Origin of the sequence: Amycolatopsis sp. w19 (assembly GCF_051373225.1) — a bacterium.
Lineage (GTDB): Bacteria > Actinomycetota > Actinomycetes > Mycobacteriales > Pseudonocardiaceae > Amycolatopsis > Amycolatopsis japonica.
Window position 1 is genome coordinate 392,446 of record NZ_JBPQFM010000003.1, and the last position, 220,431, is coordinate 612,876.

General features: G+C 68.5%; 230 protein-coding genes, 3 tRNA genes, 1 pseudogene and 1 riboswitch (2 of these 235 cut by a window edge). Of the genes and pseudogenes, 122 read left to right on the top strand and 112 right to left on the bottom strand.

Annotated features, from left to right (window positions below; genetic code table 11):
* Window positions 1–489: the final stretch of a S1C family serine protease gene (locus ACSMFO_RS09475; protein ID WP_073845140.1), read on the top strand. Its footprint begins 930 nt before the window's first position; only the last 489 of its 1,419 coding nucleotides appear in the window; its start codon lies off the left edge, out of view; it ends in the stop codon at window positions 487–489.
* Window positions 490–602: 113 nt separating this feature from the next.
* On the opposite strand, the gene ACSMFO_RS09480 is transcribed toward ACSMFO_RS09475, so the two are convergent.
* The 6 genes from ACSMFO_RS09480 to ACSMFO_RS09505 form a co-directional block, all read right to left on the bottom strand.
* Window positions 603–1,013, bottom strand: a complete 411-nt coding sequence (locus tag ACSMFO_RS09480; protein ID WP_436458071.1) for a hypothetical protein — start codon at window positions 1,011–1,013, stop codon at window positions 603–605.
* On the bottom strand, window positions 1,010–2,077 hold the full coding sequence (locus tag ACSMFO_RS09485; RefSeq protein WP_436458073.1) for a molybdopterin-dependent oxidoreductase: 1,068 nt from the start codon (window positions 2,075–2,077) through the stop codon (window positions 1,010–1,012). Before ACSMFO_RS09485 ends, ACSMFO_RS09480 begins: the two co-directional genes overlap by 4 nt.
* Window positions 2,074–2,682 (bottom strand): class I SAM-dependent methyltransferase, encoded by a 609-nt coding sequence (locus tag ACSMFO_RS09490; protein ID WP_073845134.1) that lies wholly within the window; start codon window positions 2,680–2,682, stop codon window positions 2,074–2,076. The genes ACSMFO_RS09485 and ACSMFO_RS09490 overlap by 4 nt, the downstream gene beginning before the upstream one ends.
* Window positions 2,679–3,323 carry a TIGR04282 family arsenosugar biosynthesis glycosyltransferase gene (locus ACSMFO_RS09495; protein ID WP_436458074.1) on the bottom strand — a complete coding sequence of 215 codons (645 nt, stop codon included), beginning with the start codon at window positions 3,321–3,323 and terminating at the stop codon, window positions 2,679–2,681. The genes ACSMFO_RS09490 and ACSMFO_RS09495 overlap by 4 nt, the downstream gene beginning before the upstream one ends.
* Window positions 3,320–3,976 carry a glycosyltransferase family 2 protein gene (locus tag ACSMFO_RS09500; protein ID WP_436458075.1) on the bottom strand — a complete coding sequence of 219 codons (657 nt, stop codon included), beginning with the start codon at window positions 3,974–3,976 and terminating at the stop codon, window positions 3,320–3,322. Before ACSMFO_RS09500 ends, ACSMFO_RS09495 begins: the two co-directional genes overlap by 4 nt.
* A gap of 145 nt (window positions 3,977–4,121) precedes the next feature.
* Window positions 4,122–4,649, bottom strand: coding sequence for a copper resistance CopC family protein (locus ACSMFO_RS09505; protein ID WP_436458077.1), 528 nt, complete (start codon window positions 4,647–4,649; stop codon window positions 4,122–4,124).
* Between the two features lie 337 nt (window positions 4,650–4,986).
* Between ACSMFO_RS09505 and ACSMFO_RS09510 the strand changes: the two genes are divergently transcribed.
* From ACSMFO_RS09510 to ACSMFO_RS09550, 9 genes are all read left to right on the top strand, one after another.
* The gene (locus tag ACSMFO_RS09510) at window positions 4,987–5,553 is read left to right on the top strand and encodes a hypothetical protein (RefSeq protein WP_436458079.1); all 567 of its coding nucleotides are present in this window, start codon (window positions 4,987–4,989) and stop codon (window positions 5,551–5,553) included.
* 3 nt (window positions 5,554–5,556) lie between these two features.
* Entirely contained in the window at window positions 5,557–6,459 is a 903-nt protein-coding gene (locus tag ACSMFO_RS09515) for a copper resistance D family protein (protein WP_436458081.1), read from the top strand.
* A 26-nt stretch (window positions 6,460–6,485) separates the two neighbouring features.
* Window positions 6,486–7,439 (top strand): cupredoxin domain-containing protein, encoded by a 954-nt coding sequence (locus tag ACSMFO_RS09520; RefSeq protein WP_073845122.1) that lies wholly within the window; start codon window positions 6,486–6,488, stop codon window positions 7,437–7,439.
* A 73-nt stretch (window positions 7,440–7,512) separates the two neighbouring features.
* On the top strand, window positions 7,513–7,971 hold the full coding sequence (locus tag ACSMFO_RS09525) for a hypothetical protein (protein ID WP_436458082.1): 459 nt from the start codon (window positions 7,513–7,515) through the stop codon (window positions 7,969–7,971).
* The gene (locus ACSMFO_RS09530; RefSeq protein WP_436458084.1) at window positions 7,968–8,570 is read left to right on the top strand and encodes a cupredoxin domain-containing protein; all 603 of its coding nucleotides are present in this window, start codon (window positions 7,968–7,970) and stop codon (window positions 8,568–8,570) included. The genes ACSMFO_RS09525 and ACSMFO_RS09530 overlap by 4 nt, the downstream gene beginning before the upstream one ends.
* A gap of 76 nt (window positions 8,571–8,646) precedes the next feature.
* Window positions 8,647–9,987 (top strand): hypothetical protein, encoded by a 1,341-nt coding sequence (locus tag ACSMFO_RS09535; protein ID WP_436458085.1) that lies wholly within the window; start codon window positions 8,647–8,649, stop codon window positions 9,985–9,987.
* Window positions 9,988–9,997: 10 nt separating this feature from the next.
* Window positions 9,998–10,696 carry a response regulator transcription factor gene (locus ACSMFO_RS09540; RefSeq protein WP_436458087.1) on the top strand — a complete coding sequence of 233 codons (699 nt, stop codon included), beginning with the start codon at window positions 9,998–10,000 and terminating at the stop codon, window positions 10,694–10,696.
* Entirely contained in the window at window positions 10,693–11,742 is a 1,050-nt protein-coding gene (locus ACSMFO_RS09545; protein WP_436458088.1) for a sensor histidine kinase, read from the top strand. Before ACSMFO_RS09540 ends, ACSMFO_RS09545 begins: the two co-directional genes overlap by 4 nt.
* Window positions 11,743–11,796: 54 nt before the next feature.
* Window positions 11,797–12,963: a serine hydrolase domain-containing protein gene (locus ACSMFO_RS09550; protein ID WP_436458090.1), complete on the top strand. Its 1,167-nt coding sequence runs from the start codon at window positions 11,797–11,799 to the stop codon at window positions 12,961–12,963.
* Between the two features lies 1 nt (window position 12,964).
* Here the strand turns inward: ACSMFO_RS09550 and ACSMFO_RS09555 are convergent, their stop codons facing one another.
* Together ACSMFO_RS09555 and ACSMFO_RS09560 are read right to left on the bottom strand one after the other, a co-directional pair.
* Window positions 12,965–13,768 carry an MBL fold metallo-hydrolase gene (locus tag ACSMFO_RS09555; RefSeq protein ID WP_436458092.1) on the bottom strand — a complete coding sequence of 268 codons (804 nt, stop codon included), beginning with the start codon at window positions 13,766–13,768 and terminating at the stop codon, window positions 12,965–12,967.
* A 71-nt stretch (window positions 13,769–13,839) separates the two neighbouring features.
* The gene (locus tag ACSMFO_RS09560; RefSeq protein ID WP_436458094.1) at window positions 13,840–14,901 is read right to left on the bottom strand and encodes an NAD-dependent epimerase/dehydratase family protein; all 1,062 of its coding nucleotides are present in this window, start codon (window positions 14,899–14,901) and stop codon (window positions 13,840–13,842) included.
* A gap of 122 nt (window positions 14,902–15,023) precedes the next feature.
* Between ACSMFO_RS09560 and ACSMFO_RS09565 the strand changes: the two genes are divergently transcribed.
* On the top strand, window positions 15,024–15,524 hold the full coding sequence (locus ACSMFO_RS09565) for a MogA/MoaB family molybdenum cofactor biosynthesis protein (RefSeq protein WP_005155592.1): 501 nt from the start codon (window positions 15,024–15,026) through the stop codon (window positions 15,522–15,524).
* On the opposite strand, the gene ACSMFO_RS09570 is transcribed toward ACSMFO_RS09565, so the two are convergent.
* Window positions 15,521–15,799, bottom strand: coding sequence for a hypothetical protein (locus ACSMFO_RS09570; protein ID WP_436458096.1), 279 nt, complete (start codon window positions 15,797–15,799; stop codon window positions 15,521–15,523). The two genes, ACSMFO_RS09565 and ACSMFO_RS09570, sit on opposite strands and share 4 nt — an antisense overlap.
* Before the next feature lie 55 nt (window positions 15,800–15,854).
* Between ACSMFO_RS09570 and ACSMFO_RS09575 the strand changes: the two genes are divergently transcribed.
* Complete coding sequence (locus ACSMFO_RS09575; RefSeq protein ID WP_174491993.1) at window positions 15,855–16,028, top strand: hypothetical protein; 174 nt, start codon at window positions 15,855–15,857, stop codon at window positions 16,026–16,028.
* Between the two features lie 6 nt (window positions 16,029–16,034).
* Here the strand turns inward: ACSMFO_RS09575 and mscL are convergent, their stop codons facing one another.
* The 3 genes from mscL to ACSMFO_RS09590 form a co-directional block, all read right to left on the bottom strand.
* Window positions 16,035–16,439, bottom strand: a complete 405-nt coding sequence (gene mscL, locus ACSMFO_RS09580; protein WP_038508148.1) for a large-conductance mechanosensitive channel protein MscL — start codon at window positions 16,437–16,439, stop codon at window positions 16,035–16,037.
* A gap of 90 nt (window positions 16,440–16,529) precedes the next feature.
* Entirely contained in the window at window positions 16,530–17,171 is a 642-nt protein-coding gene (locus tag ACSMFO_RS09585) for an SAF domain-containing protein (RefSeq protein WP_436458098.1), read from the bottom strand.
* Window positions 17,172–17,287: 116 nt separating this feature from the next.
* Complete coding sequence (locus ACSMFO_RS09590; protein ID WP_037340509.1) at window positions 17,288–17,599, bottom strand: FmdB family zinc ribbon protein; 312 nt, start codon at window positions 17,597–17,599, stop codon at window positions 17,288–17,290.
* Window positions 17,600–17,844: 245 nt separating this feature from the next.
* Here ACSMFO_RS09590 and ACSMFO_RS09595 point away from each other — a divergent pair, with 245 nt between their 5' ends.
* The 5 genes from ACSMFO_RS09595 to ACSMFO_RS09615 are packed head-to-tail and all read left to right on the top strand — an operon-like array spanning window position 17,845 to window position 20,957.
* Entirely contained in the window at window positions 17,845–18,042 is a 198-nt protein-coding gene (locus ACSMFO_RS09595; protein ID WP_360082199.1) for a type II toxin-antitoxin system HicA family toxin, read from the top strand.
* Window positions 18,039–18,491, top strand: a complete 453-nt coding sequence (locus tag ACSMFO_RS09600) for a hypothetical protein (protein WP_436458100.1) — start codon at window positions 18,039–18,041, stop codon at window positions 18,489–18,491. The genes ACSMFO_RS09595 and ACSMFO_RS09600 overlap by 4 nt, the downstream gene beginning before the upstream one ends.
* 27 nt (window positions 18,492–18,518) lie before the next feature.
* Window positions 18,519–19,154: a class I SAM-dependent methyltransferase gene (locus ACSMFO_RS09605; RefSeq protein WP_436458101.1), complete on the top strand. Its 636-nt coding sequence runs from the start codon at window positions 18,519–18,521 to the stop codon at window positions 19,152–19,154.
* On the top strand, window positions 19,147–20,544 hold the full coding sequence (locus tag ACSMFO_RS09610; RefSeq protein WP_436458102.1) for a pyridoxal phosphate-dependent decarboxylase family protein: 1,398 nt from the start codon (window positions 19,147–19,149) through the stop codon (window positions 20,542–20,544). Before ACSMFO_RS09605 ends, ACSMFO_RS09610 begins: the two co-directional genes overlap by 8 nt.
* Before the next feature lie 5 nt (window positions 20,545–20,549).
* Window positions 20,550–20,957 carry a VOC family protein gene (locus ACSMFO_RS09615; protein WP_038522339.1) on the top strand — a complete coding sequence of 136 codons (408 nt, stop codon included), beginning with the start codon at window positions 20,550–20,552 and terminating at the stop codon, window positions 20,955–20,957.
* 3 nt (window positions 20,958–20,960) lie between these two features.
* Here ACSMFO_RS09615 and ACSMFO_RS09620 read toward each other — a convergent pair whose 3' ends face one another.
* Window positions 20,961–21,518, bottom strand: a complete 558-nt coding sequence (locus tag ACSMFO_RS09620; RefSeq protein ID WP_037340514.1) for a helix-turn-helix domain-containing protein — start codon at window positions 21,516–21,518, stop codon at window positions 20,961–20,963.
* 77 nt (window positions 21,519–21,595) lie between these two features.
* Between ACSMFO_RS09620 and ACSMFO_RS09625 the strand changes: the two genes are divergently transcribed.
* From ACSMFO_RS09625 to ACSMFO_RS09640, 4 genes are read left to right on the top strand one after another with little or no spacing between them, the layout of a single operon-like run.
* Entirely contained in the window at window positions 21,596–22,732 is a 1,137-nt protein-coding gene (locus ACSMFO_RS09625) for an MFS transporter (protein WP_436458104.1), read from the top strand.
* Window positions 22,733–22,741: 9 nt separating this feature from the next.
* A complete protein-coding gene (locus tag ACSMFO_RS09630; protein ID WP_016337362.1) occupies window positions 22,742–22,903 on the top strand; it encodes a hypothetical protein in 162 nt (53 codons plus the stop codon).
* Window positions 22,900–23,247, top strand: coding sequence for a VOC family protein (locus tag ACSMFO_RS09635; RefSeq protein WP_436458105.1), 348 nt, complete (start codon window positions 22,900–22,902; stop codon window positions 23,245–23,247). The genes ACSMFO_RS09630 and ACSMFO_RS09635 overlap by 4 nt, the downstream gene beginning before the upstream one ends.
* Entirely contained in the window at window positions 23,244–24,497 is a 1,254-nt protein-coding gene (locus tag ACSMFO_RS09640) for an MFS transporter (protein WP_436458106.1), read from the top strand. The genes ACSMFO_RS09635 and ACSMFO_RS09640 overlap by 4 nt, the downstream gene beginning before the upstream one ends.
* On the opposite strand, the gene ACSMFO_RS09645 is transcribed toward ACSMFO_RS09640, so the two are convergent.
* The 13 genes from ACSMFO_RS09645 to glp all read right to left on the bottom strand — a co-directional run bounded on the left by ACSMFO_RS09645 (window position 24,473) and on the right by glp (window position 35,886).
* Complete coding sequence (locus tag ACSMFO_RS09645; RefSeq protein ID WP_436458108.1) at window positions 24,473–25,468, bottom strand: phage baseplate protein; 996 nt, start codon at window positions 25,466–25,468, stop codon at window positions 24,473–24,475. The two genes, ACSMFO_RS09640 and ACSMFO_RS09645, sit on opposite strands and share 25 nt — an antisense overlap.
* A 125-nt stretch (window positions 25,469–25,593) precedes the next feature.
* On the bottom strand, window positions 25,594–26,706 hold the full coding sequence (locus ACSMFO_RS09650) for a serine hydrolase domain-containing protein (RefSeq protein WP_436458109.1): 1,113 nt from the start codon (window positions 26,704–26,706) through the stop codon (window positions 25,594–25,596).
* Between the two features lie 11 nt (window positions 26,707–26,717).
* Window positions 26,718–27,479, bottom strand: a complete 762-nt coding sequence (locus ACSMFO_RS09655) for a hypothetical protein (RefSeq protein WP_436458111.1) — start codon at window positions 27,477–27,479, stop codon at window positions 26,718–26,720.
* Window positions 27,476–27,793: a WXG100 family type VII secretion target gene (locus tag ACSMFO_RS09660; RefSeq protein WP_436458113.1), complete on the bottom strand. Its 318-nt coding sequence runs from the start codon at window positions 27,791–27,793 to the stop codon at window positions 27,476–27,478. Before ACSMFO_RS09660 ends, ACSMFO_RS09655 begins: the two co-directional genes overlap by 4 nt.
* The gene (locus ACSMFO_RS09665) at window positions 27,790–28,137 is read right to left on the bottom strand and encodes a YbaB/EbfC family nucleoid-associated protein (protein WP_038508166.1); all 348 of its coding nucleotides are present in this window, start codon (window positions 28,135–28,137) and stop codon (window positions 27,790–27,792) included. The genes ACSMFO_RS09660 and ACSMFO_RS09665 overlap by 4 nt, the downstream gene beginning before the upstream one ends.
* 34 nt (window positions 28,138–28,171) lie before the next feature.
* A complete protein-coding gene (locus ACSMFO_RS09670; RefSeq protein ID WP_436458115.1) occupies window positions 28,172–28,879 on the bottom strand; it encodes an ESX secretion-associated protein EspG in 708 nt (235 codons plus the stop codon).
* Window positions 28,876–29,202, bottom strand: coding sequence for a hypothetical protein (locus ACSMFO_RS09675; protein WP_073846253.1), 327 nt, complete (start codon window positions 29,200–29,202; stop codon window positions 28,876–28,878). The genes ACSMFO_RS09670 and ACSMFO_RS09675 overlap by 4 nt, the downstream gene beginning before the upstream one ends.
* Window positions 29,199–30,197: a hypothetical protein gene (locus tag ACSMFO_RS09680; protein WP_436458116.1), complete on the bottom strand. Its 999-nt coding sequence runs from the start codon at window positions 30,195–30,197 to the stop codon at window positions 29,199–29,201. Before ACSMFO_RS09680 ends, ACSMFO_RS09675 begins: the two co-directional genes overlap by 4 nt.
* Before the next feature lie 78 nt (window positions 30,198–30,275).
* On the bottom strand, window positions 30,276–32,606 hold the full coding sequence (locus tag ACSMFO_RS09685) for a helix-turn-helix domain-containing protein (RefSeq protein ID WP_436458118.1): 2,331 nt from the start codon (window positions 32,604–32,606) through the stop codon (window positions 30,276–30,278).
* A 216-nt stretch (window positions 32,607–32,822) separates the two neighbouring features.
* Window positions 32,823–32,895: transfer RNA gene (locus tag ACSMFO_RS09690), tRNA-Ala, on the bottom strand.
* A gap of 71 nt (window positions 32,896–32,966) precedes the next feature.
* Window positions 32,967–33,782, bottom strand: a complete 816-nt coding sequence (gene sepX, locus ACSMFO_RS09695) for a divisome protein SepX/GlpR (RefSeq protein WP_436458119.1) — start codon at window positions 33,780–33,782, stop codon at window positions 32,967–32,969.
* Window positions 33,783–33,943: 161 nt separating this feature from the next.
* The gene (locus ACSMFO_RS09700) at window positions 33,944–34,615 is read right to left on the bottom strand and encodes a GNAT family N-acetyltransferase (RefSeq protein ID WP_436458121.1); all 672 of its coding nucleotides are present in this window, start codon (window positions 34,613–34,615) and stop codon (window positions 33,944–33,946) included.
* Complete coding sequence (gene glp, locus ACSMFO_RS09705; protein WP_360082023.1) at window positions 34,615–35,886, bottom strand: molybdotransferase-like divisome protein Glp; 1,272 nt, start codon at window positions 35,884–35,886, stop codon at window positions 34,615–34,617. Before glp ends, ACSMFO_RS09700 begins: the two co-directional genes overlap by 1 nt.
* A gap of 218 nt (window positions 35,887–36,104) precedes the next feature.
* Between glp and ACSMFO_RS09710 the strand changes: the two genes are divergently transcribed.
* On the top strand, window positions 36,105–36,677 hold the full coding sequence (locus ACSMFO_RS09710; RefSeq protein WP_436458346.1) for a 5-formyltetrahydrofolate cyclo-ligase: 573 nt from the start codon (window positions 36,105–36,107) through the stop codon (window positions 36,675–36,677).
* Window positions 36,678–36,708: 31 nt separating this feature from the next.
* Window positions 36,709–38,082: a UTP--glucose-1-phosphate uridylyltransferase gene (locus ACSMFO_RS09715; protein WP_436458123.1), complete on the top strand. Its 1,374-nt coding sequence runs from the start codon at window positions 36,709–36,711 to the stop codon at window positions 38,080–38,082.
* Here ACSMFO_RS09715 and ACSMFO_RS09720 read toward each other — a convergent pair.
* The 5 genes from ACSMFO_RS09720 to ACSMFO_RS09740 form a co-directional block, all read right to left on the bottom strand.
* The gene (locus tag ACSMFO_RS09720; protein WP_436458125.1) at window positions 38,079–38,801 is read right to left on the bottom strand and encodes a class I SAM-dependent methyltransferase; all 723 of its coding nucleotides are present in this window, start codon (window positions 38,799–38,801) and stop codon (window positions 38,079–38,081) included. The two genes, ACSMFO_RS09715 and ACSMFO_RS09720, sit on opposite strands and share 4 nt — an antisense overlap.
* Window positions 38,794–40,968 (bottom strand): MMPL family transporter, encoded by a 2,175-nt coding sequence (locus ACSMFO_RS09725; protein ID WP_436458126.1) that lies wholly within the window; start codon window positions 40,966–40,968, stop codon window positions 38,794–38,796. Before ACSMFO_RS09725 ends, ACSMFO_RS09720 begins: the two co-directional genes overlap by 8 nt.
* Window positions 40,969–41,078: 110 nt before the next feature.
* Window positions 41,079–41,348, bottom strand: coding sequence for a hypothetical protein (locus ACSMFO_RS09730; protein ID WP_038508185.1), 270 nt, complete (start codon window positions 41,346–41,348; stop codon window positions 41,079–41,081).
* Entirely contained in the window at window positions 41,345–41,686 is a 342-nt protein-coding gene (locus ACSMFO_RS09735; protein ID WP_436458128.1) for an ArsR/SmtB family transcription factor, read from the bottom strand. Before ACSMFO_RS09735 ends, ACSMFO_RS09730 begins: the two co-directional genes overlap by 4 nt.
* A gap of 28 nt (window positions 41,687–41,714) precedes the next feature.
* Entirely contained in the window at window positions 41,715–42,470 is a 756-nt protein-coding gene (locus ACSMFO_RS09740; RefSeq protein WP_436458129.1) for a GNAT family N-acetyltransferase, read from the bottom strand.
* A 50-nt stretch (window positions 42,471–42,520) separates the two neighbouring features.
* Between ACSMFO_RS09740 and ACSMFO_RS09745 the strand changes: the two genes are divergently transcribed.
* The gene (locus ACSMFO_RS09745; RefSeq protein WP_436458131.1) at window positions 42,521–42,844 is read left to right on the top strand and encodes a CPCC family cysteine-rich protein; all 324 of its coding nucleotides are present in this window, start codon (window positions 42,521–42,523) and stop codon (window positions 42,842–42,844) included.
* On the opposite strand, the gene ACSMFO_RS09750 is transcribed toward ACSMFO_RS09745, so the two are convergent.
* Window positions 42,845–43,579: a DUF2786 domain-containing protein gene (locus tag ACSMFO_RS09750; protein ID WP_436458133.1), complete on the bottom strand. Its 735-nt coding sequence runs from the start codon at window positions 43,577–43,579 to the stop codon at window positions 42,845–42,847.
* Between the two features lie 94 nt (window positions 43,580–43,673).
* On the opposite strand from ACSMFO_RS09750, the gene ACSMFO_RS09755 reads away from it, so the two are divergent.
* The gene (locus ACSMFO_RS09755; protein WP_436458134.1) at window positions 43,674–45,137 is read left to right on the top strand and encodes a phytoene desaturase family protein; all 1,464 of its coding nucleotides are present in this window, start codon (window positions 43,674–43,676) and stop codon (window positions 45,135–45,137) included.
* Here ACSMFO_RS09755 and ACSMFO_RS09760 read toward each other — a convergent pair.
* From ACSMFO_RS09760 to ACSMFO_RS09780, 5 genes are all read right to left on the bottom strand, one after another.
* Window positions 45,101–45,766, bottom strand: a complete 666-nt coding sequence (locus ACSMFO_RS09760; protein ID WP_436458136.1) for a response regulator — start codon at window positions 45,764–45,766, stop codon at window positions 45,101–45,103. The two genes, ACSMFO_RS09755 and ACSMFO_RS09760, sit on opposite strands and share 37 nt — an antisense overlap.
* Window positions 45,763–46,770: a sensor histidine kinase gene (locus ACSMFO_RS09765; protein WP_436458137.1), complete on the bottom strand. Its 1,008-nt coding sequence runs from the start codon at window positions 46,768–46,770 to the stop codon at window positions 45,763–45,765. The genes ACSMFO_RS09760 and ACSMFO_RS09765 overlap by 4 nt, the downstream gene beginning before the upstream one ends.
* A 247-nt stretch (window positions 46,771–47,017) precedes the next feature.
* Window positions 47,018–47,575 carry a TetR/AcrR family transcriptional regulator gene (locus ACSMFO_RS09770; RefSeq protein WP_350575564.1) on the bottom strand — a complete coding sequence of 186 codons (558 nt, stop codon included), beginning with the start codon at window positions 47,573–47,575 and terminating at the stop codon, window positions 47,018–47,020.
* Entirely contained in the window at window positions 47,554–48,354 is an 801-nt protein-coding gene (locus tag ACSMFO_RS09775) for an SGNH/GDSL hydrolase family protein (protein WP_436458139.1), read from the bottom strand. The genes ACSMFO_RS09770 and ACSMFO_RS09775 overlap by 22 nt, the downstream gene beginning before the upstream one ends.
* Window positions 48,355–48,422: 68 nt before the next feature.
* Complete coding sequence (locus tag ACSMFO_RS09780; RefSeq protein ID WP_436458140.1) at window positions 48,423–49,904, bottom strand: GAF domain-containing protein; 1,482 nt, start codon at window positions 49,902–49,904, stop codon at window positions 48,423–48,425.
* 105 nt (window positions 49,905–50,009) lie between these two features.
* Between ACSMFO_RS09780 and exaC the strand changes: the two genes are divergently transcribed.
* Both exaC and ACSMFO_RS09790 read left to right on the top strand, forming a co-directional pair.
* Window positions 50,010–51,533, top strand: coding sequence for an acetaldehyde dehydrogenase ExaC (exaC, locus tag ACSMFO_RS09785; protein WP_037340578.1), 1,524 nt, complete (start codon window positions 50,010–50,012; stop codon window positions 51,531–51,533).
* Entirely contained in the window at window positions 51,533–51,916 is a 384-nt protein-coding gene (locus ACSMFO_RS09790) for a DUF779 domain-containing protein (protein WP_436458141.1), read from the top strand. The genes exaC and ACSMFO_RS09790 overlap by 1 nt, the downstream gene beginning before the upstream one ends.
* On the opposite strand, the gene ACSMFO_RS09795 is transcribed toward ACSMFO_RS09790, so the two are convergent.
* Window positions 51,870–52,442: a TIGR03086 family metal-binding protein gene (locus ACSMFO_RS09795; protein WP_436458143.1), complete on the bottom strand. Its 573-nt coding sequence runs from the start codon at window positions 52,440–52,442 to the stop codon at window positions 51,870–51,872. The genes ACSMFO_RS09790 and ACSMFO_RS09795 overlap by 47 nt on opposite strands.
* 39 nt (window positions 52,443–52,481) lie before the next feature.
* Between ACSMFO_RS09795 and ACSMFO_RS09800 the strand changes: the two genes are divergently transcribed.
* Window positions 52,482–53,177, top strand: a complete 696-nt coding sequence (locus ACSMFO_RS09800; protein ID WP_436458145.1) for an MOSC domain-containing protein — start codon at window positions 52,482–52,484, stop codon at window positions 53,175–53,177.
* Window positions 53,167–53,778: a TetR/AcrR family transcriptional regulator gene (locus ACSMFO_RS09805; protein ID WP_436458146.1), complete on the top strand. Its 612-nt coding sequence runs from the start codon at window positions 53,167–53,169 to the stop codon at window positions 53,776–53,778. The genes ACSMFO_RS09800 and ACSMFO_RS09805 overlap by 11 nt, the downstream gene beginning before the upstream one ends.
* A gap of 49 nt (window positions 53,779–53,827) precedes the next feature.
* Here ACSMFO_RS09805 and ACSMFO_RS09810 read toward each other — a convergent pair whose 3' ends face one another.
* Both ACSMFO_RS09810 and ACSMFO_RS09815 read right to left on the bottom strand, forming a co-directional pair.
* Window positions 53,828–55,408 (bottom strand): beta-N-acetylhexosaminidase, encoded by a 1,581-nt coding sequence (locus ACSMFO_RS09810; RefSeq protein WP_436458148.1) that lies wholly within the window; start codon window positions 55,406–55,408, stop codon window positions 53,828–53,830.
* Window positions 55,409–55,517: 109 nt separating this feature from the next.
* Complete coding sequence (locus ACSMFO_RS09815) at window positions 55,518–57,389, bottom strand: propionyl-CoA synthetase (RefSeq protein WP_436458150.1); 1,872 nt, start codon at window positions 57,387–57,389, stop codon at window positions 55,518–55,520.
* Between the two features lie 184 nt (window positions 57,390–57,573).
* Here ACSMFO_RS09815 and ACSMFO_RS09820 point away from each other — a divergent pair, with 184 nt between their 5' ends.
* Complete coding sequence (locus ACSMFO_RS09820; protein ID WP_360120202.1) at window positions 57,574–59,346, top strand: serine/threonine-protein kinase; 1,773 nt, start codon at window positions 57,574–57,576, stop codon at window positions 59,344–59,346.
* 82 nt (window positions 59,347–59,428) lie between these two features.
* Here the strand turns inward: ACSMFO_RS09820 and ACSMFO_RS09825 are convergent, their stop codons facing one another.
* On the bottom strand, window positions 59,429–59,770 hold the full coding sequence (locus ACSMFO_RS09825) for a hypothetical protein (protein ID WP_436458152.1): 342 nt from the start codon (window positions 59,768–59,770) through the stop codon (window positions 59,429–59,431).
* Window positions 59,771–59,792: 22 nt separating this feature from the next.
* Between ACSMFO_RS09825 and ACSMFO_RS09830 the strand changes: the two genes are divergently transcribed.
* Window positions 59,793–60,029 (top strand): hypothetical protein, encoded by a 237-nt coding sequence (locus ACSMFO_RS09830; protein WP_037342439.1) that lies wholly within the window; start codon window positions 59,793–59,795, stop codon window positions 60,027–60,029.
* A 63-nt stretch (window positions 60,030–60,092) separates the two neighbouring features.
* Here the strand turns inward: ACSMFO_RS09830 and ACSMFO_RS09835 are convergent, their stop codons facing one another.
* The gene (locus tag ACSMFO_RS09835) at window positions 60,093–61,664 is read right to left on the bottom strand and encodes a dolichyl-phosphate-mannose--protein mannosyltransferase (RefSeq protein ID WP_436458153.1); all 1,572 of its coding nucleotides are present in this window, start codon (window positions 61,662–61,664) and stop codon (window positions 60,093–60,095) included.
* A gap of 68 nt (window positions 61,665–61,732) precedes the next feature.
* On the opposite strand from ACSMFO_RS09835, the gene rsmI reads away from it, so the two are divergent.
* Window positions 61,733–62,569: a 16S rRNA (cytidine(1402)-2'-O)-methyltransferase gene (rsmI, locus tag ACSMFO_RS09840; protein ID WP_436458155.1), complete on the top strand. Its 837-nt coding sequence runs from the start codon at window positions 61,733–61,735 to the stop codon at window positions 62,567–62,569.
* On the opposite strand, the gene ACSMFO_RS09845 is transcribed toward rsmI, so the two are convergent.
* Complete coding sequence (locus ACSMFO_RS09845; RefSeq protein WP_228694993.1) at window positions 62,566–63,042, bottom strand: QsdR family transcriptional regulator; 477 nt, start codon at window positions 63,040–63,042, stop codon at window positions 62,566–62,568. The genes rsmI and ACSMFO_RS09845 overlap by 4 nt on opposite strands.
* A 177-nt stretch (window positions 63,043–63,219) precedes the next feature.
* Here ACSMFO_RS09845 and ACSMFO_RS09850 point away from each other — a divergent pair, with 177 nt between their 5' ends.
* Window positions 63,220–64,179: a quinone oxidoreductase family protein gene (locus tag ACSMFO_RS09850; RefSeq protein WP_436458157.1), complete on the top strand. Its 960-nt coding sequence runs from the start codon at window positions 63,220–63,222 to the stop codon at window positions 64,177–64,179.
* Window position 64,180: 1 nt separating this feature from the next.
* Here ACSMFO_RS09850 and ACSMFO_RS09855 read toward each other — a convergent pair whose 3' ends face one another.
* The 5 genes from ACSMFO_RS09855 to ACSMFO_RS09875 all read right to left on the bottom strand — a co-directional run bounded on the left by ACSMFO_RS09855 (window position 64,181) and on the right by ACSMFO_RS09875 (window position 68,723).
* Window positions 64,181–65,458 carry an aminodeoxychorismate synthase component I gene (locus ACSMFO_RS09855; protein WP_436458159.1) on the bottom strand — a complete coding sequence of 426 codons (1,278 nt, stop codon included), beginning with the start codon at window positions 65,456–65,458 and terminating at the stop codon, window positions 64,181–64,183.
* Between the two features lie 109 nt (window positions 65,459–65,567).
* Entirely contained in the window at window positions 65,568–66,182 is a 615-nt protein-coding gene (locus ACSMFO_RS09860; protein ID WP_360081975.1) for a glycoside hydrolase family 25 protein, read from the bottom strand.
* A 92-nt stretch (window positions 66,183–66,274) separates the two neighbouring features.
* On the bottom strand, window positions 66,275–67,039 hold the full coding sequence (locus tag ACSMFO_RS09865; protein ID WP_360081973.1) for an ABC transporter permease: 765 nt from the start codon (window positions 67,037–67,039) through the stop codon (window positions 66,275–66,277).
* A complete protein-coding gene (locus ACSMFO_RS09870; RefSeq protein WP_436458161.1) occupies window positions 67,029–68,039 on the bottom strand; it encodes an ATP-binding cassette domain-containing protein in 1,011 nt (336 codons plus the stop codon). Before ACSMFO_RS09870 ends, ACSMFO_RS09865 begins: the two co-directional genes overlap by 11 nt.
* Before the next feature lie 87 nt (window positions 68,040–68,126).
* Window positions 68,127–68,723: a PadR family transcriptional regulator gene (locus tag ACSMFO_RS09875; protein ID WP_436458163.1), complete on the bottom strand. Its 597-nt coding sequence runs from the start codon at window positions 68,721–68,723 to the stop codon at window positions 68,127–68,129.
* Between the two features lie 62 nt (window positions 68,724–68,785).
* Between ACSMFO_RS09875 and metG the strand changes: the two genes are divergently transcribed.
* The 3 genes from metG (at window position 68,786) to ACSMFO_RS09890 (ending at window position 73,216) form a co-directional block, all read left to right on the top strand.
* Window positions 68,786–70,579, top strand: a complete 1,794-nt coding sequence (metG, locus tag ACSMFO_RS09880; RefSeq protein WP_081975867.1) for a methionine--tRNA ligase — start codon at window positions 68,786–68,788, stop codon at window positions 70,577–70,579.
* Between the two features lie 7 nt (window positions 70,580–70,586).
* Window positions 70,587–71,423, top strand: a complete 837-nt coding sequence (locus ACSMFO_RS09885) for a TatD family hydrolase (protein ID WP_436458165.1) — start codon at window positions 70,587–70,589, stop codon at window positions 71,421–71,423.
* A gap of 413 nt (window positions 71,424–71,836) precedes the next feature.
* Window positions 71,837–73,216 (top strand): resuscitation-promoting factor, encoded by a 1,380-nt coding sequence (locus tag ACSMFO_RS09890; protein ID WP_038508216.1) that lies wholly within the window; start codon window positions 71,837–71,839, stop codon window positions 73,214–73,216.
* A 58-nt stretch (window positions 73,217–73,274) separates the two neighbouring features.
* Here ACSMFO_RS09890 and ACSMFO_RS09895 read toward each other — a convergent pair whose 3' ends face one another.
* Both ACSMFO_RS09895 and ACSMFO_RS09900 read right to left on the bottom strand, forming a co-directional pair.
* Window positions 73,275–74,300, bottom strand: a complete 1,026-nt coding sequence (locus ACSMFO_RS09895) for a DUF222 domain-containing protein (protein WP_436458167.1) — start codon at window positions 74,298–74,300, stop codon at window positions 73,275–73,277.
* 147 nt (window positions 74,301–74,447) lie between these two features.
* Window positions 74,448–75,020 carry a GNAT family N-acetyltransferase gene (locus ACSMFO_RS09900; protein ID WP_436458169.1) on the bottom strand — a complete coding sequence of 191 codons (573 nt, stop codon included), beginning with the start codon at window positions 75,018–75,020 and terminating at the stop codon, window positions 74,448–74,450.
* 40 nt (window positions 75,021–75,060) lie between these two features.
* Here ACSMFO_RS09900 and rsmA point away from each other — a divergent pair, with 40 nt between their 5' ends.
* The 5 genes from rsmA to ACSMFO_RS09925 all read left to right on the top strand — a co-directional run bounded on the left by rsmA (window position 75,061) and on the right by ACSMFO_RS09925 (window position 82,139).
* The gene (gene rsmA / locus ACSMFO_RS09905) at window positions 75,061–75,912 is read left to right on the top strand and encodes a 16S rRNA (adenine(1518)-N(6)/adenine(1519)-N(6))-dimethyltransferase RsmA (protein ID WP_436458171.1); all 852 of its coding nucleotides are present in this window, start codon (window positions 75,061–75,063) and stop codon (window positions 75,910–75,912) included.
* A 241-nt stretch (window positions 75,913–76,153) separates the two neighbouring features.
* A riboswitch (SAM riboswitch) is annotated at window positions 76,154–76,244 on the top strand.
* A gap of 213 nt (window positions 76,245–76,457) precedes the next feature.
* A complete protein-coding gene (locus tag ACSMFO_RS09910) occupies window positions 76,458–77,468 on the top strand; it encodes a methionine ABC transporter ATP-binding protein (RefSeq protein WP_038522356.1) in 1,011 nt (336 codons plus the stop codon).
* Window positions 77,469–77,590: 122 nt separating this feature from the next.
* Window positions 77,591–78,556 (top strand): 4-(cytidine 5'-diphospho)-2-C-methyl-D-erythritol kinase, encoded by a 966-nt coding sequence (locus ACSMFO_RS09915; protein WP_436458173.1) that lies wholly within the window; start codon window positions 77,591–77,593, stop codon window positions 78,554–78,556.
* Between the two features lie 67 nt (window positions 78,557–78,623).
* Window positions 78,624–80,396, top strand: coding sequence for an ATP-binding cassette domain-containing protein (locus ACSMFO_RS09920; RefSeq protein ID WP_436458174.1), 1,773 nt, complete (start codon window positions 78,624–78,626; stop codon window positions 80,394–80,396).
* Between the two features lie 51 nt (window positions 80,397–80,447).
* On the top strand, window positions 80,448–82,139 hold the full coding sequence (locus ACSMFO_RS09925) for a fatty acyl-AMP ligase (protein WP_436458176.1): 1,692 nt from the start codon (window positions 80,448–80,450) through the stop codon (window positions 82,137–82,139).
* 60 nt (window positions 82,140–82,199) lie between these two features.
* Here ACSMFO_RS09925 and ACSMFO_RS09930 read toward each other — a convergent pair whose 3' ends face one another.
* From ACSMFO_RS09930 to ACSMFO_RS09945, 4 genes are all read right to left on the bottom strand, one after another.
* Entirely contained in the window at window positions 82,200–82,529 is a 330-nt protein-coding gene (locus ACSMFO_RS09930) for a DivIVA domain-containing protein (RefSeq protein WP_436458178.1), read from the bottom strand.
* Entirely contained in the window at window positions 82,529–82,888 is a 360-nt protein-coding gene (locus tag ACSMFO_RS09935; RefSeq protein ID WP_038508228.1) for a DivIVA domain-containing protein, read from the bottom strand. Before ACSMFO_RS09935 ends, ACSMFO_RS09930 begins: the two co-directional genes overlap by 1 nt.
* A gap of 159 nt (window positions 82,889–83,047) precedes the next feature.
* A complete protein-coding gene (gene pth / locus ACSMFO_RS09940; protein WP_436458180.1) occupies window positions 83,048–83,644 on the bottom strand; it encodes an aminoacyl-tRNA hydrolase in 597 nt (198 codons plus the stop codon).
* Between the two features lie 10 nt (window positions 83,645–83,654).
* On the bottom strand, window positions 83,655–84,260 hold the full coding sequence (locus tag ACSMFO_RS09945) for a 50S ribosomal protein L25/general stress protein Ctc (RefSeq protein ID WP_436458182.1): 606 nt from the start codon (window positions 84,258–84,260) through the stop codon (window positions 83,655–83,657).
* A 339-nt stretch (window positions 84,261–84,599) separates the two neighbouring features.
* Here ACSMFO_RS09945 and ACSMFO_RS09950 point away from each other — a divergent pair, with 339 nt between their 5' ends.
* Together ACSMFO_RS09950 and ACSMFO_RS09955 are read left to right on the top strand one after the other, a co-directional pair.
* Window positions 84,600–85,721 (top strand): hypothetical protein, encoded by a 1,122-nt coding sequence (locus tag ACSMFO_RS09950; RefSeq protein ID WP_436458184.1) that lies wholly within the window; start codon window positions 84,600–84,602, stop codon window positions 85,719–85,721.
* Window positions 85,722–85,817: 96 nt separating this feature from the next.
* The gene (locus ACSMFO_RS09955; RefSeq protein WP_038508233.1) at window positions 85,818–86,435 is read left to right on the top strand and encodes an NAD(P)-dependent oxidoreductase; all 618 of its coding nucleotides are present in this window, start codon (window positions 85,818–85,820) and stop codon (window positions 86,433–86,435) included.
* On the opposite strand, the gene ACSMFO_RS09960 is transcribed toward ACSMFO_RS09955, so the two are convergent.
* From ACSMFO_RS09960 to ACSMFO_RS09980, 5 genes are all read right to left on the bottom strand, one after another.
* Window positions 86,429–87,304 carry a TIGR03621 family F420-dependent LLM class oxidoreductase gene (locus ACSMFO_RS09960; RefSeq protein ID WP_436458186.1) on the bottom strand — a complete coding sequence of 292 codons (876 nt, stop codon included), beginning with the start codon at window positions 87,302–87,304 and terminating at the stop codon, window positions 86,429–86,431. The two genes, ACSMFO_RS09955 and ACSMFO_RS09960, sit on opposite strands and share 7 nt — an antisense overlap.
* A gap of 129 nt (window positions 87,305–87,433) precedes the next feature.
* Window positions 87,434–88,414 (bottom strand): ribose-phosphate diphosphokinase, encoded by a 981-nt coding sequence (locus ACSMFO_RS09965; protein WP_037340645.1) that lies wholly within the window; start codon window positions 88,412–88,414, stop codon window positions 87,434–87,436.
* Complete coding sequence (gene glmU / locus ACSMFO_RS09970) at window positions 88,411–89,898, bottom strand: bifunctional UDP-N-acetylglucosamine diphosphorylase/glucosamine-1-phosphate N-acetyltransferase GlmU (RefSeq protein WP_436458188.1); 1,488 nt, start codon at window positions 89,896–89,898, stop codon at window positions 88,411–88,413. Before glmU ends, ACSMFO_RS09965 begins: the two co-directional genes overlap by 4 nt.
* 44 nt (window positions 89,899–89,942) lie before the next feature.
* Complete coding sequence (locus ACSMFO_RS09975) at window positions 89,943–91,691, bottom strand: GGDEF domain-containing protein (RefSeq protein WP_037340650.1); 1,749 nt, start codon at window positions 91,689–91,691, stop codon at window positions 89,943–89,945.
* 43 nt (window positions 91,692–91,734) lie between these two features.
* Window positions 91,735–91,806: transfer RNA gene (locus tag ACSMFO_RS09980), tRNA-Gln, on the bottom strand.
* Window positions 91,807–91,979: 173 nt separating this feature from the next.
* On the opposite strand from ACSMFO_RS09980, the gene ACSMFO_RS09985 reads away from it, so the two are divergent.
* From ACSMFO_RS09985 to ACSMFO_RS09995, 3 genes are all read left to right on the top strand, one after another.
* The gene (locus tag ACSMFO_RS09985; protein ID WP_436458190.1) at window positions 91,980–92,930 is read left to right on the top strand and encodes an acyl-CoA desaturase; all 951 of its coding nucleotides are present in this window, start codon (window positions 91,980–91,982) and stop codon (window positions 92,928–92,930) included.
* 98 nt (window positions 92,931–93,028) lie between these two features.
* Window positions 93,029–93,622, top strand: coding sequence for a TetR/AcrR family transcriptional regulator (locus ACSMFO_RS09990; RefSeq protein ID WP_026466989.1), 594 nt, complete (start codon window positions 93,029–93,031; stop codon window positions 93,620–93,622).
* Between the two features lie 78 nt (window positions 93,623–93,700).
* Window positions 93,701–94,336, top strand: coding sequence for an LppU/SCO3897 family protein (locus ACSMFO_RS09995; RefSeq protein WP_436458191.1), 636 nt, complete (start codon window positions 93,701–93,703; stop codon window positions 94,334–94,336).
* 3 nt (window positions 94,337–94,339) lie between these two features.
* Here the strand turns inward: ACSMFO_RS09995 and ACSMFO_RS10000 are convergent, their stop codons facing one another.
* Both ACSMFO_RS10000 and ACSMFO_RS10005 read right to left on the bottom strand, forming a co-directional pair.
* Entirely contained in the window at window positions 94,340–94,732 is a 393-nt protein-coding gene (locus ACSMFO_RS10000; protein WP_436458193.1) for an NUDIX hydrolase, read from the bottom strand.
* Between the two features lie 3 nt (window positions 94,733–94,735).
* A complete protein-coding gene (locus ACSMFO_RS10005) occupies window positions 94,736–95,257 on the bottom strand; it encodes an isochorismatase family protein (protein ID WP_436458195.1) in 522 nt (173 codons plus the stop codon).
* Window positions 95,258–95,290: 33 nt separating this feature from the next.
* On the opposite strand from ACSMFO_RS10005, the gene ACSMFO_RS10010 reads away from it, so the two are divergent.
* Window positions 95,291–96,016 (top strand): SDR family NAD(P)-dependent oxidoreductase, encoded by a 726-nt coding sequence (locus tag ACSMFO_RS10010; RefSeq protein ID WP_436458196.1) that lies wholly within the window; start codon window positions 95,291–95,293, stop codon window positions 96,014–96,016.
* Here the strand turns inward: ACSMFO_RS10010 and ACSMFO_RS10015 are convergent.
* Genes ACSMFO_RS10015 through ACSMFO_RS10025 form a run of 3 tightly spaced genes read right to left on the bottom strand, consistent with a single transcriptional unit; the run spans window position 96,013 to window position 99,041 of the window.
* The gene (locus tag ACSMFO_RS10015; RefSeq protein WP_436458198.1) at window positions 96,013–97,197 is read right to left on the bottom strand and encodes a PQQ-dependent sugar dehydrogenase; all 1,185 of its coding nucleotides are present in this window, start codon (window positions 97,195–97,197) and stop codon (window positions 96,013–96,015) included. The genes ACSMFO_RS10010 and ACSMFO_RS10015 overlap by 4 nt on opposite strands.
* A 21-nt stretch (window positions 97,198–97,218) precedes the next feature.
* On the bottom strand, window positions 97,219–97,878 hold the full coding sequence (locus ACSMFO_RS10020; RefSeq protein ID WP_037340667.1) for a response regulator: 660 nt from the start codon (window positions 97,876–97,878) through the stop codon (window positions 97,219–97,221).
* On the bottom strand, window positions 97,875–99,041 hold the full coding sequence (locus tag ACSMFO_RS10025) for a sensor histidine kinase (protein ID WP_436458200.1): 1,167 nt from the start codon (window positions 99,039–99,041) through the stop codon (window positions 97,875–97,877). The genes ACSMFO_RS10020 and ACSMFO_RS10025 overlap by 4 nt, the downstream gene beginning before the upstream one ends.
* A gap of 131 nt (window positions 99,042–99,172) precedes the next feature.
* Here ACSMFO_RS10025 and ACSMFO_RS10030 point away from each other — a divergent pair, with 131 nt between their 5' ends.
* Together ACSMFO_RS10030 and ACSMFO_RS10035 are read left to right on the top strand one after the other, a co-directional pair.
* On the top strand, window positions 99,173–99,775 hold the full coding sequence (locus ACSMFO_RS10030) for a class I SAM-dependent methyltransferase (RefSeq protein ID WP_436458202.1): 603 nt from the start codon (window positions 99,173–99,175) through the stop codon (window positions 99,773–99,775).
* Window positions 99,747–100,253 (top strand): DedA family protein, encoded by a 507-nt coding sequence (locus ACSMFO_RS10035; protein ID WP_436458204.1) that lies wholly within the window; start codon window positions 99,747–99,749, stop codon window positions 100,251–100,253. The genes ACSMFO_RS10030 and ACSMFO_RS10035 overlap by 29 nt, the downstream gene beginning before the upstream one ends.
* On the opposite strand, the gene ACSMFO_RS10040 is transcribed toward ACSMFO_RS10035, so the two are convergent.
* A complete protein-coding gene (locus tag ACSMFO_RS10040) occupies window positions 100,243–101,007 on the bottom strand; it encodes an MmyB family transcriptional regulator (RefSeq protein WP_436458205.1) in 765 nt (254 codons plus the stop codon). The two genes, ACSMFO_RS10035 and ACSMFO_RS10040, sit on opposite strands and share 11 nt — an antisense overlap.
* Before the next feature lie 85 nt (window positions 101,008–101,092).
* Between ACSMFO_RS10040 and ACSMFO_RS10045 the strand changes: the two genes are divergently transcribed.
* The 9 genes from ACSMFO_RS10045 to ACSMFO_RS10085 all read left to right on the top strand — a co-directional run bounded on the left by ACSMFO_RS10045 (window position 101,093) and on the right by ACSMFO_RS10085 (window position 112,049).
* Window positions 101,093–102,007 carry an LLM class flavin-dependent oxidoreductase gene (locus tag ACSMFO_RS10045; protein WP_360120150.1) on the top strand — a complete coding sequence of 305 codons (915 nt, stop codon included), beginning with the start codon at window positions 101,093–101,095 and terminating at the stop codon, window positions 102,005–102,007.
* 56 nt (window positions 102,008–102,063) lie between these two features.
* Window positions 102,064–105,618: a transcription-repair coupling factor gene (gene mfd, locus ACSMFO_RS10050; RefSeq protein ID WP_436458349.1), complete on the top strand. Its 3,555-nt coding sequence runs from the start codon at window positions 102,064–102,066 to the stop codon at window positions 105,616–105,618.
* A 207-nt stretch (window positions 105,619–105,825) separates the two neighbouring features.
* A complete protein-coding gene (locus ACSMFO_RS10055; protein ID WP_073844936.1) occupies window positions 105,826–106,830 on the top strand; it encodes a hypothetical protein in 1,005 nt (334 codons plus the stop codon).
* On the top strand, window positions 106,827–107,750 hold the full coding sequence (locus ACSMFO_RS10060) for a MazG family protein (protein WP_436458207.1): 924 nt from the start codon (window positions 106,827–106,829) through the stop codon (window positions 107,748–107,750). The genes ACSMFO_RS10055 and ACSMFO_RS10060 overlap by 4 nt, the downstream gene beginning before the upstream one ends.
* A 184-nt stretch (window positions 107,751–107,934) precedes the next feature.
* A complete protein-coding gene (locus tag ACSMFO_RS10065; RefSeq protein ID WP_073844931.1) occupies window positions 107,935–108,477 on the top strand; it encodes an RNA polymerase sigma factor in 543 nt (180 codons plus the stop codon).
* Window positions 108,474–109,289 (top strand): anti-sigma factor family protein, encoded by an 816-nt coding sequence (locus tag ACSMFO_RS10070; RefSeq protein ID WP_038508264.1) that lies wholly within the window; start codon window positions 108,474–108,476, stop codon window positions 109,287–109,289. Before ACSMFO_RS10065 ends, ACSMFO_RS10070 begins: the two co-directional genes overlap by 4 nt.
* Before the next feature lie 17 nt (window positions 109,290–109,306).
* Window positions 109,307–110,110, top strand: a complete 804-nt coding sequence (locus ACSMFO_RS10075) for an ABC transporter ATP-binding protein (RefSeq protein WP_436458351.1) — start codon at window positions 109,307–109,309, stop codon at window positions 110,108–110,110.
* Window positions 110,107–111,480, top strand: coding sequence for a hypothetical protein (locus tag ACSMFO_RS10080; RefSeq protein ID WP_436458209.1), 1,374 nt, complete (start codon window positions 110,107–110,109; stop codon window positions 111,478–111,480). The genes ACSMFO_RS10075 and ACSMFO_RS10080 overlap by 4 nt, the downstream gene beginning before the upstream one ends.
* Before the next feature lie 8 nt (window positions 111,481–111,488).
* Complete coding sequence (locus tag ACSMFO_RS10085) at window positions 111,489–112,049, top strand: hypothetical protein (protein ID WP_436458210.1); 561 nt, start codon at window positions 111,489–111,491, stop codon at window positions 112,047–112,049.
* Window positions 112,050–112,116: 67 nt separating this feature from the next.
* Here the strand turns inward: ACSMFO_RS10085 and ACSMFO_RS10090 are convergent, their stop codons facing one another.
* From ACSMFO_RS10090 to efeU, 4 genes are read right to left on the bottom strand one after another with little or no spacing between them, the layout of a single operon-like run.
* On the bottom strand, window positions 112,117–112,527 hold the full coding sequence (locus tag ACSMFO_RS10090; protein ID WP_038508268.1) for a PPOX class F420-dependent oxidoreductase: 411 nt from the start codon (window positions 112,525–112,527) through the stop codon (window positions 112,117–112,119).
* 33 nt (window positions 112,528–112,560) lie between these two features.
* Entirely contained in the window at window positions 112,561–113,826 is a 1,266-nt protein-coding gene (efeB, locus tag ACSMFO_RS10095; protein WP_436458212.1) for an iron uptake transporter deferrochelatase/peroxidase subunit, read from the bottom strand.
* Complete coding sequence (efeO, locus tag ACSMFO_RS10100) at window positions 113,823–114,953, bottom strand: iron uptake system protein EfeO (protein WP_436458214.1); 1,131 nt, start codon at window positions 114,951–114,953, stop codon at window positions 113,823–113,825. Before efeO ends, efeB begins: the two co-directional genes overlap by 4 nt.
* A 5-nt stretch (window positions 114,954–114,958) precedes the next feature.
* Entirely contained in the window at window positions 114,959–115,798 is an 840-nt protein-coding gene (gene efeU / locus ACSMFO_RS10105) for an iron uptake transporter permease EfeU (protein WP_037340711.1), read from the bottom strand.
* Between the two features lie 274 nt (window positions 115,799–116,072).
* On the opposite strand from efeU, the gene ACSMFO_RS10110 reads away from it, so the two are divergent.
* On the top strand, window positions 116,073–116,777 hold the full coding sequence (locus tag ACSMFO_RS10110) for a murein transglycosylase (protein WP_038508274.1): 705 nt from the start codon (window positions 116,073–116,075) through the stop codon (window positions 116,775–116,777).
* Here the strand turns inward: ACSMFO_RS10110 and ACSMFO_RS10115 are convergent.
* A complete protein-coding gene (locus tag ACSMFO_RS10115; RefSeq protein ID WP_436458216.1) occupies window positions 116,750–117,658 on the bottom strand; it encodes an NAD(P)/FAD-dependent oxidoreductase in 909 nt (302 codons plus the stop codon). The two genes, ACSMFO_RS10110 and ACSMFO_RS10115, sit on opposite strands and share 28 nt — an antisense overlap.
* Before the next feature lie 66 nt (window positions 117,659–117,724).
* Between ACSMFO_RS10115 and ACSMFO_RS10120 the strand changes: the two genes are divergently transcribed.
* Complete coding sequence (locus ACSMFO_RS10120; RefSeq protein WP_007028810.1) at window positions 117,725–118,294, top strand: helix-turn-helix domain-containing protein; 570 nt, start codon at window positions 117,725–117,727, stop codon at window positions 118,292–118,294.
* A gap of 28 nt (window positions 118,295–118,322) precedes the next feature.
* Here ACSMFO_RS10120 and ACSMFO_RS10125 read toward each other — a convergent pair whose 3' ends face one another.
* Window positions 118,323–118,736, bottom strand: coding sequence for a tetratricopeptide repeat protein (locus ACSMFO_RS10125; RefSeq protein ID WP_016337278.1), 414 nt, complete (start codon window positions 118,734–118,736; stop codon window positions 118,323–118,325).
* A 71-nt stretch (window positions 118,737–118,807) separates the two neighbouring features.
* On the opposite strand from ACSMFO_RS10125, the gene ACSMFO_RS10130 reads away from it, so the two are divergent.
* From ACSMFO_RS10130 to ACSMFO_RS10185, 12 genes are all read left to right on the top strand, one after another.
* Window positions 118,808–119,296, top strand: a complete 489-nt coding sequence (locus tag ACSMFO_RS10130; RefSeq protein WP_038508279.1) for a VOC family protein — start codon at window positions 118,808–118,810, stop codon at window positions 119,294–119,296.
* A 159-nt stretch (window positions 119,297–119,455) separates the two neighbouring features.
* On the top strand, window positions 119,456–120,742 hold the full coding sequence (gene eno / locus ACSMFO_RS10135) for a phosphopyruvate hydratase (RefSeq protein ID WP_038508280.1): 1,287 nt from the start codon (window positions 119,456–119,458) through the stop codon (window positions 120,740–120,742).
* 189 nt (window positions 120,743–120,931) lie between these two features.
* The gene (locus ACSMFO_RS10140) at window positions 120,932–121,294 is read left to right on the top strand and encodes an FtsB family cell division protein (RefSeq protein WP_123799156.1); all 363 of its coding nucleotides are present in this window, start codon (window positions 120,932–120,934) and stop codon (window positions 121,292–121,294) included.
* Window positions 121,295–121,312: 18 nt separating this feature from the next.
* A complete protein-coding gene (locus ACSMFO_RS10145; protein WP_436458219.1) occupies window positions 121,313–121,828 on the top strand; it encodes a DUF501 domain-containing protein in 516 nt (171 codons plus the stop codon).
* Between the two features lie 184 nt (window positions 121,829–122,012).
* Window positions 122,013–123,179 (top strand): lytic transglycosylase domain-containing protein, encoded by a 1,167-nt coding sequence (locus tag ACSMFO_RS10150; RefSeq protein ID WP_436458221.1) that lies wholly within the window; start codon window positions 122,013–122,015, stop codon window positions 123,177–123,179.
* Window positions 123,180–123,202: 23 nt separating this feature from the next.
* A complete protein-coding gene (locus ACSMFO_RS10155) occupies window positions 123,203–124,156 on the top strand; it encodes a Ppx/GppA phosphatase family protein (protein ID WP_126736443.1) in 954 nt (317 codons plus the stop codon).
* A 256-nt stretch (window positions 124,157–124,412) separates the two neighbouring features.
* Window positions 124,413–126,032, top strand: a complete 1,620-nt coding sequence (locus ACSMFO_RS10160) for a peptide ABC transporter substrate-binding protein (RefSeq protein ID WP_016337271.1) — start codon at window positions 124,413–124,415, stop codon at window positions 126,030–126,032.
* Between the two features lie 87 nt (window positions 126,033–126,119).
* Window positions 126,120–127,046, top strand: a complete 927-nt coding sequence (locus ACSMFO_RS10165; RefSeq protein ID WP_016337270.1) for an ABC transporter permease — start codon at window positions 126,120–126,122, stop codon at window positions 127,044–127,046.
* On the top strand, window positions 127,039–127,992 hold the full coding sequence (locus tag ACSMFO_RS10170) for an ABC transporter permease (RefSeq protein WP_038508285.1): 954 nt from the start codon (window positions 127,039–127,041) through the stop codon (window positions 127,990–127,992). Before ACSMFO_RS10165 ends, ACSMFO_RS10170 begins: the two co-directional genes overlap by 8 nt.
* Before the next feature lie 6 nt (window positions 127,993–127,998).
* The gene (locus ACSMFO_RS10175) at window positions 127,999–128,991 is read left to right on the top strand and encodes an ABC transporter ATP-binding protein (RefSeq protein ID WP_436458224.1); all 993 of its coding nucleotides are present in this window, start codon (window positions 127,999–128,001) and stop codon (window positions 128,989–128,991) included.
* Window positions 128,984–129,982: an ABC transporter ATP-binding protein gene (locus tag ACSMFO_RS10180; RefSeq protein WP_037340729.1), complete on the top strand. Its 999-nt coding sequence runs from the start codon at window positions 128,984–128,986 to the stop codon at window positions 129,980–129,982. Before ACSMFO_RS10175 ends, ACSMFO_RS10180 begins: the two co-directional genes overlap by 8 nt.
* Window positions 129,983–130,059: 77 nt before the next feature.
* Window positions 130,060–131,781 carry a S8 family serine peptidase gene (locus ACSMFO_RS10185; protein WP_436458225.1) on the top strand — a complete coding sequence of 574 codons (1,722 nt, stop codon included), beginning with the start codon at window positions 130,060–130,062 and terminating at the stop codon, window positions 131,779–131,781.
* An 88-nt stretch (window positions 131,782–131,869) separates the two neighbouring features.
* Here the strand turns inward: ACSMFO_RS10185 and ACSMFO_RS10190 are convergent, their stop codons facing one another.
* Window positions 131,870–132,769, bottom strand: coding sequence for a hypothetical protein (locus tag ACSMFO_RS10190; RefSeq protein ID WP_241832748.1), 900 nt, complete (start codon window positions 132,767–132,769; stop codon window positions 131,870–131,872).
* Between the two features lie 197 nt (window positions 132,770–132,966).
* Window positions 132,967–134,463, bottom strand: coding sequence for a S10 family peptidase (locus tag ACSMFO_RS10195; RefSeq protein ID WP_038508292.1), 1,497 nt, complete (start codon window positions 134,461–134,463; stop codon window positions 132,967–132,969).
* A gap of 28 nt (window positions 134,464–134,491) precedes the next feature.
* Between ACSMFO_RS10195 and ACSMFO_RS10200 the strand changes: the two genes are divergently transcribed.
* The 9 genes from ACSMFO_RS10200 (at window position 134,492) to ACSMFO_RS10240 (ending at window position 141,250) form a co-directional block, all read left to right on the top strand.
* Window positions 134,492–135,172 (top strand): endonuclease V, encoded by a 681-nt coding sequence (locus ACSMFO_RS10200; RefSeq protein ID WP_436458227.1) that lies wholly within the window; start codon window positions 134,492–134,494, stop codon window positions 135,170–135,172.
* Window positions 135,169–135,861, top strand: a complete 693-nt coding sequence (locus tag ACSMFO_RS10205; protein WP_073844907.1) for a uracil-DNA glycosylase — start codon at window positions 135,169–135,171, stop codon at window positions 135,859–135,861. The genes ACSMFO_RS10200 and ACSMFO_RS10205 overlap by 4 nt, the downstream gene beginning before the upstream one ends.
* Before the next feature lie 84 nt (window positions 135,862–135,945).
* A complete protein-coding gene (locus ACSMFO_RS10210; protein WP_005155795.1) occupies window positions 135,946–137,274 on the top strand; it encodes an NAD(P)/FAD-dependent oxidoreductase in 1,329 nt (442 codons plus the stop codon).
* Between the two features lie 77 nt (window positions 137,275–137,351).
* Window positions 137,352–137,852, top strand: coding sequence for a DUF4231 domain-containing protein (locus ACSMFO_RS10215; RefSeq protein ID WP_436458229.1), 501 nt, complete (start codon window positions 137,352–137,354; stop codon window positions 137,850–137,852).
* Between the two features lie 39 nt (window positions 137,853–137,891).
* A tRNA-Leu gene (locus ACSMFO_RS10220) sits at window positions 137,892–137,965 on the top strand.
* An 81-nt stretch (window positions 137,966–138,046) separates the two neighbouring features.
* Entirely contained in the window at window positions 138,047–139,282 is a 1,236-nt protein-coding gene (locus ACSMFO_RS10225; RefSeq protein ID WP_436458231.1) for a sulfite oxidase, read from the top strand.
* Between the two features lies 1 nt (window position 139,283).
* Window positions 139,284–139,790: a winged helix-turn-helix domain-containing protein gene (locus tag ACSMFO_RS10230; RefSeq protein WP_436458233.1), complete on the top strand. Its 507-nt coding sequence runs from the start codon at window positions 139,284–139,286 to the stop codon at window positions 139,788–139,790.
* A 39-nt stretch (window positions 139,791–139,829) separates the two neighbouring features.
* Window positions 139,830–140,666 (top strand): alpha/beta fold hydrolase, encoded by an 837-nt coding sequence (locus ACSMFO_RS10235; protein WP_436458235.1) that lies wholly within the window; start codon window positions 139,830–139,832, stop codon window positions 140,664–140,666.
* A complete protein-coding gene (locus ACSMFO_RS10240) occupies window positions 140,666–141,250 on the top strand; it encodes a DUF7010 family protein (protein WP_436458236.1) in 585 nt (194 codons plus the stop codon). Before ACSMFO_RS10235 ends, ACSMFO_RS10240 begins: the two co-directional genes overlap by 1 nt.
* Here the strand turns inward: ACSMFO_RS10240 and ACSMFO_RS10245 are convergent.
* Window positions 141,223–141,870, bottom strand: a complete 648-nt coding sequence (locus ACSMFO_RS10245) for a response regulator transcription factor (protein WP_360082193.1) — start codon at window positions 141,868–141,870, stop codon at window positions 141,223–141,225. The genes ACSMFO_RS10240 and ACSMFO_RS10245 overlap by 28 nt on opposite strands.
* Window positions 141,871–141,900: 30 nt before the next feature.
* Complete coding sequence (locus tag ACSMFO_RS10250; protein WP_436458238.1) at window positions 141,901–143,100, bottom strand: sensor histidine kinase; 1,200 nt, start codon at window positions 143,098–143,100, stop codon at window positions 141,901–141,903.
* A gap of 224 nt (window positions 143,101–143,324) precedes the next feature.
* Here ACSMFO_RS10250 and ACSMFO_RS10255 point away from each other — a divergent pair, with 224 nt between their 5' ends.
* Together ACSMFO_RS10255 and ACSMFO_RS10260 are read left to right on the top strand one after the other, a co-directional pair.
* Window positions 143,325–143,876 carry a DUF4190 domain-containing protein gene (locus ACSMFO_RS10255; protein ID WP_073846239.1) on the top strand — a complete coding sequence of 184 codons (552 nt, stop codon included), beginning with the start codon at window positions 143,325–143,327 and terminating at the stop codon, window positions 143,874–143,876.
* 77 nt (window positions 143,877–143,953) lie between these two features.
* A complete protein-coding gene (locus tag ACSMFO_RS10260; protein WP_436458240.1) occupies window positions 143,954–145,081 on the top strand; it encodes an acyl-CoA dehydrogenase family protein in 1,128 nt (375 codons plus the stop codon).
* Window positions 145,082–145,190: 109 nt separating this feature from the next.
* Here the strand turns inward: ACSMFO_RS10260 and ACSMFO_RS10265 are convergent, their stop codons facing one another.
* Window positions 145,191–145,637 (bottom strand): heavy metal-responsive transcriptional regulator, encoded by a 447-nt coding sequence (locus ACSMFO_RS10265; protein ID WP_037340753.1) that lies wholly within the window; start codon window positions 145,635–145,637, stop codon window positions 145,191–145,193.
* A 128-nt stretch (window positions 145,638–145,765) separates the two neighbouring features.
* Here ACSMFO_RS10265 and ACSMFO_RS10270 point away from each other — a divergent pair, with 128 nt between their 5' ends.
* A complete protein-coding gene (locus tag ACSMFO_RS10270) occupies window positions 145,766–146,563 on the top strand; it encodes a TIGR03084 family metal-binding protein (protein WP_038508310.1) in 798 nt (265 codons plus the stop codon).
* Between the two features lie 97 nt (window positions 146,564–146,660).
* Entirely contained in the window at window positions 146,661–147,302 is a 642-nt protein-coding gene (locus tag ACSMFO_RS10275; protein WP_038508311.1) for a histidine phosphatase family protein, read from the top strand.
* Here the strand turns inward: ACSMFO_RS10275 and ACSMFO_RS10280 are convergent.
* The 4 genes from ACSMFO_RS10280 to ACSMFO_RS10295 form a co-directional block, all read right to left on the bottom strand.
* A complete protein-coding gene (locus ACSMFO_RS10280) occupies window positions 147,299–148,504 on the bottom strand; it encodes a cytochrome P450 (RefSeq protein WP_436458244.1) in 1,206 nt (401 codons plus the stop codon). The two genes, ACSMFO_RS10275 and ACSMFO_RS10280, sit on opposite strands and share 4 nt — an antisense overlap.
* A gap of 37 nt (window positions 148,505–148,541) precedes the next feature.
* Complete coding sequence (locus ACSMFO_RS10285) at window positions 148,542–149,246, bottom strand: TetR/AcrR family transcriptional regulator (protein WP_436458245.1); 705 nt, start codon at window positions 149,244–149,246, stop codon at window positions 148,542–148,544.
* Window positions 149,247–149,354: 108 nt separating this feature from the next.
* Entirely contained in the window at window positions 149,355–150,293 is a 939-nt protein-coding gene (locus ACSMFO_RS10290; protein WP_436458247.1) for an alpha/beta hydrolase family esterase, read from the bottom strand.
* A gap of 149 nt (window positions 150,294–150,442) precedes the next feature.
* Window positions 150,443–151,684, bottom strand: a complete 1,242-nt coding sequence (locus tag ACSMFO_RS10295) for a glycoside hydrolase family 3 N-terminal domain-containing protein (protein WP_436458249.1) — start codon at window positions 151,682–151,684, stop codon at window positions 150,443–150,445.
* A gap of 277 nt (window positions 151,685–151,961) precedes the next feature.
* Here ACSMFO_RS10295 and ACSMFO_RS10300 point away from each other — a divergent pair, with 277 nt between their 5' ends.
* Genes ACSMFO_RS10300 through ACSMFO_RS10310 form a run of 3 tightly spaced genes read left to right on the top strand, consistent with a single transcriptional unit; the run spans window position 151,962 to window position 153,405 of the window.
* The gene (locus ACSMFO_RS10300; protein WP_436458251.1) at window positions 151,962–152,312 is read left to right on the top strand and encodes an ArsR/SmtB family transcription factor; all 351 of its coding nucleotides are present in this window, start codon (window positions 151,962–151,964) and stop codon (window positions 152,310–152,312) included.
* Between the two features lie 29 nt (window positions 152,313–152,341).
* Window positions 152,342–152,833, top strand: a complete 492-nt coding sequence (locus ACSMFO_RS10305; RefSeq protein WP_073844849.1) for an SRPBCC family protein — start codon at window positions 152,342–152,344, stop codon at window positions 152,831–152,833.
* Window positions 152,830–153,405, top strand: coding sequence for a TIGR03086 family metal-binding protein (locus ACSMFO_RS10310; RefSeq protein WP_436458253.1), 576 nt, complete (start codon window positions 152,830–152,832; stop codon window positions 153,403–153,405). The genes ACSMFO_RS10305 and ACSMFO_RS10310 overlap by 4 nt, the downstream gene beginning before the upstream one ends.
* 6 nt (window positions 153,406–153,411) lie before the next feature.
* On the opposite strand, the gene ACSMFO_RS10315 is transcribed toward ACSMFO_RS10310, so the two are convergent.
* Window positions 153,412–153,894, bottom strand: a complete 483-nt coding sequence (locus ACSMFO_RS10315; protein ID WP_436458255.1) for a MerR family transcriptional regulator — start codon at window positions 153,892–153,894, stop codon at window positions 153,412–153,414.
* Between ACSMFO_RS10315 and ACSMFO_RS10320 the strand changes: the two genes are divergently transcribed.
* Both ACSMFO_RS10320 and ACSMFO_RS10325 read left to right on the top strand, forming a co-directional pair.
* Window positions 153,893–154,987: an alkene reductase gene (locus tag ACSMFO_RS10320; protein ID WP_436458257.1), complete on the top strand. Its 1,095-nt coding sequence runs from the start codon at window positions 153,893–153,895 to the stop codon at window positions 154,985–154,987. The genes ACSMFO_RS10315 and ACSMFO_RS10320 overlap by 2 nt on opposite strands.
* A 28-nt stretch (window positions 154,988–155,015) precedes the next feature.
* Complete coding sequence (locus ACSMFO_RS10325) at window positions 155,016–156,341, top strand: amidase family protein (protein ID WP_436458259.1); 1,326 nt, start codon at window positions 155,016–155,018, stop codon at window positions 156,339–156,341.
* 84 nt (window positions 156,342–156,425) lie between these two features.
* On the opposite strand, the gene ACSMFO_RS10330 is transcribed toward ACSMFO_RS10325, so the two are convergent.
* The 4 genes from ACSMFO_RS10330 to ACSMFO_RS10345 all read right to left on the bottom strand — a co-directional run bounded on the left by ACSMFO_RS10330 (window position 156,426) and on the right by ACSMFO_RS10345 (window position 161,922).
* Window positions 156,426–157,547, bottom strand: coding sequence for a cell division protein DivIVA (locus ACSMFO_RS10330; protein ID WP_436458261.1), 1,122 nt, complete (start codon window positions 157,545–157,547; stop codon window positions 156,426–156,428).
* Between the two features lie 118 nt (window positions 157,548–157,665).
* On the bottom strand, window positions 157,666–159,657 hold the full coding sequence (locus tag ACSMFO_RS10335; protein ID WP_037340779.1) for an SDR family oxidoreductase: 1,992 nt from the start codon (window positions 159,655–159,657) through the stop codon (window positions 157,666–157,668).
* Window positions 159,658–159,756: 99 nt separating this feature from the next.
* A complete protein-coding gene (locus ACSMFO_RS10340) occupies window positions 159,757–160,440 on the bottom strand; it encodes a class F sortase (RefSeq protein WP_436458262.1) in 684 nt (227 codons plus the stop codon).
* 12 nt (window positions 160,441–160,452) lie between these two features.
* Complete coding sequence (locus ACSMFO_RS10345; RefSeq protein ID WP_436458263.1) at window positions 160,453–161,922, bottom strand: SpaA isopeptide-forming pilin-related protein; 1,470 nt, start codon at window positions 161,920–161,922, stop codon at window positions 160,453–160,455.
* A gap of 315 nt (window positions 161,923–162,237) precedes the next feature.
* Between ACSMFO_RS10345 and ACSMFO_RS10350 the strand changes: the two genes are divergently transcribed.
* The 5 genes from ACSMFO_RS10350 (at window position 162,238) to ACSMFO_RS10370 (ending at window position 167,594) form a co-directional block, all read left to right on the top strand.
* Window positions 162,238–163,074 carry a Bax inhibitor-1/YccA family protein gene (locus ACSMFO_RS10350; protein ID WP_038508335.1) on the top strand — a complete coding sequence of 279 codons (837 nt, stop codon included), beginning with the start codon at window positions 162,238–162,240 and terminating at the stop codon, window positions 163,072–163,074.
* A gap of 73 nt (window positions 163,075–163,147) precedes the next feature.
* On the top strand, window positions 163,148–163,660 hold the full coding sequence (locus ACSMFO_RS10355) for an LppU/SCO3897 family protein (RefSeq protein WP_436458266.1): 513 nt from the start codon (window positions 163,148–163,150) through the stop codon (window positions 163,658–163,660).
* Window positions 163,661–163,771: 111 nt separating this feature from the next.
* A complete protein-coding gene (locus ACSMFO_RS10360) occupies window positions 163,772–164,353 on the top strand; it encodes an LppU/SCO3897 family protein (protein ID WP_228694858.1) in 582 nt (193 codons plus the stop codon).
* Window positions 164,354–164,564: 211 nt separating this feature from the next.
* Entirely contained in the window at window positions 164,565–165,833 is a 1,269-nt protein-coding gene (locus tag ACSMFO_RS10365; RefSeq protein WP_378419324.1) for a YeeE/YedE family protein, read from the top strand.
* A 225-nt stretch (window positions 165,834–166,058) separates the two neighbouring features.
* Entirely contained in the window at window positions 166,059–167,594 is a 1,536-nt protein-coding gene (locus ACSMFO_RS10370) for a DHA2 family efflux MFS transporter permease subunit (RefSeq protein WP_038508344.1), read from the top strand.
* 100 nt (window positions 167,595–167,694) lie between these two features.
* Here ACSMFO_RS10370 and ACSMFO_RS10375 read toward each other — a convergent pair whose 3' ends face one another.
* Window positions 167,695–168,915, bottom strand: a complete 1,221-nt coding sequence (locus tag ACSMFO_RS10375) for an acetyl-CoA C-acetyltransferase (RefSeq protein ID WP_038508346.1) — start codon at window positions 168,913–168,915, stop codon at window positions 167,695–167,697.
* Window positions 168,916–169,095: 180 nt separating this feature from the next.
* Here ACSMFO_RS10375 and ACSMFO_RS10380 point away from each other — a divergent pair, with 180 nt between their 5' ends.
* The 6 genes from ACSMFO_RS10380 to ACSMFO_RS10405 all read left to right on the top strand — a co-directional run bounded on the left by ACSMFO_RS10380 (window position 169,096) and on the right by ACSMFO_RS10405 (window position 175,178).
* On the top strand, window positions 169,096–170,466 hold the full coding sequence (locus tag ACSMFO_RS10380) for a cystathionine beta-synthase (protein WP_436458269.1): 1,371 nt from the start codon (window positions 169,096–169,098) through the stop codon (window positions 170,464–170,466).
* Between the two features lie 233 nt (window positions 170,467–170,699).
* Complete coding sequence (locus ACSMFO_RS10385; RefSeq protein WP_436458270.1) at window positions 170,700–172,121, top strand: hypothetical protein; 1,422 nt, start codon at window positions 170,700–170,702, stop codon at window positions 172,119–172,121.
* Window positions 172,122–172,234: 113 nt separating this feature from the next.
* The gene (locus ACSMFO_RS10390) at window positions 172,235–172,834 is read left to right on the top strand and encodes a hypothetical protein (RefSeq protein WP_436458272.1); all 600 of its coding nucleotides are present in this window, start codon (window positions 172,235–172,237) and stop codon (window positions 172,832–172,834) included.
* Window positions 172,835–172,870: 36 nt separating this feature from the next.
* Window positions 172,871–173,341 carry a hypothetical protein gene (locus ACSMFO_RS10395; RefSeq protein ID WP_436458274.1) on the top strand — a complete coding sequence of 157 codons (471 nt, stop codon included), beginning with the start codon at window positions 172,871–172,873 and terminating at the stop codon, window positions 173,339–173,341.
* Window positions 173,342–173,375: 34 nt separating this feature from the next.
* Window positions 173,376–173,969 (top strand): hypothetical protein, encoded by a 594-nt coding sequence (locus ACSMFO_RS10400; protein WP_378417666.1) that lies wholly within the window; start codon window positions 173,376–173,378, stop codon window positions 173,967–173,969.
* A gap of 51 nt (window positions 173,970–174,020) precedes the next feature.
* Complete coding sequence (locus ACSMFO_RS10405) at window positions 174,021–175,178, top strand: cystathionine gamma-synthase (RefSeq protein WP_436458275.1); 1,158 nt, start codon at window positions 174,021–174,023, stop codon at window positions 175,176–175,178.
* A 131-nt stretch (window positions 175,179–175,309) separates the two neighbouring features.
* Here the strand turns inward: ACSMFO_RS10405 and ACSMFO_RS10410 are convergent, their stop codons facing one another.
* The 8 genes from ACSMFO_RS10410 to hppD form a co-directional block, all read right to left on the bottom strand.
* Window positions 175,310–175,588: a hypothetical protein gene (locus tag ACSMFO_RS10410; RefSeq protein WP_037340809.1), complete on the bottom strand. Its 279-nt coding sequence runs from the start codon at window positions 175,586–175,588 to the stop codon at window positions 175,310–175,312.
* 119 nt (window positions 175,589–175,707) lie between these two features.
* A complete protein-coding gene (locus ACSMFO_RS10415; RefSeq protein ID WP_436458277.1) occupies window positions 175,708–176,574 on the bottom strand; it encodes a ferredoxin in 867 nt (288 codons plus the stop codon).
* Between the two features lie 17 nt (window positions 176,575–176,591).
* Window positions 176,592–177,041 (bottom strand): hypothetical protein, encoded by a 450-nt coding sequence (locus ACSMFO_RS10420; protein ID WP_436458278.1) that lies wholly within the window; start codon window positions 177,039–177,041, stop codon window positions 176,592–176,594.
* Window positions 177,038–177,478 carry a hypothetical protein gene (locus ACSMFO_RS10425; protein WP_038508360.1) on the bottom strand — a complete coding sequence of 147 codons (441 nt, stop codon included), beginning with the start codon at window positions 177,476–177,478 and terminating at the stop codon, window positions 177,038–177,040. The genes ACSMFO_RS10420 and ACSMFO_RS10425 overlap by 4 nt, the downstream gene beginning before the upstream one ends.
* Window positions 177,471–181,781: a hypothetical protein gene (locus ACSMFO_RS10430; RefSeq protein WP_436458280.1), complete on the bottom strand. Its 4,311-nt coding sequence runs from the start codon at window positions 181,779–181,781 to the stop codon at window positions 177,471–177,473. Before ACSMFO_RS10430 ends, ACSMFO_RS10425 begins: the two co-directional genes overlap by 8 nt.
* The gene (locus ACSMFO_RS10435) at window positions 181,781–182,095 is read right to left on the bottom strand and encodes a type VII secretion target (protein ID WP_037340818.1); all 315 of its coding nucleotides are present in this window, start codon (window positions 182,093–182,095) and stop codon (window positions 181,781–181,783) included. Before ACSMFO_RS10435 ends, ACSMFO_RS10430 begins: the two co-directional genes overlap by 1 nt.
* A 32-nt stretch (window positions 182,096–182,127) precedes the next feature.
* Complete coding sequence (locus ACSMFO_RS10440) at window positions 182,128–182,685, bottom strand: YbaB/EbfC family nucleoid-associated protein (protein ID WP_360081814.1); 558 nt, start codon at window positions 182,683–182,685, stop codon at window positions 182,128–182,130.
* Between the two features lie 199 nt (window positions 182,686–182,884).
* Window positions 182,885–184,084: a 4-hydroxyphenylpyruvate dioxygenase gene (hppD, locus tag ACSMFO_RS10445; protein WP_436458283.1), complete on the bottom strand. Its 1,200-nt coding sequence runs from the start codon at window positions 184,082–184,084 to the stop codon at window positions 182,885–182,887.
* A 122-nt stretch (window positions 184,085–184,206) separates the two neighbouring features.
* Here hppD and ACSMFO_RS10450 point away from each other — a divergent pair, with 122 nt between their 5' ends.
* Window positions 184,207–184,680, top strand: coding sequence for an Lrp/AsnC family transcriptional regulator (locus tag ACSMFO_RS10450; protein WP_038508367.1), 474 nt, complete (start codon window positions 184,207–184,209; stop codon window positions 184,678–184,680).
* A 259-nt stretch (window positions 184,681–184,939) separates the two neighbouring features.
* Here the strand turns inward: ACSMFO_RS10450 and ACSMFO_RS10455 are convergent, their stop codons facing one another.
* From ACSMFO_RS10455 to ACSMFO_RS10465, 3 genes are all read right to left on the bottom strand, one after another.
* Window positions 184,940–185,743, bottom strand: coding sequence for an MBL fold metallo-hydrolase (locus ACSMFO_RS10455; RefSeq protein WP_038508370.1), 804 nt, complete (start codon window positions 185,741–185,743; stop codon window positions 184,940–184,942).
* Window positions 185,744–185,993: 250 nt separating this feature from the next.
* On the bottom strand, window positions 185,994–186,494 hold the full coding sequence (gene greA, locus ACSMFO_RS10460) for a transcription elongation factor GreA (RefSeq protein WP_016337198.1): 501 nt from the start codon (window positions 186,492–186,494) through the stop codon (window positions 185,994–185,996).
* Window positions 186,495–186,693: 199 nt separating this feature from the next.
* Complete coding sequence (locus ACSMFO_RS10465) at window positions 186,694–187,149, bottom strand: DUF4307 domain-containing protein (RefSeq protein ID WP_360120046.1); 456 nt, start codon at window positions 187,147–187,149, stop codon at window positions 186,694–186,696.
* A gap of 146 nt (window positions 187,150–187,295) precedes the next feature.
* Between ACSMFO_RS10465 and mca the strand changes: the two genes are divergently transcribed.
* Window positions 187,296–188,189 (top strand): mycothiol conjugate amidase Mca, encoded by an 894-nt coding sequence (gene mca / locus ACSMFO_RS10470; protein WP_395860919.1) that lies wholly within the window; start codon window positions 187,296–187,298, stop codon window positions 188,187–188,189.
* A complete protein-coding gene (locus ACSMFO_RS10475) occupies window positions 188,189–188,512 on the top strand; it encodes a hypothetical protein (RefSeq protein WP_436458285.1) in 324 nt (107 codons plus the stop codon). The genes mca and ACSMFO_RS10475 overlap by 1 nt, the downstream gene beginning before the upstream one ends.
* A gap of 72 nt (window positions 188,513–188,584) precedes the next feature.
* Here ACSMFO_RS10475 and ACSMFO_RS10480 read toward each other — a convergent pair whose 3' ends face one another.
* Together ACSMFO_RS10480 and ACSMFO_RS10485 are read right to left on the bottom strand one after the other, a co-directional pair.
* On the bottom strand, window positions 188,585–191,077 hold the full coding sequence (locus ACSMFO_RS10480; protein WP_436458287.1) for a polynucleotide kinase-phosphatase: 2,493 nt from the start codon (window positions 191,075–191,077) through the stop codon (window positions 188,585–188,587).
* Complete coding sequence (locus tag ACSMFO_RS10485; RefSeq protein WP_436458289.1) at window positions 191,074–192,441, bottom strand: 3' terminal RNA ribose 2'-O-methyltransferase Hen1; 1,368 nt, start codon at window positions 192,439–192,441, stop codon at window positions 191,074–191,076. Before ACSMFO_RS10485 ends, ACSMFO_RS10480 begins: the two co-directional genes overlap by 4 nt.
* A gap of 63 nt (window positions 192,442–192,504) precedes the next feature.
* Between ACSMFO_RS10485 and ACSMFO_RS10490 the strand changes: the two genes are divergently transcribed.
* Complete coding sequence (locus ACSMFO_RS10490; RefSeq protein ID WP_436458291.1) at window positions 192,505–194,523, top strand: thioredoxin domain-containing protein; 2,019 nt, start codon at window positions 192,505–192,507, stop codon at window positions 194,521–194,523.
* Here ACSMFO_RS10490 and ACSMFO_RS10495 read toward each other — a convergent pair.
* Window positions 194,504–194,980 (bottom strand): hypothetical protein, encoded by a 477-nt coding sequence (locus ACSMFO_RS10495; RefSeq protein WP_436458293.1) that lies wholly within the window; start codon window positions 194,978–194,980, stop codon window positions 194,504–194,506. The genes ACSMFO_RS10490 and ACSMFO_RS10495 overlap by 20 nt on opposite strands.
* A gap of 156 nt (window positions 194,981–195,136) precedes the next feature.
* On the opposite strand from ACSMFO_RS10495, the gene ACSMFO_RS10500 reads away from it, so the two are divergent.
* The 3 genes from ACSMFO_RS10500 to ACSMFO_RS10510 all read left to right on the top strand — a co-directional run bounded on the left by ACSMFO_RS10500 (window position 195,137) and on the right by ACSMFO_RS10510 (window position 199,074).
* Window positions 195,137–195,697, top strand: a complete 561-nt coding sequence (locus ACSMFO_RS10500) for a hypothetical protein (protein WP_038508390.1) — start codon at window positions 195,137–195,139, stop codon at window positions 195,695–195,697.
* Window positions 195,698–195,766: 69 nt separating this feature from the next.
* Window positions 195,767–197,122 carry a glycoside hydrolase family 28 protein gene (locus ACSMFO_RS10505; protein ID WP_436458294.1) on the top strand — a complete coding sequence of 452 codons (1,356 nt, stop codon included), beginning with the start codon at window positions 195,767–195,769 and terminating at the stop codon, window positions 197,120–197,122.
* Between the two features lie 65 nt (window positions 197,123–197,187).
* A complete protein-coding gene (locus ACSMFO_RS10510; RefSeq protein ID WP_436458296.1) occupies window positions 197,188–199,074 on the top strand; it encodes an acyl-CoA dehydrogenase family protein in 1,887 nt (628 codons plus the stop codon).
* Here the strand turns inward: ACSMFO_RS10510 and ACSMFO_RS10515 are convergent.
* Both ACSMFO_RS10515 and ACSMFO_RS10520 read right to left on the bottom strand, forming a co-directional pair.
* Window positions 199,031–199,777 (bottom strand): potassium channel family protein, encoded by a 747-nt coding sequence (locus tag ACSMFO_RS10515; RefSeq protein ID WP_073844811.1) that lies wholly within the window; start codon window positions 199,775–199,777, stop codon window positions 199,031–199,033. The two genes, ACSMFO_RS10510 and ACSMFO_RS10515, sit on opposite strands and share 44 nt — an antisense overlap.
* A 38-nt stretch (window positions 199,778–199,815) precedes the next feature.
* Entirely contained in the window at window positions 199,816–200,265 is a 450-nt protein-coding gene (locus ACSMFO_RS10520) for a TIGR03618 family F420-dependent PPOX class oxidoreductase (RefSeq protein WP_436458297.1), read from the bottom strand.
* A 164-nt stretch (window positions 200,266–200,429) separates the two neighbouring features.
* On the opposite strand from ACSMFO_RS10520, the gene ACSMFO_RS10525 reads away from it, so the two are divergent.
* The 3 genes from ACSMFO_RS10525 to ACSMFO_RS10535 all read left to right on the top strand — a co-directional run bounded on the left by ACSMFO_RS10525 (window position 200,430) and on the right by ACSMFO_RS10535 (window position 202,681).
* The gene (locus ACSMFO_RS10525) at window positions 200,430–200,846 is read left to right on the top strand and encodes a prevent-host-death protein (RefSeq protein ID WP_038508402.1); all 417 of its coding nucleotides are present in this window, start codon (window positions 200,430–200,432) and stop codon (window positions 200,844–200,846) included.
* Complete coding sequence (locus tag ACSMFO_RS10530) at window positions 200,843–201,268, top strand: cytotoxic translational repressor of toxin-antitoxin stability system (protein WP_436458299.1); 426 nt, start codon at window positions 200,843–200,845, stop codon at window positions 201,266–201,268. Before ACSMFO_RS10525 ends, ACSMFO_RS10530 begins: the two co-directional genes overlap by 4 nt.
* Window positions 201,269–201,619: 351 nt before the next feature.
* Entirely contained in the window at window positions 201,620–202,681 is a 1,062-nt protein-coding gene (locus ACSMFO_RS10535) for an HNH endonuclease signature motif containing protein (protein WP_436458300.1), read from the top strand.
* 402 nt (window positions 202,682–203,083) lie between these two features.
* Here ACSMFO_RS10535 and trhA read toward each other — a convergent pair whose 3' ends face one another.
* Entirely contained in the window at window positions 203,084–203,725 is a 642-nt protein-coding gene (gene trhA / locus ACSMFO_RS10540) for a PAQR family membrane homeostasis protein TrhA (RefSeq protein ID WP_037342457.1), read from the bottom strand.
* A 131-nt stretch (window positions 203,726–203,856) separates the two neighbouring features.
* Here trhA and ACSMFO_RS10545 point away from each other — a divergent pair, with 131 nt between their 5' ends.
* The gene (locus ACSMFO_RS10545) at window positions 203,857–204,633 is read left to right on the top strand and encodes an isoprenyl transferase (RefSeq protein ID WP_037306485.1); all 777 of its coding nucleotides are present in this window, start codon (window positions 203,857–203,859) and stop codon (window positions 204,631–204,633) included.
* Window positions 204,634–204,693: 60 nt separating this feature from the next.
* Here ACSMFO_RS10545 and ACSMFO_RS10550 read toward each other — a convergent pair whose 3' ends face one another.
* Entirely contained in the window at window positions 204,694–204,942 is a 249-nt protein-coding gene (locus tag ACSMFO_RS10550; protein WP_038508407.1) for a hypothetical protein, read from the bottom strand.
* A 730-nt stretch (window positions 204,943–205,672) separates the two neighbouring features.
* Between ACSMFO_RS10550 and ACSMFO_RS10555 the strand changes: the two genes are divergently transcribed.
* A complete protein-coding gene (locus ACSMFO_RS10555) occupies window positions 205,673–206,959 on the top strand; it encodes a PhoH family protein (protein ID WP_143202492.1) in 1,287 nt (428 codons plus the stop codon).
* Window positions 206,960–207,011: 52 nt separating this feature from the next.
* On the opposite strand, the gene ACSMFO_RS10560 is transcribed toward ACSMFO_RS10555, so the two are convergent.
* Window positions 207,012–208,451 carry a GuaB1 family IMP dehydrogenase-related protein gene (locus tag ACSMFO_RS10560; protein WP_436458302.1) on the bottom strand — a complete coding sequence of 480 codons (1,440 nt, stop codon included), beginning with the start codon at window positions 208,449–208,451 and terminating at the stop codon, window positions 207,012–207,014.
* Window positions 208,452–208,486: 35 nt separating this feature from the next.
* Here ACSMFO_RS10560 and ACSMFO_RS10565 point away from each other — a divergent pair, with 35 nt between their 5' ends.
* Window positions 208,487–208,957, top strand: coding sequence for a DUF309 domain-containing protein (locus tag ACSMFO_RS10565; RefSeq protein ID WP_436458304.1), 471 nt, complete (start codon window positions 208,487–208,489; stop codon window positions 208,955–208,957).
* On the opposite strand, the gene ACSMFO_RS10570 is transcribed toward ACSMFO_RS10565, so the two are convergent.
* Window positions 208,943–209,065, bottom strand: a complete 123-nt coding sequence (locus tag ACSMFO_RS10570; protein WP_436458305.1) for a winged helix-turn-helix transcriptional regulator — start codon at window positions 209,063–209,065, stop codon at window positions 208,943–208,945. The genes ACSMFO_RS10565 and ACSMFO_RS10570 overlap by 15 nt on opposite strands.
* A 53-nt stretch (window positions 209,066–209,118) precedes the next feature.
* Between ACSMFO_RS10570 and ACSMFO_RS10575 the strand changes: the two genes are divergently transcribed.
* Both ACSMFO_RS10575 and ACSMFO_RS10580 read left to right on the top strand, forming a co-directional pair.
* Window positions 209,119–209,346: a hypothetical protein gene (locus ACSMFO_RS10575; RefSeq protein WP_436458307.1), complete on the top strand. Its 228-nt coding sequence runs from the start codon at window positions 209,119–209,121 to the stop codon at window positions 209,344–209,346.
* Between the two features lie 73 nt (window positions 209,347–209,419).
* Window positions 209,420–210,649: an NADH:flavin oxidoreductase/NADH oxidase family protein gene (locus ACSMFO_RS10580; RefSeq protein ID WP_436458309.1), complete on the top strand. Its 1,230-nt coding sequence runs from the start codon at window positions 209,420–209,422 to the stop codon at window positions 210,647–210,649.
* Here ACSMFO_RS10580 and ACSMFO_RS10585 read toward each other — a convergent pair.
* Window positions 210,593–211,294, bottom strand: coding sequence for a Pr6Pr family membrane protein (locus ACSMFO_RS10585; protein WP_436458310.1), 702 nt, complete (start codon window positions 211,292–211,294; stop codon window positions 210,593–210,595). The genes ACSMFO_RS10580 and ACSMFO_RS10585 overlap by 57 nt on opposite strands.
* A gap of 117 nt (window positions 211,295–211,411) precedes the next feature.
* On the opposite strand from ACSMFO_RS10585, the gene ACSMFO_RS10590 reads away from it, so the two are divergent.
* The 3 genes from ACSMFO_RS10590 to ACSMFO_RS10600 all read left to right on the top strand — a co-directional run bounded on the left by ACSMFO_RS10590 (window position 211,412) and on the right by ACSMFO_RS10600 (window position 213,135).
* Window positions 211,412–212,239: an NBR1-Ig-like domain-containing protein gene (locus tag ACSMFO_RS10590; RefSeq protein ID WP_436458312.1), complete on the top strand. Its 828-nt coding sequence runs from the start codon at window positions 211,412–211,414 to the stop codon at window positions 212,237–212,239.
* A gap of 180 nt (window positions 212,240–212,419) precedes the next feature.
* A complete protein-coding gene (locus tag ACSMFO_RS10595; protein ID WP_436458313.1) occupies window positions 212,420–212,761 on the top strand; it encodes a hypothetical protein in 342 nt (113 codons plus the stop codon).
* Window positions 212,758–213,135, top strand: coding sequence for a hypothetical protein (locus ACSMFO_RS10600; RefSeq protein WP_038508432.1), 378 nt, complete (start codon window positions 212,758–212,760; stop codon window positions 213,133–213,135). The genes ACSMFO_RS10595 and ACSMFO_RS10600 overlap by 4 nt, the downstream gene beginning before the upstream one ends.
* 65 nt (window positions 213,136–213,200) lie before the next feature.
* On the opposite strand, the gene ACSMFO_RS10605 is transcribed toward ACSMFO_RS10600, so the two are convergent.
* Together ACSMFO_RS10605 and ACSMFO_RS10610 are read right to left on the bottom strand one after the other, a co-directional pair.
* Window positions 213,201–214,712 (bottom strand): ATP-dependent DNA ligase, encoded by a 1,512-nt coding sequence (locus ACSMFO_RS10605; protein ID WP_436458315.1) that lies wholly within the window; start codon window positions 214,710–214,712, stop codon window positions 213,201–213,203.
* Window positions 214,713–214,749: 37 nt separating this feature from the next.
* Window positions 214,750–215,592 (bottom strand): helix-turn-helix domain-containing protein, encoded by an 843-nt coding sequence (locus ACSMFO_RS10610; RefSeq protein WP_436458317.1) that lies wholly within the window; start codon window positions 215,590–215,592, stop codon window positions 214,750–214,752.
* Between the two features lie 411 nt (window positions 215,593–216,003).
* Here ACSMFO_RS10610 and ACSMFO_RS10615 point away from each other — a divergent pair.
* Window positions 216,004–216,834: pseudogene (locus ACSMFO_RS10615) on the top strand (DMT family transporter); the annotation flags it as partial.
* On the opposite strand, the gene ACSMFO_RS10620 reads toward ACSMFO_RS10615, so the two are convergent.
* The gene (locus ACSMFO_RS10620; protein WP_436458318.1) at window positions 216,832–217,332 is read right to left on the bottom strand and encodes an SRPBCC family protein; all 501 of its coding nucleotides are present in this window, start codon (window positions 217,330–217,332) and stop codon (window positions 216,832–216,834) included. The pseudogene ACSMFO_RS10615 and the gene ACSMFO_RS10620 overlap by 3 nt on opposite strands.
* Between ACSMFO_RS10620 and ACSMFO_RS10625 the strand changes: the two genes are divergently transcribed.
* Window positions 217,331–217,912: a TetR/AcrR family transcriptional regulator gene (locus ACSMFO_RS10625; RefSeq protein ID WP_436458319.1), complete on the top strand. Its 582-nt coding sequence runs from the start codon at window positions 217,331–217,333 to the stop codon at window positions 217,910–217,912. The two genes, ACSMFO_RS10620 and ACSMFO_RS10625, sit on opposite strands and share 2 nt — an antisense overlap.
* Here the strand turns inward: ACSMFO_RS10625 and ACSMFO_RS10630 are convergent.
* A complete protein-coding gene (locus tag ACSMFO_RS10630) occupies window positions 217,909–219,306 on the bottom strand; it encodes a class II fumarate hydratase (RefSeq protein WP_350584272.1) in 1,398 nt (465 codons plus the stop codon). The genes ACSMFO_RS10625 and ACSMFO_RS10630 overlap by 4 nt on opposite strands.
* 114 nt (window positions 219,307–219,420) lie before the next feature.
* Here ACSMFO_RS10630 and ACSMFO_RS10635 point away from each other — a divergent pair, with 114 nt between their 5' ends.
* Window positions 219,421–220,410: an NAD(P)/FAD-dependent oxidoreductase gene (locus tag ACSMFO_RS10635; protein ID WP_073844790.1), complete on the top strand. Its 990-nt coding sequence runs from the start codon at window positions 219,421–219,423 to the stop codon at window positions 220,408–220,410.
* A 6-nt stretch (window positions 220,411–220,416) separates the two neighbouring features.
* On the opposite strand, the gene ACSMFO_RS10640 is transcribed toward ACSMFO_RS10635, so the two are convergent.
* On the bottom strand, window positions 220,417–220,431 hold the final stretch of the coding sequence (locus ACSMFO_RS10640; protein ID WP_436458321.1) for a S1 family peptidase. 765 nt of this gene lie beyond the right edge of the window; 15 of the gene's 780 nt are visible here — the last part of the coding sequence; its start codon lies beyond the right edge, outside the window; it ends in the stop codon at window positions 220,417–220,419.

The following is a 220,431-nucleotide window of genomic DNA, read 5'->3' on the forward strand; positions in this document are numbered from 1 at the left end:
ATGTCGGCGGTGCAGACCGACGCGGCGATCAACCCCGGCAACTCGGGCGGCCCGCTCGCGAACATGGCGGGCCAGGTCATCGGCATCAACTCGGCGATCTACAGCCCGAAGTCCGCGCAGGGCCAGGGCGGCGAGAGCGGCGGCAACGTCGGCATCGGTTTCGCGATCCCGATCGACCAGGCGCGCCGCACGGCCGACGACATCATCAACACCGGCCAGGCGACGCAGACCTTCATCGGCGCGCGAGTGCAGACGGCGCCGACCGGTGGGGCGCAGCTCGGTGAGATCACGCCGGGCAGCCCCGCGGAGAAGGCGGGCCTCAAATCCGGCGACGTCGTGACGAAGCTGGACGACCGGTCGATCCCCAACGCGGACGCGCTCGTCGCCGAGATCCGCACCAGGGCGCCGAACGACAAGGTGAAGTTCACCCTCAGCGGTGACAAGGTCATCGAGGTGACCCTCGGCGGCCAGCCCGTCACGCCGAACTAGAGACGCTCGGCCGCAGTGCGCGGCCGAGACCAGCTCCGGCTCGAACCCCCAGCGGGCCGGACCTCGGAGGCCACGTGCGACCGGCTGCCAATCCCGGTCGCGCGTGGCCCCTTTTAATGCGTCTTCCGCCTGAAGAACACGGCCACGAGCACGCCGAGCCAGACGACCGCCAGGGTGACGAGCAGGCCCGTGACGGTGTCGGCGTCGTGCAGGCCCGGATTCCGAGCGCCGCCGAAAGGCCGCCACAGCAACGGGAACGCGAGCAGCGTCAGGACACCGGTGAGCACCGCGCCCGTCTTCACCGGGGTCTTCCAGCGGTCCGGGAGGAACCTGCTCAGCGCGAAACCCACGGCGCCGACCAGCGGCGCGATCAGCAGGTCGTGGACAAGAGGACCGCCGGCGAGCCAGCCGAGCGTCCCGAAGACGTCCGGGCGCAGAGGGAACGCGTACTCGGAGAACAGCACCGCGCCCCACGCGAGCGCGGCGAGACCGGGCAGGAACAGCAGCGACCGCAACGTCTTCACAGCGTCTCCAAGCGGGTGACCCATTTCGTCTGCAGGACACCGGGCCGGTTCGGGGCGATGATCCGGCACGGGAAGCCGTGGTCGGCGTCGAGCACCTCGCCGTTGAGTTCCAGCGCCAGCAGGGTGAGTTCGTCCGCGGTGTGCTCGCCGGGGAGATCGCTGATCCCGTACGGCCCGGCCTTCTCCAGCGAGAACACGCGGACCGGTGTCCCCGGCGTACTTCCGGCGTGCCGCAACAACTCCGGCAGCGAGACCCCGCTCCAGTGGGCGGACTCGCTCCAGCCCTCGACGCACGCGATCGGCAGTTCGGCCGAAGTCCTCGGCAGCGCGCGGAGTTCCTCCAGCGAATAGGTTTTCGTGCCGCTCGGGGTCACCACCGAGAGCCGCCAGTCCGGGTCTTTCGCCGCATCCAGGACACCGGCCGCCACGGCGGTCCGGTTCACCGGCAACCCCTGCGGGCCTTTGCCGCTCCGCCACGACAGCCCGGAAACGGTGCGCAGCAGAGGAACCGTCGCTCCGGCGGTCGCCACGACCGCGACCCCCGCGGCCAGCCAGGTCGTGCGGAGGAAGGCGCGCCGCGAGGGTTCGGGCTTCGTCGTGAGCGAGCGGCGGACAATGGGGAGCTTCACCGCGATGTGCACCAGGATCGAGCCGATCGCCACCCACGCGACCGCGTAGTGCAGCTGCGGGAAGTAGAAGTTCCACGGATAGTTCTGCGCGACGTTGAACAGGCCGGTGACGAGTTCGAAGAACGCGGCCGCGGAGAGCACGAGGATCGACAGACGTTCGAGCGCGTGCGGCAGCGAACGGATCACCGGGCGTTCGAAGAGTTTCGGGTAGACGCTCCAGAGTTTGGCCAGCAGCAAGGGAATCGACGCGATCCCGGAGATCATGTGCGTGCCCTGCGTGACCCGGTACAGCCAGACCGGACGGCTCGGCCAGCCGAACCACGGCGGTGGATGCTGGATGAGATGACTGATGAGGCCGGTGACGAAGCACAGGGTGAACGTGACGGCGAGGGCGAGCCCGATCCGGGACGTCACGCGCTCCGAAGGCGTGTTCATGCTTTCTCCAGACAGGCGAACCAGCGGTGGCCGTGGCTGGTGGACCAGGCGACGCGGAACGCGGTACGGGCGGCGAGGTCCGCGATCGCTTCGACCCCGACCCACGCCCAGGTGAACCAGGCGCCGTCGTCGGGGCGCAGGCGGACCCGGTCCTGGCGGAGGCCGCGGCCGGGCGGGTCGAGTTCGACGAGCACCGTCCCGCCGGTGGTGATCAGTTCCGCCATCCGCGTCAGGAGGCGGTGCGGATCGCCGCCGATGCCGATGTTCCCGTCGGCGAGCAGGACATGCCGCCAGCGTCCTTCGCCGGGGAGCCGGTCGAAGACGTCGCGGTGGAGCGCGGCGGCGCCCCGGTCGTGGGTGAGCCGCACGGCGGTGGCGGAGATGTCGACGCCGAGCGAGGCGACGCCGCGTTCGGACAGCGCGGCGGTGAGCCTGCCGGGGCCGCAGCCGACGTCGAGGGTCGGGCCGTCACAGGCGTCGAGGAGGACTTCGTCGCCTTCGCAGGGGATGGCCGTCCAGCGGTCCACCGGCAGGTCGACGCGTTCGCCGGTCGCCAGCTCCAGCCAGCAGCGGTGGCCGAGCAGGCCGCGGTCGAAGGCGGTCACCGGACTTCGGCCACCGCTCGGGCGAACCGGCCGTGCGGTGCCGCCTCGGCGACACGTCGTGCGTCCGCGATCGTGTCCACATCGGACAGTTTGGGTAGCTGCCCGGGGTGCAGCCCCACGTCCGCCAGTGCGCGCAGGGTCTGCCGTCCGGTGTCGTCACGCGACATCGGTACCCCGGCGAGAGCCTTGGCGTGTAACGGATCCTTGAGTCCCAGTGCCCACCAGCCACCGTCTTCGGCAGGCCCGAGGACGGAATCTTCGGACCTGTTCGCCGCTTCGGCCAGGAGCGCCGGAGTGACCTGAGGGGTGTCCATGCCGATCTGCAGGACCGCCTCCCCGGGGCGAGGGGCATCAGTGTGCGCGTTGACAAGACGCATGTCGAAACCCTGCCCGCGCTGGGGGATCACTTCGGTTTTTCGGAGTGCTGCGGCGATTTCCGTGCCGCGGGCAGCCTTGCCGAGGTCGCCGGTCATGGCGACGACCACGCGTGCGTCGGGAGTCTGGAGGGCGGCGTCGAGGGTGTCGAGCAGCGAGACGGCCGCGATCTCGGCAGCTTGTTCCGGTGTCGCGGGCGGGCACAGCCGCGTTTTCGCGAAACCGGGCACGGGCGCCTTGGCGACGATCAACAGACAGAAGGTCATCGGCTCAGCACCCGTCCGAAATCCCGCGTGGCGCGCAGGGTTCCCCGGAGCGAGCCGGAGACCTTCGACTTCGTGCCCTTGGCGCGTTCGCCGTAGGACACGTCGAACTCGGTGACCCGCCAACCCGCGCGCTTCGCCTTGATCAGCAGTTCGAGCGGATAGCCGAAGGCGCGATCGGTGACGTCGAGATCGAGGAGCGCCTGCCGTCGGACCGCCCGCAGCGGCGCGATGTCCCGGACGGGCAATCCCTTGTGCCGCAACAGCGACGAGATCAGCGCGTTTCCGGCTCTGGCGTGCCACGGCCAGACTCCCGGCCCGGTCGGCACCCGGCGCCCGACCGCCAGATCCGCGTCCGCGAGGCCGTGGACGAGCATCGGCAGTTCGGAGAGATCGAGAGAACCGTCGGCATCGGCGAAGCAGACGACGTCCGCCGTCGCCGCTTCCAGCCCGGTGTGCACGGCGGCCCCGTAGCCGCGCCGGGGTTCGTGGACGACCTTCGCCCCGAGCCCGGCCGCGATCTCGGCGGAACCGTCCGTGGAGCCGTTGTCGACGACGATCGCCCGATACCGCTCGGGCAACGCCGCCAGTACGCCGGGCAGGGCACCGGCCTCGTCGAGACAGGGGAGCACGACGTCAACCTGGTCATCGTTCACGCAAAGCACGTTAAGTCCGGGATGGACGGACGAAAACCCTTGCCGTGCTTACCGAATCATGACGTCGGCGAAGTTCTTACCGAGTTCTGACGGATCCCGCGCCCAGCCCGCCGGGCGGCCGGGACGGGGCTAAGGTGCCCGGCCGTCACGGTTTCGCGATCCACCTCGCCACGAACGCCCCGGCGAGCGCGACCAGCGCGGCCCCGGCGATCCACGGCCACACGGGCACGTTGTCGTCCGCCGCCGCGGTCTCGGTCCGCATCTTCGGGGCGGAGGCCGTCCCGAGGCCCGCCGTGGTGAGCGTGAACGGGACGGAACCCGACACGGGGTGGCCGTCCGCGGAAACCACGCGGTACTTCACCGTGTAGACGCCGGCGGAGCCCAGCGCTCGAAGGGGTGCGGAGAGCTTCTCTCCGGTGACCACGGGCGGTCCGCCTTCCCAATGCGACGTGCCGTCCGGACCGAGAACGGCCAATTCGGTGAAGCCGCGGTCGAGCGGTTCGTTGAACACCAAGGTGACGGCGGCGGGCGCGGAAGCGAGCGAGGCGTCCTTCACCGGATCACTCGAAACGAGCACGCTGTGCGCCATCGCGGGTTGGGCGCCGGCGAGCGCCATGAACAGCACCGAAGCGGCCATCACGGTATTTCGCACCGATGACGGGAAAAGCGGCATGGTCGGGTCCTCGCAATCGCGTCGGTGGACCGGGAGTGGACGCCCATGGTGGGCGACGGAATGGTCGGACGCGTTGCGGTGGAGAGGGTTCGTGCGACAACCGTGTTAACGAAAACTCACCGCTTCTGACGAAGAAGCACTCGAAATCGGACAGGCTTCACTCGTTCGGCCGCACGGGCCGGGCATTCGGCGGAGGAATTCACAGCCGGACGGAGTCATCGGGCCGGGTTCCTTTACCGGGGCTTCATGTGACGATCATGCCAGGTAACGCGGCAGCTGGTTTTCTTCTCGCCCATCGAGCCGTTCCCCGTTTCTCCTTCGTAGGAGAGGACTATTCGTGGCTTTGCGAGCTATCGTCCCGCGCCGGGACCAGCTGATCGCGGCGAGCCTCACCGGCGCGGTCGTGATCGTGGTCGGATACGCGTCGGGTCTCGGGCTGAAACCCGGGACGGCGGCGGAAAACCCGCCGCCGGTGATCGCCCAGCCCGTCCCGTCGCCGGTGCCGGTGCCGGTGCCGGTGCCGGACGGGAAACCGCCGCCTCCCGCGCCCATTCCTTCCCTGCCGGCGGTTCCGGTCACCGACGCCCCCGCCCCGGTGGCACCGCCCGGGCCCGGTGGCGGTGTCGACGCCGGCCCTTCGGCACCGCCACCGGAACCCGTGCCGACGCATCCGCATCCGGAGCCGCCGACCACACCGCCGCCGCCACCGGAGGAGCTTCCGGTATGTCAACCCGGTGCGGTGCAACAGGTTCTGGACACGGTCGCCACGCTTCCCCTGCTCGGCGGCGTCACCGGAGGCCTCGGTGTGACGGGAGCGGACGGGCTCGGCGCGACGCTGCTCGGGTACTGCCGCGCGGCCGACGGCACGGTCGTCCTCGAAACCGTTCCCGTTCCGGTTCGGTGAGCCATGGTCAAGACCTGGTACGTACTCGCCCGCTGCGTGGACTACTTCGGCATGACCCTGTTCACGGGCGGCCTGTTCTTCCTCGCGTTCCTGTGGCCGGACGGCGCGGGGCAGGGCCGCGCCCGCAAGGTCGTCGGAACCGGATGGTTGCTCGGTTTCGCCGGTACCGTCGCCGGTCTCGGCCTGCAGGGCGCGTGGGCGGCGCAACGGCCGGCCGCGGACCTGCTCGACTGGGACCTGCTCGGGCAGGTACTCGACACCCTATTCGGGCGCGTCTGGTTCGCGAAGGCGCTGCTGTGGCTGCTGGCGGGTGTCGTCCTCGCCGACCTGATGCAGCGCGGCCGGAACGCGGCGACGTCGACCGCCTGGCGGGTCGGCGCGGGCGTGGTGACACTCGGGCTTCTGCGCACGACGGGGTTGACCGGGCACGCGGTCGAAAGCGGGCGACCGTTGCTCACCCAGGTCGCGGATCTCGTGCATCTGGCCGGGATCTGCGCCTGGATCGGGGGACTGGCCGTCCTGTTGTTCGGCGTGCTGTCCCGGCGTGACCCCGGCGACCTCGCCGTCGTCGTGCCGCGTTATTCCCGGCTGGCCATGGTCTCCGTCTTCGCCGTCATCGTGGCGGGTGTCGTGCTGGCGTGGCAGACGGTCGGCGGCTGGGATCGACTGTCCACAACGGACTACGGGCGCACGCTCGTGATCAAGTTGCTCGTCCTCGCGGTCGTCCTCGTGCTCGCACAGGGCAGCAAGAGCTGGGTCGCCCGGCGCCTGGATTTCGCGGTGGTCCTGCGCGGGGACGCCGCCACCGTCCGCCCCTTCGTCCATTCCGTCGCCGCCGAGACCGCGCTCGTCATCGTGGTCCTCGTCGCGGCGAGCCTTCTCGTCACGGCCAGTCCCGGCCGGTGACCGTCCAACCGAAAGGAGTGTCCTCAATGGACAACCAGGAGACCGGGAACCCCACGGCCGAAGCGCCGCCGCCGGTGCCCGCCCGGCGCATCTGGCCGGTGGCGGTGGCGATCCTCGCCCTGGGTGTCGCGCTGTTCAGCCTCGCCACCCTGCGCGGCGGGCAGCAGGCGGACACCGCCAAGAGCGCCGACGTCGACCTGGCCGCGCTGTCGAAGCAGGGGCCGCTGGCGGTTCCGCTGTACCAGGGCCTCGCCAAGGAGAAGGCGGCGACCGCGTCGGCCAAGACCGTCGAGATCATGGGGTACAAGTACAGCCCCGCGAGCCTTTCCGTCGCCGTCGGCGACACGGTGACCTGGACCAACCACGACACCGCGCCCCACAACGTCGTCATCACCGACGGCCCGGAGAAGTTCACTTCGCCCACGCTGCAACAGGGACAGACCTTCAGTCACACCTTCACCAAGGCCGGGGACTACTCCTACTACTGCTCGGTGCACCCGGACATGAAGGCGTCGGTCAAGGTGGAGGGCTCGGGTACTCCGCCGACGTCGTCGCCGACGAGTGCCCCGCCGACCTCGAAGCCGACTTCGAGCCCGACGCACTCGATGCCGTCCACCACCCCCGGCGGCGGGTCCTGTGTCCCGAAGGGGGTGCTGCAGCCGATCATCGACCACGTCAAGGCGGCGCACCTGCAGACCTCGCCGGGACAGCAGGTCCAGGACATCCTGAATCTCGACCAGTACATCAAGACCCACACGGTGTGGCTGGAAACCGTCCTCGCCCCGGTGCTGGACGGATCGGCCGACAAGGTCGTCGCCGACACGCTCGCACCGATCGTCGCGCATCTCAAATCCGCGCATCTGGAGACGTCGCCCGGTCAGCAGGTGGCCGATCTGCTGAACCTCGACCAGTACATCAAGACGCATACGGTGTGGCTCGAAACCGTGCTCACGCCGTTGCTGAACCAGGCGAGCTGCTAGCCGGGGGCCCGGCCGGTAAGCGGCCGGCCGGGCCCTTCGCCAGTATCCACGTTCCCGAGTACGGAGACGAGCGATGTCCGACACCGAACTCCTGCCCGCCCCGGCCGAGACCGGCCACACGCTTCGTCCGGATCGTTGCGTCGTCGAGCCGTCGTTCCGATTCCTGCGTTTCCCCTTGGCACGCGCCAGGTTCACCGCGACCGCGGGATACCTGGACGTCTCGGAGGATCCCGCGCTCTTCGTCGAGCTGGACGTCCCTTCGCTACGCACCTATCCGTGGCCGTTGAAGTACTTGATCCGGCACGACACTCGCGTAGTGACGTTCACCTCCGGCGAGTTCGCCGTGGAGGGACGGCAGGTGCGGATCGACGGGTGGATCGGCGACCGCGCGCTCGTGCTGTCCGGCGAGCTGCGTCCGGTCGACGAAACAGGGATCGTCTTGTGGGCCAAAGGAATCCTTCCCCGGCCGCGCCGCGCGCCGTGGTACGTCCGCCGCGTCCACGTCGAGATCGCCATCGAGTTCGTCCGATGAAGCGGCTCGCCGGCCTCGTCCTGACGGCGGCCTTCCTCATCCTGCAAGCCCTCTGCCTGGCGCCCCCGGTGGACGCGGCCACGCAGCAGGTGATGATGCAGGACTACGCCTACGGCCCGGCGGCGCTGACCGTGCGGGCCGGGGACACCGTCACCTGGATGCAGCACGATCAGGCGCCCCACGACGTCGTCACGACGAGCGCCCCGGTCGCTTTCCGCAGTCCGCAGCTTTCGGCGGGGCAGAGCTGGAGCTACACCTTCACCAAGCCGGGCACGTATTCCTACTACTGTTCGGTGCATCCGGACATGCGCGCGACGGTCACCGTCCTCGCCGCGGAAACGGCGACGAAGCAGCCGTCTCCCACACCTTCGAAACAGACCACGGCCCGGCCGACGGCGTCTTCGGCTCCGTCGCCGAGCTCGCCTCCGACGAGCAGCAGTGCGGCGCCCGTGAGTGAGACCCCGGCGCCCGCTCCTCCGGTCACTCAGCAGGCGGCGGCCACCGGCCCGTCACTCGACCCGATGCTGCTGGTCGCCGGGGTCGTCACCGCGGTGGCGGTGCTGTGCCTGCTCCTGGTCGGGTCGCGGCCGGGCGGGTGAGGGAAGGTCTTACCGAGTTCTGACGGACGGCGCCGACGCGTCGTTTCGCGCGGGGAACGCGGTTACGGTGCCGGTGATGTCCACTGTCACCGCCCCTTCCCGTACCGGCCGCCGGGCCGATCTGATCGCCGTGGGGCTGGCGATGCTCGTGGTCGCCGCCGCGATCGGCGTCGGCCTCCACTACAACCGGCCCGGTTCCGGCGTGGTGATCTACGCGTTCGCGCCGCCGCTGTTCGGCTTGTGGCTGCCGCATGTGGGGCCGGGTTCGGTCGCCGCCGTGGTGCTCGCGCTCCTCGTGGTCACCAAAGGTCCCTCGCTCGCCGCGCGGCTGCGATGGCGTCCGCTGCTCGCGCTCGGCTACGTGACCGCGCTGCTGTGGACGTTCTCGCTGGCGATGATCGACGGCTGGGCGCGCGGTTTCACCGGCAGGCTCACCACGGAACACGAGTACCTGCACGAGGTCCCTGGCATCACCGACATCCCGGCGATGCTGAACGAATTCTCCTCGCGCATCCTCGACTTCCAGCCGGACTCGTGGACGACGCACGTCTCCGGGCATCCGCCGGGCGCGACGCTGGTCTTCGTCTGGCTCGACCGGCTCGGCCTGCAGGGCGGCGCGTGGGCTTCGACGGTCGTCGTGCTCGTCGGTTGCCTGGCTGTGGTCGCGGTGCCGGTGACGCTCGCCGCGCTGGGCCGGGAGGACGCCGCGAGGACGGTCCTGCCGTTCGCGGTGCTCACTCCGGGCGCGATCTGGATCGGGGTGTCCGCGGACGGGCTCTTCGCGGGGGTCACGGCGACCGGGATCGCGCTGCTGGCGCTGGCCAAGCGACGGCGGATCCTCGCGCTTCCCGGCGGTCTGCTGCTCGGGTTCGGGCTCTTTCTTTCGTACGGTCTAGTGCTGCTGGGCGTGCTCGTGCTGGCCGTCGTCGTGCTCACCCGCGAGTGGCGGATCCTGCTCGTCGCCACGGCGGGCGTTGCCGTGGTCGTCTTGGCGTTCGCACTGACGGGTTTCTGGTGGCTCGACGGCTATCACCTGGTGGTGGAGCGCTACTACCAGGGGATCGCGACGCTGCGCCCGTATTCCTACTGGGTGTGGGCGGATATCGCGGCGGTGCTGATCGCGATCGGGCCCGCCGTGATCGCCGGGACACGACGAGCGGGCGCGGACTTCCTGGCCGGGCCGAAACGCTCGTTCCGCGAGCCGGTCACGCTGATCGTGCTGGCCGCGGCGCTGACCATCGCTTTCGCCGACCTGTCCGGCCTGTCGAAGGCGGAGGTCGAACGCATCTGGCTACCGTTCGAGGTGTGGCTGCTGCCCGCGGTGGCGCTGCTGCCGTCGAAGGGGCGGCGGTGGTGGCTCGCCGCGTCGGCGGCCACGGCGCTGGTGGTGAACCATCTGGTGCTGACGAGCTGGTGAGGTGGATGGCATGACAGAACAGGGCCGGGTGCTCGTCGTCGACGACGACGAGACCGTGCGGGACGTCGTCCGGCGGTACCTGGAGGTCGCGGGCTTCGAGGTCGACGTCGCCGGGGACGGCGCCGAAGGGCTGCGGCTGTTCTCCACGACCGGGCCGGATCTGGTGGTCCTCGACGTCATGATGCCCGGGCTCAACGGACTCGAGGTGTGCCGCCGCCTGCGGCAGGTGAGCCAGGTGCCGGTCGTGATGCTGACCGCGCTCGGCGAGGAGGAGAACCGCATCGCCGGACTCCAGCTCGGCGCCGACGACTACGTCACGAAACCGTTCAGCCCCAAGGAACTCGCGTTGCGGGTGGCGTCGGTGCTGCGGCGGGCGCGGATGCCGCGCCCCGAACCGGCGGCACGCGTCATCACCGACGGTGACCTCGCGCTGCAGATGTCGGCCCGGCAGGCCGCCCTCGGCGGCGTGGAACTTCCCCTGACGAGCAGGGAATTCGATCTGCTCGCGTTCTTCCTCACCCATCCCGGGGTGGCGTTCTCCCGCGCCGATCTGCTGGAGAAGGTGTGGGGCTGGGACTTCGGTGACCAGTCCACCGTGACCGTCCACGTCAGACGGCTGCGGGAAAAGATCGAGAAGAATCCGGCGAAACCCGTCCGCGTCGCCACCGTGTGGGGCGTCGGCTACCGGTACGACCCGGTGCGGCGATGATCGGCTCCGGGGAGTCGCTCGGCGAGATGCTGGCGCACGCCTGGCACATCCTGCCGTTCGCGCTGATGTTCGCGTTGCCGGTGGTGCTGCTCGGCGGGCTGGCCCTGTACCTGCTCCGGCACGGTTCGCTGGCCAGCACGATGACGATCCTCGTGCTGATCCCGGTGCTCGCGACGCTGATCGCGGTGCTCGGGATCAGCGGGTTCATGTTCACCCCGGCGCTGACCACGATGACCCTGGTCTGTCTGCTGGTCGCGCTCGTGACCGTGCCGGCGGCGCTCGTGCTCGGCCGCGCGATCGCGCGCCGCAGTGTGTGGGAACGGGAGGCACGGGAACGGGAGCGCGCGGCCGAGGCATCGCGGCGCGAACTGGTCGCGTGGATCAGCCACGACCTGCGGAGCCCGCTGGCCGGTATCCAGGCGATGGCCGAGGCCGTCGCGGACGGCGTCGTCGCCGACCCGATCGAGGTCACCGGTTACGCGCGGCGGATCAGCGGGGAGACCACGCGACTGTCCGGCATGGTCGGCGACCTGTTCGAACTTTCGCGGATCACCGCGGGCGCGCTTCAGCTGACGATGGCCGCGGTGCCGCTGCGCGATGTCGTCAGCGACGCGGTCGCCGCGCAAGCGCCGCTCGCCGAGCAGAAACGCGTGCGGATGATCGAATACGCCGAAGTGTGGCCGGTCGTCTCCGGCAGCGACCCGGAACTGGCGCGGATCGTGCGCAACCTGGTGTCCAACGCCGTGCGGCACACGCCGCCGGACGGGACGGTCGCGGTCCAGATCGGCATCGACGGCGGCGAGGCGCTACTGGCGGTCTCCGACGGCTGCGGCGGCATCCCCGACGACGAGATCGGGCGGGTCTTCGACGTCGCGTTCCGCGGGACGACGGCGCGCACCCCCGAACGCGGCGGGCTGGCGAGCGGCGGCGGGCTCGGGCTGGCGATCGCGAAAGGCCTCGTCGAAGCCCATCGCGGCCGTATCGGCGTTCGGAACGACGGCCCCGGCTGCCGGTTCGAGGTCCGGCTTCCGCTCGCCATGCCCTGACCGTGTCAGCGGTGTGTCACCGCGGTGTCAGCGCGGGCCGCGATCGTTGCCGCCATGACGACTTCAGCGAAGCGATTCTTCCGACGGGCCGGGATCACCGCGGTGGCGGCCGCACTGCTGGCCGGGATCACGCCCGGCGTGGCCGCCGCGGACAAGGGACGGGACCGGCCGGACCTGCAAGCGTTGGCCGAGCAGATCGCGGCCTCCGGGTTCGCCGGGGCGCAGCTGCGGGTGCACGACGCGCGGGGCGACTGGACCGGCAGCGCCGGGGTGCGCGAGCTGGGTTCGGCCGCCAAGCCGCCGACGAACGGGCGGTTCCGGATCGGCAGCAACACCAAGACCTTCGTGTCCACCGTCGTCCTGCAGCTGGTGGGGGAGGGCAAGGTCGGCCTGGACGCGCCGGTGGCCGGGTACCTGCCCGAGTTCGGCCTCGACCGGCGGATCACCGTGCGGATGTTGTTGCAGCACACCAGCGGCCTGTTCGACTACACCGGCGCGATGCTGCCCGACGGCACGATCGTGCCGGGAATCCCCTTGACGGGTAAGGAGTTCCTGGACAACCGCTACCACACCTACCGGCCGGAGGAGCTGGTGCGTTTCGGCCTGTCCAAGCCGCCGCTGTTCGCTCCGGGAACGGACTGGACCTACACGAACATCAACTACGTCCTGGCCGGGCTGGTGATCGAGAAGGTCGCCGGCCGCCCCTACGGCGATGAGATCCAGCGGCGGATCCTGCGGCCGCTCGGACTGCGTGACACCGTGGTGCCCGGGACCTGGCCGGGCATCCCCGGGCCGCACGCCCACGGCTACTACCGCTACGAGGAGAAGCCCGGGCAGTGGAAGACGGTCGACATCACGAACCAGAACCCGTCGTGGGCGTCCAGCGCAGGTGAACTGATCTCGACCACGAAGGACCTCCACACGTTCTTCTCCGCACTGCTGGGCGGAAAGCTGCTGCCCGCCCCGCTGCTCGCCGAGATGCGCAAGCCGCACCCGAAGGGCGGTTACGGCCTCGGGCTGTACGTCCAGGAAGCGAGCTGCGGCACCGTCCTCAAGGGTATGGGCGGTTTCCACGGCTACGGCACGCTGATGGCCAGCACGGCCGACGGCAGCCGGACCTTCGAGTTGTCCATGACCTACGGCGACTCGGCGGCCGATCTGGGGCAGGCCTACAACAAGGCGGACCAGCTGCTCACCGACAAGGTGCTCTGCGGCAAGTAGCTCAGAGCCGCAGGAACCCCATGTCAGGGAAGTGGGCCGGCGCGATGATCGCGCCGGTCTCTTCCGCTTCGGCGAGAAAGCGTTGCCGGGTACGGAGAGCGAGATCCGGGTCGACGTCGCCGAGGAAGCCGACCCGCGAGTCCGTCAGCTGCGCGGGAGTGTGCAGGATGTCGCCGAGCAGCAACAGACGCTCGTCGTCCGCGGTGATGTCGAGGACGTAATGGCCGGGCGTGTGCCCGGGGGCGTGCCGAGCCACGATCCCGGGCGCGATCTCGACGCCGTCGCCGCTGATCGCCTCGGTCAGCCCCGCGCCGCGGGCGGTCTCCATCCCGACGCGGCTCCATTCGCCCGTCCCGGCGGGGGCGATCAGCGCTTCCCAGTCGAGTTGGCCGAAGACGACCTGGGCGCAGGGGAAGGTCAGGTCGCCTTCGGGGGCGATCCAGCCGATGTGGTCGTTGTGCAGGTGGGTGAGGAAGACGGTGTCGATCTCGTCCACCGGGCACCCGGCCTTGTCGAGTGCGGCCGCGAGGTCGCCGCCCGTGCCCATCGGCGGCGTGGGGTCGCCCTTGGCGGGCGTCATCCCCGGCGGGAACGCGAATTCGCGCGGGCCGAGGCCGGTGTCGACGAGGATCGTGCGGCCGTTGCCGCGGATCAGGTACGCGCCGGTCGGGACGTGCACGGTGCCGTCCTCGTCGAAGACGTCCGGGTGGGCTTCGGGGTCGAGACCGGGGAAGAACGCGAGCGGCAGCCGGATCAGGCCGTCCCCGAGCGCTTCGATCTCGATGTCTCCGACGGTGATGCCCACCAAAACCCCCAAAAAAGTCGATTCCGTTGCCGGGAACGACAACCGGCCGGGGGCCCGGTCTGTTCCCGGTTTCAGGAACCGACCGGTTCCCGCAGCTCAGCGGTGGCGAAACCGGCGATGCCTTCGGCGAAACCCGTTCGCGCGGTGAAGCCGAGCAGCCGTTCGGCGCGGGCGGGATCCGCGACGACATGCCGGACGTCGGCGGGACGGGCACCGCCGGCGATCTTCGGGGCAGGCCCGTCACAGGCCTTCGCGAGCTCCTCGGCGAGTTCGCCCACGGAGTGGGGTTGCCCGGAACAGATGTTCAGCGGCGTCAGGTCGCCTTCGGGGCCGTCGGTGCCGAGCGCCAGGACGTTCGCCCTCGCCACGTCGTGGACGTGCACGAAGTCGCGCTGCTGTTCGCCGTCCTCCAGCACGACCGGCGCTTCGCCGCGCAAAAGCGAGGAGCGGAACAGCGACGCGACACCCGCGTACGGGGTGTTCTGCGGCATCCGGGGCCCGTAGACGTTGTGGTAGCGCAGAGCCCAGACCGTTCCGCCGGTCTGCCGGGCCCACGCCGCCGCCAGATGTTCCTGGGCGAGCTTCGTGGCCGCGTAGGTGCTCCGCGGCTGCAACGGCGCGTTTTCGGGAACCAGCCGCCAGCCGAGCTCGGCGCCGCAAGCCGCGCACGTGGGCTCGAAGCGTCCGGCATCCACATCGGACTGTTTCCGCGCCGACGGCGCGACGATCCCGTGGACGGGGCACTCGTAGCGACCCTCGCCGTAGACGACCATCGACGAGGCGAGCACCAGTTTCCGCACTTTCGCCCGGTGCATCGCCGCGAGCAGCACAGCGGTCCCGTAGTCGTTGTTCAGCGCGTACGACGGCGCGTCGGACGGATCGACCCCGTGTCCCACGACGGCCGCCTGATGGCAGACCGCGTCGACGCCGTCCAGCAATTCCGCGACCAGCTCCGTGTCGGTGACGTCGCCACGCAGGAACCGGTGGCGGCCGGTGTACCCGGGCGGGCGCGGCGAACCGTGCGCGGTGCCGAGGAGGTTGTCGAGGACGACCACCTCGTGGCCTTGATCGGACAGCAGATCGGCGATGTGGGAGCCGATGAACCCGGCCCCGCCGGTAATCAGTGTTCGCACCGCTCCGACGCTAGGGCCGATTTCCGGCGGCGGCGCCGGATCACCGGCTCACGTCAGGGAATCGTCACAACTACGCGGCACCGCCGAAGCGAAGATCAGCCGAAACCGGATACGGTGTGCCTATGGAACGGAGCGCACAACGGCTGGGCCGCGCACTGGTGGTCATCGTGGACGATCGCGTCGCCCACGGCGAACACGAGGACAACACGGGACCGTTGGTCACGGAGCTGCTCGAAGAGGCCGGATTCATCGTCGACGGCGTCGTCGTGGTCGAGGCCGAGACGGCCGCGATCCGCAACGCGCTCAACACCGCGGTGATCGGCGGCGCCGACCTGGTGATCACCGTCGGCGGCACCGGGGTCTCCCCGCGCGACCGCACGCCCGACGCGACGGCCGGTGTGCTCGACCGCCCGATCCCGGGCATCGGTGAGGCACTGCGCGCGTCCGGCCTCGCCGCCGGCGCGGTGGACGCGGGCATTTCCCGCGGGCTCGTCGGCGTCTCCGGCAGCACGCTGGTGGTCAACCTCGCGGGTTCACGCGCGGCCGTCCGCGACGGCATGGCGACGCTCTCGTCGCTGGTGCCGTACGTGATCGACGAGCTGTCCGGGCTCGAAGAGGCCTAGTTCTCGGGCGCGGGTCCGGGCTCTGTCCCGGGCTCGCCCTTTTTGTCCTGGTGCAACACTCCTTCCACCTTCTCGGTGACGTGGCCGATCTTGTCCTCGAACCGGCCACCGGTGACCTTGTTCGCCCCGGCCGACGCCGCCGAGACACCCTTGGCCGCGACGTCGCCCGCCTTCTCGGCCAGCGGCCCGGCCTTCTCGCGGACTTCGCCCGCGACCTCTTCCGCTTTGTGGATGGCCTGGGCGGCCAGCCCCTTCGCTTTGTCGACAATGCTCATGCGCTGATGGTCCCACCGGTCGGCGGACCTCGCGACCGGTGCGAAAATGGACGTCATGCCAGGTGAAGACGAGGACAAGCGCTCCGCCGCGGCGGCGAAACGACGGGTCGACGAGATCTTCGGCGACGTCCTGCCGGACACGACCTCCGACGAGCGAGAGCCGGGGCGGCGCACCCCGGACTCCGACTCGTGGTTCCTGGAGAACCGGCCGCCTCATCACGACCGGTGAACCGGGTCAGCTTTGGCGGTTCTGCTGCGCGCGGAGCAGGTCGCGGATCTCGGTGAGCAGTTCGACGTCGGTCGGCTCCGCCGGGCCCGCCTCCTCGCCGCGCTTGCGCCGCTCCTGGACGTGCTTGACCGGCAGCACGATCACGAAGTAGACGACGGCGGCCACGATCACGAAGTTGATCGCCGCGTTGATCACGCCGCCGAAGTCCATGAACGTCGAGTCGTTCGCGCTGAGGATGTTGAACCCCAGCCCCTTGGCGGCGTCCGACCCGCCGATGGCGTTGATCAACGGTTTGATCAGGCCGTTCGTGAAGGCCGTGACGATCGCCGTGAAGGCGGCGCCGATGACCACCGCGACCGCGAGGTCGACGACGTTCCCGCGCATCAGGAAGTCCTTGAAACCCTTGAGCAAGACGCTCTCCTCTTCACCTGGGACGGTTCGCCGACCGTCCCGTTCCATACCGGGGGGACGCAGGCGCCCGCCGCCATGGGCAGGCGCGAGCTAGCGGAGGGTAACCGTTATGGACCGTTCCAGCGAGATGGCGGCGACTCGTGTCGCGATCGCGGAAGGCAGGGAAAGCAGCACCAAAGGTCCCTCGCTCCCGGTGCTGGGAGCCGTCGGGTCGCGGGCCGCCTGAGCCCCCACGGCCGCCACGACAGCCATGCTGGCCAGCACAGACGCTTCGCGCCCGGCCTCGGCGGCCGCGACGACGTCGACCCGCTGGCCCGGCCTGAGCAGCTCCGTGACGCCGGCGTCGGCGAGCCTCACCGGGACAGTTGAACTCTCGGGATCACCCGATCCGGGGATGGCCGCGTCCAGCAGGCGGACGTCGGTCAGCGGTTCACCCGCCCGCGCGGCACCGACGAGCAGCCGTCCCTCCACCGTGGCGGGCAGGCCGATGGCGCCCTGTGGACGGACGTCGTCCGGGAGATCGACGAGCTTGAGGTCGGCGGCGCGCAGTACCGACCCGGCCGCGAGGTCGCGGGCGGAGACCACGGTGGCGGTGCCGGAAGCACCGCGGGCAGACGCGGGAAGGAAGAGCGCGACCAGGCCGCTGAGCAGCAGGGACAGGGCAAGCCAGCGGCGCAGCAGCCGCGCTGGCCTGCCGCGAAGTCTTCGCAGGACGGGCAGAGCGTGGAGCACGGGATTCCCCCTCGTCGATCGGTGATGATCTCGACGCTAGGGGCGGTACGCGGGCCCTGGAAAGAACGAAAACCCCCGGCTGTGGATAACCGGGGGCCTGTGGACAACTCGGGACGTCAGGAAGCGGCGGCGGCCGTTTTCGTCGTACCCGTGGAGGAGGATGCCGCGCTCTTGGTCTCCGACTTGGACTCGGTCTTCGACTCGGACTTCGTCTCGGTCTTGGCCGGGGCCGCGGTCGTGTTGGCCTTCGAGTCGCGCGAATCGTTGCGGTAGAAACCGCTGCCCTTGAAGACCACGCCGACCGAGCTGAAGACCTTGCGAAGCGGTCCCGAGCACTGCGGGCACACGGTCAGGCTCGCGTCGGAGAACGACTGCACGGCCTCGAAAGCGTGGTCGCATTCCTTGCAGGCGTACTGGTAGGTGGGCACTGCTGCTCCTTCGTGCATTGGCACTCAGCCGACAAGAGTGCTAACGCCTAACGGTACCGGGGCATTCCGACGCAGGTCAAACAAGGTTTCCCAAGGTCACATGAGGACCTGGTCACGGCACCTGTGCCGCTACGGAGCGGGGCCTGCTTCCTTCCGGGTGATCCTCATCTGCCGAAGGTGAGACATCTAGCCCGTCTGGATATTGCGAATCTAGAGGGGCTAGATTAACGTGGGTGGTGAAAGCGATGAAGTACCGAGACGTGCGGCGGGCACTTCTCGACGAAGGCTGCGCTCACAGATCGACTCGCGGGAGTCATGAGAAGTGGGCTTGCCCGTGTGGTCGGCATCAAGCGATCGTGCCCAACCACAAGAACGTCTCCCCCGGAGTCGTGGACGACGTCATCAAGAAACTCCCGTGCCTACCGAAGGGGTGGCTGCAATGACCGGCACCTACGTCGTCTTGGCCAAACGCTGGAAGCGCGGCTGGGAACTTCACGTCGACGGTGTCGGTGTCACGCAGGCGGGCACTTTGTCCAAAGCGGAAGCCGTCGCCCGTGAGTACATCGCGTTCGCACTGGATCTCGATGACGAGAACTCCTTCGATGTGGACGTCGTCCCTCAGCTCGACGCCGAGTTGGCGGAGCAGGTCCGGTCGGCGCGTGCCGACGTGCGAGACGCGGAACGTCGGCAACGCGAGGCGGCGGCGAAGCAGCGTGAGGTGGCGAAGAATCTTGGAGCGTCCGGATTGTCCGGGCGAGAGATAGCCGCTGTGCTGGGTCTGACACCTCAGCGTGTGAGCCAGCTGATCGGTGGTTCCGCGGGAAGGGACGCCGCGAAGAGCAGGACTCCCGCGAACAAGATCAAACAGAAGAGAGCGGTCGCCGGCGGCTGACGCCGGAGTGCGGGAAAGGCGGTCACCATGTCGGAAGAGGATCCGTTCGGCGGCAGGAACCCGACCAGTCACGAGCGGATGACCGGCCTGCCCTGGGACGCCTCGTACCTCGAAGGCCCCGCCCCCTGGGATTTCGGCGGACCCCAGCCCGCGGTCGTGCGGGCGGCGGGAAGCTTCACCGGCACGGTGCTCGACGCGGGCTGCGGGTCGGGCGAGAACGCGCTTCATCTCGCGTCGCGAGGGCTTCCGGTGCTGGGCGTCGACGTCGCCGAGACGGCCCTCGCCATCGCACGGCGAAGGGCGAGCGAGCTGGGGCTCGACGCCGAATTCATGACGGCGGACGCGCTTCACCTGGAGCGGCTCGGGCGGCGGTTCGACACCGTGCTCGATTGCGGGCTCTTCCACGCTTTCGACGCGGACGAGCGCGTCGCGTACGTCAAGAGCCTCGAAGCGGTCACCAAGGGGACGCTCTACATCCTGTGCTTCAGCGACGGCGAGAACGCCGGGCCCCACCCGGTAAAACATGAAGCGCTGACAAAGCCCTTCGGGGCAGGATGGCGTGTGAAGACCATCGTGGAGGAGCGCGTCCGGACGAGGTTCCACGACGAAGAGGGCGCTCCCGCGTGGTTCGCGACGATCGAAAGAGAGCCGTCGGATGAGTGAGTTGCGAGATCTCCTGGCCGACGTCGCCGCCCGCGTCACCCGATACCGCGAAAGCGTCGCCGACGCCCCGGTCTTTCCGGACGACACGACGGGTGTCCGGGAGAAGCTCGGCGAACTGCCCGAAAAGCCCACCCCGCCCGCCGACGTGATCCGGCGGCTGGCCGACGCCGTCGAGCCGGCGTTGGTGGCGAACACCGGGCCGAGGTACTTCGGTTTCGTCACCGGTGGCGCGCTCGACGCCGCGACCGCGGCCGACATGCTGGCGACCGGATGGGACCAGCCCGCGTTCAACCAGGTCACCTCGCCCGCCGCCGCGATCGTCGAGGAAGTGGCGGGCGAATGGCTCAAGGAGGTCCTCGGTCTCCCGGACGGTGCCTCGTTCGGCTTCGTGACCGGCGGACAGGGAGCGAACACGGTCGGCCTGGCCGCCGCCCGGCATCACCTGCTGGCGCGGGCGGGATGGGACGTCGAGCGCCGGGGACTGCAGGGGGCGCCGCCTCTGCAGGTCGTCGCCGGAGAGGAGCGACACGCGTCGATCGACCGGTCGCTCCGCTTGCTGGGCCTGGGCACCGACGCGGTGCGGCCGGTGCGCGCGAACGGCCAAGGTGCCATCGACATCGCCGATCTCGAAAGGACGCTCGACGGGCCCGCAATCGTTTGCCTCCAGGCCGGGAACGTGAACACCGGCGCTTTCGACGACTTCGCCGCCGCGACGGAGATCGCCCGCCGGCACGACGCGTGGGTCCACGTCGACGGCGCGTTCGGGCTCTGGGCGGCCGCCGCTCCCACGCTCAGGCGATGGACCACGGGTCTGGAAGGGGCCGACTCCTGGGCGGTCGACGGGCACAAGTGGCTCAACGTCCCGTACGACAGCGGCTACGCGTTCTGCGCCCACCCCGAGTCGCACAGGGCCGCCATGGCTGTCACCGCCGCGTACCTGACCGGCCAGGGCGCCGACGGGGTGCGAGCGCCGGGCGACTTCGTGCCGGAGTCCTCCCGCCGGGCGCGGGGATTCGCGACGTGGGCAGCGCTCAGCGAGCTCGGCCGCGAGGGCATCGCCGAGATGGTCGAACGATGCTGCGCGCTGGCCAGGAGGTTCGCCGGGAAACTCGAGGCGTGCGAGGGCGTCACCGTCGTGAACGACGTCGTGCTGAACCAGGTGCTCGTCGCCTTCGACGGGGAAACCGACCGCGTCGTCGAAGCCCTCCAACGGTCCGGCGAGTGCTGGATGGGCGCGACCACCTGGCACGGACGGCGCCTGATGCGCATCTCCGTGTCGAACTGGAGCACGACCGAAGCGGACGTCGATCGCAGTGTCGAGGCGATCAAGGCGGCGCGGAAGAGCGATCAGGAATCGAGAAGCGGCGAGGACCGGTCTCACCTAGCGTGACCATCATGGACATCGCCATTCACGGAAGCTTCCTTCCCCAGACCGACCCCGAAGCCGCTTTGGCCTTTTACCGCGACCTCCTCGGCTTCGAGGTGCGCAACGACGTCGGCTACGACGGCATGCGCTGGCTCACCGTCGGCCCGCCGGGGCAGCCCGTGTCGATCGTGCTGCACCCGCCCGCCGTCGACCCGGGCATCACCGACGACGAACGCCGGGTGATCAGCGAGATGATGGCCAAGGGCACCTACGCGGGGATCCTGTTCTCCTCCGACGACCTCGACGGCCTCTTCAAGCACCTGCAGGAGGCGGGCGCCGAGATCATCCAGGAGCCCACCGACCAGCCGTACGGCCTGCGTGACGGCGCCGTCCGCGACCCGTCCGGGAACCTGATCCGTATCCAGCAGCGCGTCTGACGTTCATCGGGTGCGGGCGCGGACGTGAATCCGCTCGCCCTGTTCGCCGAAGAGGCTGAGCACCTCGACCCGCCCGCGGCCGGTGGCGCCGAACCAATGCGGCGTCCGGCAGTCGAACTCGGCGGCCTCGCCGGGACCGAGTACGACGTCCTGGTCGCCGAGCACGAGCCGCAGCCTGCCTCGCAGCACGTAAAGCCATTCGCGGCCGGTGTGGGTTCGGGTGCGGGGCTCGTCGTCGCTCGCCGGGATCGTCATCTTGTAGGCGCGAGGCCCGTCCTCGTGCCGTGTGAGCGGGATGAGCGCCCGGCCGTCCGAAGGCGCTTCGAGCACCCTCGGTGAGGCGACGATCTCGTCGACGCGCAGGCCCAGCGCGGCGATCACCGGCAGCAGCAGTTCGAGGCTCGGCTTGCGCTGCCCGGATTCGAGGCGGGACAGGGTGCTGGTGGAGATGCCGGTGGCGCGGCTGAGCTCCACCAGCGTCGTGCCTTTCTTGTCCCTGGCGCGGCGCAGCCGGGGCGCGATCAGTTCGATCGCCGCGGTGACGGCGGGTTGGCTCTCCATGCGGCCAGCAGAGCAGCTCGTCCCGATTCCGGCAAAGTTCTTTGCCGAAACAGCCAGAATCTCCCGATGCTGGCGTCATGATCGAGACGAAACGCCTTCCCGCCGGGGTCTACCTCCTCGCCTTCAGCCTGTTCGCGATGGGGAGCGCCGAGTTCCTGATGGCCGGGGTCCTGCCCGCGGTCGCCGCCGATCTCGGTGTCTCCCTGTCCTCCGCGGGCGCGCTCATCACCGCGTTCGCGCTCGGTGTCGTCCTGGGTGGCCCGCCGTTCGCCGTGCTCAGCTTGAAATGGCCTCGGCGTACGGCGTTGATGACCACGCAGGCCGCCTTCGCCGCGGCCATCGCCGTCGGCCTGCTCGCCGACGACTACTGGATCCTCCTGGTCACCAGGTTCGTCGCCGGTCTCGCCTACGCCGGGTTCTTCGCGGTCGCCACCGTGACCGCGATCAGCCTGGTGACCCCCGACCGCAACGCCCGCGCCTCCGGCGTCGTCGTCGCCGGGCTCAGCGTCGCCATGGTGGCCGGGGGACCGGTGGGCACGCTGCTGAGCAACCTCACCGACTGGACCGGCGGCTTCTGGGGAGTCGTGACGCTGACCGTCGTGGGCGTGGTCGCGTGCGCCGTCGGCCTGCCCGCCACCGCGCCTTCGACGGAACCCAGCCTTTCGGGGGAACTGCGCGCCATGCGGACGCCGCGTCTCTGGGGTGTCTACGCGATCACCATCCTGAGCACCGCCGCGTACATGGTGTCCTTCAACTACCTGGCGGCGATGCTCGCGGACGTCGTTCCCGCGGTCTGGATCCCCGCGGTTCTCGCGCTGTTCGGGATCGGCGCCTTCGCCGGACTGTCGATCGGCGGCCGCATCTCCGACCGTCGGCCACACCACGCGCTGCTCGGCGGCGGCGTCGGCATCGCGGTCTTCTCGGCGATGCTCGCCCTCTTCGCCACTTCCGTCTGGGTCGTCGTGCCGACGGTGTTCTTGCTGGGCATCGCGGCCTTCGTGCTCAATCCGGCGCTCTACGGGCGGGTCTTCACGATCGCCGCGTCCGCCCCGACACTGGCAGGCGCGACCACGGTCTCGGCCTTCCAGTTGGGGATCAGTCTCACTCCCGCCTTCGCCGCCGGGGCGCTGAACCTGGGTGCTTCGCTGGCCGCCATCCCGTGGATCGGCGCGGGTCTGGCGCTGGTCACGGTGCTACTTGTGCTCGTTTGCTAGCATGCGAGCATGGCTCAGGTCGAGAAACGGCAATTCAACGTCTATCTGCCGCCCGACCTCATCAAGCGGGTGAAGCACGCGTCCGTCGACGCGGACGAGTCGCTCTCGTCGTTCGTCGAACGGGTGCTGGAGGAATACCTGCTGCGGACCAGTGAGGAACGCGAGCGATGAAGATCATGCCGATCCGCTACAGCGCGGACGTCGAGGCCATGACGCGGTTCTACGCGGTGCTCGGTCTGCGGACCGGGCCGGTGTCGCGCCCCGGCGGCTGGGTTGAGATGCCCGCCGAGGCCGGGATGCTGGCCATCCACCGGTCGTCCGGCGACGACGGCGGCCGCTGTGAGCTGGCCTTCGAAGTCGACGAACCACTGGAGGACGTCGCGGAACGCTTGCGGGCAGCCGGATTCGAACCGGGCCCGCCGATGGACGAGGGCTATGGTCACTCGCTGCGCGTCCAAGATCCGGACGGGGTCTGGGTACAGCTGAACCGGTACGACCGAGACCTCTACACATGACCGGAATCCGGCTGGCGGTCGGCATCGTCGCGCTTGAATTCGCGGCCGCCGTCACCGGTTTCGTCGCCTCCACCTTGCTGCCCGTCGTCGCCGGCGATCTCGACGCGAGGGGCGACCTCGGTCTCCTGATCGCCGGTTCGACGCTGGGGTTGTTCGTCGCGCTTCCCTTGGCTAGCAGGGTCCTCGGCCGGCTGGGCCCTCGCGGCACGCTCGCGGTCGGGATGATCGCCTACCTCGGCGGGCTCACCCTGGCCGCGTCGGCACGGACGGCGTGGATGTTCGCCCTCGGCCAGTTCTCCGCCGGGCTCGCCAGCGGCCTCCTGGCGATTTTCGGTGTCAGCTCGGCGATCCGGCATCTCGACGACCGGCTGCGGATCCGCGTGATCGCGGCGTCGTCGGCGATGTGGATCGTGCCCGCACTGGTCGGCCCGGCCGCGACCCTCGGCCTGGAACATCTCGTCGGCTGGCGGTGGACCCTGTTGCTTCCGGTGCCGTTCGTCCTTTTCGGACGGTTGCTGGTCGTGCGTGCCGCGCGCGGCGACGCACCCGATGCCGCTTCACGGCCCTTGCTGCGGACGCTTTCGGTGCCACTGGGAGCGGCGATCGTCGTGTTCAGTGCGGGTTTCTGGCCGCTCGCGCTGGCCGGGGCGGCGATCACCGCCGCCGGGATGGTCGCGATCCTGCCGCCGGGCACCGCACGGCTCCGGCCGGGAACCCCCGCCGCGCTCGGCGCGATGGTGCTGTTCGCGATCGGCTATTTCGGCGCGGACAGCCTGATCACCGTGCTCCTGACGAGCGGTTTCCACCTGAGCCTCGGGCAAGCGGCGATCGTGCTGAGCGCCGCCCCGCTCGGCTGGGCGGTGACCAGCCTCGTCGCGGCCAAGTTCTCCTCGGCACGCTTTCCCGTCGTGGGCCTGAGCCTGACCGCCCTCGGCACCGCGGCCGTGGCCTTCGGTGGTTCGTTCGCCATAGCCCTCGTCGCCTGGACGGTCGCCGGAATCGGCGTCGGACTCGCTTACCCGGGCCTGTACATCAGGGCCACGACGGCGGACGCGAGCGGTTTCACCGCCGCCGAACTGGCGACCGCCGTCATCACCGCCGAAACTGTCGGGCAATTGCTAGGCAGGGCTGTCGGCGGTGCCTTGAGTTCCTCGGGCACCGGATTGTTGGCCTCGTACGGGCTTTTCGCGGCCGCCCTGGCGGCGGCCGCGTTCGCCGCGAGACGTCAGTCGATGAGGACGTTCTTGTAGAACAGGTTCGCGTAGCGGTTGATGTTGTCCATGCTGCTACGCGATCCGAAACCCATGTACAGCCGGGTTTCCCCGGCCAGGCTCCGGTAGATCCCCAGCCCCTCCGGCTCACGGAACACCAGCGACTGCCCCGCCTTGGTCAATGCCCGGCTCTTCACGGTGCCCGTGTTCATGTCGATGCAGGTGACGTAGGAGTTGATGTCGGCGGGGTCCGCGTGTCCCGTACCGTCCAATGTGTACAGATACTGGCCGTAGATGGTGTAACCCTGGAACGTCACCGGCACGGTGGACAGCGCGGGCTGCGCGAAATGCGCCAGCGGCGAGCTGAAGTTGCCGGCGGCCGCGGAGGCGAGCGGGTAGACGCTGTAGAACATCTTGCCGTTTTCCTTGCGGCGTACCGCGATCCGCTTGTTGATCGGATCGGTGGCACAGGTGATCGTGTCGCTGCCGGTGAGGAACTTCTTCACCGAAGGCGTGCCACCGTTGACGAACTTGAACCGGGCCAGGGCCGTACCGCGGCCGGCACTGGTGGAGCCGTCCGAGTCGCATTCCATCCAGATGTAGGAGTCGGTGCCCACCGGTTCGACGCCGATCGACACCCCGTGCCCGGCGTTGTTCAGATGCATCGAGCCCTGGATCTCACCGGAGAAGTTGACCTGGGTGACACACAGGTCGTCCCCGGTCCCGCCGTTGCGGGCGTTCACGATGAAGATGCGCACGTTCTGGTTGTCGAAGGCGAAGCCCTGCATCACGTGGTGCGATTCGTGCAGGATCTTGCTGCGGAACTCATCGTAGGACGGCTTGGTGAGGTCGAACCGCTTGGACGCCGGCACCGCTGCCGAAGCCGGTCCGGCGAACACCGCGCCGGTACCGAGCAGCGCCGTCGTCGCGGCGAGACCACCACCGGCCCGCAGCAGCGAACGCCGGGAGAACGGGGACCGGACGGGGTCCGTGGGCACCTGCTCGGACATGGGCGCTCGCCTTCGTCGGGTTTCGCGGTCCCGGTCGAAGGTTGTTCACGCTCGTACAAGATTCGTACAAACCCGGCGGTGACCCCGGCACCGCGAAGCGACTGAGCGATGCCGGGGTCGCCGATCTACCTCCCCTCACACAGCGCGGCGTTGGCGACGTCGATGGCGCTCGGGTCGGTCGGGAGCTGGTTCGTGTTGGTCACGACCGACGCGAACCTGCCGTCGTCGGTGGCCAGCGTCAGCGACGCGTGCCCGGTCGGCAGGGAACCGTCGTGTCCCCAGGCGACGCCGCCGCAGGACAACTGGATGCTGAACTGCCCGAGCCCGTACCCGGCGGGAGAACCCGGCGTCCACGGCACGACGGTGCGCATCTCCGCGAGGGCCCTCGGCGAGACGACCGTGCCCGAAACGAGCGCACGGTCGAACTTCGCGAGATCCGTCAAGGTGGATTCGATCGCGGCCGACGCACTCCACTTCGAGAGCTCGAACGAGGTCGTCATATCGACCCAGAAGTAGGCGCCACCGAGCTGGAAACCCTGGTATCCGGGCAGATACGGACTGGTGAGCGTGCGCTTTCCCGGCGGCGGGAACGAGGTTTCGGTCAGCCCGAGCGGTTCGATGATCCGCTCGGTGATCGCGTCACCGACGTATTTCCCGGTGAGTTTCTCGATCAGCAGGCCGAGCACCAGGTAGCCGACGTTGGAGTAATGGTAGGCGCCAGGCGCGGAGACCGGTTTGTCGTCCATCGCGGCCCGCACGAGCGTGGCCAGGTCGAACGTGCCGTCCGGTTTGGTCTTCGCGCCGGCGGGGTCGTGGGGGAATCCCGCCGTGTGGTTGAGCAGCTGCCGCACGGTGATGACGGTGCCGTCGTAATTCCCGGTGACGACGCCGGGCAGGTACTGCTCGATCGGAGAGTCGAGGTCTACGAGCCCCTCGTCGAACAACTGGAGCACGACGGCCGCAGTGAAGGTCTTGGTCTGGCTGGCGACCCGGAAATGGTCGCCGGCCGTGATGGGCCGCTGCCCGGGGGTGGTGGCCGAGCCGCTCGACAGGGTCCACGAGCCTTGGCCGTCGCCGGCGTGGACGGCCGCGCCGGGGCCCGCCTTCCGCTGGAAGCGGTCGAGCATGGTCTGTACGGCGGCGTGATCGCCGGTCTCGGCCGCCACCGCGGGCGCGACCGGCACGGCGAGCGCGACGGCCAGTGCGACACCGGCGATCCGCTGGGTCTTCGTTCCCATTCTCTTCTCCCTCAGTCTTTTTCGGAGTTCGCCGAGGCATCACCGATCGCGGTGAGGCCTTTCTCGACGACGTCGAGCACACCGGCGACGCCTTCGAGCAATTTCACGAGGTTTTCGCCGCTGACGAGCAGTTCGCCGAGTTTCGCCGCGATCCGGCCGCCGTGTTCGACGGCGATCGCCACACACTCCGGGATCGCCTCGGCGATGCTGGCCCCGAACGTCGCGGGCGCCGCCGCGATGGCCCTCGTCATGATCGGCACGATCTTCCCGATGGCCTCGGTGATCAGGCGGGTGACGATGTCGACGGCCTGCGCCACCACCTCACCGGCCGCGACGATCGCCTTCGCGTTGGTCGCCGCGGCCTCCGCGACCGTCTTGATCCCGTCGACCAGCTTCGTCGCCGTCGCGGTGTAATCCCGCTTGGCGTCCCCGGACCATTCGCTCGTCTCGTTCTCCGTCGTGGAGCCGTAGTCCTCGGCGACGGAGTTCGCGCCCCGCGAGACCCGGTCGTGCTCGGCGGAGGGAGCCGAAACCGACCCCGGCTCGCCGCGGAGCTGCCCGAGCGGCTCTTCGAGGAACGAGATCATCGGCGTCAGGAAGTCGCACCCGGCGCTGCTCAGCGCGGACAGCGGGCTCGCCGTCGAGCCGAGCATGTCGAGTGAGACGGCCGGTTCGCCGCGGAGCTCCGCGGACAGCCATTCCTTGCCGCCGACGGAATCCCGCGCGATACGCAGGTTCGCGAGCGCGGTGCTGACCTCCACCGCCGTCGTCATCGTGCGCCTCCGTCCCGGTTCAGGCGGGCGGCGTGTTCTTCGTCCGTGCTCTGATACATCCCGGCCGCCCTCCGCATGCCATCGCCGACGTCGTCCATGACCGACGCGGTGCGGGCGAACGCGTCCCTCGTCCGGCTCATCGCGGCGCCGATGCCCGCGGTGAAGCACTGCACGAACGGTCCGAGCGCCGTCGGCGGCATTTCGCCGGGCAGCGCCGTGCCGAGTGACGACAACTGGTCGGCATGCGCGGCGAGCCGGCCCGCGTGCCGGCGTAACTGGTCGGGATCGACGGTGTAGGACCGTTCCGCGGTCATCGCACGACCTCCGGCGAGAGGTGCCGGGTGAGCCGGGTGAGTGCCGGGCCGTCGCCGAGATACCCGGCCATCACGTCGGCCATCCGTTCGCCGGCGAGACGCTGGGCCTCACGTGCGGTGGTCACGATCAACACGGCGAGCGCGTCGGCTTCGAGTCTGCGCGCGGCGGGCGTCAACGCGACACCCTCGAGCACCCCCGCCGCGTTGACCGAAACGGTGACCTCACCCCGAGGTGAGCGTGCCGTCGCCCCCGCCTGTTCGAGACTCTCCCGAGCCTGGCGCGCGCCGTCCGCGGCGCGTTCGAGCCGGTCTCGGTAGTCGGCGAGCCATTGTGCCGGCTCCATGGTGTTCCCCTTCCTTGTTCGATGGAACGCGTCGTCACTGGCTGGCCAATGCCGCCGCCTCGCGTAGTGCGTGAACGAGTTCGTTGTGCCGCAACGGATTGACGCTCACCCAGCCGTGGTCGTCATGGTCGATCCGGACTCTCCCCGAAGGACCGTCCAGCCAGGAGAGTTCGAGTGGCCGCTTCTCGGAGCCCGAGCGGCGCACGACACCGAGCTGGCCGCGTCCCGTCAGCGAAGGCAGCACGGTGGCGAGCGCTTCGGCGGCCGGGTCGTCCCCGGCGGCCCCCGGAGACAAGGTGATCGGCAGGGTCGGTGCGGCAGGCACCTCGGGAAGGAGCCCGGAGAGCGTGTCGGCCACCGCGTCGTACGCGATCCTCATGACGGTCACCGGGCTCGGCGTACCACCGAGCGTCTGTCCACACAGGACCGCCCGGTCTTCGTGGATCATCGCCGCGAACCCCGTCAAGCTTCCCTTGTGGGCCAGCACCAGATCGACCGAGCCGTGGTACCCGCGCAGCGCGGCGACCAGAGCCTCGGCCAGGCCGGCGGGTCCGTCCGCCGTGGCGAGGCCACGCTCGGCCAGCGAACCACCCGCGGCGCTGAGCGATACCTCGCGTTCGCCCGCGATCCGGCCGAACGACGGAATCCGCAACGGGAACGGCAGCGGTACTCCGGCGAAGGTGGCGAGCAGATCCAGCTCCGCGAGTTCGAAGCGGCTGCCGTGTTCGTCGAACGGCGTCACGAGGCCTGCCCCCTGAGCTCGTCGCCGGAGCGCTGTTCCCGCTCTTGGTACTTGCGTTTGGCGGACGCCAGCATCTGCTGGTATTCCCGGACTTCGCGTTCCGCGGCCTTGACCTCGCCCGCGAGTCCGGAGCCTCCCGCGGCTTCCCGCAGGCGGTTCGCCAGGTACGCCGCGGGCGGCGCGGTTCCCAGCATCGGCAGCCGTTCCGCGAGCCTGCTCGCGGTGGCCACCAGATCGGCGGTGAGATCGCCGAGATCGGCCAGCGTCGTGATGCGCGCGTCGAGCAGTTCCAGCTCGACTTCGATGCCGCGTCCCGCGCTCATCGCCACTCCTGCCGGGGAAGGCCGATGACCGCCTCGCTGGCGGGTTCCGCGAGAGGGAACAGCGCGTGGTCGATCGTCGGCAGCTGGTTCGTGTGGTCGTTCTCGTCGGATCGGCCATGCGTGCCAGAGCCGACCGGAGCCGGCTGCCCCACGGCGCCTGTGCGCGTCGCGGCTGGTTCGGCGGTCGCCTGCGCCGCCATCGCGCCGGGACCGACCGGCAACGCCGCCGCCCCCACTCGCACGCCGTTCGCGAGCGGGTTCACGAAGGCGCCGGCATTGACGGCAGGGACTTGTCCGAGCCCGCCGGACCCGGTGAGGCGCTGCCACGAAGACCCGCTCGGGATGGTGCGCTCCGGCGAGGAGGCCGAGGCGCTCACCGTGGTGTCGCCACCGCCCGGCATGGTCGAGGCGGCCGGGATCGTGCCCTGTGCCTGCCCGATCAGCCTGCTCGAATTCGTCAGGCTCGACTCGTAGGTCCGCATGGTCTGGACGGCGCGCTGCTTCCGCAGATCGGCCGTGCCGGTGTCGGCGTAGAAGCTGAAACCGGCCCCGCCGAAGGTCCAGTCCACGAACATGCTCGTCATCGGTACGGCCGGGTCGTCCGCCGGGGCGGGCATCGTGGCCCTGGCCCACGCCAGCGCGTCGGCCGCCTGTTGCGCGGCCCGCTCGCCGGCGTGGGCGAGCTCCGCGATCTTCTCCACCCGGTCGGCGAGCACGAGAAGCCGCCGGGCCGCCTCCTCCGCGCCACTGCCACGCCAGCCGTCCAGCAGCGCGGCGTGCTGTTCGCGCAGCACCTCGGCGTGGTTGACCAAGGCCGCCCGGTGCCCGGACCAGTCCGCGGCGATCGTGCTGACGTCCGTGACGTCGGCGTCCTGCCACAGCATCCCGTGCAGCTCTTCGTGGCTGTAAGCCTCCCAGTTCACCTCGCCCTCCGGCGCGGTCTCGGTGCTCACCCCGGTTCCCCCTCCCACTGACCGCTTGTCGATGCGACCCATGCTGGCGGCGGGTGTGCCGGAGCCGGAAGGTCGAGCGGCGGCCATTTACGGCCGGTGGGGCTGAGCTGCGAAAAGGCCCTAGAGCTGGGCGCGGTAGGCCTTCGCGAGGTGCTGCTGCAACCGGGCGTGCCGGAACTGGTAGACCGCGCCGGACTGGCGCAGGACCCCTCGCCGGTACGCGTCGTCCAGGAACGCGGTGACGGCCCACGGCAGCTTGCGGAGCAGGGGGAGCCGCAAGCGGGTGAAGACCAGCCACTGGCCCCACGCGGTGAAGGTGATCACGTACGCGAAGGCCGTGACGAGCCCCGCGGTGAGGCCGAGCAGAGCACTGACCCTGAACGAGCGCACGAGGTGAAAGGACGGGCCCGTGATGCTCTCCAGCGCTGCCGCGGCTCCGAAACTGCCGAGGCCGATCGCGATCGCGAGCACCGGCGCGAACAAGCCGACGACGCGCAGCACGGTCGAGCGGTTCGCCGCGAGCAGATCGGCGGGGCTGGTGGCGGTGGTCAGATTGGCGGGTACCTGGAGAAGAGTGAGGAGTGCCAGCAGCCCGCCGCAGACAGGGCCGAAGGCGAGCCCGAAAACGGTGACGTCGACCAGGACCAGGCGGAGGAGATGGCCGAGATCGTCGATGACGACGAGATCCGGCGACAGCGCCCTCACGAAGACGCCGACAAGGGTGACGGCGACGGCCGCCAGCACGCCGCCCGCCACACCCGCCGCGAACCTGACCGCGATCCTTCGCCGGAGACGGGGCCGGCGTGCCCGCCGGTCGAACAGCCGCACCCGCACACGCGTCGGTTCGAGGGACCCGGCCTTGCGGACCACCAGGAACGAATACAGCAGACCGAACGGAACGGCGATCACGGCCCCGCTGGCCAGCCCGTCGACGAGGACGACGGGCCACCGGAACGGCAGGCCGGAACTGAGGGAATTGAGCGGGCTCAACACGAACCAGATGACGAGCGCCGTGGTCAGCCAAGTGGAGGCCGTGACCAGGAGGACACGCGACCAACGGGTCAGCGAGCCACCCATCCGCCACCATTCGAGGTCGCCGGTTTCCCTCCGGTCGAGATCGTCGGCGAGGAAGCCCAGCCAGTGGCGGACCTGTTCGAGATCCCAGCGCTGCCGGACGTCGCCGGCCTCCCAGACGGTGGGGACGAAGGTGTCGAGCAGATGCTCCTCGAGCGCCTGCGCCGTCGGGAAGCGGTCGGTGTCCAGCAGACTTGCCGGATCGCGGTCGCGCGAGTCGCTGTAAACCGTACGGGCGAGCCCGACCATGAGCGGGGTTTTCAGGACCGTGGCCAGGTTCGCAGCCGGCGCTTCGGGGTCGCGCAACGCGGCCAAGACCGGATCCCACGCCGTGGCCGTTCCGCCGGGAGTGACGCGTCGCGCCGTTCGGGGCAGGTAACCGGCGAGGTCGTCGACGCCGAGGTCGGTCAGCTCGACGACGGCGGCCGACGTCAGCGTGTGGACGTTGGTGACCGCACGCTCGTACTCGTCGAAACGACTGGTCAGGAACAGCGGACCGGACAGGGAGTTGAGCGCTTCGAGCGCCGGCCGGTGCAGACCTTCGGCGATCTCGTCGAAGCCGTCGAGGACGGGCAAGATGTATCCGGTGTCGACCAGCACGGCCGCCAACGTCGAGCCGCCGGGAGCCTCGGCGGAGAGCCCGGGATGGTCGCGCTGAAGGGTTTCGACGAGCCAGGTGCGCAACGGTGTCGTGGTCGGGTCCCACGAACCGATGGTGAAGATGACCGGCACGACGCCGCCGCGATTCCGAACGGCCAGCGCGTCGAGCGCGAAACGCAGCGTCAGCACGGTCTTGCCCGCTCCCGCGCGGCCCAGCATCACCAGTTTCCGTGACGGGATGCCGCGGTAGATGTCCGCGATGTCGCCGATCTCGCCGGACAGGTCGAGCGGCGCGGCGGTCACCCCGTGCGGAACGCGGCAGATGTTGTCCCAGTGGTCGGCGAGGTCGGCCGCGATCCGCCACCGCACGGGCAGGGGGAACGGATCGTGCACGCGACGCAGTTCTTCCTCGCGCCGGAGCCGGGTGGCGATGATCGTGGCCAGATGGTCCGCCGCTTCGGTCACCTCTTCGGGCACGATGACGAGGGAAGGGGCCGGAACCACCGGTGTTTCGACGGTGTCCTCGGGCGGCGCTTCGACGGGCTCGTCCGGCTGCCTCCCGTCGGCGGCGGCGAGGAGGTCGGCGCGTTCCTGCGGGGTGATGCCGAGTGCGTCGGCGAGCAACGTCACGGTGCCGACGCGCGGGTCGGTGCCCCCTCCGGTTTCGAGACGGCGGATGGTCCGCGCCCCGACCCCCGCGCGGGCGGCCAAGCCCTCCTGAGTCAGACCTGCCCGGCGGCGGGCGTCACGAAGGAGAACGCCGAACCGACCGGCCACGGGCGACGTCCCTCCAGATGCGCTGTGCGACTGGTGATCATCCTAGTGGCGGGTAGGCCACGAAAGGGAGACAGTAAGCCTGGTCGGTACCCGCGCGAATCCGCTCTTTCGTATTCGTTGATTCCGGTATGTTTCGTGACGAAATCGGCAAGAAAAGCGGGCGGCTGTGAAACGCAAAAGACCCGCACTTTCAGAAAGTGCGGGTCTTTCGAACTGTGGAGCTGAGGGGAATCGAACCCCTGACCTTCTCGATGCGAACGAGACGCGCTACCAACTGCGCTACAGCCCCTGGTGAAGCTTGCCCCTCGTTTGGAGCTCCATGAGCCTATCAGTGGCCCATGGAGCCCCGAAACGCGGGGGTCACTCTCCGGCGGCCCGGCGGAAAGGCCTGGTCCCGGGCTCGTCGAGCTCGTGGAAGGCCGGGTCCTCGTCGTCGAGGTCGACGACGACGGCTTGGCGCCGGAGGCGGGACATGGGGGACGGTTTGCGTTCCACGACGGCCGGGCGTTCGGTGGCGACGACCTCGATGTCCTCACGGGACTCGTGCGCGTCGTGGTCTTCGTCGTCGACCGCCGGGCGGCGCGCGGCGCGGGTGTTGTTGAAGCGGGCGAGGCGGCGCTGCCGGATGTCGTTCTCGATGCGGACCTGGCGGCGCAAGTACGCCAGGTAGCCGATGAGGACGGCGTCGACGACACCGTTGGCCCACCAGACCGTCGGGGTCAGGAAGCCGGCGACGGCCGCGGTGGTGACCACCAGCACCAGGAGTGCGATGACGACCCGCTGCCGGAACGCGTACTTGGCGCGGGCGGCGATGTCCGCCGCCTCCGGGTCGAAACCGCCCCGGCCGGGACGGTAGCCCGCGCCTTGGCGTTCTCTTTCCGGGCGGGCCGTGTGCGAGGGCTGGGGAAGCGGTTCGGCTTCCGGCTCCTCGTCCTCGAGGTCGGCGTCGAGCTCCGCCTCGAGTTCGGCCAGGTCGTCTTCTACCGATGGTTCCGTGTTTTCCGCCATCGCGAACTCCTCCGGTCCCTCGTGGCGTGTGCTCCCGCTCCGCACGACTCGCGCCGCCAAGGCCGAGTCCGTCGTCCGTGCGACCTGCTGGCGCTTGCGGGCGACCATGGGCACGAGAACGACGAGCCATGCCGCTGCGAGCGCGACGATGATCACCGAACTGGGCATCTCCCGTCACCTCCCCCGATCCACTGCTGTAGTCACGCTAGCCACAACAGTCACACACGCCGCGCAGACTCGCCGGTTTCGATCACGGAAAATGCATCACCAAATTAGGTGAATCTCACAGCATGTGGTAACGCGGTCACTGGAACGGCCCCGTAACGGGGTCAAACGCGCTCCGCGAGGCCCTTCGAGACGAGCCTTGAGACCAGTCCGTCACCGGTCTCCTCCTTGGTGACGGCGTAGCAGAAATGGTCCCGCCAGCCACCCGCGACATCGAGATAACGCTCGAAAAGTCCCTCTTGGCGGTAGCCCGTTTTGGCGAGAACCCGCAGGCTGGGAGTGTTTTCGGGGCGGACGGTCGCCTCGAGGCGGTGCAGTCCGCCGAAGTCGAAGACGTGGTCGGTGACGAGGGCGACGGCGCCGGTCGCGACACCGCCGCGGACGATGTCCGATGACACCCAGTAGCCGATCCAGGCGGATCGGAGCGACGCCCGGATGACGTTACCCACAGTGATCTGTCCGGCGAAGCGTCCATCCACCGTGATGGTGAACGGGAGACATTGACCGCGCCTGGCCAGGCCGCGCAGTGCCAGCCATTGGGACGGCCATGACCAATACGCGTTGCGATCCGGCCAGGGCCCGACGCCGGTCGGTTCCCACATTTCCAGGTGCTCGCGATCGCGCAGCCGGACGCGGCTCCACTCGCCGGCGTCGCGGAGACGGACCGGCCGGACGGCGAGGATCCCGGCGGGCACCCGGAGCGGGCCCAGCTTCGCGGGCCAGCCCGGATGCCTGCTTTCGATCGGATACGCGACGCCGGAAATCGGTGCGCCCATTACGCCCGCTGGGCCAGGAAGGTCACCTTGACCTGTTCGCCCGCGGCGACCTCGGTGAGGTCTTCGTCGATGTTGATCAGGCAGTTCGCCTCGGCCAGCGACGCGAGCAGATGCGCGCCGGAGGTGCCGAGCGGCTGCACCAGGTACTCACCGTTGCCCTCGTCACGCAGCAGTTGCCCGCGCAGGAACCCTTTCCGGCCCTTGGTCGAGGTGATCGGGGAGAGCAGCCGCGCGCCGACGATCCGGCGGTGCGGGTTGCGGGTGCCGCGCGCGGCGCGGATCAGCGGGCGGACCAGCACCTCGAACACGACCAGCGCGCTCATCGGGTTGCCGGGGATCAGGAACGTCGGCACCGAGTCGGGACCGAGCCTGCCGAAACCCTGCACGGAGCCCGGGTGCATGCCGACGCGGGTCATGTCGATGTGGCCGAGATCGGACAGCGCGGCGTGTACCTCATCGCCCGCGCTCCCGCCGGCGCCACCCGCGACGACGACGATCTCCGACATCAGCAGCCGGCCTTCGACGACCTCTCGCAGGCGTTTCGGATCGCCGGGGACGATGCCGACGCGGCTCACCTCGGCGCCCGCGTCCCGCGCGGCCGCGGACAGCGCGTAGGAGTTGACGTCGTAAACCTGTCCGACCGACGGGGTGCGGTCGATGTCGACCAGTTCGTCGCCGACGGAAACGATCGAAACCCGGGGCCGCGGGTAGACCAGGACCTTCGCGCGGCCGACCGCGGCGAGCAGGCCGACCTGGGCCGAGCCGATGGTGTCGCCCTTGCGGACGGCGACGTCGCCGATCTGCACGTCCTCGCCGGTCCGGCGCACGTAACCGGCCGACGGCACCGACCGGTGCACGGTGACCTTGGCCTGGTGACCGTCGGTGTAGGCGGTCGGGACGACGGCGTCGGCGAGCGTGGGCAGCGGCGCGCCGGTGTCGACCCGCACGGCCTGCCCCGGCTGCAACCGCCGCGGCTGGCGGGAACCGGCGGCGATCTCGCCGACCACCGGCAACTGCACCGGCTCCTGGCCCGCGGAGCGGACGTCGACGCTTCGCACCGCGTAGCCGTCGACGGCGGCCTGGTCGAAACCGGGCAGCGCGTGTTCGGCGACGACTTCTTCGGCGCACAGGAGGCCCTGGGCCTCGGAGATGGCGACCCGGACCGGACGTGGGCGTACCGCCGCGTCCAGGGTCAGGGAGATCTGATCCTCGACGGAACGGAACTGTCCCGCGTCTTCGGTCTCGGCCGCTTCGGCGATGGGTTCCGTCATGACTGGGGGATCTCGATCCGTTCGTTCGACCAGGCACGCGTTGAAGGCCCGTCGGTGAACTGAAGTTCACCACCGTTACCAGGAGTGATGCGGTCCGAAGCCGCGGAAATCGCCCGATCGGGCAAGCTCCTCGTGGTCCGTGCCGCCGGGGTGGTCGCTGCGCCTGTCATAGGCGTGAAGCCTAACCTGACCACGTGGTCGAGCCCGGCAATGAACACCTGAGCAAAACGGAGTGGCGTTCCCGGATAACCGCCGAACGGCGTTCGCAGGTGTCGGAAGAGCATGCGCGGGAGGCCATGGCGCTCGCCGCGGCCGCCGCTCGGCTGCCCGGTGAGGTCGTGTGCGCCTATGTTCCGTTCGGTACCGAACCGGGTTCGACGTCACTGCTTGATCAACTTCTGGACCAGGGCAAACGGGTTCTGCTGCCGATCGTCCCCGACGCGCCGGGCCCGCTGGAGTGGGCCGCCTACGAGGACCCGTCGAGCCTCGGGCCGGGACGGCTGCGGGGGTTGCTGGAGCCGACCGGGCGCCGCCTCGGTCCCGACACGCTGGGGACGGCCGATCTGGTGCTGATCCCGGCGCTCGCCGTCGACGACGCGGGTGTCCGGCTCGGCCGCGGCGCCGGGTACTACGACCGGTCGCTCTCCTTCGCCGCGCCCGGCGCGGCACTGATCGCCGTCGTCCGGGACGCCGAACTCGTGCGCGAGTTGCCGGCGGAACCGCATGACGTCCGCATGACCGGGGTACTGACCCCGGAGCACGGCCTGGCGCCGCGCCCGGTAATAGACTGACGCCCCGACGCAGTGGTTCAGAAAGGGCACAATGAGCTCTGACGCGCACCTGTCCGATCATTTCGCCGAAACGCTGTCGAAAATGCGTTCCGCGGGCGCCCACGCCATGGAGCTGGCGGCCCTCCGACGGCGTCTCGAGCAGCTGACCGAACCCGGCGCCGGTGAATTGCCGGGAAACGAACTCGAACCTCTCGATGACATCAGCAGGCTCGTGGATCTGCCGGAGCCGGACGCCGAAGAAGCGCGCCGGGTGCTGGACCGCACCGCCGTTCTGAAGCTCAACGGCGGGCTCGGCACGAGCATGGGTCTCACCGGCCCGAAATCGCTGCTGGAGATCAAACCGGGGAAGACGTTCCTCGACGTCATCGCCATGCAGGTGCTTTCGACGCGGGAGAAGTACAACGCGCGGCTTCCGCTGATCCTGATGAATTCGGCGGGCACCCGCGAACCTTCGCTGGAGTTGTTGAAGAAGTATCCCGATCTCGCCGACGACGCCATCCCGGCCGACTTCCTGCAGGGGCGCGAACCGAAGATTACCGCCGACGGGCGGCCCGCCGCCTGGCCCGCGAACCCGGAGCTCGAATGGTGCCCGCCGGGGCACGGCGACATCTACGTCGCGCTCGCGGTGAGCGGAATGCTCGAAACCCTGCTGGCGGAGGGAATCCGCTGGTGCTTCGTGTCCAACTCCGACAACCTCGGCGCGCTCCCGGACGCCCGGATCGCGGCGTGGCTGGCGAAGGAGGACATCCCGTTCGCGATGGAGACGGTGCTCGGCACCGCGGCCGACCGCAAGGGCGGGCACCTCGCGCGGCGTGCGGGCCGGATCGTCCTGCGTGAATCCGCGCAGGTCCCCGACGGGGACGACTCGTTCGGCGACGTCGCCAAATGGCGTTTCTTCAACACCAACAACATCTGGTTCGATCTGGAACGGCTGAAGGCACTGCAGGACGCCGACCCCGCCGCGCCGCTGTTGCCGCTGATCGTGAACCGGAAGACCGTCGATCCCGCCGACGCGGCCAGCACGCCGGTGATCCAGCTCGAAACGGCGATGGGCGCGGCGATCGGTTCGGTCGAGGGCGCGCGGGCCATCGAGATCCCGCGGACCCGGTTCGCGCCGGTCAAGACCACCGACGATCTGCTGGTCGTCCGGTCCGACGCGTACGTGCTCGACGACGGCGGGGAGATGGTCCCGGAGTTCACCACCACCCCGCCGGTCGTTTCGCTGAGCAAGGAGTTCTACAAGCTCCTTCCGGACTTCGACGCGCGTATCCCCGTCGCGCCTTCGCTCAAGGAGTGCACGAGCCTCGCGGTGGACGGCGACGTCACCTTCGGGAAGGACGTCGTCGTCCGGGGCGATGTGAAGATCAGCGGGCCGAAAACCATCGCGGACGGCGAAGTCCTCTAGCGCCGCTGGGCGATGAACACGTACTCGCGTCCTGGACGGTCGGGGGCGTCCCGGACGTCCAGGACGCGAAAACCGTGTTCCGCCAGCAAGGACTCCAGGTCTTCGCGTTCGCGGAACCACAACGTCGAGTCCGAGGTGACGACCTCGCCGTCCGGGAACCGGTAGCTGTACCGGAACGACACGAACGGGAGGTTCACTTCGGTGACCTCGCGCCACTGCTCGACCTCGCCGACGCCGGGGACGTCGATGGTGTCGTGTGCCGTGTCGGCCGCCCAGTCCTCCCACACCCGGCGTCCGGGGCGCCGGATCTCGAAGACCAGATGACCGCCCGGTACCAGCGCGGCATGGATGCCTTCGAGGGTTCGGCTCCATTCATCGTCGGTCAGGAAGACCTGGGCCACGTTGCCGGTCATCACCGCGAGATCGGCTCCTACGTCGCCCGCCGCTTGTGCGTCACCGTGGATCCAGGTGATCTTCCCTTCCGGGTTTTTGGCCTTCGCGACGTCAAGCGACGCCTTCGCGGGATCGACACCGACGACCTCGATTCCGCGCGCGGCCAAGAGAACGGCCAGGCAACCGGTACCGCAGCCGACGTCGAGCACTCTCTTCGCCCCGAGTTCGCCGATGATGCCGAGATAGTGGTCCAGGTCGTCGCGAGCGCCGTCGAAGGCGTCGTAGATCGGTGCGAGCCGGGCATGGGCGAAGAGCGCGTCAGGCATTCGGCGACGATAGTTCCGGGACGCGTTCGGGAGCCACGGATTTACGGTCGCGCCGCCACGCCCGTTCTCCCAGCGACGCCAGGAAAGCGGGCAACAGCACGCCGCGGACCAGCGTGGCGTCGATCAGGACGGCGACCGCCATCCCCACGCCCATCATCTTGTACTCGATCGCGCTCAACGTGATGAAGACGCTGAACACGCCGACCATGATCACCGCCGCGCCGCTGACCACGCCGGCGCTCGTGCCGGTACCGCGGACGATCGCGGCGACCGTGCCTTCCGCCCGGCGTTCACGGATCCGGCTGAGGATGAAGATGTGGTAGTCCATGCTCAGCCCGAGCAGCAGGACGAACATGAACATCGGCAGCCAGCCGACGACCCCGCCGTAGGGGGTGAATCCCAGCAGGGAAGCGAAATGGCCGTCCTGGAAGATCCAGGTGAGCACGCCGTAGGCCGCGCCGATCGACAGCAGGTTCAGCACGATCGACACGAGCGCCACCGGTACCGACCGGAAAGCCAACAGCAGCAACACGAACGCCGCCAGCAGGACGAACCCGAAGACCAGCGGCATCCGCTCGACGACCCGGTCCGCGAAATCGCGGGCATTCGCCGTCCGGCCGGACACCGCGTACTCGACGCCGTCCACCTTCCCGATCGTCTCGGGGAGTACTTCGGTACGCAGCTTGGCGAGCGCCGTATCGGATTCCGCGTCGCGGCCGGCGCCGGAAAGCGGGACCCGGACGACCACGGCCTCGTCGACGCCCGCGACGGCGATGGGTTTGTTCAGCACGCCGGAGGTTTCCCTGATCCGCCGGTCGAGATCGGTGATCGCCGACCGCAGGGCCGGGCTGTCGACCGGGCCACCGTTCTCGGCCGTCAGCACCACCGTGGCGGGGTAGACCACGCCAGGGAAGGCCGCCTGGGTGCGGACTGCGGCGTCGATCGCGGCCAGCGACCGCGGCAGGCTCTCCGCCGGAGTCGGATCTTGCAGGCGCATGCCGATCGCGGGCAGCGTGAGCAGGATCAGCAACGCGGCTCCCAGCCCGCCCCACAGCGCCGGCCGCCGGGTGACCACGCGGGCGGTCGCGGACCAGAACCGCGACTTCTCCGCCGTGGTGCGCCGCGCGCCCAGCCAGGGAATCCGGCCGCGATCGACCTTGTCGCCCAGCAACGAGAGCAGCGCGGGCAACACGGTGACCGAACCGAGGACGGCGAGGCCGACCACAAAGGCCGTGCTGATCGCGAGACCGGTGAAATTGTCGAGCCCGGTGAACACCAACCCACTCACGCACAGGACGACCGTGAGCCCGGAGACGACCACGACGTGCCCGGACGTCCGTGCCGCGATCCGGGTCGCGGCGTCGATCGAGTGCCCGCGTGCGCGCTCTTCCCGTTGCCGCCTGAGGAAGAACAGCGAGTAGTCGACGCCGACCGCCATCCCGATGAGCAGGGTGATCACCGTCGTCGCGCTGTTGATCGGGGTGAAGTCGTCGACGACGGACAGGAGACCGAACGTCGCCGCGACGCTCGTGCCCGCCAGCAGCAGCGGGACCGACGCGGCGACCAGCGCCCCGAAGACGATCAGCAGGATCACCAGCGTCAGTGGCAGGGAGAGGAGTTCCGAGCGTTTGACGTCCTCGCGGATGCCCTTGTCGACCACGGTCGACAGGCTCAGATCTCCGGACTGGCTCAACCGGACCGACGGATGCCGGGCGGCGACCTCGGCCACTCGCGCCGTCGCGGTCTCGAAGTTCGGGCGGATGTCCTTCTCGCCGCCCGCGATCGAAAGCCCGACGAGCCCGGACGCGCTGTCGGCCGAGATCCGTTCGGCGTCGGCCAGTGGCGAGCGGACGTCGGTGACCGAGCCGCTCCTGGTAAGCGTGATGACCAGGTCATCGGTCGCCCGCCGGAGTTCTTCGTTCGCGGCGAACGGCGGCGAGCCTGGTTCCTTCGCCTCGACGAGGACGTTTTCGCGGAACGGGTCGAAGGTGTTTTGGGCGTTCAAAGCGGTCTGGGCGCGACCGGATTCGCCGGGATCGGTGCTCCGGCGGCTTTCGCCGTCCAGCAGCATTCCCGACAGCAGGGCGACGGCCACGAGGGCGACCCAGCCGGCGAGGGTGACCGCGCGGTGCCGCATGGACCAGGTGGCGATCTTTTCGGGCAGCATGAACTACAGTCCTTTACGTGAAGGAGTGAGATGCCTCGGGCGAGGTTTTTGCTTCTTCTTTCCTGGGCCGTCGAGTTGCCGCTCGGCGGCCCAGGGTCTTTCACCGGTGGTCAGTCGACCTCCTTGAGGATCCGCTCGACCGTGCCCACGCTCTTCCGGAGATCCGCGAGACGTCCGTCGAGTTCGGTCAGTTTGCGTTCGGTCTCTTCCTGCGCCTGGACGGCTTTCTCGGCGAGCCTGCGGTATTCCTGCTCGCGCGCGAGCGCGCCTCTGGCCCGGATGGTCGCGCCGAACTGCCACACGACCACCGTGATCACCACGGTGAGGAACACGAAGATGCCGATCAGCCCGGCGACCTCCTGCCATTGATGCCAGTTCACGATCGTTCCCCCTCGTCACCCGGTGCCGGTGTGCTCAGCGTCGGCGCCGCGGCGGCGATGGTGTCCGGGCTCAGCTCGACCAGGAACGGTTTCACCTCGTAGAACTTCATCGCCTTCCCGTCCTCCGACAGCTCCAGTGCGGCCGACACGAGCCCGGCCGCCTCCAGTTTGCGCAGGTGGAGCTGCAGCAACGCCCGGCTGATGCCGAGCTCCCGCGCCAGCTGGCTGACATACGCGCGCTCCGCACGCAGTGCCGCGACGATCCGCAGCCGGTGCGGATTCGCCAGCGCCCCCAGCAGCCGCAGCAGCTCGTCGCCGGGCGGTCCGGTGGCGGTCATGCCGAGCTCCTGCACATGCCAAAGAAATCTAGCAGGTGCTGGCTTCGTCTACCAGGTGCTCGAGCCAGACGTTCGGCTCCGTGTAGACGCCGACGTCCAGCGCCGCGGAGGCGAGCACCGGCGCGATCCCGCCCGGCACGGCCGTGAGACCGTCCTGGAGTTCGACGCCGGTCCAGGCCTTCCACTGGGCGAAGGTGCCGGTGACCGCCATCGCGAACGGCGCCACTTTCCGGAACCGGGCGCCGAGCCGTTCATGCGTGCGCAGCCACGGATCCTCCGGCAGCCCGTCCGCGCGTCGGCGGGCGATGTAGTCCTCAAAGGACAGTCCTGGTTCGTTCTCCTTCCCGGCCGGGCGGACCGGCACGACGAGTTTGCGCATTCCGGTTTCCGAAGCGCGCTTTTTCAACGCTTCCAACGCTTTTGTGGCCAGGCCACCGCCACGGCGGCCTGGCGCGACCATCACTTCGAGTGCGATCAACGTATTCGTCTCACGGGAGCTCAGCAGGTCTTCCGCGGCCCAGATCAGGGCGGCGTCCCAGCCGTGGTCCGGCAGTTCCGGGCGCTCGGCGGTCGGGAAACCGACCGGGACGGCGGCGGTTCTCGCCACGGGAACGCCGTCTTCCAGCAGCACGAGGAAGTATTCCGGCCAGCGGGCGGCCAGGTGGGACGACTTCGCCAGCAGCCCGGCCAGACCGTGCTGGAGGAATTCGCCGCCGACGCCGCCGAGGCCGAGCGCGGGCTCGCGCAGTTCGGGCCTGGTGGCCAGGTCTTCGATCACGATCATGTCCTCAGTAGACCCGAGGACACGCGATTCTCACGAGGTAGTTTTCCGGTATGACGAGAGGGAATGGCGCGTACGCCTGTCCTTGCTGCGGCTATCTCACGCTGGGCGAGCGCGGCGCGTTCGAGATCTGCTCGGTCTGCTTCTGGGAAGACGACGGGCAGGACGACCACGACACTGACGTCGTCCGAGGCGGGCCTAACGGTGCCCTGTCACTTACGGTCGCTCGGCGGAACTTCGATCTTCACGGTGCCTGCGAAGAGGCGCATGTGCACAATGTGCGGCCTCCGGAACCGAGCGAGATCCCTGTCGAGGGGAGCGCTCGGTCGCTGCCCGAAGACGCGAAGTTCAGGCGGGTGAAGCGGAGGCGGTACTGATCAGCGTACGGGCAGCGCGCGGCGCCGTCCGGTGATTCCGGTGGTGTTGAGGTTGGCGCGCTCGCCCGCGGAGTGGCCGTCGAGATAGCCACTGCCGGACAGCCGCCTCGGCGGAGCCGAACGCAGGTCGCCGTATTGCTCGTCGTACGCCCGTTTGACCATCGCCGTCCGATCCTGGATCACCAGTTCGGCCGAGCGGTGACCGGCGGTGGCCGTATGGGTCCTGGCCGCGGTGTCCTCGCTGTTGCGGAGCCGTTCGTAGACCGCGCCGGAGAATCCGTGCAGCCACGTCCGCCGGTACGCGGCCAGCGATTCGCCCGCGAACACCCGGTTCTCCGGGCGGACCCTGGTCAGCTGGGTGGTCGCCTGCAGCAGCAGGCTCGTGTACAGCAGTTCCGTCCGCTCCAGATCGGAACGGAAACCGAACACCGTCACCGCGGTGACCGATTGGCCGAGCCGGTGCAGCAGGGCCCGGCAGCGCAGCGGATGCGCGATGTTCGTGAGCAGCCCCGCCTTGTCCCGGCTGTACGGGTTGTCGATCGGGATCTTGATCTGGGTGATCTCGTCGGCGGTCGCCCCGGAGGCGGCCAGCAAGGCCTGATCGATGCCGTACCGGGCGATCAGTTCGGCGGCCTTGGTGTTGTACGACTCGGCTTCGGCCTCGGTGACCGCCGGGTCCTCCGCCTTCGCGAGGAGTTTCCGGACGCGCGCGAGCAGCGTGTCATGGTCGGGCATGGTCCTCCTTCCTGATTGGGTTGGAGCGGATCAATCTAGGAGAGAGGTCCGACAATATTCGGACGAGAGGTCCGGATCCCGGTGAGGGGGCGGTATGCCGGTCGACGTGTCGGTGGTCGGTTCCGGACCGAACGGGCTCGCGGCGGCGGTCCTGCTGGTCAGGGCAGGGCTGACGGTCGAAGTGCACGAAGCGGCCGAAGAGATCGGCGGTGGGACGCGCACGGCTTCGCTGTTCGACGACGAGGTCCGGCACGACATCTGCGCCACCGGACATCCGCTGGCCGCGGCGTCTCCGTTCTTCCGCTGGTTCGGCCTCGCCGAGCACGGTGTCGACCTTCTGCGGCCGGAAATCGCGTACGCGCATCCCCTCGGTGGTGACCGGGCCGGTCTCGCGTACGAAGATCTAGACCGGACCTGTGACGCCCTCGGCGTGGACGGCCCCCGGTGGCGCCGTCTGCTGGGCCCGCTGGCCGCACGCAGCCGCGAACTGGCCGATCTCCTGCTCGGAGACCTTCGCCATCCGCCTCGCGACCCGCGCGCCGCGGCCCTCCTCCCGGCCAGGATCGCGCTGCTCGCGTCCGGTTCGGAACGCCGCTTGTTCGCCGGCCCGGAAGCGCCCGCGCTGCTCGCCGGGGTTTCCGCGCACGTGATGAGCCGCCAGCCCTCACTCGCCGCGGCCGGTGCGACACTGCTGCTCAGCCACCTCGCGCACTCGACGGGCTGGCCGATCGCCCGCGGCGGAAGCCGGACGATCACCGAGGCGCTCGCCGCCGATCTCCGCGCCCGCGGCGGACGGATCCACACCGGAAGCAGGATCACCGATCTGCGGCGACTGGCGAAGTCGCGCACGGTGATCCTCGACATCGCCCCGCGCGGTTTCCTCGACATCGCCGGCGGGCTGTTGCCGCCGCGCTACCGGAAGGCGCTCGAGGCCTACCGCTACGGACCCGGCGCGGCGAAGGTCGACTTCCTGGTGTCCGAACCGGTTCCGTGGGCGGCGCCGGAGGTCGGCAAAGCGGGCACCGTCCATCTCGGAGGCACGCGAGACGAGGTGTACGCCGGTGAAAACGCCATCGTGCGCGGAGAAGATCCGGACGACCGTTTCGTGCTCGTGTCGGATCCGATGGCGATCGACCCGTCCCGCGGGCTGCCGGGCAAGCGGCCGGTGTGGGCGTATTGCCATGTGCCGCATGGGGATCCGCGAGACGTCACCGAGCTCGTCCGGCGGCGCATCGACCGGTTCGCGCCCGGCTTCTCCGACACGATCCTGGCGAGCCGTTGCGTCACCGCGCCGGAACTGGAGGCCTACAACGCGAACTATCCCGGTGGCGACGTCGCGGCCGGCGCGGTGAATCTGCGGCAGGTGCTCGGACGGCCGGCCGTCCGGTGGAACACACACCGGACGCCGCTCGGCGGTGTCTTCCTGTGTTCGGCCGCGACGGCACCGGGCCCCGGTGTGCACGGGATGGGCGGCTGGTACGCCGCGAAAGCCGTGCTGGGGAAGGATTTCGAGCGGGTGATTCAGGAACCGCGGGGCCGCACGAGCCCCGTTTCGTAGGCCACCACCACGGCTTGGGCCCGGCTGGAGATCCGGAGCTTGGTCATCAAACGGTTCAGATGCGTTTTCACCGTGGCCTCGCTGACCAGCAGGCTCCGGGCGATGTCGGCGTTCGGCATGCCGGTGCCGACGAAACGCAGCACCTCGATTTCGCGTTCGGTCAGCCCGGCCAGCGCGGGCGGAGCCGTCGGCTTCTCCGGCGGGCCCTGGGTGAAGGCCTCCACCAGCCGCCGCGTGATGGTCGGGCCGAACAGCATGTCGCCGCGCGCGACGGCGTGGATCCCGGCGATCAGGGTCTCCGGCGGGCTGTCCTTGAGGAGGAAACCCGCCGCGCCCGCGCGCAACGCCGTGTAGACGTATTCGTCGAGGTCGAACACCGTCAGCATGAGCACGTTCGGCTTTTCCGCCCCGGTGTCCGCGAGGATCCGCTCGGTCGCCTTCACGCCGTCGAGTTCGGGAAGCCGGATGTCCATCAGGATCACGTCGGGACGCAGTTCACGAGCCTTCTCGACGGCTTCGAGCCCGTCTCGCGCCTCGCCCGCGACCCGGACGCCGGGAACGGCTTCGAGCAGGGCGACGAATCCCGCCCGGACGAGATCCTGGTCGTCGACCACCAGCACACTGGTCACCGGGCTCGCTCCTGCGGCAGATAGGGAAGGGTCAGTTCGATCGCGAAACCACCGGATCCGGCCGGTCCCATTTCGATCGAACCACCGTACATTCTCGCCCGTTCACGCATTCCGATGAGGCCATGTCCCGCCGGATTCGGTGGTGGTGTCCCTTCGGACGCGGAATTGCGGACACTCAGCACCAGTGCGTCCTCGCCGTATTCGAGGGCGAGTTCCACGATCGCCTCATTCGCGTGTTTCAGCACGTTGGTAAGCGCTTCCTGCGCGATTCGGTAGGTGCACAGCTGCTGCCCCGGCGGAAGTCGTCGCGGTTCGCCGATGGTCCGCGTCTTCACCGTGAGGCCGGCTTCACGTACGCGGGTGACCAATGCGGGAAGGTCGGCGAGGCCGGGCTGGGGTCGGTATTCGTGGGTTTCGCGCTGGGGCGGGCGCAGCACGCCGAGCAGGCGCCGCAGTTCGTCGAGCGCTTCGGTCGTGGTCCCGGTGATGGTGTCCAGCGCGGTGCGCGCGGTGCCCGGGGAGGATTCGAAGACGTAGCGCGCCAGGTTCGCCTGCACCGCGATCAGCGAAATGTGGTGGGACACGACGTCGTGCAACTCGTGGGCGATGCGGATGCGCTCCTCGACGACGGCCTGCTCCGCTTCGAGGCGGATCTCCCGTTCCGCGCGGACGGCGCGTTCCACCGTCCTGGCAGGCGGATACCGCGCCCACACCGTGTACGCCGCGATGAACGCCGAGGGTTCGCCCAGTGTGGCCTGGTAACCCAAGGCGGTATAGACGGTCATGAGCGAGACCGAGGCGAACAGGACCGCGATCGGATGACGGCGGCGCACGATCAGCGGGAGGGCGATGAGCACCGCGAGGACGACGCCCGCCCCGGCCGGGTCGCCGAACGAACCGCCGCGGGGTGCCGCGCCCAAGGCGAGAAGAGTGGCCGCCGCCGCGGTGATCAGGCAGTCGGTGAGCAGCGGCCGTGCGCGGAGGAGGGAGAAGAGGGACGGCACTTCCGCAAGTTACCGTCGCGGCGAGAGGGCGCCCAATTCCTGCAACCAGCGTGGTATTCATCGCGCCCTATACCGCCAAGGTTTACCCCGGCTTCCGACTCGCGGGGATTCCGCTCGGTGATCGGTCCGGATAACGTCGGAACAGGATGGATATTCCATTCCCGAACTCGGCGAAGAGGATGACCCGCTCCGGGTAAGAGGGCCTTCGGGAGGGGATATCCGGAACAGGCCGCCTCTTCGCCGAGCCTCAGCCCAGATAGGCGTCCAATGTGACGGCCAGCGCCCGCTCCGGTGACGGCGCGAAGCTCGCGCCCGCCAGCCCGCCCCAGAGCCACAACTGGGCGAGACCGTGCAGTGACGCCCACAGCGACGACGCGAGCAGCCGCGGATCGGTCGCGGGATGCCAGCCGCCTTCCTGCACGTCCTCGACCAACGCGGCGAAGAAGTCGAACACCGCGCTGCTCACCCGCGTGAGCTCGGGATCGTCCGGATCGATGAGATCGCGGCGGAACATCAGCTCGAACATCGCCGGATTGGCCAGCGCGAAATCGAGGTAGCCGTGGCAGGCCGCGATGAGCCGTTCGCGGGGTGTCCCGGCCGGCAGGTCGGCGCCGCGTTCGAGCAGTTCGATGTAGCCGCGGGTGGCGACCGCCGAAAGCAGCGCCGCGCGGCCGGTGAAATGCCGCAGCGGCGCGCCGTGCGAGACGCCCGCGGCCTTGGCGATTCCGCGCAATGTCACGGCGCCGACGCCTTCTTCGGCCAGCAGGGTCGCCGCGGTGTCGATCAGGCGGGTTCGGGCGCCCACGACCGGGTCTCCTCGAGAACGGGCAGCAGGTCGGGGCGTTTCGGCAGGAAGCCGTCACCCGGCTGGCGGCCGATGAGCCGGTTGCGGAACCGGCTGACCGCGACGGGGAGGACCTCCCTGGTCAGCCAGCGCAGATCCGCGCGCAGGCCGGGCCGTCCGGCCGAACCGGGCAGCGGGGCGAGCCAGGCCGGGTCGTGGGTGACGTCGAGCTTGCCGAGAACGTGTGCGGCCAGGCGCCGGTGGCCCTGCTCGGACAGGTGCAGCCGATCCGGGCCGAAGTAGCGGGAATCGTGCGCCGCGTCGTCCGGCCAGAGGTCGACCAGCGTCGCGCCGTAGCTGACGGACGCCTCGCGGACGGCGTCGTTCAGCGCGACGATGCGCGGGCGCATGCGGTGGCCCATCGGCATGCGGTGGGAGATGTCGCTGAGGGTGAAGGTGACGACCCGCGGCGCGATCTCGGTGCAGGCGCGGATGGCGGTGTCGACGCGGCGGGCGACCGTGCGCGCGTCCCAGCCGCGGCTCATCACGTCGTTGCCGCCGCCGAACAACGCGATCAGATCCGGCTGGAGCCTGGTCGCCGCCAGGGTCTGCTCGGCGTGGATCTGGTCGAGCCTGCGCCCGCGGACCGCGAGATTGGCGTAACGGAAACCGGGCTCGTCCTCGGCGAGCCGGTGCGCGACGAAGTCGGCCCAGCCGCGGTAGAAACCGCCCGACGGATGCGGATCGGCCAGCCCTTCGGCGCAGCTGTCGCCGAGCGCGACGAAACGTTGGTAGCCCATCCAGATCTCCGTAACCGCGAGTTCACCTTGTAGACACTGTCTATCAAACCGATGTAGACGCTGTCTACTCAGCGGTCGAGACGGTTCCGATGGGTGAAGGCGACGGCGCGCCGCGGATCGCCGTCCGGGAGCACCCGGCACAGCACGTCGACGATCTCCAGGTCGTCGGCCCCGCACGGGGTCTCCCAGTACGACCACAACGCCGACGCGTCCCCGCTGCCGAGGACGACCCGCCGGACCGACGCTGTGACGGCCTCGCGCTCTTCGCGTACGGCGGGCGACTCCGATTCGGCGAGCAGCGGACCGCGGAAGGCGTCCGCCGCGGCCGCGACGTCGCCTCGTTTGAGCGCCGCGCGAACGCGTAGGAAGTCGGCGTCCACCTCGGCGGAAAGCCGGTACGGCCGCGTCTGCACGATGTCCGAGCCGAGCTGTGTCCGGAGCCGGTGGATCTCCGCGCGCACGGTCACCGGATTGCCGCTCTCGCCGTAGAGCAGCAGGGCCAGCCGCTCCGCCGAGAGGCCGCCCGGGTTCAGTGCCAGCAAGGTGAGGATCTCCGCGTGCCGCAGGGTGAACGGCACCTCGCGACCGTCCACTGTGGTCGACGGTGGCCCGTCGGTGAGGAACTCCAGCGCGAGCCGCGGCCGCCGCGACGCGCCCCGGTTCCGCAGGCGCAGCAGGTAGCCCTCGCTCAACGGCTCCACCGTGCCCAGCCGCCCGTCGGGCAGGGTGACCGCGCCGCCGCCGGGCCGGACGTCCACAGTGGAGGGAAGGTCGCCGCAGGATTCGGCCGCCAGCACGCGGCCCTTCGCCGAGAGCAGGGCTCCCGGCGCGCCACGCAACGCTTCCAGATGGGTCATGTTCGCGGCCCGCAGCCGCTCGTCGCGCATCGCGAGCCGGGCCCGCAGCTGGCCTTCGGCGAGCTGGGCGGCCGCCGTGACCAGCGCGAGCATCGCGGGATGGACCGTCCGCAGCGGACCGCTGACGTCGATCGACCCGAGCAGCGCGCCGGTCTCCGGATCGCGGACGGGCGCCGCCGCGCAGGTCCAGCCGTGATAGGTCCGCACCAGATGCTCGGCCGAGTAGATCTGCACCGGCTCCCCGGTGGCGAGCGTGGTGCCCATCGCGTTCGTCCCGATGACGTCTTCGCTCCAGCGCGTGCCTTCGGCGAGCATCACGCCGTCCGCGCGCCGCAACACGCCCGCGGCGCCCTCCCGCCACAGGATGTGCCCGGCCGCGTCGGTCACGATCATCATGTGCTCGGCGTCGTCGGCGATGCTCACCAGCGTCTGCCGCAGGATCGGCAGGACCGGGGCCAGCGGATGCTCGTCGCGCAGCCCGTTCACCTCGCCGGAGTCGTAGACGAGCGGGGCGACGCCGGTGTCCGGATCGACGTGCGCGGCGAGCGAGCGATTCCACGAAGCGGACACGATCGACCTGGGGGAACGCGGCGCGGGAACCCCGGAGAGGATGGCGTCGTGGACGTCCTTCAGCAGCCGCGCGTACGCCTGAGGGTCACGCGGCGACGACTCTCCACCGGGCCGCTCTGCCACGTTTCCGAGAATAGGTGACCGCGCTCACTTCGTTGCAACGTGCGTGCAACCTCACCCGCCCTAGCTTCGCCGTCATCCGCCACCCCTAGCGATGAGGCAGGAAAGATGGCCAAGTACGCGGCACCGAACACCGAAGGCAGCGTCGTCAGCTACGAGTCGCGCTACGACCACTACATCGGAGGCGAGTACGTACCGCCCGCGAGCGGTCAGTACTTCGAGAACCCGACCCCGGTGACCGGACAGGTGTTCACCGAGGTCGCCCGCGGCACCGCCGCCGACATCGACCGCGCGCTCGACGCCGCCGAAGGTGCGGCCGCGGCCTGGGGCCGGACGTCGGTGGACGAGCGCGCGAACGTGCTGCTCCGGATCGCCGACCGGATGGAACAGAACCTCGAAGCGATCGCCGTCGCCGAGTCGTGGGAGAACGGCAAACCGGTCCGCGAGACCCTGGCCGCCGACATCCCGCTGGCCATCGACCACTTCCGCTACTTCGCCGGCGCCCTGCGCGCCCAGGAGGGCGGCATCTCCCAGATCGACGACAACACCGTCGCGTATCACTTCCACGAGCCGCTCGGTGTCGTCGGCCAGATCATCCCGTGGAACTTCCCGCTGCTGATGGCGGTCTGGAAGCTCGCGCCCGCGCTGGCCGCGGGCAACGCGATCGTGCTGAAACCCGCCGAGCAGACCCCGGCGTCGATCCACCTGCTGATGTCGCTCATCGGCGACCTGATCCCGCCGGGCGTGCTGAACATCGTCAACGGTTTCGGCGTCGAGGCCGGCAAGCCGCTCGCGTCGAGCAACCGCGTGCGGAAGGTCGCGTTCACCGGCGAGACCACCACCGGACGGTTGATCCTGCAGTACGCCAGCGAGAACATCATCCCGGTCACCGTCGAACTCGGCGGGAAGAGCCCGAACATCTTCTTCGACGACGTCGCCGCCGCCAACGACGCGTTCTACGACAAGGCGCAGGAAGGCTTCGCGCTCTTCGCGCTGAACCAGGGCGAAGTCTGCACCTGCCCGTCGCGGGCGCTGATCCAGTCCGGCATCTACGACCGGTTCCTCGGCGACGCCGTCGAGCGGGTCAAGAAGATCAAGCAGGGGCACCCGCTCGACACCGAGACGCAGATCGGCGCGCAGGCCTCGAACGACCAGCTGGAGAAGATCCTTTCCTACATCGACATCGGTCAGAAGGAAGGCGCGAAGATCCTCACCGGCGGCGAGCGCAGCGACCTCGGCGGCGAATTGTCCGGCGGGTACTACGTGCAGCCGACGGTCTTCGAGGGCGACAACAAGATGCGGATCTTCCAGGAGGAGATCTTCGGCCCGGTCGTTTCGGTGGCCAGGTTCGACGACTACGCCGACGCGCTGAAGATCGCCAACGACACGCTGTACGGCCTCGGCGCCGGTGTCTGGTCGCGCGACGGCAACACCGCCTATCGCGCCGGCCGCGACATCCAGGCGGGCCGGGTGTGGGTCAACAACTACCACGCGTACCCGGCGCACGCGGCCTTCGGCGGCTACAAGGCATCCGGGATCGGGCGCGAGAACCACAAGATGATGCTGGACCACTACCAGCAGACGAAGAACATGCTGGTGTCCTATTCGGACAGTGCGCTCGGGTTCTTCTGATGGTCGAGCGGGTCGGTTTGACACCGGCCGCCGCGGATCTGCTGCGGCGGCTGGTGTCGCTCCACGGGCCGGTGATGTTCCATCAGTCCGGCGGATGCTGCGACGGGAGCGCCCCGATGTGTTACCCGGCGGGCGAATTCCGCACCGGGGCGTCCGATGTCCACCTTGGTGACCTGAGCGTCGAAGGCATCGACGATGTTCCGGTGTGGATGTCGGGCCCCCAGTTCGAGTACTGGAAGCACACGCATCTGACCATCGACGTCGTCCCCGGCAGGGGGAGCGGATTCTCCTTGGAGGCGCCCGAAGGGGTCCGTTTCCTGGTCCGGTCCCGGTTGTTCAGCGACGAGGAATCGGCTGAGCTGAACGGCCGAGCAACGCGATGAGCCGTGCGCCCGGTCCGGCGTCCGGCGGTGCCTCGACAGCGTGGTCGAAGGCGCCGCCGGGCCCGCGGACCGCCGTGACGTCGGGATAGCGGCTCGCCACTTTCAACGCGGCCTCGGCGAGCTCGTCGTCCCAGCGGTGTTCGCGGCCCAGGGCGGTGTTGAGGTCCCAGTCGTGGGTGAGCGTGTCGACGAACAGCACGGCCAGCGCGTTCTTCCCGGGGAGCGGGCCGAAGCTCCCGAAATCGAAAGTCTTCTCCAGCGCTTCGCCGTCGAAGGCCGCGAGGAACTCGGCGGAACTCGCTTCGTAGGAGCCAGCGAGGTCGTCGTCGGCCGACGGCCGGCTCTTCATCGGGTGGCCCGTCGCCTGCGCGGTGCGGGAATCGTGGCCCTCGATCAGGTGTTTCACGATGTCACGGACGGTCCACTCGGCGCAGGGGGTCGAGCGGTCCCAGTCGTCCGCGCCGATTCCGGCGATCGTGGCTCCGGTGGCCCGATGGGCCCGGGTGGTGAGTGCGATGAGATCCATGGCGGCAATGTATACGAACGATCGTGCTATCTTCTAGAGGTGAACACTCTCGAAGTGAACGAGGTCTTCGTCGGGCGTCCGTCGGTACTGGGGACGAAGCGCGACGTCCCGGTGTACAGCGCCATCGCGAAATCGCGGGTGGAGACGCCGTTCCTGGAATTGGACGAGATCAATCTGGCCGGCGACGACCAGGCCGACCGCACCGTCCACGGCGGCGTCGACAAGGCGGTCTACGTCTACCCGGCGACGCACTACGCCGCCTGGGCGGAGCAGGGTTTCCCGGTGTCCGCGGGTGATTTCGGGGAGAACGCCTCGGTGACGGGCGCCGACGAGTACGACGTCCGGGTCGGCGATGTCTGGGCCTGGGGAGACACGCTGGTCCAGGTCTCGCAGCCGAGGACGCCGTGCTTCAAACTCGCGATGAAGACGGGGCGCAAGGACGTCATCCCGGCGATGATCGATTCCGGTCGCAGCGGCTGGTACCTGCGGGTGCTGCGGACGGGCGTGGTGCCCACGTCGGGACGGATGACGCTCGAAGAACGCGATCCGATGAGCCCGACGATCGCCGAGGTGTACGTCGCGTCGTTCACCAACGTCGCCCAGCTCGACGACGAGCGGCGGGACGCGTACTGGGCCCTGCTGGACCGGGTGCTCGCGGCGCCGTCGCTTTCCCGGCAGTACCGTGACGGCCTGGCATCGGCGAAGAGGCGGCGAGAGGAACGGAATGCCGGTTGACGGCCGGGTGGCCCGCGGTGACGCGACGAGGCGGATCGTGCTTCGGCGCACCGTGGACATCGCGTCCGTCGAGGGGCTCGACGGGTTGTCCCTCGGCAGGCTCGCCACCGAATTGGACTTGAGCAAATCCGGGGTGTTCGCCCTGTTCGGTTCCAAGGAGGAACTGCAGCTCGCGGCGGTCGAGACGGCGAGCGCGATCTTCGCGGAGAACGTCGTCGAGCCGACGCTCGAGGTCGAGCAGGGGATCGCGCGGCTGCGCGCCTTGTGCGCGAACTGGCTCGACTACTCGGAACGCCGCGTGTTCCCGGGCGGCTGTTTCTTCTTCAACACCGGCGCCGAGTACGACGCGCGGACCGGCCGGGTGCACGACGCGGTCGCGAACGCGAGCCGGGCCTTCGCCCAGTTCATCCGGTCCACCGTCGTCGAGGCGCGGAAGGCCGGGCACCTGCGTGAGTCCGTCGACGTGAACCGGCTGGCCTTCGAGCTGCACGCGCTGGGGCGGGCCGCGAACGCCGATTCGGTGATGTTCGGCGGTACCGAGCCCTACGCGCTGGCTCGGGCCGCCATCGCCGCCCGCCTCGACGCCGCGGCCGTGCCATGAAAGGTCCTTTCCTCGCAAATTTCGCAAGGAAAGGACCTTTCATCGCACGCTACTTCCAGTCGACCTGCGTGGACCGGTAGAAGTCGATGCCCTGCTGAACCCATCGCGGGCTCTGCTTCGCCAGCCGGAGCCGATAGGCGTCCCAAGTGCGGGAATCCTTCGGCGACCACCCGATCTCGGCGTAACCCGGCAGCCGCGGGAACGCCATGAACTCGATGTGATCACTGGTGATCAGCGTTTCCGACCACAGCGGCGCCTCGACCCCGATCACGTTCTTCTCCGTCACGCCCTCCAGGTACGTGGCCGGATCCCAGTCGTACCCGGTCTTGACCTCGATCAGGCCGGCCCAGCTCAGCCCGAGCGGCGTCTGCGGGTGGTACTTCATGTCCAGGTACGCCTTGTTCGCGGGCGACATCAGGATCTTGTTGCCGCGTGCCGCCGCGGCGGCGACGTTCGCGTCCGTCCCGGTCGTGCCCCAGAACTGCGGGACGGCCGAAACCGGCGGATTCGTCTTGGCGATGTCGTGCCAGCCCGTGATCGTCTTGCCGTACTTCGCGACGATCGGGTGCACCTTCGTGGCGAAGGTCTGGTAGTCGGCCGGGGTGGTCGAGTGCGCTTCGTCGCCACCGATGTCGATGTACTTACCAGGGGTGATCGCCGACAGCTCGCGGATGACGTCGTCCACGAACTTGTAGGTGATGTCCTTGCCGATGCACAGCGAGCTGTAGCCGACCTCGATATCCGTGCGCGGCGGTATCGGCTTGCCGTCGCAGTTCAGTTCGGCGTAGGAATACTGGGCCGCGTTGGTGTGTCCCGGCATGTCGATCTCGGGAACGATCGTGATGTGCCGCGAAGCCGCGTAGCGCACCAGGTCCTTGTACTGCTCCTGCGTGTAGTAACCGCCGGGAGCGCCGCCGACGGCCGTCCGGCCGCCCACGGTCGCCAGCTTCGGCCAGCTCTTGATCTCGATCCGCCAGCCCTGGTCGTCGCTCAGGTGCAGGTGGAGGTTGTTGATCTTGTACTGCGCGATCTGGTCGATGTACAGCTTGACCTGGTCCGGCGTGAAGAAGTGCCGGGCGACGTCGAGCATCGCGCTGCGGTAGCCGAAGCGCGGATAGTCGAGCACCGTGCCGCCCGAGACCACCCACGACCGCTTCTGGACGGTCTTCGCCTCGATCGCCGACGGAAGCAACTGACGCAGCGTCTGCACGCCGAGGAACAGGCCCTCGTCGGTGTTCGCCTTCAAGGTCACGCCGGAGGGCGACACCTTGAGCTGGTAACCCTCGCTGCCGACGCGGTCGCTCGCGTGACCGGTTTCGAGCGAGATCGCCGGGCCGCCGCCGCGGTGGCCGCTGACGACGGGCAGCCGGTAACCGGTGGCGGGCCGGAGCAGGCCCGCCAGGTATTCGGCGACCTGCTTGCCTTCGCGGTCGGTGCGGATGACGGTCGCGGGGCCGAGGCGGAAGTTCGCGCGGGGGTCGGGTTTCGCGTCGACCGGCGCGGGGACGACGTCGGTGACGGTCCGTTCGGCCTTCGCGTGCTGTCCCGCGCTCGCCGTGGCGGGCAGTCCGAGCGTCACCAGGCTCAGGACGGCCACGCCGAGCACGGTTCTGGACAGGCGTTTACTCATGGAGCACCTCCGGTCGGATAACTGGAGACTCTCTTCCCTGAGAAGGTATAGACCAATAGGGCAAAGCCGACAACACCCGATCGGACCAGTACGCCGTACCGATCATCGGTCACTCGCCGCGCAGAACCGCTTTCAGGGCATCGAGAACGCTCGCGTCCTCGATCGTCGACGGCACCTGCTCGTCACGGCCGTCGGCGATGCCGCGCATGGTCTTGCGCAGGATCTTCCCGGACCGCGTCTTCGGTAGCGCGTCCACAATGGACACGTCACGGAACGCGGCGACCGGGCCGATGTCGCGCCGCACCAGCGCGACCAATTCGGCCTTGAGCGTTTCGGCGTCGATGTCGGCGCCCGATTTCAGCACCACGAAACCGCGCGGAAGCTGCCCCTTGAGCTGATCACGGACCCCGATCACGGCGCATTCGGCGACGGCGGGATGCGACGCCAGCACGGCCTCCATGGAACCGGTCGAAAGCCGGTGACCCGCGACGTTGATGACGTCGTCGGTGCGGCCCATGACGAACAGATAGCCGTCTTCGTCGACGTACCCGGAGTCACCCGTCAGGTAGTGGCCTTCGTACCGCGAAAGATACGCCTCGTGATACCGCTCGTCGTCCTGCCACAACGTCGGCAGCGATCCCGGTGGGAGCGGCAGCTTGATGGCGATGGCGCCTTCGCGCCCGGCGGGGAGCGGATCGCCCGCTTGATCCAGGATCCGCACGTCCCAGCCCGGCACCGGTTTCGTCGCGGAACCGGGTTTGACCGGCATCGGTTCCAGCCCGCGCGGATTCGCCGCGATCGGCCAGCCGGTCTCGGTCTGCCACCAGTGGTCGATCACCGGTACGCCGAGCTTGTCGTGCGCCCAGTGATAGGTCTCCGGATCGAGTCGTTCCCCCGCCATGAACAACGTCTTGAATCCGCTGAGCTGGTATTTTCCGATTTCGACGCCGTCCGGATCGACTTTCTTGATCGCCCGCAGCGCGGTCGGCGCGGTGAACAACGCCTTCACCCCGTGATCGGAAATGACGCGCCAGAACGCGCCCGCGTCCGGGGTGCCGACCGGTTTGCCCTCGTACATGACCGTCGTCGCCCCGATCAGAAGCGGCGCGTAGACGATGTAGGAATGGCCGACGACCCAGCCGACGTCGGACGCCGTCCACCACACGTCGCCGGGCCGGATGTCGTAGATCGCGCTCATCGACCAGGCGAGCGCGACCGCGTGCCCGCCGGTGTCGCGCACGACGCCCTTCGGCTTCCCCGTGGTGCCGGAGGTGTAGAGGATGTACAGCGGGTCGGTGGCCGCGACCGGCACCGGATCGGCGGGGGAGGCCTTCGCGACCAGCTCGGCCCAGTCGGCGTCGCGCTCACCCAGTACGGCGCGGGCACGGTCCCGCTGCAGCACCACGACCTTGTCCGGCTGGTGCGCGGTGCCCGCGAGCGCCTCGTCGATGATCGGTTTGTATTCGACGATCCGCGTCGGCTCGATCCCGCACGACGCCGCGACGATGACCTTGGGTTTCGCGTCTTCGATCCGCGCCGCGAGTTCCTTAGGCGCGAAGCCGCCGAAAACGACCGAATGCACCGCGCCGAGCCGGGCGCACGCGAGCATCGTGACGGCCGCTTCGGGGACCATCGGCATGTACACGATGACGCGGTCGCCCTTCCCGACACCGAGGGAGGCGAGCGCGCCGGCGAAGCGCGCGACTTCGTCCAGCAGTTCCGCGTAGGTGAACCGGCGAACCGAATCGGTTACGGGCGAATCCCAGATCAGCGCGGTCTGCTCACCGCGGCCGTCCCGCACGTGCCGGTCGAGCGCGTTGAACGCCGTGTTCAGCTCCCCGTCCGGGAACCAGCGGTAGAAGGGCGCTTTCGACGCGTCGAGTGCCTGCGTCGGCGTGCGGGTCCAGTCGATCGCCTGCGCGGCTTCGAGCCAGAAACCCTCCGGGTCTTCGAGGCTCCGCTGGTACGACTCGGCGTGCATCGAATGCTCCTTCGCGTTCGGGTACGGGGACCATCATGGACTTCCGGACCGGCCGATGCCTGGTGGTAACGGCGGAGAGACGCCCGCGACAACCCGGCAACCCTGTGAGGGCATGGAGCGTCCTAAGCTGGACTAGGGGGAAAACCGCCGGAAACGGCCTCGACGAGCGAGGGGAGCAGGGTCCATGGGACTAGCGAGCGCGCTGCTTTCGTTCGCGCACAGCCTGTTCGGGCCAGGGATCTGGCCTGGGGACTGGGTGTGGGCGACGAGCACCGCGGGAGCGCTGGTCGCGCTGCTGCCCGCACTGGGAGCGATGATCGTCGCGATCATCCGCAAAGGCACCGGCAATCGCTACGACGTGGTGACCCTGTCCGTGTTCGGCGGGATCGGCGTGGTCGCCGTCTTCCTGCTGCCGTGGCTGCTGGCCACCGGCCTCTCGCAGGTGTACCAGGAAGCCGCCTCGACGAAGTCGGGCGGCCAATCCGGCTTCTCCGGCAGTGATCTGTCGACGTTCAACACCGAGTACAACCCGCTGATCGGCGCGCAGAGCGCGTACCTCGGCCGCGGCCAGAACGTGTACGAGGTCCTGTTCTACCCGAACGGGATGCAGCTGGGATACGTCTTCTACCTGATCCTGCTGGTCGGGCTGCCCGCGCTGTCGCTGCTGTTCGTGATGCTGCAGGCGCGCACCGCGTTCCGCCGGGGACCGAAGTGGCCTTCGCGGTTCTTCTGGATCCCGTTCGTGCTGATGGTGCTGGCGAGCGTCGGCATGGGCGCGAACACCGCCGTGCACTTCTGGCTCGGGTTCCTGCCGTTCAGCGTGCTGGGGCTGATCCCGGTCGCGCTGGTCGGCCCGCCGCCGTGGTCGGTGATCAACCGGCCGGACCCGCAGCCCCGGCAGAAGGTCGAGCCGTACCGCCCGGAGCCGCCCGCCCCGAAACCGCAGCCGCAGCTGCCGCCCCCTCCCGCCAAGCAGTACCCGGCGACCGCGCTGGCGCAGGCGCCCGAACCACCCGCGCTGGCCGCGGCCCCGGGCCCGATCCCGCCTCCGCCGGGTTCCCGTAACTCCGGCGGCAGCCGCTACAAGCGCGTCCGGCGGCTCGGTCACGGTGGTTTCGGCACCGTCTGGGAAGCGGTCGACACGCAGCTCAACCGCACGGTCGCGCTGAAGATCGCGCACGCGCCGGACCGCGACACCGAGGAACGGATGCAGCGCGAGGCCCGTGCGCTGGCCGTGGTGAACCACCCCAACTGCGTCAAGGTGTACGACCTCGTCGAGGAACCCGACGGGCTCGCGCTGGTGATGGAGTACCTCGAAGGGCGCTCGCTGGCCGAGATCGTCGACTCGCAGGGCCCGCTCGACGACATCGCCGCCGGACGGCTCTGGTCGACCATGGCCGGCGCGCTCGCGGCGGCGCACGAGAAGGGTGTGCTGCACCGGGATCTGAAGCCGTCGAACATCATCCTCGACCGCAACGGGCTCGCCCACCTGATCGACTTCGGCATCGCCCGTAGTCAGGGCGACTCGAAGATGACCGCGACCGGGATGATGATCGGCACGCCGGACTTCGTCGCCCCCGAGCAGGCGATGGGCTCGCCGGCCAGCCCGGCGTCGGACGCCTGGCAGCTCGCCGCGACGGTCAGCTACGCGCTCTCGGGTCAGCCGCCGCGCGGCACCCGGGAGACCCCGATGGCCGCGCTGATGGCCGCCGCCCGCGCCGAACCGGTGTCGAAGCTGCCCAACCGCAGCGCACACGCCCGGATCCTCATCGCGTCGCTCGACCAGGAGCCACGCCGCCGTCCGACGCTCACCGCCGTGCGGCGCGACGTCGAAGGCTGGCTGGCCCGGGCCGGGAAGTCGCCGGACGGCCCGGTGACGCAGATCGTGACGCGTCGCCCTCCGCAGCAGCAACCGCAGCCCCACCAGCAGCCGCAGCCTCAGCGTCACCCGCGCTGACCTGCGAAAAGGGAGCAAGGGACCTTTGCTACCACTTGTCTCGACATCGAGATAAGTGGTAGCAAAGGTCCCTTGCTCTCCTTCAGTCGACGATGACCCAGGTCCCGCCTCGCCAGGCCATGGTGAACGTCTTGGGCTGAGCCGCCATCATCGCGATCTGCGGCGCGATCGCGCCCGGCGGGACGACGACCTTGTCCGCCCCCTTGCTCTGCAGCTTCGCCCGGTCCACGCGGGTGGCCTTCAGCTTCTTCACGTCGTCGGCCGAGAGCATCCCGAACTGCATCGGGGTGAGCTGACGGCATTCCTTCATCCCGCCGTCGAACGCCGGCCCGGTGATCCGGCAGACGGTTTCGAGGTCCTTGTCGCCCAGAGCGTGGTGGTACTCCTCCATCACGCTCGCGGCGCCGTCCGGGGTGTGCGCCACGGCGCCGCCGGCGGCGGGTGTGGTGGCCTCGGAGACGGTCGCCGCGGTCGCCGAAGGCCTCGAAGCGCTGGCTTGTGTCGTGCTGGTGGCAGGCGCTTCGGAAGTGCTCGGAACGGCCGAGGTCTGCGGCGACGCCGTTCCCGGCGTCTGCTCTTCGCACCCCGCGATCAAGAACAACGCCGCGGCCGCGCAGGCCGCTCCGAGCGGTCGGATCGTCATGATGCCCCCTGTAGAGCTGCTGTTGACCAGCGAAGAGTAACAACTCGGGGGCAAGTGTCACACTTGAATCGGGAAAATCACGAGGTTGCGGGCCGGGCCGTGGTCACTTCCAGGACGGAAGCCACAATTCGGCGTTCCAGTGTTCGTTCGTGATCGCGTTGCCGTTCAGGATCGGCCACAACCAGGCGAAGTTGGCCACGACGAGCCCCACGTAGAGGGCGACGACGAGCAGACCGGTGCCCCGCCGCTCGAAGCCGCGTTTCGCGCTGCCGAGGATCTGCCCGAGGATCAGCGTCAACCCGAGTGCCAGGAACGGCGCCAGCGGCGTCGCGTAGAAGTAGTACATCTGGCGGTCGAGGTTGGTGAACCACGGCAGGTATCCGGCGAGGTAGCCGACGAGCACGGCGGCGTAGCGCCAGTCCGCGCGGAAGACCGAGCGCCACACGCTCCAGCCGAGCATCGGCAGCGCCAGCCACCACATCGCCGGCGTCCCGATCAGCATCGTCGCCCGCACACAGGTCGACTCGCCGCAGCCGGTCGCGTCGGTGCCGCCCGCGTACGCGTACAGCATCGGCCGTAGCCCCATCGGCCAGGTCCATGGCTTCGACTCCCACGGATGCGGTTTGTCCTTGGGTGTCACCAGGTTCGCGTGGAAGTCGAGCACGTTCATCGAATAGTCGCCGAGCGACCGCAACGCGGGCGGCATCCAGGCCCAGAAACCGGGATCGACGTCCTTGATCGCCACGTAGTTGCGGTCGGTCGCGGTCTCGCTCGCGAACCAGGCCCAGTAGCAGGCGAAGTACACCAGGATCGGGATGACGACGATCGCCCACAGCGCGGGCAGCACGTCGCGGCGCAGCGTGCCGACCCAAGGCCGCTGAACCCCGGCGGCCCGGCGCGCGGCGACGTCGAAGAAGACGGTGAGCAGGCCGAACGCGGCGATGTAGTAGAGCGCCGACCATTTGACGCCGAAGGTCAGCCCGATCATCAGGCCGCCGGCGAACCGCCACCAGCGGAAACCCAGCTTCGGGCCGAACCGGGATTCGTCGATCCAGCCTTCGCGGACGGCCACGGCGAGCCGTCGCCGCACCTGGTCGCGGTCGCACAGCACACAGGCGAACGCGGCGAGGACGAACAGCGCGATGAAGATGTCGAGCATGCCCATGCGTGACTGCAGGTGCAGGACGCCGTCGCTGATCACCAGGATCCCGGCGACCGCGCCGAGCAGCGTCGACCGCGTGAGCCGCCGGGCGATCCGGATGGTGAGGAACACGATCAGCGTGCCCGCCAGCGCCGGCATGATCCGCCAGCCCCAGGCGTTGTAGCCGAACAACCACTCGCCGATCGCGATGAGATGCTTCGCCAGCGGCGGGTGGACGATCAGCTCGTAGCCGTAGTTGTCCTCGTAGCCGCCGTTGCGCAGCATCTGCCACGCCTGCGGGACGTAGTGCTTCTCGTCGAAGACGGGGGTGCCCTTGTCCGTGGGCGTCCCCAGGTTCTGGATCCGGACGATGCCGCCGATGAGCGTCAGCACCAGCGTGACGATCCAGCCGCGCAGGCGGTCCGTCGGCATGCCGCGGCCGAGGAGGGTGGCCTCCCGGTCGTTCGGTGGCCTGAGCGCGTCGACCGGATCCGGCCGCACGCTCTCGTTGTCGCGGGTCAGCAGTGCGGTCACGGGGCATGATCCTACGGGCGGAAGAGTGAACTCGGTGTCCGGATCTGCGAACCGGTTAACCTTCGGGAATGACCGAAGGACGCCTCGTGCTGGCAGCCACCCCGCTCGGAGACGTCCGTGACGCTTCGCCGCGCCTGTCCGAAGCCCTCGCGTCGGCCGACGTGATCGCCGCCGAAGACACGCGGCGGCTGCGCTCCCTCACCGCGGCCCTCGACGTTTCGCCGGTCGGACGCGTCGTCAGCTTCTACGAGGACGTCGAGACCGCCCGTCTGCCGAAACTGCTCGAATCGCTGCAAGCGGGCGAGACGGTGCTCCTGGTGACCGACGCGGGGATGCCGAGCGTCTCGGATCCCGGATTCCGCCTGGTGGCGGCTTGTGTCGAGGCGGACGTGCCGGTGACCTGCCTGCCCGGTCCGTCAGCCGTGACCACGGCGCTCGCGCTTTCCGGCCTGCCCTGTGACCGTTTCTGTTTCGAAGGTTTCGCTCCGCGCAAGCCCGGTGAACGGGCGAAATGGCTCGGTTCGTTGAAGGACGAGCCCCGTACGGCAGTGTTCTTCGAATCTCCGCATCGCCTCGCGAGCACGCTCGCCGACGCCGCCGACGTCCTCGGCCCCGAGCGTCGTGCCGCCGTCTGCCGCGAACTGACCAAAACCTACGAAGAGGTCAAACGCGGCAATCTGCCGGATTTGGCCGCTTGGGCCGCCGAGGGGGTCAAGGGCGAGATCACCGTCGTTCTGGCGGGTGCGCCGCCGCGTTCGGTGAGTGTCGAGGACCTGGTCTCCGAGGTCTCGTCGCGTGTCTCAGCGGGTGAACGCCTCAAGTCCGCCGCCGCCGAGGTCGCCGAAGCGGCCGGGGTGTCGAAGAAGGAGCTCTACGACGCTGTTCTCGCTTCCCGCAAGCGCTAGGACAGCAAGGCCGTCACGGCGGCGTGCGCCTTCCCGGCATCGGGTTCGTCGCCGGTGATGACATCGGTGTAGATGAAGGATTCGCCGATCCGCACCAGCAGGTAAGCCAGGTCTTCGACCGGCAGCGGGGGAGTGAGCCGCCCGGCCTCGACCTCTTCGTCCAGGAACTCGCGCATCTTCCCGATCGCGCGGCTCTGCACCACGCTGGCCTTCGTCGTCAGGATCCGCAACGCCCGCTCGGGCTCGTTGCGCAGGAACTCCCGGAACGGTTTCGAGCCGTTCACGGTCCGGACGAAGGTGCCGACGAGTTCCGCGATCCCTTCCGCGCCGCGCCCGAGCTTGCCGGAAGACCGCGCCTCGAAGACCTCCACGGTCATCGACCAAAGGATTTCGCCGAGCAGTTGATCCCGGCCGCCGACCCAGCGGTGCAACGTCGCCCGGCTGATCCCGAGTTCGCTCGCCAGTTCGCCCATGTCCACCCGGCGCCCCTCCAGAAAGCGGGCGCGCGCGATCGTGAACGCGCGCAGGGCGTCCGGGCGTGGCGAGGTCAGCTGGCGTTCGAGTGCGGTTTCGATGCGTGAAACATATCACGCGGTGTCTCATACATGAGACATATGCAAGAATGTCTCATCTCGACGAGGAGGATGCGGATGCGCGCAGTACAGGTGACCGAGTTCGGCGGACCCGAGGTGCTCAACCTCGTCGACCTTCCCGATCCCGTCCCCGGCCCAGGTCAGCGGCTGGTCGAGGTCGACCGGATCGGCATCAACTACGCCGACACGCATCAGGCCGAGAACTCGTACCTCGCGCCGAGCAAGCTCCCGCTCGTCCCGGGTGGCGAGGTCGTCGGCCGCACCGCCGACGGCAAACGGGTCGTCGCGCTGCTCAACGGCGGTGGCGGCTATGCCGAGCGCGCCGTGGCCGACGATGTCACCAGCTACGACGTTCCCGACGGCGTCGACGACCTGACCGCGCTCTCCTTCATCGTCCAGGGCACCACGGCCTCGCTTCTGCTCCGCAAGAGCGCCCACCTCGAACCCGGCGAAACCGTCGTCGTGCACGCGGCCGCGGGCGGGGTCGGCTCCATCGCCGTGCAGCTGGCGAAAGCCTGGGGAGCGAGCCGGGTCATCGCGACCGCCAGCAGTGACGAAAAGCGCGCCCTCGCCCTCGAACTGGGCGCCGACGTCGCCATCGATTCGCGGGCCGAGAACATGACCGAAGCGCTCCGCGAGGCGAACGGCGGCAAACGCGTCGACATCGTGCTCGACATGACCGGCGGTACGGTCACGGACCAGAGCATCGCGGCCCTCGCGCCGTTCGGCCGTCTCGCGTTCTACGGCATGGCCAGCCGCGAGAACCCGAAGCCGATCGAAGCCCGCAACCTCCTCGGGCACAGCACCGCCGTGGCCGGGATGTGGCTGCCGCACGCGTTCAAACTCCCCGGCAACGTCTTCGGCCGCGCGCTTGACGAGCTTTTCGAGCTGGCCCTCGCCGGCAAGGTCCGCGCTGTCGCCGGGGGCGAGTACGCGCTGTCCGACGCGCGCGCCGCCCACGAGGCCCTGCGCTCGCGCGGCACGATGGGCAAGCTCTTGCTGGACCCCGCCAAGTAGCTCAGCCGAGCAGACGCTCCAGCGGAGCGGACTTGTGCAGGCATTCCTGCCATTCCGCGTCGCTGTCGGAGTCGGCGGTGATCCCGCCGCCGACTCCGAGCGCGATCGTGTCTCCATGGATTTCGAAGGTTCTGATCGCGACGTTCAGTTCCAGACCTGCGATCGGCGAAGCGAGGCCAATCGCGCCGGTGTAGACGCCGCGGGCGGTGGGCTCCAGTTCGGCGATCAGGTCCAGCGCGCGGATCTTCGGCGCGCCCGTCACCGAACCCGGCGGGAACGTGGCCGCGAGCAGTGCCGCGTCGTCGATCCCGTCGGCGAGCGATCCCTCCACAGTGGACTCCAGATGCCAGACCCCCGGCGCGGGCCGGACCGCGAGCAGCTCGGGGACACGCACACTGCCGGTGGCGCACACCCGGCCGAGATCGTTGCGGACGAGATCGGTGATCATCACGTTCTCGGCGACGTCCTTGGTGGATTCCCGAAGCCGCCGCGCGAGGTGTTCGTCAGCGGCGTTCCGCCGCGGCAGGGTTCCCTTGATCGGCGTCGACCGGACGCTTCGCCCATGCCTGGCAAGGAAAAGCTCAGGGGAGAACGAGACGACCGAACCCCAGGACCCGGCGAGGAACGCCGCCCGGCGGGCTCCCAGGCGATGTACTCCTTCGGCGAACAACGCGATCGGATCGCCGGTGAACCTTCCGCCGAAGCGGGCGCAGATGTTCGCCTGGAAAAGCTCGCCGGCTTCGATCGCGTGCACACACGCCTTGACGGCGTCGTAGTGCTCCGAAGGAAGTGGCCGCGACAACGGTCCGGAACTCCAGGTCGTCACCTCGGGAACCTGGGCGAGCGCGGATTCCACCGCGGACACTTCGTCGACCGGATCCGGATCGCCGTCGGGAATCAGGGCTTCGAACCACCAAGTTCCGTCGGCGTCCAGCCGGAGAACCCGGTCGACCCAGCCCCACGCGGCCGGGGGAAGCGATCCGGAACGGCCCGAGGGATCGGTCAGGTCGTAACTCAGGTAACCGAACCAGCCGCCCCCGACCGCACCGGGCACCGCGTCACGAACGTCAGGCATCCGAGTGGGGATCGAGAACGCTTCGGCCACGTCATGGACCGGAGCCAGCGAAGCGTTCAGCGCGATGACCGCGCGCGAGGAAAACCACTCGCCGCAAAGCGCGGCGGGCGGTGCTAGCCCGAGCTTCTCGGCACGTGCGCCGAGGACCGCCAGTGCCCGTTCGGGCCCGACGTCGGTCCGCAGCTTCCGGCACATCAACCGCACGCGACATTGTCGCCGTTCGAGCGGTCGGAAAAGCAACCCGCCTCTGCCGGAAAGTGAGATCCGCGACCACATGGTGACGTCGTGCGCATCCCTCGTCACGCAGCGGAAACTACAAGAGCACGTCGGTCAGTTTGAAGGGATAGACCACGGCATCCTGCGCGATCGGTCCGTCCACACCGGGCAACCCGGCGCCGAAACCGTGCTGATGCAATCCCAGCCGCGAGTGGAACCAGCCCGGTCTTCCCGGGATTTCGTTGTGCCTGACCAGCCACAACACCACTTCGCTGTCCGCCCATTTGTCCGGTCGCAACCGGTTCGTCCAGCAGTCGAGCCCCGCGTACACCAGGACGCGTTCGACGCGCGCCGCGTGCCTGACGTGTTTGATCCACGCCTTGATGAACCGATCGTCGACGCTGGGTGCCTCCACTTCGAGCGCGGGCGCGAGCGAACCGGGCGCGAAGGCGCCGAGCGCGCTCGCCGTCCGCACGAAATGCTCGGCTTGGTCATGGACGGCACCAGGACGTGCGTAGTGCCGCGCGCCGGTGTGGATGCCGGCGTGTTGCGCGCCGGTCAGATTGCGTTCCGCCGCGGCGTCCCGCCAGTTGGTGTTCTCGGTGACGGTGACCGACGCGAACCGGATGTCGGCGCCGCGCACCGCCGCCCAGTCCGTCACCGTCTCACGGTGGGACAAGGTGACGCCGTGCTCGCCTTCCGGATCTATCAAACCCACCCGCCTCGAATTTCGCCCCAGTACGGCCGAAAGGTCACCTTACGTCCGCGGAGCGGCCGCAAGGTGACCTTTCGGTACAGCGTGTCTCAGGCGTTTTCGCGTTGGAACGTCCGCGAGCCCCACCAGATGGCCAGAACGGCCATGACCAGCACCACGACGCTCCCGGTGAACAGCGCGTCCATCGAGAAGTCGCCGCGGAAACTGTTCCGCTCGACATCCACCACGTGCCGGAACGGATTGATGCGGGAAATCGTGTACAGCCAATCCGGCGCCGAGCCCGCGGTGATCGGGATCAGGATTCCGGAAAGCAGCAGCAGCGGCATGAGAACCGCGTTGAGCAAAGCCGGGAAGGCGTCTTCGCTCTTGAGGGTCAGCGCCAACGCGTACGAGCACGACGCCAACGTGACCGACAGAAGGAAGACGATCACCAGGCTGAGCACCACACCGCTGAACGGAGCGTTCAGGTCGAAGACCAGATACGCCAGCGCGATGATGATCAAGGCCTGGACGATGGTCTGCAACGCGTTGGCGAGCACCTTGCCCAGCAACAAGGCCACCCGGCTCACCGGGGTGACCCGCAGGCGTTCGACCACGCCCGACCGGTATTCCGCGAGGAGCCCGAACCCGACGAACGAACTGCCGAACAACGCGAGCTGCGCGATGATCGCCGGGGTGAAGATCATCCATCCGTCCACATCGGACAGGCCCTGCGCGTTGAGCGCCTTCACCAGAAGCGGCCCGAAGAAGAACAGATAGAGGAGCGGCTGCATGATGCCGATGGCGAGCCACGTCGGGTTGCGCAACGCCGCGAGCATGTCACGGCGGAAGATCAACCAGGTGTCATGCAACATGCGTGGTCTCCTTCTCCTCGGCGGAGTCGGTCGGCGCGCCCTCTTCGGCGTCGCGCAGGCTCCGGCCCGTCAGGGTCAGGAACACGTCGTCGAGCGTCGGCCGGTGCACCTGCATGGACGTCATCGCGATGCCACGTGCGTCGAGCGCTCGCAGCAGTTCGGGCATCGCGGTGTCCCCGCGCGGCACCCGGAAACGCACGGTGCCGTCGGTGACCGTCATTTCGTGAGCCCCTTCGAGGCGGCCCGCGACCTCCGCGGTCTCCTCCGCCGACTCCGGTGAGACGCCGATGACGACGCTGTCGCCGGAAACCCTCGCCTTCAAGGAGTCCGGCGTGCCTTCGGCGACGATCTTCCCGTCGTCGATGACGATCAGCCGGTCCGAGAGTGCGTCGGCCTCGTCGAGGTAGTGCGTGGTCAGGAAGACCGTGACTCCCTGCTCGTCGCGCAGCCTGCGGATGTGGTCCCACAGGTTCGCCCGGCTCTGCGGGTCGAGTCCCGTCGACGGTTCGTCGAGGAAGACGAGACCGGGCGAGTGGATCAGCCCGAGCGCGATGTCGAGCCGGCGGCGCTGTCCACCCGACAGCGTCGCGGTCGTCCGCTGGTCGAGCCCGGCCAGGTCCAGCTGCTCGGCGAGAACGGCCCCACGAGCGAGCGCGTCCTCCTTGCTCATCCGGTACAGCCTGCCCTGGAACTCGATCTCCTCGACGACCTTGCTCGCCGGCGCGGTGCCGCCGCCCTGTGCGACGTAGCCGATTCGCCGGCGCACCCCCAGTGGGTCGGCGAGCAGGTCGCAGCCGCCGACCGTCGCCTCACCGGCGGTCGGTTTGAGCAGTGTCGTCAGCATGCGCAGGGTCGTGGTCTTCCCCGCACCGTTCGGTCCGAGGAAGCCGACCAGTTCCCCGGCCGACACGTCGAGATCGACGCCCTTGACGGCGTGGACCTCGCCCCCATTGCGGCCTTTCCGGCGGAACCGCCGCTCAAGGCCGCGTGCCTTGATCATGTCTACTCCTTTCGGTGCTCAGCTAGTCAAGTTTGACTAGTGGCTGGACGCACTGTGCCCTAGGAGTCGTTCCGTAGTCAAATTTGATTACTTGGGTGGTGTGCCGAACACGGCTTCGTCGTCCGCGCCTTCGCCCGCCATCACGTACTCGCCGGCTTCCAGGCGGCCGATCAGATCCCTCATCCAGCTCACGTTCGCTTCCGCGTGCACGCTCCACAGGCGGTACAGCTCGCTCACGTGGGGAGGTTTCCCCAGATCGACGGCGTGTTCGCGGGCGTAATGGGTCGATTGGGCGTGCGCTTCCATGTTCGCCAACTGCTGTTTCAGCAAGGCCAGCACCTGCGCGCGGGGCAGCGTCGGCATGAACGTGACGGCCGCGGACAGGGAGTACCCCGTGGCGTCGTCGCTCGACAGCGCCCTGCCGAGTTGCACGAGGAACTCGGTCTCCCCGTCTTCGGTCAGCCTGTACGCGATCCTGTCGGGCCCGCCGCCCGCTTCGACATCCTCGACCTGTTCCAGAAGGCCTTCGGTGGTCATCTTCTTCAGCGCGTGATAGATCGAACCCGGCTGGACGTTGCCCCACTTGTCGGCCGCCCACGAGAGAAGCTCGCGCCGGACCTGGTAGCCGTGCGCCTTGCCGTACATGCGCACGACACCCAGCACCAGCAGACGCGTGGCGGACACCGAGGCCTCCGATCCTCTCCCGGACAACAATGCCTTAGACGACGTCCGTAGGCTAAACAAGCATGAGCACCCCAGTGTTGACTGCGGTGGCCTGGCCCTACGCCAACGGCCCCCGCCACATCGGCCACGTGTCCGGATTCGGCGTCCCGTCCGACGTCTTCTCCCGCTACCAGCGAATGGCCGGCAACCGGGTGCTCATGGTGTCCGGTACCGACGAACACGGCACCCCGATCACCGTCCAGGCCGACAAAGAAGGCATGACCTCCCAACAGACGGCCGACAAGTACACCCGCCAGATCGGCCAGGACCTGCAAGGGCTCGGCCTCACCTACGACCTGTTCACTCGCACCACCACGGGTAACCACGCCGAGGTCACGCAGCAGATCTTCCTCGCGCTGCACCGCAACGGTTACGTCGTCCCCAAGACGACCCGGGGCGCGATCAGTCCCTCGACCGGCCGTACCCTGCCCGACCGCTACATCGAGGGCACCTGCCCGATCTGCGGCTACGACGGCGCGCGCGGTGACCAATGCGACAACTGCGGCAACCAGCTCGACGCGGCCGAGCTGATCAACCCGAAGTCCCGGATCAACGGTGAAACGCCGAAGTTCGTCGAGACCGAGCACTATTTCCTCGACCTCTCCGCGTTCGTCGAGACCCTGGGCAAATGGCTGTCCAGCAAGACCGACTGGCGTCCGAACGTCCTCAACTTCACCAAGAACCTGATCGACGACATGCGTCCGCGGCCGATCACCCGTGATCTCGACTGGGGCGTGAAGATCCCACTGGACGGTTGGCGCGACCAGCCGATGAAGCGCTTCTACGTCTGGTTCGACGCGGTCATCGGCTACTTCTCGGCGAGCGTGGAGTGGGCGCGCCGGACCGGCAACCCGGACGCCTGGCAGGAGTGGTGGAGCAACCCGGAGGCCCGCTCCTACTACTTCATGGGCAAGGACAACATCACCTTCCATGCTCAGATCTGGCCCGCCCTGCTCTTCGGCCACAACGGCGAGGGCGACCGAGGCGGCGTGCCTGGCAAGTACGGCAAGCTGCACCTGCCCGACGAGATCGTTTCCAGCGAGTTCCTCACGATGAGCGGCTCGAAGTTCTCGACCTCGCGCGGCACGGTCATCTACGTGCACGACTTCCTGCGCGACTTCGGCCCGGACACGCTGCGGTACTTCATCTCCGTCGCGGGCCCCGAGACCCAGGACACCGACTTCACCTGGGACGAATTCGTCCGCCGGACCAACTTCGAGCTGGCCAACGAGTGGGGCAACCTCGTCAACAGGTCCATCTCGATGGCGCACAAGAACGTCGGAGCCATCCCTCGTCCCGACGCCCCCACAGCCGCCGACGAGGAGCTCAAGGAGCTCTCTCGCAAGGCGTTCGACACCGCCGGCGCCCACCTGCAGCGGTCCCGGTTCAAGGCGGCAGCGAGCGAGGCCATGCGCGTCGTCACCGCGGCCAACCGGTACCTCTCGGACCAGGAGCCGTGGAAGCTCAAGGACGACCCCGCGCGGCGCGACAGTGTTCTGCACACCGCCCTGCAGGTCGTCTCCGACGCCAACACGCTGCTGACCCCCTTCCTGCCCCACTCGGCGCAGAAGGTGCACGAGGCACTCGGCGGCACCGGTGTCTGGGCGGCCCAGCCCGAGCTTCAGGAAGTCGAGGACCTCGACATCCCCGGCCGGATCAACCCCATCATCACCGGGGACTACAAGGCCGAGCAGGCGCGCTGGAAGTCCGTGCCCATCGAGGTGGGCAAGCCTCTGGAGAAGCCGACCCCGCTGTTCGCCAAGCTGGACCCGGAGCTCGGCGAGACCGGTCCCGAATGGGCGCCGATCTCGAAATGAGCAACTGATGGGTGCGGAGAAGAAGGAACCGCCGCCGATCCCGGACAGGTTGCCGGTTTCGGTGGTGGACGCGCACACCCACCTCGACGCGTGCGGCGCGGTCACCGCGGCTGATGTGACAGCCATGGTCGACCGCGCCGAGCGCGCCGGCGTGTCGCGGGTGATCACCGTCGCGGACGATCTCTCGGCCGCTCGGTGGGCCGCGCAAGCGTCCACTTGGGACCCGCGGGTTTGGGCCGCCGTCGCGATCCATCCCACGCGCACCAAGGAATTCTCCGAAGCCGAGAAATCCGAAGTGGAGAGTCTCGCGAAAGAGTCCAGAGTGGTCGCGGTCGGCGAGACCGGCCTCGACTACTACTGGGACTATTCGCCTCACGACGCACAGCAGGACGCTTTCCGGTGGCACATCGATCTCGCCAAGCGCATCGGCAAGCCGCTGATGATCCATGATCGAGACGCCCACGACGACGTTCTCCGGATCCTCGAGGAAGAGGGAGCGCCCGAGCAGGTCGTCTTCCACTGTTTCTCGGGGGACGAGCACATCGCTCGCCGGTGTGTCGACGCGGGATACGTGCTGTCCTTCGCCGGGACGGTCAGCTTCCGCAACGCCCGGGGTCTCCACGAGGCGGCGCGGATCGTTCCGGCGGACCAGTACCTCGTCGAAACGGACGCTCCCTTCCTGACCCCGCATCCATTCCGCGGGCGGCCGAACGAGCCCTACTGCGCCGCCTACACGGTTCGGCACCTCGCCACCCTCAGGGGCGAGGCGGTGCACGAGGTGGCCGAATCGGTGCGAAAGACCGCTGAGCGGGTCTTCCGTTTGCCGACAGTCACCGCCGGTTGAACGGATTGCGACATTAGTGATCAGCAATGGTCCACTCTGATGAGTGACCAACGTCACGACACTCCGGGCGGTGTTTGCGCAACCCGGCGAGGTTCGTTACTGTCCCGTGATCGTGCCGGTCGGTACCCGCTCATGCGGTTTCCGGCTGTTACGCCCACAGTCACGTCAGTGCACGTCGGGGAAGCGGAACCAGGAGCGGTACGGCCTGGAACCGTGACGATGGCGCTGGCTGCGGGTGTCGGACTTCTAGAGGTGTGCCGAAGAGCGCATCGAGACGAAGGACGTAGTGGAGCGGTTGTCGAGCTCCTCGACGTCTTGGGAAAGGGAACGACCCAGTGACTGGTAGCAGTAGGCAGGATGGCTCGCGCCTCGGCGCAGAGACGAACACCTTCGCTTCCGCCGGCTCGGTCGCCGTGCTCGACCGCGACACCCACTACGGCGAGCTCGACTACTCCGACGATCCGCGCATCACGCACCAGGACGTCCTGGCAGCGCTCGGCCCTGACGCCGACGCCCTGATGGCCGAGATCGACGTCGACGTCGACGAGCTGATCCGCCTGATCAGCGCCGAGACCACGATGCTTCCGCCGATCGTCATTCCGGACGAGATGGCCGAGGACCGCACCGCGGGCGCGCCGATGAAGGTCGCGACCAAGGACGAGGTCATCGCGAACTCGACCCGCGTCTGGAAGAAGCGGTTCCTCAAGGGGACCGTCATGGCGGTGCTGCTCACCCTCGGTGGTGGCGGCGCGGCCGCGATGGCGATGAACAAGAGTGTCACGCTCGACGTCGACGGCAAGCAGCAGACCGTCCACAGCTTCGGCGACACCGTCGGCGAGGTCCTCGAAGACGCCGGTCTTTCGGTCGGCGCGCACGACTCGCTCTCGCCCTCGCCTCAGGCCGAGGTGGGCGATGGCGGCGTCATCAAGCTTGAGCGCGGCCGCAAGCTGAACCTGATCGTCGACGGCGCGCCGCAGCAGGAGTCCTGGGTCCGCGCGACCAACCTCGGCGAAGCGTTGAACCAGCTCGGTCGCGCCGACCTCGCCAAGGCCGGCACTTGGACTTCGCTCCCGCAGAACGGTGAGCTGCCGCTCGAGGGCGCCACCGTCGAGGTCAAGACCCTCAAGAACGTCACGGTCTACGACGGCGCGAACGAACCGCGCAAGGTTCAGACCAACTCGGTGACCACCCAGGAATTCCTCGGTGAGCTCCGGATGACCCTCGGCCCGGACGACGAGGCCGTCGGCGGTCTCGACGTCAAGCTGGTCGACGGTGCCGAGGTCCACATCAGCCGGACCGGCGTCACCATGGTCAAGCAGAACGAGGAAATTGCTCCGCCCGAGCAGAAGGTCGACGACCCGGAGCTCGAAAAGGGCAAGACCAAGGTCGAGGACCCGGGCACCCCGGGCCAGAAGACCGTGACCTACAAGGTCACCAAGCGCAACGGCAAAGAGGTCGGCCGCGAGAAGGTCTCGGAAGAGGTCATCACCGAGGCCAAGCCCAAGATCGTCAAGGTCGGAACCAAGAAGCCCGCCGATCCGGTCATCGGAGACGCCGGAGCCTGGGACCGCATCGCGCAGTGCGAGTCGACCGGCAACTGGGCCGCCAACACCGGCAACGGCTACTACGGTGGCCTGCAGTTCAACAAGAGCACCTGGGACGCCTACGGTGGCGAGCAGTACGCCGCGTACCCGCACCAGGCCAGCAAGGCCCAGCAGATCGCTGTCGCCGAGAAGGTCCGCGACGCGCGTGGTGGCTACGGCGCTTGGCCGCACTGCGGCAAGAAGGCCTGACGCCAGATCATCCTCCTTTCCTGAAGGTCACCATGTGGGTTCGCCCGCAAGGTGGCCTTCAGGCCGTTAAAGGCTTCTGAGGCTGTGTCGCGTTCCCGGATCTAGGTCTCGACAGTCGTGCCCACCACCGAGGGGGACGTAGGTGGGCGACATTCCGGGATCGTTCAGCCGCGGCGGACTCTTGAACGCCCTCGCCGCTGCCGCGGTAGGGGCTCTGGCGGCCCTGTGGCGGCATCTGGGCGGGCTTAGGGCGGCTCGCGGGTTCCTCGCTGGGCTGTGCGGACTGAGGCTCCTCAGTGGCCCGCTCCGCGGTCTGCCGGGGCGCGGGGATGTCCGGGCCGGCCTCCGCGAGATCGACGATCTCCGTGAACGCGTCGCCGCGTCTCTCCGCCGGCGCACGGTCGTCGGCTACGTCGCCGGGAGCCGGATACGCACGCGGCACCAGGAGCGCGTTCAGGCGGGCGCCCGTCTCGGGGTCGAGGTTCCCGCGCATGTCCCAGCGGCCGGTCCGTTTCTGGCGCAACCAGAATTCGCTTCGCTGACGTTTCGGCTCGGGATCGTCTTTGGGCTTCCCATCCGGATCATGTCGCGCGAGCAGGTCGGTGCCCGCCATCGTGACGTCGCGCGGTCTTGCGACGCCCGCGAGTTCGACCAGGCCCTTTTCGGCCTCAAGCCGCTCGTCCGCGTCGAGGTGGTCCGGCAGCCTCTTCATGACGGTGACGATCCGGTCGATACCGGCCTCGGCCAACGCGCCGGTGCTGGCCGATTCACCGGTCAACGTCGCGACGGGGTCGATCGTCGTGCCGTCGCGCGCCCGTCTTGAATTGAGCGCGAGCGCTCTGCCGGTCACTCTCTGAGCCTCTGCTCGAGGCACTCGAGCCACATGCTCGTAGAAGGCGGCGATCGAGTTGTATCCGTAGAGGTCTCGGACCCCACGTGACTCGATCTCGGCCAGGATCTGGCCGACTTCGGCGAACAGACGTCGCCCTTCGCGTAGCCGTGTCTGCAACTCGTCGAGGAGCAGTTCGGCGTCACCTTCCGGCAGGTTGAGCGGGAAGGCCTTGGGATTGTTTTTGCTGGTCATCCCTCGATTGTCGAGGCAGATTCGAACGAATGCACGGTATCGATCGGGTGGATGATCATTACGCTCCGCCTGCGCTGACCTGCGCCGATCACACGGGAGTGGGATACGTGTCGGTTCGAAAACGCCATACGGATGGTGGCGGCGGGATCACGGCTCCGCGCTCAACCGGTCCCACTCCTCGCGGAGCACCCCATAGACGACGGCGTCATGCACGCCTCCGGCCCAGCGTCGCGCGCGCCGGAACCGGCCTTCCTCCACGAATCCCAGCCGCTGCCCGACGGCGATCATTCCTGGGTTCCCCGAGAATGTGGCGAAGTCCAGGCGGAGCGTGTCGGTGCGAGCGAACAAATAGGTCGTCCACAGGCGCAAGGCCTCGGTGCCGTACCCGCCGCCCCAGTACCGCTCGTCGTAGATCGCCAACCCCATCCGCCGCCAGTCGGTCTGCCTGCTTTCCCAGTACCAGCTGACCCTGCCGATCAACCTGCCGTCCTTCAGATCGCATACGGCGAGGCTGGTGCGAGGATCGACGGGCTCGGTCTTGGGCGTGGTGAGTTCGCGTGCCGTCGAGTCGGCCGCCGCCGCGGTCGGGGTGCCGAAATAGGGCCCGTTCGTTTCGTGCCAAGGCCGCGTGGGATCGAGTAGGTCGCGAAGCGGTCGGAGGTCGCTCGGCCTCCAGTCGCGCAGCCGGACTTTCTCGCCTTCGAGTACGACGTCGTCCACCGGCCAATCGTGGCCCACCGGGGCTGGTTACGATCGTCGGGTGACTGAACTGCTCGGTCCTGCGGAGATCAGGGCGCTGGCGGCCGAGCTGGACGTACGGCCGACCAAGAAGCTCGGCCAGAACTTCGTGCACGATCCCAATACGGTGCGACGCATCGTCGACCTCTCGGGGGTCGGCGAAGGCGACGTCGTGCTGGAGGTCGGGCCGGGCCTCGGCTCGTTGACCCTCGGACTGCTCGCAACCGGCGCCGAGGTCGTCGCGGTCGAAATCGACCCCGTGCTGGCTGGGCGTTTGCCGGATACCGCGGCCGAACGGGGCGGGGCCGAACGGGGCGGGGCCGAACGACTGACGGTCGTCGGCGCGGACGCGTTGCGGATCACGTCCGACGACCTGCCCGCGCGTCCGACGGCCCTCGTCGCGAACCTGCCGTACAACGTCGCGGTTCCGGTCGTGCTTCACCTGCTTGCCGAACTGCCGTCGCTGACCAGCGGTCTCGTGATGGTCCAGACCGAGGTCGCTGACCGGATGGCGGCCGGCCCGGGGAGCCGGACTTATGGCGTCCCCAGCGTCAAGCTCGCTTGGTACGGAAAGGCGCGCAAGATCGCCGCGGTGCCTCGCGCGGTGTTCTGGCCCGTTCCGAACGTGGACTCCGCGCTGGTCGCTTTCGAACGGGGCGAGGTGGTGTCGTCCGTGGACCGGGAGCGATTGTTCGCGGTGGTCGACGCCGCCTTCTCCCAGCGGCGGAAGACTTTGCGTGCCGCGTTGGCGTCATGGGCCGGTTCCGCCGAACGCGCGGGGGAGCTGCTCGAGAAGGCGGGAATCGACCCCAAGACCCGCGGTGAACAGCTGGATGTCCACCAGTTCGCGCGGATCGCCGCGGCCGCCGGTTGATCGCCTGCCTCGGATGTGACCGGCACCGCGTGAACGTCAGCCGCGTCAGGTCGGCACGTGCGTAAGCCTTCTCGATCTGTATGAGCGGCGTTGTCTTAGCAGGTAGCGCGCCTGGCGCAAGTCGAAGACGCCTGACTGTGTTCCATTATCTGGACGGCCGATCCTGTATGATGGACGCGACCAGACGTGTGATCTGCGCCTACGTGCTTGCTTTCATCCAGTGGGATCGGTTTTACTCAGTGAGCCATCCCGAGCGACTGAGAGACCTGGCTCGCCGAAGTCGCAGCAACCACCCTCCACAGGGCAGGTGCTACAGCCAGGACCGATGGAGGCTGTGCCTAATGAACAGGGTCACCCACCCGCTCCTGCTGACCAGGCGACGTGTCGTCGATGAAGGTCGCCGCACGGTAAGTGCGTGTCGACGCTCCACCGTTACTGCCTGAGTCTTTCTCCCTTACCTCTGAAAACCGTCCGTTTCCGGACGGTCACTCGGTGACGGTCGGCGCGCTCGAAAGAAGCAGCGCCCCATTCGCATGGAGCCTCTCGTGATCACTGTCGAAAACCTGTCCAAATCCTTTCCCCTCAACGGAAATCCCGTCGTCGCGCTGCGTGACGTGAGCGTGGACATCCAAGCGGGCTCGCTGTTCGGAGTCGTCGGCCCAGCCGGCTCCGGCAAGTCGACCCTCGCTCGGTGCATCGGTCTTCAGGAGCGTCCCGACCGCGGCGTCGTCCGCCTCGACGGCCTCAATACCGGGACCCTCGACGGACGCCGTCTGCGCGAGATCCGGCGGCAGGTGGGCGTCGTGAGCACCAAACCGGAATTGCTCGCCGAGCGCACCATCGCCGGCAACATCGCTTCGCCGCTCGAACAGCTCGGTCTCGACGGGCCGCAGCGGCGCAACCGGGTCGGTAACCTGCTCGACCTGGTCGGGCTCACCCCCCGGGCGGGGCAGCGGCCGGGCGACCTGTCCGAAGGGCAACTGCGCCGAGTGGCCATCGCCAAGGCGCTGGCCGCCGGGCCGTCCGTGCTCCTGGCCGACGACCCGACCGCCGGCGTGCAGGCCGAGGAGTCCGGCGCGGTCCTCACCGTGCTCGACCGGGCCCGTGCCGAGCTCGGAGTCACCGTGCTGCTCACCACTCCCGACGCCGGCGTGGTTCGCCGTGTCTGCGACGACGTCGCGGTTCTGGAAGCCGGGGCGATCATCGAACGCGGGACCGTGCTCGACCTGGTCTCCGACCCGAACAGCCGTACCGCGCAGGCGCTGCTTCCCGCGATCGAGACCGGGCGTGCGCAGGCCTCGAAGTACGACCGCGCGGTGGACGTCGTGCTGGTCGGCTTCGCCTCGGTCGGTGCGTTGCTCCCGGAGGCCGCCGGTCGCTTCGACGTCGAACTCGCCACCATCGGCGGCGGCCTGACCCGGATCGGCGACACGCCGGTGGGCCGGTTCCGTCTCGGTGTCCGCGGTGAGCGTGCGGACGCCGCGCTTGCCTGGATCGCCGAACGCGGCGGCCACGTGACCCACCCGGTCCGCGGACCGCAGGGTGTCGCTGCCTGATTCCTCCACGAACGGGCCGCCCAGGACGAAATCCGTCCGGGGCGGCCCGTTCGTGTCCGACTCGTCCTGTTCTCTTTTCTCCTGGTGACAGCGCAAGTGGAACGGCCACGTAGGCTTGACGGGTGCTCGCCGTCGTACCGCCCCCAGTAACCGTCAGGGTTCCCGCCAAGGTCAACCTGCACCTGTCGGTCGGTGACGTACGCCCGGACGGTTACCACGAGCTGGTGACCGTGTTCCAGGCGCTTTCCTTGACCGACGAGGTGACCGTCGCGGTCACCGAGGATCCCGGTGTCGAGGTCTACGGTGAAGGCGAAGGCACCGTACCGACAGGGGCCAACAATCTCGCTTGGAAGGCGGCGCAGGCGCTGGCGGCACACGTCGGCAAGGCGGACGGCGAGTCCAAGGTCAGGGTCGTGCTGCGCAAAGGCATCCCGGTGGCGGGCGGGATGGCCGGTGGCAGCGCCGACGCGGCCGCGACCCTGGTGGGGCTCGCGTCGCTTTGGAAGCTCGACATCTCCCGAGACGAACTGGCGGGTATCGCCGCGAAGCTCGGCAGTGATGTCCCGTTCGCGCTCTATGGCGGGACCGCGTTGGGCACCGGCCGAGGTGAGCAGCTGGTGCCGGTCTTGTCGCGGCATACCTTCCATTGGGTCCTGGCCTTCGACCAGCGTGGTCTTTCGACGCCGAGGGTGTTCGGCGAGCTGGACAAGTTGCGTGAAGAGGGCAGCCCGCCGCGGATCGGTTCGCACACTCCGGTGGTCGAGGCGCTGGCGTCCGGTGACCCGCGGCAGCTGGCGCTGCTTCTGGGTAATGACCTTCAGGCGGCCGCCGTCTCGTTGCGGCCGGGGCTGCGTCGTACCTTGCGGGCGGGGGTCAACGCGGGCGCGCTCGCCGGCACCGTCTCCGGCTCCGGACCGACCTGTGCCTTTCTGTGCGCGGATGCCCAGTCGGCCGTCGAGGTCGCCGCGGAGCTGTCCGGCGCGGGTGTCTGCCGCACGGTACGCGTCGCGCACGGGCCGGTGCCCGGAGCGCGGCTGGTCGGCGGCGACGACGCGCCGCGGCCGTCACCGCCGCGGGTGCACGCGTGAGGGTGTCCGAAATGGACATCGACTAATTCGTTGTGGTGCAAGCTTTTCGGAAAGGATCGGCTGAGGCATGGCCAACTTGGTCAACCTGGAGTCGGTGAGCAAGTCCTTCGGGGTGCGCCCGCTGCTCGACGGTGTTTCGCTCGGTGTGGCGGAGGGGCAGCGTATCGGTGTCGTCGGTCTCAACGGGGGCGGGAAGACGACGCTGCTGGAGGTTCTCGCGGGGATCAGCGAGCCGGATACAGGACGGGTCAGTCAGGTCCGTGGCTTGCGGATGGCCGTGGTCACCCAGCGGACCGAGCTGCCCGCCGGCAGCACTGTCGGCGATGTCGTGCTGGAACGCTACGGCGCGGAGCACGAGTGGGCCGCTGACGCGCGTGTCCGGTCCATTATGGACGGTCTGGGGATCACCGCTCTAGGCGTCGAGAAGGAAACCGCGAACCTGTCCGGTGGCGAACGCCGCCGGGTGGCGCTGGCGGCCGCTCTCACCGGCGAACTGGACCTCGTGGTCCTCGACGAGCCGACCAACCACCTGGACGTCGAAGGCGTGCGCTGGCTCGCGGATCATCTGCTGAACCGCAAGATCGCGGTCGTGGTCGTCACGCACGATCGGTGGTTCCTCGACACGGTCGCGAGCCTGACCTGGGAGGTCACCAACGGCCGCGTCGAGCAGTACGAAGGCGGGTATGCGGACTGGATCTTCGCGCGGGCCGAACGGGCGAGGCTGGCGGCGACCGCCGAGGAGAAGCGGCAGAACCTGGCGCGTAAAGAGCTCGCGTGGCTGCGTCGCGGCCCTCAGGCCAGGACCTCGAAGCCGCGTTACCGCGTAGAGGCGGCTGAGGCGCTGATCTCCGATGTGCCGGAGCCGCGTGATTCGGTCGAGTTGCAGGCGTTCGCGCGTCGGCGGCTGGGCAAGACCGTGCTGGAGATCGAGGAAGCCACGTTGACCGTCGGCGACCGCACCCTGCTCGATCACGTCACCTGGCGGATCGGCCCCGGCGATCGGGTCGGTCTGGTCGGCGTCAACGGGTCGGGCAAGACGACGCTCCTCAAGCTGCTCGGCGGCGACAAGGAGCCCGAGACGGGGCGACGCATCCAGGGCAAGACAGTCAGCCTCGCCCACCTGCGGCAGGAGCTCGACGACCTGCCGGGTGATCTGCGCGTGCTGCAGGCGATCGAAGAGGTGTCCGGCCGGGTCGTGTTCGGCAAGCAGGAGCTCACCGCTTCGCAGCTCGCCGAAAAGCTGGGGTTCCCCGCGGCGAGGCAGTGGACGCCGGTCGAAGACCTTTCCGGTGGCGAACGGCGCCGCCTGCAGCTGTGCCGGCTTCTGATGGCCGAGCCCAACGTGTTGTTGCTCGACGAGCCGACGAACGATCTCGACATCGACACCTTGCAGCAGCTCGAGGACCTGCTGGATTCCTGGCCGGGCAGCCTCGTCGTCGTCTCGCACGACCGGTACCTGGTGGAACGCGTCTGCGACACGATCGTGGCCCTGTTCGGGGACGGGCAGGTGACCCACTTGCCGGGCGGGATCGAGGAGTACCTGGACCGGCGCGCCAAGAGCCTCGAAAAGGCGGGCAGTGACCGGAAGGCGGGCAACGCTCAGGCCTCCGCGCCCAAGAAGAGCGCCGCGGAGCAGCGTGCGGCGCAGAAGGAGCTGTCCCGTCTCGAACGCAAGCTCGACCAGCTGCACGCGAAGGAAGAGAAGCTGCATGCGGCGCTGCTCGCCGCGGCGACCGATCCTACGAAGCTCATCGAGCTGAACACCGAACTGAAGGCTGTCGAAACGGAGAAAGAGGAGGTCGAAGCTCAGTGGCTTGAGACCTCCGAAGCGATCGAATGAGTTCACACGACGGCGCGCGGGTCTTCCAGCGCGGACAGTAGTGTGACGCGCATGAGTCGGTTCGTGGACACGCTCGTCGCCACCGCGGCGGGGCGAGGTCAGCAGCGGGGAATGGTCACCGGGGAGCCCAAGGAGCCGGTTCGGCGGACCTGGGCCGAGATTCACGAGCAGGCCAAGCGGGTCGCCGGGGGTCTGGTGGCGGCCGGGCTGGAGCCCGGTAAAGCGGTCGCGGTCCTGGCGGCGGCGCCGTCGCTGATCGCGCCGACGGTTCAGGCGGTTTGGCTCGCCGGAGGCAGCGTGACGATGCTGCACCAGCCGACGCAGCGCACCGACCTCGCGGAATGGGCCGAGGACACCGTTCGTGTGCTGCGGATGATCGGTTCCGGCCTGGTTCTGCTCGGCGAGCCGTTCGACCAGCTGGCGCCGGTGCTCACCGAGCACGGCATCGCCTTCCAGGTCATCACCGAGCTGCTCGAAGCGGAACCGTTGGCGGAGCCCGTGCCGACGGCCGAATCGGATACGGCGCTCCTGCAGCTGACCAGCGGGTCGACGGCCGACCCGAAGGCCGTTCAGATCACCTACGGAAACCTGTATTCGAACGTCAAGGCGATGGTCGATCGGGCCGAGTTCGATTTCGACGTCGACGTGATGGTCTCGTGGCTGCCCACCTTCCACGACATGGGGATGGTCGGCTTCCTGACGGTCCCGATGACGTTCGGTGTCGAGCTCGTCAAGATCACGCCGCTCGAGTTCCTGTCGGGACCGTTGATCTGGCCGCGGCTGATCAGCAAGTACAACGGCACGACCACGGCCGCGCCGAACTTCGCGTACGCGATCGTGGGCAGGCGGATGGCCCGCGTCGAGGATGACAACGAGTACGACCTCTCGAAGCTTCGGATCGCGTTGAACGGCGCCGAGCCGATCGACGAAACGGCCGTGCAGACGTTCGTCGATGCCGGGGCGCGCTTCAAAATGCCCGCCGAATGCGTCTTCCCGGCGTACGGCATGGCCGAGGCGACTCTCGCGGTTTCGTTCGCGCCGTTGTTCACCGGCTTGACGCTGGACGTCGTCGAAGCCGACGCGCTCGAGACGGACAACCGCGCGGTGCCGGTCCCCGAGAGCGACTCGCGCCGCGGGACCGACGAGGTCCGGTCCTTCGCCGTGCTCGGGCCGCCGCTCGACGGGCTCGAGGCCGAGATCGTCGACGACAAGGGAACCGTGCTCGGGGAACGCGAGGTCGGGGAGATCCGACTGCGCGGCGAAGCCGTGACGCCGGGGTACCTGACCATGGAAGGTCCGCTCGCGACGCAGGACGAGGACGGCTGGCTGCTCACCGGCGACCTCGGTTACCTGGTCGACGGCATGATCGTGATCTGCGGCCGTCGCAAGGACGTCATCATCATGGGCGGCCGGAACCTGTATCCGACCGACATCGAACGGGCGGCGACCTCGGTCGAAGGGGTGCGCGCGGGGAACGCCGTGGCCGTGCGGCTCGACGCCGGCAGCCGACGTGAACGGTTCGCGGTCGTCGTCGAATCGAAACTCGCCGGGGACCCGGAGACGGAGAAGGCGCTGGCGAAGGAGGTCGCGGCCAAGGTGCGCGGCGCCGTCGACATGCGGCCCTTCGCCGTTGTGGTGCTCCCTGCGGGGAGCTTGCCGAAGACGCCTTCGGGCAAGGTGAAGCGGGCCGCGACCGCCGTCCAGTTCGCGGACAAGATCGCCAAGAACGCGGCGACCAGCTGAAACGAAAGGGCCGGGTCCGCGGGTATCGCGGCCCGGCCCTTTCGCGGCACCTCCCGTTGGTCAGCGGCGTCGCCACAGTGGCTTGCGGTTATGGGTGTGTTCCAGGGCAGGTACTATGTAGTAGCCGGAGGACTGGGACAACCCGGCCAGCGTCCCCTCGACGTCTCGCAGGAACGCGTCGACGGCTGCCGGGTCGTAGCCTCGTTTCGAGAGTGGCGCTTTGGCGAACGCCACGTTGTGGACGTCCGAAACCGACAGGTCGTCGTCGCCGTCGAGAGTCGCCGCTACCCGTTCGAGGAAGGCGTCGACCGCGGGTTCGTGGTAGCCACGCGCACCGATCGGCGCCCTGTCGAACTGCCGGGTCCTGGCCTCGAACGCGGTGACGGGCACTAGCGCTCCCGGAGGGTCTCGATGGGACCGCGGTCCGGGACGGCGCGTTCGGCGGTGGCTTCGTCCTCTTCGCGGGCGCCGGGCACGTGGAGTGCGTGCTGGCCGGTGCGGTGGGCGAGTTGTCCCTCGACCTTGTCGAGGAAATCGTCGACTTCGCGTTCGTCGTAGCCGCGCTTCCCGATCAACGGACGCGAGAACATGACGTGGTGGACCTCGGCGGCCGTCAGGTCGTCCCGGTCCGAGATCGTGTCGGCGATCCGTTCCAGGAACGCGTCGACCTCGTGTTTGGCGTATCCGCGCCGCCCGATCGGGGCGTTGGGGAAAGTGGCGCCGGTGATGTCTTCGGCCGTAAACGACATGAAACTCTCTCCGGTTTCGGTGGGGAATGCGATCTCCGCATTCCGTCCTAACGGGTTTGAGAGTTCCCCGGAAGAGTCCGCCCTATTCCACGACTCGATCAGGGGCGTGGTGAAACGCCTTCGAGTGACGAGCTGTAACGCACCGCCATGTGAGCGGATTCACCCAGCGTGGAAGGTGTTCTGGGCCGCCGCGAGACCAGCGCTGATAAGCGCTTCAACGGCGTCGGCGCAACGATCGATCTCGAAAGCGAGCTCTTTGCGTTCGACCGTCGAGAAGTCTTTCAGCACGAAATCGGCCGGATCCTGCCGCCCCGGAGGCCTGCCGACGCCGAAACGGACACGGTAGTAATCCTTCGTGCCCAGGGACTTGGTGATCGAGCGGAGACCGTTGTGGCCGTTGTCGCCGCCGCCCAGCTTCATCTTGAGCGCGCCGAAGTCGACGTCCAGCTCGTCGTGGACGACCACGACACCGGCCGGGGGGATCTTGTAGAAACGGGCCGCGCCCACGACCGGGCCGCCCGAGAGGTTCATGTACGAACGCGGCTTGGCCAGAACCACTCGCTGGCCGGCCAGCCTGCCTTCGAGGATTTCGGCGCCGCTTTTGTGCGCTTTGAACTTGCCGCCGACGCGGCCGGCAAGTTCGTCGAGCACCATGAAGCCGACGTTGTGCCTGTTGCCCGCGTATTGGGGGCCGGGATTGCCGAGGCCGGCGAGCAGGATCTGCTCGCCGGCCCCGGGAAGTACTGCTTCGGTCACACCGGTGACTTTATTCGGCGTCCTCAGCGGGGGTCTCCGCAGCCTCGGCCTCTTCGCCCTCGAGCGCGGACTCGGACGGCGCCTCGTTCACGGCGACGACCAGGGCGTCGGGGTCGGTGACCAGCGAGGCGCCCTTTGGCAGGATGACGTCCGATGCGTTGATCTGGGTACCCGCGACGACGCCCTCGACCGAGACCTCGACCTGCTCGGGGATGTGCAGCGCCTCGACCTCGATCTGGATGGCGTCGAGGTCGGTGGTGACCAGGGTGCCCGGGCCGGGGGTGCCGGTGACGACGACGGGGATGTCGACGGTGACCTTCTCGCCGCGGATGACGACCAGCAGGTCGACGTGCTCGATGTAGTTCTTCAGCGGGTGGACGACGATGGTCTTCGTCAGCGCCAGTTCGCTCTTGCCCTCGAGCTCGAGGGTGATGACGGCGTTGCTGCCGTTCTCACGCACGACGCGGGCGAACTCAAGGGCGGGAAGGGCGTAGTGGCGCGGCTCCGAGCCGTGCCCGTACAGCACCGCGGGGATCTTGCCGGCGCGACGCGTGCGACGCGCGGCACCCTTGCCGAATTCGGTGCGGGGCTCGACGGACAGGGTTACCTCGGACACGGTGTAGCACTCCTTCAATTCACCAACATGTTCAGCGAAAGCATGCTGAGGTGGGGATGGTTCGGGCGGTTCCGGTGTTCGGCGGCGAATTCCACAGGCGTGCTCGACCGCGTGTGGCCACTCAAGCCGCCGCGTCGATCACGTCGGGCACCAGGTGCTCACGGAACCCGCCTCGCCGAGACCGGGAAAGTGTAGACCAAGCGGTCGTGCCGGGGTCCCGCCGGGTGGCTCGTTCAGGTGACAAGTCGGTGACAGCTGCTTCGGGAACCCGCGGATGCGGTGGTGCGCGACCCCTTTTCTAAGGTGTGATCTCCTCGCACTCGAGACAAAGGGGGCGGAATGGCGGCACGACGGTCGAGGATCGGCGCGATCGCCGCCTTGTGCTGCCTCCTGGCGGGTTGCGACGTCGCCATCGACGGGGCGGCGGGGATCTCGCCCGCAGAACAGCAGCGGGTGGACAGGCGCGCCGAACAGCGCGGCGCCGTCGAGAGCGCGTTGAAGGCGCTTGAGCAAGCACCCGCCGTCGTCTACAAGTCGACAATCAAGGACGCTTCGGGTAAACCCGCCGAATTGCAGTTCCGGATCACTCGTAACGGCAGCGCGCAGGGGGCCCTCCCGGTCGACGGTCAGCCGATCCAGATCATCTCCGCCGACAAACAGCTGTACCTCTCGGCGACGCCGGAGTACTGGAAGGCGCACGGGCTCGGCAACAGCGAGCAGTACGGCACCAACTGGGTCCGTACGGACGGCTCGGATCTGCCGGTGAACGCCGTCGAGGTGCTCAGCCCGCGCAAGGCCGCGTCGACACTGAGGACCGCGGTGTCGGCGATGGACCCGCTGACCGATCCGGTCCGGTCGAAGTTGCCCGACGGGACCGAGGTCTACGACGTCGGGAGCGGGCTCGGAGCACTGCGCGTGACCACCGCCGCGCCGCACCGCGTGGTCAGTTTCGCGCCTTCCCTCGTCGCCGCGGCGGGCGGTAAAACACTCGGTGCCGAGATGCTGGTCGAACCGCTCGCCGGGGACGCGCTCAAAAAGCTCCAGGCCGATCTGGACGGCGCGATCGGAGGAATCGGGCAGCCGTTCGACGCGCTCGCCCAGGTGAGTGTCAGCGTCGTCAACGACAAGCTGGACTGCACGGATTTCGTCGGAAACTGCCGGGCGACCATCGATGTCGCCAACACCGTCATCGGTGGCGTGAGCGGGACGCCCGTGCATTTGACGCTGACCGTCGATTTCACCGCGCAGTCCCTCGGCGCGCAGAGCTGCACAGCGAACGCCGACGCGGCACCCGGCGCCACGACGAGCATGACCTGTGAGGTCAAGTTCAAGCTGCCGAATCGGAACGCCAGCTACCAGGTGCAGGCGAAGCCTTCGGCACGCGGCGAGGTCCGGGCGGCGGTCGACGTCAATGCCGTCCGCGAAAAGCTCAAGTCCGAGTTCGCCGCGCTGGGTGGCTGACCTGCACACTCACCCCGGGGTGCGTTGCATACGTTGAAGTAGCCGATCTTGCGTTCTTAGCATCGGCGTGGTCGCCGATGAAAAGGGAGAAACGCGATGGCGAAGTTGGTTGTGTTCGGAGGAACCGGGTACGCGGGCGGAAAGATCACCGCGGAGGCACGCGGCCGCGGCCACGAGGTCCTGGCGGTGTCGAGGAACGCCGAGGGTGAGGGGACCAAGGCGGGCTCGCTCTACGACGAGGCCTTCCTGGCCGACGTCGCCAAGGGCGCGGACGTCCTGGTCATCGCGGTTCACGGGCAGAGCGGTCTGCTCGACGCGGTGCCCTCGATCGCCCAGGCCGCGAAGGACAACGGTGCGCGGATCGGCGTCGTCGGTGGGGCCGGCAGCCTGAAGGTGGCCGAGGGCGGACCGCGCCTGATCGACACCCCCGAGTTCCCGGACGAGTACAAGGGCGAGGCCGGTGCGCACGCCGAGGTGCTGGAGGCGTTCCGGAAGCTTCCCGAGGACGTCGACTGGTTCTACGTCAGCCCGGCCGCGGAGTTCGGCGCGTGGGCCGAGGGTGAGCGGACCGGCGAGTTCCGGCTCGGCGGCGACGTGCTCCTGACCGACGAGAACGGTGGATCGAAGATCAGCGGCGCCGACTACGCGATCGCGTTCGTCGACGAGATCGACAAGCCGGAGCGCCGCCGCCAGCGTTTCTGCGTCGCTTACTGACCGGACAGTTCCTTGACGACCGGCGCGAACGTTTCCAGCATCGGCTCGAACACCGTGATGTAGGAGAAGCCGTACCGCTCACGACGCTCTTGGAGCTGCCGGACCATCTCGTCGGTGGTCCCGAACAGCAATTGGGGCGTTTCGAGCACCGCGTCGACGTCGAGGCTGTCCTGGTCCTTCAGCTCTTCGCGCCAGGACTCGGCGGCAGCGCGCCGGTTGTCCGTGACCACGACCCGCTGGACGAGCATGTTCAGTTCGGGATCCCGGCCGTTCGTGTGTGAGCGGAAGAAGGCGACGCGCTCGTCCATGCGTTCGGCGTCGTCGAGCCGGAAGGTTCCCGGCGGCTTTCCCGGTGCTTGACGAAGGCCCGCGAAGCCGGCGATGTCGGCTTCGCGGGCAGCGAGGGAGAGCACGCCGTCGCTGTTGCCCGCGAGGAGCAGCGGAGGGGGCGTGATCCCTTCGGCGGCGAAGTGTTCACGCAGGTGGTCAAGGCCCTTGGTGAGGTACTCGATACGTTCCTTGGCCGGGATCCACGGCAGGCCGGCATCGTCGAATTCCGATTTCATGTGACCGGAGCCGAGACCCAGGTCCAGCCGATCGCCGGTCATCTTCACCGTCGTGACGACGTCGCGCGCGAAGAGCGCGAAGTTGTAGAAGGGCACGTTGGAGACGAGAGTGCCGACGCGGGGCCGTTGAGTCACGGCGGCGGCCATGGTCAGCGCAGGGAAAGGCGAGTTCCGTCCTGGGCCTAGGTGATCCGGCACGGAGATGACGTCGTATCCGAGGGCCTCGACGCGGCGGCACTTCGCGACCCAGTTTTCGCGGCTCTCGGCGCCCCACAGGTTCACGCCGAACTTGAATTTCCCCATGCCGGAAACCTAGCCACGAGGGGAGGCCGGGCGCGCGCCGTTTCGCGAGGAGCCGAAAACGAAGCAAGGGACCTTTGCTACCACTCTCCGAAAGAGAGTGAGAGCAAAGGTCCCTTGCTTCGTCGGGGATCAGGCGTTGCCGTCGAAGAGGGACGTGACCGACCCGTCCTCGAAGACCTGCTGGATCGCCTGCGCCAGCAGCGGCGCGATGGACAGCACGGTCAGCCCGGGGAACCGCTTCTCCTCCGGGATCGGCAGCGTGTTGGTGACGATCACCTCGCGCGCCTTGCAGTTCGACAGCCGCTCGGTGGCGGGGTCGGACAGGATGCCGTGGGTCGAGGCGATGACGACGTCGGCCGCGCCTTCGTCGAGCAGGGCCTCGGTGGCCTTCACGATCGTGCCGCCGGTGTCGATCATGTCGTCGATCAGCACGCACAGCTGACCGCGGACCTTCCCGACGACGCGGTTGGCGACGGCCTGGTTCGGCTTGTCCGGGTCGCGGGTCTTGTGGATGAAGGCGATCGGCCGGTCACCCAGCTGCGCCGCCCACTTCTCGGCGAGCCGCACCCGGCCCGAGTCCGGCGAGACGACGGTGATGTTCTCGTCCTGGTAGGTCTTGTTGATGTGCGCGGCCAGCACGTTCTGCGCGAGCAGGTGGTCGACGGGACCGTCGAAGAAGCCCTGGATCTGCGCGGTGTGCAGGTCGACCGTCATGATCCGGTCGGCGCCGGCGGTCTTGAACAGGTCCGCGATCAGGCGCGCGGAGATCGGCTCGCGGCCCTTGTGCTTCTTGTCCTGCCGCGCGTACGGGTAGAACGGCATGATCACGGTGATCCGCTTGGCGCTCGCGCGCTTGAGGGCGTCCACCATGATCAGCTGCTCCATCACCCATTCGTTGATGGGCGCCGGGTGGCTCTGGATCACGAACGCGTCGGTCCCGCGCACCGATTCGTTGAACCGGACGAAGATCTCCCCGTTGGCGAAGTTGTGCGCGGTCTGCGGGACGACCGACACGTTGAGGTGCTTGGCCACCTCTTCCGCGAGCTCCGGGTGCGCGCGCCCGGAGAACAGCATCAGGTTCTTCTTCGGTGTTCCGGACTTCGAGCTCATGCTGGCGACTCCCCGTCGTTTCCCTTATCTGAATCGGACACGGCGGTGGTGTCCTGCTTCGCGGCGGAAGCTGCTTCCGCCGCGGGTGTGCCCGGCCTGCGCCGGGACACCCAGTCTTCGATGTTGCGCTGCGGCCCGGTGGACACGGCGAGCGCGCCCGGGGGCACGTCTTGCCTGATCACGGTGCCTGCCCCACTGTAAGCGCCATCGCCGATGGTCACCGGGGCGACGAACGTGTTGTCCGCGCCGAGCCGCACATGGGAGCCGATCGTGGTGTGATGCTTGTTCACGCCGTCGTAGTTGACGAAGACGCTGGAACACCCGATGTTGCTGTTCTCGCCGATGGTCGCGTCGCCGACGTAGGTCAGGTGCGGGACCTTCGTGCCGGCGCCGATGTCGGCGTTCTTCGTCTCGACGAAAGCGCCGAGTTTGCCCTTGATCCCCAGTTTGGAGCCGGGACGCAGATAGGTGAACGGGCCGACTTTCACGCCGTCGCCCAGTTCCGAATCGGAACCGTGCGTCCGCACCACCGACGCGCCCGCGCCGACGGAGACGTTCTCCAGGGTGCTGTCCGGCCCGATCTGCGAGCCCTCGCCGATCGACGTCGAGCCCTTCAGCTGGACGCCGGGTTCGATGACGACGTCGCGCGACAAGGTCACGCCCGCGTCGATCCAAGTGCTCGCCGGGTCGACGACGGTGACACCCGCCCGCTGCCAGCCGCGGACGATCCGGCGGTTCAGCTCGGCGCCGAGGACGGAGAGCTGGACGCGGTCGTTGACGCCTTCGGTCACCCACGGGTCGTCGATGACCAGCGCGCCGACGCCCTTGCCGTCGCCGCGGGCGATGCCGAGGACGTCGGTGAGGTAGAGCTCGCCCTGGGCGTTGTCGGTCGAAAGCTTCGAAAGCCCGTCGACCAGGACCGAGGCGTCGAAGGCGTAGACGCCGGAATTGATTTCGGCGATTTCGTGCTGTTCGGGGGTGGCGTCCTTCTGCTCGACGATCGAGGTGACGACGCCGTTCTCGTCGCGGATGATCCGGCCGTAGCCGGTCGGGTTCTCGACGACCGCGGTCAGCACGGTGACCGCGTTTCCGGTGGAGGTGTGCTCCGCGACCAGGGAAGCGAGCGTTTCGGTGTCGAGCAGCGGCACGTCGCCGTAGCTGACGACGACGGTGCCGGTCAGCCCCGCGGGCAGCGCCGAGAGCGCGCACGAGACGGCGTGCCCGGTGCCCTTCTGCTCTTCCTGGACGGCCGTGACGACCTCGCGGCCGAGCGCCTCGCCGACGTTCGCCAGCCGGGCGCCGACCGAGTCGCGACCGTGGCCGATGACCACGACCAGGTGCTCCGGGTTCAGTCCCGCGGCGGCCCGCACCGCGTGCTCGACCAACGGGCGGCCGGCGATCGGGTGCAGCACCTTCGGGGTGGACGAGCGCATGCGGGTGCCCTCACCCGCGGCGAGGATCAACGTGCTCAGCGGGCCGGTCACGGCACTCCCAACATTTCACCAACGGTGGTTGTCGGGCATTGATCCTACGTGGGCTGCTCGGCGTCCCACGCGGGGTCGGTCGGAGCATCCTCGCCGGGCCATCCGGTCACCGGATCGATGGCCATCGAATTCACCGACGAAACCTGGTTCCCGCCGCCGCGTTTCGCCTGGTACATGGCCGCATCGGCGCGTGCGAGGACCTGTTCGGCCCGTTCCTGCGGGCGGAGCGAGACAAGGCCGACAGAGAGGGTGACGCCGTGCGAAAGATGGTGCGGCAGAGATGCGACGGCATTCACAGAACGACCCAGCGCCTGTTTCGCCGCGGAGGCCGGAGCCCCAGGTAGAAGCACGATGAACTCGTCTCCGCCGTAGCGGGCGACGACGTCGTCGCCGCGCAGGGCGTCGCGCAGCGTGCTCGCGATGACACGGAGCACGTTGTCACCTTCGGCGTGCGACTGCTTGTCGTTCACGTCCTTGAATCCGTCGAGGTCGACCAGCGCCACCGCGAGCGGCTGGGCGTCGGCGGACGACGCCAGCGAACGCAGCTTTTCGTCGAGCGCGCGCCGGTTCGGCAACCCGGTGAGCGGGTCCTGCAGCGCCTGCTGGGTGATGGCGCCGTGCTCGGCGGAGAGCCGCTCGTGCTCCCGCCGCGCGTTGAGCGTGGCGATCTGCGATTCGCGCAGCGACCACATCTCCGTTTCCAGGATGGTCGCGTAGTCGATCAGCGACTGGCTCGCCCCGGACGCGTAGTCCGGCGTGGTGTCGAGCCTGGCCAGCTCGCGGGCGAGGTTCAACCGCATCGACGGCAGCGAGCCCTCTTCGTTGTCCTCGCGGACCTCTTTGAGCACCTGCAGCGCGTCCTCGCGGCGGCCGTCGTTGTCCAGGCAGCGGGCCAGTGCGATGGCGATGATCTCGCGTTCGTGCGGGAACACCAGTTCCGGATGCAGCAGCGAGGTCAGCCGCTCGATATGCGACGAATCGGGCGACGCCAGCGCGGCCGCGGCGGCGAGCACGCCGACCTGGTCGATCGCGGGCACCCCGGCCTTGCGCGGAAACAGCGATTCGGTGAACGGGCCCTCGGCGGCCTGGGCCATCGACGCCGCGGTGCGGAACTTGTCCGCCCCCTCGTCGTAACGCTCGATGCGTTCGAGGCGCAGGCCCCAGCCCAGCAGCATCTTGACCCGGTTGATCAGCTGGAGCGCGATCTCGTGCGGGCTGGCGCTGTCGCGGATCGCCTGCGCGGCGCGGGCGATGGCCTCCTCGGCCGCCTCGTAGACGCCCAGCTGGTTCAGGACCAGCCAGCAGTCGACCAGGGTCGTGGACAGCATCCGGTCCCAGTTGCGCCTGCCGACCTGGCGGTCCGGGACCGCGGAATCGTCGAGGATGGCCAGCGCCCTGGCGATCTCGGTGAGGGCGGCGTCCTCCTGTTTGGCGATCACCAGCCTTCGGCCGCGCATGGCGTGCGCGTCGGCCCGCATCAGCGCGAGACCGTGCCGCCGGGTGTGCGCGAGCATCTCGTCGAGCCTGGGTTCGGCTTCGGCGGCGAGACCGCGGGTGACCAGCCTGGCCATCGCGGAGTACCGGAGCAGCTGGGCGACCAGCAGGGGTTCGCCGCGGCGCTGCGTCTCGTCGAGGAGTTCGTCGAGGCTGGTGACGATGTCCAGCTGTTCGGCGAAGCTGACGCGCTGGATGGCCGCCCCGAGTTCGCGCGCGCGACCGTAAAGCCAGGCGTCGGACATCTCCGCAAGCGCCGGCCGCCTGCCACTGGTCGTCGCGTCCTCGGTCAGCCGCACACACCCCCACCGTTGAAAACGCCGCTGGTCATCTGTTCGTCTGCTCCGCCGCCAGGATTCGAACCTGAACTGTCAGAACCAAAATCTGAAGTGCTGCCGATTACACTACGGCGGATCGATCCTGGTCAGGATAGCCATGTCGGGGACGTCCACGTGCGCCCGGGGGTGGCCTCACCGTCGCGGGCACTCCACAGGGGACGAAACCTCCTGTACCGTAACTTACGGCATCGTAGGTAAGGTCACCCTTAGGGAAGCCCTGAGGGTTGCGCATAGAAAAGAAGTGACTGCATGACGGCTACCCTGGACCGTTCCCAGAAGCCCGCGAAGGGCCCCAAGCCGGTAATCGAAGGACATCGATCGAGTGGCGTGCAGCTCTCGGTCTACCTCGGGGTCATCTTCCCGCTCGCCGCGCTGCTCGCGGCCGTCCCGTTCGCCTGGGGCTGGGGACTGACCTGGGTCGACGTCGGCCTGTTCGTGGTCTTCTACGCGATCAGCGGCCTCGGGATCACCGTCTCCTATCACCGCTACTTCACGCACGGCTCGTTCAAGGCCAAGCCGTGGCTGCGCGTCGCGATGGCGATCGCCGGCAGTATGGCCGTCCAGGGCCCCGTGATCACCTGGGTCGCCGACCACCGGCGCCATCACGCCTTCTCCGATCGCGACGGCGACCCGCATTCGCCGTGGCTGTTCGGGACGACACCCGTCGCCATCGCCAAGGGGTTCTGGCACGCGCACATGGGCTGGCTGTTCGACCGCGATCAGACCAACGCGGAGCGGTTCGCGCCGGACCTGGTGAAGGATCCGGCCATCAAGAAGGTCGACGACCTGTTCTGGCTGTGGAGCCTGCTCACCCTGGTGCTGCCCGCGATCCTGGGCGGACTGATCACCTGGTCGTTCTGGGGTGCGGTGACCGCGTTCTTCTGGGCCGGGCTGGTGCGGGTCTGCGTGCTGCACCACGTGACCTGGTCGGTCAACTCGGTCTGTCACATGATCGGCGAGCGCCCGTTCGCCGCCCGCGACAAATCGGCCAACTTCTGGCCGCTGGCGATCTTCTCCTTCGGCGAGTCGTGGCACAACCTGCACCACGCCGACCCGACCTCGGCGCGGCACGGTGTGCAGCGTGGCCAGATCGACCTTTCCGCGCGTCTGATTTGGATCTTCGAGAAGTTCGGCTGGGCCTACGACGTGCGCTGGCCGACCCCGCAACGCCTCGCACGCATCGCCGCTGAAAGCAAATAGCGAGGTCGCGTTAGTCTTCTGCGATGGCGGGGAGAAGGCGGACCAAACGTGAAGCGGTCACCGGGGCGCGTCCTGTCGCTCCGGTGGCCCGGGTGCGGATGACGGGGAGCGAGCGCAGGCAGCAGCTGCTCAACGTCGCCAGGGCCCTGTTCGCGGAGAAGGGTTTCGAAGGAACGTCCATCGAGGAGATCGCGCACCGCGCGAACGTCTCCAAACCGGTGGTTTACGAGCACTTCGGCGGAAAAGAAGGCATCTACGCCGTCGTCGTCGACCGCGAGACGCAGCTGCTGCTCGACCGGATGGTCTCCACCCTCCACGGTGGACACCCGAGGGTGATGCTGGAGCAGGCGGCGATCGCGTTGCTCTCCTACGTCGAAGACTCGCACGACGGCTTCCGCATCCTGGTGCGGGATTCGCCGGTCGCGAGTTCGACGGGCACGTTCTCGACGGTGCTGAACGACATCGCCAGCCAGGTCGAGCACATCCTCGCGCAGCAGTTCGCCGCCAGGGGCTACGACGAGAAGCTGGCCGCGCTGTACGCGCAGGCGCTCGTCGGGATGGTGGCGCTCACCGGGCAGTGGTGGCTCGACGCCCGGAAACCGAAGCGCGACGAGGTCGCCGCGCATCTGGTCAACCTGGCGTGGAACGGTCTGTCCAATTTGGAGCACAAGCCCAAGTTGCGACTGCACTGAGAGCGTCGCGCGGTAGTAACGTTTCCCGGCCGATGAGCGCTAGGTCCCCCAAAGAGATCGTCAAACTGGGGGAACACCGTGGAGAACTTTTCCGCGCTTGCCGTCGGGCAGATGGCGCCGCAGAAGAAGAGACCGTGGCTGAAGCCGGTCATCATCATGGGAGTCTTCGGTGCCATCGTCCTGCTCGGGATCTTCGCCGAAAATCCGTTGACGGCGTCGCGTACCGAGGTCGGCGCCTGTCTCAAGGGCAACGTCGACAACGCGGACAGTATCAGGAACGTCGAGTGCGGGACGCCGGAAGCGAACTTCAAGGTCGTCGGGAAACAGGGCGGAAAGTCGGAAGGCGGGATACTGCTTTCGGGTGGCTCCGAATGCGACGGCTACCTCAACGCTGACCTGTACTACTTCCAGGGTAGGCAGTCGGCTGACGACGGCGTGCTGCTCTGCCTGGAAAACCTCAAGAATCCGGGCCCACGGCTGCCGGCCGTCGGGGATTGCTTCGCCGGGGACCTCTTCGCGGCGAAGAAGCTCGAAAAGGTGGACTGCGCGGGAGCGCATTTCAAGGTGCTCGCCATCGAAAGGGAACCTGAGGTCTCCATCGGGACCACGACGTGCTCCTCCGTGCCGGGGACCGACATGAAGCTCACGTGGGCGTCGGGTGCGGGTGGTCTGATCCCGCGCGAACGCGTGGTGTGCCTCGACGAACTGAAGTAGGCGTCAGCGCAGGAGGCCGGTCTCCCGCAGGTGGTCGAAGATGATCTTGCCCACCGCGGAGAGCCGGTCCCTGTCCGCATGGCCCAGCCACGCGATTTCCTCGATTTCGCTGCTGGCCGTGGGTGTTCCGCTGAATTCGGCGAGGTAGCAGGTCGTCCGGACCACGAGTCCTGACGCGTGCCCGTCGGCTTGAGCCTCGAACGATCCGGCGGGTTCGATCGTCGCCGGATCGATCTCGACGTTCAGTTCCTCGCGGATTTCGCGTACCAGTGTCTCCGCGTCCGTTTCACCGGGTTCCCGTTTGCCGCCGGGCAGGTAGAACACCGATTTCCCGCGCGAGCGGGCGCCGAGGACACGGCCGTCCTGGAAGTACAGCAAAGCGATTTTGTCGATCATGGTTCAGCCCAGCGCCGCGGCGGTTTCGGCGGTCGTGAGCACTTCGCCCAGCCGCGGGAACACCTTCGTGATCGCCGATTCGTGGGAGATCGCGGTGATACCCGCCATCGCGTCCGAAACGGCGATGGTCTCGTAGCCGTGGTCGATCGCGGCCCGCAGCGTCGATTCGACGCCGTACTCGGTGGCGATCCCGGCGAGCACCAGCGTCTTCACGCCGAGCCCGCGCAGGAGTTCGTCGAGTCCGGTGCGGTAGAACGCGCCGATCGTGTTCTTGGTGATCAGGTGCTCGCCTTCGCGGGGTGTCAGTTCGGCGACCAGTTCGCTGCCGGGCGGCTGCTCGTCGACGTCCGGCCGGTGCGCCCGCACGTGGACGATCGGTGAGCCGGCCGCGCTGAAGGCGTCTCGCAGCAGGACGGCGTTCGACACCACTTCGGTGCCTTCGATCGGAACGGTCTCCAGCGCGACGATCCGGGTCTGGAGGTCGATCAGGACGAGCGCCGTCGTCGCCGGGTCGATCTTCGTCATGAGGGGAAGCCTAGTGGTCCCTATGCTGGAGACATGGGGCAGAGCAGGGAAGTAGTGGTCACCGGCGGCGGAACGGGAATCGGCTACGCGGTCGCGGCGGCCTTCGCCGCGCGAGGTGATCGGGTGACGATCACCGGCCGTCGCGAGCAGGTCCTCACCGAGGCCGCCACGTTGCTCGGCGCGAACCCGGTCCCGTTCGACGCGGCCGATCCGGAGGCGGTGGAACGGGCGCTGGCCGAATTGCCGGAGCGCGTCGACGTCCTGGTCAACAACGCGGGCGGGAACACCGACTTCCGCACCGGGCAGGCCGAAGACCTGAAGTCGTTCGCCGCGAACTGGCAGGCCAATCTCGACGCGAACGTCTTCACCGCCGTGCTGGTCACCCGTGCCTTGCGGGAAAGGTTCGCCGACGGGGCGCGGATCGTCACCATCGGCTCGATCGCCGCGCGCACCGGCGCGGGTTCCTACGGTGCCGCCAAAGCCGCGCTGGAGGCGTGGAACGTCGACGTGGCAAGGGAATTCGGGCCGCGGGGGATCACCGCGAACATCGTCGCGCCCGGACTGGTCGGCGACACCGAATTCTTCCAGGGCAAGCTGTCTGACGAGCGCCGGGCGTGGCTGATCGGCAACACGCTGACCAAACGCGCCGGCGAGCCCGCGGACGTCGCCGAAGTGGTCGCCTTCCTGGCGAGCCCGGAGGCGCGGCACGTCACCGGGCAGATCGTCCACGTCAACGGCGGAGCTCACCTCGGCCGTTAAGCGCTGGGCGTGACCTTCAGCAGTTTGTCGTCCTGGCCTTCCGAAGTGGTGATGTAGAGGGCGCCGTCCGGACCGCTGCGGACGGCGCGCAGCCTGCCGAACTTGTCGTCGAACTCCGGCGGCAGCGTCACTTCGGTGACCTTGCCGGTGTCGTCGAGGCGGAACAGCAGGAGTTTCTGTCCCTTCAGCGCCGTCACGGCGAGCGAACCTTCGAGCGCTCCCCACTGCGAGCCGGTGAGGAACTCGGCGCCGCAGATCGCCTCGGTGATCTCGCCGGTCGTCCACAAAGGACTGACGGCGTCCGGGAAGCGCTGCTTGTCCGTCATCGGGACGCTTTCGTCGTAGCCGGTCTCGGTGCCGCCCTTGGACGGGTCCCAGCCGTAGTTCCCGCCCGCGGTCTCCAGGTTGACCTCGTCGTCGATGCTCGGCCCGTGCTCCGCGGTGAACACCTGCCCGGTGCCCGGGCGGGCCGTGACGCCCTGGACGTTGCGGTGCCCGTAGGTGAACACACGCTGTTCGTTCGGGTTCGCGGATTTCGCGAACGGGTTGTCCGGCAACGCATTCCCGGTCTTCGCGTCGACGCGAAGCACCTTGCCGCCGAGGCTCGTCCGGTCCTGCGGGTGCTGCGGGCGGGCGGTGTCGCCGGTGCCGACGAGGAGCGCGCCGTCCGCGCCGAACGCGGGACGGCAGCCGGAATGCCTGCCGCTGGGGTTCACCGGCAGCCCGGTCAGCAGGTCCTTGACCTTCGTGGCGCTCGCGCCGTCGTCCGAAAGCCGCCAGGTGACCAGCCGGATGTCGACGGCCTTGTCGCCTTCCTTGTGGGTTTGGCAGGTGATGAACTCGCGTGACGTCGCGAAGTCCTTGCTGATCACCATCCCCATCAGCCCACCTTCGCCGCGTACGTGGACATCGGAGAAGTCCGCGGCGACGTCACGCTTCGCGCCGCCTTCGATCAGGGCCAGCTTCCCGGGGCGCTGGGTGACGAGGATCTTCCCGTCCGGCAGGAAACCGACGTCCCAGCCGTGTTCGAGCCCGGCCGTCACCTGCTCGACCTTCAGCTTCGACACCGCGGGCTTCGAGGTGACCGGCGGCGCGCTCTGCACCGTCTCGCTCGACGCCCCGGAACAGGCCGTGACCAGCAAGGACAGGGAAGCGAACGCGACGACGGCGGAAGTGCGCATGACATCAGCATGCCACCGTGCTCAACCGCCCGCGCGAACCAAACCGCTTTCGTAGGCGAACACGACCGCGTGCACACGGTCGCGCAGCGAGAGCTTCGCGAGGATCCGGCCGACGTGGGTCTTCACGGTCGTCTCCCCGATGTAGAGCTTCGCGGCGATTTCGGAGTTCGTCAGGCCGCGCGCGATGAGCGAGAGGACGTCCTTCTCGCGTTCGGTCAGCGTTTCGAGCCGCGCGCTCTCACCGGCGTCCCGTTCGTCGGCCAGGTAGCGATCGAGCAGCCGTTTCGTCACCGAGGGGGAGACCATCGAGTCGCCGCGGAGGACACCTCGGATCGCCACGAGGATCTCGTCGGCGGGCGCGTCCTTGACGAGGAAACCACTGGCACCGGCACGCAACGCGGCATACGCGTACTCGTCGAGGTCGAACGTGGTGATCATCAGGACCCGGGTGTCCGGAAGGGACCGGCAGATCCGCTCGGTCGCCGCGACGCCGTCGAGCACGGGCATCCGGACGTCCATCAGGACCAGATCCGGCCGCAGCTTCTCGGCGGCCTCGACCGCTTCGGCGCCGTTGGTGGCTTCGCCCGCGACGGTCAGGTCGTCCTGGCTGGTGACGATCATCCCCATCCCGACCCGGACCAGTTCCTGGTCGTCGCAGATCAGCACCTTCACCGCCGTCATCCCGCCTCCACCACCAGATTCGCGGCGACCCGGTAGCCACCGTCGCGGGTCGGTCCGGTGTCGAGGGTGCCGTGGAACATCTCGACGCGCTGGGTCATGCCGGCGATCCCCCGGCCGGACGACGGGAGCCGCGGCGCGACGGGTTCGCTCCCGCCGGTGTTCGTCACCTCGATCCGGACGTTCCGGCGGTGGCCGCCCTGGCCGAAATCGATCTCGACCTGGCCGCTCGCGTCCCTCGGCGCGTGTTTGATCATGTTGGTCAGCGACTCCTGGACGATGCGGTACGCCTGCAGCGCGGCGCTCGGCGGCAACCCCTCGGCGTCCCCGGTGACCTGGAGATCCACGTCCCATCCGCTCGCGCTGACCTGCGCGACCAGGTCGCGAAGTTCCGCGACGGTCGGCTGCGGGCTTCGGGCGGCTTCGCCGGCATGGAGGACTTCCAGCAGACGGCGCAGCTCGGCGAGCGCGTCGCGGCCCGCCTTGCCGATCGTGTCGAGTGTCCGGTCGACGACCTCGGGATCCTTGTCGCGCATGAGTTTCGCGCCCTCGGCGTTGATCACGATGACGCTCACGCTGTGCGCGAGGACGTCGTGCAGTTCGCGGGCGATGCGGGTGCGTTCCTCGGCGACGGCGGCCCGGGCGCGGGCCTCCTGTTCGGACGCGGCCAGTTCCGCCTTCGTCGCTTCCTCCGCCGAAAGCCGTTGCCGCGCACGGAAGAACTCGCCGAGCGCCCAAGCGGCGACGTGCAGCGGGATCGTCGCGCCGATGGCGAGCCAGGAGCCCTGTTCGGTGGTGACGCCCCAGGCGAGACCCCACGTGACGTCGAGGATGACGATCGTGCCGGCGATCAGCGCGGCGAACCGGCGGTTCCCCGCGCGGACCAGCGTGTAGAGCGCGACGGCCATGGCCAGTTCGCCCCGGCCGCGGTCGTAGGCCCAGAGCTCCGTCGTGTACTGCGCGGTCACCCCCGCGACGATCAGCACCGCGACGATCTCGGGGTGACGCCGCCGCCAAAGCAGCGGGACGAGGAAGAGGTACGGCACCAGCAGGACGGCCTTGGGGGCCGACGACGATCCTGTCGGCGCGAGGAAGACGAACCACGCGTACAGGGGAAGGTCGGTCACCCACGGGTGGGCGCGGAGCCGGTCGAGCAGCCTTTGCACCGTTCGAACGTAACCCCGCCCGGCACGGGAGCGCGTCGTCCTCGGGTACTCCCGGGGTCCTCCCACGGGAGGACGGAATCGGCCGACGAAGCCGACGCGGAGCGACGAAACCCGTTCCTAGCGTCGGGAACATGTCGATCACCAGGGAATTCCTCCGCCATCCCGTCCTGACCGGGGCCGTCGCGGCCAGCTCCCCGAAACTCGCGGAGGCCATGACCGCGGGCCTCGGCCTGGAAAGCGCCAGGCTCGTCGTCGAACTCGGCCCCGGGACCGGTGTGTTCACCGGCGCCGTCGTCCGCCGCCTGCCACCGGGCGCGCGGCTGATCGCGGTCGAGATCAATCCGCGGCTGGCGCGGGAACTGCGGTCCCGGCACGGGGACGTCGAGGTCGTCGAGGGGTCCGCCGAAAACTTGCTTTCGTATGTGGACGAGGCCGCCGACGTCGTGGTCTCCGGGCTGCCGTGGACGGTCATGCCCGGTGAACGGCAGCTGCGGATCCTCGACCAGGTCACGGAGATCCTCGCGCCGCATGGACGGTTCACGACGTTCGCCTACGCGCACGCGGCCTGGACGACGCCCGGCCGCCGGTTCGCCGCCGCGCTGCGGGACCGGTTCGCGGTGACCGGCCGGACCCCGTTGGTCTGGCCGAACCTGCCGCCCGCCTTCGTGTATCGCGCGGCACTGCCACAGAAAGCGGGGAGGCGGCGTGGACAGCCTGCTGCGGCCGCTTCTTGAGTCGCCGCCCGCGCTGGTCTACCTCGTCTGCGGCGCCCTGATCTTCCTGGAGACCGCGCTGCTGCCGGGAATCGTGCTGCCGACGTTGTCCAGCCTGCTGCTGATGGGGTTCCTCGCCGGACGGGGCACGCTCGACCTGCCACTGGCGTTGACGGTCGCGATCGGCGCCGCCGTGGCCGGCGACCAGATCGCCTTCCTGGAGGGGCGGCGGCTGGGCCCGCGGCTGCGGACCACGCGATTCGGGCGGCGGTTCGGCCGGGATCGGTGGGAGCGCGTGGAGCGGGCCGTCGCCCGGTACGGCGTCCCGGCCGTGATCGCCGGCCGCTGCCTGGCCGGGGTGCGGACCGTGGTGCCGCGTATCGCGGGAGCCGCCGAGATGCCGTACCGGCGGTTCGTGCCCGGCAGTGTCTGCGCGGCCGTCGTGTGGGCGTGCGCCGATCTGTTCTTGGGCCACGCGGGCGCTTGGGTCAGCGGGTGAGGATCGCCGCCGTCTCGGCGTCGGCGGGGAGGAACGTCTCCAGTTTCAATTCCGAAACCGTGACATCGGCGGCGGTCGCGAACGTCGTGATGGCCGTGATCAGCCGCAGCTCGCCCACGGAAGTGGACAGGCGCATCGGCACCGCGAAACCGAGGTGATCGGGCCCGGGCGGACCGGGAGCCGGAACGTAACCTTCGAGTTCGGCGAGCAGCGTGGTGAGCCGCTCGTCGGGCGCGTGGGCGATCTCTTGGGTCAACCGTTCCAGGATGTGCCGGGCCCAGTCCGCGAGGTTGCGCACCCTCGGCGCCATCCCCTTCGGGTGCAACGCGAGCCGCAAGGTGTTGACCGGTTCCTCCAGCAGTTCCGGCGCCACGTCCTCGAACAGCAGGTCGAGCGCGTCGTTGCGGGCGACGAGCACGCCGTAGCGGTCGACCACGATGGCCGGATACGGACGGTGCCCGTCGAGCAGCCGCCGCATACCGTCGAGGACCGGCCGCAGGCTCGGATCGTCCAATTCGGTTTCGGGGAAACCGGGCGCGAACCCGGCCGCGAGCAGGAGGCCGTTGCGTTCACGCAGGGGCAGTTCGAGCGATTCGGCGACGCGCAGCACCAGGCCGCGGCCGGGGATCGACCGGCCGCCTTCCAGGAAACTCACGTGCCGTTGCGTGGTCCCGGCCCGGATCGCCAGCTCCAGCTGGGAAAGCCGCCGTCGTTCGCGCCAGCCCCGGAGCGCGGGGCCGAATCCGGAAACCATGGCGTCATCTTGGCCGAGACGTCGTCGGCGTCGCCATTCCCTCGAAGGAATTGAGACGATTCCCCGCCGCGGAGATGCTTCCGGCATGAAATTCGGTCTGGTCGTCCCCAGTTATCGGTCCACCCTCGACGCCGGGCGCACCGCGCCGGAAATGGTCGCCGTCGCGGTCGAAGCCGAACGCCTCGGCTTCGATTCGGTCTGGGTCGGCGACACTCTCGCGAAGGCGCCCATCGATTCCTTGACGTTGCTCGGCGCGTTCGCCGCCAGAACCGAGCGGGTCACCCTCGGCACCGCCGCGCTGCTGCCGGCGTTGCGGGATCCGCTTCTTTCCGCGAACGCGATCCTCTCGCTCGACCTGCTCAGCCAAGGCCGCGTCACGCTCGGCGTCGGTGCCGGATTCGCGGGTCGCAGCGAACCCGAGTTCGCGTTCACCCGGGTCCCGTGGGAACGCCGCCGCGCCCGCCTCGACGACATCGTCGCGTTGTGGCGGCACGTCTGGAGCGGGAAGAGCGGCCCGTTCCACGGCGAAGTGCTGCACTACGACGCCCTGCCGGAGTACCCGGAACCGCACCGTCCCGGTGGCCCGCCGGTGTGGCTGGCCGCCTTCACCCCGGGCGCGCTGAAGCGTGCGGGGCGGCTCTACGACGGCTGGTTGCCGTACCCGCCCGACGTCGCGGACTACACCGACGGCCTCGCGAAGATCCGCGAAACGGCCGTACGCCCCGTGACACCGGCGTTGTTCGCGACAGTGCTCATCGAGGATGACCCGATCAGGGCACGCGAGCGGCTGGAGGACTACGCACAGCGGAACTACGGTGTCCCGCTGGATTTCGTCGAGAAGATCCAAATGCTGGTCGCGGGCAGCCCGGAGCAGGTCGCCGACCGGTTGCGCGAGTACCAGGACGCTGGTGCCGAACACATGCTGATCCGTATCGCGACGCAGGAACCGGCCGAGTTCGACGAGCAGCTCCCGAAGGTGTTCGACGCCCTGCCCCGGTAATCGCGCGGCGGACTGTCGGTGCCCCCACGTAGGCTGGGACGGTGACAAACGCTCCATTGTCCGGACTCCTTCATTCCATCCTTCCCGATCCGGCCCTTCGCGGGGTCGTCGAGCGGGCCGGTGCCCCGGTGCTCGAACTCCAGGGCGCGATCGCCACCCGCCAGCTGGTCGCCGGTGCCCTCGCCGCGGACGAGGGCGCCGGCCGCCCCGTGCTCGCGGTGACCGCCACCGGCCGCGAGGCGGACGAATTGACCGCTTCCCTGAAGTCGTTCCTCGGCGAAGGCGCCGTCGTCGACTTCCCGTCCTGGGAGACGCTGCCGCACGAGCGGCTGTCCCCGCGGGCGGACACCGTCGGGCGGCGGCTGGAGGTACTGCACCGGCTCAAGACGGGCTCGGACGGTCTGCGCGTCGTCGTCGCGACCGTCCGCAGCCTGATCCAGCCGATGGCGCCCGGGCTCGGTTCGCTCGCGCCGATCGACCTGGTCGTCGGCGAGGAGCAGAGCTTCGAAGGGCTCTTGGAGCGGCTGGTCGAGCTCGCGTACACGCGGGTGGACATGGTCGAGAAGCGCGGCGAGTTCGCCGTGCGCGGCGGCATCCTCGACCTGTTCGGGCCGACGGCGCAGCATCCGGTGCGAGTCGAGTTCTGGGGCGACGAGGTCAGCGAGATCCGCGCGTTCGCGGTGTCGGACCAGCGGTCGTTGCCCGGGGAGATCCAGCACGTCAGCGCGCCGCCGTGCCGTGAGCTGCTGCTCACCGAGCCGGTCCGCGCGAAGGCCGCCGAGCTCGCGACGACGTACGAGGCGGACGCGCAGCTCACCGAGATGCTCACCAAGCTCTCCGGCGGAATCCCCGTCGAGGGCATGGAGGCGCTCATCCCCGTGCTGTGCGAGGGCGAGCTGGACCTGCTGACCGACGCGATGCCCCAGGGCACGCACGTCCTGCTGGCCGATCCGGAGAAGATCCGCGCCCGCGCGGCCGATCTGGTCCGCACCGGGCAGGAGTTCCTCGAAGCGTCCTGGACCACGGCCGCCGCGGGCGGTCAGGCGCCGATCGACCTCGGCGCGTCCGCGTACCGGGACCTCGCGGAGATCGCGAAGCACGCTCAAGAGACGAAGCGCCCTTGGTGGACGCTGACGCAGCTGGCCAGCGACGATCCCGACGTCTACCGCGTCTCGATCGAGGCCGCGCCGAACTACCGCGGCGAGGTCGAGCGCGCGACGACCGATCTGCGCGCCCACACGGCGGCGGGCGGGACGGCCGTGCTCGTCGTCGCCGGGCACGGCACCGCGGCCCGCGCCGTCGAGCAGCTGTCGGCGGGAGATGTCCCCGCGTCGCTCGCCGAAGGCATCACCGGTCCGCTGACGGCCGGCGTCGTGACGGTGACGTGCGGCGGTCTGTCGGACGGTTTCGTCTCGCTGGAGCGCGCTCTCGTGGTGCTGTCCGAATCGGACCTCACCGGTCGCGGCTCGGGTGCCGGAACGTCCACAAAGGACTTCAGCACCAAGATGCCGTCGCGGCGCCGCAACGCCGTCGACCCGCTCGCCCTCAAAGCGGGCGACTACGTCGTGCACGATCAGCACGGCATCGGCCGGTTCGTCGAAATGGTGCAGCGCACCGTCGCCGGAGCGACCCGCGAGTATCTGCTGCTGGAGTACGCCTCCTCCAAACGCGGGCATCCGGGGGACCGGCTGTTCGTCCCGACCGACCAGCTCGACGAGGTCTCCCGCTACGTCGGTGGCGAGCTGCCCACGCTGAACAAGCTCGGCGGATCGGACTGGAAGAACACCAAGGCCAAGGCGAAGAAGGCGGTCAAGGAGATCGCCGCCGAACTCGTGCAGCTCTACGCCGCGCGGCAGGCCGCGCCGGGGCACGCGTTCGCGCAGGACACCCCGTGGCAGGGCGAACTCGAGGACGCCTTCCCGTTCACCGAGACCAACGACCAGCTCGCCGCGATCGACGAAGTCAAGTCGGATATGGAACGCGGCGTCCCGATGGACCGCGTCATCTGCGGCGACGTGGGCTACGGCAAGACCGAGATCGCGGTGCGCGCGGCGTTCAAGGCCGTCCAGGACGGCAAGCAGGTCGCGGTGCTGGTGCCGACGACGCTGCTCGCGCAGCAGCACCTCAACACCTTCACCGAACGGATGAGTTCGTTCCCGGTGAAGATCAAGGGGCTCTCGCGGTTCACGAACAAGGCCGAGTCCGACGCCATCCTGGAGCAGCTGGCCGCGGGCGACGTCGACATCGTGATCGGCACGCACCGCCTGCTGCAGACCGGGATCCGGTACAAGGATCTCGGCCTGGTGATCGTCGACGAGGAGCAGCGGTTCGGCGTCGAGCACAAGGAGCACATCAAGGCGCTGCGGACCCACGTCGACGTGCTGACCATGTCGGCGACACCGATCCCGCGGACGCTGGAGATGTCGCTCGCCGGCATCCGCGAGATGTCCACGATCCTGACCCCGCCCGAGGACAGGCACCCGATCCTGACCTACGTCGGCGCGTACGACGACAAGCAGGTCGGTGCCGCGATCCGGCGCGAGCTGCTGCGTGACGGCCAGGTCTTCTACGTGCACAACAGGGTTTCCTCGATCGAGAAGGCCGCGAAGCGTATTCGCGAGCTGGTGCCGGAGGCGCGTGTCGTCACCGCGCACGGGCAGATGAACGAGGAGAAACTCGAGAAGATCATCCAGGGTTTCTGGGAGAACGAGTACGACGTGCTCGTCTGCACCACGATCGTCGAGACCGGGCTGGACATCTCGAACGCCAACACGCTGCTGGTGGAACGCGGTGACCTGCTGGGGCTCGCGCAGCTGCACCAGTTGCGCGGCCGGGTCGGGCGTGGGCGCGAGCGCGGGTACGCGTACTTCCTGTACCCGCCGGAGGCGCCGCTCACCGAGACGGCGCACGACCGGCTCGCGACCATCGCGCAGAACACCGAACTGGGCGCGGGTATGGCCGTCGCGATGAAGGACCTGGAGATCCGCGGCGCGGGCAACATCCTCGGCGCGGAGCAGTCAGGACACATCGCGGGAGTCGGTTTCGATCTGTACGTGCGGCTCGTCGGTGAAGCGGTCGACGCGTTCCGCCGGCACGCGGGCGCGGAAACCTCCGAAGAGGAGGAGCTCGCCGAAGTCCGCGTCGATCTCCCGGTGGACGCGCACATCCCGCACGACTACGTGCCGGGTGAGCGGCTGCGGCTGGAGGCGTACCGCAAGATCGCGGCCGCCCCCGACCAGGCCGGGCTCGACGCCGTGCGCGAGGAACTGATCGACCGCTACGGTCAGCCGCCCGCCCCGGTGCGGAGGCTGCTCGCGGTCGCCGCGTTCCGGCACACCTGCCGCGCGGCGGGCGTCACCGAGGTCGCCGTCCAGGGCACGTCGATCCGGTTCGCGCCGCTGCCGCTGGCGGATTCGCAGATGGTGCGGCTGAAGCGCTTGTACCCCAAGGCTCTCTACAAGGCGGTGACGAACACGGTCTCCGTGCCGAAGCCGACGGAGGGCCCGGCCGGTGGTCGCATGGGCGCCCCGGCGCTGCGCGACGAGGAATTGCTGGACTGGTGCGCGAAGCTGCTGACGAATCTGATGAAGTCGCCGGCACCCGTCGCGTAAGCGGCGTGCGAGACAAGCGAACTCACGTGCTTGGAGCCGGAACACACGTGCTTGGAGGCGGAACTCTCGCGTTCTGGGTCTTCCGCCCCTGAACACGCGTGTTCCGGCTCCCATCACGCGTGATCCGGCTTCGGCTCGCAAGAAGCCGAATCGCGACTTATGACCTGGTTCTCTCGCCGGGGCCGGTGTGAGAGGGTAGGCCCTGTGATGCGGATCATGGGGCGCCGTCGCGCGCTGGTCGGGGTTCTTGCCGGTTCTCTCCTTCTCGCCGGATGCAACGCCGGTCCCGGGCAGGTCGGTGCCGCGGTGATCATCGACGGCAAAACCGTTTCGGTGGATCGCGTGCAGCAGCTGATCGACAAGGCCGTCCGTGAACACCCGTACGGGCAGCAGCTCGCCGCCGAGCACAAGCTCGACCTCGTCGGCCGCGAGATCGTCCGGCAGGAGATCCTGCACGACCTCACCGAGCGCGCCGCTCAGCGGGAAGGCGTCCGGGTCGACGAGTCCCTCGTCGTGAACGCGCTGCAGAACGACCCGCTGGCCAAGCCGATGGAGGCCAACCCGCAGAACGATCCCGCGCTGAGCGTCCAGCAGCTCGTGGCGCGGGTGCGGGACCACCGCGACGCCCTGGTCGACGCGGCGCTGCAGACCCAGCTCGCGATGAAGTACCTCGACAAGCTCACCGTCACGTTCGATTTCAGCTCGGTCTCCTCGACCGACGCCACCGGTTCCGACGCGGACAAGCTGCGCGAGCAGGCGATCGAGAAGGCCAAGAAGTTCGCCGCGTCGCCGAACGCGGCCGCCGAGCTGATCGCGCAGGACCAGCAGACCGCCGACACGCAGGCGGGCACCGGCCAGAAGCTGCCGGCGATGCAGTCGCCCGCGACCGCGGCCACCGTCCTGTTCGGTCTCGAACCCAACACCGTCGCCGCCTTCCAGCCGACACCGCAGCAGCCGCTTTGGGTCGTCGTCGTGATGCGCGAGCGGGCCGCGGACAAGCCCGTCGCGTCGGACCAGGCCACGCAGCCGACCGCTCAGCAGCTGGCAGGAGTGGGTATCCGGCTCCTCCAGCCGTACCTCGACCAGGTCGACCTCAAGGTGAACCCGCGCTATGGCGTGTGGGATGTTGTCGGCATGGACCTCGCGCCCAACGAAGCTTCGAAGAAGGGCATCGTGCTGCCTGTGCACGGTGCCGCGCCGCAAAACCCGTGACCACTGCCGTCGTCGTGATCGCCCGCGGGGCGACACTGCCCGCCGCGGCACTCCCGATCCTGCGAAGCAGCGCCGCCGTGTACGCGGCTTCCGATGTCGATCCCGACGTTTTCGGGGTGCCCGCGCTCGGTGACACGCAGGTGCGCGACCTCGTGCTCATCGCGGGTTCGCGCCGGGAAGCCAAGGCCGCGGCGCTGATCAGGGCGGGTGCGCGGGTGATCGAAGCACCCGTTCCGCCGCTGGTCGAGGCCGCCGAGGTGATGGACCGCCTGCGTTCGCCGGGCGGATGTCCGTGGGACGCCGTCCAGACCCACGAATCGCTGCGCCAGTACCTGGTCGAGGAGACCTACGAGCTGCTCGACGCGATCGAGGAGGGCGACAGGGTCGCCTTGCGCGAGGAGCTCGGCGACGTCCTGCTCCAGGTGCTCTTCCACGCGCGCGTCGCCATCGAGGACGCGGCTGATCCGTTCGGGATCGACGAGGTCGCGTCCGACCTGGTCGCGAAACTGGTCGGACGTCATCCGCATGTCTTCGCCGACGCACCGCGGGTCGAGACCGTCAGCGATCAGAACCTCAAATGGGAAGAACTGAAGCAGGCCGAGAAGAGCCGTCAGTCCATTGTGGACGGCGTCGCCCTCGGGCAGCCCGCGGTGGCGCTCGCCGGGAAGCTCGGCCAGCGCAGCGGCCGGGCCGGGATCCCGCTCGACCTGTTCCCCGACGGCGCCGAGGCTGCGGCCCAGCTGTTCCGGGTGGCCGCGACCGCGCGCCGGGCGGGGATCGACCCCGAAGGTGAGCTCCGCGCCGTCGCGAAGCGGTTCGCGCGCGACATCCGGGACGCCGAACAGGCCGCGCGGGACGCCGGTCTGGAACCGACGACGCTGGAGGCCGACGGCTGGCGCAAGTTCTGGCCGAGTTCCTGAAGCTTGCCGCGGTAGGACGCCGGCGGGTGTCGCGAAAGCCACTTTCGAGACGCCTGATGTCCCGAAAGTGGCTTTCGCGACATCACCTCCGGAGGCCTCGTGATCGGCCGAGGGGCCGGAGGCGTTGTGACGCAGAACACAATCGGGTGAGAACCGGTTCGGTGATCTCGGCGTCTTGCCGGATGTGAAGGGAACGGAACCGGACGAAGAGCAGCTCGTCCGCCGCACCGCCAAAGGCGACCGTGCGGCGTTCGAGGAGCTCTACCGCCGCACGTCGCCGTGGCTGGCCGTGCGCCTGCGCCGTCGCTGCGCCGACGAACAGATCGTCGCCGAGGTGATGCAGGAGACCTACCTCGCGGTCTGGCGCGCGGCCGGCGCGTTCGCCGGTGCGGCCGTCGGCGGAAGCGCCGTCGGCTGGCTCTGGACGATCGCCGCGAGGCGGCTGGTCGACGCCTTCCGCCGCCGGGCGAAGTTCGCGCAGCCGCTGCCGGTCGCGGAAACGGCCGTTGCACCCGCGGCCGAAGACGAGGCTCTGGCCGGTGCGGTCGGGGACCACGTCGGTGACGCGCTGCGACGGCTCGCTCCCGAACTCCGACAGGTCCTGCAGGCCATGGTGCTCGACGGGCTGACCGTCCGTGAGACCGCGGTGCTGCTCGGCGTGCCGGAAGGAACCGTCAAAACCCGCGCCAGGCGGGCTCGGATCGCGATGCGGGAGGCGCTGTCGTGAACAAGGAACACGTGTCCGAACAGCTCCTCGCCGGTTACGTCCTCGGCGACGACGGCTTGGCCGGTGACGAGGTCTGGGCGGTCGAGGCCCATCTCGAATCGTGCGCGGAATGCCGGGGGCGGTTGTCCGCCCTCAGCCTGCCGTCGGTGTCTGCGCTGGTGGACGACGTCTGGGCCGGGCTGGGGCCGAAACTCGCCGAAGCGGGGCCGAGCCCGATGCGGAGGCGGTGGGCCGGGCGGCTGCACACCTGGGTGACGCCGGTGATGCTGCCTTGGCTGGTGATGATCCTCCTGATCCCGGCGATCGGTGTCCTGCTGGACGGGGTCGGGTTCACCGGGAGCAAGGGTTACTCGTTCGTCCAGCTGTTCTCGCCGGTCCTGCCGGTGCTCGGGGTGGCGGTGTCGTGGGCGAAGGGGCTCGACCCCGCGTACGAACTCGTCACTTCGACGCCGAGGGCCGGGCTCTACCTGCTGCTCCGCCGGACGACGGCGGTCCTCGCCGTCGTCTTGCCGATCCAGGCCCTTTCGAGCTGGCTCGGCGGCGGCGGATTCGGGCTCGGGCTCCTGCCGAGCCTGGCCTTCACCACCGGGACGCTCGCGCTCGGCGGGCTGATCGGGGTGGTGCGGGCGGCCTATGTCCTCGCCGGGGTCTGGGTGGCGGTGATCCTGGCGCCCGCGGTGGCTTCACAAGGGCGTGCCACCGCGCTCGAACCCCGGCTGCTCCCGGTGTGGGGCGCGATCTTCGCGGTGACCGCGGTCGTGGTGGTGCTCCGGCGGAGCGTCTTCGGCCTGCTCACCGGATCCGAACGTTGAACGAAGGGGAGAACATGATGCGTGCTGTCGGGGCCGCGGAGGTCGCGCCGACGACCTACGCGTGGCAGATCAAGGCGGAGGGACTGAAGGTCCGGGTCGGCAAACGCAAGTTCGCCGTGAACGGGCTCGACCTGGATCTCGGCACGGGGGTGCACGGTCTGCTCGGCCCGAACGGGGCCGGGAAGACCACGCTGATCCGGGCACTGGCGACGGTGCTCCGGCCGGCGGAAGGCGGGCTGGCGCTGCTCGGTGAATCCGTCGGGGGGTTCACCGATCAGCGCCGCCTGCGCCGCCGTATCGGCTATCTGCCGCAGAATTTCGGTTTCTACAAGCGATTCACCGTCCGTGAGTTCGTCGAATACATCGCCTGGCTCAAGGAAATGGCAGGAGAGGACATCCCAGGCGCGGTGCAACGGTCGATCGAACGCGTCGGCCTCGCCGATCGGGCCGACGACCGGATGAAGACGCTGTCCGGCGGAATGGTGCGGCGGGTCGGGATCGCGCAGGCGATCGTCAACGATCCGGACATCCTCCTGCTGGACGAGCCGACCGCCGGACTCGATCCGGCGCAACGAGTGCGCTTCCGTGAGCTCATGCAGGAACTGGGCCGGGACGCCTGCGTCGTCGTCTCGACCCACCTCGTCGAGGACGTCGCGACGGCGTGCACCGACGTCGTCCTGTTCGAAAACGGGAAGCTGGTCTTCCAGGGCACTCCGGACGAACTGGCCGCCGCCGGGAGCGAGGAGCACGTCGGCGACAGCCCGATCGAGCGCGGCTACTCGGCGCTGCTGGGGCACGAGCCGGGGAAGGGGAACTGGTGAACACTCGCGTCCTGCGGACCGAAGCCCGCCGTTCCATCGCCCCTTGGGCCACGCTCGCGATCCTCGTCGTCGCGTTCGGCTTCCTCTACTCGTTCAGCGGTCCGTGGACGAAGCCGCCGCTCGCCTGGGACGAGCACTGGACGCACGCCGCGGAGTGGAGCCGGTTCCTGCTGGTGTTCCTGTGGCCGATCGCGATCGGCGCCGGGGTCATCCAAGGCATGCGCGACAGCCGGTCCGGCACGGTCGAACTCATGACCACCATGCCGCGTCCCGGTTGGCAGCGGGCCGCGAAACTCGCCGGCGCGCTGGGTGGTCTCCTGGCGTTGGGCTTCCTGCTGATCTTCGTCGTCGGTGGTGTTCAAGCCGCTTTCAACGGCGGGTTCTTCACCTTCGGCTGGCTGCCGATCGTCGTGGTCGGGGTGCTCGCGATGCTCGCGGGCGCCTGGTTCGGGCTCGGGATCGGCCGGTTGCTGCCGCATCCGCTGACCGCACCCGCGGTGGCCGTCGCCGCCTTCGTGGCCGTGCTCTTGTTCCAGTTCGCCGGGGCGGAGGGCAGCGTGCTGGCCGGGATCGTGCCGTTCCGCGTCTCCTTGCTGTCTCCCGCGATGGACGTCGTCAGGGATCCGTTCAAGACCACAGCGGGCTGGATGGATCTCGGGCAGGGGGTCTGGCTCGCCGGGCTGGCCGCGACCGGCTTCCTCCTGCTGGCCGCCCGCTCCAAGCGGGCGAAGTGGCTCGCCGCCGTCCCCGTCTTGGCGGCGGTCGTGATCGCCTTGCCCGTTCTTCCCGGCAGCACGGCCGAAGCCGAGGTCTCCGACCCGGCCGCGACGGAGATGGTCTGCGACGGCCCGGTCTGCGTTCCCCGCATGCTCGAAGCCGAACTGCCACGCCTCGCCGCGCCGGGCAAGGAAGCGTTGCGGTTGCTGGGAACCTTGCCGGACGCGCCGGTCAAGGTCGCGGCGCTGGACCGGCGGCTGGGCTACGACGAGGTGCCGCCGCGTGCCGCCGGCACCGTCTACGTGGATCTGGTGGACTGGTCCATCCGTTCGGTCCTGAATTCGGACGACATGACGCGGACACTGGTCGCCGGCTCCGGGACGCCGACCTGCTACAGCCTGCAAGGCGTCAACAAGTCCTTTTTGGACGAACTCGCCGCACGGTCCATCTCGGCGAGCTGGTTCCTCGGTGAATGGAAGGTGACCGGGGCCTCCTGGCTGAGCGACGACACGAAGAACGAGGTCGTGCGGAAGTGGGAGGCCTTCCGTGCTCTGCCGCCCGATGTGCAGCGAGAGCGGATCGTCGCGCAGCGGCAGGCCGGCTTGACCTGCCAAGGCAACCAGCTCGACGTTCTCCTCGGCGGCGCCCGATGAGGTGGGCGGTGCTGTACGCGCGCTCGCGCGCCATGCCCGCGTCCTTCGCGGGGCTGGCGGTGAGCATGGCCGTGATCTGGTTCCTCGCGCGGGACCGCTGGTCGGAGATCCCCGTCTCCCTGGCGCTCCTGGTGGCGATCGCGGTGACCGCCATCGGCCTCAGCGGGCAGGACACCGATCTCGACCGGACCGCCGCGATCCGCTGGGCGCCTCGCCGCGTCCTGCATCTCCTGCTGATCGGCGGCCTCGGCGCCGGTGCCGCGCTGCTGCCGCGGCTGTGGGAGGCGGAGCGGGTCCCGGTGGAGGTCATCGTGCGGAACGCGAGCGGGTTGCTCGGTCTCGCCGGGATCGCCGCGGTGCTGTTCGGCGGGGCCTTCGGGTGGACGTTGCCGCTTCTGGTGTTCATCGTGTCGTTCGTGGTCTGGGCCACCACGTCGAGCGAGGAGACCGTGCACTCGGTGGTGACTTGGCTCTTCCAGCCCGCCGGGGTGGCCGCCGCTATGTGGACCGCGGTGGTGTTCGCTGTGGCGGGCCTGGGGAGCTACGCCGTCTTCGGTAACCGCCGCTGAAGTGTCATGAAAGGGCCGTTCCTGACGTTCTTCGTCAGGAACGGCCCTTTCATGACATCCGAAGGGCTCAGACGTTCCGGTTGTGCGGAACGAGATCGAGCGGGTCGTGGTCCGGGTCGTCGACACCGAGGCTGATGATCCGAGACGGGTGGATCCGGATCACCGCGCCGTCGAAATGCCCGTCGGCCGTGCGGGCGCCGGTGAGCGCCTCGGCCCGGCCGCGGATCTCGAGGCAGCGGATCCGCGGCGGGTCCTGTGAAGGCATGTCGTCCACCACGAACGCGGCCTGCCCGTTCGCGGCCACGTTCCGGAACTTCTTGCTCTTCGCCAGTTCGTAGCCGGTGATGTCGATCGTCTTGGTCTCGGTGTTGTAGGCGTAGCCGACGGGGCTGACCTGCAGTGTGCCGTCCGGCTGCGCCGTCGCGAGCCGTCCGAGACCTTGGGTGGCGAGGTAGTCGAGTTCCGCTTCACTGAACATGAGCCCAGTGTGCGACCTCCACTTAACTGGAAGTCAAGAGAACAGGCCCTCGCCCCAGAAACCGCCTTCGCGCACACCCGGCGGCACGGCGAAATGAGCGGATCCAGTGTGCTGCAGGTACTCCATCATCGCGTCCTTCGACGACAGTGCCTGCTGCATCGGCACGAACTGCTTGCGCGTGTCCCGGTTGAAGGCGAGGAAGAACAGCCCGGCTTCGAGATGCCCGACACCGTCGGAACCGTCGACGAAGTTGTAGCCGCGCCGCAGGATCCGTGCCCCGTTCAGGTTTTCGTGCGAGGCCAGCCGGACGTGGGAGTCCTCCGGGATCAGCTTCTCGCCGCCGGCACCGCCGACCTGGAAATCGGGGGTGTCGAATTCGGCGGCCTGGCCCAGCGGCGCACCCGCGCCCTTCGACCGGCCGACGATCCCTTCCTGGCCCTTCAGCGACTCCCGGTCCCAGGTCTCGATGTGCATGCGGATCCGCCTTGCCACCAGGTACGACCCGCCGGCCATCCACGGCTGCCCGTCTTCGGCCGTCACCCACACCTGGTCGCGCAGGACGTCGGTCTCCTCGGCCTTGATGTTGCGTGTCCCGTCCTTGAACCCGAAGAGGTTCCGCGGCGTGGACTGTGCCCGCGACGTCGACGAGCTGCGGCCGAAGCCGAGCTGCGACCAGCGCACCGCGGTGACACCGAAGCCGAGCCGCACCAGGTTCCGGATGGCGTGCACCGCCACCTGCGGATCGTCCGCGCAAGCCTGGATGCAGATGTCGCCACCGCTACGCGCGGGATCGAGTTTGTCCTGCGGGAACAGGGGGAGATCGATCAACGCGGCGGGCCGTTTCGCGGCGAGCCCGAACCGGCCGTCGAACAGTGAGGGGCCGAAGCCGATCGTCAGCGTCAGCGAGGACGCCGCCAGATCGAGTGCCTCGCCGGTGTCGCTCGGCGGGGCGGCGGGGGCGCCGCCGACGGCGCCTCCCGTCCCGACCTCTTGGCCCGCGGTCATCCGCCGCGCCGCGTCCGTCCACGTGCGCAGCAGCTTGACCAGCTTTTCGCGATCCTTCGTCGTCACGTCCAGCGCGACGAAATGCAGGTTCTCCTGCACGGGAGTCACGATCCCGGCCTGGTGCTCGCCGTGGAACTCGACGACGCTCTGCGCCGCCTGCGCCGGGCTGTCCCCACCGAGGAGCTGGTTCGCGCCGAAGCCCGCCGCCGCCCCGGTCCCGACCAGGGCGGCGCCCGCCCCCGCCATACCGAACAGCTTCCGGCGGGTGACCGGGGTGTGCTCCGCGCCGGTCATTGCGCCGCGACCTCGGCGACCTTGCTCAGCGGTTCGCTCAGCGCGTCCACCGCCGACGCGAATTCCTTGACCTGGTCCTGGCTCAGCGTGGTGTACAGCTTGAAGCCGTCGCCTTCACGCTGCTTGTCCAGCAGTGCCTGCACGTTGCCGAACTCCTTGTCCAAAGTGGACACCAAGGCCGGGTCCTTCGCCTGCAGCAGCGGGCGCAGCGAGGCGATCGCGGCCTTCGACCCGTCGAGGTTGCCTTGGAAGTCCGAAAGGTCGGTGTGCGAGAACGCCTCCTCCTCACCGGTGATCTTGCCGGTGGCGATCTCGTCGAGCAGTTCCTTGGCGCCGTTGGCCAGGTCGAGCGCGTTCAGTTCGATCGACGCCGACTTGGTCACCAGCTCCTTGACGTCGGCGACGAGCTGATCGGCGATCTGCGGCGAGTCGGCCTGCAGGCCGGTCACCCAGAGATCCTTCTCCAGCCGGTGGAACCCGGTGAACTTCTGGCCCGGTTCGAGGTCGGCCTCGCGCGCGTCGATCTTCGGGTCGAGGTCGCCGAACTTCTCGGCCACCGGCTCGACCCGCTCGAAGTAGACGCGCGTGCGGGCGTACGCGGCCTTCGCCTCGTCGACCTTGCCCGCCTTCACCAGCGCGACGAACTTGGCGGTCTCCTCGTCGAGCGCCTTGGTGTTGTTCGCGACGTACTCCGCGTAGCTCTTGACCGCCTGCGCCTTCTGCGAGTTCGGGTCGTTCTGCTTCGCGCCGCCGCCGGTGACGGTGAAGTCGCCGCGGATGCCGGTGCCGGTCATACCGGGTTTGCACGCGGTCTGGTACTTGCCCGCTTCGGCGACCTCGACGATGAGCCGCCGGTTCAGCCCCGGCGCGATGTTCTCGACCTCGCCCATGATCCGGTCGCCCTCGGCGTAGAGGTAGAACTCGGTGACCTTGGTGCCCTTGTTGGTGATCTCGAAGGTCACGTTGCCCGCGTTCGCGGTGGTCACCGAGACGGCACAGGCCGAGTCGGAGGCTTCGACCTTGATCGGGCCGCCGGCCGCGGTGGGCGCTTCCTCGCCGCCACCGCAGGCGGTGAGCACGATGGCGCCGACGCCGGCGAGCGCGACGAGCGGGAATCGACGAGACACGAGGGTCACTCCTTGATCGCGGCCGCGGCGGGTGCCGTGGCCTTCTTCTTGGGCCTGAGGAACAGCGGCAGCACGATCGCCACGTAGGCGACCCAGGCGACGGCCTGCAGGACCGTCGTCTGCTGCGAGTAGTTGAAGATCCCCTTGAGCAGCGCGCCGTACCAGCTGTCCTCCGGCAGGACGGCCGAGGCGTCGAACGCGAGCGTGGTCAGCCCGGGCAGGAAGGCGGCCTCCTGCAGGTCGTGCAGGCCGTAACCGAGGACGCCCGCCGCGACGAACACCAGCAGGACACCGGTGATCGTGAAGAACTTGCCGAGGTCGAACCGGACGGCGCCGCGGTAGATCAGGTACGCCAGCACGACCGCGACGAGGATTCCCGCGCTGAAACCGATCAACGGTTCGGTCGTGCCGCCCTGCGCGGTCTGCACGGTGGAATAGAAGAACACCGCCGTCTCCAGGCCTTCGCGGCCGACGGCGAAGAACGACAGGACGAGCACCGCGACCGGGCCGACGTCGAGCGCTTCGTCGAGTTTCCCGCGCAGTTCAGCGGCGATCGTCCTCGACGCCTTGCGCATCCAGAAGATCATCGCCGTCACGAAACCGACCGCGACGATCGACAGCGTGCCGCCGAGCAGCTCCTGCTGTTCGAAGGTCAGCTGGGCGGTGGAGTAGGTGAGGATCGCGCCGACCCCGACCGACAGCGCGACCGCGACGCCGACCCCGAGCCAGACCCAGCGCAGCGCGTGCCGTCGTTCGGTCTTGACCAGGAACGCGACGAGGATGCTGACGACGAGGGCCGCTTCGAGGCCTTCACGCAGGCCGATGAGCGCACTCGCGAACCACACGTCGTTCTCCCTGGTCGTGCCGACTGAACCTCCTGGTTTTAGGTAAGGCTTCCCTGAAAGTCCAGGGGGAGTGACACGGTCCAGAACTGGACGAAACGCTTGAAGAGACCTTGATCGGACGGAGTGTTTTGAAGCATTCCCAGGTCAGCGTGAACTCGGTGCTTCAGATAACGAATCGGCCGCCGAGGACCGGTTACCGATTCGCTTTACCGTCAGTTGGCTTCGTAAGCCGAATGGGTCATCGCCCGGAAGTGTGGCGAAGTAACCTGTCCGGGTGGCCGAAACCGCCCAGAGCACCGACGCCCCGGAGCATCCAGCGCGCCCTCTGCCGCCGTACGTCCCCAGGCTCGCCTTCGCGGGCGGGCTCGTGCTCACGGGCGTGGTGCTGATCATGACGGTCGGGGTGAACCGGCCTGCCGGTGAGGAACCGCCTCCGGCACCTCAGCCTCAGCCCGCGCTCGCCGTTCCCGACCAGAAGCCGCAGCCCGGGGCGGCGACGCCGCGGGCCGGGCTCGCCGCACCGCCCGACCGGCCCACCGTTTCCGACGCGGCCGAATTGGAGACTTGGGCGAAGCGCGTGGCCGCGAAGACCCGGCTCTCCGTCGCCGATCTGTCCGCCTACGGCCGGGCCGAGATGTGGCTGCGGCGGCAGAAGCCGGGCTGTCATCTCTCGTGGGCGACCCTCGCCGGCATCTCCCACGTCGAGACGGCGCAGGGCAGGCCCGGCCCGATCACGCTCGCGCCCGAGATCTGGGCCAAGCACTCCGCCCGGGCCAGGAGCGACGGCAAGCAGCCGGATCCGAAGGACCTCGACGACGCCGCCTTCGCCACCGCCCGCTACCTCTGCGCCGCCGGCGACGACGTCGCCACCCCGGACGGCTGGTGGAAGTCGATGCGGGTGTTCAACCCCGCGGTGCCCTACGTCCAGGAAGTCTTCAGCGCGGCCGACACCTACGCGGACGCCAGCGTCGCGCCCTGATCTTCGAGCACCAGATCGAAGTTGAGCGCCGTCGCCATCCGGTAGGCGTCGCCCGCCGCGACGACGAGCTGCGCCATCGGATCGACGACGTTCCCCGCCGCCCAGACACCGTCGACGTTCGTGCGGCCCTGCGCGTCCACCGCGATCGAGCCGCTTTCGGTACGGGCGCAGCCGACCTGGGCGAGCAGCCGGTCGTGCGGGGCGAACTTCGGGCCGACGAACACGACGTCGCGTTCGACGAATTCGCCGTCGACGAGCCGGACGCCGGTCAACCGGTCGTTTTCGACGGCGAGCTCGGACACCTTCCCGTCGACGATCCGGATGCCCAGCCCGGTCAGTTTCGCCCGGTCTTCGGCCGAGAGCTGCTGTGTATGCGTGAAGAAGGTCAGGTCCTTGCTCCATTGCCAGACGATCAGCGCCTGGTGGACCGCCTTTTCGGACGTGGCGAGCACGCCGAACCGCTGATCGCGCACTTCCCAGCCGTGGCAGTACGGGCAGTGCAGCACGTCGGCGCCGAAGCGCTCCGCGACGCCGGGGACGTCCGGCAGTTCGTCGGCCAGCCCGGTGGCCACCACGATCCGCCGTCCGCCGACGACCCGCCCGCTCGCCAGTTCCACCGCCTTGTCGTGCCGCAGCCGGTGGACGACGTCTTCGATGATCTCGACGCCGTACGCGCGGACTTCGTCACGGCCTATCTCCAGTAGTTCTTTGGGCGGGATGCCGTCCCTGGTCAGGAAACCGTGTGCGTGCGCGGCGGGCGCGTTGCGCGGGGTGCCGCCGTCGATCACGACCACGTCGCGTCGCGCCCTGCCCAGCACCAAAGCCGCGCTGAGCCCCGCGACGCCACCACCGATGATCACCACGTCGAATTTTTCGTTCATGGTCCCGAGCATCCGGATCTCCGCGAAAGTTGGCAAAGTTCATTGCCGATTTGGCAAACTGAAGGCATGGAGGACATCGAACGGCGGCTCGCCGAGGTCGGCCCGAAGCTCAAGGCCCTTCGCAAGGAACGCGGCACCACCCTCTCCGCACTTTCGGAGGCGACGGGGATCTCCGCCAGCACGCTCTCGCGGCTCGAATCGGGCACGCGGAAGGCCACGCTGGAGCTGTTGCTCACGCTGTCGGCGGCGCATCAGGTCCCGCTCGACGAACTGGTCGGCGAACCCGAACCCGCCGATCCGCGGGTCCGGATGAAGGCGCAGAAGTTCGGCCGGTTCACCGCGTGGGCGCTGACCGCGCAGCCCGGCCAGCCGCAGGCGTTCAAACTGCTGATCCCGGTCGAGGACATCGAGCCCGTGCAGCGCACCCACGAGGGCTACGAATGGATGTACGTCCTCAGTGGACGGTTGCGGGCGCTGCTCGGCGATCGCGATTTCACGATGGGCCCCGGCGAGGCCGCGGAGTTCGACACGCGGGTGCCGCACTGGTTCGGCAGCGCCGGTCCGGGGCCGGTGGAGCTGCTGGTGCTGTTCGGCAAGCAGGGCGAACGGGCGCATCTGCGGGCCAGGTCGAAATGAGAGCAAAGGTCCCTTGCTCCCCGGCGGCTCAGTCGCGCAACGCGATCCGCGCGCTGACCTCGCTGATCGCTTCCAGATACTCCGGGATCGGATGCATCGCCGACGCTATCCGCATCTGCGCGAGCGCCTCGGTCAACCGGCCGAGGCGCTGGAGGGTCCGTCCGAGTACGAACCGCGCGTAATGATCGGTGGGATCCAGCTCCAGCACCCGGGTGAAGGCACGCTCGGCCCGCCGCAACTGTGCGGAGTGGAAGTACGCGCGGCCCGCCAGCAACTGAACACTCGGTTTGTCGGTTTCGTGTTCCAGTAAGGGCTCGAGTGCCTTGAGCGCGTCGAGCGGCCTGCGGCTTTCGACCAGCGCCTCCGCCTGACGGAAGGCGCGGAACCGTGACTCACCGGACGGGTCCGGGCCGGGTTCTGGGGCGGGTTCGGCATCCATCATGGTCCGCTCCACGATACGCCTGGGCAGGGCCGATCTCGACTGCTGAAACGGTCATGGTGGACTGTCCTGCCATGAGCAGTACCGAAGCGGATAGGCCCGAAAACGAGCCCGGGTACCTCGGGCTCGCGCCGTACCTCTACTACGCCGACGCCACCGAGGCGGTCGCGTGGCTGGTCAGAGTGTTCGGGTTCACCGAGGAAGTGCGCTTCGCCGACGGCTCCGGAGAGGTGTTCCAGGCCACGTTGTGCGCCGGTCCGGCCAAGATCCAGCTGGCCGGTGTCGGCCCCGAGTACTGGCAGGCCAAGGGCGTCGACGGCCCGGTCGGGCAGCTGAACATCGTCTACGTCGCCGACGCCGACGCGCAGTACGAGCGGGTTCGCGCCGCGCTGGGCGACGACGCCGACATCGACGCGCCCCAGGACCAGCCGTATGGCGCCCGCGTGTTCACCGTCTCCGACATCGGCGGCAACAGCTGGACCTTCTGGCAGCAGTTCTCCGACACGGTCGAGCTCCCGTCGGGCTGGAAGGAAGTCCGGGCGGACGAACCGGCCATGGAGTAGGTACTGCGGAGCGACGCTCCTCCGTTGAGGGTGGCGGTGGGGAGGAAGGTCGGAAGGTCTGGTCAGGCGCGATGTGGCGCGTGCCTCCAACGGGTGAACTGCGGTGACGGCTAGGCTGGGCCCGGTCACCGCAGGCACAACCCACATGAGGAGCATGGCGTGGCGCTCATCGAGCAGGTAGGCGCTCGCGAGATTCTGGACTCGCGAGGCAACCCGACGGTCGAAGTGGAGGTGGCTCTCGACGACGGCACGCTGGCGCGGGCCGCGGTCCCCTCGGGTGCGTCCACCGGCGAACACGAAGCCGTCGAGCTGCGTGACGGCGACACCGGCCGGTACAACGGCAAGGGTGTCGAGCGCGCGGTCGCGGCCGTCCTGGACGAGATCGGCCCGGACCTGGTCGGCACCGACGCCGTCGACCAGCGCATCGTCGACCAGAAGCTGGTCGACCTCGACGGCACGCCGGCGAAGTCCCGCCTCGGCGCGAACGCCATCCTCGGTGTTTCGCTCGCCGTCGCGAAGGCCGCCGCGGAGTCGGCCGAGCTGGAGCTCTTCCGCTACCTCGGCGGGCCGAACGCGCACGTGCTGCCGGTGCCGATGCTGAACATCCTCAACGGTGGCGCGCACGCCGACACCGATGTCGACATCCAGGAATTCATGATCGCGCCGATCGGCGCCGAGTCGTTCCGCGAGGCCCTGCGCTGGGGCACCGAGGTCTACCACTCGCTGAAGTCGGTCCTGAAGGGCCGCGGCCTGGCGACCGGCCTCGGTGACGAAGGCGGCTTCGCGCCCAGCCTGAAGAACAACCGCGAAGCGCTCGACCTGATCCTTCAGGCGATCGAGAAGGCCGGGTACGCCCCGGGCCGCGACGTCGCGCTCGCGCTCGACGTCGCCGCGACGGAGTTCTTCTCCGACGGCGCGTACACGTTCGAAGGCGCGAAGAAGAGCGCCGAGCAGATGTCCGCCTACTACGGCGAGCTCGTCCGCGACTACCCGCTCGTGTCCATCGAGGACCCGCTGAGCGAGGACGACTGGGACGGCTGGGTCCAGCTGACCACCGAGATCGGCGAGAAGGTCCAGCTGGTCGGCGACGACCTGTTCGTCACCAACCCGGACCGCCTCGAGGAGGGCATCACCCGCCGCGCCGCCAACGCGCTGCTGGTGAAGGTCAACCAGATCGGCACCCTGTCGGAGACCCTCGACGCGATCTCGCTGGCCACCTCCTACGGCTACAAGTCGATGATGAGCCACCGGTCCGGCGAGACCGAGGACACCTTCATCGCCGACCTCGCCGTCGCGACCGGTGTCGGCCAGATCAAGACCGGCGCCCCGGCGCGCGGCGAGCGGATCGCCAAGTACAACCAGCTGCTCCGCATCGAGGAGACCCTCGCCGACGCGGCTCGCTATGCCGGCGACCTCGCGTTCCCGCGGTTCAGCGCCGAGGGATAACGAACGATGGCGGACCGGGGGAGGGCGCGGACGACCCGTCGTAGCGGGCGCGCGAGCGGTGGTGGCTCCAGCAGGGGCCGCCGGCCGGAGCGTGCCCGTCGCACGACGACGACGGAGGTCCGCGCCCGAACCCGGCTGCGCCGCAGCCTGGCGGCGAAACGGGCATCGGGTGCCGCGAAGGTGCTCGGCATGTCCACCACCCGCCGGGCCGCGGTGGTGGCGATCGTGGTGTGCGCGCTCGCGTTCACCATCGCCGTCCCGCTGCGCACGTACCTCAGCCAGAAGTCCGAGGTGAACGAACAGCAGCAGCTGCAGTCCGAACTGCAGCGCAGTGTCACCCAGCTGGAAGGCCGCAAGGCCGAGCTGAGCGATCCCGCGCAGATCGAGGCCGAGGCCCGCAAGCGGTTCGGTTTCGTGAAACCCGGCGAGACGCCGTACATCGTGCAGCTCCCGGAGGACAAGGCCCCCGAGCAGGGACAGCCGCAAGGTCAGCAGCCGGTGCCCGCGGGCTCCTGGTACGAGAAGCTGTGGGATCAGGTCGCGGGCGGCTGAAGCGCTCCCTTTAGCCTTATGGGTGTGAACAGCACGGAAAAGTCTTCCTTCGAGCCTGTGACCGACGCCGACCGCGAGATCATCGCGGAACAGCTCGGCCGGGCACCCCGTGCGCTGCGCGCCGTCGCCGCGCGCTGCCCGAGCGGCCACCCGTCGGTCGTGCAGACCAGCCCCCGCCTCGACGACGGCACGCCGTTCCCCACGCTCTACTACTTGACCTGCCCGAAGCTGACGTCGATGGTCGGCACGCTCGAAGCGTCCGGGCTGATGAAGGAGATGACCGACCGGCTCGCGGAGGACCCCGAGCTGGCCGCCGCCTACCAGCGGACCCACGAGAGCTACCTCGCCGAACGCGACGCCATCGACTCGCTCGGGCACGAGGTCAGCGCGGGCGGGATGCCCGGCCGCGTCAAATGCCTGCACGTCCACCTCGCGCACACGCTAGCCGTCGGCCCCGGCGTGAACCCGTTCGGCGACGAAACCCTCGCGTTGCTGAAGGCGAACGGATGGCCATCGGGCGACTGCCAGGGGTAACACCGGCCGCTGGTGTACAGATAGTTCCTCCAGGCGGGTTAATTCACCCGATGCCGGCCAACTGGTCGTCCTCAATGGGGTGAAACCGGTCACCGCATGCGGCAGGCTGTGTACCAGTCGTGGGTTTGCCGGGGTGGACGTACCGGATCGCCGAGTCGTGATCCGTCGGGAGGGGTTCAGGGGTATGCGCGTGAGGCAGGTGCCAGGCGCGGTCTCCGGTCATGTCCGGAGACTCTGTCTCCGGCACCGCACGATCGCCGCGGTGACCGGAGGTGTCCTCGCCATCGTCCCGGCCGGCGCCGCGGTCGTCGGTACCGGCAGCTGGGCCGCGACCGCGAGCACGGTCCATACCGACAACGTCGCCCTCGTCGGCGGCTACGACCCCAAGAACCCGCTGGTCCAGCAGATCGGTGTCGACGGCAGCCTGCCGAACGCGCCGACCCCGCTCCCGCTCCCCGCGGACGAACTTCCCAACGGACCGCTCGGCATCCCGGTCACCGCGCTCGCCGCGTACCGCAACGCCGCCGACATCCTCATCGCCGAACAGCCCGGCTGCCACATCGACTGGGCGCTGATCGCGAGTATCGGCCGCATCGAGTCCAACCACGCGCGCGGCGGTTACGTCGACGCGAAGGGCAACACTCTCGAACCGATCCTCGGCCCGCAGCTCAACGGCGCCGGCCCGTTCGCGGCCATCCCGGACACCGACGGCGGCAAATTCGACGGTGACACGGTCTGGGATCGCGCCGTCGGCCCGACGCAGTTCATCCCGTCGACCTGGGCCCGCTACGCCTCCGACGGCAACGGCGACGGCGAATCCAATCCGAACAACATCTTCGACGCGGCGCTGGGCACGGGCCGGTACCTGTGCTCCGGCGGCCTCGATCTGTCGAAACCGGATCAGTTGCGCGCGGCCGTGTTCCGCTACAACAACTCGGACACCTACGTGAACACCGTGCTGATCTGGGCCGAGGCCTACCGCACGGGGGTGCTGCCGACGCCGGACAGCAAGGTGCCCATCGGCGCGCCGAACGCCGGTGCCGCTCCGCCGCCCGTGTCGGTGCCGCCGCCTCCGGTGCCGTCGACACCACCCGGTTCGGCGACGCCGCCGCCGTCGACCTCGCTGCCGCCGAGCAATTCGGGTTCGTCGTCGAAATCGTCGTCGACGACCCCGAAGCTGCCGGCTTGCCCGACGGTCACCGTGACGGAGACGCAGTCGTCGTCGACCTCGAACACGAGCACGAGTCCGACGACCACGACATCGACGCCGACTTCGCCGCCGACCTGTTCCTCGCCGACGACGACCACGACCACGGTGTCGTCGACGAGCAAAGCCGTCAACCCCACTTGATCGGCGTTGTCTAAGCTCGGGGCATGCCTCGTGTTGCCGCGATCGACTGTGGGACCAACTCCATCCGCCTGCTCGTCGCCGAGCTGACCCCCCGCCACGACGGGACGGTCGACCTGCGCGACCTGCACCGTGAGATGCGGATCGTCCGCCTCGGCCAGGGTGTGGACGCCACCGGCAAACTGGCGCCCGAGGCGCTCGAGCGCACCCGCAAGGCGCTGGCCGATTACACGATCGCCGCGCGCCGCAAGGGTGTCGAGAAGGTCCGCATGGTCGCGACGTCCGCGACCCGTGACGCGAGCAACCGCGACGAGTTCTTCGCGATGACGCGCGAGGTGCTCGGCACCGAGGCCGAGGTCATCAGCGGCGACGAAGAGGCGCGCCTGTCCTTCACCGGCGCCGTCGGCGAGCAGGATCCCGACGACGGTCCCTTCGTGGTGGTCGACGTCGGCGGCGGTTCGACCGAACTCGTGGTCGGCACCTGGGACGGCCGTCAGGCCGAGGTCATCGCGGCCAAGTCGGTCGACATCGGCTGTGTGCGGATCACCGAACGCGCGCTGAAGTCGGACCCGCCGACCGCGGCCGAAATCGCCGAAGCCCGCGAGCTGGCCGCGAAGGTGCTCACCGAGGCCTTCGACGTCGTGGACGTGTCCACCGCCAAGACGTGGATCGGCGTCGCCGGGACGGTCACGACCCTGACCGCCGTGGCGCAGGGCCTGTCGGAGTACGACTCCGAGCGCACGCACCTTTCGAAGCTCTCCCACGCCGACATCGACCGGGTCGCGCAGTCGCTTCTCACGGCCGACCACGCCACCCGCGCCGCGAACCCGGTGATCCACCCGGGCCGGGTCGACGTGATCGGCGGCGGCTCGGTGATCGTGCAGGTGCTGGCGGAGCAGTTCGCCACGCGCGGTGGTCCCGGCGAGCTGGTGATCTCCGAGCACGACATCCTCGACGGGATCGCGCTGTCCTTGGCTTGACAGCCGGGTTTTCTCTTACGTGAAGCCATTTCTTTAGGTGATCAAGTGGTGACCTCCAGCCAGGATTGGGCCATTCGGCGCAGCGCCGTTCCTACCAACGTTGTGCTCTAACCGGGTGGTCCGGGAGACCGTCACACATTTGCAACACCAACGCACTGTGATCGCCTTCACCTGTCCCATAGCGTCGTCTCACCTTCTGGGCGGTAGGGCGCGACCAGTGCCCGCCGACAATCCGACGACGAGAGTTGGAGGGGACATGCGGGCTTCACGCGGGTTCTGGGGAGCGACGGCGGTGGTGGCCACGGCGGCCCTGCTGCTGACGGCCTGTGGGGGTGGTGGGTCCGGTGAGAACAAGGGATCCGGCGCCACCGACGCCAACGCGTCGGTTTCGGTCTACGGCACCGAGCCGGAGAACTCGCTGATTCCCGCCAACACCAACGAGCTCGGCGGGTCCAAGGCCCTCAAGCCGGTCTTCTCGGCGCTGGTCGGCTACAAATCCGACACCGCCGAGCCGTACAACCTGATGGCCGAATCGATCAACACGACCGATTCCAAGGTCTTCGACATCAAGATCAAAAAGGGCTGGAAGTTCCACGACGGGACCGAGGTCAAGGCCAAGAACTTCGTCGACGCCTGGAACTACAGCGCGAACGGCAAGAACGGCATGCAGAACGCGTCGTTCTTCGAGCAGATCCAGGGCTACGACGAGATCAGCGCCAAGGAACCGGCCGTCAAGGAGATGTCCGGGCTCAAGGTCGTGAACGACTACGAGTTCCAGGTCACCCTCAAGGGCCCGTTCTCGGTGTTCGCCACCAAGATCGGTTACCTCGCCTTCGCGCCGCTGCCGGACAAGTTCTTCGCCGACCCGGAGGCGTTCGCCAAGGCCCCAATCGGCAACGGCCCGCTGAAGTTCGTTTCGCGCACGCCCAACCAGAACATGAAGCTCACGCGGTACGACGAGTACCAGGGCGAGGACAAGGTCAAGTTCAAGGACCTGGAAGTCCGCATCTACACCAGCCAGGAGACCGCGTACCAGGATCTGCTGAGCAACCGCCTCGACTTCATGGAGGCGCTCCCGCCCGCGGCGAAGGCCGGCGGCAAGTACAAGACCGACCTCGGTGAGCGTCTGGTCGAAGGGAAGCTGCTCGGCATCAGCGCGCTCGCCCTTCCGTACTACGTCCCGGGTTACAACAACCTCGACCTGCGCAAGGCGATCTCGCTGGCCATCGACCGCGAGCAGATCGTCAAGACCGTCATGAACGACACCTACGCGCCCGCCGACGGCTACGTGTCGCGCGGTATCGAGGGCTACCGGCCCGGTGTCTGCGGTGAGTTCTGCAAGTTCGATCCGGTGAAGGCCAAGGAGTTCTTCGCGAAGTCCGGGTTCACCGGCAAGCTGACCATCGCCTCGAACGCCGACGGTGGCCGCAAGGAGCCGCTGGTCGCGGCGTGCAACAGCATCAAGAACGCGCTCGGCGTCGAATGCGACTTCGTGCCGGCGACCGACTTCGGGCAGTGGCGCAGCATCGTCAACAACCGCCAGCTGACCGGCATGGGCCGCTCCGACTGGTCCGCCGACTACCCGTCGATCGAGAACTACCTGAACCCGCGCTACAAGAGCACCGGTTCGTCGAACGACTCCACGTACAACAACCCGGCCGTCGACGCGCTGCTGACCCAGGCGGACCAGACCGCCGACAAGGCGGCCGCGATCAAGCTGTACCAGCAGGCCGAGGACCTGATCGCGAAGGATCTGCCGCAGATCCCCGTGTGGGAAGAGAAGGGTGTCGGCGGCAAGTCGAACCGGCTCAAGGTCGCGAAGCTCGACTTCGGTCGTCTCGCGGACTACTCGTCCATCGAGGTCGCGGCGAAGTAATCGCGTGGTCGTGCCGGCCGGGAGCGCGCCGCTCCCGGCCGGCCGGACCCACGGCTCCCACCACGCGATCCCCAGGACGGCACGCCCATGCCCCAGTACATCCTTCGACGACTACTTCAACTCATCCCGGTCTTCTTCGGCACGACGTTCCTCATCTACGCCCTCGTGTGGGCGGTGCCCGGTGATCCGTTCGCCGGCAAATGCGGCCAGGTCGCCTGCCCGCCCGCCTACATCGAGATGATGACGGCGAAGTTCAACCTCGACGATTCGATCTTCGTCCAGTACTTCAAATACCTCGGCAACCTGTTCACCGGCGACTGGGGCGAGACCTTCAACGGTGTCTCGGTCGGCGAGCTGATCGGCAACGCCTATCCGGTGACCGTCCGGCTCGCCCTCATCGCGGTGGCCATCGAAGCGATCATCGGCCTGTCCGCCGGCATCCTGACCGGCCTGCGCGGCAAGGGTTTCCTCGACAACCTCGTGCTGATGTCCACCACGTTCCTGATCTCGATCCCGGTGTTCGTGACCGCGATCGTGCTGCAGATCGTCCTCGGTTCGGAACTGGGCATCATCGACGCGAGCGTGTCCGAGGACGCCACGATCGGCGAACTGATCGTGCCCGGAATCGCGCTCGGCAGCCTTTCCATGGCCTACATAGCCCGGCTGACCAGAACGAGCATCGCGGAGAACCGGCACGCCGACTACGTCCGCACGGCCGTCGCGAAAGGACAGCCGCGCAGCCGGGTCGTCGGTGTGCACCTGCTCCGGAACTCGGTGATCCCGGTGCTGACCTTCATCGGCACCGACATCGGCGCGCTCATGGGCGGGGCCATCGTCACCGAAGGCGTGTTCAACATCAACGGCATCGGCGGGCTCATCTTCCGCGGTATCCAGAACCGGGAGGGCGCCACCGTCACCGGCGTCGTCGTCCTGCTGGTGATGGTCTACCTGCTGGTGAGTCTCATCGTCGACCTGCTCTACGCCGTTCTCGACCCGAGGATCCGTTATGACTGACCCCAATGTGGCCGGCGGGGTGTCCTCTGTGGACGTCGCGAGCGCCGGTGTCGCCGACGATTCCGCGGTGGCGCACAAACCGCGCAGTCTCGGCGGCGACGCCTGGCGGATGCTGCGCAAGCGGCCGTCGTTCATCATCTCCGCCGTCATCATCGCGCTCGTCGTGCTCATTGCGATCGCGCCGGACCTGTTCAGTTCCCGGCCCGCCGGGTTCAGCGATCTGCTCCACGCCAACGAAGGACCGTCCGCGGACGCCTGGTTCGGTTACGACAACCAGGGTTACGACGTCTACGCGCGGACCATCCACGGCGCGCGGGCGTCGCTGCTGGTCGGTGTCTTCGCGACGATCCTGACGATCCTGATCGGCTCGGTGGTCGGGATCGTCGCCGGGTACTACGGCCGTCTCGTCGACAGCCTGTTCTCGCGGGTGGGCGACATCTTCGCGGCGCTGCCGTTCGTGCTCGGCGCGATCGTCATCCTGACCACGTTCAACGCGCCCGGCTCGAATCCCGGCGTGGTCACCATCATCGTGCAGGTGGTCGTCTCGATCGCCGCGCTGAGCTGGCCGGTGGCGATGCGCATCATGCGGTCGGCGACGCTGGTGGCCAAACAGCTCGACTACGTCAAGGCCGCGCGCGGTCTCGGCGCGAGCACGCCGCGCATCGTGTTCCGGCATCTGCTGCCCAACACGGTCGCGCCGGTGCTGGTCTACGGGACCATCGCGCTCGGCGCGTTCATCGGCGCGGAAGCGACACTGGCGTATCTCGGTGTCGGCGTGCGGCCGCCGGTCGTCTCGTGGGGCGTGATGATCAGCGACGCGCGGGACTACTTCCGGGTGAATCCGCACATGCTGTTGTTCCCCGCCGGGTTCGTGACCATCACCGTGCTCGCTTTCGTCATGCTCGGTGACGGGATCCGCGACGCGCTCGACCCGAAGGCCCGGTGATCGGCCGTGACCGACGAATTGCTGCTGGAAGTGGAAGACCTCCACGTCGAATTCCGTACCTCCGACGGGGTCGCGACCGTGCTCAACGGGGTCGACTACTCCGTGCACGCCGGGGAAACCCTTGCCGTGCTGGGAGAATCGGGCTCCGGTAAAAGTGTCACGGCACAGACGGTGATGGGCATTCTCGACAGCCCGCCCGCCGTCGTCACCGGCGGCGCGGTCCGTTACCGCGGCGAGGATCTGCTCACCGCCACCGAAGAGCGGCGGCGTGAAGTGCGGGGCGGGGAGATCGCGATGATCTTCCAGGACGCGCTGTCGGCGTTGAATCCCGTGTTCACCGTGGGCTTCCAGATCGAGGAACAGCTGCGGGTGCGGCTCGGTATGTCCAAAAAGGACGCGCGCAAACGGGCGATCGAGCTGCTCGACATCGTGCGCATCCCGGCGGCCGCCCGCCGGGTCCGCGAGTACCCGCACCAGTTCTCGGGTGGGATGCGGCAGCGCGCGATGATCGCCATGTCGCTCGCGCTCGACCCGGATCTGCTGATCGCGGACGAACCGACGACCGCGCTCGACGTCACCGTGCAGGCCCAGATCATGGACCTGCTGGCGGAGATCCAGGCCGAACGGCGGATGGGGCTGATCCTGATCACCCACGACCTGGCGGTGGTCGCCGAGGTCGCCGACCGGATCGCCGTGATGTACGCGGGCCGGATCGTCGAACAGGCCGACGTCACCGAGTTGTTCCGCTCGCCGGGGCATCCCTACACCGAGGCGCTGATGGCCTCGCTGCCGCGGCTCGACCTCAAAGGACAGACGCTGGAGACCATCAAGGGCCTGCCGCCGAGCCTGCTGAACGTACCGCCCGGCTGCCCGTTCCATCCGCGCTGCCCACGGGCGGAAAGCCGGTGCGAGACCGAACGGCCCGCCCTGCAGAATCTCGGTTTCGGCCGGGTCAGCGCCTGCCACTTCGCCGACGAGGTGGTGAGCGGCCGTGTCTGAGCCCATTCTGCGGGTCGAGAACCTGGTGAAGTACTTCCCGGTGCGGGCGGGGATCCTCTTCAAACGCACCATCGGGCACGTGAAGGCCGTCGATGGGGTCTCCTTCGACCTGATGCCGGGGGAAACGCTCGGCGTCGTGGGGGAGTCCGGCTGTGGCAAGTCCACGCTGGCCCAGGTCCTCATGCGGCTGGAGGAACCCACGGGCGGGCTCGCGACCTTCGAAGGCCGCGACATCTTCGCGTTGCGGGGAGCGGAACTGCGGAGGCTGCGGCGCGAGATCCAGATCGTGCTGCAGGATCCGTACACTTCGCTGAACCCGAGGATGACGGTCGGCGACATCATCGGCGAACCCTTCGAAATCCACACCGAGGTGGCGCCGAAGGGGTCGCGGGCGGCGAAGGTGCGGGAGCTGCTCGACGTCGTCGGGTTGAACCCCGAGCACATCAACCGCTATCCGCACCAATTCTCCGGCGGCCAGCGTCAGCGCATCGGGATCGCGCGGGCGCTGGCGTTGCGCCCGAAGGTCATCATCTGCGACGAACCCGTTTCCGCGCTGGACGTTTCGATCCAGGCGCAGGTGATGAACCTGCTTGGTGAACTGCAGAAGGAATTCGGCCTTTCCTATGTGTTCATCGCACACGATCTGTCCGTTGTCCGTCACCTTTCCACGCGAGTCGCGGTGATGTATCTCGGCAAGATCGTGGAAATGGGGACGGAAGAGGAGATCTACGAACATCCGTCGCATCCGTATACGCAGGCGCTGCTGTCCGCGGTGCCGGTCGCGGATCCGGCGTTACGCGGGCAGCGGCAGGTGATCCGCCTGGAAGGCGACGTGCCGAGCCCGCTGGATCCGCCGTCCGGCTGCCGGTTCCGCACGCGATGCTGGAAGGCGCAGGACATTTGCGCGGATCAGGAACCCGAATTGATCACCCGGTCCGGTGGACATTTGTCCGCCTGTCATTTCGCGGAGGAGAAAACCGTCGTCCCCTGACTTTCGTAGGGACTTCGTTGATACGTGATGGACAGCTGACGTAGTTTGCACGAATAGCATTCTTCAGGAGGCAGGAAGTGAAAAAGCCAAGATCTCTCGTGATCGCGCTCGCGGTACCGCTGTTCGGTGCAATCGTGGCCGCGCCGACGGCTTCCGCGCAGCCGCAGCTTTCCGGCGCGGCGACCGAATTCTCCGTCCTGGCCCGTGAAGGCCAGAGCGTGGCCTCGGTGGAAAGGGCGATCCGCGCCGCCGGGGGCACCGTCGTGACGAGCAACGCCGCGGTCGGCCTGATCACCGCGACCGCGCCGGCCAACGGTTTCGCCGAGCGGGTCTCCGCGGACCGCGCGGTTTTCGGTGCCGCCAAGGCGAAGGCGATCGGCACCGCGCCGAAGCAGGGCAAGGCGAAGGTCAAGCCGGGTGTCGTCGAGAAGGAGGGCCGCGGCGCCGCCTCGGCCAAGAAGCCGGTCGAAGCGAAGACCGTCGGCATGGACCCGCTCGACGATCAGCTCTGGGGACTCAAATCCGTCCGGTCGGACCTTTCGCGTACCAAGCAGCCGGGGGACAAGCGGGTGAAGGTCGGCGTCATCGACACCGGTGTCGACGGCAGCCACCCGGACATCGCGCCGAACTTCGACCGCGCCGCGTCGCGGAACTTCACGAAGGACATCGTCTCCGACGTGAACGGCGGCGTCGTCGACGGACCGTGTGAATTCCGCGGCTGTGTCGACCCGGTGGACCACGACGACAACGGCCACGGCACGCACGTCGCCGGCACCATCGGCGCCGCCGCGAACGGTTTCGGTGTCTCGGGCGTCGCCCCGAACGTGACGCTGGTGAACCTCCGCGCCGGGCAGGACTCGGGCTTCTTCTTCCTGCAGCCGACCGTGGACGCGATCACCTACGCCGGCGACGCCGGTGTGGACGTCGTGAACATGAGCTTCTTCACGGACCCCTGGCTGTACAACTGCACCGCGAACCCCGCGGACACGCCCGAGCAGCAGGCCGAGCAGCGCACCATCATCGAGGCGACGACCCGCGCGCTGAACTACGCGCACCGCAAGGGCGTCACGCAGGTCGTCTCGCTGGGCAACCAGCACAGCGACCTCGCCAACCCGCAGCCGGACGCGTCGAGCCCGGGCTACCCGTCGAACAGCACGCACCCGCGGCAGATCGACAACGCGAGCTGCCTCTCGCTGCCCATCGAAGGCCCGCACACGATCGGCGTCTCGTCCTTCGGCCCGTCGCAGGCGAAGGCGGACTACTCGAACTACGGGACCGAGCAGATCTCGGTGTCCGCGCCCGGTGGTTACTTCCGTGACTACTACGGCACTCCGTGGTTCCGTACGGTCGAGAACCAGATCCTCTCGACCTACCCGCGCAACGTCGGTGTCGCCGAAGGCATGATCGACGCGGACGGGAACGTCACGCCCGACGGTGTCACCGCCGGTGTCAAGAAGGCGACCGCCGCCGATGGCCGCGTCGGCTACTACCAGTGGCTGCAGGGAACGTCGATGGCGTCGCCGCACGCGACCGGTGTCGCGGCGCTGATCGTTTCGCAGTACGGCAAGGGTTCGCGCGACTTCGGGATGAACCCGGACGCCGTCCAGCGGGTGCTCGAGGGCACGGCTTCGGACATCGCCTGCCCGACGCCGCGGACCGTCGACTACCTGAAGGAAGGCCGGGACGCGTCGTTCACCGCGACCTGCACCGGTGACGCCTCGTTCAACGGCTTCTACGGTCATGGTGCCGTTGACGCCTGGTCGGCTGTGACGCGCGGTTCGGAGTTCCTGCGCGGCTGATCTTCGGTCCCTAGAGTGCTATGAAAGGTCCTTTCCTTGCAAAATTTGCAAGGAAAGGACCTTTCATAGCATGTGCGGGGGTGGATCGTTAGGCGGCTCGATCGGTGCGGACCACAGTGACATCAGGTCTCGGGCGTCGCGCCGCTGCGTCGGCCGCGGCACGGAGTTCGGCGATTACCTTCTCCGGTTCGTCGCGAATCCGAGACGGCAAGGTCTGGACGACGATGATCCCCGCAGCCGCATAGCGATTGTTGCGGTGGAGGGTCTTCCGGTAGACGTCCCTGCCGAAGTGGAAGGCATACGAATCGACTTCCCATGCCATGCCGAGCTCGTCGCACCATGAATCCGGCTTGCCGATGTAGTTGCCGAAGGCGTCGTAGATCTTGACGTTCCGCTCGGCAGGCGGCAGTCCCGCTTTCTTCCAGATCGCGAGCGATGCCGCTTCAGGGACGGACTTGACATCGGCGGCGAGCTCTCGGAGCACGGCGCGAGGGAGAGCTGTTCCTCGCCTGCTGCCGGATTCGAGCTCGGCGCTCAACTCGTCCACTGTGCAGAGGCCTGTCTCGATGGCTTCGATGAGCAGAGCGCGAACCGGGTCGAGATCTCGGATGCGCCTTACGCCATCCAAGACGGCTCGAGCCGGTGCCGCCAGCGGTACCCCTTCGATCACGCGGCGTTCCGGCATCGCGATCGTTCGTTCGATGATCGCGAACTTGACGCTTCGCACCTTGCGCTGTTGTGGAATGAGTACATGGACGGTCCCATGAGGGCCGGACTGCCGTAGTCCGTATCGTCGTGCGGCCTCGAAGCCGGTGATGATTCCCCTGGAGTCAGTGAGCATCAGCGCGGCTTCTACTCGTTGCCGCGCGCTTGGCTGCTCTTTCGAGAGAAGGACGATGCCTGGTAGCAGGTGAGTCCACCGTCCACCAGGCTGACATCTTCGATACGACGTGCTTTGCGTGACCCCGAGTTGCTCCAGGGTCGCCACGCGGATGACGCCGTGTCGACTGTGTTGACGTAGGTATGAGTCCGTTTGTGGAGCTCGTGATAGGTACATGCCGACACAGTGACCGGCAGGCCCGACAAAATTCGATCCCGCACTGCCATGAAAGGTCCTTTCCTTGCAAATTTTGCAAGGAAAGGACCTTTCATGGCATCTGTGGTCAGCGACGCGGCCGAGGGTGGCTACTTTCCCGAAGCGGCCTTGATGAACTTAGCCAGGTCCTTCGCCTGCCGCACCCGCGACTCCTCGTGCACGTACATCATGTGCCCGGCCGGGTAGTACGCCGTGTCGATGTTCTCCCGCAGTTCCTCGGGAATCTGCAGTCGCGCCAACACGTGCTCCGAAGCGAAGTACGGCGTCGCGCCATCGTAGTGACCGAAGGCGACGTGCACCCGAAGGTGCGGGTTCGCCCGCATGGCCGAAGCGAGCGAGTCCACAGAGGACACGGAGCGACCCTCGAAGTCCGAGTACGACCAGGCCTTGAAGACGTCCGTCGAGAGGATCTCGTACGGCAGGTCGTTCTCGTAGCCGAGTTCGGCCCGCACGTAGTGGTTGAGCCCGCCCGTGTAGGCGCCGATGATCCGCGAGATCGACGGATCGTCGCTCATGTGCTCGCGGCCGCCGTCGGGCTCCCAGGTGGTGAACCGGCCGTCCATCCGGCCGACGACCAGGCCCTTGTCCCGCAGCAGTTCGGTGAAGTACCGGACGTGCTCGATCCGCAGGTTGACCCGGTCCACATAGGACTCGCTGAGCCCGGTCAGTGAAGCGAGCGTCGCCACCGCTTCCGCGCGGTCCTGTGTGGACAGACGGGCACCACGAGCGAGGGCCCAGGGGAGTTCCTTGGCCGCGAAGTCCTCGGCGTCGGCGAGGACGTCGTCGAGCGGCCGGTCGCCGTGGAGCCCGTGGTAGTGCGCGATCGCCGCGTACGTCGGCACGTAGAGCGAGTACGGCAGGTCGTTGCCCTCAGTGAACCGCAGCGTGCCCAGATCCAGCACGGACGAGATCAGCAGGAGCCCGTTGAAGTACATCCCGTGGCGTTCCTGCAGATGCGACGCCAGCCCGGCCGCGCGGAGCGTGCCGTACGACTCGCCTGCCAGGAACTTCGGCGACAGCCAGCGCTGTTTGCGCGAGACCCACAGCCGGATGACCTCGCCGATCGACTCGATGTCGGCGGTGTACCCGTGGTACTCCTTGGCCGCCTCGCCGTCCACGGCGCGGGAATAGCCGGTCGACACCGGGTCGATGAACACCAGGTCGCTGTGCGCCAGCAGGGTTTCCTGGTTGTCGGTCAGCCCGTAGGGCGGCGCGACCGGGTCGTCGACATCGCCCGAAAGCACGCGGCGCGGGCCGAGCAGGCCCATGTGCAGCCAGACACTCGCCGAGCCGGGCCCGCCGTTGAACGCGAACGTGACCGGGCGCGAGCCGGGCTCCGCGTCGTCGAGCGTGTAGGAGGTCAGGAACACCTCGGCCTTGGCCTTGTGGCCTTCGGATTTGCCGTCGGTGATGACCTCCTTCCGCAGCACGATCCGCCCGGTCTGGGCCGTGTAGGCGAGCTTCTTGCGCTTCAGTGTCAGCGTGTGCTTCGTGGTGACCAGGTCGTCGGTCGGCTCGACCTTGGTTTCCACCGACGGGGTGTCCTTCTCATCGGTGGCCTTCGAATCGGGATTCGTGTCCGGCATGCCTCCAACTTACTGGCAGTCTGTAGGAGTGGACATCGTCACGGCGCATGATCGCCCGAGCACGCCGGGGCAGGCGATCGAGATCCAGGAAACCCTGCGTGGCCTGGTCGATCTCGAAGATCGCTGTCCACAAGAGATCGTCACGGTGACCGGGCTGGACGTCGCGTACGACGAGGGCAGCGGCCTGATCGCCGCGGCCGCCGTCACCCTCGAAACCTCCGGATTCCGCGTCGTGGAAAAGCGATCGGTCGTTTCCCGGGTTTCGTTCCCGTACGAACCGGGCCTTTTCGCGTTTCGCGAGCTTCCTCCGCTGCTCGACGCCCTCCGCGCGCTCGATCACGTCCCGGATCTGCTGGTCTGCGACGGGCACGGCCTGGCGCACCCGCGCCGGTTCGGGCTCGCCTGCCACGTCGGCGTCGTGACCGGTCTGCCGTCCATCGGGGTCGGCAAGACCAGGTTCGTCGGCGAGCACGACGAACCGGGCGGCATCCGTGGCTCGCGGGCACCCCTGCTGGACGGGGGCGAGGTCGTCGGCGCGGTCCTGCGCACTCAGAACGGCGTGAAGCCCGTTTACGTCTCCGTCGGTCACAAGATCTCGCTGGAGAACGCGTGCCGCCAGGTGCTGCGGCTGGCACCGTCGTTCCGTCAGCCGGAGACGACCCGGCACGCCGACCGCCTCGCCCGAGACACCCTGAAAGAAGCGTTATGAGGTTCCGTTCGCTCGCCGAACTCGACGCCGAGGTCGTGGACTGCCGTGCCTGCCCGCGGCTGGTCGCCTGGCGTGAGGAGATCGCCGTGGTCAAACGGGCGGCGTTCGCCGGCGAGACCTACTGGGCCCGGCCGGTGCCCGGCTTCGGCCCGCCGGACGCCTCACTGGCCATCGTCGGGCTGGCTCCCTCGGCGCACGGCGCGAACCGGACCGGCCGCCTGTTCACCGGCGACCCGTCCGGTGACGTTCTCTTCAAGGCGCTTCACCGGGTCGGGGTGGCGTCGCAGCCGACGTCGACCCATATAGGTGACGGGCTCGAGCTGCGCGGCACCCGGATGGTCTCCCCGGTGAGATGCGCGCCACCCGCCAACAAGCCCACACCTGAGGAACGGGAGACCTGCCGATCGTGGCTCGCGGCCGAACTCACGTTGCTGAAACCGACGCTGAAGGCCGTCGTGGTGCTCGGCGCGTTCGGCTGGCAGGCGTTGCTGCCGGTGCTCGCGGAGGCGGGCTGGCCGGTGCCCGCGCCACGCCCGAAGTTCGGTCACGGGGTGGAAGTGGAACTCGGCGACCTGCGCCTTTTCGGCTGTTACCACGTGTCGCAGCGCAATGTCCAGACCGGCCGCCTGACGCTTGACATGGTGTGCGACGTCCTGGCCTCCGCGACCTCGGCGGCCGGCCTGAACTGAATCGGTGCGGAAACCGTGGCGACGCTGGTCACAGCCGGATGGGGTCTGCGAGCGATCTCAGCAGATGGGTGCGACTATAGGAATATGGCTGGTGTTAAGTCGGAACCGACACGGATCCTCGTCCTTGGTGGTGGGTACGTCGGGCTCTACACGGCGTACGGGCTCCAGAAGATGCTCCGGGCCAACGAAGCGTCCGTGACGGTCGTTGATCCGCAGCCGCACATGACCTATGCCCCCTTCCTGCCCGAGGCGGCGGCCGGTGCGATCGAACCGCGGCACGTGGTCGTGCCGCTGAGGCGCGTGCTCAAGCGCTGCCACGTGCTCACCGCGCGCGTGACGAAGATCGAGCACGAGCGCAAAGCCGTGACGGTCGAGGCCGCCGACGGGCACGTCGAGCAGCTGAACTACGACGTCCTCGTGGTCGCGCTCGGCGCCGTCGCGCGCATCCTGCCGATCCCGGGCCTGGTCGAAGAAGGTATCGCCTTCAAGACCATCGGCGAGGCGATCTACCTGCGCAACCACGTCATGACGAAGCTGGACGAGGCCGCCAGCACGCTCGATCCCGAGCAGCGCAAGCGCCTGCTGACGTTCACCGTCGTCGGTGGCGGGTTCGCCGGTATCGAAGCGCTCGCCGAACTCGAGGACATGACCCGGTTCGCGGTGGAGAACTACTACCCGAACCTCAAGGTCGAGGACATCCGCTGGGTGCTCGTCGAGGCCGCCGGGCGGATCCTCCCCGAGGTGCGCGAGACGCTCGGTGTGTACACCGTCGAGCAGCTCGAGAAGCGCGGCATCGAAGTCTATTTGTCGACAGCGGCGAAGTCGTTCGAGAACGGCCACGTCGTGCTCTCGGACGGCACCGAATTCGACACCGACACGATCATCTGGACCGCCGGCGTGAAGGCGAACCCGGTGCTCGCCAGCTCGGACCTGCCGCTGGACAAGCGCGGCCGGGTCGAGGCCACCGCCGCGATGCAGGTCGTCGGGCACCCCGACGTCTGGACCGCCGGTGACAACGCCGCCGTGCCGGACCTCTCGCGTACCGAGCAGGATCCGACCGCTACCTGCCCGCCGAACGCGCAGCACGCCGTGCGCCAGGCGCGTCTGCTGTCGAAGAACATCATCAAGGTGATCCGCGGCGGCAAGCCGAAGGACTACTACCACAAGAACCTGGGTGCGGTGGCCAGCCTCGGCCTGCACAAGGGTGTCGCCGACGCGCTGAACCTGAAGATCAAGGGCTTCCCGGCCTGGCTCTTCCACCGCGCGTACCACCTCAAGGCGATGCCGACGTGGAACCGCAAGATCCGCATCCTGTTCGACTGGATGCTCGGTGGCCTGTTCCGGCGCGAGGTCATCTCGCTCGGCCAGATCAACAACCCGCGCGAAGAGTTCGACCGGCTGTCGAAGTCCTGATTTCGTAGTTCCGTGAAGGCCTCCTTCCCTACCTTGAACGTAGGGAAGGAGGCCTTCACGGCGTTTAAGGTGTGCCGGTGCAGGCATTCCGGAAGTTGAAGCCGCCCATCCAATCCGCCCAGCCCCGGCCGGGGCTGACCCCGCTCGAACTCGCCCACGACCTCGTGGAGCGGATCGAACAGGGGACGAAGTACGCGCGGATCCGCAAACGCCGGTTCCGGACGAGGTCGGTGATCCTGCGGGTTCTGGCGCTGCTGCTGTCCGCGACCTCGACGATCATCCTCGGATTGCAGAATCTGAATCCGTGGACGGGGACGGCGTTCGCGCTGGTCGCCGTCGTCACCGTGGTGAACGTGCTCGAACCGTTCTTCGCGTGGCGTTCGCTGTGGGTGCTGATGGAAGAAGGCCAGTACAAGTTCTACCGGCTGCGTGACGAGCTGACCTACTACATCGCTTCGACGCCGCCCGAAGAGCTCGATCAGGCCGTGTTGCGCGAGAGATTCGACCAGTACCAGGCGATCTGGGACCTCGTCGGGAACAGCTGGCTGAAGTATCGCCAAGCCGACAAGGCGAACTAGGTCATCGCCTCGGTTGTGGCATCGCCTAGGCTGACCCGTGCCCCGGTAGCCCAACTGGCAGAGGCAGTCGACTTAAAATCGACACAGTGCGGGTTCGATCCCCGTCCGGGGCACGAACGGCGTCCCCGGCATGAAGTGTTCCGCTCTGTGGACATGCTGGTCCGCGCGGTCGGCCGCTGCCGACAATGACCCACATGACCGGAACCGGCCTGACCGACGAAGCCACCTACGACCGCACTCGGATCGAGCAATGGCGGGCGGGGAAGGCGCTGTCGCGGCGCGGGATGCTCCGGCTGACGGCCGGTGGCTCGCTCGCGCTGACGGCGTTCGGCGCGCTTCCGGCCGGGACGGCGTCGGCGGCCACACCGATCGTGAAACCGCTGCCGCCGGAGATCTTCGAGGTCTACGGCACCAACGCGGAGACGCGCTGGGAGGCGCTGAGCGGCCAGGGCTATCTGACCCCGGTCGAGCGATTCTTCGTGCGAAACCACACCGCCACTCCGACGATCGATGTCGGCGCCTGGCGGCTGAGGCTCTTCGGGAGCGGGCTGCGTGGTGGGCCCGTCGAGTTCGGCTACCGGGATCTGCTCCGGTTGCCGTCGGAGACGATCACCTCCGCCATCGAATGCGCGGGCAATGGACGGAGCTACTTCACCAGCCAGCAAGGGCAAACGGTGTCCGGCACGGCGTGGAAGCTCGGCGCGATCGGCGTCGCGCGCTGGCGTGGTGTCCGGCTTTCCACGGTGCTGGCCAAGGCGGGCCTGACGCGGCACGCGGTGGACGTGCTGCCGGAGGGGCTGGACGCCGATTACGTCACCGGCGGGGTCAACCTGGGAAAGGTGCGCCGTCCGCTACCGGTCGCGAAGGCGCTGCAGGACGTTCTGCTGGCCTACGAGATGAACGGGCACCCGCTCCCGCCGGACCACGGCCATCCGGTGCGGCTCGTCGTACCCTCCTGGGCCGGGATCTCGTCGATCAAATGGCTGGGACGCATCGAAGTCTCCGAAACGCCGCTGGTGTCCCCGTGGAACACGCAGTACTACCGGCTGCTCGGGCCGGACTATCCGGCGGAGGGCACGCTCGTGACCCGGCAGGTGGTCAAGAGCGCGTTCGAATTGCCCTGGAACGCCGAGTTCGCGGCCGGTGACAGGCAGGTGCTGCGCGGCCGCTCGTGGTCGGGCAACGGCCGGATCAGGCGGGTCGACGTCGATACCGGAGGCGGTTGGCGGCAGGCGAAGTTCGTGGGCGCGGCGGCGGATCGAGGGTGGCAGCGCTGGGAGATCCCTTGGCGCGCCGGTGTTCCCGGTGTCCACACGCTGCGGGCGCGAGCCACGGACATCACCGGCGTCACCCAGCCCGAGGTCACCCCGCACAACACCCAGGGCTACCTGTTCGACGCCGTCGTCCGGCATCCGGTCCGGGTGGTGTGAGATGACGCAGTCGGTCGCAGCGAGCTTCGAGCCGACCGTCGAGCTGACCCTGGCGTTGCGGGTGAGCACCGACTCCGAGCACGCCGCCACGATCGCCGCGCGCCTGCTTGAGTCCTTTGAGGACACTGTCGGCGTGACGCTGACGGCACGCACCGTCCAAACCGGCCAGGTCGTCGAACTCGCCGGACGGCGGCGATCCAGTGAGTCCGGCCCGCCGCTGCGGATCGAGCCGGATTCGCGGCGAGTGCTGCTGCGCGGCGAGGTACTGGACTTCACCAGGCTCGAGTTCGACCTCCTGCTGTTCCTGAGCCGGAATCCGGACCGCGTCTTCGACCGCATCACGCTGATGGAGCGGGTGTGGGGTCTGTCCGGCGGCAACGTCCGGACCGTGGACGTCCACGTCCGCAAGATCCGCGGCAAACTGGAACCCGTGCTGACACCGATCGCGACGGTGCGCGGGGTCGGTTACCGGTTCGACGGGGCAGGCCAGGTGCTCATCGCGGACTGAGCCGTCAGGCGAGCAAAGCCGGGATGTCAGGATACGAACGTGAATCCCACTTACGTCCTGCTCCACGGTTCCAACAGCGCCTCGTTCACCTGGGGACCGCTGCAACGCGAGCTCGCCCTGCTCGGCCACCGCACGCTGGCCGTCGACCTTCCCGGACACGGTTTCGCCGCCGGTTTCCACGCCGCTTACCAGGCGCCGCAAGACCTCGAGGCGCTGGCCACGGCGCCGTCGAGCCAGGCGGGCGCCACCTTGGCCGAGGCCGTCGAGCAGGTGGTGGACGTCGTGCGCAAGGTCGCCGAGCACGGTCCCGTCATCCTGGTCGGGCACAGCCGCGGTGGGCTCCCGCTCACGGGCGTCGCGAACGCCGTCCCGGAGCTGATCGACCGGATCGTCTACATCTCCGCGTGGTGCTGCGTCGACGCGACGGTGGGCGAGTACATGCAGGGGCCCGAGTACGCGAGCAGCGCGCTCAACGACGTCGGCGGGGTCGTCGTCGCGAATCCGGCCGAACTCGGCGCGCTCCGGATGAACTGGCGCACCGCCGATCCCGCGCTGCTGGCTGCCTTGAAGACCGCGATGATCGAGGACGGCACCGACCAGGAATTCTTCGCCTACCTCAACACGCTCGAACCGGACGAGAGCCTCGACGCCGGGACCGAACTCGCCGACGCCGCCACTTGGGGCCGGATCCCGCGCACCTACATCAGGCTCACCGAAGACCGGTCGATGCCGCTCGCGCTGCAGGACCGTTTCATCAAGGAGGCGGACGCGCTCACCCCGGGCAATCCGACGGACGTGCGGTCGCTGACGAGCAGCCACGTCCGGTTCCTCGTGCACCCGCAGGAGGCCGCCGCCATCCTCGCCGGGCTCGCGTGATGACGGACGCGCCGTTCACCAAAGGGCATCTGATCACCTTGCTGATCAGTTCCGCGATCGGTGTGGGATTCGGTGCCGGATGGTGGTTCTTCGGCGCCTCCTCCGTCGGCGACGGATCGACGCCGCTGGTCGTCGTGGGCATCGTCGCGGTGCTGGGCTTGGTGGGCTGGCTGGTCGTGACCGCCCGCCGGGGCGCCGGGCTGCCCGCGGGCGGTGGCCGGGAGGAAAGCCCGTTCGGCAAGCACTACGGGATCGCCGTGCTGCTCATGCTGGTGGGGATCTTCGCCGGGGCCAGGGTGCTCTCGGCGGTTTTCGAAGTTCCCGAAGCCGTGCCCGCCTGGGTGCTCTTCGTGGTCGGCCTGCACTTCCTGCCGTTCGCGAAATTGTTCGGCTCACGGCGTTTCCTGGTGCTGAGCGCCTTGTTGTGCGCTGTCGCCGTGCTGGCCGCCGTGCTCGCGATCGCGGGCTGGGCCGCGGCCTGGCAGCTCGTGCCCGGCTTCGGAGGCGCCGTGGTGCTCTGGGGGACCGTCGCCGCCGGGCTGCTCGCGACGGAAGGTCAGGGAGCGACGAGCCCGGCTTCGTAAGCGAAGATCGTCAGCTGGACCCGGTTGGTCGCGTCGAGTTTCGCGAAGATCCGGGTGATGTGGGTCTTCACCGTCGCCTCGCTCAAGTGCAGTTCCACGCCGATTTCGGCGTTGGTCCCGCCTTGAGCGACGGCGGTGACGATCTGCCGCTCGCGTTCGGTCAGGGTGCCCAGCCCGGCTCGCGCCCGATGACGGCGCGGGCTCGTCCTGGTCGCGACGAAATGCCCGATGAGTTTCCGCGTCGTCCTCGGCGAGAGCATCGCCTCACCCGCCGCGACCACGCGCACCGCGTCGATGATCTCCTGCGGCGAGCCCTCTTTCAGCAGGAATCCGCTGGCGCCCGCGCCGAGCGCGTCGAAGACGTACTCGTCGAGGTCGTAGGTGGTGAGCACGAGAACCTTCGGCGGGTTGGGCAGCGCGGTGACCGCGGCGGTCGCGGCGAGGCCGTTCATCCGCCGCATCCTGATGTCCATCAGCACGACGTCGGGCGCGTGCATGGACACCTTCGGCACGGCTTCGTCCCCGTCGCCGGCTTCCGCGACGACTTCGATGTCGCCCGTGCTGGACAGGATCATCGACAAACCGGTTCGCACGAGCGGGTCGTCGTCGACGAGCAGCACTCGCAGTGGGCGCTGGTTCACCCGGACAGGTTAGTGGTGTCCCCACGGTAGCCAAGCCCGGACGGCGAATGTGCGCTCTTCGGTGGGGCCCGCGCTGACGTTCCCGCCGATCAGCGTGACACGCTCACCGATCCCGGTCAGTCCGGCGCCCGTGCCCGGCGGCTTTCCCGCCGGGGCGATCGCGGGCAGCGGATTGACGACCTCGACGGTGAGCCCGTTCCCGGGCCCGCCGCGAACCGAAACCTCGGCCGTCGCGCCCGGAGCGTGTTTCAGGATGTTGGTCATCGACTCCTGCACGATCCGGTACGCAGTCGTGCCGAGCAAGGCCGGCGCGCCGCCCGCGTCGTCGAGCAGGATCGTCACGTTGACCCCCAAACCGGCCCGGCGGGCATTGGCGACGAGTTCGGGGATGTCCGCCAGCGTCGGCTGCGGCGGCTCCGGATGGATTCCGTTCTCGCTGGTTTCGCCGAAACCCTGGCCATCGCGGAGGACCCCGATGACCTGCCGCAGATCTTCGAGCGACTGGCGCGCGGTCGTGCGGACGGTCTTCGCCGCTTCCGTCGTCGCGGGTCCCTTGCTGACTTCGAGCGCACCGGCTTGCAAGGACAGCAGCGAGAGCCGGTGCCCGAGGACGTCGTGCATCTCGCGCGCGATCCGGGTGCGTTCCGCGCGGCGGGTCATTTCGGCGCGGAGTTCTTCTTCCTTGGCCTCACGGATCGCGAGCGTGTCCTGCATCCCGCGGACGACTCCGACGGTGAGCGGCACGGCCGTCATCACGACGGCGACCGTCAACGTCCCCATCAGCTGCACGGCGGAGAACTGCTTGCCGACGATCTGCCCCGCGACGGTCACGTCGGGATGGCGGTTGGCGTCGCCGAACAACGCCCACGCGGTGGCGACGTAGACCAGGACGGACCCGCTCCACAGGACGCGGTCGCGGCGGCGCGCGGCCAAGGCGGCGAGGGCGACCAACGCGGCCAGCGCGTCGGACCGGAAACAGAGCGGCGGCACCAAGGCGATACCGAGGACGAGTTCCGGCCATTTGTGCCGCCAGCAGAGCATGACCGCGGCCGTGATCCCGGTGAAGAAACCGAGCGTGGACCACCACGTCGGGTCGAAGGATTGCGTCGCCGGAAGGTAACCCTGGGCGCTGAAGACGAAAATGCTGCTGATCACGCACGCCGCGACCGCCACGACGGTGAGCACCACACCGAGCACACGCCTTGCCATGCGCTGAGCGTACGCAAACCCGCTTGGCCGGAGGCATCAGCGGAAGCGGTCCTTCACGGCGCGTGGATTACGACTTTCGTCGTACCGGGTTCGCGCGCCGAGGACGACGCGGACACCTCGCGATCGCTGGTTGTATGCCGCCTCGTTCATCCCTTTGGAAAGGAAAATCCCCCGTGACCCAGCAAACCCCCTACACGCCGGCCCCGCAAGCCCCCGCCAGCCCGATGCCGCCCCGCAACGGCATCGGCGTCACGGGCTTCGTCCTCGGCCTGGTGGGGCTGGTCTTCTCCCCGATCCCGTTCGTCGGCGTCATCGCCTGGCCGCTGGTGATCCTCGGCCTGATCTTCTCGATCATCGGGCTGATCCGCGTCAAGAACGGGAAAGCCTCCAACAAGGGGCTCTCCATCACCGGTATCGCCTTGTCCGCGCTCGGTCTCGTGGTCTGCGTGGTGTGGATCTTCGTGTTCAACGCGGCGGTCGACGAGGTCAACAACGAAATCAACCGCACCGCGAAGGTGTCCTACGAGGTCACCGGCGACGCCACCAACGTCGAGGTCATCTACGGCGAGGTCCTCAACCCCGTCACGGAGACCGTCCCGGCGCTGCCGTGGAACAAGGAAGTCGAGAACAAGGGCGTCTACAAGGGCGGGACGCTCACCGTCACGACCGGCGAGACCGGTGGATCCGTCACCTGCAAGATCACCGTCGACGGCGCGGTGGTTTCCACCAAGACCGCTTCCGGCGAATTCGCGATGGCCGCCTGCACCGGAGTGTGACGGTCGGACCGTGAAAGGCCTCCTTCGCCATTCTCGGGGTGGCGGGGAGGCCTTCCCGTTTCCGGCATGATGCGGTCATGACCGAGCCCGTCCATCCGTTCGACCCACCCGCCGACGAACATCACTGGATCGAAACCGTCACCGAACTGGCGAAGGACTTCGCCGCGAGCGCCGCCGAGTTCGACGAAACGGCCGAGCTTCCCATCGACAACCTCCGTGCCTTGCACGCGACCGGACTCGACGGGGCGACCTTGCCCGCGGAGTTCGGCGGCGAGGACCTCAGTTATCGGACCTACGGCGAGATCGTCCGGATCCTCAGCGCGGCCTGTTCTTCGACGGCGTGTATCTGGGTGATGCACATCGGCGCCGCCGTCGGGCTCGCCCAGTTGTCCGCCCCCGATGTGGGTCGCTTCTACGCCGACGAGCTGATCGGCGGCAAGCGCTTCGCCAACGCGCTGTCGGAACCGAGCAGCGGCAACATGTTCCTGATGCCGCAACAGGTCGCCGAGCCCGTCGACGGCGGGTACCGGCTCACCGGCGCCAAGCGATTCGTCTCCGGTTGCGAGGTCGCCGACCACTTCCTGGTCAACGCGCTCGTCGGCGGCGTGCCCACGTTCTTCGGCGTGGCGCCGGACGACACGATGACCTTCGTGCCCATCTGGGACACGATGGGATTGCGCGCCAGCCGAAGCCAGCTCGTCTCGTTCGAAGGCACCGTCCTGCGGGAGGACCGCCGGTGCCCGCCACCGACCGTGCAGCGGCCGAACCACATCGCGGCCGGTCTCGCCTTCCTGTCACTGGGGATCGCCGACGCGGCGGAGCAAGCGCTGATCTCGCACGCCCGGAGCCGCGTCATCCCCGCGACCGGGGAGCCGCTCGCCGGAATGCAATGGCTGCAGTTCGAAGTCGCGGACGTTCACGCCCGTCTCGAAGCGTCGCTCATGTACGCCCGGAACATGGCGTGGCTGGCGGATCGGAACTCGCCGGAGTTTTTGCCCGCGACCATGACGGCGAAGGTGCTCGCGAACGACATCGCCCGCGACGTCGCCCAAGTCGCGCTGAAAGCGGGCGGAGGTTCGGGCTTCCTGCGCACTTCGCCGATCCAGCGGCTGTTCCGGGACGCGCAGGCGGGCGGGCTGATGGCCTATTCGGCCGAAGTCAGCAAGGACCGGATCGGGAAGACCGTGCTTCTGCCGCAGGACTGACCTCGGATGGCCGGCCGGGTGACGTCAAGCCCGGCCGGTCCCGCCGGAGCGGGTCAGCAGCAGCCGCTGCCGCAGCAGTCGCAATCGCACCAGTCGTCGTTCCGCATGGTCATCCACCTCCTCCCTCGGGTCCGCATTCGGGCGGGCACCAGGCGCCGGGAAGCGGATCGGCGCATTCGTCGCCGGACATCCCGGACAGCAGGGAAGTGAGCTCGGCGCGCAGCTCGCCGAGGCGCGCCATCTCCGCTTCGATTTCGGCGAGATGGCGTTCCAGCATGGTTTCGGCGGGTTCGCACGGGCACACCCCGGTGTCGCGCACGCTCAGCAGGTCACCGATCTCCGTCAGCGTCAGCCCGAGCCGCTGGGTGCCGCGGATGAACCGCAGCCTGTCGATGACGTCCTCGTCGTAGCGCCGGTGTGCCCCGGTCGTCCGCGCGGGCGCGGGCAGAAGACCGATGCGCTCGTAGTAGCGCACGGTGTCCGGCCGGACTCCGGCGCGAGAGGTCACCTGGGACATGGTCAACGCCGTCAGCGCCTTCGCCGCTTCGGTTCGCATGATCTGAGGGTAGAACTTGGACCCGGCTCCAGAATCAAGTCCGAATTCGACGGGGCTCACGAAGAGAAGACGACGGCCCGGCGCGTCCGCATCATTCGAAAGGGTGGAAACGGCGAGAGGACGGCACGGTGACTGACTTCCGGTACGTGATCAGGGACCTCACCACGGAGGGCGAACAGGTCGATGCCCTGGTGGCCGGCCTGGACGACACGGGGTGGGAGCTGCCGACACCCGCGGCGGGCTGGTCGGTCAAACACCAGATCGCGCATCTCTCCTTCATCTTCAAGATCGCCGGGTTGTCCGCGAGCGAGCCGCAGAGGTTCGCCGAAGTCATGAAGAGTTCGATGGCGCGCGGTTTCGACGCCGCGGTCAACGCGGCCCTCGACGACTACCTCGGAGACCCCAACGAGGTCGTGCTCAGCCGCTGGCGTGCCGAACGCGACGCCGGGATCAAGGCGCTCGCCGCGGTCCCGGCGGACCAGGTCGTCCCGTGGCTGGTCAACCCGCTGCCGCCGGCCATCCTCGCCTGCGCCGGGATGATGGAGCTGTTCGCCCACGGCCAGGACATCGCGGACGCGCTGGGAGTGCGGCCGGAGCGGACGGACCGGCTCGCGTATCTCGTCGGTTTCGCCGTCCGGGTGCGGGACTTCGGCTACGAGGCCCGGGGCCTGACCCCGCCGGAGCAGGAGTTCCGGTTCGAGATCACCGCGCCGTCCGGGCAGCTGTGGACGTTCGGGCCCGAGGACTCCCGGCAGCGCGTCACCGGGAGCGCGGAGGACTTCTGTCTGCTGGTCACGCGGCGCCGTCACCGCGACGACCTCGACGTCCGGGCCGAGGGCGCGCTGGCGGACCATTGGCTCGACATCGCGCAGGCGTACCGCGGTCCGGCGGGCGAGGGACGCTCACCGGGACAGTTCGGCCGGTGAAGATCCCGCCACTTTCGCGGTGATCGGGCATCCTGGAAGTCGCGGTCGGTCCCACTCGGTGCGATCGTCGATGGCACACGGGGTCTAGGAGGCGATCGTGGCACGGGTGTGGCTGATCAGACATGGCGAAAGCGAATCCAACGCCGGGCTTCCCGGCGGCGAACCGGGTGCTTCGGCGTTGACCGAACTCGGCAGGCGGCAGGCCGTCGAAATCGCGGATTCGCTGGCCGAACCGCCTCGTTTGATCGTGACGTCGCCGTTCTTACGGGCGCGGCAGACCGCCGAGCCGACGATGGAGCGGTTCCCCCAGGCGGAACGTGAGGAGTGGCCTGTCCAGGAGTTCACCTTCCTCGGCGAACTCCATGGACAGGTCACCACCACCGCCACCCGCAAGCCGTACACGGAGGCCTACTGGTCCCGTGCCGATCCGCACCACGCGGTGAACGGCGCGGAATCGTTCGCGGCCCTCTTCGGCCGGACCCAGGAATTCCTGGCACGGCTGGGAGAACGGGAACCAGGGCCGATCGCCGTCTTCACGCACGGGCTCTTCATCCGCGCGGTCATGTGGTCACTGCTGACCGGGACCACCACCCCGGACAGCGCGGCCATGCGCGGATTCCGCACCTTCGCCGACACCTACGTCGTGCCGAACGGCAACATCACCGAACTGCGGTACACACCCGGGAAGCGGATTCCGCGCATGGTGGTCCCGCTCGCGTCCCGGTTCGCCGACCTCTAGGGCTTCAACAGCAGCCGGAGCTCGTTCACCCCGGTCATGTGCGGGCTGGGGATGAACGACGGCGGAACGGCCGGGTCGGTGCGCAGATCCGGGAAACGGTCCAGCAGGATGTTGAGCGCCGTCTTGCCTTCGAGCCTGGCGAGCGGGGCGCCGATGCAGAAATGGATCCCGCGTCCGAAGGCCAGATGCGGGTTGTGCGCCCGCGCCGGATCGAAGACGCCCGGATCCGTGAAGGTGCGCGGATCCCGGTTCGCCGCCGCGACCCAGATACCGAGCATGCTGTCCGCCGGGATCGTCTGGCCACCCAAGTCGACTTCGGTCGTCGTGGCTCGGGCGACGAGTGCGAACGGGCTGAGGAACCGCAGGGATTCCTCGATGGTGGCGGGCAGCAACGTTCGGTCCTCACGGACACGCCGGTACTCGTCCGGATGGGAATCCAGGCACAGCACCGTGTTCCCGAGCAGCATCGTGGTGGTGATGTGCCCGGCGAGCAGCAGCACGTTCGCGAAGTTGACGACTTCGTTCTGCGTGAGTTTCGTGCCGTCGACCTCGGCTTCGACGAGTTTGGTCAGCAGGTCCTCGCGCGGATTCCGCCGTCGATCGTCGACGTGCTCGGAAAGGTAGTTCACCAGGTTCTTCACCTGCGCGGACGTTTCCTCCGCGGCCTTCTTGTCCTCTTCGGTCTGCTTGATCAACGACCGTTGCTGGCTGTTCCGCAGCAACGTGTCGACCCATTCCTTGAACAGGTCGCGATCGTTCGCCGGGATGCCGAGCAGTTCGGCGATGACGATCACCGGCAGCGGATAGGCCAGATGGGTCACCAGTTCCATCGAGTCCGCGCCGTCGACCGCGTCGAGGAGTTCGTTCGTCAGTGTGGCGATGCGCGGTTCGAGATCCGCCACGACCTTCGGCGTGAAGGCGTGGCTCACCAGCGTGCGCAGTTTCTTGTGATCCGGAGGATCCATCTGGAGCAGGTTGCCTTCGACGAACAGGTCCTTGTCCGGCGAGATCTCCTTGGGGATCAGCCGGGTGGTGTCGGAAGAGAACACCTTGGGATCACTCAGGGTCTTCAACGCCTCGGCGTGGCCGTAGACGTTCCACATGCCCGTCTCGGCGTCGAAACGGACCGGATCGGCCGGGAATTCGTCCCGAAGCCAGAACTGGGCTTCGTGGACGCCCCAGGTTTCGGCGATCGTGGTCATGGCTTGCCCCCTTCTTCTCGTGGTGGAGGAGCGCGGATCAAGCGGGCTCCTCGGGGCCGTCCTTCCGGTAGATCCAGGCGCGATAGGACGAGATCAGATCCTGGAACGCCTGGATCACTTCGGCCGCGGTGGCGGCCAGATTCGCGGTGGACGGTGGCTCCGGCGGCTCGAACGCCGTCCGGATGATGTGCGCGAGAGCGTCGGCCTTCTCTTCGATGGTGAGGTCGGCGCCGTCGCCGGTGAAGCTGTCCATCAGGTAGAACCCCAGCGCCGAAGCACGCAGGGAAAACAGCAGGTTCGGGATGTCGTCGCGCAGCAGGCCCCGGTCGGTCATCATCTTCAGGTACCGCTCGGTCACGACCGTGTCCTGATCCTGCAAGGGATGTTTCTTCAACCGGCCCAGCAGTTCGGTGTTGCCGGTGATGAGCGCGCCGAGCAACGGGTTTCGCTGGGTGTACAGGAAAGCGGCCCGCTGGAACCGATGCGGGACGACTTCCGCCGGGTCTTCTTCCAGCCCTTCGAGAAGGTTCTCGGCGGCAAGGAGGGATTCACGCAGGAGCAGCGCGTGGAAGAGGGTTTCCTTGGTGGGCCAGTGCAGGTAGATCGTGCCCTTCCCGATGCCCGCCTGACTCGCGATGTCCTCGATGGTCACCTTGCGATAGCCCAGCCGCGACAGCAGGACGCCGGCCGCGTCGAGGATGCGATCGGCGCGACCGGCGGTGCGGTCCGGACGTTCTGCCACGTGCGCTCCCAAGATCTGACTTCGTGACCAGATTTGCCCATCCGGTCATCCAGTCAGGTTCGACGGTAGCTCTGGGCGGCGGGTTCCGGCAAGGAAATCGACGAGTTCTTAACGCAGACGGTGGGCGAGCAGGAACTTCCAGATGACCGGGGTCGCGTCGATGACGGTCGGAGTGGCGGAGTCGTTGTTCGGTGTGGTGCTCGGCCAGACGTGCCCGGCACCTTCGACCCGGTAGTGCTGGAGCGAGCAACCGAGCCATCGCTGAACGGTGACGTCGGCTTTCGGCGAGTACTGGATCGGCCGCGGGAAGCAGCCGTTCCGGTCCGCCCACGCCGCGAGCCAATTCGGCAACGGCGGCAGGCCTTTGGCGGGGTTCCCGGTGTAAGGGATCGTCGCGTCGGCCGTGCCGTGGAAGTCGAGAATCGGCGCGGGGCGCGACGGGTGGCACTCGCCGCCTTGCGGGTAGAACGCACCGGCGACCGGGGCGAACGCCGCGATCCGGCCCGGCATCCGGCAAGCGAGGACGCCGACGAACCCGCCGCCGTTCGACTTGCCTGTCGCGTAGATCCGGCGGGAGTCGACGCACAGTTCACGTTGGAGGGTGTTCAGTAGATCACTCGTGAAGAGCACGTCGTCCGCGGCCGCCGAGTACGGCGCGCCGGTCCACGCCGACTCCCCGTCCGTACCGGGAAGTCCTTGCGGGTAGACGGAAATCGCGTCGTACGAGGAAAACCCGGACAACTCCTCCTGATACTTCGACGTCCGTTTGTGTCCATGGAACGACAACACCAGCGGGTACGGCCGTGAAGACCGGTACTGCGCCGGCACGTGCACCGTGTACTCGCGGACCAGGCCGCCGGACGTCAACGTCCGCAGCGTCGTCGCCCCGGCGGGGACCGGGGACGGCAGCCGGCAGCCGGTCGTCGGCACCGGATGGTCGACCGGCGCCGGCGTGGCCGACGCCGGCGGAGCGGCGAGCAGGCTCAGTCCGGCAGCGGCGGTGGCCATCAGCGTGAGACGGCGCAGGTATTTCGTGGGACCAGGCACGCGATCCTCCTTGATCGGGCGGCAGGGCGGTGATCAGGGTCACTCCTGACGCGGGCCTGGTCAGCATTGTGTTCATTGAGTTTTCGGACCGCTTTTCACGTCACCCTGCCGGGCGGCCCGCCTGGCCGACCGGCCTGGGCCGCGGTCGGTCAGCCGCAGGCGCGTTTCGCCGTGAGCACGCGGGTCAAGGCCTCGTCGACCCGCGCGGCCGGGAGATCGCCGGACGCCAGCGCTTGCTCCAACGTGGAGAGCACCGTGCCGACGTTGCCACCAGAGGACCACAACGCCTGATCCGCCCCCGCCTGCAATGCCTTGAGCACAGCCGTTTGCAGCGGGTACTGCGACGTGATCGCCTTCATCGCCCCGAGATCGTCGGTGATCACCGGACCGTCGAACGCGTAGTCCTTCCGCAGCAGCCGGTACGCCGCCGCCGACAGGGTCGACGGAGTACCGCCGGTCAGGTCGGGCACGTCCAGATGTCCGACCATGACGCCGACTTCGCCGTACTCGCCGATGTCTCGGTACGGAACCAGGTCGACCTTCCGCAACGAGGCCAGCGGTGGCGTCCGCACCAGTCCCTTGTGGGAATCCCCGCTGGCGTGCCCGTGCCCGGGGAAATGCTTCAGTACCGGCTGCACTCCGGCGTCCCGCAAACCCTGTGCGAACGCCAGGATGTACTTGCGCGCGACTTCCGGGTTCGCGCCGAACGACCGGTCGCCGACGATGTCGCGGTCCGGCTGGTCGGTGATATCGGCGTCGGGCGCGTAATCGACGGTGACGCCACGGGCCAGCATCTGCCGACCTCGCTCGGCCGCCTTCGCTCGCACCTGCGCCGGTGACAGGGTCGAGGCCATCTTCCGTGCGCTCGGCATGTCGCCGTCGAGGGCGTCGATCCGCTGGACGCGGCCGCCTTCTTCGTCGATCGCCACCGATACCGGGACCTTCGCCGCACGCTGGACCTCGTCCAACGCGCGGTTCCGCAAGAGGGCGGTCTCGTTGCCACCGAGGAAGATCCCGCCGATCTGCTGATCGCGTACCAGCTTCACCGCCGCCTGCGGGTCACCGGCGTTCACGCCGACCACCACCAGCTGGGCCAGCCGCTGCCGGGGCCTCATCCCGGCGATGACGGCTTCACAGCCTGGAACGGGCGCCTGCTCCGCCCTCGGTGACGGCGAGGGTGAAGGCTTGCTGGAGCTGGGTGGGGCTGAGGCGACGCTGCTGCGGGGCGGAGGTGCCGTCCCCGCCGGCCGCGCGGATCCGGCCTCGTCGTTCGCCGTACCGCACTGCACGCTGGTGAGCAGAACGGTCGCGGCTCCCAGGATGACGGTCGTCCATCGCTTCGTCGTCTTCGGTCGCCCGGAGTTCATCGGCTCGTTTCGTTCGTCGTCCATGCCGGTATCGACGGTAACCCGACTTGCCCTTTCGTACGCGCTTGCGTGCCCTTTGGTGCGTGAGCGCGACTGTCGGACCTTCGGCCCCACCTCCTTCCTCTTCCGTGTTCTCCCTCGTCAAGCGGATGTCCGGACTTGACAGTTCGATCTGCTCCACCGTAGATTACCACATGGTTATGGAACCGCAAGGTTATCCAGCGGCCACCGAAACGAACGATCGTGAGAAGTCGAAACTCGTGAGAACGGCTAGAACAGCCGAAACGGAAGGCGGGCGACCGTGGCACAAGATCTGCTCGATGTCACCTTCGCGGCGCTCGCCGACCCCACCCGCCGCGCGATCCTCGCCCGGCTCGCGTGCGGGGAGGCCACGGTGACGGAACTGGCCGAGCCGTTCGCGATGAGCCAGCCCGCCATCTCCAAACATCTGAAGGTGCTGGAGCGGGCGGGACTGGTGGCGAGGGGGCGCGACGCTCAGCGCCGCCCCTGCCGGCTGGTGGCCCAGCCGTTGAAGAACGCGAATGAATGGCTCGGCGGCTACCGTCGCTACTGGGACGAGGCCTTCACGGAGCTGGATCTCGTTCTGGAAGGGGAGATCCAGCACTCGGAACGCCGGGGCGAGACCGACTGACCACCGCACGACCGGAAAGGAACAGCACGATGGGACGAACTCTCAGCGTGACGAAATCCGGCGATCACGAGATCGTCATGACGAGGTCCTTCGACGCACCGAGGGCGTTGGTGTTCGACGCGTGGACGAAACCCGAGCTGGTACGCCGTTGGTTCGGTCCCCGTGACTGCGAGGTCGTCGAATGCGAGATCGACCTGCGGGTCGGCGGCGGATGGCGCTACCGGCTGCGCCACGGCGGGATGGAGATGCTGCTGCAGGGCGTCTACCAGGAGATCGACCGTCCTGGACGGCTCATCTCCCTCGAGACGAACGAGGACTGCGAGGCAGCGGAAGGTCAGGCCTTGGCGACTCTGACGTTGGTCGAACACGACGGGGTCACCACGCTGACCCAGGTGGTGCGGTACGGCTCGAAGCGGATCCGGGACGCCGTACTCGAATCAGGAATGGAGCGTGGCGTCGGCGAAGGCTTCGAGAAGCTGGCCGAGCTCGTGGCCGCTCCGGTGAAGGTGGGAGCACGATGAACGCCATTGCCGACCGTTACCGCGTCAGGGCCGACGCCTTCGAGCGCAAGATCGCCGCCGTCGAGGCCGGGCAATGGGAGAACAAGTCCCCTTGTGAGGAGTGGAACGCCAGAGATGTCGTCGAGCACATCATCGACATGCACGGCGCCATGCTGAGGCCCTTCGGACGCGCCCTTGGGCCGGCGCCCTCGCTCCTGGACGACCCGCTGGGGGCCTTCCGGGCGGCTCGCGCCGACGTCGAAGCCATCCTCGGCGATCCCGTGCTCGCGGCCACGGAGCAGGAGACGCCGTCAGGGAAGTTAACCGCCGAACAGCACATCGATCAAGTCGCCAGTGCCGACATGATCATCCACGGCTGGGACCTGGCCAGGGCCACCGGTCAGGACGACACGATCGATCCGGAGGAGGTCGAGCGGATGTGGCCGGAAGCGCAGGCGATCCCCGAACAGATGAGGATCCCGGGCGCGTTCGGGCCCGGCATCGTCGTCTTCGGCCCTGAAGTGAAGGTGCCCGAAGACGCGCCCTTGCAGGACAGGCTGCTCGGACTGATGGGCCGAAACCCGAACGCCTGATACGGGTCAGACATGGATCCCGCGATGTCGCCGGACGGGCCGGGCGGGAACCGGTACCGCGGCGGTATCGGTCCCCTTGGCCGCGGCCAGGACACGTTCCAGAATCGACAGAGAGGTGGTGAGCAAGGAAATCTGGTTCTGGATGCGGGTCTTGGCGATCTCCAGTTCGCCGGTCATCTCCGGCGAGGGCACCAAATGCGTGTGGTCCCCGGAAACACAAGGAAGGAGTTCCGCGATCTTGCCGCTGCACAACCCGGCCGAATAGAAGAGCTGGATCTGCAGCACCCTGGCGATGTCGTCTTCGGTGAAGGTCCGGTAGCCGTTGCCGCATCGGTCGGGTCGCAGCAGGCCTTCCGTTTCGTAGTACCGCAACGAGCGGACGCTCACGCCGGTTCGCTTCGCCAGTTCGCCGATCCGCATGAGTCCACAGTAGCCGCGGAAACCGAGGTTGACCGTGACGCCGGTGTCAGGGTTTAGCTTCGCGTTCATGAGGTTGCTAGAAGCTTTCCGCGGTACCGCGATCCAGCTGCCGAACCGCATGGCGATGGCTCCGATGACCAGGGGGCGCGCCGACGATCTCACCGGCGTGCCACATCCGCTGACGGCCGAGTACTACTCGCAACGTGCGAGCGCCGGGTTGATCGTGAGCGAAGGCATCTGGGTGAACAAGACCGGCAAGAGCGGCCCGGGAATCCCAGGACTGGTGACAGAGCAGCAGGCCGAGGCATGGCGTGAGGTGGCGGAGGCCGTGCACGAGGAAGGCGGTCGGATCTACGCGCAGCTATGGCACGCGGGACGGGTCAGCCACCCCGGCGTGACGGGCCGGACACCGGTGGCACCGTCGGCGGTCCGGCAGGCCGGACGGATCTTCTCGGCCGGTGACTGGGCGGACACCGTCGAACCCCGCGCGCTCGGCGAGGAGGAGATCGGCGAGGTCGTCCAGGACTTCGCCGACGCGGCTCGCCGGGCCGTCGAGGCGGGATTTGACGGTGTGGAACTGCATGGCGCCAACGGCTATCTCATCCAGGAGTTCCTCGCCGGCAACACCAACCTCCGGGAGGACCGTTACGGCGGCTCGATCGCCGCCCGGCTCACCTTCCCGCTCGAGGTGGTGGCGGCCGTGACCGAGCAGATCGGTGCGGCCAGGGTCGCTCTGCGTATTTCGCCGGGCAACCCGGAGAACGACATCGTGGAAGACGATTGGAAGGAGGTGTACTCACGACTGCTCGCGGAACTCCGCCGGTACGAGCTCGCGTACCTGCACGTCATCGATACCCCTGACGTCGAAGTGCTGTCGCACCTGCGGCCTTTGTGGCCGGGAACGCTCGTCGCGAATCTGCGATCCGAGAAGCCGACGAGCCGCGCCGAGGGGGAGTCCTTGATCGGAGCCGGCCTGGCCGACGTGGTCGCCTTCGGCAGGTTGTTCATCGCGAACCCGGATCTGCCTGCCCGATTCGCTCTCCACGCCCCGCTCGCCGAGGCGGATCACGACGTCTACTACGGCGCCCGGCTCGACGGCTACACCGATTTCCCGGCGTTCGAACCGGACTCGGCGAAGTTCGCCTGTTCGGCGCGCAGCTGATCTTGGCCGCCCGTTCTACAGTGCGGGGATGGTCAAGACGGCAGTGGAAATCGCGGCGGCTGTGCGCGCCAAGGAACTCGACCCGGTCGAGGTGACGCGTGAGGCGTTGGCCCGGATCGAGGCGGCGGACGGGGTGGTCGGCGCGTTTCGCCGGGTGCGGGTCGAGGAGGCACTCGCTGAGGCCGCCGCCGTCACCGAACGTGCGGATCTGGCCGATCTGCCCCTGGCCGGGGTGCCGGTCGCGGTCAAGGACGTCGCGCCGATCGAGGGCGAATACGCCTCGTGGGGTTCACGCGCGGGCTCGTCGACGCTGTCCACTGAGGATGGTGAGATAGCGCGGCGGCTACGCGCCGCCGGCGCGGTGATCGTCGGCCTGACCCGGGTGCCGGAGCTGTGCATCTGGCCGTCGAGCGACGATCCGGACGGGACGGCGCGTAATCCGCGCAACCCGTCGTACGCCGCCGGCGGTTCGTCGGGCGGGAGTGCCGCGGCCGTCGCGGCCGGACTCGTGCCCATCGCGCACGGCACCGACGGTCTGGGCTCGATCCGGCTGCCGTCCGCGATGTGCGGGATCGTCGGTCTCAAACCGGGTAAGGGCGTGGTCCGCGTACCGGGGGAGAACGGCTGGTTCGGCCTGTCCACGCACGGTCCGATGACGACCACGGTGGCAGACGCCGCCGTGCTGATGTCGGTCCTCGCAGAACGGCCCGGCCTGGCGGATCTCACCGAGCCGAAGCGGTCCCGTATCGCCCTGTCGACCCAGGTCCCGTTGACGAGGGCGCCGCTGCCGCGCGCGTTCAGCCGGGCCGTCACCCGGGCCGGAGAGCTGTTCCGCGAGGCTGGGCACACCGTCGCGTCCGGAACACCGCGATACAACGCCGGAGCGATCGGTGGCCTCCTCGCGCGGTGGGTCGCGGGCCCGGCCGAGCAAGCGGCCGAGTTCGCTCTCGGCGCACTCCAGCCCCGTACCCGTACCCACGTCCGGCTCGGTCGGCTGATGGCCAAGCGCGTCCGGGAGACCACCCGGGAGCGCTGGCTGGAGCGTGCCGAAGAGTTCTTCGCCGACCACGATGTCCTGGTCACGCCCATGATCGCGACCCTCCCGCTCAAGGCACGCCCGTGGCACGACAGCCGATGGATCGCCAACGTGCTGCCGTCCCTGCGTGTGGCGGGTTTCGCCGGGCTGTGGAATCTCGCGGGCTATCCGGCGATGTCGGTGCCGATCGGCGCGCATCCTTCGGGCATCCCGGCCTGCGTCCAGCTCGTCGCCGCGCCCGGCGGGGAAGCGCTCCTGCTGGGCCTCGCCGCCCAGCTCGAAGCGGCCAATCCCTGGCCACGCACGACCGCCTCCTGACCGAGCCCGAAAGAGAGCAAGGGACCTTTGCTACCACTCTCCACAGGGGAGTGGTAGCAAAGGTCCCTTGCTACTTCGCGCTGGTCAGGAGCCGGTTTTGGCCGGTGACGGCTTCTGCCCGTTCGCCTTCGGGCCGTTCTGCTCGCTCTGTCCGTTCTTCGGCGCAGCGGCGGCAGGCGCCGAAGAAGCGGGCTTGGTGGGAGAGGGTTTGGCGGCGGCCGGAGCGGTCGCCTTCGAGGCGGGCGGCTCGGCAGGCTTACCCGCCGGCTTCGTCTCCTCGGCCTTCTTGTCTCCGCCGACGAGCTTCGAGGCGTGCGGGATCACCGACTCCTCGGGTAGCGCGGCGAGCATCGCCTCGCTGCCCTTCAGGACCTCGTCGGCCTGCATGAGGCTCTTGCGGGCCTGTTCGCGGATCTCGGCCAGCCGCTCGACCTTCCGCTGGGCGGCCGTCGTGCGCTGGGCGGCCGTCGTCGTGGCCTCGTCGAGCCGGCGCTTGGCCTCGCTCGTCGCCTCGTCGATGCGGCGCTTCGCTTCCGCGGTGGCCTCCGCGATCCGGCGTTCGGCCTGGTTCTTGCTGGCCGTCTGCTGGTCGGCGATGTGCTTCTCGTGCGCCGCCTTCTGTGCCGAGATCGTCTGCTCGAACTCGCGCTCGATCTTCCGGCGCTTGCGTTCGGCCTCGTTGTCCAGCAGTTCCCGGCGCTGGGCGGCCTCGACGGTCAGCCGCTGGACCTCGGCGCGCGTCTCGGCGAGCGCGGATTCGTGCTCGGAGTGCAGCGCGTCCGCCTGCTTGTCCAGCTCGGCGACGAGCCGCGTGTAGCGCTCGCGGAGCTTCTTCGAGGCTTCACTCGAAGAAGCCCAGTGCTTCTCGGCGGCGACTTCGGCACGCTTCGTGATCTCGTCCGCGCGCGCCTGCGCGAGCGTGACGGTGCGCTGCATCCGCTCGTCGAGGTCTTCGAGCCGCTCCGGCGGTTTCTTCAGCTCCTCGATCCTGGCGTTCAGCTTCGCCACCTCGTGGCGAACGGTTTCGAGTTCGCGCGTGGCCGAGGTCGCCTGCGCGATCGCGGCGTCGCGGTCGGTGATCACGCGATGCAGCTGGGTTTCGAGATGATCCAGATACTGGCGCACTTCGTTCCGGTCGAAGCCGTGCCAGGCCTGGGTGTACTCGCGCCGCAGGGGCAACAGGCCGTTGTCTCGCTCGGGAACCATGGCCACGACGGTACCTGCGTACGCGGGGTCGCCGTTGTCAGGCTTGGTGATTCACCGACGTGTGTCGTCTCTCAGCTGCGATCCCTCACCTGAACGGCCGCCACCCGTGTGCGCAGTGTCACCAATGGAAGCCGCGGCTGAGCCGGGCGAGAGCCATCGCCGCGCGGGACAGATGCTGCTCGCCCTTCCCGATTTTGAGTCCGCCTTCGCCGCCCGCGGCCGCGGAGTCCGGGAACACGCGGAATCCTTGGTAGGCCACGGCATCCGTGAGCCCCGGCGTGAGCGTGTACGCGAGCCCGATCGCCTGCCCGGCGGGTGTGCCGATGTGCTTCGGACGTTCCCGCAGCGCCTTCATCACCATGTCCGCGGCCTGATCCGGGGATTTGGTCGGAAACGCGTCATAGATCTTCGTCGGCCGGATCATCGGCGTCCGCACGAGTGGCATGTGGATGGTCGTGAAGGTGATTCCGTCGCCGTGGGTCTCGGTCGCGGCGATCCGGGAGAAATAGTCCAAAGCGGCCTTCGACGCCGCGTACGCCGAAAAGCGCGGCGCGATTCCCTGCACACCGATCGACGAGACGTTGACGATATGCCCGAATTTCCGCTCGGACATATGAGGCAGCACCGCGAGGATCAGCCGCACCGCGCCGAAGTAGTTGATGGCCATCGCGCGTTCGTAATCGTGGAACCGGTCGTACGACAGTTTGATCGACCGCCGGATCGAGCGGCCGGCGTTGTTCACGAGCATGTCGATCCGGCCGTGCTCGGCGAGCATCGCGTCGACGGCCTTGTGCACCGATTCCTCGTCGGTCAGGTCGGCCGGGTAGACCGACGCCGTGCCGCCGGCGGCGATGATCTCGTCCCGCACCTCTTCGAGTTCGTGACGGCGCCGCGCGACGAGCAGCGGCACCCCGCCCGCGGCCGCGACCTTGATCGCGGTCGCGCGGCCGATCCCCGAGGACGCGCCGGTGATGATCACGCGACGGCCGTCCAGTTCGCCGCGAGGGCCGTGCTTGCGCGCGCGGAACGGGTCCAAGTGCTCTCGCCAGTAGCGCCACAGGGTGGGCGCGTACTCCTCGATCCGGGGCACCTCGACACCCGAGCCGATGAGTGCCTTGCGCGTCGAAGCCGACGAGAACACCGACGGGAAGGCCATGGTCTCCAGCAGCACCGGCGGGATGCCGAGCCGCTCCATCACGGCGTCGCGCGCGATGGTGAAGCCGGGGATGTGCTCGCTGAGCTTCACCAGGTTGACGATGCCCTTGGACACGCGTTCGTTGAGTTGCACGGAGATGGTCGGCGCACCCGCGGCCTTCGCGAAGGCGTTGTAGACCGAGACGACCGGCTGCGGCTCCGGGTTGACCAGGTGGAACGCGCGCCCGTCGAGGCCCTTCGTGGTGACCAGGGCGTTCAGCGACTCGGCGACGTAGTCGACCGGGACGACGTTGGTGTCGCCGAGGTCGGGGCCCACGATCGGCACGTCGGGCAGCCCGGCCAGCCTGCTGATCGCGGGGAACAGGTAGTACGGGCCGTCGATCTTGTCCATCTCGCCGGTCTCGGAGTTCCCGACGACGACCGCGGGCCGGTACACCCGCCACGGCACGTCCTGCTGTTCGCGAACGAGGCGCTCCGCCTCGAACTTCGTGCGGTGGTACGGCGTGAGGAGCCGCTGGCCGACGTCGAACATCTCCTCGGTGAACATGCCCTCGTGGTCCCCGGCGACGGCGACCGAGGACACGTGGTGCAGGCAGCCGGCGTTCAGCTCGGCGGCGAGCGCGATCACCTGCGCGGTGCCTTCGACGTTGGCTTTGATGCTGGCTTCGTCGTCGGCGGTGAGGTCGTAAAGGGCGGCGAGGTGCACGACGTGGTCGACGCCGCGAAGCTTCTCTCGATCCTCTTCACCGACGCCGAGCAGCGGCTCGCCGAGGTCACCGGTGACGAGGGTGACGCGTTCGGGATGCGGCCAGGCGTTCACGAGTTTCGCGAGTTTGTCCCGTGAGGACGCTCGGACGACGAGCGCGACCTTGTCGACGTCGTCCCTGGTGAGCAGTAGCCGGGTGAACTGGCGCCCGATCAATCCGGTCGCCCCGGTCACCAGAAAAGTCGCCATCTGCCTCACCCTTCACCGTGCTCGCCCGCGTCCCCCGGCATTCTGCTGCATCGGGACGGCGAGGACCACCACGGCACCGGTGAAGTTACTCACGGGTAACTAGGCCGGGTTGGCGATGACGACCCGGTTCTCGGCGTAGCCGGTCTCCCCGCCGACCCAGCGGCCGCCGCAGGTGACGAGCACTATCCGATGCGGACCGGACTGGCCGAACAACTCGTCCGCCCGCTGCGGCAGCTCGTTCTTCTTCAGCGTGATCAGCTGGGAGACCTTGTACTGCCAGGACTTCCCGGCCTTGTCGACCACGGTGACGGCGCCGCCGATCCGCTCGGTCCACAGTTCCGCGAACGGACCCGTCGCGCCCTTCCAGTTCACGTGCCCGGCGAACACGCTCGCCCCGGTGGCCGAGCTCAGCTCGGCACCCCACCAGGTCACTTCGCCGAGGTTCTCCGGCACCGGAAGCTCCGCGCCCGGCCCGAGTTCCTTGCGCACGAGTTTCGCCGCGCCGCCCGCGGGCAGCCGGATCGTCCCCGGACCCTGCGGCTTCGGGGCTTCAGGCTCCTTCGACGGCGGCGGAGCGGACGTCGGGGTCGTGGGGACGATGTCCGGCGGAGGCGGGACCTCCTGCTGTGCGGGCGCGGCGGGTGCGCCACCCGCGACGGCGACGGAGACGGGCTGAGCCGTCCCCGTCACCACGGTCGTCGGCGGCCAGATGAGCAGGGCCGCGACGAGGTCCGCGCACAGGACCGTGACCGCTCCCAGCGCGAACCCGCGTCGTACTGACATTCCTGAACCCTCTTAGCGTCGCGAAGACCGCCGCGCGGCCACGCCCACCATCACCGAACCGAGCAGCGCGAGCGCGCCGACGCCGAGGATGCCGGCGGTCGACGCCGAGTTCTCGACGGTGCCCTGCATCATCGCCACCGGCCGGTCACCGGCGGGGATGGTGCGCGGTACCTCGTTGGGCGTGTTGGCGACCTTGAGGGCCAGCGTCTCACCCGGCTTGAGCTCGCCGCAGGCGGACGGCGGATTCTTCGGGTCGAACGCGTTGGTGTAGCCCGGCGGCGCGCTGACCTCGACCACGCAGATCTCCTGCGGGGTCCGCAGGTTCTCCACGGTGACCGTGCCGTTCTCGCCTTCGGTGGTGACGACGGCGGGTTTGCCGTCGGCGCCGTTGAGCGGCTTGCCGTCGTGGCCGACGGCGGCGGCGGACTTGTCCTTGGCGGTGATCCGCAGCGCGGCGCCCGCGATGCCCTTGCCGGTCTTCGCGTCGACCTTGGTCACCTGGACCTTGCCCGGCTTCGCGACGACCGCGACCCCCTGGGCCTTCAGTTCCTTCTCGCCGCCGGTCGACACGACCTTCTGCACGCCGGTCTCGACGGGGAACTGCACGTACGGCCGGTCCGCGGGGGCGGACAGCGAGCTGGCCAGCTTCGGCTGGTCACCGGTCGGCGTCACCTTGACCGTGACGGTGCCGTCCTCGCCGGTCTTCACCGTGGTGGCCTTCTCGGCCTTGGCGTTCGAGGTCGACGCGGGCTTCGTGCTCTCGCCGCCGCCGATGGTCGCGTTCGACGGCGTGAGCTGCACGGGCACCCCGGAGATGCCCTTGCCCTTGGAGTTCTTGACGCTGATCGTCCACTCGCCCGCGGTGCCGATGTGCTGGTCTTCCTTCGGCGGCGCGATCGCGGTGGTCCACGGACCGCGGTTGGCTTCGGCGTCCTTGGTCAGCTTCTCGACGGCCGTGGCGGCGTCGGCGTGTTGCGCCTTCAGCTTGTCGAGGTGGCCCTGGACGTCGTAGCCGACCTTCTCTGGAGGAAGGTCCGGCTTGAGATCTTCGGCGGAACGAGGCTTCGACGTCCACGAGTGCAGCAGGTGTGCGAGCGCGGCGGCCTCGGCGTTGTCCTTGGTGCCGCCGTAGCGCAGCAGCAGGTAGGAGATGTTGGCCGCGGTGTCCTCGGGGAGCTTCGCGCCCCACTTGTCGAGGAGTTCGTCGCCAGGCTTGTACTTCTCGTTGGTGTCCGGCGCCTTCAGCTGGAAGGAGACGCAGAACACGTGCTTGCCGTTGACGACGTAGGAGCCCAGCCAGTCGCGTTCTCTGGGCTTGCCGTCGACCGTCTGGCCGGGCGTGACCTTGTAGCCGACGCCTTCGTTGTCGACGGCCGAAGCCGGTGTCGCCGCGACGGTGGCGGACAAAGCGCCTAGCAGGCACGTCGCGATCAGGCTGGTCAAGGCGCGCGAACGCACGCTCGGGCGTGTGGTCCACCCCATGGTGTGTTGACTCCTTTGGCCGTGCTCTGCCGTCGACGCCTGTACGTCGACGCAGGTCACACGATCGATAGGTTCCCCGACACGCCTTCGGTGATTATCCGAACACGCACCGTGGAGGGTGTCCTGTGAGCAGCGCTTTTGGCAATAGGGCATCAGGTGGGGTATCGGTGAACGGTCGGTGATCTCCGCCGCATACGGTGTGGGGGATGGGCGTCGCGCCGATTGTGAGTAAAGTCGTCTTTACTTCGACGGGAACCGGGCGGCCCACGCGGTCGTTGAACCCGATGCAGGTGCCAGTAGATCCAGGAGGATCAGGTGCGATCCAGTAGCAACCCGGCGTTCCGGAACCTGCCGCGTGGCGCGGCTCAGTACGGACCCAACGTAGGCTTCAACCAACCCCAGGGCGGCGTGCCCGGCTACGGCCCTCCGCAGACCTCCGCCGGCGCCGACGACCGTCCGATGACCGTCGACGACGTCGTCATCAAGACGGCGCTGAGCCTCGGCACCGCGCTGGTGACCGGTGTGCTCACCGCGATCTGGGCGCTCAGCCAGCTGCCCACGGACGCCGCGGGCCGGATCACCGGTATCAGCGGCGGCGTGATCGGCGCCCTCGTCGGCGGCATGATCGTCGGCCTCGTGATCTCGCTCGTGATCATCTTCAAGCAGAAGCCGAGCGGCCCGCTCACGCTGGCGTACTCGGCGGCCGAGGGTGTCTTCCTCGGTGCGATCAGCGGCCTTTTCGAGGCGCTGTACCCCGGTATCGCGCTGCAGGCGATCATCGGTACCGCGGGCGTCTTCGTCGCGATGCTGGTCGTCTACAAGACCGGCGCGGTCAAGGTCACCCCGAAGCTGACGAAGTGGATCATCGGCGCCGTCGTCGGCGTCGCGATCCTGATGCTGGTCAACCTCATCACCAGCTTCTTCGGCTTCAACCCGCTGCGTGACGGCGGGCCGATCGCGATCATCTTCAGCCTCGTGGTGATCGGTGTCGCGGCGTTCAGCTTCCTGCTCGACTTCGACCAGGCCGACCGGATGATCCGCGAAGGCATGCCGTCGAAGTGGGCGTGGTTCGCCGCCTTCGGTCTCATGACCACGCTGGTCTGGCTGTACCTCGAGATCCTGCGGCTGCTGTCGTACTTCCAAAACGACTGACGCCGATTCTCCGCGAAAGGGCGCTCCGAGCGATCGGGGCGCCCTTTTCCGTGGCGGCGAATACCCTGCTGGCATGACCGAACACAGGCGTTCCAAGTGGTTCTGGCTGGGCATCCTGCTGCCGGTCGCGATCGTGGTGCTCAGCGCGTCTTCGTGGATCATCGGTTATCTCTCCAGCACGGACGACGTCCGGGTGGGCGACTGCTACGCGGTCACCACCTTCGGCGACGTCGACGAGGATCCGGCCAAGGCGGACTGCGGCTCCGTCGAGGCCAACGCGAAGGCCGGGGCGAAGACCGACGCCGGCGGCGCGTGCCCGGCGGGCGAATACGATCAGCTCACCGTCGACAAGACGTTCGCCTCGTACCGGCTTTGCATGATGATCAACGCGAAGCAGGGCGACTGCCTCGAGAACTTCCTCGCCGACAGCGTGGCCTATCAGAAGGTTCCTTGTTCGGACCGCCCGAAGGACGCCGAAGTCCTGAAGGTGGTCGACGGTGTCGCGACCTGTGACGACACGGAAGCCACCCATCTCAAGAGCTACTCGACGCCACCGTCGACGGTCTGCGTGAAGAGCCTCAAATAGCGACCTCGACCAGGGGCTTTCACTCTTTCGGGGGGCTGGGTGGTGGCCTTGATCACGGTAAGTGTTTGATACCGAGGTTCTCATTCCTCTTCACACCTGTGAGGTTTCTCGGTGACCACTTCCCAGCCGGCCCCTGGGGGCCAAATGCCGGTGGGACAGCCCGACGTTTTCGGTCAGCCGTCTGCACCCAAGAAGTCCAAGCTCCGTTGGCTGAGATTCGCCATCCCGGTGCTCGTCGTCGTGATCGGCGGCGGCCTGTTCCTCTTCAATCACTTCACCGGGACGGGCAGTGCCCAGGCCGGTGAATGCCTGAGCGTGACCGAGTTCTCCCGGACGGCCGACGAGCCGAAGAAGGCCGATTGCGGCGCGCAGGAGGCGAACGTCAAGATCGCCGCCCGCGTGGGCGGCGGCGAGTCCTGCCCGGAGGGCGGCTACGACAGCATCTCGATGTCCGGCCGGATCTCGTACACGCTGTGCCTCATGCCCAACGTCAAACAGGGTGACTGCCTCAAGGGCTACACCTCGAAGACCGCCGGCTACCAGAAGGTGTCCTGCACCGACCCCGCCAAGGACGCGGAACTGGTGAAGATCGCCAACGTTTCGGACGAGGCGACCTGCGAGGGCACCGAAGCCAAGCGAGTGGCGACGTACTCGACGCCGCCGACCACGATCTGCATCAAGACGGCGGAGTAGACCTAAGCGCGTGAAGGCCCCCTTTCCTCGGCTCAGTCGAGGGAAGGGGGCCTTCACGCGTGCCGGGGGAGCAAGGGACCTTTGCTACCACCCCGCCATCCGGCCGCGTCGGAGCCGCCGTTCGTCGCACAGTGTGGGACGGGCTGCGATCGGGTGGTCACCGGTCCTAACGTTGCTCGTCCCCCACCCCGCCGATCGATCAGGAGTCCTGGTGGCGACGACGGAAACCCAAGCCGGTGAGAAGAAACTCCTCGACTTCCCGACCTCTTGCGCCGCCCCGGTTCCGCGACCGGAGGAACCGGTCAAGGTCGTGCCGCTGGCGGTCGCGGGAGCCCTCGCGGTCGGGCTGACCTGGTACGTCTGGGCCGCGCACGGCGCGAAGTTCGGGGTGCTGCTCATCCTCGGCCTGCTGCTCGGCCTCGCGCTCTTCCACTCCCGGTTCGGATTCACTTCGGCCTGGCGTCAGCTGATCGCGGTCGGGAACGGCCAGGGCCTGCGCGCGCATACCCTGCTGCTCGGCACGGCCGCGACGTTGATCGCGCTGATCGTCGGCACCGGCTCCGGGCTCTTCGGCAGCACTCCGAAGCCGACCGCGGGCGGGCTGGGGCTCGCGCTGTTCGTCGGCGCGACGATCTTCGCCATCGGCATGCAGCTGGGCGGTGCGTGCGCGTCGGGAACGTTGTTCGCCGTCGGCTCCGGGCAGTCGACGATCGTGCTCACCCTAGGCGGGTTCATCACCGGATCGGTCCTCTACACGTGGGCGTATCCGCTGCTGTCGGGCTGGCCCGAGTTCAAAGGTGTCCTGCTCGCCGACCACGTCGGCTGGTTCGGTTCGTGGGTGATCACCGTCGCCGTCCTCGCCGCGATCGTGCTGGGGACCCGGTTCGTGCAGAAGCGCCGCAACCCGCCGCCGGTCGACGTCGTCCCGACCGCGCGCGGATTCGCCCGGATCTACCGCGGCTCCTGGCCGATCCTCGTCGGCGCCGTCGTCCTCGGTGTGCTGGCGGGCGCGGTCTTCCTGGTCTCCGGCGGGATCTGGGGTGTCACGAGCGCGTTCAGCCTGTGGGGCGCCAAGATCCTGCAGGTGTTCGGCCTGCATCCCGAGACCTGGGAGTTCTGGCGGATCAAGGCGAACGCGGCTTCGCTGGCGGGGCCGATCTGGAAGGACAAGAACAGCCTCACCGACATCGGCATCATGATCGGCGCGGGGGTCGCGGCCGCGGCGGCGGGCGCGTGGAAGATCCACAGCTCGATCCCGTGGCGGACCGCGGTGGCCGCGGTGCTCGGCGGGATCCTGATGGGCGTCGGCGCGCGGATGGCGGGCGGCTGCAACATCGGCGCCTACCTCGGCGGTATCTCGGTCGGCAGTCTCCACGGCTGGCTGTGGGGTGTCTTCGCGCTCGGCGGCACCTGGATCGGGCTCAAGCTGCGGCCGCTGTTCGGGCTCGGCAATCCGGCTCCGACCGACAGCGTCTGCTGATCACTCTTCGTGACATCCTGTATGCGGGTCTGCCCTTTCGGCCCGCATACAGGGAAAAAGTTGGCAGGTAAAACCCGCGTTCGGCTACCCTCGGCTACATACCTGAGCTTGCGCCCTCATGCACAAGCTCGGTTGGGGAAGGCCCGGCGCTTCGCCGGGCGTCGATCTCGTAGTCGCGACCACGGGGGTTGTCGCGTCCACTCAGTACCAGGGGACGGACCTTTCATGTCAACGCAAAGCCCGGCCGCACCGGGCGGCGACAAACTCGACGCCGGCGTGCTCAAGGTCGCCGGCGTCGTCATCCTCGGCGCGATCATGGCGATCCTCGACACGACGGTCGTCAACGTCGCGCTCCAGAAACTGACCATCGAGTTCCAGACCTCGTTCGACACCATCCAATGGATCGCGACCGGCTACATGCTCGCCCTGGCGACGGTCATCCCGATCACCGGCTGGGCATCGGACCGATTCGGCACCAAGCGGCTCTACATGACCGCGATCGGGCTGTTCCTGATCGGCTCGATGCTCGCCGGGATGGCCTGGGACGTCGAATCGCTGATCATCTTCCGGGTCCTGCAGGGCTTCGGCGGCGGCATGCTGATGCCCGCCGGCATGACGATCCTGACCAGGGCCGCCGGTCCGCACCGGATCGGGCGGGTGATGGGCGTGCTCGGGGTGCCGATGCTGCTCGGCCCGATCGGCGGCCCGATCCTCGGCGGCTGGCTGGTCGACGCGGTGAGCTGGCGCTGGATCTTCTACATCAACGTCCCGATCGGCCTGATCACCATGGCGATGGCCTGGCGCCTGCTGCCGAAGGACCGGCCGGAGCCCAGCGAGCGGTTCGACTTCGTCGGCATGCTGATGGTCTCGCCGGGTCTGGCGGCGCTGATCTTCGGCGTCTCGAACATCCCGGCGGCGGGCGGTGTCGGCGCGGTGGACGTCTGGCTGCCCGCGCTGGCCGGGGTCGCGTTGCTGGTGGCGTTCGTGTTCCGGGCGAACCGGGTCACGAACCCGCTGCTCGACCTGAAGCTGTTCAAGAACCGGTCGTTCTCCGTCGCCATGGTGACGATGACCTTCTTCTGTGTCGCGTTCTTCGGCGCGATGCTGCTCCTGCCGACGTATTTCGTGCTGGCGCGCGGCGAATCGGCGATGAACGCCGGTCTGCTGCTCGCCCCGCAGGGTGTCGGCGCGATGCTGACCATGCCGATCGCGGGCCGGTTCGCGGACAAGATCGGCGCGCGGAAGATCGTGCTGCCCGGTCTCGTGCTGATGCTCGCCGGGTTGATCGCCTTCACCCAGATCACCGCGGCGACGCCGTACTGGCTGCTGCTTTCGGCGCTGTTCGTGATGGGGCTCGGCATGGGCGCGACGATGATGCCGATCACCTCGGCCGCGTTGCAGACGCTCAAGTCGCAGGACATGGCGAAGGCGTCGACGGCGACGAACATCCTGCAGCAGACCGCCGGGGCGATCGGCTCGGCCGTGCTGTCGATCATCCTCGCGGCCCTGCTCGCCGGGAAGTTCGGCGTGCCGACCGCGCAGGGGCAGCTGGCCGCGACGGCCGCGGTGATGAACCCGGCGACGCGCGAAGCGGCTTCGGGGCTGACCGCGGACGCGTTCTCGACGACGTTCCTGTGGTCGATGATCCTGCTCGCGCTGTGCCTGATCCCGGCGGCGTTCCTGCCGAAGACCAAGCCCGCGCCGCCGGAGGGCGCGGCCGACGGTGAGGTCGCCGCGGCACCGCCGGTCATGACCCACTAGGGCACGAAAAAGAGAGCAAGGGACCTTTGCTACCACTCGCTTAGCGTGGCTAAGTAAGCGGTAGCAAAGGTCCCTTGCTCTCTTTCCGCAGGTCAGCGGGTCAGGAGAGGCGCTCCAGCACCATCGCCATGCCCTGGCCGCCACCGACGCACATCGTCTCGAGACCGAACTGCTTGTCGTGGTGCCGCAGCGAGTTGATCAGCGTCGAGGTGATCCGCGCGCCGGTCATGCCGAACGGGTGGCCGACGGCGATTGCGCCGCCGTTGACGTTCAGCCGGTCGAGGTCGATCCCGAGGTCCTTGTACGACGGGATGACCTGCGCGGCGAACGCCTCGTTGATCTCGACGAGGTCGATGTCGCCGATGGACATCCCGGCGCGCGCGAGCGCCCGCTTCGACGCCTCGACCGGGCCGTAGCCCATGATCTCCGGCGACAGCCCCGAAACGCCGGTCGAAACGACGCGGGCGAGCGGCGTGAGACCGAGTTCCTTCGCCTTGGTGTCGGACATGATGATCACCGCGGCGGCGCCGTCGTTGAGCGCGCAGCAGTTGCCCGCGGTGATCCGGCCGTCGGGGCGGAAGACCGGCTTGAGGCCGGAGACGCCTTCGAGGGTGACGCCGGCGCGCGGTCCGTCGTCCTTCGAGACCACCGTGCCGTCGGGCAGGGTCACCGGGGTGATGTCGTTGGCCCAGAAGCCGTCGGCGATGGCCTTCTCGGCGAGGTTCTGCGAGCGGACGCCGAACTCGTCCATCTCCTCACGCGAAACGTTCTTCAGCCGCGCCAGGTTTTCGGCGGTCTGGCCCATCGCGATGTAGACGTCCGGCAGGACACCGTTCTCGCGCGGGTCCGTCCAGCTGTCGGCGCCCTCGGCCGCCACCTGCGCGGTGCGGGCCTCGGCGTCGGCGAACAGCGGGTTGTGCGTGTTCGGCCAGGAGTCCGAGCTGCCGTTGGCGAAACGGGAAACCGTCTCGACGCCGGCGGAGATGAACACGTCGCCTTCGCCGGCCTTGATCGCGTGCAGCGCCATGCGGGTGGTCTGGAGGCTCGACGAGCAGTACCGCGTGATCGTGCAGCCGGGCAGGTGGTCGTAGCCGAGTTCGACGGCGACGGCGCGGCCCATGTTGAAGCCCTGCTCGCCACCGGGGAGACCACAGCCCAGCATGAGGTCTTCGATCTGCGTCGGGTCGAGTTCGGGGACCTTGTCGAGCGCGGCGCGGACCATCTGCGCGGTGAGGTCGTCCGGGCGGATGCTCACCAGCGATCCCTTGCCGGCGCGGCCGATCGGGGATCGGGCGGTGGAGACGATGACGGCTTCGGGCATGGAACGACACTCCCTTGTTCTCGATCCAGACGCGCTAAGCGGTTGCTCACCTCGCATCCTCCACCGGAGGGAGGTGCGGGTCAAAGGAGAACGCGACCCACGCCACTCGCCGAAAGTGTGGTTCTCACGCCACCGGAGTTGAGTGGACACATCGCGACCTGCGGCGTTTAGGCTGTGGGAGTGGAATACGTCGAGCACATCGTGGACCTCGTGGGCAACACCCCTCTGGTCAAGCTGAACGCACTGGCCGAGGGGCTGCAGCCGCTCATCCTGGCCAAGGTCGAATACGTCAACCCCGGCGGCAGCGTCAAGGACCGCATCGCGCTGCGGATGATCGAAGCCGCGGAGCGTTCCGGCGAACTGAAGCCCGGCGGCACCATCGTCGAGCCGACGTCCGGCAACACCGGCGTCGGGCTGGCCATGGTGGCGCAGCGCAAGGGATACAAGTGCGTGTTCGTCTGCCCGGACAAGGTCAGCGAGGACAAGCGCAACGTGCTCAAGGCCTACGGTGCCCGCGTCGTGGTCTGCCCGACCGCGGTGGCGCCGGAGCACCCGGACTCCTACTACAACGTCTCCGACCGTCTCGTCCGCGAGATCGAAGGCGCCTGGAAGCCGAACCAGTACGCCAACCCCGAGAACCCCGCCAGCCACTACCACTCGACCGGCCCCGAGCTCTGGAGCCAGACCGAGGGCAAGATCACGCATTTCGTCGCGGGCGTCGGCACGGGCGGCACGATCTCGGGCACCGGCAAGTACCTCAAGGAGGTCAGCGACGGACGTGTCCAGGTCATCGGCGCCGACCCCGAAGGTTCGGTGTACTCCGGCGGGACCGGGCGGCCGTACCTGGTCGAGGGCGTCGGCGAGGACTTCTGGCCGGACACCTACGACCGCGACATCGCCGACCGCATCATCGCGGTGTCGGACGCGGACTCGTTCGACATCACCCGCCGCCTCGCGCTCGAAGAGGGGCTGCTCGTCGGCGGTTCGTGCGGTATGGCCGTCGCCGCCGCGCTCAAGCTCGCCGAGGGACTCGGCCCGGACGACGTCGTCGTCGTGCTCCTGCCCGACGGCGGCCGCGGCTACCTCACCAAGGTGTTCAACGACAGCTGGATGTCGTCCTACGGCTTCCTGCCGCCGGACTCCAGCGGCGCGACCGTCGGCGACGTCCTGATGAAGAAGAGCGGCTCGCTGCCGAGCCTCGTGCACAGTCACCCGAACGAGACCGTCGCCGAAGCGGTGGCGATCCTTTCGGAGTTCGGCGTCAGCCAGATGCCCGTGGTCAGCGCGGAGCCGCCGGTCATGGCGGCCGAGGTCGTGGGCGCGGTCAACGAGCGCGACCTGCTCGAAGCGCTCTTCACCGGCAAGGCCCAGCTCGCCGACCGGCTAGAGCAGCACATGTCGCCGCCGCTGCCGACCATCGGCGCCGGTGAACAGGTGGGCGCGGCGATGGACGCGCTCTCGGGCGCCGACGGCGCGCTGGTGCTGGTCGACGGCAAACCGGCGGGTGTCGTCACCCGGCACGACCTGCTCGCGTTTCTCGCGGGACGGTAAAGAGGCATTTCATCGGATGGTCGGGCCGGGGCGTTACGAGCGGCCCACCCGGCTATCCGATAGCGTGTCGGGTGAGTTGAACTTTTATGTCCTCGTCAAGGGGGTTCAAGACCCAAATGAGTGCTCCGCAGCCACCGAATCAGCCTTGGGGTGGCGCCCAGCCACCGCAGGGACCCCCGAGTGGCCCTCAGCCGCAGCAAGACAACCCGTTCGGTTCCCCGGAACCGACGCAGGTGGTGCAGCCCGGTCAGCCGGCCCAGCCCGACTACGGGCAGCCGCAGTACGGGCAGCAGCCTTCCCATGAGCAGCAGGGCGGCGGGTTCGGCGACACGCCGGAGCCCACGCAGGTCGTGCAGCCGGTCCAGCCGGGTTCCGGCGACGCGAACGCGACCCAGGTCGTGCAGCCGGTGAGCGGTGGCGGGGAAAGCCCCACCGCCGAGTCCACCCAGCTCGTGCCGCCGGGTTCGCAGCCGCCCGCCATCCCGTACGCCCCGCCGCCGAGCGCGGCCGACAACCCGGCCGCCGGTGCCTACGGCGCCCAGGGTGGCGGCTTCGGTCAGCAGCAGGGCTTCGGCCAGCCCCAGCAGGGCGGGTTCGACCCGGCGCAGGGCCAGCAGCAGCCCGGTTTCGGCCAGCCGCAGCAGGGCTTCGGCGGACCGCCGCAGGGCGGCTTCGGCCAGCAGCCCGGTTTCGGCGGGCCGCCGCCGGGTTACAGCCCCGCGGCAGCAGGCGGCGGCGGTGGGAACCAGATGTTCGGGTTCATCGCCGGCGGCGTCGTGGCGTTGCTCGGCCTGATCGCCTTGATCGTCTCGTTCGTCTACTTCGGTGACGCCAGCGACTACTCGAAGATCTTCGACAGCGCTCCGAACCAGGAGCAGATCGACAAGTTCCTCGACGAGGCCGGTGTGGCCGGTCCGGGCGCCACCTGGTTCTACGTGATCATGCTTCTGGTCGGATCGCTCGTCTCGATCGCCGGTGGTGTGGGGCTCGCCCTCGCGGGCAAGCTCCCCGGCACGGTGAAGAAGATCGCGCCGATCGTCGTCGCCGCGGGCGGCGCGTTGCTGGTGCTGTTCGGTGTCCTCCTGCTCAGCGGTTCGACCCCGTCGTCGGACTTCCTGGACAAGCTGCCGCCGTCCGCTCGGGAAGGCGCCGGTATCGGCGGTGGCCTGCTGCACCTGCTCCTCGGCATCGTGATCCTGATCGTCGGTGTGCTGGGCCTGATCCCGGCGACCGCGCAGTTCGTCGGCCTCGGTGGCGGCGGTTCGGTGCTGGGCGCCCCGCAGAGCGGTCAGCCCGGTGGTTTCGGCGGTCCGCCGCAGGGTGGTTTCGGTCAGCCGGGGCAGCCCGGACAGCCGGGCCAGCCCGGACAGTTCGGCCAGCCGCAGCCGGGTGGCTTCGGACAGCCCGGACAGCCCGGTCCGTCTTCGGGTGGTTTCCCGCAGCAGGGTCAGCCCGGTGGTTTCGGGCAGCAGCCGGGTCAGCAGGGCCCGCCCAGTGGCGGGTTCGCCCAGCCGGGCCAGCCGCCGCAGGGTGGTTTCGGCCAGGCTCCGCAGCAGCCCGGTGGTTTCGGGCAGCAGCCCGGACAGCAGGGGCCGCCCAGCGGCGGTTTCGGCCAGCCGGGCCAGCAGCCCGGTCAGCCCCCGCAGCAGTGGTGATTCGCCGCCACTGAACGGTTTCGTTCGGAGCACCCCCGGCCCGTGGCCGGGGGTGTTCCGTTTTGGCCGGGGTATGCCGATTCGCCTGCCACGGCCGGTACCCGCGGACTAGGGTGAGCGCCGTTGACCACACCTGGCCCGACGGGAGCGACGTGACCGGTCCGTACGGATATCCCGCCCAGCAGCCCGGACCGCCAGGTTTCGGGTATCCCGCACCGCAGGCCAAGCCGTCCGGGGCGACGGCGATCATCGCGGCGGTGCTCGGCCTCGTCGGGGCGCTCGCGTCCGGTTTCATCCCGATCCGCTACTTCATCGAGCTCCCGTCGGGGTTCAGCCTCTCGAACCTGCCCGGCTTCGCGCTCGTCGAGCTGGTGCTGTACCTGGTCGCGGCGCTGTTCCTGCTGATGGGCGCGCTGACGACGTTCTTCCGTTCGCTGATCGGTGCCATCCTGCTGATCCTCGGCTCGCTGCTCGCCATCCTGGCCGTCGTGCTGGAGCCGATCGCGTTCCGCGTGCCGTACCGGATCCATCTCGACATCCTGCTCCGGTTCGCGACCTTCGACGGTGTCCTCCGGCTGGCCATGGTCGTGTTCGGCCTGGTGTCGCTGCTGCTGGCGGTGCTCCCGCCGACGTTCAGGTACCTGCGCTGGCGGCCCGCCCCGGTGCAGCCGTATCGGCCGCGGAATCAGTTTCCCCAGCAGGGCGGATGGTGAGATCCTGAGCCGTCCGGCTCGGCTTGGGGGAGTTCGATGGGTCAGAACCAGTCTTCGGGGACCGCGATCGGCGCGGCCGTCCTCGCCATCTTGTGCGGTATGCGGTACTTGTCCGAGGCGGGCACCTTCGTCGGGCAGCTCGCCTTTCTCGGGCCGGCCCCCCAGTACTTCGCCGGAACCGCGTGGAACGGGGTACTGACGGCGGCCCTGTTCGTCGGCGGCATCCTGTTGCTGCTGCGCAGGACCCTCGGCCGCACCCTCGTCGTCGCCGGGACGGCGCTCGCGATGGTGGCGACGGTGCTCGCGAACGGAGCGGCCCGCGCGTACTTCTTCGCCGAGGTGGACGGAGAGCCGCTGGTGACAGGCGAGGTGGTCGCGTTCGTCCTGTTCGCGATGACCTTCGCCGCGCTGGTGCTGTCGGTGATCAGGCCGACCTCGGACTGGCTGGAGGGACGGCGGCCCGACGAGGAGGAGCCGTCGAAGCAGGATCGGCTTCCCGGCTGGTAGCCGGGATGGGACAAGGATTCGGCAAAGGGGAGAAATGACTTACCAGCACTACCCGCCGCAGGGCGGCTACCCGGCACCCGGTGCCTACCCGCCGCCGGGAATGGCGCGGCAACCGAGCGGGGCGACCGGGATCATCGCCGGGATCTTGGCGATCCTCGGCGGGCTCTGGTTCCTCGCCGGGACCGTGTCCCACGTCATCGAGCTCTCCCATTACGTCATTTCGTTCCTCGTCGTCGGGGCGGTGCTGGACTTCGTCAGTGCGGCTCTGCTGCTGGGCGGCGGGATCCTGCTGCTCGTGCGCAAACGTGCCGGACGGGTGCTCACCGTGATCGGATCCGCGGGCGCGATCGGGTTCGTGGCGCTGACCTTCCTGTTCCGGGCGATCGGCTCGAGTTTCTACTTCTCGTACGGCGGGGTGATGCTGCATTTCGGCTTCGGCTGGCTTCTCTTCGTGGTCCTGATCCCGGCGATCGCGACCCTCGTGCTGGCGCTGATCCCGCCGACGGGGCGCTGGCTGGCGGCCAAGAACACTCCCACGCAGCCGCCCAACTTCGGATACCCGCCACAGCCCGGCTACCCGCCGGCTCCCGGTGCCCAGCAGCAGGGACAACCACCCGCGCAGTGGTGAGTTCAATCCCAGACGATGGGATCCCGGGTGGGTGGCCGTACCCTTGGGGGTATGGCCGACGATTACTCTCTGCTGGGCTTCGAGACGCGCGCGATCCACGCCGGGCAGACCCCTGATCCCCGGACCGGCGCGGTCATCGTGCCGATCTATCAGACCTCGACCTACGCGCAGGACGGCGTCGGCGGCACGCGCGAAGGCGACTACGAGTACTCCCGCACCGCGAACCCCACGCGCACCGCGCTGGAGGTCGCGCTCGCGGCGCTCGAAGGCGCGCGGCACGGTCTGGCGTACGCGTCGGGGATGGCGGCCAGTGACGTCCTGCTGCGGGCGACCCTGCGGCCCGGAGACCACCTCGTGCTCGGCAACGACGCGTACGGCGGCACTTTCCGGCTGATCGACAAGGTGCTCAGCCTGTGGGGCGTCGAGCACACGGTCGCCGACCTGGGGAACATCGCCGAGGTCCGCGCCGCGATCCGGCCGGAGACGAAGCTGATCTGGTGCGAGTCGCCGACGAACCCGATGCTGGGGATCGCCGACATCGCCGCGCTGGCCGAGGTCGCGCATGGCGCCGGCGCCCGCCTGGTCGTCGACAACACCTTCGCCACCCCGTACCTGCAGAACCCGCTTTCGCTGGGTGCCGACGTCGTCCTGCACTCGACGACCAAGTACCTCGGCGGGCACTCCGACGTCGTCGGCGGCGCGATCCTGACGAACGAGGACGAACTGCGCGAGCAGCTGTTCTACCTGCGCAACGCCGCGGGCGCGGTGCCCGGTCCGTTCGACGCCTGGCTGACCCTGCGCGGGATCAAGACGCTCGCGCTGCGGATGGAGCGGCACAGCGACAACGCCGAACTGATCGCCCGGATGCTGCTGAAGCACCCGAAGGTCGAGCGGGTCTACTACCCGGGCCTGCCGGAGCACCCCGGCCACGAGATCGCTTCGAAGCAGATGCGGCGCTTCGGCGGGATGATCTCGTTCACCCATGTCGACGGCGAGCAGGCCGCTCTCGAAGCCGCGTCGAAGACGAAGCTGTTCATCCTCGCCGAGTCGCTGGGCGGGATCGAGTCGCTCATCGAGCACCCCGGCCGGATGACCCACGCAAGCACCGCCGGGTCCACCCTGGAGGTGCCGGACAACCTGCTGCGCCTGTCGGTCGGCATCGAGGACGGCAGCGACCTGATCGCCGATCTGGCCGACGCCCTGGGCTGACCGCCGCCGAGCCCGGAGAGTGAGCAAGGGACCTTTGCTGTCGTTCGCGTAGCCATGCTAAGCAAATGACAGCAAAGGTCCCTTGCTCCTTTCGCGCTGGTCAGCGCGGTGTGGTGGGAGGAAGCGCCCGGTTACGGGCGGAAGTTGCTGGGCGTGACGCCGGTCTTCGCGTCCGCCTCGTGCGAAGTCCCCTGCGGCGCGGCGGGCAGCTCCGAGCCGTCGACGCAGCCGCCGACGAGCTCGATGTGGTTGTCGTGCCGGATGTACTGGCCCGGGTCCACGCAGCCGGCGCGGTCGACCGTGTAGACGGCGGCGCCGGTCAGCAGCGCGGCCGAGGTGAGTGCCAGCACGACCGGGAGCATCCCGGCGGAGCGGGTCGCCCGGACCCTGCCGATGTTCCCCCGTGCCATGTGTGCTCCCTGGTCGCCTTCGCCGACGCCGTCAACAGTACCCGGACCGCGAACTTGTCACGTGACGTATCCGTCAGGTGGCATCTTCCGGCCGCGGATCGGCCTCGAACACCTGAGTCCTAAGTGGACGGCTGACCGGTGATCGCGGCGACCGCGAGTTCCCGTTCCGGCTCGCCGACCTCGGGCAGGGTGAACCGCAACGCCCGGATGTGACCGAGGAGTTCGGGATCGGGGGCGACGTCGTGCTCGCGCAGGTAGTAGGCGACCGCACCCGGCCAATACCACCGGCCGTCCGTGCGGAAGTTCAACGGCACCAACGGTTCCCTGTCGGGGTCGAAGGCGTCGGCGTCGTAGGTCCGCGACGCCAGCACGACCGGCGCGCCGTCGAGGTACTGCAGCACCCGGTCCCGCTCGGCCGGGGACAGCGGCTCACGGTTCACCATCGGGCGGCCCGACTCGTCGAGACCGTCGTGGACCCGCGGGACGCGCAGCGCCTCCGGGGTTTCGGCGAGCGGAGTCGCCGCCGCGGATTCGGCGGGCGGCTCGGCGTCGAGCCCGGCTCGCTGCCGCAGCCAGGGCGGGATGGACTGCTCGGCGCGCGGGAAGAACCGCAGTTCGTCCTGGAAGCCGATCTGCGGCGGTGCCTGCCGCCACGGCGGCTCCACGTCCGCGAGGAAGTCCGTGCTGAGCACGGTCGCCGGACCGTAGACCAGGATCGCGCTCAGCCAGGTCCCGCGGCCGGGCTGGTACATCCCCGCCCGCAGGTTGCCGAGCAACTGCACGGCTTCCTGGCTCGGCTGCACCGGACGCGGCAGCCCATCCTGGCCGGTGACGAGCAGGTCGACCTCGACATGCCTGCCCGCCGCCCGGAACTCGACGCGCATCTGCCGCCAGCCGGGAGGCAGCGGCGTCGCGAGGGCATGGCCGATCTGCCAGACGAGCTGCTGTTGCTGCTGCTGGTTCAAGGACGCCGGTGGCTGGGTCATGTTCCCTCTTTCAGGCGTCAGGAGGCGTCGCCGGCTTCGTCGGCCCGCAGCCGCAGCCAGTCCGGGATGTTCTCGGCCGCACGCGGGAAGCGCCGAAGTTCCTCCGCGAAGGCTTCGGCGGGCGGCGGGTTCCGGAACTCCGGCTCCGCCGTTCCGTTGAAGTTGACCCTGAACGAACCCGGATGCCGCATTTCGAACACGGCGCCCAGCCAGGTGCCCCCGACGGGATTCGCGGCTTCCGCCCGCAGCTCGGCGAACAGGTCCGCGATGACCTCCGGCGGGGTCCACGGGGTGAGGGTTTCCGCCACCGACCGCACGATGGCGGCCGTTTCCCGGTAGTCGCCGATGGCGTTGTACTTGATCTGGACGTAGTCCCAGCCGGGAGGGAGCAGGAACTTCAGCTGGTCGGCGATCTCGGTCAGGATCCGTTCCTGGTCGACGTCACCGAACTTGGCCGGAATCGTCACGCCTGCTCAGCTCCTTCCTGCTGCTCTTCGAGCCGTGCCCGGTACCAGGCCGGAATGTTCTCCTCGTCGCGCGGGAACGCCTCCAGGTCGCGTTGGTAGACCACCGCCGGGACAGGAGGATCCCACAGCGGATCGAAGGTGAAGTTGTAGTGGACGGCGAACGAACCCGGAGGGTCGAGGATGAGCCGCATCGCCAGCCAGGTGCCCTTCCCCGGTTCGTAAAGGGCCTGACGCGATTCCTGGAGGGCCGCCCGGATGTCGGGCGGCTGCATCTGCGCGCTGCTCCCGTCCTCCATGATCACGGTGATCGCCAGCTCCTCGACCATCGTGGCCATGGTGGCCTTGAGGTCGATCCGCCGCCACCCCGGCGGTGCCTCCTGCAGCACGGCCGCACCGATCTGCTGGACCAGCTGATCGGCCCGCTCCTGGTCAGACATTTGCCGGGGGCTCTGGCCGGAGGGGGGTGTAGGGGGCGACGGGGGCGGGGTTGGGGACATTCACGAAGCTCCTGAAGTTGTAAGTGCGGGTTCCGTCCGGTGCGATTCTCTCGGACATGGTGTGCCACCGGTCCGGGGTCTCCCCGACGGACGGTTCCTCGAGCCAGGTCCGCACCCTGCCGTGGTCGCCACCGCGGCTTTCGGCTGTCCGGCGGTCGGTTTCCGAGTACGCCCAGTTGTTCTCGTCGCTCCCGGCGGTGTGGTTGTTCTGCGTATGCGCTTGGGGGGCGCCGGCGATACGGCCGCCACCCGCGCCGGAGGCGTGGTCCCCGGTGTGGCCGCCTCGTGCGGGCAGGCCGGTGTCCGTGACGCCGATCGCGCCGATCCGGGTCATGACGCTCGTGTTCCCGCGCGGTCCCGCCTTGGAGGAGTAGTCGGGCTCGAACGAGACCGGGCTGTTGCCGTACTGATCGGCGTGGTAGTTGAAGTCGCCGATCTTGTACTTGACGCCCTTGAGCGGAAGGCCGTCGGGCCTGTTCGCCTGCGCGTCGTGCATCGTCTGCTTGTCGCCGGTCTCGGGGTTGATCCAGCGGTTCTTGGGATCGTCCGGCCGGGTCTCGATATGGGTGAAGCGCGGCGGCACTTCGTTGTTGGTGTAGAAGGTCCCGTGCAGGACCTTGTTGCCGTTGGCGTCCGTCGAGTACACCTTGTACGCGGTGTTGGGATCGAGTTCCGACCGGGGCTTGTTGCTGAACGGGCCGTCACCATTCGCACTGGGATCCCAGTTCGGCACGGTTTCCGGCCTGGCGTTGGCAGGGGGATCGAAGTCGTCCAGGTCCAGCTTCGGATTGCCGTTGCCGTCGGTGCTGAACTCGAACCGGCCCTCGCCGGTGTGCACTCGGTAGTCGACGTCGGGGAGGAGGTGGTCCGTGTCCGGGTTCGCCAGTGAGTTGGACGGATCGGACCCGATCCGGGTGTTCGGGACGTCGGCGTCGACATGCGTGATCTTGGGCGGCACGGAGTCGTCGGTGTAGATGGTCGACCGTCGGCCGGAGCCGTCGGTGACCTCGTACTTCGTGTTCGGGTCCAGCGGCCTCGGGTTGCTGGGATCGTAGAACCGCTCGCCCGGCTGCAACGTGACGTCCCGGCGAGGCGGGGTGTAGTCCGGCTCCTTCCAGCCGCCCTCGATCTCGTGCTGTGAAGGGAAGTCCCTGCCGCGGTCGCGGGCACTGTCGGCGTCCACGTCGTGCTTGTCCGCGTGCGAAGTGTCCGGGGTGAAGCCGTCGTCGCTCGCCCGGCGGGCGGTGCCGTCGGGGCTGTGGACGTCCCATTCGCCGTTCGGCGGGATCTTGGGCCGGGGGCGGCCGTCGGGACCGATCTCGTAATCGGACGAGAAGACGCGCCCGTTCGAGTCGGTCCACGCCGGCTTGCTCGGCGCCATCACCTCGGTGTCGAGCTCCCGCGACAGACGGCGCGCGAAGTCGTTCGAGCCGGCGTCGCAGCCGATCAGGCGGATCGGGCGGCCGTCGTAATCCCCGTTGCGTCGCAGGATGTCCGCGAATTCTTCCGGGGTGTAGGTGCGGTTGCCGATACGGGCGTGCCCGTCCGGTGTGACGTGCACGTCGACGGTGTAGCGGCCGTCCGGATCCGGCTGGACGCGGTGCGGCAGGTCGCCCATGTCCGAGTCGCCACGGTGGTACGAGCTGCCCGCGGGCGTGCCTTCGGAATGCCGCTGGTTGACCTCGTCCGGCGTCAGCGGGCGATCCGGCTCGGCGTCGGGGCCGCGGTCGTGCGGGTGACCGTCCGGGTCCTGGCGCGGGCCGTGCCCGTCGGGGCCGTGGCCGTCCGGCGAGTGCGGAGGCCCGGAGTGGCCCCCGGGACCGCGGCCGCCCGGACCGGTGTTGCCGGGACCCGTGCCGCCCGGCCGGTTGCCCGGGCCGTGAGTGCCGGGGGTGCCGGTGTGCGGCTGGGCGCCGGGGCCGAAGTCGTTGCCACGGGCGACCGGCTGCGGCTGATGCGGCTGGTTCGGCCGTCCGCCGGGGCCGGTCTGGCCGGGACCGCGGCTGGGGCCGGTGTGGGTGTCGGGTGTGCGCGGGGCGTGCGGGTCCGGGGTGCGCGGCGAACCGGGCGTACCCGTCCAGCCGCCGCCTTGCGGCCTGCCGCCGGGCGAACCCGGAGTGCCGCCGGGAGTGCCGCCCGGAGCGCCTTGAGGCGGCATGCCGCCCGCCAAGGGCTGGCCCTGCGGCGGGACACCGGGCGAACCGTCGCCGCCGGAACCGCCGCGCTGCGAAGGCATGTGTGACGGGCCTGCGTCGCCGAGACGCGGCGCCGTGGGCGCGGTACCGCTGGTCGTCGTGCCGCTGTCGGTCGGCCTGGTGGGGCTGCCGCCGTCGTTGCCGCCGTGGTGGCCGGGCGACGGGTCGGAACGAGGGGTGGGTGAACCGCCGCCGTCGCCGCCGTGCGTCCGGGGCGAGCCGCCGTCACCGGTGTGGCTCGGGGAGCCGCCGCTGTCGGTGCGGGTGTGCGGGGCGGGGGAGCCACTGTCGGGTGTGTGGCTCGGGGAACCGCTGTCGGTCCGCGTGTGCGGGGCCGGGGAACCGCTGTCGGGTGTGTGGCTGGGGGAACCACCCGAGTCGGCACGGGTGTGCGGTGCGGGCGAGCCCCCGTCCGGTGTGTGGCTGGGGGAGCCGCCGCTGTCAGCCCGCGTGTGCGGAGCGGGGGAGCCACTGTCGGCACGGGTGTTCGGGGTGGAGGAGCCGCTGTCCGGTGTGTGGCTCGGGGAGCCGCCGGTGTCCGTCCGCGTGTGCGGTGCGGGGGAGCCGCTGTCGGGTGTATGGCTGGGGGAGCCGCCGGTGTCCGCACGGTTCGGGCTCGGTGAGCCGCCGTCGGACGCGCGGTTCGGGGTGGCGGAATCGCCGGGGGAACCACCGTCGGACCGGGCGGCACTGGAGGAACCATCGCCACCGGCGGAGTTTCCGTCCGAAGTGGACGGTCCGTCGCCGGCGCGGTTGGGGGAGCCGCTGTCGGAGCGGGTGGACGAGCCGCCACCGTCACCACTGCGGGTGGTGTTGGACGGGGTGTCTCCGCTGGACCCGCCGTCGTTCGGGCCGCTGTCGGTGTCGCCGGAGTTGCCGCCGGTGCCGTTGTTCGGGCCGCTGTCGGTGTCGCCCGAGTTGCCTCCGGAGTTGTCTCCGTTGGGGCCGCTGTCGGTGTCGCCGGAGTTGCCTCCGGAGTTGTCTCCGTTGGGGCCGCTGCCCGAACCGTCGCCGTTCGAGCCGTCACCGGAGCCGCTACCGCTGCCGGAACCGTCGCCGCTTCCGGATCCGTCACCGGAGCCGCTGCCGTCACCAGAGCCGCTGCCCGAACCGTCGCCGTCCGGACCGTCCCCGGAACCCGAGCCGGATCCGCCGCCGGACCCACCGGATCCGCCGCCGCTGCCGCCGCGCTGGATGAACCCGCCCGGCTTGATGTTCTTGGTGTTGATCACGTCCAGGCCGGTGACCTTGCCCGCGATCTTGCCGAAGATCTTGATGATCTTCTCGAAGACGTCGGCCAGCTTGCCGAGCAGCGGCGAGACCCGCCGCATCGCGTCGCACAGTTCCTTGAGCTTGTCGGCGATCTTCGCGGCCCACTTGGCGATCGCGGTGACGGCCTGCGCGACCACCACGGGCGTGCCGAAGCCGAGGGAGAACACCGTCTCCATGACCCACGCGATGAGCTTGCCGACCGCGTCCGCGATCAGCTGGCGGATGAACTCGCGGACGAACGTGACGATCTCGCCGAAGATCATCACGACGGTGCTGATCGCGCCCGCGACCGTCGCCGCGCCGCTGATCGCCTCGGCCTGTTCCGCGGCCTGCTTGCGGTACTGGTCGGCCGCCTCGCCCGTCCAGCCGGTCGTGCCGTTCTTGACCGCGTTCGAGAACTCGACCTGGGTGTCTTCCAGTTTCTTGGCGACGTTGCCCCAGGTTTCGGAATACGACTGGATGACCGGCGGGTCGCCGGCGACGGCGTCCAGCATGTCCTTCAGCGGCTGCATGTGTTCCATCAGGAACGAGGCCACCGACGACATCAGGTAGCCGAACGGGTCGATCGCCGCGCTGGCGAGCTCGCCCGCGAGGCTCAGCACGCCGAGCCCGCCGCCGATCCAGTCGCCGTTCGAGATGCCGTTGAAGGCGTCCATGGCCGACTCGGCGACGCCGATGCCCGCCCCGTAGCCGTATTCGCTGTTCCCGGCCGTCAGCGGACCAGGGCCGTCGCCATCCGTAGGCGCCTTCGCGACGAGCGGGTTTCCCTCGGGCATCAGTCAGGCACCTGCGCGTTCTTGAACTCGGCGGCGAAGTTCTCGTCCTGCGTCTGGTAGGCGTTGGACGCGGACCGCACGTTGTTCGCCACCGCCGTCGCGGCCTCGACGGCCTTGGTCAGCGCGTTGATGCCGAACTCCTCGACCGGGTCGAGCATCATCCGGAACGGCTGGCAGATGATGCCGTACGCGTCGGTCGGCATGCTCACCTGCTGCGCGGCGTCGACCGCCGTGCGCAGGCCGTCGGCGATGCCGTCGATCTGCTTGGCGTGCGCGTCGAGGTCGGCGCCGAGCTCAAAACCCTTGCCTGCCATGGTTTCTCCCCTCTACCAGGCCGGATGGACGTCTACGAAAGGATGCTGCCGCCGAAGTCGTCGTCATCGTCGTCCTGCGTGCGGCGGCGGCGCGGGATCGGCTTCGGCTGAGGTGGATTCTGGGGCGGGTTCGCCTGTGCGGGCGGCGGCGAGGGCTCGTCGTCCTCCGGGCCGAAACGGTGGTGCCGCTCGGGTTCCGGCGGTGCGAGGTTCTCCTCGGGCGGTGCCTCCGGGAAGGTGCTCTGCGCTTCCGCGATCACCCTGTTCGCCGTCTCGTCGCTTGTGCCGACGGTCTCGGCCATCGCCGCCTGCAGCAGTTCCGGGATCCGCGACTGCGCGAGCTGGACGAGGCGCATGACCTGCGACGAGACCTCCGCCATCCGTTTGCCGCTCGCGGCTTCGGAGATGACGAGGTTCGTGAGGAGGCCCTTCGAGTCGATCGTGACCTCGATGGTGTTGTCCTTCGACCGCTCGGTCACGGTCTGACCCTGCATGCGGGCGGCCATCGCCTGATAGCGCGCGGCGGTCTCCTGGATCTGCTTCGTCCAGTTGTCCACCATGCGTTCGCTGGCGTCGACGTTGTCCGGCATCGGGACCCTTCCAAGCTGCGTGCTGACGTCTTCACACTGACGGTCCGGAGAGGCTTCCGGTTCCGGGTGCGCTCGAAGTTTAGTTCCCGTCCGGTGTACCACCCACCGCCGACAAAGTCGGTCCCGTCACGTAGCGAAAGGGCTCTTCACCGCACAAAGTGCGATGAAGAGCCCTTTCACGCCCTGCGAACTGCCGGGGTCAGAGGTTGCCGCGGCGCTCCTGCTCACGCTCGATGGCCTCGAACAGGGCCTTGAAGTTGCCCTTGCCGAAGCCGAGCGAACCGTGCCGCTCGATGAGCTCGTAGAACACCGTCGGGCGGTCGCCGATCGGCTTGGTGAAGATCTGCAGCAGGTAGCCGTCCTCGTCGCGGTCGACCAGGATGCGGTGCTCCTTGAGCTTCTCGATCGGCACGCGCACCTCGCCGATCCGCGCGCGCAGCTCCGGGTCGTCGTAATAGGAGTCCGGGGTGTCGAGGAACTCGACGCCCGCGGCGCGCATCGCCTTCACCGTCGCGACGATGTCGTTGGTGGCCAGCGCGATGTGCTGGCAGCCGGCGCCGCCGTAGAACTCGAGGTACTCGTCGATCTGCGACCTCTTCTTCGCGATCGCCGGCTCGTTGAGCGGGAACTTGACGCGGTGGTTGCCGTTGGAGACCACCTTGCTCATCAGCGCCGAATACTCGGTCGCGATGTCGTCGCCGACGAACTCCGCCATGTTCACGAAGCCCATGACGCGGTGGTACCAGTCGACCCAGTAGTCCATCTTGCCGAGCTCGACGTTGCCGACGCAGTGGTCGACGGCCTGGAACAGCCGCTTCGGCGCGCCTTCCGGACGGACGACGCTGCTCTCGCGCGGCTCGTAGCCGGGCAGGTAGACGCCGGTGTACCTCGACCGGTCGACCAGCGTGTGGCGGGTCTCGCCGTAGGTCGCGATCGCGGCGACGCGCACGGTGCCGTGCTCGTCGGAGACGTCGTGCGGCTCCTCGAGGACGGTGGCGCCCTGCGCGCGGGCGTGCTCGATGCACCGGTCGACGTCGGCGACTTCGAGGGCGAGGTCGATCACGCCGTCGCCGTGGCGGCGGTGGTGGTCGAGCAGCGAGGAGTCGCGCTGGACACCGCCGGTGATCACGAAGCGGGCCGAGCCGGACTTCAGCACGAACGACTTACGGTCGAAGTGGCCGGTCTCCGGGCCGGAGTACGCGACGAGCTGCATACCGAACGCGACCTGGTAGAACCACGCGGTCTGCGTGGCGTTGCCCGCGATGAACACCACCGCGTCCATCGACTTCACCGGGAAGGGGTCGGTCGAAGAGTCGTGGTCGACGAGGCCGACGAGCTGACGCAGCTGGTCGTAGCTCACGTCGTCAAGAGCGCCCTGGGGTTCCACTGTGTGCGTCATGCCCTGAAGCATCGGAGCACGTGACAAAATGCGCAACGGTCAAAGATTTCACTGCACACTATGACCAGTCGAAGCAGGGTGCGCGCAGTCAAAGTGGACAACCTGTTCAGGAGGTAGGCCTGATGTCGGAAGCACTCGACGCACTGGACGCGCGGCTGCTGCTGTTGCTCACCGACTCGCCTCGGCTCGGCGTGCTCGAATGCGCCCGCCGTCTCGGCGTCGCGCGGGGCACCGTGCAGGCGCGGCTGGACCGGTTGACCGAACGCGGGATCCTCGGCGGGTTCCCGCCCGAACTCGACCTCGCGGCGATGGGATACGGCCTCACCGCGTTCGCCGTCCTGGAGATCGCGCAGGGCCGCCGGGCCGAGGTCGCGGAGGCGCTGTCCGCCATCGACGAGGTGTGCGAGGTCCACGCGACGACCGGGCAGGGCGACCTCTTCGTGCGGATGGTGGCGCGCAACAACGACGACCTGCAGCGGGTGGTGGACGAGGTGGTCGGCGCGCCGTACGTGCGGCGGACGTCGACGTCGATCGCGTTGTCGACGCCGGTTCCGCCGCGCGTACGGCCGCTGCTGGAACGGCTGGCGAGGAGCTAGGCGGTGACGGATCCCGGCGCGTTCCTGAACGGTCGGCGCTGTGTTGCGAAAGCCGCTTTCGGGACATCTGATGTCCCGAAAGTGGCTTTCGCGACGTGCCCGTCGACGGCTGGGGCGCTGGTCAGCCCAAAGGGCACAGCGTCGTCGGCTGGGCGGGGCGATCCGCCGGGGCGCGTTGCGAAAGCCACTTTCACAACTTTCAACGTTGCGAAAGTGGCTTTCGCGGCGTCGCCACATGGATCACGAAGCCGGCGAAGAGCTAGCCCACCTGGCTCAGGTACCGCTTGGCCGACCGCTGGACCGCCTCGTGCCCGTCGGTGCGGATGATCGCGTCCCACCAGGCGCCGTAGATCGCCTCGAACGCGTACGGTTCGAGCAGTTCGGCCGCGCGGCGGACGACCTCGGGGCGCTCCGGGATCAGGTTCGGGTAGCTGTACATCATGCCGACGAAGCGGCGGTCCGGGATGACCTGCAGGATGTCGCCCGAGAGCACCGCGCCGCGGCCGTTCTCCCCGCCCGGCCAGTGCAGCACGGTCCCGCCGGCGAAATGCACGCCGAGGTTGATGAGCCGCAGGTCGGGGGCGACGTCGAGGGTCGTCCCGCTCCACAGCTTGATCGCCGGATCCGGCCTGCCGATCCACTGCTGGTCGCCCTCGTGCAGGTAGACCGGCACGTCGAAGGCGTGGGCCCACTCGACCATGGTGGTGTAGTAGTGCGGGTGGCTGATCGCGATGCCGGTGAGGCCGCCGAGGTCACGGACCTTGGCGACGAGGTCGTCGTCGATGAAGCCCGCGCAGTCCCACAGGAAGTTGCCGGATTCGGCCTTGACCAGCAGGGCGCGCTCGCCGATGGCGAAGTTGGGAGTGGACCCGACCCCGATGAGGCCGGGGCCCTGCTCCTCGATGCGTGCCTGGTACGTCCCGCTCGCGCGGACGGTGTCCAGATCGGTCCAGCGCTGTCCGGCCTGCGGGATGTACTGACGTTCGTCCTCGCAGATCGGGCAGTCCGACCGGGGTTCCGCGTACTGCATGCCGCAGGCGACGCAGATGGGTAGTTCGCTCATCGTTTCCCTCCAGAATTCTCCGGAGGTCACGCTAACGGCTCATATGCGCGCCCGGCCATGGAGCCGGGCGCGCAGTGTCGATTGTCGCGCGCTGACGAAAACTCGCCGAAGAGGCGCCGGTTCGCAGTCGAACTCGCGCTGCGTGGAGGGCGCCTCTTCATCGAGTTTCCGGGGCCTTCGGCCGCAAAGCGGCGCGACGGGTGAAGTCTCCGTCGGGCGCTGGGCGCCCTTGGGGAGACCGGCGGCACACTTACTTGCCGGTGTACGGCACGGCCTTGACGAGCGTCACCTTCTGGATGCTGCCGTTGGGCAGCTCGTACTCGCGGGTCTCGCCCTCTTTGGCGCCGAGCAGCGCCTTGCCGAGCGGGGACTCCGGCGAGTAGACGTCCAGGTCGCCCTCGGTGCCCTCTTCACGGGTCGCCAAGAGGAAGTTCTCGTCCTCGTCGTCACCGTCGTAACGCACGGTGAGGACCTTGCCCGGTCCGGCGCTGCCGTCGTTGGCGGGCGGCTCGCCCACCTTGGCCGAGCGGAGGAGCTCCTGGAGGTGGCGGATGCGGGCCTCGTGCTGGCCCTGCTCCTCACGGGCGGCGTGGTAGCCGCCGTTCTCCTTGAGGTCACCCTCTTCCCGGCTGTCGTTGATCTTCGCAGCGATGACCGGGCGGAGCTCGATGTAGTGGTCGAGTTCCTGCTTGAGCCTGTCGTAGGCATCCTGGGTCAGCCAGGTCACCTTTGTGTCGCTCACGGTCACCATCTCCTAGTAGGGCCTGCCAGGCTTGGGTGTACAAGCCGGCCACCGGACCGGCATGGCGCGCCGGCCTGGCTGAGATAAAGGAAAAACACGGCCCGTCTTGGGCCGTGCCGGTAGATCAGAGTAACACGGCGCGAGGTATCGCCGCCGGTGGAATTCGGTCGCGCCTCGGCGTTGGGCGCCTGTTTCACCCCGTTGGCCGCTATGGCCTTGACAGGTACCGTGGTACGTCGTATGAGCATCCGAAGATATCAGCCGTGACCGGCTTTCCGATGCTCTTGATGGTGGTCGTCACCCGGCTGTTCTTCGAACCAGGCTGAACGAGGACCTCTTTACGGCCGCTTTCCGCGCCCGCCTTGTCACGGACCCGGACGACGCACACACCGGGACGGTTCACATCGTCCCTGGTCACGTTGATGGTGATCTCCATCGCGTCGCCCGGCTTCTCGTCGAACGAGACGCGTTCGCCCTCGATGGGCGCGCTGCCGAAGTTCGTGTACGCGACATAGGCGATCCCGCCGCTGACCAGCAGCGCGACCAGGGCGAACACCAGGCGCCGCCAGCGGGCGGGCTTCGCGGCGCGGGTCTTGCCGTACCGGTCTCCCGGCACGTCCATCCGGGTGCTTTCCGCGGTGGGAGCGTCCTGTCCCGTGCTCAACCCGGGCCTCCCGGTTGGTGTCGTCGTGCTCGCAGGGACAATGGGGTCGTATGCGAGTGGTTCCCCTCGAGTATCCGCGCCCGGCCGGGCGAGCCGTCAGGCAGGGTCTGGAGGGGAATAGGGAACGAGAAGGGGACGTTCGGAGCATGGTGTCTGCCGATGAACCGCCGAAGTCACGCCTCCGCCTGATGGCGGTGCACGCGCACCCCGACGACGAGTCGAGCAAGGGTGCCGCCACCATGGCCAAGTACGCCGCCGAGGGGCACGAGGTCATGGTCGTGACCTGCACCGGTGGCGAAGCGGGCAGTGTGCTGAACCCGGCCATGGACCGTCCCGAAGTACTGACCAACATGACCGAGATCCGCCGGGAGGAGATGGCCCGCGCGGCCAAGATCCTCGGCGTGAGCCACACCTGGCTCGGGTTCGTCGACTCGGGCCTGCCCGAGGGCGACCCGCTTCCGCCGGTCCCCGAGGGCTCGTTCGCGGTCATCCCGCTCGAAGAGTCCACCGGTGCGCTGGTGAAGGTCATCCGCGAGTTCCGCCCGCACGTGATCGTCACCTACGACGAGAACGGCGGGTATCCGCACCCCGACCACATCCGCACGCACGAGATCTCGGTCGCGGCCTTCGACGCCGCGGGCGAGGCGGAGCGGTACCCGGACGCCGGTGAGCCGTGGCAGCCGATGAAGCTGTACTACGTGCACGGGTTCTCGCGCGCCAGGATGACCGTGTTCCACGAGGGCCTGCTCGCGCGCGGCCTGGAGTCGCCGTACGAGGAGTGGCTCAAGTCGTGGGACCCGGACAAGGCCGACGTCATGGAGCGGGTGACCACGCGCGTCGAATGCGGCGAGTACTTCGAGCAGCGTGACGAGGCGCTCAAGGCGCACGCCACCCAGATCGACCCGAACAGCCGCTGGTTCGCCGTCCCGCGCGACCTGCAGCGCGAGGTCTGGCCGACCGAGGAGTACGAGCTGGTCCGCTCACTGGTGGACAGCACCCTGCCGGAGGACGATCTGTTCGCCGGCTTGAAGGAGGGCTAATGAGTTTCGTGGTGCCGGCGTTCGCCGTCGTTCCGGTGACGGTGTCGTCGCAGTTCCTGGCGCAGCAGCCCGGCAACGGCGACAACGGCGGCCAAGGTGAGGACTTCGGCAAGTCGTCGCCGGTGGGTTTCCTGATCCTGATCCTGTTCCTGATCGCCGTCGCGCTGCTGGTGCGGTCGATGACCAAGCACCTGAAGCGGCTGCCGGAGAGCTTCGACGAGCCTGCGGAGGCTCCCGCTTCGGCTGAGGAGACTCCCGAAGCCCCGAAGGCCGAGAGCGAGCCGGTGGCGAAGGCCGAGAAACCGACCGCCAAGTCCGACTGAGCGCTGCCATGAAAGGTCCTTTCCTTGCAAATTTCGCAAGGAAAGGACCTTTCATGGCATTTCCGAAGCGCGTCAGAGGCGCGGGTCGACCGGATCCGACTCCAGCGCCAGCACGGCGAACACGCATTCGTGCACCCGCCACAGCGGTTCCCCGCGCGCCAGCCGTTCCAGCGCCTCGAGCCCCAGCGCGTACTCGCGCGACGCCAGCGCCCGCTTCCGGTTGAGACCCCGCTTGCGAAGGCGCGAGAGGTTCTCCGGCAACGTGTAGTCCGGCCCGTAGATGATCCGCAGGTACTCGCGTCCGCGCACCTTCACCCCCGGCTGAACCAACCCGCGCGCGCCGCGCGTCAGGTTCGCCGCCGGTTTGACGACCATGCCCTCGCCGCCCGCGCCGGTCAGCTCCAGCCACCATGCGACGCCGCGTGCCACCGACGCCGGGTCGGTGGTGTCGACGGCCAGCGTCCGCGTGCGGGTGAACCGGTCGCCGGTGAGCCGGTCCAGCAGCGCAAGATGCCACTCGTGCGGCCGGTCGTGGTACGCGTGTCCCTCCGACGCCAGGATCTGGAACGGCGCCAGCCGGACGCCGTCGAGACCGTCGGTCGGCCAGCAGTAACGCCGGTATGCCTGCCGGTACGCGTCCACAGTGGACTCGCGAGTCCTGGTGCGCGCCAACAGCTCCGACACGTCGATCCCGCGAGCCGCGGCCGCGTCCAGTGACGCGACGGCGGCGGGCAGCACGGACTGCGCCGCCGCGCCGACGGCCGCGTACTGGCCCGAGATCAGCGACCCTGCCTTCGCGCTCCACGGCAGCAACTCCGCGTCGAGCAACAGCCAGCCGGTGTCCAGTTCCTCGAACAGTTCAGACGCCGCTTCCCGCACATCGGCGAGCAGCCGCGCGTTCTGGTCCGGACTGAAGAACGGACGGCCGGTGCGGGTGTAGACCGCGCCGGGCCCCTGGATCCCGAACCGCGCGGGAGCCACGTCGTCGTCACGGCACACGAGCACGACGGCCCGCGAACCCATGTGCTTCTCCTCGCACAGGACGTGATCGACACCCGCCGCGCGGAACTCGGCGAAAGCCTCCTCGGGATGTTCGAGGTAGTCGTCCGTGGCCGAGGTCGAACACGGCGCCATGGTCGGCGGCAGGTACGGCAGCCAGCGCGGGTCGACGGCGAAGCGGCTCATCACTTCGAGCGCCGCCGCCGACTGCTCGGCGGAGACCCCGACCCGGCCGTGGTGCCGGGTCTCGACGATCCGCTTCCCGGTGACGTCGCCCAGTTCCAGCACCGCGGGCTCGCGTCCGCCCAGCGGCCGGGCCGGTTCGAGCGGCCGGGCCGGCTCGTACCAGACCTTCTTCGCCTTCACCGAGACGACTTCCCGTTCCGGGTAACGCAAAGCGGTCAGCTTGCCGCCGAACACGCAGCCCGTGTCGAGACACATGGTCCCGTTGATCCACTCCGGCTCCAACGTCGGTGTGTGTCCATAGAGGACCATCGCCTTGCCGCGGTAGTCGCGCGCCCAAGGCAACCGGACCGGCAGGCCGTACTCGTCGGTCTCGCCGGTGGTGTCGCCGTAGAGCGCGGTGCTCCGCACTCTGCCGGACGCGCGCCCGTGGAACTTCTCGGGCAGGCCCGCGTGCGCGACGACGAGGTCGCCGCCGTCGAGGACGTAGTGCGCGATGAGTCCTTCGCAGAAGGCGTGCGCCTTCGCGCGGAAGTTCTCGTCCTGCGCGGAAAGTTGCTCCAGCGACTCCGCGAGGCCGTGCGTGGTCTTGACCTTGCGCCCGTTCAGCGCGCGGACCAGTTTCTGTTCGTGGTTCCCGCAGACGACCAGCGCGCTGCCCGCCTCGGCCATCGCCATCACGCGGCGCAGCACGCCCGGCGTGTCGGGGCCGCGGTCGACGAGGTCGCCGACGAACACCGCGATCCGTCCCTCCGGGTGCACGCCGTCGACGTACCCCAGTTCGACGAGCAGTTCGTCCAGTTCCTCGCGGCAGCCGTGGACGTCGCCGATGACGTCGAACGGTCCGGTGAGGTCGCGACGGTCGTTGCGCAGCGGCTCGACGACGATCTCCGCTTCGGCGATCTCGGCCTCGCTCCGCAACACGTGCACGCGACGGAAACCCTCGCGCTCCAACGACTTCAGTGAGCGGTGCAGTTCACCGCGCTGACGCCGGACGACGTGCTCGCCGAAATCGCGGTCCGGCCGGGCCGCGTTGCGTTCCTGGCAGACCTTCACGGGCAGATCGAGCACGATCGCCGTCGGCAGGACGTCGTACTCCTTCGCCAGCTTCAGAAGGCTCGCCCGCGACGCGCGCTGGACGTTCGTCGCGTCGATGACGGTGATCCGTCCCGCTTCGAGCCGCTTCGCCGCGACGTAGTGGAGCACGTCGAAAGCGGCGCCCGAGGCGCTCTGGTCGTTCTCGTCGTCGGCCACCAGGCCGCGGAAGTAGTCGCTGGACAGCACCTGCGTCGGCGCGAAATGCGTCCGCGCGAAGGTCGACTTGCCGGAGCCGGAGGCGCCGACGAGCACGACGAGGGACATGTCGGGAATGGTCAGTTTCATGCCACGGCCTCCTTTCGAGACGTGAAGACCGCCATTTGGGTCGGCGGTCCTGATTCCTGGGACTCCTGTCCCACCGGCAGGTGGCGGACGTCGTAGCCGCGTCGTGCCGCGACTCCTCCGGCCCACGTGCGGAACTGCTCGCGTGTCCACTCGAAACGGTGGTCGGCGTGCCGGAACCGGCCTTCTTCGAGGAATTCGAAGTGCCGGTTGTACTCGGCGTTCGGCGTCGTGACGAGGACCGTCCGCGGCGCGGCGACCCCGAACACGGCGTGCTCCAGCGCGGGCAGGCGCTCCTCGTCGACGTGCTCGATCACCTCCATCAGCACGGCCGCGTCGTATCCGGCCAGCGACGGATCCGCGTAGGTCAGCGCGGACTGCTTCAGGGTGATTCGCGACTTGTCCTTGAGCCGCTTCTCGGCGATATCGAGCGCGCTCGCGGACACGTCGACACCGACGATCTCGGTGAACGACGGCTCCTTCTGCAACACGCGCAGCAACGCGCCACCACCGCAGCCGAGGTCGAGCACACGCCGTGCGCCCGCCGCCCGGAGCGCCGCGAGCACACTGCCCTGACGCTGGACGGCCAGCGGTTCGGGCCGGTCCGGCTGCTCGGTGACCCTGGCCTCGGCTTCCGCCGGCACGTCGTCCGCCTCGGCGAGTTGAGCGAGCGCGTACGAGACGATCGGGCGACGTCGTTCGAGGTACCGGTTGGTGATCAGGTCGCGTTCCGGATGCCCGGCGAGCCAGCCTTCGCCGACGCGCAACAGCTTGTCCGCTTCGTCCTGGCCGATCCAGTAGTGCTTGTCGCCGTCGAGCGCGGGCAGCAGGACGTACAGGTGCCGCAACGCGTCGACGACGCGCTGCGTGCCGGTCAGCCGGAGATCGACGTAGCGGGAATCGCCCCACTGCGGGAACTCGGGGTCGAGCGGAATGGCCTTCGCCTCGACCTGCCAGCCGAGCGGTCCGAAGAGCTTGTGGACGACCTCGGCGCCGCCTCGCGCGGTCAGCGACGGGACCCGGATCTCCAGCGGGAAACGCTCGTCGACCAGTTCCGGCCGGTTCGCGCACCGGCCGGCCAGCGCCGTGGTGAAGGCGGCCCGCAGCGCCACCGCCAGATACGAGCCGCCCGCGTACGGGCGGTCGTTGACGTACTGGGTCAGCGACGTGCCGCCACCGCGCACGAGGTCGACCGGGTCGATCTCGACCAGCAGGGAAACGGTGCAGCGCTCGTCGGCCGCCTCCGGGTAGAAGACATGCGCGGTCCCGGCCGAGAGCGTGAGCGATTGCGCCTTCTCCGGATGCTTGTGCAGGAGAAAGCCGAGGTCGGTGGCCGGGTTCCGGGTGGTGGTCATGGTCAGGAGCACCGGACGAGTGTCGCGCAGACCGCCGCTCTGCGCCCCCGCTTTTCCGCATGCGACCCTGGTGACATGTCGAACCGCCTGAAGGCCGCGACCAGTCCGTACCTGCTGCAGCACGCCGAGAACCCGGTGGACTGGTGGCCCTGGGGCGAGGAGGCGCTGGCCGAGGCGAAACGGCGGAACGTGCCGATCCTGCTTTCGGTCGGCTACGCGGCCTGCCACTGGTGCCATGTCATGGCGCACGAGTCCTTCGAGGACGAAGCCACCGCGACGCTGATGAACGCGAACTTCGTCAACATCAAGGTGGACCGCGAGGAGCGCCCGGACATCGACTCGGTGTACATGGCGGCCACGCAGGCGATGACCGGTCAGGGCGGCTGGCCGATGACGTGTTTCCTGACGCCGGAAGGGGAGCCGTTCCATTGCGGCACCTACTATCCGCCGTCGCCGCGGCCCGGGATGCCGTCGTTCTCGCAGCTGCTCGTCGCGGTCGCCGAGGCCTGGGGCGAGCGGCCGGGCGAGCTGCGTTCCGGCGCCCGGCAGATCATCGCCCATCTCACGGAGAAGAGCGGGCCGCTACCCGAGTCCGTTGTGGACGGTGCGGCGCTGGACGCCGCGGTCGCCACGCTGCGCAAGGAGTTCGACACCGGGAACGGCGGATTCGGGGGAGCGCCGAAGTTCCCGCCGACGATGGCGTTGAACTTCCTGCTCCGTCACCACGAGCGCACCGGCGCCGACCTCGCCATGGTCGAGCACACCGCCGAGGCGATGGCGCTGGGCGGATTGAACGACCAGCTCGCGGGTGGGTTCGCGAGGTACTCGGTCGACGCGGGCTGGGAAGTGCCGCATTTCGAGAAGATGCTGTACGACAACGGTTTGCTCCTGCGGTTCTATGCGCAGTTCCACGGCGTGACCGGGCACGAGTACGCGCGGCGCGCGGTCGAAGAGACCGCGGAGTTCCTGCTGCGCGACCTCGGGACGGCCGAGGGCGGTTTCGCCGCGTCGCTCGACGCGGACACCGATGGCGTCGAAGGGCTCACCTATGTTTGGATGCCCGCGCAGCTCGCCGAAGTGCTCGGCGAGGAGGACGGTGCTTGGGCGGCCGAGCTGTTCCAGGTGACCGAGCAGGGCAACTTCGAGCATGGCGCCTCGACGCTGCGGCTGTGCGAACCGCATCCAGAGGACGAAACGCGTTATGAGCGGGTCCGCCGCGCGTTGCTGGCCGCGCGGAACGAGCGCCCCCAGCCCGCCCGCGACGACAAGGTGATCGCCGCTTGGAACGGGCTCGCGATCGGCGCGCTCGCCAAAGCGGGCTCACGGCTCGATCGTCCACAGTGGATCGAAGCGGCGGCTCGCGCGGCGGCTTTCCTGATGGACACCCATTTCGTGGCCGGACGCCTGCGCCGGACCTCCCGCGACGGCGTCGTCGGTACGACGGCGGGGGTACTGGAGGACTACGCGTGCCTCGCCGAAGGGCTGCTCGAACTCCACCAGGCGACGGGCGAACCGCGATGGCTCGCCGACGCCATCACCTTGCTGGACCTCGCGTTGACCCATTTCGGCGTCCCGGACTCGACGGGTGCCTACTACGACACCGCCGACGACGCGGAAGTCCTGGTGCAGCGGCCTTCCGACCCGACCGACAACGCGAGCCCGTCGGGAGCCTCGGCCTTGGCGAACGCCTTGCTGACCGCGTCCGTGCTGGCCGGGCACGACCGGGTGGGCCGCTACCGCGAGGCGGCCGAGCAGGCGCTCGCCCGGGCGGGACGGCTCGCCGCCCACGCGCCGCGGTTCGCCGGGCACTGGCTCACCGTGGCCGAAGCGGCCGCCGCCGGGCCGGTGCAGGTCGCCGTCGTCGGCCCGGATGCCGCTTCACGCGCGGATCTGCTGGCCGCGGCCGTCGCGTCGTTGCCGGACGGCGCCGTCGTCGTGGGCGGGACCCCGGATGCCGAAGGGGTGCCGCTGCTGGCCGATCGGCCGCTGGTCGACGGCGTCGCCGCCGCGTACGTGTGCCGCGGATACGTGTGCGAGCGGCCCGTCACCACCGCCGAGGAACTGCGGTCTCAGCTCACCAGTCCCATGCCATAGGGGCGAAGGCGCCGCCGCCGGTCTGCGGCGCGCCTGCCGGTTTCACGGTGACCTGCGGCTTCGGCTTCGGTTTCGGGGTGGGTTTCGGCGGCTTCGTGGTGCTGGACGGCGGGACTCCCGTCACCGTGAACGTCCGGGTCGACTTGCGTCCGTCGGTGCAGTTGAGCGTCGCGACGTACTTGCCGGGCTTCTTCACCACGTGCCCGTATCCGCCGTATTTCCCGAAGTTCCCGCCGATGGTCCAGCCGATCGGCTCGGCGAGCCCCGGAGAGGTCACCGGGCCCTTCGGGACACAACCGCCTGCGCCTGCCCTCGTTTCGGCGTAGATCTGCTCGCCAGGCCCGAGCGGGGTCGGGCCGAGATACCAGCTGGGATCGGTGGTCGCGGCGGCCGGCGCGACCACCGCGAGCTGGGCGGCTCCGAGCACGAGAGCGCCGATCATGACCTTCTTCAGCATGAGGTTCCCCTTCCTCGTCGGCTGCTGGTGGGAACACGTCCGCGCAGGTCATCTGGTTGCCCCGGGTTTTCGCCGGGGGAGAACACGCGTGAGTCTCGCCTGTTCCGGGCGTAGCGTCGGTAGCGTTGTAATCATGTAATCGAGGAGGCGGGTCAGATGGGACGCGGAAGCTGGAAAGGCCGGGGCGGCTGGCAGCAGGCGGACATCCCGGCGGCGGACGACGCGGCCGCGTGGTTCGGCGGCAGGCTCCCCGAAGGCTGGTTCACCGGTGACCCCGAGGTCACGGTGGATCGCGAAGAGATCGTCATCGTCGGCGAACTCCAGCCGCTCACCGGTGAGTACGCCGACGACGCGGCCCGCGCGGCGGCCGAGGACGGCCGGATCAGCCGGTTCCGCGAGGAGACCCGCGACGAGCGGATCGAGATCGCGCGCCAGGCGGAGCACCGTTATCAGCGCAAGGTCGCGTGGGGCGCGAGCCTCGGCGGCACACGGCATCTGTTCACCACGCATTCGGCGCCGGTCATGACCAGGCTGCGGCAGCCGGAACGCCTGGTGCTCGACACCCTCGTCGACGCGGGCGTCGCCCGGTCGCGGTCGGAGGCGCTCGCCTGGGCGGTCCGGCTGGTCGGGGAGCACGCGGACGCCTGGCTCGCCGAGCTTCGGGAGGCGATGACCAAGGTCGACGATCTCCGCTCACAGGGACCGGATCTTTCCTGAGGCAGGGGTCCGCCCGTAGAGTCGGGATTCCGCCGTCTTCACCGAAGTCCTCTTGCGAAAGAAGGCGTCATGGACGGCAGATTCTCCCGGCGTTGGCTGATCAAGGGCGGTCTCGTGGTGGCCGCGAGCCCACTGCTCGCGCCCACCGCCTCGGCGGCCCCGGCCCTTCCCTGGCCCGCGGCCGAAGACATCGTCGCGCGGACGAAACGGCCGGTCTTCCCGGACCGGACGTTCTCGGTGCTCGGCTTCGGCGCCAAGGGTGACGGGAAGACCGACAACACCGCAGCGATCAGGAAGGCGATCGAGACGGCCAACGCGCGCGGCGGCGGACGCGTCGTCGTGCCGAAGGGCACCTTCGTCACCGGTGCGGTGTACCTCAAGAGCAACGTGGACCTGCATCTCGCGGCGGGCGCCGTGCTCGCTTTCGGTTCCGACGCCTCGAAGTTCCCGAACGTGCTCACCCGCTACGAGGGCATCGAGTGCGTGAACCGGTCGCCGATGATCTACGCGTACCGGGAATCCAACATCGCGGTGACCGGGAAGGGCACCCTCGACGCGGCGGGCACGGCGTCCTGGAACAAGGGCAAGGATCGCGAGTACCTGGAATCGTTGGTGGCCAAGGGAATTCCGCCCGAGCGGCGGATCGTCCCCGGCTCCGGGCACGCCATGCGCTCCACGTTCGTCGAGCCGTATTCGTGCGACACCGTGCTGATCGAAGGGATCACGCTGAAGAACCCGATGTTCTGGCAGCTGCATCCGACGCTCTGCCGGAACGTCACGATCGACGGCGTCCGCACGGACGCGAGCACCGCGCATTCCAACACCGACGCCTGCGATCCGGAGTCCTGCGACCACGTCGTGATCGTGAACTCCCACCTCGGCGCGCACGACGACAACATCGCGCTGAAATCGGGCCGGGACGCCGATGGCCGCAGGATCGGCGTGCCGTGCCAGAACATCGTCGTCGCGAACTGCGTGATGGACGGCAACTGGGGCGCGATCACCTGCGGCAGCGAACAGACCGGCGGCATCCGGAACGTCTACGCGCACAAGCTCACCGTCACCGGCGAGACGAAGTACGGGCTGTACGTCAAGTCGAACACGTTGCGCGGCGGATTCACCGAGAACGTCAATCTTGACAGCGTCTCCGGCACGTTCGTCCGCTCGGTCGTGTACGTGCTGCCTGACTACAACGGACAGACGGGCGCGTACGTCCCCCGGTTCGGGCCGTTCACCCTCAGCCGTTCGACCGGTACGAAATGCGGGCAGGCGGCGTTCAACGTCCGAGGGTTGCCCAACTCACACGTTCGGGGGCTGCGGGTGAGCGATTGCCGCTTCGACGGCGTCGCGAACACGGAGAACACCCTGAAACACGTCGACGACCTGCGGTTCGAGAACACGACGATCAACGGGGAACCGGTCTGATTCGTCCTGCGCTTCCCGATGCGGTGCGGCAGGCTGAACGCAGACCGCACCGCATCGGAGGAATCGTGGACACACCAGGACTTCCCGCGAAGATCGACCCGGACGTGCTGACCACCGTCCTCGATGGACGGTGGGCCGAGCTTCGCCGCGCGGTGCGCGCGCAGATGGCCGCGGAGGTCTTCGAAGACCCTGTCGACGTCGACACCGAAACGCATCGGGCCCAGGTGCTCGAATGGCTGCGGCTGCTCGCCCGCACCGACCGGCCGGGGCTCGGCTTCGACCCGGCGTACGGCGGTGGCGGAGACGTCGGCGGCGCGTTGACGTCGTTCGAGATGCTGGGCTTCGGCGATCTCTCGCTGATGGTGAAGGCCGGTGTCCAATGGGGCCTGTTCGGCGGAGCGGTGCAGCTGCTCGGCACCGAACGCCACCACGAGCGGTATCTGCGCGACATCAAGGATCTGGAGCTGCTGGGCTGTTTCGCGATGACCGAGCACGGGCACGGCTCGGACGTCCAGCATCTGCGCACCACCGCGACCTACGACCCGGCGACGCGCGAGTTCGTCGTGCACACGCCGGACCGGGACGCGATGAAGGAGTACATCGGCAACGCCGCCCGCGACGGCGAACTGGCCGTGGTGTTCGCGCAGCTGATCACCGGTGGCGAGTCACGCGGGGTGCACGCGTTCCTGGTGCCGATCCGCGGCGAGAAGGCGTGCGGCGTCGAGATCGAGGACTGCGGCCGCAAGGCGGGCCTCAACGGCGTCGACAACGGACGGCTCACGTTCGGCCAAGTGCGGATTCCGCGCGAGGCGCTGCTCAACCGCTTCGGTGACGTCGCCGAGGACGGGACGTACACGAGCCCGATCGAAAGCGACGGCCGCCGGTTCTTCACGATGCTCGGCACGCTCATCCGCGGCCGGGTCAGCGTCGCGGGCAGCGCCGGCAGCGCGACGAAACGCGCGCTGGCGCTGGCCATCCGCTACGGCGAGCAGCGGCGGCAGTTCGCGCGGCCCGGCGGCGAGGAGGTCGTGATCCTCGACTACCGCGCCCACCAGCGGAAACTGCTGCCCGCGCTGGCGACGTCGTATGCCCTGCACTTCGCGCAGGAAGGGCTCGTCTCGAAGCTGCACGACATCCCCGAGGACGCGCCGGAAGAGGAGCAGCGAGAGCTGGAATCGCGCGCCGCCGGCATCAAGGCCGTCTCGACCTGGCACGCGACGGCGACCATCCAGGCGGCCCGGGAGGCATGTGGCGGCTCCGGCTATCTCTCGGAGAACCTGCTCGCCGGGCTGAAGGCGGACACGGACGTCTTCACCACCTTCGAGGGTGACAACACCGTGCTGCTGCAGCTGGTCGCGAAGGGTTTGCTGACCAGCTACAAGGACCACTTCGAGGATCTCAGCCCGCTCGCGACCGCGCGGTTCGTGGCGGAGCAGCTCGTCGAGGCCGTGATCGAACGGACGTCCGCGCGCAAGGTCGTCGAGCGGCTCACCGAAGCCGACGACGGCGACGTGCTCTACTCGCGCGAATGGCACCTGAAGCTGTTCGAAGACCGCGAAGAGCACGTCCTCGGCGGCGTCGCGCAGCGTCTGCGTAAAGCGGGTTCGGACCCCTTCGGCGTCTTTAACGGCGCGCAGGACCACGTGCTGCGCGCCGGACGAGCGCACGTCGACCGGGTGGTGCTGGAAGCGTTCGTCGACGCCATCGAACGCTGTGCCGACGCGGAGGCCCGCGAGCTGCTGGAGCGGGTCTGCGACCTCTACGCGCTCGCGAACATCGAGGCGGATCGCGGCTGGTTCCTCGAACACGGACGCCTGACGTCCGGGCGCTCGAAGGCCGTCACCGCCGAGGTGAACGCGCTGTGCGCCGACCTGCGCCCGCACGCGCGGACCCTCGTGGACGCCTTCGCTATCCCCGAGCCGTACCTAGCGGCTCCGATGCTGCGGGACTGACCTCGGCGCGCTGCTCGGCGAGCTCGGCCCGCAACGCCTTGACCTCGCGGGTCAGCTCGTCGAGATGCTCGCGGGTCACGGCCTGCGCGTTCTCGTCGGCCTCGGTCACCCGGCGGATCAGCCACGACGCGAGCGTCGCGGTGACCACACCGAGCAGGGCGATCCCGGCCACCATGAGCCCGACCGCGACGATCCGGCCGGTGCCGCTGACGGGATAGCGGTCGCCGTAGCCGACCGTGGTGATCGTCGTGATCGACCACCACACCGCGTCCGGGAAGTCGGTGATCGGCGCGTCCGGCGCGGCGCGCTCGGCGTCGAGCACGGCGAGCGCCGAACAGAACACGATGAGCGCCGTCGCGCCCACCGTGTAGACCACGACGCGGCCGCGCAGCGACAGGCCGGCATTGCGGTTGAGGACGTTGAGCACCGTGACCAGCCGCAGCAGACGCAGCTGCCGGATCAGCGGGAGCACGATGATCAACAGGTCGAAGACGTTGTTCTTCAGGAAGACCCGTTTGTCCTCGGCGTGCTTGAGGCGGACGGCGTAGTCGAGGGCGAAGACCGCCCACGCGAGCCAGGTGACGACCTCGCACCAGACCCGCCCGGTGTGCCCGAGCGAAGGCTGGAGGATCGGCCAGGCGTACGCGGCCAGGAACAGTACGGCGGCGGCGTTGAGCGGCCACTCCATCCGCTTTTCCCACATCGAACGTCTCCTCACCTGGCCTTTCCCAGGTGCGTACGTTAAGCGATGTCGAGGGCCGTTCCATAGAGTTTGTCGGTTTTGAGGGTGATGTAGAGCCTTCGCTCGGCCGCGATGGTCGCGAGGAACTCCGCCTCGTCGTCGGGTTTCTGCCGCTGCGCCGCCAGGTATTCGAGGCCTGCCGTGTCGCCGGGTGTCCGGGTGACTTCGGAGAGTTCCGCTTTCCCTTCCGCGACGGCGAAACTCCAGTGATCGGCGCTGGAGACGTAGAGCGAGGCGGTCGGGTTGATGCGGAGCTGCTTGACCTTCAGACGGTCTTCGGTCGTGCTGATCCGGACCTCGCGCGTCTCCGGGTCCCACGTGTAGACGACGGTGGAGAGATGCGGGCGGCCGTCACGCTTGACGGTCGCGAGGGCGCCGAAGGTGTGTCCGGCGAGGAAGTCGCTGAGGGCCGCGTCGTCGAGGCGGCGGGGCGGTGCGTTCTTGGCCATGCGGTGATCATGGCTGGCACGGCGAGGGCGCGGAAGAAGGCACTTTCTTGTGCCAGAGGGAACACGCTTGTGTCCGTCCTGGTCAGGGGACCACGTGAACACGCACGTACTTGACGTACGTGACGTACTTGGGCAGACTGGTTACGACTTATCGGGAGGCCCCTGTGTCCGCTCTGCACTACGACAGCTACACCGAAGCTCGCGCGCACCTGAAGGATCTGTTGGATGCCGCGGAAAAAGGCCGTGTCGCCACGGTTCGGCGTGACTCGGTCCAGGCTGCCGTCGTGGACGTCGAGCGTCTGCGCTACTTCCTCGCGTCGCTTCTGCCCGCGTCCGCCCAGGTCGTAGCCGAGGATGGCGGCTGGTCCGTGTTCATCCCGGGCTTGCCGGTTGCGGCGGACGGTGCCACTTTCGACGAGGCGCTGATCGAGATGGTCGACGCTTTGCGGGAGTACGCGGAAGACTGGCAGTCGCGGCTGCTGGACGCTCCGAACCACCGTGACAACTGGGGTCTGGTCCAGTTGATCAGCCTGAGTGACGATGATCAACTTCGTGACTGGCTGGCAGGTACCGCGCGGTGAACTGGCCACAACCCACGCGCAAGGACCACGAATCTTTCTGCCAGATCGAGGAGTGGCGCCGAGTTCGCGACGCCCGCGGCCGGACGGGCACGCATCACGTCACCTACGAACTCGGCCTCGTGGACGGCCGTATCCTGCGGACCCGGATCTCGCATCCGGTGGACCGGACCGGGTACGGCAAGAGCATCTGGAAGCACATCCTTCGCGACCAGCTCGACGTCGACGAGCCGTGCTTCTGGTCGTGCGTGCAGGACGGCGTCAAACCCGACCGTGGGCTTCCCGTGCCGCAGGCTGAAGCCCTCCCGGCCGACCTCGTGCACCTGCTGCTTTCCCGGGTCGGCCTCGCTGAGGCCGATGTGGCGGCCATGACCAAGGCCGAGGCCATTTCGAGGCTTCAGCAGTTCTGGACCGAGAACCCTTGATTCTTGGCTGGAGTACAGGGGCAGCCAGATCATGACGAACCGAATCGTCACGCGCATTGCCTCTTATGGAATTCGAAACTCGTAGCTGTCCAGGGACAAGTTTGTTACGGTTCCAGTCTGGTCGGCGTCGGTCGATTCAGATATCGCCGTGTCGGCATTGTTGCACTGGGCTAGGCGTAACGGATGCTGTTTTTCTTATGTTAAGCGGCGTGACATAGTGGATATGAAGCGCTCTCGTGATGCTGTCTACGGGTATGGCCAGAACCTGACCTAAGCGGCTGTAACGAGGCGAAGTCGTCGACCGATTCTGCCTGAAACGAAGAGGTAAATCGGCTGGAATGCGGATGGGTTATGGTGAAGAAGCGGCGAAAAGGTGAGGATTTCAAGGGTAAGGCGAAGGCGAAAGATGGCGTCCTTCTCTACCATGACATGGCTGTTTACGAAAATTTTGAACGATGTGCCCATCGGCTCTTTAGTATTGTTCGGTCGGCGCAGCGGGCGAAGCCGAATGCGCCGAGATATCTGCATCTTAGAATTCAAGGTCACAAGAACAGCAAGGGCGGCTATGATCACGATGCGTGGGAGATAGTTCAGAACTTCATCCTTGGTTATCTCGGGCCGTACTTGACTGTTATTAGTACTCCGATAGCCAAAATCGAAAACGGTAAAAGGCAGCGCAACGATCTTCCAGAGCGCCTTGATATTGCCTATCCTGACGGCGATGACAGCTTCTGGTATGACGTTGACTTATTACCTGTCAAGCCGAGAGAAGTAATCGACGATAGTCGAAAGTCGGCTCCGTCGAAGGAGGCGATTGCTGACTATCTGGGAATGGGTGATGATCCATGCTGTCTAATATGTTGGAGTAGGCCGGCCGAACGGGCGCATGTTGTTCCAGTTTCGCTGGGTGGCTCCATGAATGTTCGTAACTTTGCCCTTTTGTGCAAGAGTCATCATCGTGAAGCTCCCGATATTGCAGACGCCGAGGGCTTCTGGGCTTGGGTTGACTATGCGGAAATGCGAGACTCTGGAAGCAAGTGGGAAAATGCCCCTGATGAGGTGAAGGAGAGTGCCTCGGCTCTTGGGTCAAGGGTAGAAAAGGTTGATAGATCCGAGCTGGACTTTGTCAGCGCGATCAAATTTGAGCTAAGTCACCTCTATGGCTGGGAGGATGTCGACTTCTCCAGGTTTTCATGGAAGTTGCACGAGGAATATCGTAGAGTGCTGGATGCTGCCACTGGAAAGCACTTCGGTATCGATAAAAAAGTATCAACACATGCGTGGGCTTATGATGTGGCTCTATATAGGATTGATCGAAACAAGGAATCGCGCTTTAGGCGGCGGAAGAAGGTTCTGTTGTTTGACAGAATTCCGTCCGGAGAGGGCAGTGATCGCGTGGCGATTATCGGTTGATCTTTGATCCGACGAGGTGTGTGGAGGCGCGCTGGGTGTCGGTCCGAGTCGGCTCTTCTTGTCGGCTCGGCGATTGTACGCAGATGCTGTCGGTACCTCGATCACGCTGACGGGGGTGCATCCGGAGACGATTTGATCAAGGTCGATCTTGATGAGCCGCCGTTCCGGTGGGGTGGGTCCGGGTTGGGCGTCTGGCCGGTGGCTCTCAAGCGAAGCAGGACTGCTCTGCTCCAACTCGCGCGTGCGGTATTTGATCTCTGCAACATCCGGCGCCCCTGCTTCCGAGTAGCCACGAGCGGACGAGGACGGCGGTCGGGAGCCTGAGAAAAGGACCAGGCCGTCGCCGGGCAGCGTGACGGCCTGGCGGCGGCCTGGGAGAGATCCAGAAGGGTAAAAGCCCAGCTAGGCGTACATGGCCAGCCAGATCGCGATGTAGTGCGAAACCGCGGCCAGAACCGTGCAGGCGTGGAAGTACTCGTGGTACCCGAAGGTGTCCGGGAAGTGGTTCGGCCACTTCACCGCGTAGAACACCGCGCCCAGCGTGTAGAACAGGCCGCCGACGCAGAGCAGCACGAGCGCCGCGACGCCGGCGTGCGTGGCCAGTTCGGGCAGGACGAAGACGGCGACCCAGCCCAGTGCGATGTAGATCGGCACGCCCAGCCAGCGTGGCGCGTTCGGCCACAGCATCTTCAGGGTGACGCCGCCGATCGCGCCGCCCCACACGATCGCGAGCACGATGTACCCGGTCGGCTGGGACATGGCCAGAAGGGTGAACGGCGTGTAGGTGCCGGCGATGAACAGGAAGATCATCGAATGGTCGGCGCGCTTCATCCATTCGTATGCTCGTGGGCTCCACAAGCGACGGTGGTACAGCGCGCTGACGCCGAAAACGCCGAGGACGGTCAGGCCGTAGACCGAAGTGGACAAAGCGGCGATACCAGACACAGTGGACGCCGCGAGGCTGATGAGGGTCGCTGCTCCGGCGACAGCGCCGAAGAAGGACCAGAAGTGGATGTGCCCACGCAATCGAGGACGCGTGTCCACCACGGGCGCGGGGCCGGACGGCTGGGGTTCGGTCGCTACGCTCACTCACTCAGGTTACGGTATCGTAGGTTTTTCGCCAGTCTCCGTGGCGCGTCCCACTGGGGCCCGCGGGGTGACTAGTCTCCACTGGCGTGAGTCTTCGGTCCTTCTTGTCAGACGTCGTGTACAGCGCCTACGGCAGGCGCCTGATCCAGCAGGCCAAGGGGCGCCATCCACGCCACATCGCCATCATGCTGGACGGCAACCGCCGCTGGGCGCGCGAAGCGGGCTTCACGGACGTCGCCGACGGCCACCGGGCCGGCGCCAAGAAGATCGCCGATTTCCTGAGCTGGTGCAACGAGGCCGACGTCGAGGTCGTCACGATGTGGCTGCTTTCGACGGACAACCTCGGGCGCGCGGCCGAGGAGCTCAGCCCCCTGCTGAAGATCATCACCGACGTCACCGACGAACTCGCCGCGCCGCACACGCCCTGGCGGCTCCGCATCGTGGGAGCCCTCGACTTGCTGCCGCCTGAGGTCGCGAAGGCCCTCAGCGCGGCCGCGGAGCGCACTGAAGGGCGCTCCGGGATGGAGGTCAACGTCGCGGTCGGTTACGGAGGACGTCAGGAGATCGCCGACGCGGTCCGCAAACTCCTCCTCCAGCACGCCGACGAGGGCACCTCGATCCGCGAGCTCGCGAAGATCCTGGACGTCGACCATATTTCCGAACACATGTACACCTCGGGTCAGCCCGATCCGGATCTGATTATCCGCACCTCGGGTGAGCAGCGGCTTTCCGGATTCCTGCTCTGGCAATCGGCGCATTCGGAATTCTGGTTCACCGAAGCGTATTGGCCCGCATTCCGGCGCGTCGATTTTCTCCGCGCGATGCGCGATTACGCGTGGCGGCACCGGCGCTTCGGTTCCTGACCGGTGACATGACGAAGGCCCCGGCGTGCACTCCGGGGCCTTCGACGTCGTCACTGAAGATCAGTGGTGGTGGTGCTCCAGCGAGTGGAGGACCAGGGCCGGGGTGGTGGCGATGCCCGTGTAGGCGCCCGCGACCAGCGAAGCGGCACCGTAGCCCAGCGCGCCGCCACCCTCGATGAAGGTGTTGTAGGCGTCGCCGAACGTGGGGTCCGGGGTGCCGGAGGTGTCACCAGTGGCGGCGAACGCGGTCCCGCCGACCATCATGATGCCCGCGGCGACGGCGGAAACGAAACCAGCCTTCTTCAGCACTTCGCACACTCCTTGGTAGAGATATTCAGGGATCGGGGGCACCGAAATCCGGTGGGGGTGTCCCGCAGTGAGAAAATTACTCGCTATTCAGGAGTTGTGACCGTCGCGTAAGCCCATTGTGTGAGCCCGAAAAGGCGCGTTTCACTCGGTCCGGTTCTCTGTCTCGGGCACAAAATGCGACCCGCTACCAAGCGTGGTAGAACCCTCGATCCCATCAGGTGAACGCCCTGCGTCGCGTTAATCCATCCGGGTCGCATCGACGAGCGTCCCTGAATGGAGATCATCACTACGGACCGTGATGGTGACCAGGCGTTGATGTCACGCGACCGACAGTGAGATGACGGTTTGGCGAATCACCGTGGTGGCTGCCTGCGCGATCGGCCGGACGCAGGTACCTTCCGGAAGTGAGGGTTCGCGTCCCATGCGGACTCTCGCGGGAGGCCCTGGTCGTGGCGGTTGTCGACAGGGCGGCACAGCCGCCCAGTGGATGCACGAGGGGGCCGGCACCCGGCCCTCGCGGCCGTGCCGACTGACGTCGGAAGACGTCGGAAGGAGCGGTTAGCCAGGGAGGTGCCCGGCCCAGCGAGTGCGGGCGTGGTGCCACGCCCACGAGGGAGATGCCGTCGTGACTGCGCAGCGTTCACCCCGCAAGGCCTCTGGCCGTTCTTCGACCGGTGCCTCTGGCCCGGAGAAAGCCTCGATCTCGCCCGAATCCCAGCGGTCCACTTACGTGCTCGACACGTCGGTCCTGCTCTCTGACCCCTGGTCGGTGACCCGTTTCGCCGAACACGCGGTCGTGCTCCCGCTGGTCGTCATCAGTGAACTGGAGGCGAAACGTCACCATCCCGAACTGGGGTGGTTCGCGCGCGAAGCGCTCCGCATGCTCGACGACCTGCGTCGTCAGCACGGAAGGCTCGACGCGCCGATCCCGATCGGTGAGCACGGCGGCACCCTGCAGGTGGAGTTGAACCACTCCGATCCCACGGTGCTCCCGGTCGGCTTCCGCACCGACTCCAACGACCACCGCATCCTCGCCTGTGCGCTCAATCTGGCGGCGGAACGCGCGTCGGTCACGCTGGTGACCAAGGACATCCCCCTGCGCGTCAAGGCGGGAGCCGTCGGCCTCGAAGCCGACGAGTACCGCGCGCAGGAGGTGACGCCCTCGGGCTGGACGGGGATGGCGGACGTGGACGTCCCGCAGACCCTCATCGACGGGCTGTTCAGCGGCTCTTCGGTGGATCCGGCGGAATTCGGGATGCCCGAGGTCGGTGAGCTGCCCTGCCACACCGGGTTGAGGCTGCTCGCGGGCAGTTCGAGCGCGTTGGGCAGGGTCACCGCGGACAAGCGGATCCGGCTCGTGCGCGGTGACAAGGAGGCGTTCGGGCTGCACGGCCGCTCGGCCGAACAGCGGGTCGCGCTGGATCTCCTGCTGGACTCCGACGTCGGCATCGTCTCGCTGGGCGGACGGGCCGGGACGGGTAAGTCGGCGCTCGCGCTCTGCGCGGGGCTGGAGTCGGTGATGGAACGCCGCCAGCACCGCAAGGTGGTCGTGTTCCGGCCGGTTTACGCGGTCGGCGGCCAGGAACTGGGCTACCTGCCCGGTTCCGAGAGCGAGAAGATGCAGCCGTGGGCGCAGGCGGTGTTCGACACCCTCGGCGGGCTGGTCAGCCAGGACGTCCTCGACGAGGTCTTCGACCGCGGCATGCTCGAGGTGCTCCCGCTGACCCATATCCGCGGCCGGTCGCTGCACGACACGTTCGTCATCGTCGACGAGGCGCAGTCCTTGGAGCGCAACGTGCTCCTGACCGTGCTTTCGCGGCTGGGCACGGCCTCGCGGGTCGTGCTCACGCATGACGTCGCGCAGCGAGACAACCTGCGGGTCGGGCGGCACGACGGAGTTTCCGCGGTGATCGAGAAACTCAAGGGTCACCCGCTGTTCGCGCATGTCACGCTGACCCGTTCCGAGCGTTCGCCGATCGCGGCGCTCGTCACCGAGATGCTGGAGGACCACGGCTGACCGGATCCGGGGGAGTCCTCTCAGGACAGTCCTAAGAGGACTCCTCCGGGTGTCACCAGCCTGACGGCAGCGGGCGTCCTTCCGCGAAGCCCGCGGCGGACTGGATCCCGAGCAGCGCGCGCTCGTGGAACTCCTCCAGCGTCCGGGCGCCCGCGTACGTGCAGGCCGAACGGACACCGGAGCCGATCGAGTCGAGCAGGTCCTCGACGCCGGGGCGAGCCGGGTCCAAGGCCATCCGCGACGCCGAGATGCCCTCTTCGAACAGGCCCTTCTTGGCGCGTTCGAAGACGTTGTCCGTACGCGTGCGGGCGCCGACGGCGCGCTTCGACGCCATGCCGAACGATTCCTTGTACGGCTTGCCCTGCTCGTCGTAGCGCAGGTCGCCCGGGGATTCGTGGGTGCCGGCGAACCACGAGCCGACCATCGCCGCCGACGCGCCGGCGGCCAGCGCGAGCGCGACGTCGCGCGGATGCCGCACGCCGCCGTCCGCCCAGACGTGCTTGCCCAGTTCACGAGCCGCGGCCGCGCATTCGGCGACGGCGGAGAACTGCGGGCGCCCGACGCCGGTCATCATCCGGGTCGTGCACATGGCGCCGGGGCCGACGCCGACCTTGACGACGTCCGCTCCCGCGTGGATCAGGTCGCGCGTGCCCTCCGCGGTGACCACGTTCCCGGCGACCACCGGGACCCGCGGGTTCACCGACCGGACGGCCTTGAGCGCGGAGATCATCTTCTCCTGGTGTCCGTGCGCGGTGTCGACCACGAGCACGTCGACGCCCGCCGCGAGGACGGCTTCGGCCTTCGCCGCGACGTCGCCGTTCACGCCGATCGCGGCGGCGACACGCAGGTTGCCGCCGTCGTCGACGGCCGGGGTGTAGATCTCCGCGCGCAGTGCCGCGATCTCGGTGAGGACGCCCGCGAGCCTGCCGTTCTCGTCGATGCCGAGCGCGAGGCGGCCGCCGTGGTCGTGCAGCCGCTCGAACACCTCGCGCGGCGGAGTGTCCAGCGGGACCGTGACGACCGCGGGCTCCGCGACGTCGGCCAGCCGCGCGAAGCGGTCTACGCCGGCGCAAGCCGCTTCGTCGACGACGCCGACGGGCTTGCCGTCCTCGTCCACCACGACGACGGCGCCGTGGGCCCGTTTGCCGACCAGGTTCAGCGCGTCGGCCACCGCGTCGCCGCCGGTCAGCACGAGCGGGGTGTCCCACACGGGGTGACGGCTCTTGACCCAGGTGACGATGTCGGCGACCGCGGCCACGTCGACATCCTGCGGGAGGACCACGAGCCCGCCGCGCCTGGCGACCGTTTCGGCCATCCGGCGGCCCGCGACGGCGGTCATGTTGGCGACCACGATCGGGATCGTCGCGCCGGTGCCGTCCACAGTGGACAGGTCGACGTCGAAGCGGGACTCCACGTCCGACCGGTTCGGCAGGAGGAACACGTCGTCGTAGGTCAGGTCGTGAGCGGGCCGATGCCCGTCGAGAAAGCGCACGAGGCCCCAGGATACCCGCGTGGGACAATGGCGGCATGACGGACCGGGACCGTGACGAAGCCGGACGAGCCCGCAACGCGCGCCCGCGAGACGGTCTCGGCAGGCCGCTCCCGTACGGCGCCGACGGTGTCGAACGGCAGCCCGAGGGCATCGAACGCAGCCCCGAGGACACCATCTCCGAGGCTCAGCGCCTGCTCGACGCGGGCCGCCCGTTCCACGCGCACGAGGTATTCGAGGACGCGTGGAAATCCACCGACGGCCCGGAGCGGGAGCTGTGGCGCGGCCTGGCGCAGCTCGCCGTCGGCCTGACCCACGTGGCCAGGGGGAACGGCAACGGCGCGGCTTCGCTGCTGGAGCGTGGCGCGGACAACATCGAGCCGTTCCGTGAGGCCGGGCCGCACGGGATCGACATCCCGGGGTTGCAGGCTTGGGCGCGGTCGATGGCCGAAGAAGTGAAGGTGCGGGCTCGGGTGGAGCCGGTCGCGCCTCGTCTACTGGGCCAGTAGGGCCGAACCCGAGCGGTACAGCTCGATCAGCAGCGGCCGCAGTTCCTGTCCCGCGGGAGTGAGCCGGTAGCCGGTCCGGCTCGGGAAGCCCGGCAGCTCCTCGCGCACGGCGAGGCAATCCGGCTCCGGACGCCGTGTTCGTCCGCCGGGACGGTGTGCGGGTGAGCGGCGCGGAACGCCGGGCCGCGAACGGCGGGATCCTCGCGCTCGGGCGACCGACCGAGGTGACGCCGCGCCAGGTGCACGTCGCCGGTGACCTGGCCCTCCTGATCGTCGACTGGAGCATCGAAGGGCACCTCGCCGCGACGGCGACCGACGTCGCGAAGCGTGGCGAGGACGGGCTCTGGCGCTACGTGATCGACAACCCCTTCGGCATCGCCGCGCCTTGAGTACTCGACATACCGCGAGTATGTTACTTCGAGTAGGGATACTGATCAGTAGGTAACGGCGGGAGAAAGCGCGATGAGCGAGCCCAAGGAACTGCTGGCCGAACCGCTGAAACTGCGATGCGGCGCGACCCTGCCGAACCGGCTGGCCAAGGCCGCGCTCAGCGAGCAGCTCGGCGACCGCCGCAACCGGCCGACCGCCGAACTGGCCGAGCTGTACCGGACGTGGTCCCGCGGCGGCGCCGGGACGCTGATCACCGGCAACGTCATGGTCGATCCGACCGCGCTCGGCGAACCGCGCAACGTCGCGGTGCCGCGGGAGCCGGACGCGACCGAGTTCAAGCCGTGGGCGCGGTCGGTCGACGGGACCGAGACCCGGTTGTGGGCCCAGCTCAACCACCCTGGCAGGCAGAGTCCGCGTTTCCTGTCCCGGCAGCCGGTCGCGCCGTCCGCGGTGCCGTTCGGCGACCGAGGCATCCGCTCGGTGTTCGCGACGCCGCGGGCGCTGACCGTCGACGAGATCGAAGCGATCATCGACCGGTTCGGCGTGGCCGCGCGGACCGTCGTCGACGCCGGGTTCGCCGGGATCCAGATCCACGGGGCACACGGCTATCTCGTCTCGCAGTTCCTGTCGCCCCTGACCAACCGGCGCACCGACGGCTGGGGCGGTGACGCGCTCCGGCGGCGCCGGTTCCTGCTGGAAGTGGTCGCCCGCGTGCGCGCCGAGGTCGGCGACGCGGTGCCGATCGCGGTCAAGCTCAACAGCGCGGACTTCCAGCGCGGCGGGTTCAGCGAAGAGGAATCGCTCGAAGTCGTCCGCGAACTGGGTGAAGCGGGTATCGACCTGCTGGAGGTCTCCGGCGGTACCTACGAGAAGGCCGCCATGATGGGGTCGGCCAAGGCGAGCACCGCCAGTCGCGAGGCTTACTTCCTCGACTACGCCACGAAGGCGCGGCAGGTCACGGACGTCGCGCTGATGGTCACGGGCGGCTTCATCAGCCCACAAGGCATGGCGGACGCGCTGCGCTCCGGCGCGCTGGACGTCATCGGTCTCGGCAGGCCGCTGATCGTCGACCCGGCATTGCCCGGACGCCTGCTGGGCGGCGAGGACGCCCGCGCCCAGCGCACGGCGCCGAAGATCGGCGTCCGGCTGGCCGACAGCCTGCTCGAGATCCAGTGGCACACCCAGCAGATGCACCGGGTGGCCGCCGGGAAACCGGTGGACCGGCGGCTCGGCGCGGTGCGGACGCTAGTACGTGCCGGCGTCGCGGATCCGCTCAACGCTTTCCGGCGGGTCCGGGGCTAAGTAGTCGTCCACCTCGTCCTTGCGGCTGAACGTGCGGTCGAAACCGACCGCGGCCGCCGCGAGACCGATGAACAGCACACCGATCAACACGCAGTTGAACGCGACACCGCCGTAGCCGTTGATGCCCGGGTCGACGAACGGGTACGGGTAGAACCCGATGATCGCGCCGCGCACCAGCGTGACGGCGAGCCAGGCCATCGGGTACAGCAGCGACCACCACAGAACGCGCCACGACAGCTGGCCGCGCGGCCCGAACAGCAGCCAGCCCGCGACGCACATCAGCGGCGACACCTTATGCAGCATCGTGTCGGCGAACACCGCCCAGCCGTGCAGTTCGTAGAGATCGGCGAGCGCGACCTGGAAGACGACACCGGTCACGGTGATGCCGACCAACCCGGTGAGCCGCAGTACGCCGAACAACGTCGACCGGCCCGCGACACCGAGCGCGAGCAGCAGGCTGCCGGCGCCGACCAGGATGTTCGAGTCGATGGTGAAGAACGCGAGCAGGTTGGCCACCCGGCCGGCCGGGGTGTGGAAGGTGCCGCCGGTGGTGCCCGCGGAGACCGGGATCTGCGCGGCGAGACCGGCGATCACCACCAGCGCCGTCAGGCCGAACCAGGCACGCGCGATCTTGGAAGCCTGCATTCGCCCACTTTATGGGTGATCGGGTGGCGACGTCCCGTCACCACCGCACGCCGCCACTCGATCGGGGGCGGGACGCCGCCGGGTCTTCCCGCCCACCGGGTCATATCGTGGGAACCGATGGACGTCGAGCGGAGGCCCGGACGCCGCGGCCGGGTCGCGCGGGGTCCGGCGGAGGACAGCGGACCCGTCGCCGGGTTCGCGCGGCGGCTGTGGGAACTGAAACGGGCCGCCGGTGACCCTTCCTACGACCGGATGCGTGACGAGTACGGCGCGCTCGCGTCGAAATCGGCGCTTTCGGCCGCGGCCCGCGGGGAGCGGCTGCCCAGCTGGGAAACGTCCTGGGAGTTCGTTCGCGTGCTGGCCGTCGGTGTGCTCGGCGGCGGCGAGGACGAGGTCCGCCACGAATGGCGCGGCGAGTGGGAACGCGCGCGGGACGCGCTGACCGCCGGCGCCGTGCCGGAACCCGTGCCCGGACCCGCGCCTGAGCGGTCACGCCGGACGGCGTTCGTCCTCGCCGGCGCCGTGGCGCTCGTGCTCGTCGCGGCGCTGGTGTTCGTCTTCGCGGTCCCGTTCGGCTCCGAGCCCGCCGCGCCGGCCGGTGACGCGTCCGAATTCGTCGCCGACGTGACCGTGCCCGACGGCAGCGAAGTCGCGGCCGGCTCGGTCTTCGTGAAGACCTGGGAGTTCCGCAACGCGGGAACGGTCGGATGGGTCGGCCGCTATCTGGTCCGCGCCGGGTCGTTCGGGAATCCCGGCGAATGCGCCACGCCCGAGCGCGTCCCCGTCCCGCAGACCGCCCCCGGCGAGCATGTCCGCGTCTCCGTCGAGGTGCGCGCGCCCGACCGTCCCGGGCATTGCCAGGTGTACTGGAAGATGGCCGACGAACAGGGCCACATCCTGCTGCCGAACACCCGCGCGGTGTTCTTCTCGGTCCGCGTCATTTGACTTTCCGGGCCGATGGCCAAAGCGCTGACCTGCGCGGACATTGTTCGTTCGGCCATGGCCATTCCGCGGTCGTGAATCGCTTCCGAAGTGGCTTCGGCGGCCTTTAACGTCATCGGCGTCCGGGAATTCCGGACGGGGATTTTCCGAAACACTCTCACATTATTTGCGGAAAGGGAATCCATGCGTCCGTACGTCAAGGTCGCCGCACTGGCCGGGGCCGCGCTCACCGTGGCGCTCCTGCCGGTCACCGCCGCACAAGCGGCTCCGGCGCCCGCTTCGGGCAGAGATCCGATCATCACCTGCGAATCCGGCTATCACGGCTGGATGCGCCGGGCCGGGAAGGACGCGATCTGCCTCAAGCCGGGCACGCGCACCTGGGACGTCAAGGTGTTCGAATGCGCCGGGGATCTGACGGTGCATTTCAAGAACGGCGAGAAGGCTTACTGCGGGGGAAACATGAAGATCGGCCTCGACCTGGCCGTCCAGTCCAATGTCGTCAAGACCGTTGTGGGGAACCGATGAAGAAGAAGCTGCTCGCCGTCGTCCCGGTCGCGCTGGCCGGCACCCTGCTGATGGCACCGTCCGCTTCGGCGGCGTCGAAGGTCTGTGAGGGCGGACCGCTGATGGGCGGGAAGACGAAGGTCGTCGAAGTGAGCGCGGGGCAGAGCATCGACATCACCGTGCACAACCACGACTACCGGGGAATGCTCGTCCAGATCATCGACGACACCTTCGACAAGGGCCTCTGGAGCGGGGCCATCGCGCCGGGCAAGGAGCGCACCGTCAAGCACGGCGTGCTCGGGGAGCCGCCGGTGTATCACAAGATCCGCTTCGAGGTGACTTCCAACCTTTCGAACAACTACACGTACAAGATCTCCTCGGACCGCTGCTACTGACGCGTTTCGTCCTCTGGATGCGGTCGTTGCACGCGCAAGGATCGCATTCAGAGGACGAAATGCGGTCAGGGCTTGAGGAGGCCGCGCACGGTGTCGATGGTGTCGGCGTCCGCGGCCTCCTTGTCCGGCCGGTAGCGCACGACGCGCGCGAAACGCAGCGCCAGCCCGCCCGGATACCGCGTGCTCACCTGAGCCGCGTCGAGTTCGATTTCGACGACGAGCTCCGGCCGCACGTGGACCGCCCAGTCCGTGCGGTGGGTCTCGATCTCCTGGAACGTCTTCGTCTGCCAGGCCAGCAGCTCGTCGGTCATACCCTTGAACGTCTTGCCGACCATGATCGGCGGGCCACCGTCGGGGTCGCGGGCGCCGAGATGCAGGTTCGACAGCGTGCCGGTGCGCCTGCCGTGCCCCCATTCGGCGGCGAGCACGATCAGATCGATCGTGTGCACCGGTTTCACCTTGAGCCAAGCGCGGCCCCGGCGCCCCGCCGCGTACGGCGAAGTGAGGTCCTTGACCATCACGCCTTCGTGCCCGGCGGCCATCGCCGCTTCCAGCACTCCCTCCGCCGAGGCGGGGCTGACCTCGCCCGGGATGACGTGCTCGCCCGCGACGCGGCGCAGGGCGGCGTTCCGTTCGGAGAGCGGCGCGTCCAGCAGGTCGACGCCGTCGAGGTGCAGGCAGTCGAAGAAGTACGGCCGCAGCAACAGCGCCTTGACCTGCTCCTCGCGGCTGCTGCCGAACCGGCTCAGCGTCTGCTGGAACGGCCTGGGCCTGCCGTCGTCGGTCAGGGCCAGGGTCTCGCCGTCGAGCACCACCGACGTGCACGGCAGGGAACGCACCAGATCCACCAGCTCTTCGACGGTGCCGGTGATCTCCCGCAGCGTCCGCGTGTAGATGTGCACCTCGTCGCCTTCGCGGTGGACCTGGATCCGCGCGCCGTCCATCTTGTACTCGACGAGCGCCTCGGCGTGTTCGGTGATCGCCTCGTCGAGCGACTCCGCCGGGGAGGCCAGCATCGGCCGGATCGGCCTGCCCAGCGCCAGTTTGAACTCCGCCAGCCGCTCGCGGCCGCCCGTCATCGCGGCCAGGCCCGTCACCGGGAGCTGTCCGGACAGCATGAACGCCCGCCGGACGTCTTCGACCGGGATCTCGGACGCCGCCGCGATGGCGTCCACCATGATCCCTTCGAGCGCACCCTGCCGGAGCTCGCCGCTGATCAGCCGGAACAGGAACTCCTGCTCCTCCTTGGTCATCTTGACGAGCAAGACCCGCAGGGTCTCCGCGCGCAGCTTCACCGACCCCGAACCCGACACCGCTCCCACCGTGTCGAAGGCCGTGTCGACCTCGGACACGGTCAACGACGGCTCGGCGGCCGGGGCCGCGTCCACGGCGGCCAGCGTCCGCCAACCGGTGCCGATGCGGCCCTGGGGCAGCTGCCCGGTGAGGAACGCGATGACCGCGGGGAGCTCCAGCTCGCCCGCGGCGCGCAGCACCGCGGCCAGGGTGGCGATCTTCGCCTTTCTGGACCTCGTGGCGGCGATTTCGGCCGACGCGGTGACCACCTCGGTGAGCAACATGGATCCATCATGGACCCGGACACCGACAGTTTCGCCTTCAAGCGTGCGCGGGATCGGCGACCCAGCTGGCGAGCAGGCGGAGCGCGCGTTCGCTGCCGGAGCCGGGCTCGGCGGTGTAGATCACCAGGGCCTGGTCGGGATCGTCGGGCAGGCGCAGCGTCTCGTAACGCAGCCGCAGCTCACCCACGATCGGGTTGATCATCACTTTCCACGCGTGCGCCTTCTCGCGCACGGTCTGCTTCGCCCACAGCTTCCGGAAGTCCTCGCTGCCGAGGGAGAGCTCACCGACCAGCTGGGCGAGATACGGGTCGTCCGGATACCGCCCGCTCTCGGAGCGCAGGTTCGCGACGATCTCCTTCGCCACGGTTTCCCACTCGGGATGCAGCTCGCGGGCGTCCTCGTCGAGGAAGAACATCTTCGGGATGTTGCGCTCGCCCGCCGGCCGCGAAGCGAAATCGAAGGACAGAGCGGCGCCGAGCGGGTTCCAGGCCAGCACGTCGCCGTAGCGACCGTAGACGAGGGCGGGGGACTGGAGGGCGTTCAGCATCGTCTGCAGTTCCGGCCGGAGCCGCTGTGCCCGCGGCCGCGCGATGCGTTTGCGTTTCGGGGTGGCCAGATTGCGCAGGTAGGTGTCTTCGTCGCGGTGCAGCCGCAGCGCGCGGCTCAGCGAATCGAGGACGGAATCGGACACGTTGCGTGCCCGGCCCTGCTCCAGGCGCGTGTAGTAGTCGACGCTGATCCCGGCCAGCTGCGCCAGCTCCTCGCGCCGCAGCCCCGCGACCCGCCGCTGGTTGAACCCCGTCGGCAGGCCGAGGTCCGCCGGGTCCAGCGCGGCCCTGCGTGCCTTGAGGAATTCGCCCAGTCCGGCCGTCTCGGTCATGACTTCGAGTATCCCGGTCTCGTCGGGTGGGTGCCTGGTCCTGGCAGACCCAGGCTGGGCGACCCCTCACGCTGATCCCCACATTGCTCGACCGTCCACAGGGGACACCGCCAAGGCGGCCATGCCCGGTTTGGTCGTTCTAACGACAATCGCCACTCACGACCCCACTCGGAAACAGGTGAACCTCCTGTCATCCGCCGTACGCCGAGAGTGGTACCGGCCAGCGCTTATGCGACTTTGCCGGGACCCTGGCGCTAGACGTTGTGAAGGGGGCCTTCATGTACTCGGCAAGGTGAAGGGCGAGTTTCCTCGGCTGAGCCGAGGGATGGGGGCCTTCACGGACTTTTGGTCCAGTGCGACAACTCCGATTTGGACCTTCGCCCAGGGCCAAAGAGTCGCCATCGTGAAGCCATGGACAACGACAGAAGAGCCGTGACGATCGGCGTACTGGGGGTGCTGATCGTCGGCGCGTCCGTGCCGGTGACGGGAATGCTCGACGGCTACCCCGTCATCCCCGGACAGGCGCTGCGCTACGCGCTGGCGGGAGTGCTCCTGCTGGCGTGGGCGCGGCTGAGCGGGCGTCCGTTGCCGTTGCCGGGCGCGCGCGACCTGCCGTCGCTGATCGCCCTCGCGGCGACCGGGATGATCGGGTTCCAGGCGTGCCTGCTGTTCGCGCAGCGCTACGCCGAACCCGGTCTCGTCGCCGCCTTCCTCGGCGGCACACCGCTCGTGCTCGCGCTCGCCGGTCCGCTGGCGAAGGGGAAACGGCCGTCGTGGGCGCCGGTGACCGGGGCGGTACTCGCCGGGCTCGGGATCGCCGTGCTCTCCGGCGGCGGTGCGGCGCGCTGGCAAGGGCTGGTGCTCGCCGCGCTGGCCATGGTGTGCGAAGCGCTCTTCACGCTGCTTGCCGTCGGCGTGCTCGAAAGGCTCGGGCCGTTGGCGACCGCGACCTGGGGGTGCTTCGCCGCGGGAGCCGGCGGCGCGGTCGTCGGGACGATCATCGACCCGTCCGGCGCCTGGGCGTGGCCGGACGGGCGTGAACTGATCGCGCTCGGCTACCTGACGGTCGTCGTCACCGCGATCGCGTTTCTTCTTTGGTACTCGGCGGTTTCCGTACTCGGCGCGGATCGGGCCGGGGTACTGGTCGGGTTGATGCCGGTCTCCGGGCTCGCCGTTTCGCTCCTGCTGGGAATGCAGGATTTCCGCTTCTCGCAAGTGATCGGAGTGGTGCTCGTGTCGTCAGGCGTCGTGATCGGCCTGCGCCGTCGCAAGCTCGACGAGCCTGGCGCACTTGACGTCGAAATGCTTCACGACGTCGCCGCCGATGACCGCGACCATGACCGCGCGCATCGGCCCGCCGAGGGCGACCTCCTGGACGAACTCCGTCCCGCCGTCGACGGCGGTCAGCCGCAGCACGAGATCCATGGCACCGAAGGGAATCGGCTGGCGAAGGGCGATCTCGCGGTCCTGGATCAGGGACGTGATCGTGAACGGCTCGGCGACCCGTGAGTGCACGCGGCCGCGAAAGCCGTTCGGGACGAGGAAACCGGTCGTCCCCGTCGCGGCGGGGCCGTGCAGTTCGGCGGCGCTGAGGTCGGGATCCCAGTCGGGCCAACGGCCGAAGTCGGCCAGCGAGGGCCAGAGCGCCGACGGCGGACAGGGAAGGATTTCGCGCGAGATTCTCGTCCAGGTCATACCCGGACGATATACGGAACTGTCGGTCTCGTAAACTGTGGTCATGGCGAGAGGCAGGCCGAGGGAAGAGGGAATCGACGACGCGGTCCGCGAGGCCGTGCGGGCGTTGCTGACCGAAACCGGTTACCAGCGCTGCACGATCGACGCGGTCGCGGCGCGCGCGGGCGTCGGCAAGGCCGCGGTGTACCGGCGATGGCGGTCGAAGGCGGAACTCGTGTTCGCCGCGGTGATCCATCCGGTCGAGCTCGAACCGCCGTCGGACACCGGCTCGCTGCGGGGCGACGTGGCGGCGGTCCTCGAAGTGATCCAGTCCTCTTTGGACGGTGTGGAACTGCGGCAGGCGTTGCCGTCGCTGCTCGCCGACGTCCGGGCGGATCCGGTGCTGGAGGCCCGGTTCGGCGAGGTCTTCCTCGGCCGCGAACGCGGCTATCTGGTCCAGACGCTGGATCGGGCCGTCGCGAGAGGGGAACTCCCACGACGGCCCGAGCCGGCTCTCGTGCACGCGATCCTGCTCGGTCCGGTGCTGACCTGGCTGCACCTGTTCACCGAGACACCGCCTTCGGGTGGGCTGGCGGCTTCGCTCGCCTCACCGCTTCACGCGGCTGTGGTCGCTCTCGGCGCTTAGCGGCCTCCGCGCGCCATACGGAGGACGTCGAGAGCCTCGTCCAGCTGTGCTTCGGTGAGCTTGCCGTTCGCGACGTGACCGCGTTCGATCACGACCTCGCGAATGGTCTTCAGCTCCTTGAGCGCCTGCTTCGCGATGGCGGCGGCCTCTTCGTAGCCGATGTACTTGTTGAGCGGCGTGACGATCGACGGCGAACCCTCGGCGTACTCGCGCGCGCGGTCGGCGTTCACCGTCACACCCGCGAACACCTTGTCCGCCAGCAGTCGCGAGACCGCGGCGAGCAGCCGCGCCGATTCGAGCACGTTGCGCGCGATCACCGGCAGGTTCACGTTGAGCTGGAAGTTGCCCGCCGCGCCCGCGAACGCGACCGCCGCGTCGTTCCCGATCACCTGGGCGACCACCTGCAGCGTCGCCTCCGGGATCACCGGGTTCACCTTGCCCGGCATGATCGACGAACCCGGCTGCAGATCCGGCAGCGCCAGTTCGGCGAGCCCGGTGCGCGGGCCGGATCCCAGCCAGCGGAGGTCGTTCGCGATCTTGTTCAGCGATACCGCGACCGTGCGCAGATGCCCGGACGTCTCGACGACGCTGTCCTGCGTCGCCTGCGCCTCGAAGTGGTCGCGTGCCTCGGTCAGCGGAAGCCCGGTCACCGAAGCCAGCTCCTGCGAGACCGCCGAGCCGAAGCCCTCGGGCGCGTTCAGCCCGGAGCCGACCGCGGTCCCGCCGATCGGCAGTTCGCCGAGCCGTGGCAGGCCCGACTTCAGCCGTTCGACCCCGAACCGGACCTGCGACGCCCACGCGCCCGCTTCCTGGCCGAAGGTGATCGGCACGGCGTCCATCAGGTGTGTGCGGCCGGACTTCACGATGTCCGCCCATTCGCCCGCGCGCGTCTCGATGGCGGCGGCCAGGTACTCCAGAGCAGGGATCACATCGGAGAGCACTGCTTCCGTCGCGGCGACGTGGATCGTCGTCGGGAAGGTGTCGTTCGACGACTGCGAAGCGTTGACGTGGTCGTTCGGGTGCACGTCCCGGCCCAGCGCCTTCGACGCGAGCGTCGCGATGACCTCGTTGGCGTTCATGTTCGACGAGGTCCCGGAACCGGTCTGGAACACGTCGATCGGGAAGTGCGCGTCGTGCTCGCCCTCGGCGACCTCGTCGGCGGCCTTCGCGATGGCCTCGGCGACCTCGGCGTCCAGCACGCCGAGCCGCGCGTTGACCCGCGCCGCGGCGGCCTTCAGCAGGCCGAGCGCGCGGATCTGGGCGCGCTCCAGGCCCCGGCCGGAGATCGGGAAGTTCTCGACGGCGCGCTGCGTCTGCGCGCGGTAGAGGGCGTCGACGGGGACGCGCACCTCGCCCATGGTGTCGTGTTCGATCCGGTATTCCTGTTCAGCCATACCCCAAGTCTCGCGCAGCGTCTCCCGGCGCGCTCCGTGTCTTTCGGCACGCGAGGGCTAGGATCGAATTGTGTTCTCGATCACGCCGCCCACCACCGGCCGGGAGAGTGCCGAATGAGCGAGTCCGCTGGGGAAACGTCGTACGACCTCGTCATCATCGGGGCGGGTCCGACAGGTCTTTTCGCCGCCTACTACGCGGGATTCCGCGGCCTTTCGATGGCCGTCGTGGATTCACTGCCGGAAGCGGGCGGTCAGGTCACCGCGATGTACCCCGAAAAGATGATCTACGACGTCGGCGGGTTCGCCGAGGTCCGCGGTCGCGATCTGGTCCGGGGCCTGCTCGACCAGGCGGCGCCGTTCAAACCCGTGTACCTGCTCGGTCGCAAGGCAGAGAAACTCGAAAGCGTCGAAGGCGGCGTCACCATCACCCTCGACGGCGGGCAGGTCCTGCGCGCCGGCGCGGTGCTGATCACCGCCGGGATCGGCGAGTTCACGCCGAGGCCGCTGCCCGCGGGCGACGGCTGGCTCGGCCGCGGCATGGTCCATTTCGTGCCGTCGTTGAAGGCGCACGAAGGGCAGCACGTGGTCGTCGTCGGCGGCGGGGACTCGGCGTTCGACTGGGTGCTCGCGCTGCATCCGGTCGCCGCGAGCGTCACTCTCGTGCACCGCCGCGCGAAGTTCCGCGCGGCCGAGTCGATCGTGCGGCAGGCGCGCGAACTCGGCGTGCGGATCGTCACCGACGCCGAAGTCACCCGGTTCCTCGATCGCGACGGCACGCTGGCCGAGGTCGAGATCCGGCTCAAGGGCGCCGAGCCCGAGGTGCTGCGCGCCGACACGGTGGTCGCCGCGCTCGGTTTCACCGCGGATCTCGGGCCGATCGAAAGCTGGGGACTCCAGATCGACCACCGCGCGATCGCCGTCGACTCGACCATGGCGACCCCGCGGGAGCGGGTCTACGCGGCGGGCGACGTCGCGGCGTATCCGGGGAAGGTGAAGCTGATCGCGACCGGGTTCGGGGAAGCGGCGACGGCGGTGAACAACATCGCGGTCGCTTTGAATCCGGAGGCGCATCTGTTCCCCGGTCACTCCAGCAACGCGGAGTAGCGCACGTCAAGCGGGCGGAGC

Bases quoted from the DNA above. Each gene is read 5' to 3' on its own strand.
- ACSMFO_RS09675 (WP_073846253.1), bottom strand. From the start codon at position 29,202: ATGAGCGCGGGACGCGGCATCGAAGTCGAGCTGGAACTGCTCGACGCG.
- ACSMFO_RS10355 (WP_436458266.1), top strand. From the start codon at position 163,148: ATGACCGAACACAGGCGTTCCAAGTGGTTCTGGCTGGGCATCCTGCTG.
- ACSMFO_RS10495 (WP_436458293.1), bottom strand. From the start codon at position 194,980: ATGCTGAAGAAGGTCATGATCGGCGCTCTCGTGCTCGGAGCCGCCCAG.
- ACSMFO_RS09620 (WP_037340514.1), bottom strand. From the start codon at position 21,518: ATGGAGAGCCAACCCGCCGTCACCGCGGCGATCGAACTGATCGCGCCC.
- ACSMFO_RS10090 (WP_038508268.1), bottom strand. From the start codon at position 112,527: ATGTTCAGTGAAGCGGAACTCGACTACCTCGCCACCCAAGGTCTCGGA.
- ACSMFO_RS09805 (WP_436458146.1), top strand. From the start codon at position 53,167: ATGCCGGTTGACGGCCGGGTGGCCCGCGGTGACGCGACGAGGCGGATC.
- ACSMFO_RS10340 (WP_436458262.1), bottom strand. From the start codon at position 160,440: ATGTCAGTACGACGCGGGTTCGCGCTGGGAGCGGTCACGGTCCTGTGC.
- ACSMFO_RS09565 (WP_005155592.1), top strand. From the start codon at position 15,024: ATGGAACGGAGCGCACAACGGCTGGGCCGCGCACTGGTGGTCATCGTG.
- sepX (WP_436458119.1), bottom strand. From the start codon at position 33,782: ATGCCCAGTTCGGTGATCATCGTCGCGCTCGCAGCGGCATGGCTCGTC.
- ACSMFO_RS10430 (WP_436458280.1), bottom strand. From the start codon at position 181,781: ATGCCCGAGGGAAACCCGCTCGTCGCGAAGGCGCCTACGGATGGCGAC.
- ACSMFO_RS09815 (WP_436458150.1), bottom strand. From the start codon at position 57,389: ATGCACGCCGAGTCGTACCAGCGGAGCCTCGAAGACCCGGAGGGTTTC.
- ACSMFO_RS10600 (WP_038508432.1), top strand. From the start codon at position 212,758: ATGAAGAAGAAGCTGCTCGCCGTCGTCCCGGTCGCGCTGGCCGGCACC.
- ACSMFO_RS10130 (WP_038508279.1), top strand. From the start codon at position 118,808: ATGAGCAGTACCGAAGCGGATAGGCCCGAAAACGAGCCCGGGTACCTC.
- ACSMFO_RS09965 (WP_037340645.1), bottom strand. From the start codon at position 88,414: ATGAGCTCGAAGTCCGGAACACCGAAGAAGAACCTGATGCTGTTCTCC.
- ACSMFO_RS10405 (WP_436458275.1), top strand. From the start codon at position 174,021: ATGGCCGACGATTACTCTCTGCTGGGCTTCGAGACGCGCGCGATCCAC.
- ACSMFO_RS09625 (WP_436458104.1), top strand. From the start codon at position 21,596: ATGATCGAGACGAAACGCCTTCCCGCCGGGGTCTACCTCCTCGCCTTC.
- ACSMFO_RS10580 (WP_436458309.1), top strand. From the start codon at position 209,420: ATGAGCGAGCCCAAGGAACTGCTGGCCGAACCGCTGAAACTGCGATGC.
- ACSMFO_RS09960 (WP_436458186.1), bottom strand. From the start codon at position 87,304: ATGGGGAAATTCAAGTTCGGCGTGAACCTGTGGGGCGCCGAGAGCCGC.
- ACSMFO_RS09745 (WP_436458131.1), top strand. From the start codon at position 42,521: ATGACGAGAGGGAATGGCGCGTACGCCTGTCCTTGCTGCGGCTATCTC.
- ACSMFO_RS09735 (WP_436458128.1), bottom strand. From the start codon at position 41,686: ATGACCGCCACCGGACCGCCCGGCGACGAGCTGCTGCGGCTGCTGGGG.
- ACSMFO_RS10040 (WP_436458205.1), bottom strand. From the start codon at position 101,007: ATGGTTTCCGGATTCGGCCCCGCGCTCCGGGGCTGGCGCGAACGACGG.
- ACSMFO_RS09535 (WP_436458085.1), top strand. From the start codon at position 8,647: ATGTCCACTGTCACCGCCCCTTCCCGTACCGGCCGCCGGGCCGATCTG.
- ACSMFO_RS10255 (WP_073846239.1), top strand. From the start codon at position 143,325: ATGCCGCCCCGCAACGGCATCGGCGTCACGGGCTTCGTCCTCGGCCTG.
- ACSMFO_RS09990 (WP_026466989.1), top strand. From the start codon at position 93,029: ATGACGGGGAGCGAGCGCAGGCAGCAGCTGCTCAACGTCGCCAGGGCC.
- ACSMFO_RS10345 (WP_436458263.1), bottom strand. From the start codon at position 161,922: ATGGGGTGGACCACACGCCCGAGCGTGCGTTCGCGCGCCTTGACCAGC.
- ACSMFO_RS09810 (WP_436458148.1), bottom strand. From the start codon at position 55,408: ATGAGTAAACGCCTGTCCAGAACCGTGCTCGGCGTGGCCGTCCTGAGC.
- ACSMFO_RS09665 (WP_038508166.1), bottom strand. From the start codon at position 28,137: ATGGAGCCGGCACAATGGCTCGCCGACTACCGAGACCGGCTCGAACGC.
- ACSMFO_RS09605 (WP_436458101.1), top strand. From the start codon at position 18,519: ATGTCGGAAGAGGATCCGTTCGGCGGCAGGAACCCGACCAGTCACGAG.
- ACSMFO_RS09790 (WP_436458141.1), top strand. From the start codon at position 51,533: ATGGTCGAGCGGGTCGGTTTGACACCGGCCGCCGCGGATCTGCTGCGG.
- ACSMFO_RS10625 (WP_436458319.1), top strand. From the start codon at position 217,331: ATGGCGAGAGGCAGGCCGAGGGAAGAGGGAATCGACGACGCGGTCCGC.
- ACSMFO_RS09895 (WP_436458167.1), bottom strand. From the start codon at position 74,300: ATGACCAGCAAAAACAATCCCAAGGCCTTCCCGCTCAACCTGCCGGAA.
- ACSMFO_RS09545 (WP_436458088.1), top strand. From the start codon at position 10,693: ATGATCGGCTCCGGGGAGTCGCTCGGCGAGATGCTGGCGCACGCCTGG.
- ACSMFO_RS09755 (WP_436458134.1), top strand. From the start codon at position 43,674: ATGCCGGTCGACGTGTCGGTGGTCGGTTCCGGACCGAACGGGCTCGCG.
- ACSMFO_RS10315 (WP_436458255.1), bottom strand. From the start codon at position 153,894: ATGAACGCGAAGCTAAACCCTGACACCGGCGTCACGGTCAACCTCGGT.
- ACSMFO_RS09645 (WP_436458108.1), bottom strand. From the start codon at position 25,468: ATGTCCGAGCAGGTGCCCACGGACCCCGTCCGGTCCCCGTTCTCCCGG.
- ACSMFO_RS10280 (WP_436458244.1), bottom strand. From the start codon at position 148,504: ATGACCACGATCGCCGAAACCTGGGGCGTCCACGAAGCCCAGTTCTGG.
- ACSMFO_RS10055 (WP_073844936.1), top strand. From the start codon at position 105,826: ATGCGGATCATGGGGCGCCGTCGCGCGCTGGTCGGGGTTCTTGCCGGT.
- ACSMFO_RS10370 (WP_038508344.1), top strand. From the start codon at position 166,059: ATGTCAACGCAAAGCCCGGCCGCACCGGGCGGCGACAAACTCGACGCC.
- ACSMFO_RS09700 (WP_436458121.1), bottom strand. From the start codon at position 34,615: ATGGGCGCACCGATTTCCGGCGTCGCGTATCCGATCGAAAGCAGGCAT.
- ACSMFO_RS09935 (WP_038508228.1), bottom strand. From the start codon at position 82,888: ATGTCGTTTACGGCCGAAGACATCACCGGCGCCACTTTCCCCAACGCC.
- ACSMFO_RS10020 (WP_037340667.1), bottom strand. From the start codon at position 97,878: ATGACGGCGGTGAAGGTGCTGATCTGCGACGACCAGGAACTGGTCCGG.
- ACSMFO_RS10295 (WP_436458249.1), bottom strand. From the start codon at position 151,684: ATGGACGACGAACGAAACGAGCCGATGAACTCCGGGCGACCGAAGACG.
- ACSMFO_RS09515 (WP_436458081.1), top strand. From the start codon at position 5,557: ATGGTCAAGACCTGGTACGTACTCGCCCGCTGCGTGGACTACTTCGGC.
- ACSMFO_RS10590 (WP_436458312.1), top strand. From the start codon at position 211,412: ATGGACGTCGAGCGGAGGCCCGGACGCCGCGGCCGGGTCGCGCGGGGT.
- greA (WP_016337198.1), bottom strand. From the start codon at position 186,494: ATGGTGACCGTGAGCGACACAAAGGTGACCTGGCTGACCCAGGATGCC.
- ACSMFO_RS10415 (WP_436458277.1), bottom strand. From the start codon at position 176,574: ATGACCCAGCCACCGGCGTCCTTGAACCAGCAGCAGCAACAGCAGCTC.
- ACSMFO_RS09850 (WP_436458157.1), top strand. From the start codon at position 63,220: ATGCGCGCAGTACAGGTGACCGAGTTCGGCGGACCCGAGGTGCTCAAC.
- ACSMFO_RS10610 (WP_436458317.1), bottom strand. From the start codon at position 215,592: ATGACCGAGACGGCCGGACTGGGCGAATTCCTCAAGGCACGCAGGGCC.
- ACSMFO_RS09595 (WP_360082199.1), top strand. From the start codon at position 17,845: ATGAAGTACCGAGACGTGCGGCGGGCACTTCTCGACGAAGGCTGCGCT.
- ACSMFO_RS10205 (WP_073844907.1), top strand. From the start codon at position 135,169: ATGAGGTTCCGTTCGCTCGCCGAACTCGACGCCGAGGTCGTGGACTGC.
- ACSMFO_RS10240 (WP_436458236.1), top strand. From the start codon at position 140,666: ATGACGGACGCGCCGTTCACCAAAGGGCATCTGATCACCTTGCTGATC.
- ACSMFO_RS10440 (WP_360081814.1), bottom strand. From the start codon at position 182,685: ATGCCGGACAACGTCGACGCCAGCGAACGCATGGTGGACAACTGGACG.
- ACSMFO_RS10515 (WP_073844811.1), bottom strand. From the start codon at position 199,777: ATGTGGGAAAAGCGGATGGAGTGGCCGCTCAACGCCGCCGCCGTACTG.
- ACSMFO_RS10125 (WP_016337278.1), bottom strand. From the start codon at position 118,736: ATGATGGATGCCGAACCCGCCCCAGAACCCGGCCCGGACCCGTCCGGT.
- ACSMFO_RS10015 (WP_436458198.1), bottom strand. From the start codon at position 97,197: ATGCGCACTTCCGCCGTCGTCGCGTTCGCTTCCCTGTCCTTGCTGGTC.
- ACSMFO_RS09530 (WP_436458084.1), top strand. From the start codon at position 7,968: ATGAAGCGGCTCGCCGGCCTCGTCCTGACGGCGGCCTTCCTCATCCTG.
- ACSMFO_RS10155 (WP_126736443.1), top strand. From the start codon at position 123,203: ATGCCTCGTGTTGCCGCGATCGACTGTGGGACCAACTCCATCCGCCTG.
- rsmI (WP_436458155.1), top strand. From the start codon at position 61,733: ATGACCGAAGGACGCCTCGTGCTGGCAGCCACCCCGCTCGGAGACGTC.
- ACSMFO_RS10335 (WP_037340779.1), bottom strand. From the start codon at position 159,657: ATGGCGACTTTTCTGGTGACCGGGGCGACCGGATTGATCGGGCGCCAG.
- ACSMFO_RS10490 (WP_436458291.1), top strand. From the start codon at position 192,505: ATGTCGAACCGCCTGAAGGCCGCGACCAGTCCGTACCTGCTGCAGCAC.
- ACSMFO_RS10305 (WP_073844849.1), top strand. From the start codon at position 152,342: ATGGGACGAACTCTCAGCGTGACGAAATCCGGCGATCACGAGATCGTC.
- ACSMFO_RS10480 (WP_436458287.1), bottom strand. From the start codon at position 191,077: ATGAAACTGACCATTCCCGACATGTCCCTCGTCGTGCTCGTCGGCGCC.
- ACSMFO_RS10075 (WP_436458351.1), top strand. From the start codon at position 109,307: ATGCGTGCTGTCGGGGCCGCGGAGGTCGCGCCGACGACCTACGCGTGG.
- ACSMFO_RS10265 (WP_037340753.1), bottom strand. From the start codon at position 145,637: ATGCGAACCGAAGCGGCGAAGGCGCTGACGGCGTTGACCATGTCCCAG.
- ACSMFO_RS10310 (WP_436458253.1), top strand. From the start codon at position 152,830: ATGAACGCCATTGCCGACCGTTACCGCGTCAGGGCCGACGCCTTCGAG.
- ACSMFO_RS09540 (WP_436458087.1), top strand. From the start codon at position 9,998: ATGACAGAACAGGGCCGGGTGCTCGTCGTCGACGACGACGAGACCGTG.
- ACSMFO_RS10475 (WP_436458285.1), top strand. From the start codon at position 188,189: ATGAGTTTCGTGGTGCCGGCGTTCGCCGTCGTTCCGGTGACGGTGTCG.
- ACSMFO_RS10170 (WP_038508285.1), top strand. From the start codon at position 127,039: ATGACTGACCCCAATGTGGCCGGCGGGGTGTCCTCTGTGGACGTCGCG.
- ACSMFO_RS10230 (WP_436458233.1), top strand. From the start codon at position 139,284: ATGACGCAGTCGGTCGCAGCGAGCTTCGAGCCGACCGTCGAGCTGACC.
- ACSMFO_RS09775 (WP_436458139.1), bottom strand. From the start codon at position 48,354: ATGGGCTACCAACGTTTCGTCGCGCTCGGCGACAGCTGCGCCGAAGGG.
- ACSMFO_RS10375 (WP_038508346.1), bottom strand. From the start codon at position 168,915: ATGCCCGAAGCCGTCATCGTCTCCACCGCCCGATCCCCGATCGGCCGC.
- ACSMFO_RS09985 (WP_436458190.1), top strand. From the start codon at position 91,980: ATGACGGCTACCCTGGACCGTTCCCAGAAGCCCGCGAAGGGCCCCAAG.
- ACSMFO_RS10635 (WP_073844790.1), top strand. From the start codon at position 219,421: ATGAGCGAGTCCGCTGGGGAAACGTCGTACGACCTCGTCATCATCGGG.
- ACSMFO_RS10260 (WP_436458240.1), top strand. From the start codon at position 143,954: ATGACCGAGCCCGTCCATCCGTTCGACCCACCCGCCGACGAACATCAC.
- ACSMFO_RS10005 (WP_436458195.1), bottom strand. From the start codon at position 95,257: ATGACGAAGATCGACCCGGCGACGACGGCGCTCGTCCTGATCGACCTC.
- ACSMFO_RS10585 (WP_436458310.1), bottom strand. From the start codon at position 211,294: ATGCAGGCTTCCAAGATCGCGCGTGCCTGGTTCGGCCTGACGGCGCTG.
- ACSMFO_RS09885 (WP_436458165.1), top strand. From the start codon at position 70,587: ATGGGTGCGGAGAAGAAGGAACCGCCGCCGATCCCGGACAGGTTGCCG.
- ACSMFO_RS09655 (WP_436458111.1), bottom strand. From the start codon at position 27,479: ATGACGACGGCGGTGGAGGTCAGCACCGCGCTCGCGAACCTGCGTATC.
- ACSMFO_RS09925 (WP_436458176.1), top strand. From the start codon at position 80,448: ATGAGTCGGTTCGTGGACACGCTCGTCGCCACCGCGGCGGGGCGAGGT.
- mca (WP_395860919.1), top strand. From the start codon at position 187,296: ATGGTGTCTGCCGATGAACCGCCGAAGTCACGCCTCCGCCTGATGGCG.
- ACSMFO_RS09715 (WP_436458123.1), top strand. From the start codon at position 36,709: ATGAGCTCTGACGCGCACCTGTCCGATCATTTCGCCGAAACGCTGTCG.
- ACSMFO_RS09520 (WP_073845122.1), top strand. From the start codon at position 6,486: ATGGACAACCAGGAGACCGGGAACCCCACGGCCGAAGCGCCGCCGCCG.
- ACSMFO_RS10505 (WP_436458294.1), top strand. From the start codon at position 195,767: ATGGACGGCAGATTCTCCCGGCGTTGGCTGATCAAGGGCGGTCTCGTG.
- ACSMFO_RS10395 (WP_436458274.1), top strand. From the start codon at position 172,871: ATGGGTCAGAACCAGTCTTCGGGGACCGCGATCGGCGCGGCCGTCCTC.
- ACSMFO_RS09575 (WP_174491993.1), top strand. From the start codon at position 15,855: ATGCCAGGTGAAGACGAGGACAAGCGCTCCGCCGCGGCGGCGAAACGA.
- ACSMFO_RS10320 (WP_436458257.1), top strand. From the start codon at position 153,893: ATGAGGTTGCTAGAAGCTTTCCGCGGTACCGCGATCCAGCTGCCGAAC.
- ACSMFO_RS10120 (WP_007028810.1), top strand. From the start codon at position 117,725: ATGGAGGACATCGAACGGCGGCTCGCCGAGGTCGGCCCGAAGCTCAAG.
- glp (WP_360082023.1), bottom strand. From the start codon at position 35,886: ATGACGGAACCCATCGCCGAAGCGGCCGAGACCGAAGACGCGGGACAG.
- ACSMFO_RS10425 (WP_038508360.1), bottom strand. From the start codon at position 177,478: ATGTCTGACCAGGAGCGGGCCGATCAGCTGGTCCAGCAGATCGGTGCG.
- ACSMFO_RS09635 (WP_436458105.1), top strand. From the start codon at position 22,900: ATGAAGATCATGCCGATCCGCTACAGCGCGGACGTCGAGGCCATGACG.
- ACSMFO_RS09725 (WP_436458126.1), bottom strand. From the start codon at position 40,968: ATGCTGCCCGAAAAGATCGCCACCTGGTCCATGCGGCACCGCGCGGTC.
- ACSMFO_RS10000 (WP_436458193.1), bottom strand. From the start codon at position 94,732: ATGATCGACAAAATCGCTTTGCTGTACTTCCAGGACGGCCGTGTCCTC.
- ACSMFO_RS09950 (WP_436458184.1), top strand. From the start codon at position 84,600: ATGGCGGCACGACGGTCGAGGATCGGCGCGATCGCCGCCTTGTGCTGC.
- ACSMFO_RS10410 (WP_037340809.1), bottom strand. From the start codon at position 175,588: ATGGCACGGGGGAACATCGGCAGGGTCCGGGCGACCCGCTCCGCCGGG.
- ACSMFO_RS10400 (WP_378417666.1), top strand. From the start codon at position 173,376: ATGACTTACCAGCACTACCCGCCGCAGGGCGGCTACCCGGCACCCGGT.
- ACSMFO_RS10145 (WP_436458219.1), top strand. From the start codon at position 121,313: ATGGGTGTGAACAGCACGGAAAAGTCTTCCTTCGAGCCTGTGACCGAC.
- ACSMFO_RS10010 (WP_436458196.1), top strand. From the start codon at position 95,291: ATGGGGCAGAGCAGGGAAGTAGTGGTCACCGGCGGCGGAACGGGAATC.
- ACSMFO_RS10225 (WP_436458231.1), top strand. From the start codon at position 138,047: ATGACCGGAACCGGCCTGACCGACGAAGCCACCTACGACCGCACTCGG.
- ACSMFO_RS09570 (WP_436458096.1), bottom strand. From the start codon at position 15,799: ATGAGCATTGTCGACAAAGCGAAGGGGCTGGCCGCCCAGGCCATCCAC.
- ACSMFO_RS09525 (WP_436458082.1), top strand. From the start codon at position 7,513: ATGTCCGACACCGAACTCCTGCCCGCCCCGGCCGAGACCGGCCACACG.
- ACSMFO_RS10535 (WP_436458300.1), top strand. From the start codon at position 201,620: ATGGTGAAGAAGCGGCGAAAAGGTGAGGATTTCAAGGGTAAGGCGAAG.
- ACSMFO_RS10165 (WP_016337270.1), top strand. From the start codon at position 126,120: ATGCCCCAGTACATCCTTCGACGACTACTTCAACTCATCCCGGTCTTC.
- ACSMFO_RS10620 (WP_436458318.1), bottom strand. From the start codon at position 217,332: ATGACCACAGTTTACGAGACCGACAGTTCCGTATATCGTCCGGGTATG.
- ACSMFO_RS10045 (WP_360120150.1), top strand. From the start codon at position 101,093: ATGAAATTCGGTCTGGTCGTCCCCAGTTATCGGTCCACCCTCGACGCC.
- ACSMFO_RS09845 (WP_228694993.1), bottom strand. From the start codon at position 63,042: ATGGGCGAACTGGCGAGCGAACTCGGGATCAGCCGGGCGACGTTGCAC.
- ACSMFO_RS10450 (WP_038508367.1), top strand. From the start codon at position 184,207: ATGTCGGAAGCACTCGACGCACTGGACGCGCGGCTGCTGCTGTTGCTC.
- ACSMFO_RS09720 (WP_436458125.1), bottom strand. From the start codon at position 38,801: ATGCCTGACGCGCTCTTCGCCCATGCCCGGCTCGCACCGATCTACGAC.
- ACSMFO_RS10435 (WP_037340818.1), bottom strand. From the start codon at position 182,095: ATGGCAGGCAAGGGTTTTGAGCTCGGCGCCGACCTCGACGCGCACGCC.
- ACSMFO_RS10330 (WP_436458261.1), bottom strand. From the start codon at position 157,547: ATGGTTCCCGAGCGAGACAACGGCCTGTTGCCCCTGCGGCGCGAGTAC.
- ACSMFO_RS10115 (WP_436458216.1), bottom strand. From the start codon at position 117,658: ATGAACGAAAAATTCGACGTGGTGATCATCGGTGGTGGCGTCGCGGGG.
- ACSMFO_RS09495 (WP_436458074.1), bottom strand. From the start codon at position 3,323: ATGACCTTCTGTCTGTTGATCGTCGCCAAGGCGCCCGTGCCCGGTTTC.
- ACSMFO_RS10150 (WP_436458221.1), top strand. From the start codon at position 122,013: ATGCGCGTGAGGCAGGTGCCAGGCGCGGTCTCCGGTCATGTCCGGAGA.
- ACSMFO_RS09795 (WP_436458143.1), bottom strand. From the start codon at position 52,442: ATGGATCTCATCGCACTCACCACCCGGGCCCATCGGGCCACCGGAGCC.
- ACSMFO_RS09680 (WP_436458116.1), bottom strand. From the start codon at position 30,197: ATGGGTCGCATCGACAAGCGGTCAGTGGGAGGGGGAACCGGGGTGAGC.
- ACSMFO_RS10565 (WP_436458304.1), top strand. From the start codon at position 208,487: ATGACGGACCGGGACCGTGACGAAGCCGGACGAGCCCGCAACGCGCGC.
- ACSMFO_RS10140 (WP_123799156.1), top strand. From the start codon at position 120,932: ATGTCCACCACCCGCCGGGCCGCGGTGGTGGCGATCGTGGTGTGCGCG.
- efeB (WP_436458212.1), bottom strand. From the start codon at position 113,826: ATGACCGGCGCGGAGCACACCCCGGTCACCCGCCGGAAGCTGTTCGGT.
- ACSMFO_RS09955 (WP_038508233.1), top strand. From the start codon at position 85,818: ATGGCGAAGTTGGTTGTGTTCGGAGGAACCGGGTACGCGGGCGGAAAG.
- ACSMFO_RS10595 (WP_436458313.1), top strand. From the start codon at position 212,420: ATGCGTCCGTACGTCAAGGTCGCCGCACTGGCCGGGGCCGCGCTCACC.
- ACSMFO_RS10520 (WP_436458297.1), bottom strand. From the start codon at position 200,265: ATGGCCAAGAACGCACCGCCCCGCCGCCTCGACGACGCGGCCCTCAGC.
- ACSMFO_RS10500 (WP_038508390.1), top strand. From the start codon at position 195,137: ATGGGACGCGGAAGCTGGAAAGGCCGGGGCGGCTGGCAGCAGGCGGAC.
- ACSMFO_RS09650 (WP_436458109.1), bottom strand. From the start codon at position 26,706: ATGGGAACGAAGACCCAGCGGATCGCCGGTGTCGCACTGGCCGTCGCG.
- hppD (WP_436458283.1), bottom strand. From the start codon at position 184,084: ATGACGCACACAGTGGAACCCCAGGGCGCTCTTGACGACGTGAGCTAC.
- ACSMFO_RS10605 (WP_436458315.1), bottom strand. From the start codon at position 214,712: ATGTTGCTCACCGAGGTGGTCACCGCGTCGGCCGAAATCGCCGCCACG.
- ACSMFO_RS09920 (WP_436458174.1), top strand. From the start codon at position 78,624: ATGGCCAACTTGGTCAACCTGGAGTCGGTGAGCAAGTCCTTCGGGGTG.
- ACSMFO_RS09640 (WP_436458106.1), top strand. From the start codon at position 23,244: ATGACCGGAATCCGGCTGGCGGTCGGCATCGTCGCGCTTGAATTCGCG.
- ACSMFO_RS09740 (WP_436458129.1), bottom strand. From the start codon at position 42,470: ATGATCGTGATCGAAGACCTGGCCACCAGGCCCGAACTGCGCGAGCCC.
- ACSMFO_RS09610 (WP_436458102.1), top strand. From the start codon at position 19,147: ATGAGTGAGTTGCGAGATCTCCTGGCCGACGTCGCCGCCCGCGTCACC.
- ACSMFO_RS09660 (WP_436458113.1), bottom strand. From the start codon at position 27,793: ATGACCGCGGAACGGTCCTACACCGTCGATCCCGACCAGTTACGCCGG.
- ACSMFO_RS09820 (WP_360120202.1), top strand. From the start codon at position 57,574: ATGGGACTAGCGAGCGCGCTGCTTTCGTTCGCGCACAGCCTGTTCGGG.
- ACSMFO_RS09600 (WP_436458100.1), top strand. From the start codon at position 18,039: ATGACCGGCACCTACGTCGTCTTGGCCAAACGCTGGAAGCGCGGCTGG.
- ACSMFO_RS10160 (WP_016337271.1), top strand. From the start codon at position 124,413: ATGCGGGCTTCACGCGGGTTCTGGGGAGCGACGGCGGTGGTGGCCACG.
- metG (WP_081975867.1), top strand. From the start codon at position 68,786: ATGAGCACCCCAGTGTTGACTGCGGTGGCCTGGCCCTACGCCAACGGC.
- ACSMFO_RS10455 (WP_038508370.1), bottom strand. From the start codon at position 185,743: ATGAGCGAACTACCCATCTGCGTCGCCTGCGGCATGCAGTACGCGGAA.
- ACSMFO_RS10630 (WP_350584272.1), bottom strand. From the start codon at position 219,306: ATGGCTGAACAGGAATACCGGATCGAACACGACACCATGGGCGAGGTG.
- ACSMFO_RS10250 (WP_436458238.1), bottom strand. From the start codon at position 143,100: ATGGCAAGGCGTGTGCTCGGTGTGGTGCTCACCGTCGTGGCGGTCGCG.
- ACSMFO_RS10325 (WP_436458259.1), top strand. From the start codon at position 155,016: ATGGTCAAGACGGCAGTGGAAATCGCGGCGGCTGTGCGCGCCAAGGAA.
- ACSMFO_RS09615 (WP_038522339.1), top strand. From the start codon at position 20,550: ATGGACATCGCCATTCACGGAAGCTTCCTTCCCCAGACCGACCCCGAA.
- ACSMFO_RS09485 (WP_436458073.1), bottom strand. From the start codon at position 2,077: ATGAACACGCCTTCGGAGCGCGTGACGTCCCGGATCGGGCTCGCCCTC.
- exaC (WP_037340578.1), top strand. From the start codon at position 50,010: ATGGCCAAGTACGCGGCACCGAACACCGAAGGCAGCGTCGTCAGCTAC.
- ACSMFO_RS09505 (WP_436458077.1), bottom strand. From the start codon at position 4,649: ATGCCGCTTTTCCCGTCATCGGTGCGAAATACCGTGATGGCCGCTTCG.
- ACSMFO_RS09550 (WP_436458090.1), top strand. From the start codon at position 11,797: ATGACGACTTCAGCGAAGCGATTCTTCCGACGGGCCGGGATCACCGCG.
- ACSMFO_RS09750 (WP_436458133.1), bottom strand. From the start codon at position 43,579: ATGCCCGACCATGACACGCTGCTCGCGCGCGTCCGGAAACTCCTCGCG.
- ACSMFO_RS10030 (WP_436458202.1), top strand. From the start codon at position 99,173: ATGTCGATCACCAGGGAATTCCTCCGCCATCCCGTCCTGACCGGGGCC.
- ACSMFO_RS09865 (WP_360081973.1), bottom strand. From the start codon at position 67,039: ATGTTGCATGACACCTGGTTGATCTTCCGCCGTGACATGCTCGCGGCG.
- ACSMFO_RS09630 (WP_016337362.1), top strand. From the start codon at position 22,742: ATGGCTCAGGTCGAGAAACGGCAATTCAACGTCTATCTGCCGCCCGAC.
- ACSMFO_RS10210 (WP_005155795.1), top strand. From the start codon at position 135,946: ATGGCTGGTGTTAAGTCGGAACCGACACGGATCCTCGTCCTTGGTGGT.
- ACSMFO_RS10195 (WP_038508292.1), bottom strand. From the start codon at position 134,463: ATGCCGGACACGAATCCCGATTCGAAGGCCACCGATGAGAAGGACACC.
- ACSMFO_RS09870 (WP_436458161.1), bottom strand. From the start codon at position 68,039: ATGATCAAGGCACGCGGCCTTGAGCGGCGGTTCCGCCGGAAAGGCCGC.